At 50.8% G+C, this 230,686-nt stretch carries 203 protein-coding genes, 1 tRNA gene and 4 pseudogenes (2 of these 208 only partly in view); 128 read left to right on the top strand and 80 right to left on the bottom strand.

Annotated features, from left to right (window positions below; translation table 11 throughout):
- The 11 genes and pseudogenes from PQG83_RS01000 to PQG83_RS01035 all read left to right on the top strand — a co-directional run.
- On the top strand, positions 1–50 hold the 3' end of the coding sequence (locus PQG83_RS01000) for a cupin domain-containing protein (RefSeq protein WP_312745716.1). The gene continues 406 nt to the left of window position 1, outside the view; 50 of the gene's 456 nt are visible here — the last part of the coding sequence; its start codon lies beyond the left edge, outside the window; the stop codon is at positions 48–50.
- Positions 47–256, top strand: a pseudogene (locus PQG83_RS20820) (type II toxin-antitoxin system RelE/ParE family toxin); the annotation flags it as partial. The gene PQG83_RS01000 and the pseudogene PQG83_RS20820, both read left to right, overlap by 4 nt.
- 370 nt (positions 257–626) lie before the next feature.
- Positions 627–1,154 carry a type II secretion system protein gene (locus PQG83_RS01005; RefSeq protein WP_312745719.1) on the top strand — a complete coding sequence of 176 codons (528 nt, stop codon included), beginning with the start codon at positions 627–629 and terminating at the stop codon, positions 1,152–1,154.
- A gap of 76 nt (positions 1,155–1,230) precedes the next feature.
- Positions 1,231–2,229 carry a quinone oxidoreductase family protein gene (locus PQG83_RS01010; RefSeq protein WP_312745722.1) on the top strand — a complete coding sequence of 333 codons (999 nt, stop codon included), beginning with the start codon at positions 1,231–1,233 and terminating at the stop codon, positions 2,227–2,229.
- A 571-nt stretch (positions 2,230–2,800) separates the two neighbouring features.
- Entirely contained in the window at positions 2,801–3,430 is a 630-nt protein-coding gene (locus PQG83_RS01015) for an NAD(P)-dependent oxidoreductase (RefSeq protein WP_312745724.1), read from the top strand.
- A 348-nt stretch (positions 3,431–3,778) separates the two neighbouring features.
- On the top strand, positions 3,779–3,916 hold the full coding sequence (locus PQG83_RS20825) for an addiction module protein (RefSeq protein ID WP_376753622.1): 138 nt from the start codon (positions 3,779–3,781) through the stop codon (positions 3,914–3,916).
- Positions 3,913–4,194, top strand: coding sequence for a hypothetical protein (locus tag PQG83_RS01020; RefSeq protein WP_312745726.1), 282 nt, complete (start codon positions 3,913–3,915; stop codon positions 4,192–4,194). Before PQG83_RS20825 ends, PQG83_RS01020 begins: the two co-directional genes overlap by 4 nt.
- 93 nt (positions 4,195–4,287) lie before the next feature.
- Positions 4,288–4,536, top strand: a complete 249-nt coding sequence (locus PQG83_RS01025; RefSeq protein ID WP_312745728.1) for a type II toxin-antitoxin system HicB family antitoxin — start codon at positions 4,288–4,290, stop codon at positions 4,534–4,536.
- A gap of 12 nt (positions 4,537–4,548) precedes the next feature.
- Positions 4,549–4,695 (top strand): annotated as a pseudogene (locus tag PQG83_RS20830) (type II toxin-antitoxin system HicA family toxin); the annotation flags it as partial.
- A 297-nt stretch (positions 4,696–4,992) separates the two neighbouring features.
- Positions 4,993–6,051 carry an SIR2 family protein gene (locus tag PQG83_RS01030; protein WP_312745729.1) on the top strand — a complete coding sequence of 353 codons (1,059 nt, stop codon included), beginning with the start codon at positions 4,993–4,995 and terminating at the stop codon, positions 6,049–6,051.
- A 130-nt stretch (positions 6,052–6,181) separates the two neighbouring features.
- Positions 6,182–7,210 (top strand): D-alanine--D-alanine ligase family protein, encoded by a 1,029-nt coding sequence (locus PQG83_RS01035; RefSeq protein WP_312745732.1) that lies wholly within the window; start codon positions 6,182–6,184, stop codon positions 7,208–7,210.
- Here PQG83_RS01035 and PQG83_RS01040 read toward each other — a convergent pair.
- Positions 7,207–9,240, bottom strand: a complete 2,034-nt coding sequence (locus tag PQG83_RS01040) for a CocE/NonD family hydrolase (RefSeq protein WP_312745735.1) — start codon at positions 9,238–9,240, stop codon at positions 7,207–7,209. The two genes, PQG83_RS01035 and PQG83_RS01040, sit on opposite strands and share 4 nt — an antisense overlap.
- A 30-nt stretch (positions 9,241–9,270) precedes the next feature.
- Entirely contained in the window at positions 9,271–10,242 is a 972-nt protein-coding gene (locus PQG83_RS01045; protein ID WP_312745738.1) for a hypothetical protein, read from the bottom strand.
- Between the two features lie 476 nt (positions 10,243–10,718).
- On the opposite strand from PQG83_RS01045, the gene PQG83_RS01050 reads away from it, so the two are divergent.
- The 3 genes from PQG83_RS01050 to PQG83_RS01060 all read left to right on the top strand — a co-directional run bounded on the left by PQG83_RS01050 (position 10,719) and on the right by PQG83_RS01060 (position 12,402).
- Positions 10,719–11,123, top strand: coding sequence for a DUF3597 domain-containing protein (locus PQG83_RS01050; RefSeq protein ID WP_312745743.1), 405 nt, complete (start codon positions 10,719–10,721; stop codon positions 11,121–11,123).
- 423 nt (positions 11,124–11,546) lie between these two features.
- Positions 11,547–11,738 (top strand): hypothetical protein, encoded by a 192-nt coding sequence (locus tag PQG83_RS01055; protein WP_312745748.1) that lies wholly within the window; start codon positions 11,547–11,549, stop codon positions 11,736–11,738.
- 256 nt (positions 11,739–11,994) lie between these two features.
- On the top strand, positions 11,995–12,402 hold the full coding sequence (locus PQG83_RS01060; RefSeq protein ID WP_312745751.1) for a secondary thiamine-phosphate synthase enzyme YjbQ: 408 nt from the start codon (positions 11,995–11,997) through the stop codon (positions 12,400–12,402).
- A gap of 77 nt (positions 12,403–12,479) precedes the next feature.
- Here PQG83_RS01060 and PQG83_RS01065 read toward each other — a convergent pair whose 3' ends face one another.
- On the bottom strand, positions 12,480–13,028 hold the full coding sequence (locus PQG83_RS01065; RefSeq protein WP_312745752.1) for a hypothetical protein: 549 nt from the start codon (positions 13,026–13,028) through the stop codon (positions 12,480–12,482).
- A 607-nt stretch (positions 13,029–13,635) separates the two neighbouring features.
- Here PQG83_RS01065 and PQG83_RS01070 point away from each other — a divergent pair.
- A complete protein-coding gene (locus PQG83_RS01070; RefSeq protein WP_312745754.1) occupies positions 13,636–14,751 on the top strand; it encodes a DNA topoisomerase IB in 1,116 nt (371 codons plus the stop codon).
- A gap of 98 nt (positions 14,752–14,849) precedes the next feature.
- The gene (locus PQG83_RS01075) at positions 14,850–15,506 is read left to right on the top strand and encodes an HAD family hydrolase (RefSeq protein WP_312745756.1); all 657 of its coding nucleotides are present in this window, start codon (positions 14,850–14,852) and stop codon (positions 15,504–15,506) included.
- An 80-nt stretch (positions 15,507–15,586) separates the two neighbouring features.
- Here PQG83_RS01075 and PQG83_RS01080 read toward each other — a convergent pair whose 3' ends face one another.
- The gene (locus PQG83_RS01080) at positions 15,587–15,841 is read right to left on the bottom strand and encodes a GlsB/YeaQ/YmgE family stress response membrane protein (protein WP_312745757.1); all 255 of its coding nucleotides are present in this window, start codon (positions 15,839–15,841) and stop codon (positions 15,587–15,589) included.
- 12 nt (positions 15,842–15,853) lie between these two features.
- A complete protein-coding gene (locus tag PQG83_RS01085) occupies positions 15,854–16,975 on the bottom strand; it encodes an AI-2E family transporter (protein ID WP_312745759.1) in 1,122 nt (373 codons plus the stop codon).
- A 676-nt stretch (positions 16,976–17,651) separates the two neighbouring features.
- Between PQG83_RS01085 and PQG83_RS01090 the strand changes: the two genes are divergently transcribed.
- Both PQG83_RS01090 and PQG83_RS01095 read left to right on the top strand, forming a co-directional pair.
- Positions 17,652–19,028: a mechanosensitive ion channel domain-containing protein gene (locus tag PQG83_RS01090; RefSeq protein ID WP_312745761.1), complete on the top strand. Its 1,377-nt coding sequence runs from the start codon at positions 17,652–17,654 to the stop codon at positions 19,026–19,028.
- A 95-nt stretch (positions 19,029–19,123) separates the two neighbouring features.
- On the top strand, positions 19,124–20,149 hold the full coding sequence (locus PQG83_RS01095; protein ID WP_312745763.1) for an SDR family oxidoreductase: 1,026 nt from the start codon (positions 19,124–19,126) through the stop codon (positions 20,147–20,149).
- A 95-nt stretch (positions 20,150–20,244) separates the two neighbouring features.
- Here the strand turns inward: PQG83_RS01095 and PQG83_RS01100 are convergent, their stop codons facing one another.
- Entirely contained in the window at positions 20,245–20,688 is a 444-nt protein-coding gene (locus tag PQG83_RS01100) for a hemerythrin domain-containing protein (RefSeq protein WP_312745766.1), read from the bottom strand.
- A gap of 274 nt (positions 20,689–20,962) precedes the next feature.
- Here PQG83_RS01100 and ada point away from each other — a divergent pair, with 274 nt between their 5' ends.
- Both ada and PQG83_RS01110 read left to right on the top strand, forming a co-directional pair.
- Positions 20,963–22,042, top strand: a complete 1,080-nt coding sequence (gene ada, locus PQG83_RS01105) for a bifunctional DNA-binding transcriptional regulator/O6-methylguanine-DNA methyltransferase Ada (protein WP_312745769.1) — start codon at positions 20,963–20,965, stop codon at positions 22,040–22,042.
- Positions 22,039–22,788, top strand: a complete 750-nt coding sequence (locus tag PQG83_RS01110) for a 2OG-Fe(II) oxygenase (RefSeq protein ID WP_312745772.1) — start codon at positions 22,039–22,041, stop codon at positions 22,786–22,788. The genes ada and PQG83_RS01110 overlap by 4 nt, the downstream gene beginning before the upstream one ends.
- Before the next feature lie 66 nt (positions 22,789–22,854).
- Here the strand turns inward: PQG83_RS01110 and PQG83_RS01115 are convergent, their stop codons facing one another.
- The 12 genes from PQG83_RS01115 to PQG83_RS01170 all read right to left on the bottom strand — a co-directional run bounded on the left by PQG83_RS01115 (position 22,855) and on the right by PQG83_RS01170 (position 31,513).
- On the bottom strand, positions 22,855–23,157 hold the full coding sequence (locus tag PQG83_RS01115) for a MoaD/ThiS family protein (RefSeq protein ID WP_312745775.1): 303 nt from the start codon (positions 23,155–23,157) through the stop codon (positions 22,855–22,857).
- Positions 23,154–24,341: a WD40/YVTN/BNR-like repeat-containing protein gene (locus tag PQG83_RS01120; protein ID WP_312745778.1), complete on the bottom strand. Its 1,188-nt coding sequence runs from the start codon at positions 24,339–24,341 to the stop codon at positions 23,154–23,156. Before PQG83_RS01120 ends, PQG83_RS01115 begins: the two co-directional genes overlap by 4 nt.
- A gap of 118 nt (positions 24,342–24,459) precedes the next feature.
- Positions 24,460–24,942: a VOC family protein gene (locus PQG83_RS01125; RefSeq protein ID WP_376753623.1), complete on the bottom strand. Its 483-nt coding sequence runs from the start codon at positions 24,940–24,942 to the stop codon at positions 24,460–24,462.
- Positions 24,943–25,031: 89 nt separating this feature from the next.
- A complete protein-coding gene (locus tag PQG83_RS01130; RefSeq protein ID WP_312745783.1) occupies positions 25,032–25,388 on the bottom strand; it encodes a YciI family protein in 357 nt (118 codons plus the stop codon).
- 124 nt (positions 25,389–25,512) lie between these two features.
- The gene (locus PQG83_RS01135; protein WP_312745786.1) at positions 25,513–26,106 is read right to left on the bottom strand and encodes a DUF1579 domain-containing protein; all 594 of its coding nucleotides are present in this window, start codon (positions 26,104–26,106) and stop codon (positions 25,513–25,515) included.
- Between the two features lie 79 nt (positions 26,107–26,185).
- On the bottom strand, positions 26,186–26,611 hold the full coding sequence (locus PQG83_RS01140) for a YciI family protein (RefSeq protein ID WP_312745789.1): 426 nt from the start codon (positions 26,609–26,611) through the stop codon (positions 26,186–26,188).
- 466 nt (positions 26,612–27,077) lie between these two features.
- Complete coding sequence (locus PQG83_RS01145) at positions 27,078–27,809, bottom strand: DUF899 domain-containing protein (RefSeq protein ID WP_312745792.1); 732 nt, start codon at positions 27,807–27,809, stop codon at positions 27,078–27,080.
- 168 nt (positions 27,810–27,977) lie between these two features.
- Entirely contained in the window at positions 27,978–28,334 is a 357-nt protein-coding gene (locus PQG83_RS01150; protein WP_312745795.1) for a YciI family protein, read from the bottom strand.
- Between the two features lie 225 nt (positions 28,335–28,559).
- On the bottom strand, positions 28,560–29,819 hold the full coding sequence (locus PQG83_RS01155; RefSeq protein WP_312745798.1) for an RNA polymerase sigma factor: 1,260 nt from the start codon (positions 29,817–29,819) through the stop codon (positions 28,560–28,562).
- Between the two features lie 110 nt (positions 29,820–29,929).
- A complete protein-coding gene (locus PQG83_RS01160) occupies positions 29,930–30,379 on the bottom strand; it encodes an OsmC family protein (RefSeq protein ID WP_312745801.1) in 450 nt (149 codons plus the stop codon).
- Between the two features lie 87 nt (positions 30,380–30,466).
- Positions 30,467–30,847, bottom strand: a complete 381-nt coding sequence (locus PQG83_RS01165) for a VOC family protein (RefSeq protein ID WP_312745804.1) — start codon at positions 30,845–30,847, stop codon at positions 30,467–30,469.
- A 261-nt stretch (positions 30,848–31,108) separates the two neighbouring features.
- Complete coding sequence (locus PQG83_RS01170) at positions 31,109–31,513, bottom strand: RidA family protein (RefSeq protein WP_312745807.1); 405 nt, start codon at positions 31,511–31,513, stop codon at positions 31,109–31,111.
- A gap of 624 nt (positions 31,514–32,137) precedes the next feature.
- Here PQG83_RS01170 and PQG83_RS01175 point away from each other — a divergent pair.
- From PQG83_RS01175 to PQG83_RS01190, 4 genes are all read left to right on the top strand, one after another.
- Positions 32,138–33,910: an N-acetylglutaminylglutamine amidotransferase gene (locus PQG83_RS01175; RefSeq protein WP_312745810.1), complete on the top strand. Its 1,773-nt coding sequence runs from the start codon at positions 32,138–32,140 to the stop codon at positions 33,908–33,910.
- Positions 33,900–35,684, top strand: coding sequence for an N-acetylglutaminylglutamine synthetase (ngg, locus tag PQG83_RS01180; protein ID WP_312745812.1), 1,785 nt, complete (start codon positions 33,900–33,902; stop codon positions 35,682–35,684). Before PQG83_RS01175 ends, ngg begins: the two co-directional genes overlap by 11 nt.
- Positions 35,685–35,709: 25 nt before the next feature.
- Positions 35,710–36,918: an osmoprotectant NAGGN system M42 family peptidase gene (locus tag PQG83_RS01185; protein ID WP_312745815.1), complete on the top strand. Its 1,209-nt coding sequence runs from the start codon at positions 35,710–35,712 to the stop codon at positions 36,916–36,918.
- A gap of 81 nt (positions 36,919–36,999) precedes the next feature.
- On the top strand, positions 37,000–38,817 hold the full coding sequence (locus PQG83_RS01190) for an OPT family oligopeptide transporter (RefSeq protein WP_312745816.1): 1,818 nt from the start codon (positions 37,000–37,002) through the stop codon (positions 38,815–38,817).
- A 147-nt stretch (positions 38,818–38,964) separates the two neighbouring features.
- Here the strand turns inward: PQG83_RS01190 and PQG83_RS01195 are convergent, their stop codons facing one another.
- On the bottom strand, positions 38,965–39,156 hold the full coding sequence (locus PQG83_RS01195; RefSeq protein ID WP_312745818.1) for a YgaP family membrane protein: 192 nt from the start codon (positions 39,154–39,156) through the stop codon (positions 38,965–38,967).
- Between the two features lie 350 nt (positions 39,157–39,506).
- On the opposite strand from PQG83_RS01195, the gene PQG83_RS01200 reads away from it, so the two are divergent.
- The 3 genes from PQG83_RS01200 to PQG83_RS01210 all read left to right on the top strand — a co-directional run bounded on the left by PQG83_RS01200 (position 39,507) and on the right by PQG83_RS01210 (position 41,701).
- Complete coding sequence (locus PQG83_RS01200; protein WP_312745820.1) at positions 39,507–40,064, top strand: hypothetical protein; 558 nt, start codon at positions 39,507–39,509, stop codon at positions 40,062–40,064.
- Between the two features lie 225 nt (positions 40,065–40,289).
- Positions 40,290–41,111, top strand: a complete 822-nt coding sequence (gene ttcA / locus PQG83_RS01205; RefSeq protein WP_312745823.1) for a tRNA 2-thiocytidine(32) synthetase TtcA — start codon at positions 40,290–40,292, stop codon at positions 41,109–41,111.
- Positions 41,112–41,221: 110 nt separating this feature from the next.
- Positions 41,222–41,701 carry a CDP-archaeol synthase gene (locus tag PQG83_RS01210; RefSeq protein ID WP_312745826.1) on the top strand — a complete coding sequence of 160 codons (480 nt, stop codon included), beginning with the start codon at positions 41,222–41,224 and terminating at the stop codon, positions 41,699–41,701.
- A gap of 26 nt (positions 41,702–41,727) precedes the next feature.
- On the opposite strand, the gene PQG83_RS01215 is transcribed toward PQG83_RS01210, so the two are convergent.
- Positions 41,728–42,045 carry a hypothetical protein gene (locus PQG83_RS01215; RefSeq protein WP_312745828.1) on the bottom strand — a complete coding sequence of 106 codons (318 nt, stop codon included), beginning with the start codon at positions 42,043–42,045 and terminating at the stop codon, positions 41,728–41,730.
- Between the two features lie 165 nt (positions 42,046–42,210).
- Between PQG83_RS01215 and PQG83_RS01220 the strand changes: the two genes are divergently transcribed.
- Complete coding sequence (locus tag PQG83_RS01220; RefSeq protein WP_312745831.1) at positions 42,211–42,651, top strand: hypothetical protein; 441 nt, start codon at positions 42,211–42,213, stop codon at positions 42,649–42,651.
- Positions 42,652–42,686: 35 nt separating this feature from the next.
- On the opposite strand, the gene msrA is transcribed toward PQG83_RS01220, so the two are convergent.
- On the bottom strand, positions 42,687–43,253 hold the full coding sequence (msrA, locus tag PQG83_RS01225) for a peptide-methionine (S)-S-oxide reductase MsrA (protein WP_312745834.1): 567 nt from the start codon (positions 43,251–43,253) through the stop codon (positions 42,687–42,689).
- A 314-nt stretch (positions 43,254–43,567) separates the two neighbouring features.
- On the opposite strand from msrA, the gene PQG83_RS01230 reads away from it, so the two are divergent.
- On the top strand, positions 43,568–44,431 hold the full coding sequence (locus PQG83_RS01230; RefSeq protein WP_312745836.1) for a metallophosphoesterase family protein: 864 nt from the start codon (positions 43,568–43,570) through the stop codon (positions 44,429–44,431).
- A gap of 26 nt (positions 44,432–44,457) precedes the next feature.
- On the opposite strand, the gene PQG83_RS01235 is transcribed toward PQG83_RS01230, so the two are convergent.
- The 3 genes from PQG83_RS01235 to PQG83_RS01245 all read right to left on the bottom strand — a co-directional run bounded on the left by PQG83_RS01235 (position 44,458) and on the right by PQG83_RS01245 (position 46,549).
- Positions 44,458–44,892, bottom strand: coding sequence for a thiol-disulfide oxidoreductase DCC family protein (locus PQG83_RS01235; protein WP_312745839.1), 435 nt, complete (start codon positions 44,890–44,892; stop codon positions 44,458–44,460).
- A 114-nt stretch (positions 44,893–45,006) separates the two neighbouring features.
- The gene (locus PQG83_RS01240; protein ID WP_312745841.1) at positions 45,007–45,966 is read right to left on the bottom strand and encodes an HTTM domain-containing protein; all 960 of its coding nucleotides are present in this window, start codon (positions 45,964–45,966) and stop codon (positions 45,007–45,009) included.
- Positions 45,953–46,549, bottom strand: a complete 597-nt coding sequence (locus PQG83_RS01245; protein ID WP_312745844.1) for a hypothetical protein — start codon at positions 46,547–46,549, stop codon at positions 45,953–45,955. The genes PQG83_RS01240 and PQG83_RS01245 overlap by 14 nt, the downstream gene beginning before the upstream one ends.
- 594 nt (positions 46,550–47,143) lie before the next feature.
- Here PQG83_RS01245 and PQG83_RS01250 point away from each other — a divergent pair.
- The 6 genes from PQG83_RS01250 (at position 47,144) to PQG83_RS01275 (ending at position 52,735) form a co-directional block, all read left to right on the top strand.
- Positions 47,144–47,749, top strand: coding sequence for a hypothetical protein (locus PQG83_RS01250; protein WP_312745847.1), 606 nt, complete (start codon positions 47,144–47,146; stop codon positions 47,747–47,749).
- Between the two features lie 499 nt (positions 47,750–48,248).
- Complete coding sequence (locus tag PQG83_RS01255) at positions 48,249–49,553, top strand: NTP/NDP exchange transporter (protein WP_312745850.1); 1,305 nt, start codon at positions 48,249–48,251, stop codon at positions 49,551–49,553.
- Positions 49,554–49,619: 66 nt separating this feature from the next.
- Positions 49,620–50,114, top strand: coding sequence for a gamma-glutamylcyclotransferase family protein (locus PQG83_RS01260; RefSeq protein ID WP_312745851.1), 495 nt, complete (start codon positions 49,620–49,622; stop codon positions 50,112–50,114).
- Positions 50,111–50,524 (top strand): hypothetical protein, encoded by a 414-nt coding sequence (locus tag PQG83_RS01265; RefSeq protein WP_312745853.1) that lies wholly within the window; start codon positions 50,111–50,113, stop codon positions 50,522–50,524. The genes PQG83_RS01260 and PQG83_RS01265 overlap by 4 nt, the downstream gene beginning before the upstream one ends.
- Positions 50,525–50,575: 51 nt before the next feature.
- Complete coding sequence (locus PQG83_RS01270; protein WP_312745855.1) at positions 50,576–52,498, top strand: sodium:solute symporter family protein; 1,923 nt, start codon at positions 50,576–50,578, stop codon at positions 52,496–52,498.
- 114 nt (positions 52,499–52,612) lie between these two features.
- Positions 52,613–52,735 carry a hypothetical protein gene (locus PQG83_RS01275; protein WP_312745857.1) on the top strand — a complete coding sequence of 41 codons (123 nt, stop codon included), beginning with the start codon at positions 52,613–52,615 and terminating at the stop codon, positions 52,733–52,735.
- Here PQG83_RS01275 and PQG83_RS01280 read toward each other — a convergent pair.
- The 5 genes from PQG83_RS01280 to PQG83_RS01300 form a co-directional block, all read right to left on the bottom strand.
- A complete protein-coding gene (locus PQG83_RS01280; RefSeq protein WP_312745860.1) occupies positions 52,716–52,895 on the bottom strand; it encodes a hypothetical protein in 180 nt (59 codons plus the stop codon). The genes PQG83_RS01275 and PQG83_RS01280 overlap by 20 nt on opposite strands.
- 523 nt (positions 52,896–53,418) lie before the next feature.
- Complete coding sequence (locus tag PQG83_RS01285) at positions 53,419–53,703, bottom strand: hypothetical protein (protein WP_312745862.1); 285 nt, start codon at positions 53,701–53,703, stop codon at positions 53,419–53,421.
- 125 nt (positions 53,704–53,828) lie between these two features.
- Positions 53,829–53,915 (bottom strand) — tRNA-Leu (locus PQG83_RS01290).
- A gap of 135 nt (positions 53,916–54,050) precedes the next feature.
- Positions 54,051–55,562 (bottom strand): coiled-coil domain-containing protein, encoded by a 1,512-nt coding sequence (locus tag PQG83_RS01295; protein WP_312745865.1) that lies wholly within the window; start codon positions 55,560–55,562, stop codon positions 54,051–54,053.
- A gap of 5 nt (positions 55,563–55,567) precedes the next feature.
- Entirely contained in the window at positions 55,568–56,080 is a 513-nt protein-coding gene (locus tag PQG83_RS01300) for a hypothetical protein (RefSeq protein ID WP_312745868.1), read from the bottom strand.
- 336 nt (positions 56,081–56,416) lie between these two features.
- Between PQG83_RS01300 and rplI the strand changes: the two genes are divergently transcribed.
- From rplI to PQG83_RS01350, 10 genes are all read left to right on the top strand, one after another.
- Complete coding sequence (gene rplI / locus PQG83_RS01305) at positions 56,417–56,926, top strand: 50S ribosomal protein L9 (RefSeq protein WP_312745871.1); 510 nt, start codon at positions 56,417–56,419, stop codon at positions 56,924–56,926.
- Between the two features lie 3 nt (positions 56,927–56,929).
- Positions 56,930–58,192, top strand: a complete 1,263-nt coding sequence (glyA, locus tag PQG83_RS01310) for a serine hydroxymethyltransferase (protein WP_312745874.1) — start codon at positions 56,930–56,932, stop codon at positions 58,190–58,192.
- A gap of 45 nt (positions 58,193–58,237) precedes the next feature.
- Positions 58,238–58,702 carry a transcriptional regulator NrdR gene (gene nrdR, locus PQG83_RS01315; RefSeq protein ID WP_312745877.1) on the top strand — a complete coding sequence of 155 codons (465 nt, stop codon included), beginning with the start codon at positions 58,238–58,240 and terminating at the stop codon, positions 58,700–58,702.
- Between the two features lie 126 nt (positions 58,703–58,828).
- Positions 58,829–59,965: a histidine kinase gene (locus PQG83_RS01320; RefSeq protein WP_312745880.1), complete on the top strand. Its 1,137-nt coding sequence runs from the start codon at positions 58,829–58,831 to the stop codon at positions 59,963–59,965.
- Complete coding sequence (locus PQG83_RS01325) at positions 59,949–60,626, top strand: response regulator transcription factor (protein WP_312745883.1); 678 nt, start codon at positions 59,949–59,951, stop codon at positions 60,624–60,626. The genes PQG83_RS01320 and PQG83_RS01325 overlap by 17 nt, the downstream gene beginning before the upstream one ends.
- A gap of 148 nt (positions 60,627–60,774) precedes the next feature.
- Positions 60,775–61,059, top strand: a complete 285-nt coding sequence (locus PQG83_RS01330) for a glutaredoxin family protein (RefSeq protein WP_312640026.1) — start codon at positions 60,775–60,777, stop codon at positions 61,057–61,059.
- 86 nt (positions 61,060–61,145) lie between these two features.
- Positions 61,146–61,322 carry a hypothetical protein gene (locus PQG83_RS01335; protein ID WP_312745886.1) on the top strand — a complete coding sequence of 59 codons (177 nt, stop codon included), beginning with the start codon at positions 61,146–61,148 and terminating at the stop codon, positions 61,320–61,322.
- A gap of 54 nt (positions 61,323–61,376) precedes the next feature.
- Positions 61,377–64,628 carry a PD-(D/E)XK nuclease family protein gene (locus PQG83_RS01340; protein WP_312745889.1) on the top strand — a complete coding sequence of 1,084 codons (3,252 nt, stop codon included), beginning with the start codon at positions 61,377–61,379 and terminating at the stop codon, positions 64,626–64,628.
- Complete coding sequence (locus tag PQG83_RS01345; RefSeq protein ID WP_312745891.1) at positions 64,621–68,064, top strand: UvrD-helicase domain-containing protein; 3,444 nt, start codon at positions 64,621–64,623, stop codon at positions 68,062–68,064. Before PQG83_RS01340 ends, PQG83_RS01345 begins: the two co-directional genes overlap by 8 nt.
- Positions 68,065–68,099: 35 nt before the next feature.
- On the top strand, positions 68,100–68,549 hold the full coding sequence (locus PQG83_RS01350) for a tetratricopeptide repeat protein (protein ID WP_312745893.1): 450 nt from the start codon (positions 68,100–68,102) through the stop codon (positions 68,547–68,549).
- Between the two features lie 55 nt (positions 68,550–68,604).
- Here PQG83_RS01350 and lgt read toward each other — a convergent pair whose 3' ends face one another.
- Positions 68,605–69,420 (bottom strand): prolipoprotein diacylglyceryl transferase, encoded by an 816-nt coding sequence (lgt, locus tag PQG83_RS01355; RefSeq protein WP_376753624.1) that lies wholly within the window; start codon positions 69,418–69,420, stop codon positions 68,605–68,607.
- 340 nt (positions 69,421–69,760) lie between these two features.
- Between lgt and PQG83_RS01360 the strand changes: the two genes are divergently transcribed.
- From PQG83_RS01360 to PQG83_RS01425, 14 genes are all read left to right on the top strand, one after another.
- Positions 69,761–71,140, top strand: a complete 1,380-nt coding sequence (locus tag PQG83_RS01360) for a sigma-54 interaction domain-containing protein (RefSeq protein ID WP_312745897.1) — start codon at positions 69,761–69,763, stop codon at positions 71,138–71,140.
- Positions 71,141–71,403: 263 nt separating this feature from the next.
- The gene (locus PQG83_RS01365) at positions 71,404–71,607 is read left to right on the top strand and encodes a hypothetical protein (protein ID WP_312640032.1); all 204 of its coding nucleotides are present in this window, start codon (positions 71,404–71,406) and stop codon (positions 71,605–71,607) included.
- Positions 71,608–71,809: 202 nt separating this feature from the next.
- Positions 71,810–72,706, top strand: coding sequence for an Mrp/NBP35 family ATP-binding protein (locus PQG83_RS01370; protein WP_312745901.1), 897 nt, complete (start codon positions 71,810–71,812; stop codon positions 72,704–72,706).
- Positions 72,707–72,736: 30 nt separating this feature from the next.
- Complete coding sequence (locus tag PQG83_RS01375) at positions 72,737–73,045, top strand: Rieske (2Fe-2S) protein (protein WP_312745902.1); 309 nt, start codon at positions 72,737–72,739, stop codon at positions 73,043–73,045.
- A gap of 354 nt (positions 73,046–73,399) precedes the next feature.
- Positions 73,400–75,544 carry an ABC transporter substrate-binding protein gene (locus tag PQG83_RS01380; protein WP_312745905.1) on the top strand — a complete coding sequence of 715 codons (2,145 nt, stop codon included), beginning with the start codon at positions 73,400–73,402 and terminating at the stop codon, positions 75,542–75,544.
- Positions 75,545–75,572: 28 nt separating this feature from the next.
- Positions 75,573–76,535 carry an ABC transporter permease gene (locus tag PQG83_RS01385; protein WP_312745906.1) on the top strand — a complete coding sequence of 321 codons (963 nt, stop codon included), beginning with the start codon at positions 75,573–75,575 and terminating at the stop codon, positions 76,533–76,535.
- 20 nt (positions 76,536–76,555) lie between these two features.
- Positions 76,556–77,548: an ABC transporter permease gene (locus PQG83_RS01390; RefSeq protein ID WP_312745908.1), complete on the top strand. Its 993-nt coding sequence runs from the start codon at positions 76,556–76,558 to the stop codon at positions 77,546–77,548.
- The gene (locus PQG83_RS01395; protein ID WP_312745910.1) at positions 77,549–78,580 is read left to right on the top strand and encodes an ABC transporter ATP-binding protein; all 1,032 of its coding nucleotides are present in this window, start codon (positions 77,549–77,551) and stop codon (positions 78,578–78,580) included.
- 26 nt (positions 78,581–78,606) lie between these two features.
- Positions 78,607–79,593 (top strand): ABC transporter ATP-binding protein, encoded by a 987-nt coding sequence (locus PQG83_RS01400; RefSeq protein WP_312745912.1) that lies wholly within the window; start codon positions 78,607–78,609, stop codon positions 79,591–79,593.
- A gap of 584 nt (positions 79,594–80,177) precedes the next feature.
- Positions 80,178–80,819, top strand: coding sequence for a hypothetical protein (locus PQG83_RS01405; protein WP_312745915.1), 642 nt, complete (start codon positions 80,178–80,180; stop codon positions 80,817–80,819).
- Positions 80,820–80,915: 96 nt separating this feature from the next.
- The gene (locus tag PQG83_RS01410; protein ID WP_312745918.1) at positions 80,916–81,323 is read left to right on the top strand and encodes a hypothetical protein; all 408 of its coding nucleotides are present in this window, start codon (positions 80,916–80,918) and stop codon (positions 81,321–81,323) included.
- Positions 81,324–81,502: 179 nt separating this feature from the next.
- A complete protein-coding gene (locus tag PQG83_RS01415; RefSeq protein ID WP_312745920.1) occupies positions 81,503–83,161 on the top strand; it encodes an alpha-keto acid decarboxylase family protein in 1,659 nt (552 codons plus the stop codon).
- Positions 83,162–83,342: 181 nt separating this feature from the next.
- The gene (amrB, locus tag PQG83_RS01420) at positions 83,343–84,611 is read left to right on the top strand and encodes an AmmeMemoRadiSam system protein B (RefSeq protein WP_312745922.1); all 1,269 of its coding nucleotides are present in this window, start codon (positions 83,343–83,345) and stop codon (positions 84,609–84,611) included.
- A gap of 273 nt (positions 84,612–84,884) precedes the next feature.
- The gene (locus PQG83_RS01425) at positions 84,885–85,613 is read left to right on the top strand and encodes a hypothetical protein (RefSeq protein ID WP_312745924.1); all 729 of its coding nucleotides are present in this window, start codon (positions 84,885–84,887) and stop codon (positions 85,611–85,613) included.
- Between the two features lie 92 nt (positions 85,614–85,705).
- Here PQG83_RS01425 and PQG83_RS01430 read toward each other — a convergent pair whose 3' ends face one another.
- The 4 genes from PQG83_RS01430 to PQG83_RS01445 form a co-directional block, all read right to left on the bottom strand.
- Positions 85,706–86,539 (bottom strand): SPFH domain-containing protein, encoded by an 834-nt coding sequence (locus PQG83_RS01430; protein WP_312745927.1) that lies wholly within the window; start codon positions 86,537–86,539, stop codon positions 85,706–85,708.
- Positions 86,540–87,050: 511 nt separating this feature from the next.
- On the bottom strand, positions 87,051–87,584 hold the full coding sequence (locus tag PQG83_RS01435) for a peptidylprolyl isomerase (RefSeq protein WP_312745930.1): 534 nt from the start codon (positions 87,582–87,584) through the stop codon (positions 87,051–87,053).
- Between the two features lie 132 nt (positions 87,585–87,716).
- The gene (locus tag PQG83_RS01440) at positions 87,717–88,970 is read right to left on the bottom strand and encodes a glycosyltransferase (protein WP_312745933.1); all 1,254 of its coding nucleotides are present in this window, start codon (positions 88,968–88,970) and stop codon (positions 87,717–87,719) included.
- Between the two features lie 16 nt (positions 88,971–88,986).
- Positions 88,987–89,313 carry a DUF898 family protein gene (locus tag PQG83_RS01445; RefSeq protein ID WP_312745936.1) on the bottom strand — a complete coding sequence of 109 codons (327 nt, stop codon included), beginning with the start codon at positions 89,311–89,313 and terminating at the stop codon, positions 88,987–88,989.
- Positions 89,314–89,626: 313 nt separating this feature from the next.
- Between PQG83_RS01445 and elbB the strand changes: the two genes are divergently transcribed.
- Positions 89,627–90,280, top strand: coding sequence for an isoprenoid biosynthesis glyoxalase ElbB (gene elbB, locus PQG83_RS01450; protein WP_312745938.1), 654 nt, complete (start codon positions 89,627–89,629; stop codon positions 90,278–90,280).
- Here elbB and PQG83_RS20835 read toward each other — a convergent pair.
- Positions 90,212–90,649: a YbaN family protein gene (locus PQG83_RS20835; RefSeq protein WP_376753546.1), complete on the bottom strand. Its 438-nt coding sequence runs from the start codon at positions 90,647–90,649 to the stop codon at positions 90,212–90,214. The genes elbB and PQG83_RS20835 overlap by 69 nt on opposite strands.
- A gap of 226 nt (positions 90,650–90,875) precedes the next feature.
- Between PQG83_RS20835 and PQG83_RS01455 the strand changes: the two genes are divergently transcribed.
- A complete protein-coding gene (locus tag PQG83_RS01455) occupies positions 90,876–91,235 on the top strand; it encodes a hypothetical protein (RefSeq protein WP_312745941.1) in 360 nt (119 codons plus the stop codon).
- A 225-nt stretch (positions 91,236–91,460) separates the two neighbouring features.
- On the opposite strand, the gene PQG83_RS01460 is transcribed toward PQG83_RS01455, so the two are convergent.
- The gene (locus PQG83_RS01460; RefSeq protein ID WP_312745944.1) at positions 91,461–92,435 is read right to left on the bottom strand and encodes a multicopper oxidase domain-containing protein; all 975 of its coding nucleotides are present in this window, start codon (positions 92,433–92,435) and stop codon (positions 91,461–91,463) included.
- 299 nt (positions 92,436–92,734) lie between these two features.
- Between PQG83_RS01460 and PQG83_RS01465 the strand changes: the two genes are divergently transcribed.
- The 9 genes from PQG83_RS01465 (at position 92,735) to PQG83_RS01505 (ending at position 102,375) form a co-directional block, all read left to right on the top strand.
- The gene (locus PQG83_RS01465) at positions 92,735–94,561 is read left to right on the top strand and encodes a sigma 54-interacting transcriptional regulator (protein WP_312745947.1); all 1,827 of its coding nucleotides are present in this window, start codon (positions 92,735–92,737) and stop codon (positions 94,559–94,561) included.
- Between the two features lie 238 nt (positions 94,562–94,799).
- Positions 94,800–96,242 carry a sensor histidine kinase gene (locus PQG83_RS01470; RefSeq protein WP_312745950.1) on the top strand — a complete coding sequence of 481 codons (1,443 nt, stop codon included), beginning with the start codon at positions 94,800–94,802 and terminating at the stop codon, positions 96,240–96,242.
- On the top strand, positions 96,229–96,888 hold the full coding sequence (locus PQG83_RS01475; RefSeq protein WP_312745952.1) for a response regulator: 660 nt from the start codon (positions 96,229–96,231) through the stop codon (positions 96,886–96,888). Before PQG83_RS01470 ends, PQG83_RS01475 begins: the two co-directional genes overlap by 14 nt.
- A 359-nt stretch (positions 96,889–97,247) precedes the next feature.
- Positions 97,248–97,724: a DsrE family protein gene (locus PQG83_RS01480; RefSeq protein ID WP_312745954.1), complete on the top strand. Its 477-nt coding sequence runs from the start codon at positions 97,248–97,250 to the stop codon at positions 97,722–97,724.
- Positions 97,725–97,739: 15 nt separating this feature from the next.
- Positions 97,740–98,324: a TlpA family protein disulfide reductase gene (locus PQG83_RS01485; protein WP_312745956.1), complete on the top strand. Its 585-nt coding sequence runs from the start codon at positions 97,740–97,742 to the stop codon at positions 98,322–98,324.
- 49 nt (positions 98,325–98,373) lie between these two features.
- Positions 98,374–99,129: a cytochrome c biogenesis CcdA family protein gene (locus tag PQG83_RS01490; RefSeq protein ID WP_312745958.1), complete on the top strand. Its 756-nt coding sequence runs from the start codon at positions 98,374–98,376 to the stop codon at positions 99,127–99,129.
- Between the two features lie 181 nt (positions 99,130–99,310).
- Positions 99,311–100,558: a DUF1015 domain-containing protein gene (locus tag PQG83_RS01495; RefSeq protein WP_312745961.1), complete on the top strand. Its 1,248-nt coding sequence runs from the start codon at positions 99,311–99,313 to the stop codon at positions 100,556–100,558.
- A gap of 89 nt (positions 100,559–100,647) precedes the next feature.
- Positions 100,648–101,109, top strand: a complete 462-nt coding sequence (locus tag PQG83_RS01500; protein WP_312745964.1) for a GNAT family N-acetyltransferase — start codon at positions 100,648–100,650, stop codon at positions 101,107–101,109.
- A gap of 114 nt (positions 101,110–101,223) precedes the next feature.
- On the top strand, positions 101,224–102,375 hold the full coding sequence (locus tag PQG83_RS01505; RefSeq protein ID WP_312745967.1) for a JmjC domain-containing protein: 1,152 nt from the start codon (positions 101,224–101,226) through the stop codon (positions 102,373–102,375).
- 94 nt (positions 102,376–102,469) lie between these two features.
- Here PQG83_RS01505 and PQG83_RS01510 read toward each other — a convergent pair whose 3' ends face one another.
- From PQG83_RS01510 to PQG83_RS01550, 9 genes are all read right to left on the bottom strand, one after another.
- Positions 102,470–103,222, bottom strand: a complete 753-nt coding sequence (locus tag PQG83_RS01510) for an SDR family oxidoreductase (RefSeq protein ID WP_312745970.1) — start codon at positions 103,220–103,222, stop codon at positions 102,470–102,472.
- A 139-nt stretch (positions 103,223–103,361) separates the two neighbouring features.
- The gene (locus PQG83_RS01515; protein ID WP_312745973.1) at positions 103,362–104,306 is read right to left on the bottom strand and encodes a peptidase MA family metallohydrolase; all 945 of its coding nucleotides are present in this window, start codon (positions 104,304–104,306) and stop codon (positions 103,362–103,364) included.
- A 68-nt stretch (positions 104,307–104,374) separates the two neighbouring features.
- Complete coding sequence (locus tag PQG83_RS01520) at positions 104,375–104,716, bottom strand: hypothetical protein (RefSeq protein ID WP_312745976.1); 342 nt, start codon at positions 104,714–104,716, stop codon at positions 104,375–104,377.
- Positions 104,713–105,000, bottom strand: a complete 288-nt coding sequence (locus tag PQG83_RS01525) for a type II toxin-antitoxin system RelE family toxin (protein WP_312745979.1) — start codon at positions 104,998–105,000, stop codon at positions 104,713–104,715. The genes PQG83_RS01520 and PQG83_RS01525 overlap by 4 nt, the downstream gene beginning before the upstream one ends.
- 6 nt (positions 105,001–105,006) lie before the next feature.
- Entirely contained in the window at positions 105,007–105,210 is a 204-nt protein-coding gene (locus tag PQG83_RS01530; protein ID WP_312745982.1) for a hypothetical protein, read from the bottom strand.
- A 209-nt stretch (positions 105,211–105,419) separates the two neighbouring features.
- Positions 105,420–107,054 (bottom strand): phosphoenolpyruvate mutase, encoded by a 1,635-nt coding sequence (gene aepX, locus PQG83_RS01535; RefSeq protein WP_312745984.1) that lies wholly within the window; start codon positions 107,052–107,054, stop codon positions 105,420–105,422.
- A gap of 248 nt (positions 107,055–107,302) precedes the next feature.
- The gene (locus tag PQG83_RS01540) at positions 107,303–107,584 is read right to left on the bottom strand and encodes a peptidylprolyl isomerase (protein WP_312745986.1); all 282 of its coding nucleotides are present in this window, start codon (positions 107,582–107,584) and stop codon (positions 107,303–107,305) included.
- Between the two features lie 274 nt (positions 107,585–107,858).
- Positions 107,859–108,275, bottom strand: coding sequence for a hypothetical protein (locus PQG83_RS01545; RefSeq protein ID WP_312745988.1), 417 nt, complete (start codon positions 108,273–108,275; stop codon positions 107,859–107,861).
- 80 nt (positions 108,276–108,355) lie between these two features.
- Positions 108,356–108,709, bottom strand: coding sequence for a YajD family HNH nuclease (locus PQG83_RS01550; protein ID WP_312745991.1), 354 nt, complete (start codon positions 108,707–108,709; stop codon positions 108,356–108,358).
- A gap of 319 nt (positions 108,710–109,028) precedes the next feature.
- Here PQG83_RS01550 and PQG83_RS01555 point away from each other — a divergent pair, with 319 nt between their 5' ends.
- Positions 109,029–109,421, top strand: a complete 393-nt coding sequence (locus tag PQG83_RS01555; RefSeq protein WP_312745994.1) for a hypothetical protein — start codon at positions 109,029–109,031, stop codon at positions 109,419–109,421.
- Positions 109,422–109,554: 133 nt separating this feature from the next.
- On the opposite strand, the gene PQG83_RS01560 is transcribed toward PQG83_RS01555, so the two are convergent.
- Complete coding sequence (locus PQG83_RS01560; protein WP_312745997.1) at positions 109,555–110,043, bottom strand: YchJ family protein; 489 nt, start codon at positions 110,041–110,043, stop codon at positions 109,555–109,557.
- 645 nt (positions 110,044–110,688) lie between these two features.
- Between PQG83_RS01560 and PQG83_RS01565 the strand changes: the two genes are divergently transcribed.
- Positions 110,689–112,866 carry an FG-GAP-like repeat-containing protein gene (locus PQG83_RS01565; protein WP_312745999.1) on the top strand — a complete coding sequence of 726 codons (2,178 nt, stop codon included), beginning with the start codon at positions 110,689–110,691 and terminating at the stop codon, positions 112,864–112,866.
- A gap of 454 nt (positions 112,867–113,320) precedes the next feature.
- A complete protein-coding gene (locus PQG83_RS01570; protein WP_312746001.1) occupies positions 113,321–113,797 on the top strand; it encodes a DUF4112 domain-containing protein in 477 nt (158 codons plus the stop codon).
- Between the two features lie 217 nt (positions 113,798–114,014).
- Here PQG83_RS01570 and PQG83_RS01575 read toward each other — a convergent pair whose 3' ends face one another.
- The 9 genes from PQG83_RS01575 to PQG83_RS01610 form a co-directional block, all read right to left on the bottom strand.
- Positions 114,015–115,385: a carbohydrate porin gene (locus tag PQG83_RS01575; protein ID WP_312746003.1), complete on the bottom strand. Its 1,371-nt coding sequence runs from the start codon at positions 115,383–115,385 to the stop codon at positions 114,015–114,017.
- A gap of 166 nt (positions 115,386–115,551) precedes the next feature.
- The gene (locus PQG83_RS01580; protein WP_312746005.1) at positions 115,552–116,019 is read right to left on the bottom strand and encodes a YaiI/YqxD family protein; all 468 of its coding nucleotides are present in this window, start codon (positions 116,017–116,019) and stop codon (positions 115,552–115,554) included.
- A 116-nt stretch (positions 116,020–116,135) separates the two neighbouring features.
- Complete coding sequence (locus tag PQG83_RS01585) at positions 116,136–116,990, bottom strand: transglutaminase family protein (protein ID WP_312746007.1); 855 nt, start codon at positions 116,988–116,990, stop codon at positions 116,136–116,138.
- Positions 116,991–117,108: 118 nt separating this feature from the next.
- Positions 117,109–119,262, bottom strand: coding sequence for a pentapeptide repeat-containing protein (locus PQG83_RS01590; RefSeq protein ID WP_312746010.1), 2,154 nt, complete (start codon positions 119,260–119,262; stop codon positions 117,109–117,111).
- A 442-nt stretch (positions 119,263–119,704) separates the two neighbouring features.
- The gene (locus PQG83_RS01595; protein WP_312746013.1) at positions 119,705–121,051 is read right to left on the bottom strand and encodes an SUMF1/EgtB/PvdO family nonheme iron enzyme; all 1,347 of its coding nucleotides are present in this window, start codon (positions 121,049–121,051) and stop codon (positions 119,705–119,707) included.
- 418 nt (positions 121,052–121,469) lie between these two features.
- Complete coding sequence (locus PQG83_RS01600) at positions 121,470–121,727, bottom strand: DUF2442 domain-containing protein (protein ID WP_312746016.1); 258 nt, start codon at positions 121,725–121,727, stop codon at positions 121,470–121,472.
- An 89-nt stretch (positions 121,728–121,816) separates the two neighbouring features.
- Positions 121,817–121,957, bottom strand: coding sequence for a DUF4160 domain-containing protein (locus PQG83_RS20840; protein ID WP_376753547.1), 141 nt, complete (start codon positions 121,955–121,957; stop codon positions 121,817–121,819).
- A gap of 129 nt (positions 121,958–122,086) precedes the next feature.
- On the bottom strand, positions 122,087–123,580 hold the full coding sequence (locus PQG83_RS01605; RefSeq protein ID WP_312746018.1) for an MFS transporter: 1,494 nt from the start codon (positions 123,578–123,580) through the stop codon (positions 122,087–122,089).
- A gap of 42 nt (positions 123,581–123,622) precedes the next feature.
- Positions 123,623–126,361 (bottom strand): CBS domain-containing protein, encoded by a 2,739-nt coding sequence (locus PQG83_RS01610; protein ID WP_312746020.1) that lies wholly within the window; start codon positions 126,359–126,361, stop codon positions 123,623–123,625.
- A 179-nt stretch (positions 126,362–126,540) separates the two neighbouring features.
- On the opposite strand from PQG83_RS01610, the gene PQG83_RS01615 reads away from it, so the two are divergent.
- From PQG83_RS01615 to PQG83_RS01645, 7 genes are all read left to right on the top strand, one after another.
- Entirely contained in the window at positions 126,541–127,404 is an 864-nt protein-coding gene (locus PQG83_RS01615; protein ID WP_312746022.1) for a hypothetical protein, read from the top strand.
- A gap of 154 nt (positions 127,405–127,558) precedes the next feature.
- A complete protein-coding gene (locus tag PQG83_RS01620; RefSeq protein ID WP_312746024.1) occupies positions 127,559–128,323 on the top strand; it encodes a peroxiredoxin in 765 nt (254 codons plus the stop codon).
- Between the two features lie 227 nt (positions 128,324–128,550).
- Positions 128,551–129,639 carry a pentapeptide repeat-containing protein gene (locus tag PQG83_RS01625; RefSeq protein ID WP_312746027.1) on the top strand — a complete coding sequence of 363 codons (1,089 nt, stop codon included), beginning with the start codon at positions 128,551–128,553 and terminating at the stop codon, positions 129,637–129,639.
- A 105-nt stretch (positions 129,640–129,744) separates the two neighbouring features.
- Positions 129,745–130,563: a segregation and condensation protein A gene (locus PQG83_RS01630; protein WP_312746028.1), complete on the top strand. Its 819-nt coding sequence runs from the start codon at positions 129,745–129,747 to the stop codon at positions 130,561–130,563.
- 43 nt (positions 130,564–130,606) lie between these two features.
- Positions 130,607–131,452 carry an SMC-Scp complex subunit ScpB gene (gene scpB / locus PQG83_RS01635; RefSeq protein WP_312746031.1) on the top strand — a complete coding sequence of 282 codons (846 nt, stop codon included), beginning with the start codon at positions 130,607–130,609 and terminating at the stop codon, positions 131,450–131,452.
- 106 nt (positions 131,453–131,558) lie between these two features.
- The gene (locus tag PQG83_RS01640) at positions 131,559–134,366 is read left to right on the top strand and encodes an FAD-binding and (Fe-S)-binding domain-containing protein (RefSeq protein ID WP_312746034.1); all 2,808 of its coding nucleotides are present in this window, start codon (positions 131,559–131,561) and stop codon (positions 134,364–134,366) included.
- An 85-nt stretch (positions 134,367–134,451) separates the two neighbouring features.
- Positions 134,452–134,733, top strand: coding sequence for a MoaD/ThiS family protein (locus PQG83_RS01645; protein ID WP_312746036.1), 282 nt, complete (start codon positions 134,452–134,454; stop codon positions 134,731–134,733).
- 68 nt (positions 134,734–134,801) lie between these two features.
- Here the strand turns inward: PQG83_RS01645 and PQG83_RS01650 are convergent, their stop codons facing one another.
- The 5 genes from PQG83_RS01650 to PQG83_RS01670 form a co-directional block, all read right to left on the bottom strand.
- The gene (locus tag PQG83_RS01650; protein WP_312746038.1) at positions 134,802–135,017 is read right to left on the bottom strand and encodes a DUF3565 domain-containing protein; all 216 of its coding nucleotides are present in this window, start codon (positions 135,015–135,017) and stop codon (positions 134,802–134,804) included.
- A 44-nt stretch (positions 135,018–135,061) separates the two neighbouring features.
- Positions 135,062–135,784 (bottom strand): DUF4197 domain-containing protein, encoded by a 723-nt coding sequence (locus tag PQG83_RS01655; RefSeq protein WP_312746039.1) that lies wholly within the window; start codon positions 135,782–135,784, stop codon positions 135,062–135,064.
- 272 nt (positions 135,785–136,056) lie between these two features.
- Positions 136,057–136,422 (bottom strand): hypothetical protein, encoded by a 366-nt coding sequence (locus PQG83_RS01660; protein ID WP_312746041.1) that lies wholly within the window; start codon positions 136,420–136,422, stop codon positions 136,057–136,059.
- 342 nt (positions 136,423–136,764) lie between these two features.
- Positions 136,765–137,325, bottom strand: coding sequence for a carboxypeptidase-like regulatory domain-containing protein (locus PQG83_RS01665; RefSeq protein WP_312746043.1), 561 nt, complete (start codon positions 137,323–137,325; stop codon positions 136,765–136,767).
- Positions 137,326–137,562: 237 nt separating this feature from the next.
- Positions 137,563–138,948, bottom strand: coding sequence for a DNA recombination protein RmuC (locus PQG83_RS01670; RefSeq protein ID WP_312746046.1), 1,386 nt, complete (start codon positions 138,946–138,948; stop codon positions 137,563–137,565).
- Positions 138,949–139,241: 293 nt separating this feature from the next.
- Here PQG83_RS01670 and ftsH point away from each other — a divergent pair, with 293 nt between their 5' ends.
- Positions 139,242–141,068 carry an ATP-dependent zinc metalloprotease FtsH gene (ftsH, locus tag PQG83_RS01675; RefSeq protein WP_312746048.1) on the top strand — a complete coding sequence of 609 codons (1,827 nt, stop codon included), beginning with the start codon at positions 139,242–139,244 and terminating at the stop codon, positions 141,066–141,068.
- Between the two features lie 290 nt (positions 141,069–141,358).
- Here ftsH and PQG83_RS01680 read toward each other — a convergent pair whose 3' ends face one another.
- Positions 141,359–141,619, bottom strand: coding sequence for a hypothetical protein (locus PQG83_RS01680; RefSeq protein WP_312746050.1), 261 nt, complete (start codon positions 141,617–141,619; stop codon positions 141,359–141,361).
- Here PQG83_RS01680 and PQG83_RS01685 point away from each other — a divergent pair.
- Positions 141,609–142,988 (top strand): tryptophanase, encoded by a 1,380-nt coding sequence (locus PQG83_RS01685; protein WP_312746052.1) that lies wholly within the window; start codon positions 141,609–141,611, stop codon positions 142,986–142,988. The two genes, PQG83_RS01680 and PQG83_RS01685, sit on opposite strands and share 11 nt — an antisense overlap.
- A 953-nt stretch (positions 142,989–143,941) precedes the next feature.
- Here the strand turns inward: PQG83_RS01685 and PQG83_RS01690 are convergent.
- The 3 genes from PQG83_RS01690 to PQG83_RS01700 form a co-directional block, all read right to left on the bottom strand.
- Complete coding sequence (locus PQG83_RS01690) at positions 143,942–145,357, bottom strand: hypothetical protein (protein ID WP_312746055.1); 1,416 nt, start codon at positions 145,355–145,357, stop codon at positions 143,942–143,944.
- Positions 145,358–145,757: 400 nt separating this feature from the next.
- Positions 145,758–146,696 carry a M14 family metallopeptidase gene (locus tag PQG83_RS01695; RefSeq protein WP_312746057.1) on the bottom strand — a complete coding sequence of 313 codons (939 nt, stop codon included), beginning with the start codon at positions 146,694–146,696 and terminating at the stop codon, positions 145,758–145,760.
- A 74-nt stretch (positions 146,697–146,770) separates the two neighbouring features.
- On the bottom strand, positions 146,771–148,264 hold the full coding sequence (locus tag PQG83_RS01700) for a glutamate-cysteine ligase family protein (RefSeq protein WP_312746060.1): 1,494 nt from the start codon (positions 148,262–148,264) through the stop codon (positions 146,771–146,773).
- A 228-nt stretch (positions 148,265–148,492) separates the two neighbouring features.
- Here PQG83_RS01700 and PQG83_RS01705 point away from each other — a divergent pair, with 228 nt between their 5' ends.
- Positions 148,493–149,167, top strand: coding sequence for a PKD domain-containing protein (locus tag PQG83_RS01705; RefSeq protein ID WP_312746061.1), 675 nt, complete (start codon positions 148,493–148,495; stop codon positions 149,165–149,167).
- A gap of 536 nt (positions 149,168–149,703) precedes the next feature.
- Here PQG83_RS01705 and PQG83_RS01710 read toward each other — a convergent pair.
- From PQG83_RS01710 to PQG83_RS01725, 4 genes are all read right to left on the bottom strand, one after another.
- Positions 149,704–151,824 carry an alkaline phosphatase D family protein gene (locus tag PQG83_RS01710; protein WP_312746062.1) on the bottom strand — a complete coding sequence of 707 codons (2,121 nt, stop codon included), beginning with the start codon at positions 151,822–151,824 and terminating at the stop codon, positions 149,704–149,706.
- Positions 151,825–151,992: 168 nt separating this feature from the next.
- Positions 151,993–152,535 carry a SixA phosphatase family protein gene (locus PQG83_RS01715; protein WP_312746064.1) on the bottom strand — a complete coding sequence of 181 codons (543 nt, stop codon included), beginning with the start codon at positions 152,533–152,535 and terminating at the stop codon, positions 151,993–151,995.
- A gap of 10 nt (positions 152,536–152,545) precedes the next feature.
- Positions 152,546–154,861 (bottom strand): gluzincin family metallopeptidase, encoded by a 2,316-nt coding sequence (locus tag PQG83_RS01720; protein WP_312746066.1) that lies wholly within the window; start codon positions 154,859–154,861, stop codon positions 152,546–152,548.
- 33 nt (positions 154,862–154,894) lie between these two features.
- Entirely contained in the window at positions 154,895–157,930 is a 3,036-nt protein-coding gene (locus PQG83_RS01725; protein WP_312746068.1) for a hypothetical protein, read from the bottom strand.
- Positions 157,931–158,447: 517 nt separating this feature from the next.
- On the opposite strand from PQG83_RS01725, the pseudogene PQG83_RS01730 reads away from it, so the two are divergent.
- The 5 genes and pseudogenes from PQG83_RS01730 (at position 158,448) to PQG83_RS20845 (ending at position 163,698) form a co-directional block, all read left to right on the top strand.
- A pseudogene (locus PQG83_RS01730) lies at positions 158,448–159,492 on the top strand (IS5 family transposase).
- Between the two features lie 543 nt (positions 159,493–160,035).
- The gene (locus tag PQG83_RS01735; RefSeq protein ID WP_312746069.1) at positions 160,036–160,605 is read left to right on the top strand and encodes a hypothetical protein; all 570 of its coding nucleotides are present in this window, start codon (positions 160,036–160,038) and stop codon (positions 160,603–160,605) included.
- A 160-nt stretch (positions 160,606–160,765) separates the two neighbouring features.
- Positions 160,766–163,132: a hemopexin repeat-containing protein gene (locus PQG83_RS01740; RefSeq protein WP_312746071.1), complete on the top strand. Its 2,367-nt coding sequence runs from the start codon at positions 160,766–160,768 to the stop codon at positions 163,130–163,132.
- A 127-nt stretch (positions 163,133–163,259) separates the two neighbouring features.
- Positions 163,260–163,580 (top strand): hypothetical protein, encoded by a 321-nt coding sequence (locus PQG83_RS01745; protein WP_312746074.1) that lies wholly within the window; start codon positions 163,260–163,262, stop codon positions 163,578–163,580.
- Complete coding sequence (locus PQG83_RS20845; protein ID WP_376753625.1) at positions 163,483–163,698, top strand: transposase; 216 nt, start codon at positions 163,483–163,485, stop codon at positions 163,696–163,698. The genes PQG83_RS01745 and PQG83_RS20845 overlap by 98 nt, the downstream gene beginning before the upstream one ends.
- A 247-nt stretch (positions 163,699–163,945) precedes the next feature.
- Here PQG83_RS20845 and PQG83_RS01750 read toward each other — a convergent pair whose 3' ends face one another.
- Complete coding sequence (locus PQG83_RS01750) at positions 163,946–164,071, bottom strand: hypothetical protein (RefSeq protein WP_312746076.1); 126 nt, start codon at positions 164,069–164,071, stop codon at positions 163,946–163,948.
- Between the two features lie 423 nt (positions 164,072–164,494).
- On the opposite strand from PQG83_RS01750, the gene PQG83_RS01755 reads away from it, so the two are divergent.
- Positions 164,495–164,683 (top strand): hypothetical protein, encoded by a 189-nt coding sequence (locus PQG83_RS01755; RefSeq protein ID WP_312746078.1) that lies wholly within the window; start codon positions 164,495–164,497, stop codon positions 164,681–164,683.
- Between the two features lie 178 nt (positions 164,684–164,861).
- On the opposite strand, the gene PQG83_RS01760 is transcribed toward PQG83_RS01755, so the two are convergent.
- Complete coding sequence (locus tag PQG83_RS01760) at positions 164,862–165,473, bottom strand: hypothetical protein (protein WP_312746081.1); 612 nt, start codon at positions 165,471–165,473, stop codon at positions 164,862–164,864.
- Between the two features lie 260 nt (positions 165,474–165,733).
- Between PQG83_RS01760 and PQG83_RS01765 the strand changes: the two are divergent.
- Positions 165,734–165,951, top strand: a pseudogene (locus tag PQG83_RS01765) (oxidoreductase); the annotation flags it as partial.
- Between the two features lie 303 nt (positions 165,952–166,254).
- Here PQG83_RS01765 and PQG83_RS01770 read toward each other — a convergent pair.
- Positions 166,255–166,767, bottom strand: coding sequence for a Mut7-C RNAse domain-containing protein (locus PQG83_RS01770; protein ID WP_312746084.1), 513 nt, complete (start codon positions 166,765–166,767; stop codon positions 166,255–166,257).
- Positions 166,768–167,015: 248 nt separating this feature from the next.
- On the opposite strand from PQG83_RS01770, the gene PQG83_RS01775 reads away from it, so the two are divergent.
- Positions 167,016–167,885 (top strand): hypothetical protein, encoded by an 870-nt coding sequence (locus PQG83_RS01775; protein WP_312746085.1) that lies wholly within the window; start codon positions 167,016–167,018, stop codon positions 167,883–167,885.
- 100 nt (positions 167,886–167,985) lie between these two features.
- Here PQG83_RS01775 and PQG83_RS01780 read toward each other — a convergent pair whose 3' ends face one another.
- Both PQG83_RS01780 and PQG83_RS01785 read right to left on the bottom strand, forming a co-directional pair.
- Positions 167,986–169,197, bottom strand: a complete 1,212-nt coding sequence (locus PQG83_RS01780) for a 4-phosphoerythronate dehydrogenase (RefSeq protein ID WP_312746088.1) — start codon at positions 169,195–169,197, stop codon at positions 167,986–167,988.
- A gap of 361 nt (positions 169,198–169,558) precedes the next feature.
- Entirely contained in the window at positions 169,559–170,527 is a 969-nt protein-coding gene (locus PQG83_RS01785) for a carboxypeptidase-like regulatory domain-containing protein (RefSeq protein ID WP_312746090.1), read from the bottom strand.
- 670 nt (positions 170,528–171,197) lie between these two features.
- Here PQG83_RS01785 and PQG83_RS01790 point away from each other — a divergent pair.
- The 11 genes from PQG83_RS01790 (at position 171,198) to PQG83_RS01840 (ending at position 189,548) form a co-directional block, all read left to right on the top strand.
- Positions 171,198–172,199: a sugar phosphate nucleotidyltransferase gene (locus PQG83_RS01790; RefSeq protein ID WP_312746092.1), complete on the top strand. Its 1,002-nt coding sequence runs from the start codon at positions 171,198–171,200 to the stop codon at positions 172,197–172,199.
- Positions 172,200–172,721: 522 nt separating this feature from the next.
- Positions 172,722–173,183, top strand: a complete 462-nt coding sequence (locus tag PQG83_RS01795) for a PH domain-containing protein (RefSeq protein ID WP_312746094.1) — start codon at positions 172,722–172,724, stop codon at positions 173,181–173,183.
- A gap of 53 nt (positions 173,184–173,236) precedes the next feature.
- Positions 173,237–173,824: a hypothetical protein gene (locus tag PQG83_RS01800; RefSeq protein WP_312746096.1), complete on the top strand. Its 588-nt coding sequence runs from the start codon at positions 173,237–173,239 to the stop codon at positions 173,822–173,824.
- Between the two features lie 3 nt (positions 173,825–173,827).
- Complete coding sequence (locus PQG83_RS01805; protein WP_312746099.1) at positions 173,828–174,415, top strand: hypothetical protein; 588 nt, start codon at positions 173,828–173,830, stop codon at positions 174,413–174,415.
- Between the two features lie 273 nt (positions 174,416–174,688).
- Positions 174,689–175,111 carry a response regulator gene (locus PQG83_RS01810; protein ID WP_312746102.1) on the top strand — a complete coding sequence of 141 codons (423 nt, stop codon included), beginning with the start codon at positions 174,689–174,691 and terminating at the stop codon, positions 175,109–175,111.
- Between the two features lie 39 nt (positions 175,112–175,150).
- Positions 175,151–176,572 (top strand): sigma-54 interaction domain-containing protein, encoded by a 1,422-nt coding sequence (locus PQG83_RS01815; protein ID WP_312746105.1) that lies wholly within the window; start codon positions 175,151–175,153, stop codon positions 176,570–176,572.
- 460 nt (positions 176,573–177,032) lie between these two features.
- A complete protein-coding gene (locus PQG83_RS01820) occupies positions 177,033–181,964 on the top strand; it encodes a multicopper oxidase domain-containing protein (protein WP_312746107.1) in 4,932 nt (1,643 codons plus the stop codon).
- A gap of 606 nt (positions 181,965–182,570) precedes the next feature.
- Positions 182,571–182,789, top strand: a complete 219-nt coding sequence (locus PQG83_RS01825) for a hypothetical protein (protein ID WP_312746110.1) — start codon at positions 182,571–182,573, stop codon at positions 182,787–182,789.
- Positions 182,790–182,801: 12 nt separating this feature from the next.
- Positions 182,802–187,685, top strand: a complete 4,884-nt coding sequence (locus PQG83_RS01830; RefSeq protein WP_312746113.1) for a multicopper oxidase domain-containing protein — start codon at positions 182,802–182,804, stop codon at positions 187,683–187,685.
- 132 nt (positions 187,686–187,817) lie between these two features.
- A complete protein-coding gene (locus PQG83_RS01835) occupies positions 187,818–188,738 on the top strand; it encodes a carboxypeptidase-like regulatory domain-containing protein (protein WP_312746116.1) in 921 nt (306 codons plus the stop codon).
- Positions 188,739–188,915: 177 nt separating this feature from the next.
- Entirely contained in the window at positions 188,916–189,548 is a 633-nt protein-coding gene (locus PQG83_RS01840) for a Tll0287-like domain-containing protein (protein ID WP_312746119.1), read from the top strand.
- 98 nt (positions 189,549–189,646) lie between these two features.
- On the opposite strand, the gene PQG83_RS01845 is transcribed toward PQG83_RS01840, so the two are convergent.
- From PQG83_RS01845 to PQG83_RS01855, 3 genes are all read right to left on the bottom strand, one after another.
- Positions 189,647–190,456: an ABC transporter permease gene (locus PQG83_RS01845; RefSeq protein WP_312746122.1), complete on the bottom strand. Its 810-nt coding sequence runs from the start codon at positions 190,454–190,456 to the stop codon at positions 189,647–189,649.
- 2 nt (positions 190,457–190,458) lie between these two features.
- A complete protein-coding gene (locus tag PQG83_RS01850; RefSeq protein ID WP_312746125.1) occupies positions 190,459–191,385 on the bottom strand; it encodes an ABC transporter permease in 927 nt (308 codons plus the stop codon).
- Between the two features lie 70 nt (positions 191,386–191,455).
- Entirely contained in the window at positions 191,456–193,081 is a 1,626-nt protein-coding gene (locus PQG83_RS01855) for an ABC transporter substrate-binding protein (RefSeq protein WP_312746126.1), read from the bottom strand.
- Positions 193,082–193,267: 186 nt separating this feature from the next.
- On the opposite strand from PQG83_RS01855, the gene PQG83_RS01860 reads away from it, so the two are divergent.
- The 14 genes from PQG83_RS01860 to PQG83_RS01925 all read left to right on the top strand — a co-directional run bounded on the left by PQG83_RS01860 (position 193,268) and on the right by PQG83_RS01925 (position 210,091).
- Positions 193,268–194,638, top strand: a complete 1,371-nt coding sequence (locus PQG83_RS01860; RefSeq protein ID WP_312746128.1) for a DUF8689 domain-containing protein — start codon at positions 193,268–193,270, stop codon at positions 194,636–194,638.
- Positions 194,639–195,001: 363 nt separating this feature from the next.
- Positions 195,002–195,475, top strand: coding sequence for an RpiB/LacA/LacB family sugar-phosphate isomerase (locus tag PQG83_RS01865; protein ID WP_312746130.1), 474 nt, complete (start codon positions 195,002–195,004; stop codon positions 195,473–195,475).
- A 141-nt stretch (positions 195,476–195,616) separates the two neighbouring features.
- Positions 195,617–196,627 (top strand): zinc-binding alcohol dehydrogenase family protein, encoded by a 1,011-nt coding sequence (locus tag PQG83_RS01870; protein ID WP_312746132.1) that lies wholly within the window; start codon positions 195,617–195,619, stop codon positions 196,625–196,627.
- Between the two features lie 937 nt (positions 196,628–197,564).
- Positions 197,565–199,055, top strand: coding sequence for a TM0106 family RecB-like putative nuclease (locus tag PQG83_RS01875; protein ID WP_312746134.1), 1,491 nt, complete (start codon positions 197,565–197,567; stop codon positions 199,053–199,055).
- 25 nt (positions 199,056–199,080) lie between these two features.
- Positions 199,081–199,773 carry a response regulator gene (locus PQG83_RS01880; RefSeq protein WP_312746135.1) on the top strand — a complete coding sequence of 231 codons (693 nt, stop codon included), beginning with the start codon at positions 199,081–199,083 and terminating at the stop codon, positions 199,771–199,773.
- A gap of 29 nt (positions 199,774–199,802) precedes the next feature.
- Positions 199,803–201,185, top strand: a complete 1,383-nt coding sequence (locus PQG83_RS01885) for an ATP-binding protein (protein ID WP_312746136.1) — start codon at positions 199,803–199,805, stop codon at positions 201,183–201,185.
- Positions 201,186–201,382: 197 nt separating this feature from the next.
- Positions 201,383–201,706, top strand: coding sequence for a hypothetical protein (locus tag PQG83_RS01890; protein ID WP_312746137.1), 324 nt, complete (start codon positions 201,383–201,385; stop codon positions 201,704–201,706).
- A 158-nt stretch (positions 201,707–201,864) separates the two neighbouring features.
- A complete protein-coding gene (locus PQG83_RS01895) occupies positions 201,865–202,797 on the top strand; it encodes a PstS family phosphate ABC transporter substrate-binding protein (protein WP_376753626.1) in 933 nt (310 codons plus the stop codon).
- Between the two features lie 120 nt (positions 202,798–202,917).
- Positions 202,918–205,224 (top strand): ABC transporter permease subunit, encoded by a 2,307-nt coding sequence (locus tag PQG83_RS01900; protein WP_312746142.1) that lies wholly within the window; start codon positions 202,918–202,920, stop codon positions 205,222–205,224.
- 11 nt (positions 205,225–205,235) lie between these two features.
- Entirely contained in the window at positions 205,236–206,867 is a 1,632-nt protein-coding gene (pstA, locus tag PQG83_RS01905) for a phosphate ABC transporter permease PstA (protein WP_312746145.1), read from the top strand.
- A 112-nt stretch (positions 206,868–206,979) separates the two neighbouring features.
- Positions 206,980–207,786 carry a phosphate ABC transporter ATP-binding protein PstB gene (gene pstB / locus PQG83_RS01910; protein WP_312746147.1) on the top strand — a complete coding sequence of 269 codons (807 nt, stop codon included), beginning with the start codon at positions 206,980–206,982 and terminating at the stop codon, positions 207,784–207,786.
- Positions 207,787–207,815: 29 nt separating this feature from the next.
- Entirely contained in the window at positions 207,816–208,475 is a 660-nt protein-coding gene (gene phoU / locus PQG83_RS01915; protein ID WP_312640144.1) for a phosphate signaling complex protein PhoU, read from the top strand.
- Between the two features lie 185 nt (positions 208,476–208,660).
- On the top strand, positions 208,661–209,728 hold the full coding sequence (locus tag PQG83_RS01920) for a sugar phosphate nucleotidyltransferase (RefSeq protein WP_312746150.1): 1,068 nt from the start codon (positions 208,661–208,663) through the stop codon (positions 209,726–209,728).
- Between the two features lie 156 nt (positions 209,729–209,884).
- Positions 209,885–210,091 carry a hypothetical protein gene (locus PQG83_RS01925; RefSeq protein ID WP_312746153.1) on the top strand — a complete coding sequence of 69 codons (207 nt, stop codon included), beginning with the start codon at positions 209,885–209,887 and terminating at the stop codon, positions 210,089–210,091.
- Positions 210,092–210,158: 67 nt separating this feature from the next.
- Here the strand turns inward: PQG83_RS01925 and ppk1 are convergent, their stop codons facing one another.
- Entirely contained in the window at positions 210,159–212,318 is a 2,160-nt protein-coding gene (gene ppk1, locus PQG83_RS01930; protein WP_312746156.1) for a polyphosphate kinase 1, read from the bottom strand.
- Between the two features lie 140 nt (positions 212,319–212,458).
- A complete protein-coding gene (locus PQG83_RS01935; protein WP_312746158.1) occupies positions 212,459–213,901 on the bottom strand; it encodes a CYTH and CHAD domain-containing protein in 1,443 nt (480 codons plus the stop codon).
- A 467-nt stretch (positions 213,902–214,368) separates the two neighbouring features.
- Between PQG83_RS01935 and PQG83_RS01940 the strand changes: the two genes are divergently transcribed.
- Positions 214,369–215,166: an inositol monophosphatase family protein gene (locus tag PQG83_RS01940; protein WP_312746160.1), complete on the top strand. Its 798-nt coding sequence runs from the start codon at positions 214,369–214,371 to the stop codon at positions 215,164–215,166.
- 135 nt (positions 215,167–215,301) lie between these two features.
- Here PQG83_RS01940 and PQG83_RS01945 read toward each other — a convergent pair whose 3' ends face one another.
- Positions 215,302–215,433, bottom strand: a complete 132-nt coding sequence (locus PQG83_RS01945) for a hypothetical protein (protein WP_312746161.1) — start codon at positions 215,431–215,433, stop codon at positions 215,302–215,304.
- Between the two features lie 121 nt (positions 215,434–215,554).
- Between PQG83_RS01945 and PQG83_RS01950 the strand changes: the two genes are divergently transcribed.
- The 4 genes from PQG83_RS01950 to PQG83_RS01965 all read left to right on the top strand — a co-directional run bounded on the left by PQG83_RS01950 (position 215,555) and on the right by PQG83_RS01965 (position 219,819).
- Positions 215,555–217,114: a Ppx/GppA phosphatase family protein gene (locus PQG83_RS01950; RefSeq protein ID WP_312746163.1), complete on the top strand. Its 1,560-nt coding sequence runs from the start codon at positions 215,555–215,557 to the stop codon at positions 217,112–217,114.
- 283 nt (positions 217,115–217,397) lie between these two features.
- On the top strand, positions 217,398–218,015 hold the full coding sequence (locus tag PQG83_RS01955; RefSeq protein WP_312746166.1) for a DUF47 domain-containing protein: 618 nt from the start codon (positions 217,398–217,400) through the stop codon (positions 218,013–218,015).
- Between the two features lie 56 nt (positions 218,016–218,071).
- Positions 218,072–219,064 carry an inorganic phosphate transporter gene (locus PQG83_RS01960; protein WP_312746169.1) on the top strand — a complete coding sequence of 331 codons (993 nt, stop codon included), beginning with the start codon at positions 218,072–218,074 and terminating at the stop codon, positions 219,062–219,064.
- A 362-nt stretch (positions 219,065–219,426) separates the two neighbouring features.
- On the top strand, positions 219,427–219,819 hold the full coding sequence (locus PQG83_RS01965; protein WP_312746172.1) for a bactofilin family protein: 393 nt from the start codon (positions 219,427–219,429) through the stop codon (positions 219,817–219,819).
- Between the two features lie 114 nt (positions 219,820–219,933).
- Here the strand turns inward: PQG83_RS01965 and PQG83_RS01970 are convergent, their stop codons facing one another.
- Positions 219,934–220,431 carry a SixA phosphatase family protein gene (locus PQG83_RS01970; RefSeq protein ID WP_312746175.1) on the bottom strand — a complete coding sequence of 166 codons (498 nt, stop codon included), beginning with the start codon at positions 220,429–220,431 and terminating at the stop codon, positions 219,934–219,936.
- Positions 220,432–221,059: 628 nt separating this feature from the next.
- Here PQG83_RS01970 and PQG83_RS01975 point away from each other — a divergent pair.
- The 7 genes from PQG83_RS01975 to modB form a co-directional block, all read left to right on the top strand.
- Complete coding sequence (locus PQG83_RS01975; RefSeq protein WP_312746178.1) at positions 221,060–221,401, top strand: PadR family transcriptional regulator; 342 nt, start codon at positions 221,060–221,062, stop codon at positions 221,399–221,401.
- A 174-nt stretch (positions 221,402–221,575) separates the two neighbouring features.
- Positions 221,576–222,994, top strand: a complete 1,419-nt coding sequence (locus PQG83_RS01980; protein WP_312746180.1) for a TolC family protein — start codon at positions 221,576–221,578, stop codon at positions 222,992–222,994.
- The gene (locus tag PQG83_RS01985) at positions 222,995–226,153 is read left to right on the top strand and encodes an efflux RND transporter permease subunit (RefSeq protein WP_312746182.1); all 3,159 of its coding nucleotides are present in this window, start codon (positions 222,995–222,997) and stop codon (positions 226,151–226,153) included.
- Positions 226,154–226,165: 12 nt separating this feature from the next.
- Positions 226,166–227,311: an efflux RND transporter periplasmic adaptor subunit gene (locus PQG83_RS01990; RefSeq protein WP_312746184.1), complete on the top strand. Its 1,146-nt coding sequence runs from the start codon at positions 226,166–226,168 to the stop codon at positions 227,309–227,311.
- 535 nt (positions 227,312–227,846) lie between these two features.
- Complete coding sequence (locus tag PQG83_RS01995) at positions 227,847–229,331, top strand: alginate export family protein (RefSeq protein ID WP_312746187.1); 1,485 nt, start codon at positions 227,847–227,849, stop codon at positions 229,329–229,331.
- A 79-nt stretch (positions 229,332–229,410) separates the two neighbouring features.
- Positions 229,411–230,175 (top strand): molybdate ABC transporter substrate-binding protein, encoded by a 765-nt coding sequence (gene modA / locus PQG83_RS02000; RefSeq protein WP_312746190.1) that lies wholly within the window; start codon positions 229,411–229,413, stop codon positions 230,173–230,175.
- Positions 230,176–230,242: 67 nt separating this feature from the next.
- Positions 230,243–230,686, top strand: the 5' portion of a protein-coding gene (gene modB, locus PQG83_RS02005) for a molybdate ABC transporter permease subunit (RefSeq protein WP_312746191.1). Its footprint extends 240 nt past the window's final position; 444 of the gene's 684 nt are visible here — the first part of the coding sequence; its start codon is at positions 230,243–230,245; its stop codon lies off the right edge, out of view.

The following is a 230,686-nucleotide window of genomic DNA, read 5'->3' on the forward strand; positions in this document are numbered from 1 at the left end:
AGGTCCTCAAGCAAAACGGCGTCACCGTCGCAAGCCAGGTGGAGGTATAGCAGAACGAAAGACTGAGAAGTACGCCCAAAGGCTGGATGGGTTATCCGACACACCCGCACGGGCGCGTATTCACGTTCGGGTTGAGCGTTGAGCGGCCGGGAATACTGGGGACGTCAAACCTGCTGGCGAGGGTGTTTCTGAGTTACGGATTGATTATGGTCCTGATTACCGGGTGAATTTTATAAAGCGCGGGAGTCAGCTGGTTCCTGAAAGGGAGCGCGATTTGGGATTCTTCTTTTGCCGTCTCACAACTTGACTTACTTCTTTGATTGCCTAAAAATCCTCCAAGAACATTTCAATCTGATGTTTGGGCCTTGTGGCCGGCGAAGCGGATGGTTTAACTCATCCGCATTGAATGGGCCGGGTAAACCATCCGCTAAAGATCGTCCGTGTCTGGAACCGCTTGTCAGCTACCTACCGTGACCGAAAGGTAGGCTCGAATCCATAGGCCTCCGATCCGCCGCTCAGCCGTGGACTTTGTGAGGGCTTTTCATGCGTCAAATATCTCAAAGCTCCATATGTGGCTTTCCCTCCATGGTCGTCATATTTCTGGTTTCAGAAAAGGAGAACGGCACATGAAACAAGCCAATGCCGGTTTCAGTCTCATAGGGGTGCTGGTTGTATTGGCGATCATTTTTGTGATCTTTGCCGCCATCGAGACGTATTCGCTTACTGGAGGGGCAACTCCCGAGACACTGACCATTGACGGTCCTGAAACATTGGTTGACGGACAAACCGGCGTATACACGCTCACCGTGGATCTCGACGGTAAACCTGAAACTCCGCGGGAATTTACCATTCGAATTGATGAAGATGACTTTTTCGACGATACGTTGGACGAATTACTCGTAAAAGTTAATGTTGCAGATGATACGGAATCCGTACCTTTCGATCTCACTTGCAAGGATTTGACGGTCAGCCGTAGGAGTTTTAATCTCGTTGGAGACAAGGGCACATCAAACAATGAGGCGACCCACGGTGTCCACGCCGAATACGGACGGGGTACGCTATTCTTCGATCTCACCAGCAAGGAGAACTTCGATATTGATTGCGTGCTCACCGAGGAAGAGCTCGAGAGTGGTTCCAATGAAGGTAATCAGTAGCGGTTGAGTTGCACATACAAGTTGGATTTATGAAGCCCCTATAAGGCAAAAAATTGCAGAAAGAAGAGGTGATGGAATGCGTGCGTGGTTAATGGATGATTATGAAGATGTTGAAAACTTGCGGCTCGGCGAAGTGCCGGATCCACAACCGGGTCCGGCACAAGTGGTGATGAGGGTGAAATTTGCCGCACTGAACCCGGCTGATGCATTCCTTGCGCGAAAGATGTACCCGGCCAATCCATCGCTTCCTCACATTCTTGGGCGTGATGGGGTGGGAGAAGTGGAAGCGGTCGGACCAGGCGTAGAAAACGTGCACGTAGGCGAGACCGTTGGGATCTTGCGTTGCGAGGTGGGTGTAGAGCAGTGGGGAACGCTTGCTGAGAAAGTGGTGGTTCCGGCCAAAAGTGTGACTCGTACCCCTACCGGCTGGTCGGATGAAGAAATGGCCGGGGCTCCGTTGGTCTTTTTGACCGCCTGGCAAGCGTTGACTCAATGGGCCGATCCCCCGGCACCGCCATCTGCGAAATCTGTCCTTCTCGTGACCGGGGCCTCCGGCGGTGTCGGTGTGGCATCGGTGCTGCTAGGGAAATCGATGAATCTGACGGTGGTGGCCCTCTCGCGTAGCGCGAAAAAGAGAGCAAAATTGCAAAAACTTGGAGCTGATTTCGTGTTCGACCCGATGGACGGCAATCTCGTGAAGTCTGTGACGGCGGCATTGAACCCGCGCATGGTCGATCTCGCAGTGGATAACGTGGGAGGCGCGCTGCTTCCTCAGGTGGTGGCTTTGCTTGGGTATGGCGGACGGATCAGCGTCGTCGGCCGGAGCGGAGGAATGGTGCCGAAGTTCAACACGGCGACCCTGTTTTTTCACCGTAATCGAATAGGCGGAGTCTCGGTTGGAGACTATACCGCTCCGGAAGCGCATGAGGCATGGGAACAGATCGTCGGTCGATTGGATGCCATGGGGCAGCGGCCCCAGGTGGACACCATTGTCCCTTTCGAAGAGGTGAAGACGGGGTTTGACCGATTGGCCAAGGGTCCGATGGGAAAAGTGCTGGTGCAGGTGGCTGACTAAGGACGAAATGGCTACATCCCGGCCGCCGTCTGTGTGAAACACCGGCACCGAAGATGTATGTCGAGGCGGTCTCTACCTTTCTCCTCGGTTAAGCGTAAAATACTATATCGTCACGGCCATTATGCAACCGATTGGCTCTGGATTAAGTTAACCCAAAATAAAAAACCACAGGGCCAGACGATCAAGGATAAGATGAGAGAAAAAAAGGAGATTGACGATTCCAATTGAAGATCTTTAGGGAGGCTCTACGCTCCTTCCCTTCCAATAATCCTGTTCATTTTCCCTTTCCTCCAACTTGCTTTATTTCGTCGATTGAATAAGAATTCGTCCGGTTATGCCAGGGTTCGTCCCGGCAGCCGAGGTCCTTTTGTTGTGGCAAAAGGACCCAAAACCAATTTCCCCCAGGTCGGCCTCTTTTGATTGTGCGGACGCAGGCAACGGAAGGGCGGCCCAATTCGCCAGGTTAAGACAAGGTCCGCCTATTGATTTGATCATCCGCCCGGTTGGCCGATCTGCAGGGAGTGGGGGCATTGTAGATAGTCATTGCTGTCGATTCCATAAGGAGGAGGCCATGAATATCTTGATCCTTGGTGCCACTCGTGGTATCGGACGGCAACTTCTTGAGCAGGCGTTGACCGCCGGGCATACGGTCATCGCCTTGGTTCGCAATCCCCAAAATCTTTCTTCACAGAATGAGCGGCTGAGAGTAATCAAAGGCGACATTCTTGATCCGGAATCAGTCGGGCTTGCGATGGCTGGTCAGGAGGCGGTGTGCTGCACGATTGGCGTAAAAGTTCCATGGTTCCGGGTGACGGTTTTCTCGGAGGGAACCAAGAATGTCCTTGGGGCCATGAAAAACAGCGGGGTCAAGCGTTTGATCTGTGTGACGGGTATTGGTGCCGGAGAAAGCAAGGGACATGGTGGCTTTTTTTATGACTCCATCTTTTTGCCTTTCTTACTTAGAACCATCTACGCCGATAAAGATCGCCAGGAATCACTGATCAAAGCAAGTTTAGTAGACTGGACGATTGTCAGGCCGGGTTTTTTGACCAACGGGCCTTTAACAGAACGCTTTCGCGTGTTGACTGATCTGAGCGGAGTCACGGCAGGCAAGATCTCCCGTGCTGATGTGGCCCACTTTATGTTGAAAGAGCTTCAGTCCAAACACTATCTCAGACAAACACCGTTATTGACTTATTAGCCGGAAAAAAGATGTGTTGCCGATACACATAAGCTGTGATAATGAATTCGGAATAACGGGACCAACAGGTTTCATAGTAATCAAAAACACAGAAAAATAAGGCCGTATGCAGCAAATTGTTTCACCCGATAATGTCACAGTTTCTTATGAGAGGTATGGTAGCGGCCCGCCGTTGGTTCTTGTGCATGGGTCCTTCAGTAAGGAGAGTTGAAGGCTTAGGTAGGCTGGGTACATATTAAAAGAGAGGTGGCCATGGGTATTGTAACAGACAAATTACTTGAAGAAGCTCTTTTGCTTCCGGCTGACGAACGGGCGAGTCTTGTAGAAAAGCTTCTTTAGAGCTTAAATCTGCCAACTGAAGCTGAATTTCATCGGCTGTGGATCGAGGAAGCAGAACGACGGGTTTCTCAGATCGAAGCAGGTGAGGTTGAAGTCATCCCGGGCGAACAAGTCTTCGCAAGGATTCGAGCGAAATATCAACGATGAGGTTCAGCTTTCATCCTGAAGCGGAAGCTGAATACGATCAAGCAGTTGCCTTCTATGCAGCCAAACAAAGCGGACTTGGTCTTAGCCTTGCCGATGAAGTTTTAGTGGCCGTTATCAGAATTCTTTATTCTATAGTGGGGCATTTCTTGCTCCCCAAATACCCTCTTTTAAACGAAAAACGTCAAACAAATTTTTTCGACAATTCCCCGGTCTGTTTTGCAGATCTACAACTTGACTTATCCTCTCAATGGACCAAGAATCTCATTGTATTATTCTAGCCGGTGAGTGAAGTGTTAATGCATGTGAAAAGAGGGTGATGTGGGGACCTTCTATTTACTCATGTCCTCTAGATACATTAATGGGGTGATGTCATGAAACTTAAGGTAATTATTCATGAAGCGGAGGAAGGAGGCTACTGGGCGGAAGTTCCCTCCATTCCAGGGTGCGCGACTCAGGGGAAGACATTCGATGACCTTCTCCGAAACATCTACGAGGCGGTTGAGGGATGTTTGTCCCTTGATTTAAAGGAGGTTGAGATAACAGAAAAAGACATAGTCATGGAGAATTGCGGTGTGAAAGCCGTTTCAGGGAAGACTTTCGCAAAGCTCCTTGAGAAGTAAGGTTGGGAATCACGAAGAACAAAAGGAAGCCATCACATTTACGTTAAAGAAGGAGACCCTGCCAGAATATCGGTTCCTATACATGGAAATAATGCACTGAAAATGGGTCTGCTAAAACACCTTATGAAGATTGCCGGAATTGACGAAAGCGAGCTGTAAATTTCCCGATTTGCTGAGCCTTCGTAAATGTGTGGCCTTTCCTATCCCGCCACGACACAAACCCGAAAACATGTCGTACCAGGAAAAGAAAAAATCTCATCCTCCGCCGTTTGGTCACCCGCTAACTCGGGAGATCAAAGGAATCTTTGAGTGTTTCTGTGGTCAGGTCTTGCTAGGTGACAGCGAATGGGCACGCTGTGGGATAGTTGAGTGAAGACGAAACCGGATTGCGTGATTGCAAAACCTGACCTCAGAAATCTAACCCCCTTTTTTAAGATCCATTGGGGGTGATCTTTTATGAAACGAGAAAGGTTTAAGGTAAGGCGAGTTTTCATTTTTGGTGCTGGCGCCTCTCATGGTGCAACAGCAGGTCGGAGTACGGTGGATAGAATCGCTCCGCTTGATAGGGATTTTTGTAATAGAATCGACGGTCTGAATATTCAAAGGCCGCAGTGGGTTAATGAAGCTCGCGATTATGTTTTAAAGGAGTGGAGGGATCATTCGAAGTTTTCTGACCAGGGTTTAGAGTACGCTATTCAAATTCAGATTTCACACCTTGAATTTATTGACGCGATCCATCCACGTCGGCGGAGGAGTTCCGTTGATCCCAAAACCTATCTCAATCAGCTTTCCCACCTTATATGCTTCGTTCTCCGGAAATGTCGAGAAAAAAATGGTGGTCCATATCAAAGGATAATAAATAACGTGGTCGGCTCGGCGAAAGACGCATCTAACGTTCAAGATCGGTTCATTACTTTTAACTATGATGATTTAATTGATATTCAGTTGTTAAAGAAGTTCAATGTCGCCGAAGTTTATTTCGATAATTTGAAAAGAAGCAAAACGGAATCAAAGAAAAGATCACTTAAATTTGATGACCCACTTTTAATCAAACTTCACGGATCTATCAACTGGCGGTGTTCGCAAACAGATTTTGAAAATTTAATTGGTGCATTATCAAATAGTAGCGGCTCTTTCGAAATTCCAAAGGTTTGGTATGCTAAATCAGGAACGCCTACACCAAAAGAAGATTCTTCACCTTTAATTATGCCCCCGCTTCCAATTAAGCCAATTACCCACATCAAGTTGTTTTGCTTCTTATGGACAAAGGCGTACGAATATCTGCACGAAGCCGAAGAGTTAATCATTTGTGGGTATTCACTCCCAGAAGCCGATCGGTTGGCACAGTCGTTGTTTTCTGGGTTTACAAATCAGAAAGTTAAGAAAATTACAGTTGTAGATCCAAATCCGGCCATTCTTAGTAAGTGGAGAAACCTACTTCGCCGAAAAAATGTAAATTCAAAATGTGAATGGATTTATTATGAAAATGTTGATGAGTTTGCTGGGCGTCTATAAGATGAGAGGTTTGTGTGTGAGCGAGAGAAGATAAAAGGCTAACCTCTCCCGAATTTCATGGGCATTCTTAATTCCGTAGTGTGAATGTCTACCCGAGGGGTGGTTTCCAATGCTTAAGAGATATTAAGACATGACGAACACCATCCACCAGATTGGTGTGATCACCGGAGATCCCAGACTGGCTGATCCGACGAAGCGCAATGCGCAATATAATGAGGAGGATACGGCGACGCACAATGCGATGAAGGCGGCCTTTCAGGAGCTTTCCAACTATACGTTTTTGTTTTATGACGACCATGCCCGTCTGTTTGAGCAGCTTCAGCAAGACCCTCCGGATCTAGTCGTCAATTTTTGCGATACGGGGTTTCGCAATGTGCCCGCTCAGGAACTTAACATTCCTGCGTATCTGGAGATGCTGGGGATTCGGTATACCGGCGCGCCGCCCTCGGCCATGGTTATCTGTTTTGATAAAGCGATTGTCCGGCTCGTGGCCCAATCGCATGGCGTCCCGGTTCCGTGGGAGTACTTCATTGACTCTAAAAACTCGCTCGAAGCCTTGCCGGATTTTTATCCTGCGCTGATTAAACCCAATGCGGCTGACGGGAGTGTGGGCATTACGAAGGATGCCGTGGTCCGGTCGCCGGAGGAAGCGCGAACGTATCTGGACTGGTTGCGCTCGACACTTCCCGGCCGTGATGCGCTGATGCAGGAATATCTCCCCGGCCCGGAATACGGCATCGGCGTCATCGGCAATCTTGAAAATGATTTCTGTATCCTGCCTCCCCTGGAAGTTGATTTCTCGCGTCTTCCCGCTGGACTTGATCCGATTTTGTCCTTTGAGTCAAAGGCCTACCCCGACTCGCCCTATTGGACAGACATTAAATTTAAACAGGCTGTCCTCGATCCGGGTCTTGAGGGTCAGATGAAAGACTGGGTGCGAACCTTGTTCAGGAGGTTTGGGCTGCGCGACTATGCACGGTTTGATTTTCGCGTCGGGTCGGATGGTATGCCGAAGCTGATGGAGGTCAATCCGAATCCGGCCTGGGCTTACGACGGAAAGCTGGCCTTTATGGCGGGTTTTGCGGGAATCAAATATGGAGAGATGTTACACACGATTCTTCAGGCGGCCATCAACCGGATGTCTGTCGCAACCAGTTAGAGAAGCGACCGGGGGATTGCCAGCGCCCAGTCATGTCGTTTGATGAGTTGATCGCCATGATAGGCTTCCAATTCTCCCGCAAACTGAAAGGTTTCGGTCGTGGCGGTGAGCCGTGTCCGACACTCCAGCCAAATCGACCAGTCCCGCCGTTTCAAGTGGGCGGTCTGTGTTAATTCCGTCTGAGCCGACAACGCATCTGTTTCAAGAATGCGATACCGTTTAAAGAGGGTGTACCCCACATCGAGATCGATCTCTTCAATCCTGGCGTGAGATGCGCCGTCAAATTCTCCCCCGTCACTCCGTAATGTGTAGACCATTTCGTTGCTGGCGAGATCGATCTCAATGGTTCGCCGCATGCTGAGTTGCCGGAGTTTTTTATGCGGGGTGCCGGGCGCAGCTTCGGGTGGCCCGAACGGCCGTAGGGCTTCGTCTTCCTGGCGGGGAGGTCGCACAGGTAGAGTCACATTGCTCATCCCGGTCCGGACGGTCATTGTCACAGGAAAGGGTGGCGGCCAGGCAATCGGCCAGTAACTGGTGGACAGAGCGAGCCTGATCCGGGAGCCCGGAGGGAACGCATGGGCGAAGTCGTTGAGTTGCACACGTACTTGATACCATTTGCCTGGCTCCAGGGGTTGGGGTGTTTCATGACTCTCGCGATGTGTGAGATTCAACAGCCCGTACGTGACACGCAGAACGGACCCGTCGGGAGCGACTTCTCCGAGACGGACAGCGATCATCGCAACCGTTTGATTGACGCACAGATCCAGTTCCACGACCGGTGCGCCTAAGACCTCAAGTCGTTCAGTGAGGGGATCACTATCGAAGACGAGCGACCCGCCATCGTCGGGTCGTTGATCCCGCGGCATTTCTCCATCCGCGCCGAATCCGCACCATTCTCCGGACCGGACCCCGGTTGTCTGGGGTGAGCAAAACGACAACTCCGTGGATTTCTCAGGAATAGGAGAGAGATGTCCCGGTTCCAGAAACCACCGTTGTTCGCTGATGCGAGGGCTCGGCCAGGTCTCTTCCGCTACCCATCTGCCGGGCCATACGGCGTATTGGGGTTGCGGCGTCTGACTCTCTTGCATCCATACCCGAAAAGCGGGTTCATCCATGATTCCTGTCTTCTTCCCCTTCAGCCAGTGGTCCCACCACCGGACGGCTTCCTGCAAAAAGCCGATGGCCGGGCCGGGGACGCCGTCCTGCGGAAAGACATGGGCCCAGGGACCGATGAGCGATTTTTTCGGACAGGAGAGATGGCTCATCAATCGGGGGATGGCATTGGTATAGCCATCGGCCCAGCCTCCGATGGCATAGACCGGGCAGCGAATGGCGTCGTAGTTTTCGCACACCGACCCGTGTTTCCAATAATTATCTCGCGCTTGGTGTCGCATCCAGACCACGGGAAACGGTTCGAGATTGTTTAATCGTTGCTGCCACATCTCCCACCATTGGTCGCCGACAATTTCCGGATCGGGCGGCAGTGCCGAGTACAGCGTCAGCATGGAACCCCATTGCATATTTTCGTTCAGGAGGCAGCCGCCCATATAATGCGCGTCATCAGCGTACCGGTCATCCGTTGAACACAAGGTAATGATGGCTTTCAAATGAGACGGATTTCTGGCGGCGACCTGGAGCGCATTAAATCCGCCCCACGAAATCCCCATCATCCCGATCGCGCCCGAACACCAGGGTTGTTTCGCGATCCAAGCAATGACTTCCAGTGCGTCGTCATGCTCCTGATGGGAGTATTCATCATGCATGATCCCTTCAGAGTCCCCCGAGCCTCGAATATCCACCCTGATACTGGCATACCCATGCGCGGCAAAATACCGATGGATGGGCTCGTCCCGTGATCGCATAAAGTCCCGTTTGCGATAGGGGAGGTATTCAAAAATGGCCGGAACCGGCTCCGTATCTGCTGACTTCGGCAACCAGATGCGTGCGGCGATCCGGCATCCGTCCGACATCGTAATCCAGGTGTTCTCGATTTCGGTAATGCGGTCGAGGATGGTGTAATCGATGAGCATCACAAATCTCTGAGTTTTTCGACAGTCTGTTTAATGCCGTTCCGCAACCGAGTCGCGGATAGTTTTGGGAGCGGGGAGGCGATTGGGTTGAAACTGATGGGTGGACCAAAAACTCAGCGCCAGCTTTTTTCTGACTTCGAATCCCGTTTCAAGATCCCAGCAGTTGACGATAGCCAGACGAAATCCGCCAGGGGGCATGGAGTGATCTTTCGGAGGTTTTTCTTCATGGAATGTGATTTGAATGCTGGAGACCTGTGGTGTTTGGCACAATTGAGCGATCACGTCTTTGGGTGGATGCTGATAATGGACACCATGGGCGCCAAACAAGACGACACTGTACCCTTCCTGTCGTTGGGAATCATCGAAATGCCATTGTTCTTTGGCATACAGCCGCACGAGCGATTCAATCCAACCGGTCCCGTACAAATCCGGCCATTGGTCTGCGAATCGTAAATGCACCTCGATGATTTTGCCGCCGATCGTCTCAAAGTTGATCATGCCGGTGTACCCGGCCAGATGCCGGTGCAGCCAGTCCCCACAGTAGGCTTCGATGGTTGGAAATGGCGTTGCCAACACCGTCCAATAATCGAACATTCCTCCTTCCAGCGGTTTGCCGGTGGCATGTCGCCACCAATGGGGTTCGCCCTCCACCACGGCGACGTCGCTGGACACATGATCCCCCTGAAGTAACGGCATCCACATGTGCCCCGGTCGTTCCAAATGTTTGTATTCCTTTAACGAGCGTAAGACACGGCTTCCCGCACCCATGCCTCGCATGTTGTAAATCGGTTTTGAAAACACGGGAAAGAAGGATGGATCCAACCCGTGCGGAGCACACGGCAGGTTCTGGCTCTCGGCAATCATCAGTTTGTTATAGATCCACTTGTATTGTGGGTACCACGCCCAGGCGTCGCCGTCTTCGGTAGGGATGTTGACTTCCGGCGGGCATGGAATGCCCTCGAAATACTGCATGCGCCAGGGGTCGGCTTCACAAATCGGCATGCTCGTTTCATCCTTTCATAATGTATCCGACATGGAACCCCTACCATACTAATTGAGATAAAGTCATGCAATACAATTGTTTGCTTCCGTCGGAGGCAGGTTCATCCCATTGGCTTATTCCCGGGAGATTCTCTTTTCTAAGCTTTCAACCATCCCCCACAACTAATCTTTTGAACAATCGCACAGCTCTCCGGTGACTTCTCCTGCCAGATCAGCCACAAATGGAAATAACCCAACAACCAATTTTGTTCATAAGGGTCCTCAGATTTTTCTGCGACCAGACGAATCCCCGGTCGAAAAGAGAAAAGTATCCATTCCAATCAGAATGATAATGTTTCATGATGTCAGGAGTCCTGTCCAAATTTTTTGAACTCTCAGGTAGTTCGAAGAAAGAATCGATAAATCTGAGTAGGTCATCGGAATACATCCATTCTTTTACCCATCATAACGATCACCTTTAATAGAGAGGATCTCCCATGAGTTTTTTTAGCAAAATTCTAAATAAGCTCGGTTTCAGCGGTTCCGAAGCACAGGCTGCTCCTGCCCCAGAGTCACCTGGCCAAAAACCCCCGGCTCCGCAGGCCGCCCCGGCTTCTCCTGCTCCTTCACCTGGAACCACGGAGGTGGATGTCAAAGGAAAACTTGAAGGTCTTGCAGCCTCAAACCCCCAAAAGCTTAATTGGAAAACGTCGATTGTGGATCTGCTCAAGCTCCTGGATCTCGATAGCAGCCTGGCGGCTCGTAAGGAACTGGCAACCGAACTTGGGTGTCCTGCAGACAAGATGAAGGATTCCGCGCAGATGAATATGTGGCTCCACAAGACGGTGCTCCAAAAACTTGCCGAGAATGGGGGCAATATTCCGAAGGAACTTTTAGACTAGTGGCGTGAGGAACTAGAAGAACGAGACCTGCCTATGGAGGCATTTGCTGAAATCGAAGTCGGTGAACATCCAGTGCAAAGGATTTTGATTCAGCTGGGGTCACTAAGGAGTCTGATCTGATGGCCGGGTAAGGCATAGGATGCCGTGGAATCCCCACTTCATCTATGAGCACCGCCATATCGGTAAAACTTCCGACGTTCGTGATTATTTTTGATATCTGGGATGTGACGGTTTTCGTCGATTCACTAGAAGCTGCGCCGCCTGAGATGGATGCAACTCACCGGCTTCTTTAGTCTACCCCCTTGCCAGGCTTGAAAAGTGATGCAGTGCAAACGCGCCACACTTCTTATTCAAGAGGGATGGTGGGGATGATCGATGATGCGGAATCGTATGTCACCGCTGTGAGACGTAAAGGTATCAGACGTGGACAAGGCCGGCATCGATATGCCGTATGAGACGCAGGTCCAGCTATTTCATGATCAAACGGAAAGTATGGACGGTGATCGCGCTACGCAGCGCCAAGGATGGCCTGCACCCAAGGACGGAACGACCCAGCCAGGCTGGAAAGCAGAGGCAACGCAGCGAGAGGCACTCACCATAAAATCATCGCAATAAGGCGCAAACGTTTTCGCCAGGCCACGAGAGTCGCCACCTATGTCCATGATAGACCGAGGGGGAGTACAACTAGGCAAGCCCTCTGAGGTAGAGATCTAAAATCATGTTAGTCCCACGGAACGAGGAAAAGAGAGACGAATCAAAATGACTCCTCTTGAAGCTGTGGGGTATCGAGAGAAAATTATAGAAATCTGGAATTATTTCACGAATATGCCATGAACCTAGCAAGGTCCTTGGCTCCAGCAAAAAGGAAATAATGGATACTTTACAAGTGCAAACAAAGAACCTCAAGGATATTGTGGATCTCACTCCGAAACTGAATAGGATCATCCAAAATGCGGATTTTCAGAATGGCTTGTGCCACGTTTTTCTCCCTCATACCACTGCGGCCCTGACAACTGGAGAAATCGGAGAAGGCACGGAAAAAGACTTACTCGAAGTCGCCGAAAAAATCATCCCTCAGATTAGATTCCGTCATGCCCATGATCCCTCCCATGCGTGGTCTCATATGGCGGCCTCCCTGATCGGAGCGTCCCTGACTTTGCCCGTGATGGATGGTGAGTTGCGTGTAGGCACCTGGCAATCGGTGTTATTGGTAGAACTCGATGGCCCGCGGGAACGCCAGCTCGTGGTGGGCTTAGCTCCTACAGCGGGAAGCCAATGACATTGAGAATTCCAGGTTGAGGGGAATGTGAAATGGCCTTCATGCGTGAGCATAGTGGCCCAGGGCAAAATCATGGGTTACCGGATTCCTAACATCCAGGATCTGTCCTGGAAGTTTTTCAAGTCCTCAACTGCTTGAATTCCAATCCTCATTGCATCATGAAGCAGATCACGAAGTTCCGTGGTCAATTCCAACAAGGCAGGCCTGTCAATGTCCTTTGAGCCTGTCGTGATGTTGTCCTTCATCTCCTCAAGGGCATGGATATCCTCAATAACGGATTTCGCTTTGGTGTAAAAATCTGCAACGGCAGCACTCCGATCTGTCAGCAAACCGATTTTATTCGCTAAGCTATTAAACACCGGGAAATAATTTTCGGAAATTCTTGGTGAAAAAATATCGTTGGCGGTCAGCTGATGGGCCGGGTCGGAAAGTTTCTGAATGATTTTTTCAAGATGTTGCAGGTACCGTCGTTTTAAGACAATTTCGATGATGGCGGCGATCTCTCCCTGTATGGCAAGGGCGATGCCTTTGCCTTCTTTGAAGGTGGCGTATCGCCTGACGGCTGCATTGATGACGCCCCCAAGCAGCGCTCCGAGGAGAAGCCAGATCACAGCATTGTCTCTCATGCATTCCTTTTTTTTATGCGGAGAAGAGTTGTCCCGGAGGGTTTTCCTCCCGGGTCTTCTTAAATTAGAACTTTACGGGACTTTTTGCAAGATTCTGCCGGGAACGGTTAGATGCCTCACTGCCTTTCCCATCTTTCCAGATCCACAACTGATCGTATTCTCCCAATTAAGAGGAACCCGCTTTTGGTCTTCTCACCTGGGTGCAGATCATCCCTTTGTTCAGGATGACCCTCCCATCGCAGAGAACCCCATTCACGGGTTGTTCGTGAAGGAGAAAAAGGGATTGAGTGATATCTCATGCTGCAATGGTTCGGAATTACTTGTTCCTGGGAAGAGCCTCTTAGTCGACCGGGTTGATCATTACTGTCGCTTGCCAGAGTCGTTATCTCACAAGTGAAGAAATTTTTCTGAGGTCTGGAAACGGTTCAATATGAGGGCTGGAGATGGCATGGGAACAGACGAATTTTCTAATGGAAATGGAAAAGTATCCATTTCAATCCATTGAGAACGTCATTTTATAATGTAAATGCCGGGCAACGTCTCTGAGGTGTTAAGGCTTAACGCATTGCACTTCAGGATTAATTGGGCATAGAGGGCTGAAAATCGTGTGACAGCTAAGGCATCACCTGCACCCGTAGATCATCCGATTATTTCGGCGAAAGCTGCCGGACTCCGCTATGTCACGGACGAGTGCCCGGGGTTGGTCCGAAAACGAACAGGAAAAGGATTTCGTTATGTCGCACATAATGGCAAACACGTCCGTAATCCTGACGTATTAGGGCGCATTAAGGCTTTGGCCATTCCGCCTGCCTGGCAGGATGTGTGGGTGTGTTTGCACCCGGACGGACACCTTCAGGCGACGGGCCGGGATGCGAGAGGCCGTAAGCAATATCGATATCATCCGCAATGGCGGAGAATCCGGGATGAGGTTAAATATGAACATTTGACGGCTTTTGCTCAAGCCTTGCCCCGAATTCGGAGGATCGTCAAGCGGGATCTTTCTCAAAAAGGTTTACCGCGAACCAAAATTCTGGCGACGGTCGTCCGGCTTCTTGAAACTTCTTTAATTCGAGTCGGGAATGAAGCCTATGCGCGTGACAATGAGTCCTTCGGATTAACGACCATGAGGGACCGGCATGTCAATGTGAAGGGCTCTACCCTCACATTTCAATTTAAAGGGAAAAGTGGTATCGATCATGCCGTCGATCTTACCGATCCGCGGTTAGCGAAAATTGTCAGGCAATCGCAAGAGCTCCCCGGCTATGAACTCTTTCAATATCTCGATGAAAATGGTGCCAAACAATCCATCGAATCAACCGATGTGAACGCGTATCTCAGGGAGATGACCGGACAGGATTTTACCGCCAAAGATTTTCGCACGTGGGCAGGGACAGTCCTGGCGGCCAGAGCGCTTCAGGAGTTTCAATCGTTTGACTCCCAGGCTCAGGCAAAACGAAATGTGGTACGGGCCATCGAGTCTGTGGCCAAACGACTGGGTAATACGAAAGCGGTCTGTCAGAAATGTTATGTCCACCCTCAAGTGCTGAATGCGTATATGGAAGGCACTCTCCTTCAAACACTTCGCAAACGGGTGAATCGGGAGCTTTCTCAATCGCTTCGCGGTTTACCTGCGGAGGAAGCGGCTGTTTTGACGTTGCTTCAACAGCAATTAAAGTCTGAGAAACGGCCAAACAAGAACACATCCAGGAAGGGAAAGGTGTAATGCATCGCCGACTGGTTGTCCTTATGTGTCCATTCTCGAACAAATACTCCCGGGGCTCCGACAGATCAAATTTTTTACATGATCAGGAGAAAGTTTAAATGATACGAGTGGTAATTTTTGATGTTGATGGCACGCTTATGGATACGAATTATTTACATGTGGAGGCCTGGGCCCGTGCTTTTTCGGAAGTCAAGCATCCCGTTCCGCGTGCCGCAATCCATCGTCAGATTGGTAAGGGGTCGGACTTGATGCTGGGTGCGCTTCTTCCGGATGAGGCCATCCACGGACGGGCTAATGAATTACACAGCCAATTTTTTGACGAGTTGAAGGATCATACCTATCCTTTGCCTGGAGCCAAAGAAATCCTTGCGACCCTCTCATCGCAAGACATCGGCATCTGGCTGGCGACGAGCGCGAAGTCTGAAGAATTGGAACATCATGTTCAAGCACTTGAGGCGAAGGATAAGCTGGCCGGGCTGGTGTCTTCGGCGGATGTCGACAGTGCGAAACCCGCACCGGATATTTTTCAACTAACTCTGGAGCGGGCTGGATGTTCCCCGAAGGAGAGCATTGTGGTCGGTGACACGATTTGGGACATTCAATCCGCTCAAGGTTGCGGGCTTCAGACGATTGCGGTCAGAACAGGAGGAGCCTTTAGTCGAGAGGAACTCCATGCGGCTGGAGCGGTGGCTGTATACCAGGATTGTGCAGAGCTTCTGGCATCCGGGTTTCCCATTACATTTGAGGCGAGGTAGGAAGTTGGGGGCTTTCTGGAAACATCACGAGTCAGTGAGGAAAAAAACTGTTCCCGACGATCGGGGGAACATCGCTGACGTCATGTGTCCCCACGTCGGGTAATCGCCCGATAAAGCCAGAGAAACAGGATGGCCCCGATCACGGCCATCACAAACCCGACGGGATCGTCCTGCCCATACATGCCGACCATTCGCCCGAGCATCCCCCCGAAGAGCGCCCCAATGATACCGATTGCGACAGTGGCGAGAAATCCTCCAGGATCTTTGCCGGGCATTAAGAGTTTTCCCACTACTCCCACAATTAACCCAAAAACGATCCAACCGATGACACCCATCCTTCACCCCTCCTATTTAATGATTGGATTTGCCGGTTCTTTTGGGTGTCCCGATTCTGCTTTAACCAAAAGGCCGACCTGTTCCTGATAATTTTCACGATAAATTTGGAAGACCGCCAGCGCGATCCCAAGCAGAATGGGACCCAGAAACAATCCGATGAAGCCGAAATACGCGAGGCCTCCTAATGAGGCGAAGAAGAGAAACAGAACGGGTAAGTCCGCTTTGGATCCGACGAGAAAAGGTTTCAGTAAATTATCCATGAGACCGACCAATCCGACCCCGATTCCGATCATGACGATGCCTTTCCAAATGGGACCGGTCCATAATAGATACGCGGCCACCGGGGCCCAGACTAATGCCGTTCCGCCAAAAGGTACCAGAGAAAGAATTGCGCTCAAGGCTCCCAGAAATATGGAAAACGGGACGCCCAGGGCCCAATAGGCAAGCCCTGCCGTGAAACCCTGTGCCAGAGCCGTGAGAATGGTCCCTTGAACGACGGCGACCATCACATTGTCAAGGCGTTCCATGATGACGGCTTTATAGCTTTCTTCGATCGGGAGCGCTTCGTAAAATGCACGATAGAGATGATGCCCATCGCGAAACAGGAAGAACAGAGTAAACAGGATCACAAAAAAATCCATGAAGAGATCAAGGGTATTTGTTGCCAGCCCACCGACACTGGACAGTACGACCCCGCTGACAGCTTTCCCTCCTTCAACCAGGTTCCCCTTAACGTCCCCATAGGCCAGAATCAGTCGGCCCAACAATTCTTGAGACACATTTCCTATTAGAGGCAGTCTTGCGACAAGTTCAGGCAGTCTTTGCAGTCCACCCTCTTGCACCCATGTCATGGCGAGCTGATAGGCGTTAATGGTCTCTGTCACCACGAGGAAGACCAAATACGCCACAGGCAAGACGGCAAGTAACATGACACTCAGTGTGCTGAGAGCCGCCGAAGCTGTTGTCCTGTCTCCCAACTTGCGGGTTAGCCACTGATAGAGAGGATAGAAGAGACGAACCAAGAGCATGGCCCACAAAATGGGTGTCATGAAGGGGGCAAAAATTAAGCCCAGCACGTACAGCAGGAGGGAACACAACAGAAGGAAGGCCGCTGAAAGAACTTGTGGAGACATTTATGTTGATGCCGCAAAGGGTGAGGGTATCGACACACCTGAAGCCGTCCGCTTGGTCGAGGAGGAGGACACAAAGTTCATAATGAGGAATACCTGCATGTTGTACCTCTGCAGTGTAACACTTACCGTCCGCCTAATATTTGCATTTTAGAAAACTTCTCAGGTTGAAAGGTAGTCAGGCCACTCTCACTCCGATTTATGATAGGAACCGGCCCGTTAATTTATTATAGACAAATCACTAGGCTCAACTTCTCAAGTATCCACATCCCTATTCGTAGACCCATCAAACACAGAGAGCGTTGTTGACGGATGTTTTCAGATGGCACGACCTGAATTTGTCTGTTGAAACATTTATAGCGATTAGTGAAGTATAAAAAACAACCTCAACAAGCCGTAAATCATTATCCTTTCGCAAATTGGCGATTTTGCTGAGATTGTTCCTAATTTCATGTTTGTTTCTTTTCCCCAGTCGCTTATTGCATCACAGAAAGAAGTTGTGTCCTCCTCTACCCAATGTATAATTTCTTTCTCGATTGGAGCACCCCTTTTTTAAATCGCTGGATACATTCGGGTCTCGACTGAGACGGTGTTTGTACTTTTCCGGAGTGGTCCGGCAACCTGTTAGTCGGACCCTCAATGAATTAGTCAAAGATGGGAAGGACAGGATGTAATGTTAATGCACTTCAGATTTTATCCAGTAATCCTCGTATTCCTCAGCATTGTCTTTTGGAGTGCGCGGGTTGAACCGGTCTGGTCCCAGGAGCCTGTGGATAATACAGAGGCTCCCACAGAGTCACGACCCACCGATACACCAGAGGAAATTGCGGTTGGAGCAGACAAGGTTGAAGACAGCCTCATCACACAACGGCTTGCGGAGGTTTTTCAGAATTTGCCGGAGCTTGCCAATGTCGACATCGCTGTGAAGGCGGGGGTGGTACGGCTGACGGGGCATACTTCCACCAAAGAAGCCCACCAACAGGCTCTTGAACTTGCCGAACGCGTAGATGGTGTGGTCAGCGTGACAGATGAAATCACACAAAAACGGGAAGTCCGTGAACGGTTGACCGTCGTGCAGGAAAAAATGGTTGACCAACTCAATAATTTTATCTCCTATTTGCCACTCCTGATCATCGGCTTCACGGTATTTCTTCTATTCTGGTTCCTCGCATCCTTTTTGACCAAATGGGATAACCTGTATGAAAGAATTACTCCACATGCGTTTTTACAATCCTTAGCCAAACAAATCGTCAAAGGGACCGTCATATTTATAGGCTTTGTGGCCATGCTGGAAATCCTGGACGCCACAGCTCTTTTGGGAACAATCGTTGGTGTCGCGGGAGTCATGGGCCTGGCCGTCGGTTTTGCCCTCCGAGATACGGTGGAGAACTACATTGCCAGCATTCTGCTGAGTATCAGACAGCCCTTTCGGCCACTGGACCAAATTGTCCTGGAAAATTATGAAGGCTTGGTCATGAAACTGACATCGCGGGAGACCATTCTCATGACGCTGGATGGAAATCATGTACGCATACCCAATGCGACGGTATACAAAGGCATTATTCTCAATTATTCCCGGAATCCCAAACGGCGTTTTTCCTTTGAGGTCGGTATCGACACCGCTGTCAAAATTGAGGCGGCGTTGCAACTGGCTATAAAAACTTTAGAGCAAACCGTCGGGGTGATTGCTGATCCTCCGGTCCGGTGTACGGTAGAGAAATTAGGCGATTCGAATGTGATCCTAAAAATGTTCGCATGGACGACACAGGATCAATACGATTTCGGAAAGGTCAAAAGTGAAGCGATTCGGGCGGTGAAAGAGGCCTTTGATCTGGCCAATTATGAAATGCCCGAACCCATCTATCGTCTGAAAATGCAGGGAGCTTCCCCTCCCGATGACCAGCCCGTATTTGACCATTCCGAGCAAAAACGGGATGCTCCAGCACCTGCTGTGCAGTCAGGTTCTCAGGCCGATGTTACCAAAGATAATCATATTGTTGAGCAAATTTCGAAAGATCGAGCAGACATTAAGGAAAGGGATTTACTGAAATCATAGATTCGAAAAACATTCTGCCCGCCACACTGGCGGGAGCAATTACTATATGGTCCACTTTTTTATTTCATTGCGCTTGAAACACATGAGGAAAAAATATGAACAAAAATCGGCAACCAGAAGTTGTGGTCATCACAGGGGCTTCTGCAGGAATCGGTCGGGCTACCGTGCGGGCTTTTGCTCAACGGGGTGCGCATCTGGGTTTGTTGGCTCGTGGTCAGGAGGGGTTGGAAGGAGCTCGTCAGGAAGCCGAAAAGCTTGGGGGACAGGCGATCGTGATTCCCACGGATGTTGCCGACCACGATCAAGTTGAGCGAGCCGCCATCACCATTGAGGAAACCTTTGGGCCGATCGACATTTGGATAAATAACGCCATGGTCTCAGTGCTGTCACCGGTAAAGGACATGACCGCCGAAGAATTTCAGCGGGTGACGAACGTCACCTATCTCGGATATGTGTATGGAACCTTAACGGCACTCCGGCGTATGCTGCCCAGGAATCGTGGGGTCATTATTCAAGTTGGCTCCGCTCTGTCTTATCGTGCGATCCCGCTTCAATCGGCCTATTGCGGGGCCAAGCATGCAGTAAAAGGATTTACAGAGTCGCTCCGATCGGAACTGATTCATGATAAGAGCAAAGTCCGCATCACCATGGTGCACCTGCCGGGAGTGAATACCACACAATTTGGATGGATTAAAAGTCGAATGCCCTATCATCCTCAGCCGGTTCCACCGATGTATCAGCCGGAGGTGATGGCGAGGGCCATTGTTTGGGCGGCGGATCACGATCGTCGTGAATTATGGGTTGGCATGCCGACGGTCAAAACCATTGTCGGAGAAAAATTCATTCCGGGACTCCTGGATCATTATCTCGCCGACGTGGCCTATAGTGGACAACAGACAAATGTTCCCGTTGATCCCCATCGTCCCAATAATTTATTGACACCTGTTGCGGAGGACAGAGGTGCTCACGGCCCATTCGATCATCGTTCGAGGTCATCCAGTCTTCAGCTCTGGGCTTCCATGAACCGGGGGTGGTTGGCGGTGGCGGGGGTCGGATGTCTTCTTTCCCTGGGATGGGCCCGAATGCAGTCACAGGTGAATCGATCGCGACTGAATGATTGATCCTCAATACAGCCGGTCGGAAAGCTGATCTGCCTGATGCAAGAACAGCCTCCCGACCTGAAGGCCCCATCCCTGGGCATTGACGATGACAAAGATTAGCCTGCCGCGGCCTGCTTTTTTGCCTCCTGAAACTCTTTTCCCATCTTTTGTATTTCTTCCTTATCCAAGATCTCCTTGGCCTTTTTAAAGATTTCGCCTTCTTCCTCCTTCACATGGTGCAGAACGCTTTTTTTGAGCTCCGCAAGTTTTGAGCTCCATTCCTCGGATTCTGCCCCCATCGCCTCAAGGTCTTCCAAAAGGTTTTCGACTTCGGCATGCTCTTCCGTGGCTTCATTAATCAGGTCTACCATCTCTGCATTTTCTCTGAGGGCAGGATAGAAGACGGCCTCCTCCCCATGGGAGTGAGCTTCAAGGTCATCTTTTAACTGAGAAAATAATTTTTCACGGCTTTTCGTCGCACGTGGACCGGTGGTTTCCAATTTTTTGAATAAGTCCTTTGCCGTTTGGTGATCCTTCTTTAAAATTTGAAAAATGTCCATTCCCTGCTTCCTTTCCGGTCAATGACCGATGATGACTCTCTGAAAAAAAATGATCACTTCGATTGCTTGATGAAGAATAATCCTGTTCCTTCACACACTGAACTAGTAAGAACCCTGGAACGGGCAGGGAATTGCGAATTGAAAAGCAAGAAACGGAGTGCACTCTGTCCCCGACTTTTGAAAAGATAGGCATCCGGAAAAGAGCCATGTCAGGAGGGGAGATTTTTTGGTAAATTATGCTTTCAATTTTAGCAGTTTGTCACAGGTAGTGGTCATGAGGAATACAGCAAACCAGGAAAAATGTTCCGTTACAACGCGCCATGATCCCCGGTGGACAAGCGTGGCTTCCCGGGACCCAACAGCCGACGGTACCTTTTATTATTCCGTCACCACCACCGGAGTGTACTGCCGCCCGTCCTGCCCATCTCGCGTGCCGCGGCCTGAAAATGTCCGGTTCCATGCTTCATGGGAAGATGCCGAGAAGGCTGGATTTCGTCCCTGTAAGCGTTGCACGCCTCACCAGCCCGGATTACAGGAACGGTATGCGGAGAAAGTCGAAGCCGCTTGCCGACTCATCGAGAATTCGCACCATGTGCCAGGCCTCAAAGAGTTATCCAATCATGCAGGACTAAGCCGGTATCACTTTCATCGGGTGTTCAAGGCGGTAACGGGATTGACCCCGAAAGGATACACGGCGGCGCATCTGGCAAAACGGGTGAGGTCGCACCTCAATCATAAAGACACGGTGACGGAGGCTATTTACGAAGCCGGGTTCAATTCCAACGGCAGGTTTTATGACACATCCGATGCTGTTCTGGGTATGACACCTTCCTCATATCGTGCCGGTGGTTCCGGAATAGATATCCGATTCGCCGTGGGGAAATGTTCTCTCGGGGCTATCCTCGTTGCCAGAAGTGAGCGCGGTGTGTGTGCGATTCTTCTGGGAGATGACCCTGAGCAACTGACGCGCGATTTGCAGAAGCAGTTCTCTCAGGCTCATTTCATCGAGGGTGATGGTGACTTCGAACACCTGGTTGCCACAGTGATCGGTTTTGTCGAAGCGCCGGAGCGGGGGTTAAACCTGCCGTTGGACGTGCAAGGTACGGCGTTTCAACAACGGGTCTGGAAGGCATTGCAAAACATTCCCGCCGGCTCGATGGTAAGTTATGCTGACATCGCCGCGAGCATCGGTGCACCGAAAGCGATTCGAGCGGTCGCCATGGCCTGCGGCAGCAATGCAATTGCTGTGGCGATTCCTTGTCATCGTGTGGTGCGCACGAATGGCGAACTGTCGGGCTATCGTTGGGGCATCGAACGGAAACGAGCGTTGCTTGAACGTGAGTCACACACATGAATGAGAGCGGGCAGTCAACATCTCCCGTCGCGTTGCCTGCGACTATACTGGAACGGGTCAACGCGATTGATTGGGGACAGGTTTCAAGCGATCTTGACGCTGAAGGCAGTGCCGTGACCGAGAGGCTCCTCACTTCGAAAGAATGTGAGAACTTGGCCATGGTGTATTCCCGCCCTGAGATATTTCGTAGCCGCATCGTGATGAGCCGTCATAATTTTGGCCGTGGAGAATATCAGTACTTCCGGTATCCGCTTCCTGATCTCATCGAACAACTTCGAAATGCGACATACCCCCATCTTGTGCCGGTTGCAAACCGGTGGAATGCGGCCATGGGCATTGAGATTCGCTTTCCAAAGAGGCATGAAGATTTTCTGGCCCGCTGTCATCACTCCGGTCAGGATAAGCCAACACCATTAATGCTCAAATATGAAACTGACGATTACAACTGCCTGCATCAGGACCTCTACGGCGAACACGTGTTTCCGCTTCAGCTTGCCATTCTTTTATCTGACCCTCAGAAAGACTTCACGGGTGGTGAATTTGTTATGACCGAGCAGCGGCCACGTATGCAATCCCGGCCGATTGTGGTACCGATCCGACAGGGCGATGGTCTCATTTTTGCGGTACATCATCGCCCTGTGCGAGGAGGAAGGGGCTGGTATCGTGTGACCCTCCGGCATGGGGTTAGCCGCGTTCGCTCCGGGCAACGCTATACGGTGGGGATTATATTCCACGACGCCAAATAAACCGGATGGAGAATCCCCAGCAAAACGGGATTCTTTGGCCCGGACAGGGAATATCCTTGCCGGTTCTTAGCCGCCGGCCATGGCCCCGACAATCAGAAACGGTTCTTCTCCGGTTGTGATCGCGTCGGGTAACCGGGCGTCCGGTGGTTCATGGGACAGATCCTGCCCGCAGGCAAAGTACCTGATGAATGGTCGGCGTTGTTGTGTCACCTGGTCACGAATTGTCCCCCGCAACATCGGGTAACGGGTTTCCAGCGCGTTGAGCACGGCGTGTGGGGTGGAAGGACCCTCCATCTCCAGGTTCACCTCACCGTCGATACGTGCAAGTGTCCGCAAATGGGCCGGAAGGATCACTCGAATCGTGCTCACGGTAACGCCTGGACTTCGACTGATAAGACGGGTGGAAGATCCCGGACGATGGGCATCCAGCTGTCTCCCGAATCGGCCGAGGCATACACCTGTCCACCGGTGGTGCCCACATAGATCCCGCAGGGTTCGAGCGAGTCGACAGCCATGGCGTCTCGCAAGATATTGACGTAGCAGTTCTGTTGCGGCAATCCTTTTGTCAGCCCTTCCCATTCGTTCCCGCCTGTTCGACTGCGGTAGACGCGAAGTTTCCCCTCCGGCGGATAATGCTCAGAGTCGCTCTTGATCGGTACTACATAGATGGTCTCCGGCTCATGGGCATGCACGGCAATGGGGAATCCGAAATCGGAGGGCAAGTCTCCACTGATTTCATGCCATGACTCGCCTGCGTCATCGCTACGCATCACATCCCAGTGCTTCTGCATGAAGAGCACATTCGGGCGCGACGGGTGTTTGGCGATGCAATGCACACAGTGGCCGACTTCTGCGGTTGGGTCGGGAAGTTCATACGGGGATTTCAGTCCGCGGTTGACCGGCTGCCATGTCTTGCCTCCGTCCTCGGTTCGAAACGTGCCGGCTGCCGAAATGGCGACGAATATGCTTTCCGGATTGCCAGGATCCAGAAGGATGGTATGCAGGCACATTCCCCCGGCACCCGGTTGCCACAGATGCCCTTTAGCGTTGCGCAGGCCGGGAAGCTCCTGCCATGTCTGTCCGCCATCGGTGGAACGGAAAATGGCCGCATCCTCAACGCCCGCGTAAATCGTGTCTGGATCGGTCAGCGATGGTTCCAGATGCCAGACACGCTTGAACTCCCAGGGGTGTTGCGTGCCATCGTACCATTGATGGGTGGTGAGTGGTTGTCCCGTTTCCGTTGAGCTGTCATACACGAACTTGTTGCTCTCCCCCTTGGGCGTGCCGTCCGTGGCGGTGGTCGGCTCGCCGGGTGGTGTTCCCGGTTGAAACCAGGTTTTGCCGCCATCATCCGAGCGTTGAATGATTTGCCCGAACCAGCTGCTCGATTGTGATGCATATAACCGATTCGGATCGGCTGGAGATCCCTTTACATGATACAGCTCCCATCCGCCAAAGTGGGGACCATGAACGTCCCATTTCTTGCGTGTGCCATCCGATGTCAGCACGAACGCACCTTTGCGTGTTCCAACAAGCACTCGTACTCCACTCATACCTCACTCCTTTCGGAAAGTTAAAGCAATCAACGTATCAATTTTTCACTATTCGTGAGGGGCAATTCCGTCCCTATATCAATCGCGTTTACCGTTGTGATCGAGGCGTCGTGACCTACTATTGTTCGTAAGCCTCCTGTAGGCGTTTGATGTCAAGTTTCTTCATTTGAAGGAGAGAACTCATGACTCTATTATTTTGTTTTGAATCGTGGCTTTGCATCATTTCGCTCAGCACAGTGGGAACAATTTTCCATGACAGCCCATACTTGTCTTTCAGCCAACCGCATTGACCTTTTTCACCACCTTCTGAGAGTTTTTCCCATAGCTCGTTTACCTCTTCTTGCGACGCGCAATTGATAATAAAGGATATGGCTTCCGTAAATGTGAAGTGCGGTCCTCCATTTAAGGCCAAAAATTCTTGCCCGTCGAGCTGGAATGTGATGGTCATCACTGATCCCTTGGGTCTACCCGAAACCTTTGCGCCTTCCTCCTCATAATGGGTGATATCTCCTATCTTGGTATTCTTGAAAATCGACACATAAAATTTCACCGCCTCTTCAGCCTGGTGATCGAACCACAAACACGGGGTAATTTTCTGCATCATGGTTTGCGCCTTCGCTGAGCGTGAATACGATCTGTTTGTCAATTTCGTGACCTGCCGGATGCCATTGTACTCTTACCGGAATGTCCCTATTCCGTTGGCAAACCACCGATCTCTAAAACCGGTCGGATTTCGACCGTGCCCACCCGGGCACCCGGGATTTGTGCGGCGATGTTCATTGCCTCATCCAAATCCCTGGCTTCGATAAGAAAGTAGCCGCCCAGTTGTTCTCGTGTTTCTGCAAACGGACCATCGGTGATGAGCCGTTTGCCGTCTCGTATACGGATGCTGGTCGCCATCGTGACAGGATGCAGAGGAGCGGCCGCCAGAAAATTCCCTTCAGCTTTGAGCCGGTGTGCAAGCTCCGTAGATTCTTTGTAACACTTCTCACGTCCGGCCTCGTCCCATGCCTGATCGGTTCCGTAAATTAACAGCATGTATTTCATATGAATGCCTCCACTAGAACGAATGAGTATTAATGTTCCAATGACCCTCAAGCCGTACTAGACAAAATGGCGACCGATGCGACAGATCGCAACGGAAGGTTTTTTCGTCCCGCTATCTGTTCCGCTACTGCTTTCTGGTATAGGTGATCTCCATGATCTTCATTTCTTTGCCGCCGTGATGAGTCCCATACATATCAAACGTCTGGGTGTTTTGGTCGATAATTTTCCAGACCGCCCGATGCGACATCTGTCCACCGCCCGGCTCAGGATGCGATCCTTTCAGCGTAATGGTCTTACCATCGTCGCTCGCCGTCCCTTCCATGATGAAAATCCCCGTCCCCATCGTATCCATCCAGGCCGTGACATATTTCTTCGTGATGTTGTCGTAGGCGTCGATGCCAATCCCTGAGAATGGTTGGCCCATCATTTGACCAGTGTAGGCTTGGTAGAGAAAGCGTCCGTCCAGCAACATTTTCATCTCTGCCGTGCCGGTCGATTCTGTGGGAGGCTTGCCCGGATCCATCCATTCTTTTAATTTGGTCGTCCAGCTCCCGGCAAGGCTGGCAAATAACTTGTGCGGTTCTCCGGGAGTGGCCAGCTTCTTGTACATCTCCATCATGGCTTGTGGGTCCATCTGCTTTTCTTTGTCTGTGGCGATTACTGGAAGGGCCGTCAGGACCATACAGAGACAGGTGAATGTGAAGGTTGTAAAACGCATAGATGCCTCCTTGTGGTTTGATCATGAACACGGTTGAGATAAGTATGTCATGCTGTGAGTGACTGTTCACAGGTTACTTTTATGAAGACAATTGTTTACGCAGGTGCTCCTCTTGCTCCTTCAGCTCAGGCGTGAACTCCGGTCCGAAGTCCTCCGCTTCGAAGAGTCGACGAATCTCAATCTCGCCTTCTTTGTCATCACCTGCAGGATTCGGACAACGCCTGACCCATTCGATCGCCTCTTCTTTCGAATTCACCTGCCAGACCCAATAGCCGGCGATCAGTTCCTTGGTCTCGGCAAAGGGTCCGTCGATCACTGTCCGCTTGTTTCCTGAAAACTGTACCCGTGCGCCTGTTGAACTCGGGTGGAGCCCATCTCCTGCCAGCATGACGCCGGCGTTTATCAGTTCTTCGTTGAATTTGCCCATGTCAGTAAGAAGTTGCTCGCTCGGCATCACGCCGGCTTCTGAGTCCTTGGTGGCTTTGACAATAATCATGAATCGCATCACCCAACCTCCTTGGCTTTATTACATGGAACTGAATTAAAAAATAGACTTATCCGGATTTTCTTTATTTGTCGAACTGGGGCTGGTGAAATCGACATATGGAAATACCCTTTCGTTGTCGCTCTGCCACCATGTGTTTCTGATCCTAGAGCCACAAGGCAGCTTGTTCAGAATTGAAGCGGGGCCTTTCCTGATCATCAAACATTCCTCAGTCGGCGGGCCGGAAATCTCATTCATTTTGCTGAATGCGTCCTCGTCATGGTGAACCAACAACAAAGATTTCATGGCTCCCGGCCTCCGATTAAGATTAAATGCTATCGACATAACTCCGGGGGATGGCCAAAATTGGCGACCAACCTACTGTGTGGGAATCGTCCAACCCCCGATCCGGCAGTTCCCCAACTGTGGCACTCCGCCGCTCCGGGCGATGGCGTTGTCGGCCAATAGAGTTTGTCGGCTCCGTGAGCTAATCGGTACCATAACGATCGTGGTGGCGGACCCATTCCATCGTGTACTCCAGGTGGTCCTCGTCGCGGCCCTTCGGTGTGAGGTCGAGCAGGTTATAGGTGCCCAACATCACCTCCACACCGCGTCTGTAAGTCGAGTACGTGTGGAAGACATTGTCCGCGTCGTCCTTGAAGAACACGCTGATACCGGGTAATTCCTCACACTCAAAAGGCTGCATGACGTAGTTGTAATAAACCTGTCCCTTGGCCTCTTCTTCCGGGGTGAAGCTCACGTGAAAGTCATGGTTGAAGTCGCTGCCGTATGACGACACCCACCTGAACCGCCAACCCATACGTCTGCGGAAGCGTTCGATCTCGACCAGCGGCGCGCGCGAGACAGCCACCAGCGTGACATCGCGATGTGCCAGGTGCACGTTCATGCCGTCGGTGTGATCGGCCATGAATGAGCAGCTGGGGCAACCTTGCTCCCACTCCGGCCCAAACATAAAGTGCTGTACCACCAGTTGATGTCGGCCCTCGAATAGTTCAATGAGCGTTTCCTTGCCGTGAGGTCCGTCGAACATGTAGTGCTTCTCGACTTTCACCCAGGGTAGTCTGCGCCGTTCGGCGCTCAACTGGTCTCGCAACCGGGTGTATTCCTTCTCTTTTCTCAGCAACTCCTTCCGGGCCACTATCCATTCTTCCCGCGATACGATCTTGTGGTTTGGTATTGATGTTTCGATTATGTTCATGGCTTGACCTCCTTTGATTCGGGTTGTCGATTGATACGATTCTTATGGAGCTTCTTCATGACGAGTGCGGTCACCCCTCCCGTCGACGTCGCGCTGGCCGAAATCAGTGCAAAAGTTGTAAGGCATGCTGGACACATGACTGACTCTTCACTTGCAGCGGCTGGCCGGCTACTGCCGGTGCAGGTCTCTCACCGGCCGAACCTCCATACTCCCGAGACGCACTGATGGAAACTTGGAAGCGATCTGAACAGCCTGGTTGATGTCTCTGGCCTCGATCAGAAAGAATCCGCCGATCTGTTCCTTCGTTTCGGCGAAAGGGCCATCGGTGAGAGACACTCCGCCGTTGCGGACCCGCACGGTCATGGCCAACTCGACCGGTTCGAGGGGGTTGGCCAAAAGGAGTTGGCCGTTCTGGCGCAGTTCCTCGCAATACACCATGGTTGCCTGTATAAGATTATCCCCCTCGCTCTTTGATAGGGAGTCCCACTTTTTTTCTTCCATGCAACAAAAGAGAAGAGATTTCATGGCTGCCGACCTCCAAACTAGGTGATGAATTGGTTTTGTTATCAGTTAGTCGTTCGGGGGGATCAAATTCGACAACGGTCATGATGAATTTCGGCGGCGCGTTGTGCACGCTAGGAATTGAGATCTTCCCAATGTTCCCAACAAGATATTGTGGGTGCCCATTGATCTGTCACAAAAAATCGGAAAAACTCTGGTGGTACCTATTGGTACAGAAAGGGAGGGGGATTACTTGCGATCCTGCAACCCGGCCAGCCGTTGTTCAAGAAATCGCCGTTCGGGCTTCTGCTGAGTGAGGCCGAGAGCCTGTTTGTATGCGGCCTTGGCTTCTGCAATTCGGCCCAATCGCCGGCAAAGCTCCGCCTTCGCCGAATGTGCCAGGTAATAATTCGTGAGATCCCCCCGTGCGAAAATTGCGTCGATGAGGGCAAGACCTGCCAGAGGACCGTCACGCATGGCCACAGCGACAGCGCGATTCAGTTCCACCACAGGGGAAGGAGACGCCTGCATCAACAGATCGTAGAGTGACACGATTTGAGGCCAGTCCGTGGATGTGGGATGTGTGGCTTGGGAATGGAATCCGGAAATCGCGGCCTGAATGGTATAAGGGCCGATCTGGCGTGAAGCAAACGCTTTTCCTACCAGGGCAACCCCCTCCGCGATCTGGTCCCGGTTCCACAACGAACGATCCTGGTCCTCAAGCAGAATCAGATCTCCCGTCCGGGAGATGCGTGCGGCGCGGCGGGAGTCATGGAGCAGCATTAAGGCCAAAAGTCCCATCGCTTCCGCGTCCGGTAATAATTCCATTAATAATCGCCCCAGTCGGATAGCCTCAGCCGAGAGGTCACGGCGTGTGAGAGATTCCCCCGAAGAGGCAGAGTATCCTTCGTTAAACACGAGGTAAATCACCCGCAGCACCGCATCCAGACGGTCGGGTAATGCGGTCTCAGAAGGCACCTCATAGGGTATGCGTGCTTTTCGAATCTTCGCCTTGGCGCGAACGATCCGCTGAGCCACTGTGGGCGGGGATGTGAGAAAGGCTTTCGCGATTTCTTCCGTCGTCAGGCCACAAACCTCCCGGAGTGTCATCGCCACCTGAGCTTCTGATGAAAGAGCCGGGTGGCAACAGGTAAAGATCAGACGCAGCCGGTCGTCGTCGATACTTTCATCCGGATTTTCTTGAGCATCATTAATGCGGGTTTCCAATTGCGTGGCGAGTTCTGCGAGAGAGGCATCAAACCTGGTCCGTCGCCGCATCCCATCGATGGCTTTGAAACGGCCGGTCGACACGAGCCAGGCTCGCGGATTGTCCGGGATCCCATCCCTGGTCCATTGTTCGACTGCGACGGCAAACGCCTCGTGCAACGCTTCTTCAGCCGCATCAAAGTCGCCGAGCAGGCGGATTAATGTCGCGAGAATCCGACGCGATTCAGTGCGGTACACTTCTTCCACCACCTCCCGCACCTGTTTGGCCGGTCTGTCACTCATGATGGAGAGGGCCTCACATTGAGAGGCACGGAGAGACTGCCGAGGTATGAGGCACGCGTTCGGGGTAGCGATCGCCTCTGCGGAGGGATGATGAGAGAGGATGTTGTCCGTTATTCTGCTTCAACCGTGACCTCTGTTGTCACCGAATTGGCAATAAAACATTCGCTGTGAGCGTGCTCATGGAGAGCGTGTATCTGTTCCTGGGTCGGTAGAGTCGACCCCCCGAATATCACTCGAGGATGTAAGATGACACGTGTCATCGCCAGCTTTTTGTTCTGATTTTTTTCCAACAATCCAACAGCATGATCACTATAGCGATCGACAACGAACCGTTTCTTGGCTGCCATCGCCAGGAAAGTCAGCATATGACAACTCGACAGGGCCGCCACGAAGGCTTCCTCAGGATTCACATGAGCGGGATTCCCCCGATAGGCCGGTGCGGCGGATGCCGGCACGTGAACACCACCTTCAAAGACCAACTCGTGGTCTCGAGTATACGACTCGTACGAAAAGTCCTCTGATTCCCTCTTCCATTCCAGCGTGATCTTATGCTCAGACATTGATCAACCCCTTTCGAAAACGTGACAATCTTTGCTTAATGAAGCGAACATACCTGTGCGCGGACGATCGCAAAGGCATCCGGGAACTTATGCGCATTCGCGGTAACAGATTTCAAGGCGATTGCCGCTGGGATCTTCAAAGAAAACAGCATAATAGCCATGGTCTTCGTAAACCGGCCCTTCGACATTTCGTGCGCCGGCCTGGATGGCAATCGCAGCCAGCTGATCGACCTTGCGGTGGCTGTCGGCCCAAAACGCGATCCTATTTTCATTGGGAACGTGTTGTGGCGATTCCGTCACCCCGAAAAATTCGGTGACCCCATCCGTTCCGGCCGCCTCATACGTCACCCATCCCTCAATGCCGGTCTCTTGCGTGAACCCGAGCGCCGGCAAAAGTATTTCATAAAACAGTTTAGCCTCGGCGAGGTTCCGTACGCGAAGATCCACATGATCAAAACAGCGTCTCATTAACCTACACCCTTCATTTCGCAGTAATTGCCGCCGTTTTCCGCACTCGGGTATTTTTCCTTATTCATCGATCAACTATTAATGATGTGTAATTTGTGCATCCAAATATGAGGCCGTCCGTCTGAAGAACGTGTCCGCCAGACAATCTTTTCATTGTACCGCTGCCTGGAGGTTCCATGGGTAGCTTGTCGGGTTCTCGCAAGCGAGCCGCTGGCTCTGTTTTCAAGAATGCATTCATAGTTTATTTTACCCGAATGATGCTTACTTCCGCTCAGCCGCAGAGTCGGCAACGGCAATCGCTTCAATCTCAATCATCGCATCGGGAGAATAGAGTGAGCGGACTTCCACGATGGTGTCTGCCGGATATGGAGCCGTAAACCGTTGACCGCGAAGTTCAACAATTTTATCGAAATGGGTCATGTCGGTCAGGAAGATCGTCACTTTGATGACGTTCCGTAGGCTTGATCCTCCCGCATGCAATACCCGCTCGAGATTATCAAAAGTTTGTTTGGCCTGGACATCAAAGTTGCCTGCGCCGACGATTCGACCGCTCGTATCGATGGCAGTCTGACCTGAGATAAAGAGCAGATCCCCGACCCGATACCCCTGTGAAAGCCGATAGGGCTCGTAGGGATCCGGATCGATCCGGATTTGTGTGATGTTCATCGTACCACCTCCTTATTGCTGTCGAAAAAGACCTCAAAAAACGCCCTGGCGCTGTGATTGCCCGTTCATGACACACGAAGATGGTTCAGTATATCTAATCGGAGGCTATTCATTTGGCCTGGTATCGGTGCGTCGAATCCTCTCACAGTTGAAGACAAATCCAGAATTTCTAAACCGACCTGATTATCCCTCGAGACGTCCGAGACCGAGAGGTCTGTGAGTTGTTGTTGAGGGTCACTCGTTGCTCCTTGATCCAACACCTGCTAGGTGTGTGTCAAAATTCTTTGTTCAAACGAGTTTTATCGGGAGCCTCGCAAATATGATTCCTTAAATGATTGAAAATATCACGCAGAAGACCCCTTTCGCATAGTGTATTTTCAGTCCTCTGATGCGTGCAGGTCCATTGGATTTGTTTGACAAAGCCGAGATTAATTATTAGGGTAAGTTTTCCTATCCTCTGGACATTATCCCCGTTCACAATGGGCCAATTCTTAAAAAGATTATCCCTGGTGAAGATTTCCTTTTCAAAGGGGATGAGCCAGGGATGCTCGTATTTGTATGTGATCGTCGACAATCACATGTGCGATAAAAACATTTCAAGATAATAAAAAGGTTGATGAGCAGATGTGCGGAATTCTTGGACAAATAAATTTCTCAGGGTGTCCTGTGGACCCCAAAGACTTGATGGCCATGAATGCGACTATGGGCAGTCGTGGTCCTGATGGCGAGGGGTTGTACGTCCAAGGGCGATTGGGATTCGGGCATCGACGCCTCAAAGTCATTGACTTGACCCAGGCGTCCCAGCAACCCATGGTGGATTCCACTTTAGGGCTTGGTATTGTGTTTAATGGGGCGATATACAACTACAAGGAATTGCGACATGAGCTGGAAGGGAAAGGCTATACCTTTTTTTCCCAGGGAGATACGGAAGTCATTCTCAAGGCCTACCATGCGTGGGGAGAAGGCTTTATTCACCGCTTAAATGGGATGTTTGCGTTTGCCATTTGGGAAAGAGATTCAGAGCGGGTTGTGCTGGCGCGTGATCGATTGGGAATTAAACCGCTCTATTTTACTGAGACATCTCAGCAGTTTCGATTCGCATCGACCTTACCGGCTCTCTTAGCGGGGGGAAACGTCTCCACGGAGTTGGATCCCGTGGCGCTTCATCACTATTTCATGTTTCACGCCGTCGTTCCTGCCCCTCATACCTTGCTGAAAGGCATTCGAAAATTAGCGCCCGGCACCATGATGGTCATCGAGCCAACCGGAGCACGACGACATCATCACTATTGGCAACTCTCTTTCGAACCGCGTGATGATGAAAGGGGATGGAAGGAACGGGACTGGCAAGACCGGCTATATGAAGTCCTGCGTTTGGCTGTCCGCCGACGGTTGATTGCGGATGTGCCCGTCGGGGTCCTCTTGTCCGGTGGGCTGGATTCGAGCCTTATCGTGGGCCTGCTAGCGGCTGAAGGCGCCACAGGCCTGAATACCTTTTCCATTGGGTTTGAAACGGTGGGAGAGGAAAAGGGGGACGAATTCTTTTACTCCGATATCATTGCCAACGAATTTTCCACCCGTCACCACAAGCTGCCCGTTGATACGACGCACGTTCTGCCTAACCTGCCGGGTTGTATTCATGCCATGTCTGAGCCAATGGTCAGTCACGATGCCATCGGATTTTATTTGCTCTCTAAAGAAGTGTCCAAGCATGTCACGGTGGTCCAAAGTGGACAGGGAGCCGATGAAATTTTCGCCGGTTATCACTGGTATCCCCCACTGTTGAACAGTCAACATCCGGTTGAGGAATATCGCCAGGTGTTTTTCGATCGCGACCAGAAAGAATTTCTTCGAGTCATTCATCCACGGTTTCACGGAGACGATCATAGTCAGCGTTTTGTGGAGACGCATTTTTCCCAACCGGGCGCTTCGCGACCGATTGATAAGGCCCTCCGGCTTGATACAACTATTATGTTAGTCGATGATCCTGTCAAGCGTGTCGATAACATGACGATGGCGTGGAGCCTGGAAGCGCGAGTGCCGTTCTTAGATCATGAAGTCGTCGAATTAGCGGCACGAGTGCCGGCGGAAATGAAAATTGCGCAAGGGGGGAAAGGTATCCTCAAAGAAGTGGCCCGCCGGGTCATTCCTTCAGAGGTCATTGACCGGCCCAAAGGGTACTTCCCCGTCCCCGCCTTGAAATATCTGCGGGGCCCTTATCTGGGCATGGTGAAAGAGGCGCTTTTGTCACAGACCGGTCAGAACCGCGAGATCTTTCAGCGGGACTATATTGATGAATTACTAAAGAATCCGGATGACCATCTTACGCCTTTACGTGGGTCAAAGCTTTGGCAGCTTGGGTTATTGGAACTGTGGCTTCAGTCCCATGGCATCTAAGGATCGCGATGTTTTGAAGGCCACGCAAGCTCTCCACATGACGAGCCCCCGCCAACGACCGATCGGGCCGACGGTTAAAAACTGGGAAGTCGGGCCGGCGACCTACCAGGGCCGGCGAGTGAAGCCAAAAGTGGTCCTGGATTGCGGTTGGGGGCGCCTCATTTTTGCCCACACTTTTACAGGGCCCGAAGAGGTGGCTTCCACGCTGATGCAAGAATGTCCCGGGCACCGGGATATTGCCTTTTATTTACGGGATCCTCATGTGGTCCTGGCCCTGCGCCCCCACAAACTGTTTCTGGATCCATCCCATACATTTCGATTGTGGTTGAGTGATTATCAATCCGTTGCCAATCAGAAATCAGGCATGGTGATCACTCCTATCCAGTCGGAGGCTGATGTCACGGCTTTGAATCGGATCTATGCGGCACGGGGCATGGTTACGGCCGACAGCGATCTCCTTATGAGGAATCGCCGTTCCAAAAAAATCTGCTATTTTCTTGCGAAAGACCAGGCCACGAATGAAGTGATCGGCGTCATCTTAGCTGTGAATCATCGCCTGATTTTTGACGACCCCGAAAAAGGCAGTAGCATCTGGAGTCTGGCCGTTGACCCTCAAACCCACTATCCCGGAGTGGGGGAAGCGTTGATTCGTCATGCGGCCGAACGGATGAAGGCCCGGGGGTGCAACTATGTGGATCTCTCGGTGCTGCATGACAACTATGAAGCCATTGCGCTGTATCGGAAACTGGGATTTGAACGAATTCCTGTGTTTGCGGTGAAAACGCGAAATACCATTAATGAAAAACTGTTTGCCGGCCCCTCACCGGATCAGCGACTCAACCCCTATGCCACCATTATTGTCAATGAGGCCAGACGCCGAGGCATCGACGTGGATGTGCTGGATGCCGAGAATGCCTACTTCCGCTTGACGTTCGGGGGCCGGTCCATTACCTGTCGAGAATCGTTGTCCGAATTGACCTCCGCGATTGCGATGAGCCGTTGTGCGGATAAGACGCTCACCCGGCGCGTCTTGAAAGAAGCCGGCTTATCCGTTCCAGCTCAGATGGTGGCCGATGGGCGGAAACTTAATGGACAATTTCTTGAGCAGTATCGATCTATTGTTGTCAAGCCGGTCATGGGAGAACAGGGAGCTGGTGTGAGTGTGGATGTGCGTCGGGTTAAGGAAATGGAGTCCGCAATTAGCCTTGCCGGCAAATATGGTGGTCACGTTATTCTGGAACAATATGTGAAGGGCGAGGATTTACGCATTGTGTTGATCAATTATGAAGTGGTTGCCGCTGCCGTTCGACGACCACCTCGGATCACGGGGACAGGACATCATACGATTGCCGAATTGATTGATCGGCAGAGTCAGCGACGGGCACGATTGACCGGCGGGGAGAGTCGTATTCCTCTGGACGGAGAAACCAAGAGATGTGTTAAGGAAGGTGGCTATACTCTCACAGAGGTTTTGCCCAAAGGCAAAACCATCACGGTGCGAAAGACGGCCAATTTGCATACCGGAGGAACGATTCATGACGTGACAGGAAAACTTCATCCTGATTTAGCCACTGCGGCGGTGGTTGGTGCCAAGGCGCTCGCTATTCCGGTGGTGGGATTCGATTTTATCGTCACGACGGGTTCTAATCCACACTATGTCATTATTGAAGCCAATGAGCGACCCGGTCTCGCCAATCATGAACCGCAACCGACGGCGGAACGATTTATTGACCTGTTGTTTCCTCAAACCAAAACGCCCACAAAATTGAAGTAATCTTTATGGGGTGATAAGGGATTGTATGATCGATTCAAAAATTGACACTCAGTACCTCCTTCATATTCTCCAAAAACTATTGGCGATTCCGAGTCCGACCGGCTATACCGATCAAATTGTCCATGCGGTGTCCGGTGAACTGAAACAATTAGGGATTCCCTTCGAACTCACGCGGCGCGGAGCCATTCGAGCCACCATGGCAGGAAAAGTCAGTACGCCCGATCGAGCCATTGTGGCTCATCTGGATACGCTGGGGGCTCTGGTCAAATGGCTCAAAACCAACGGCCGGCTGGACATTGTGCCAATCGGAACCTGGTCCAGCCGATTTGCCGAGGGTGCCCGTGTGACCGTCTTTTCGGATACCAGTATGCATCGTGGCACCATCCTGCCCCTGAAAGCTTCCGGGCACACCTATGGTGACGAAATCAATACGCAACCGGTGTCGTGGAAAAATCTGGAAATTCGACTTGATGAAACTGTGACGGACGTCAAGGGACGTATCCAACCCTTATCGACCGAGCAGGATCTCCAGCGCCTCGGGATTCATATTGGTGATTTCATTGCCATTGACCCCGCGCCTGAAATCGGACCCAATGGATTTATCAACTCGCGGCATCTGGACGATAAAGCCGGAGTGGCCACCATCCTGGCTGCTGCGAAATCCATTCTTGAGTCAGGGGCCACGCTTCCTGTGGATTGCCATTTACTGTTTACGATATCCGAAGAGGTTGGGTCAGGGGCCTCGGCTGTCTTGCATGGTGATGTGGCAGAAATGATCACAATTGATAACGGCACTCCCGCGCCCTTTCAAGCCTCGAGCGAATTTGGTGCGACGATTGCCATGGCCGATTCAGCCGGGCCTTTTGATTATCACTTGGTCAGGCGGCTCATCGCCTTATGCGTGGAACATGACATTCCGTTTCAGCGCGACATTTTTTGCGACTACCGAAGTGATAGTGCGTCGGCCGTAGAGGCCGGGAACGACATTCGGACCGCTCTTCTTACATTTGGGGTCGATTCTTCTCATGGCTATGAGCGAACTCATTTGAATGGACTCGAGGCCATTGCGAAGTTATTGGTCGTATATATGCAAAATGAACCGGTGTTTTGGAGAGATCGCGATACGTTAGGGTCCGATAATGATTTTCCTACTCAACCGATTGAAGAAACGTCTTTCCCTCACACCCTCGAGGACATGGTCCGACGCCATGGTGAACCCCAAGATAACCCATAGCGCTGCTCCGTTAAGGATAGACGACAGGATGTTCGATGCACCCCCTCTGGGGATGTTCTCATCATTTCTCTGTCTGGTTTGATGTCGTCTCATCCTCCCACCTCTGCTTTTCCCCCACCCAATACGACTCATCCACAGTTGACGCTTCGTGCCATTGCCACGGGGATGGTCTTAGGAGCGCTCCTCACCCCCTGCAATATCTATAGCGGGTTGAAGATTGGCTGGACATTTAATATGTCCATCACGGCAGCCTTGCTCAGTTATGCGTTTTGGAAAATATTCGAAACCACCGCTCAAACCGAGCGCTGGGGGCTTCTCGAAAATAATATCAATCAAACTACGGCCTCTTCGGCTGCATCCATTATCTCGTCAGGGCTGGTGGCCCCGGTTCCCGCCTTGGCCATTTTGACGGGCGAGCAGTTACCTTGGTCCCTGCTTTCTGTCTGGGTCTTTTCTGTCAGCCTGATTGGTATTGTGGTCGCGGTCGGTCTCCGGCAACAAATGCTTATTCGTGACCGATTGCCGTTTCCCGCCGGCGTGGCCACAGCGGAAACCGTGAGGGAAATCTATGGGAAAGGGGGGGAAGCCCTGGCTCGCGTGAAAGTTCTCCTCACTGCTGGCGGGATTGCCGGAATCATAAAAATTGTCAACGAAACTTTTCTGCCCATCCCTAAAATGGCAACGGGTCTGGCCATTCCACTTAAGGGAGCGCTCAACAAGGCCGGGTTATCCACTGTGTCTTTTTCAAATCTTGGATTTGTTCTCGATCCCTCGCTTTTGATGGTGGGCTTTGGGGCCATTATCGGGCTTCGCGCCGGACTCTCCCTGCTGATAGGAGCGATCCTTGCCTGGGGCATCATTGGTCCATGGGTCTTAACGCAAGGCTGGATTCCTGCGAAAAATCTGACGCCGGACGGCTATTGGTTCGGACCCCTGGTGGAGTGGTTGCTCTGGCCGGGGGTGACCCTGATGGTCATGGCCTCGCTCACGTCGTTTGCCTGCTCCTGGGGGACAATGGTGACCGGCACCATGCTTTCTCGAAAATCCCCGTCATCCGTTTTTACCCCGAATGATCCCTTTGTCATTCCACGTCAATGGTTTGTGATTGGGCTGTGTATTGCTTTGGTCTTTGCGGTGGTGACGCAGATGACGTTATTCAACATTTCAATGGGGATTGCGATTCTCGCGGTCCTTCTCTCCTTTGTGTTGGCCATCGTGGCGGGACGAGTCTCGGGAGAAACCGGGATTACGCCAATCGGCGCTATGGGGAAAGTTACACAACTCACGTTTGGTTTTCTCATTCCGGGGAATGTCACGAACAATTTGATGGCGGCCAACGTCACAGGTGGAGCGGCCGGTCAATGCGCAGATCTCCTCCACGACCTGAAGACTGGTCTGCTCCTGGGCGCCTCGCCGCGCTTTCAAGCTCTGGCGCAAATTTTCGGAGTGTTAACCGGCTCTCTTGTGGGTAGTGCAGTGTATCTGGTGCTCATCCCTGATCCTCAATCCATGTTGTTAACCACCGAATGGCCGGCGCCTGCCGTGGCAACTTGGAAGGCTGTCGCGGAAGTCTTTCAACTCGGTACCGAGGCTATTCCTCCAGGAAGTCTCTTAGCCATGAGCATTGCGGGTTTTCTAGGCGTGGGAATGGTGGTTCTTGGTCAATCTGTCCCACCATCCATCAGCCGATGGATCCCCAGCGCCTCGACGATGGGACTGGCGTTTGTCATTCCTGCCTGGAACTCTCTGTCCCTTTTTCTTGGTGCCCTTCTGGGAGCCTTTTTGATGAGGTATGCGAAAACCTGGGCGGAACGATTTGTGATGGCACTGGCCGCCGGGCTTGTTGCTGGGGAAAGTCTCGCAGGTGTCGCCAGTGTTCTGGTTAAAATATTATTTTGACCTGATCCAAATAAAAAGCCAATTGAGATGTTTAAAAGTCGTTATGCCCTAGGTGTGGTCCTACAACCTCCAAGCAGCCTTCTCATTTTTCTCCAAAAACCAAACCTGGTCATGTCTGAACATCCCCGGCGGATATCTGACCTCCTTCTATTCCTCTGGACAGGTTCTGTCGAGAACAAAATAGACAGGGCAAAATCCAGTGAATCCGCTTTGCAACAGTGTGACTCCAAGGATTCCCGGAAGTAACAACCATAAAGGATTCACGTAGTATCCGAGTGCGACGCCTGCCGTAATGAGCGCGCCGGCGATTCCGTCATGGAGTTGGCGTTTTCGCTTCATCTTCTCTCCTCCTGTTTTGGTGAAACATTCGTCTATGGTTTTCCGAGTTTTTTTTACCGGAGAAGATTTTTTCCGGGTGGTTATCAATTCGTCTCTTTTTTAGTCGTTATGGTTCTTGAAATAAGAGCGCATGGGAGGAGTTTAACTCCGTGTGCTTTTTTGAAAAATACGTATTTTAATCTACTTTTTCTCGTGAATTTAAAGTTGATTAATTGGTAGGCAATTCATTGTAAATAATGAAGAATTTCATCATTTACCTCAGTAGATCTCCCGTCTTTTCCGGCAGGTTCAAGGGGTGCTACTCTTTGGGGTGCTTTTAGACCTTCACTAAGCAGAATGGAGACCAAGACATGCCTTTCGGCTATTATCACCAGCTCAACGCCAAGGCGAAGCGGATCTATCGGGCAAGCGACAAGGTGTCGGATTTTCAATTGCCCAATGTCTCTGTCGTTCGACCGGTCCTACGAAAAATATTTGAAGCTTTACAGGCCGAGAGTCATTTGCGCACGCAAAAATGGACTCAACGCCTTCTGAATAGGTTAACGAGCCAACTCCATATTCGGCCCATTCGATTTGAATTGTTGGATATCCGACCTTCCAATCCCAGGATGGAACTGTATGGCTTGTATTATCCCATGGAAGGACGGCGGATCCCGCGTATTCAAGTGTGGATGCGCACGGCCAAGCGGCATCAAGTCGTCGCTTTTCGCACGTTTTTGCGCACGTTGCTGCATGAACTGTGTCATCATTTGGATTATGATTGTTTAGGTCTGAAAGACTCTTTTCATACCAAGGGCTTTTATGGTCGTGAAGCCAGTTTAGCCTCTCAAGTCTTATCGTTGGTCGATACTGCCGCTTGGGGAGCAGGTCACCCGTCCAAGATGGGTAAAACAAAACGAAAGATCTGACGATGCCTGGTCCCTCTTCAGCCGGTCCCACTTCCCTCACCCCATCCGTTGCCTGAACAGGTCTTCATCTGTTCTTTCCCGCATTCGTCCCGCCTCTAACTGTCTATCTCTTTTACGGTTTACGAGGGTAGAATGGGGTAATCGGGCCGATTGCAGAGGTGTTGCACGTCCCTCTAAATTATAACGAATACATCTTTTTCAGCAATGAGGAGTAGAGACGAAGCTATGTTGCAGGATATTCAACCCATTCAACCCTTGTCCCATCTCACCGGATCCAGCGAGAAGCTTCATACCCGTTTGTGCCGAATGGTAGGACAGGCCGTGGCCGATTTCAACATGATTGAAGCAGGTGATACGGTCATGGTGTGCCTTTCCGGTGGGAAGGATAGTTACGCAATGTTGGACGTGTTGATGTCCATGCAGTCTCGTGCTCCGGTGTCCTATAAACTGATTGCGGTGAATTTGGATCAGAAACAACCGGGGTTTCCTGAACATGTGCTTCCGGATTATCTTACGAGGCTTGGTGTACCGTTTCATATTGAGGAACGCGATACGTATTCGGTGGTGAAACGGCTGATTCCCGAAGGCGAGACGACCTGCTCGCTTTGTTCACGGTTGCGTCGTGGCATCCTGTACGGTTTGGCGGAACGGTTGGGCGCGAACAAGATTGCTCTTGGCCATCATCGCAACGATATGATGGAGACCTTGTTGTTGAACATGTTATTCAACGGAACCCTCAAAAGCATGCCGCCCAAACTGAGATCTGATGACGGACAACATGTGGTGATCCGCCCATTGGCATATGTGAAGGAATCCGAACTGGCCCGCTATGCGGAATTGAGAAACTTTCCCATCATTCCCTGCGACCTGTGCGGTTCACAGGAGAATTTGAAACGCAAAGAAGTGAAGGCCCTGCTTCAGGAATGGGATACCCGGTATCCCGGCTCGGGTGACAGTGTGTTTGCGGCCTTGTCAAAGGTCATACCCAGTCATCTCCTCGATCGGCGAATATTTGATTTTGAGACTTTTCGCGAGCCCGAATCGTAGATGGGCCTGACAATGGTTCCTGTGCGGATGATGAGACCCCTGCCAGATCCCATTCCATCGTGTGTCTTTCCTCGCCTTTCCTGTGTGTGCGGTTTTTGCCGGACATCATAATGGTCTATCTCCAGGCTTTTTTGTTAATTATGGCGGCCAATGCCGCCCCGATCTTTGGGCGACTGCTTATGAAAGGGCGTTGGAGTGCTCCTCTTGATGGGGGAGCGACCTTCTTCGATGGGCAGCCGTTGTTGGGGCCATCGAAAACCTATCGAGGTGTGGCTTTCTCATTGGTGGGCACGGTTCTGGCGGCGGATGTTCTGGCTATGCCATGGGAAATAGGCCTGCTGACTGGAGGGTTAGCGATGACCGGCGACTGCCTCTCCAGTTTTATTAAGCGACGGTTGGGTTATGCCTCAGGAGGGATGGCCCTGGGCTTGGATCAAATTCCGGAAAGCCTTTTTCCCCTGTTGGGGCTATGGGGACCCCTGTCGTTATCGGCGATTGGCATAATGGCCACTGCGGGTGCGTTTATGGTGATCGAACTGTTTATTTCTCCGATTTTATACAGATTCCGGATTCGTAAAAATCCGCATTGATTCATTCTGTGTTCCCGCTGCAGAGTTTATTCCTTGGAAAGATTTTTGGTCTTGGGGAGGGTAATTCCCAATTGACCAAGTTTCCGGTTAAAGCCGGAAGGTGTGTTGAGGGTATGGATTAAGCGTCCATCCGGCTGTTCGTAGGTAATAAGGCCACCATCTTGTAGCGGCCAGACGAGTACTCGATCTTTGGCCTGATGGCTGGAAAAGGCTTGAGGGGAACATGGCATGCCGAGTAGCATTTCGAAGGAAACGGGAGGCTCCAACCTGGGGAGGACAAGCCGCCCCGGACAATTTCGAATGGGCCGCCAATGCCAACGGGTTCGTAATTCCTCAAAGGTCATAGGAGCGCTTCCTTGACGAACTCCTTCCACTGCGAGATGGACGTATTTGGCAATCTTAGTGGAAGAGAGGATGGCTCCGGTATATGCTTCATGTCATGGTCCATGGAATGAGGCCTGGATGTATCAGTGACAGCGAGGCCACCGTACTGAGATCCCGGTGTGGAAATGAATGTAGATCCCTCATCTGAAGAAGCATCTTCAGGCAATTCCCGAACACCCCTCATGTCGATCGGATTCGCGGTTTTCGCCGTTCTCATCGTGCCGGTTTTTCTCTATTCCATGGGCCCGGATGGGCCTGCCAAAGTTGGTGACGTGGTGTTTGCCACGGATCGCCATCGTGTACGGATAATGGGTTCCGGAAATGAGGAGATTGGAACGTATTCGGCGATGTGTGTTCTCGAGCCACGGGTACAATTAGTGGTTCAGCAAATGGGCCCTCCCTCAGAGGGGGGTATGATTGCGGAACCGGTTGGCCTTGAGAAGACTGGTCCACCCTTTTGCGTTCCGGGGAAACCGGTTATGGTGTATTCCCATCAGGTGACCTTACAACCGGACCTGTGGGGTGGCCTGCAGGACACACTTTTGCAGCTCTCCTCTGGTCGCTGAGCAGGACGACCCCTACGCCGTTTATCTCCAGGCGCTCAGGAGGGTTTGAGCTTGTCTGAAAAGCGTTGCCGGAACTTTGCCACTTTGGGGTTAATGAGGTAGGCACAGTAAGGTTGTGACGGGTTCTGCACAAAATATTCCTGGTGATAGGCTTCGGCCATGTAAAAGGGTGACGCAGGTTCCACCTGGGTCACAATGGGATCGTCGAACAACTTGGCTTCCGTCAGGGTGCGAATGACCTCGTGTGCGATCGTGTCTTGTGCTGAGGAATGGGTGAAAATGGCGGAGCGATATTGGGTGCCCGCATCATTCCCTTGTCGGTTGAGGGTGGTGGGGTCATGGATGCCAAAAAAGATTTCCAGGAGTTCCCGGTAGGTGATGATGCCGGGATTAAAGGTAATTTGTATCACTTCGGCATGCCCCGTGTTTCCGCTGCAAACAGCCTCATAAGTTGGATTGGGACGACTACCGCCCATATAGCCGGATTCTACGGACTCGACACCCTTTACCTGATCGAATACGGCTTCGAGGCACCAGAAGCAGCCGCCACCGAATGTGGCGAGTTCTTTTCCTGTTGAGGAGGCTATGGCCGAGTCAGACATGCGTTACTCCTTTAAATGAGTCGTCATATAAGTAAGAAGAGAATTTTTCTCCCACAATTTCCAAATCTGGTAGATTTTCTGCGACAGCTTGATAGTTGGTACAAGAAGCAAAAGACTGAAGCCGTGCGATCGATCTGTCCGGTCACAGAGTTTATACCATGCCCTGTTTTTTTGGGCCACTGCTGGTTGGACTGGTGGCTAGGTGAGAGTGGATTTTTCCCCTGAAATTTTCGCTTTACTTTTTGTTCGGCCCCTTTATAGGCTTGGAGGATTTTCTTTTAGACTGTTGAGTGGTGTGGAGAGGAGCAAGTTATATGCGGGTAGTGTGGGCCACGGACATTCACTTGAATTTTCTGGATGTCGAGGGACGGGACGTATTTTTTTCGTCCGTTCGTGCTCAACAGCCGGACGTCGTGTTTGTGACCGGAGACATTGCTGAGGCTCCATCGTTAACCCAACTGCTCCATGAAATGCATCAAGCCATTCATGTGCCGTTGTATTTCGTCCTGGGGAATCATGATTTTTACTATGGTTCGATTTCCCAAATTCGAAATGATGTGGAATGCTGGCGTCAGAGTCAGCCTGGACTCACCTATCTTTCGACATCGGGGTTGGTCGAATTGACGCCGACGACGGCGATGGTGGGGCATGACGGATGGGGAGACGGGCGCTATGGGAACTATCATCTGTCCCCGGTTAGGCTCAGTGATCAGGAGTTGATCGCGGATTTTCAGGATTTAGATCGGGAGGCGGTGTTACGCAAACTCCGTGCGTTGGGAGATGAGGCGGCTTGCTATTTACGGGATCGATTGGATGAGGCCTTGTCATCATATCAGCGCGTCATTTGCCTGACGCATGTCCCGCCATTTAAAGAAGCCTGCTGGTATCAGGGGAAAATGGGAAACGATGATTGGCTTCCATATTTTGCCTGCCAGGCAGTTGGCGAGGTGTTACTTGACGCATCACGGGAACGGCCGGATTGTCAAATCACCGTCTTGTGTGGTCACACCCATCATGCGGGGACCGTTCACCTGCGGCCAAATCTGCGGGTTCTGACGGGTTCTGCCGAATATGGTGCTCCGTGTATTCAAGAGAGCCTCGACCTTGAGGAACTGTTTCCCCAATCAATGTTGGTAGAAGGCGGTGAGGGTGAGGGAGGAGCGGTCGGTAGCAACTGATGCCTCCGGAAGGCCATCAGGTCCCGCTAAATAAATCTGGTCCGTTCGTTTGGAGTGGGTACGCGGCACGAGTCGGATTTTCCCATCCACTGATAGCGATGCCGGGCGATGAAACTGTACACCATATCGCGAAGTGGCCGGGGAATGATGATGAAGGCATACAGCCAGGGCCAAGCTCCGGGAAGGCTGCGAAAAATTTTGAGAGCTGCAGTGGATTTTGTGAAGACCTTCCCGTGTTCCAGCATTAAAAAGGTTTCATAATCCTGAGTCGAAAGATGAAGGTGAGACAGAATGTCCTGCGCCGGTTGGGATTGAAGCGTTCCGAACTTAAATAATCCTCGGGAATCCCGCTCGAGGACAAAATTGACAAACGCATTACAAAAATTACACACCCCATCAAAGACAATCACCTTTTCGTGCTTGTCCCAGTCATGGGATGGTAAGGAAGATCCTTGTTTCACGTACGTGCTCTTTTCTCTAATTGCGCTTTACGTTGTGTCGGCCAGGCGGCAATGAAAAGCTTTCCTTCCATTATAATACATGAGAACCATACCGGTTTTCTAAGGTGGTAGTGCCTAACCAGCCATGGAAGGCCGACGTTTGAAGAATCGCCATGCATGGACTTGGAGCCATTGATGGATGGGAACAAGATCGAAAAAAATGAGGTAGACAAACGGGATTAACAAAAAATTGACATCCATGAGGATAAAGGAGGATATGTGGAAAATGACGACGCCGGACAGAAAGAAGGCCCGCAGCTTGACCGATTGAATGAAGAGGATCAATGGGAATCCGAGTTCGAACGCGAGTACCAGATGGGAGAAAATCTGAATAAGGTCTGGGCGTTGGGCCAGCTCGAAGCTTAAGCTGTTTTTGACCAGTTCCCCTTCGCCTGTCATGCCCCATCGGACAGAGCGTTTGATCAGCACCTCCTGGATTCGGCCTTCCCCGGAAAACCATTCCCATCCGCTGACCCGCACTTTGGCAATGACACTCCAAAAATAAAACAGAGCGACATAGAGTTGCATCATTTTAATGGGCCAACTGGCCTCCCATTCCTTGAGGGGAGGGTAAGTGTGATGGCGTGAGTCACGAGAATGGACTTCTCCGCACCTGGAAAGCAGAAATAGGAAAAGCATTTGCATGGGAATGATATAACGATGATGGACGTCGCCGCTAAAACTATCTCTCACGCCCTTTAAATAAAAAATACAGAGGATAACGACAAGAATGGATGTTCGGGTCCATTTTCCCATGATCATACCGACTGTGGCGGTCATCAGGAGTGCATAGACGATAAACGACAGGGCAGGGATATGGTATTGAATCCCAAGCAGATGAAAATACCAAATGGGGTCCAGGAAATAATTTCTGGAGCCGATGGGGTTGAGGGTCAGGACTGTGGCGAATTGATAGGTGTGGAAAAACAGCAGCCCGCATCCAATATACATCCGCAACAAACCAAGGCTTTCTCCAGAAAATCCTCTAAAGAAAAATTGATTCCAGCCCCGGCTGATGAGGTTACAGAATGCCATGTTCCCACTTTGGCAGCCATTCGTCATGCCATTCGATCAAGGACTTTCGAGTGTCAATTTGAATGTTGTTAAGGTCCTTACGCAGTAAATCTTTCTTTCGATACACACGTTTCTGATGGTCGGCCTCTATCCGAATGATAAATTTAGGGTCGGAAGGTTCATGCCCTAAAGTTTTGTTGAGGGTCCAAAACATTCGCCATTCCCAATCAACCTCAAACCGAGGCTCATCTTCCTCTAATCCGCGGACCCATTGGTTGAGCGTTCCCAATTCAATATTTCCCTGTTTATGTTTAGGGGGGGCGGTGCCAAACATTCTCGAATAATATAATCGTCGAAAATTCGGTTTGGGAATATTGAGATCCTTATAGGATACGTAACCGGTTGATCCGTCCCGATAAGTTACTTTGAGGCCTTTTCGATATTTGTCTTTGTCCCATACTTTGACTGAAATGGTTTCGCGGGGTTCGTACACGCTATACATGGGGACCCAGGTTAATGGAAAGTAATCGATTCGAAAGATGACTGCTGCCCAAATGATGATCAAGTAGACAACAAGAATCAGGGTGATGGTCCGCTTGCTCACGCAAACCTTCCATGCGAGTTCTTGAGCGGGGTATTCATGTGGGTGTCTCCCCCTTGAGGTGAAGGTCCAAGTGACGGGCAAGCCCATTATCTTAAGAAAGGTGAGAGAACTCAATAGTGAGAAGTTACGAAAAAATTTTTGTCCGTGTGATTAGCGAATGGAGAGGGAAGGGGATTGTTGTCGATTTTCTCGGTGTATAAAAAGAAAGAAGCGCTAATCCTCAGATAGTCTGGAATCGAACGGTTGAGCAGTAGGAAATTCGCGAGTCCTGCTGTCCGGATTTCTATCGCGCTGGAGTCGGTTGGCTCATTTTTAGTGTGGTCTTTAAGGTTGGGATTCGAAATTGAACGATTTGGGACTGTGTCTTGGTTGACTTGTGCCGTTGGCGATTTCTATGTTAAAGACGTTATATCGCAGGAAGATGGTGCGTCCTCGGTGATCTGCTCTAGTTGTTCCTGTCGCAATGTTTTCTCTAGTTAAGTGGTGCTTCACCTCAGGTTGGCCATGGATCCAATGTGTGGATTGAAGTGGGGCTTTGCCCTCGAAGCGTCCAGATGTGCGGCCAAACTCACAAAATAGAAGGAGTGAGACTTTATGACAGTAGGTGTGTTCATTGATCGTCTCGAAGAATTTCGACACGGGGTTCTCCAGTATAGGGAGATATCCGGGCCGGATCAGGACCTGACTCGCAACGGCTCGGTTGGGTTGGAATCATCACCGTCAAATGCCTTACGGGATACCCTTTGCCGGCAGTTTCATTTCATAGATGAGTCTGTAGGGAATTTTAGCAGAGGTCGCTATCGCATTCATTTAGATTCCAGGGGTCGAGAAGATATTTATGTTCGTGCGTTATCTGAAGAATGTCAGGCAGAGCATCTTGACCTTATTCTGAGTGATCTTGAGCACATGCTGGCTGAGCTACAACAACGGCCTCGTCATTCTCTTCTGGGCGCACAGAAGGAATGGCCGGATAATTCGGGCGCCAATTCTCAGCCTTCCTTCGGCTCGTTGGGACACCTCGGCTCTTCTTCATCTGCCGCATCCTCTCAAACGCTGCACGCCGCGTTGAATACGGTGGCATGCGTCATTCATCAACGAGTTGATCGATCCCCAGACCAGGAGGAGCTTTTGGCCCATGTGCAGGCCATCCTAGATCATCCTAAAATCACCCACCTCCTCTCCTTCTCCCCTTCCCACTAACTGTAATCCTCGGTTTCATTCAAGCCCTGGGGGTTCCACCTCCCGATCATGATGTGGTGGTTTCAGAAAACCCTGAAGGGTATTGTGAAAGATCGTTTCTGAGCTTTCCTATTGATGGCGATCACTGCGATTCCTCTCCCTTGTAAGTCCCATTTCCCTTTTTCTTGAAATCTATTGATGGGAATCAAAAACGCATGGTTGGGCGATGGGAGTTGCGGTGCCTGAAGACTCTCAGGACGGCATTCGTCATAATGGGTCTGTTGAAAAAAGCCGCCAGCGGCGTTCTCGCCATTTTTCCGTGCTCACGTACTCAGGATACGCTCCGCGCGAAAAAACGGCTGCGGCCTTGCTGGGCCGACTTTTTTGAACCGACCCGGAGCCTTTGATGAGTCATCTTATCCTGGGTAAATTTGCCCTTGAAAATCTTAATTGTTCAACACTCCCATAATGTACCCATCAATGCGCCTCAGTTATAGTGTCCAAGACGAATTTCTACAGAATGGCGAAATCTTCTAAACAGTTTCTTCACTGGTCGATCAGCCGGGTGGTGCCGGTTGACCGGGATGAACTCCCTGCGCTCCTCTGGTCGTTTGTCTATTTTTTTTGTGTGCTGGCGGCCTACTACATTCTGCGACCGGTTCGCGATGAAATGGGAGTGCTCTCGGGGGCTCATAATCTCCCGTGGTTGTTCTCAATGGTGTTCATCACCATGCTAGCCGTGATCCCGATGTTTGGATGGGTCGCGGGGCAACTTCCGATTCGTCGATTATTGCCAACGGTCTATGTGTTTTTCATCCTGAATCTTTTGGCATTTTTTGTGGCTTTGCAAAGTGGAGTCGGGTTGCAAGCCTTTGGGCCCATCTTTTTTGTATGGTTGAGTGTGTTTAATTTATTCGTCGTGTCGGTGTTTTGGAGTTTTATGGCCGATGTGTTTTCCACTGATGCGGCTCGGCGACTCTTTGGTTGTATTTCCGCAGGAGGCAGTCTTGGCGCCATGACAGGGCCGTTTATCACCGCCATGGCGGTAAAAGGGGTCGGGGTTTCCGGGTTACTCTTGGTGTCAGCGATCTTCTTATTGATCGCGGTGGGATGCATTATGGCGTTGTTAAAATGGTATCACGTCCATCACGGGATTGATCTGGGAAACCGACACCTTTCTTCCATCAGGAATCCTGAAGGCACTCCTCCCAGCTTATGGGTAGGAGTGGTATGCATTGTTCGCTCGCCCTATTTGAAAGGGATTGCCCTCTATCTCATGTGTTATTCCATTCTGTCCACCTTCCTGTATTCGCAGCAAACCATATTAATTCCGCAAGTCATGCCGAGTTCGGAGGATCGCATGCAATTGTTTGCATCGGTGGATCTTGGGATCAATGTGTTCGCGTTCACGCTCCAGTTTTTCGCGACAGGCTGGCTGTTGACGCGGTTTGGCGTCGTGATCATGTTGGCTGTCATGCCCCTGGTATCATTGATTGGATTTGGGGTGTTTGGTTTAGTGACCGTCCTGCCGGTCTTGATCGGATTTGGTGTCCTGCGGCGTGCGGGAGAATTTTCCATCACCAAGCCGACGCGAGAAACCCTGTTTACCGTCGTTTCCCGTGAAGAAAAATATCAGGCGAAAAACGTGATTGATACGGTCGTTCATCGAGGTGCCGATATGGCGGGGACCGGGATTGTCTCCGTCTTTCATACCTGGGGAATGACTTTGTCCCACATGGCATTTGCGGCTCTGCCCATTGCGGGTCTATGGTTTGCCACGGGTGTGTGGCTTGGGCGACGACACGAAGCGATCCGGCGACGATGAGGTTTGTAATGAAAGAAAGCCCTACCTTAGACCGATCATCAGAGTTCATTCGATTGGAGTCATGAGATGAGTGATGCCTTGTTTACCTATGGGACGTTGCAATTTCCCGAAGTGATGGAAGCGGTGACGGGCCTGGCATTGCCATGGGTGGAAGCGGAAGCGACGGGGTTCGCCCAGTTTCGGTTTAGGGGCCGCATTTATCCGGGAATGGTGGCCCGGGAAGGCGCTCTGACACAGGGTCGCGTATATACCTCACTGAGTCATCAAATTTGGGAGCTTCTGGACCGGTTTGAAGACCCGGTCTATCGCAGAGAATTGCTTGAGGTTTACCGTGCAGATGGCTCTAAAATAACGGCTCATGCCTATGTCTTACCGGTCGCACAGCAACATTTGCTTTCTTCAGAACTGTGGCAGATGGATTGGTTTAGCGATGTCCATTTGGATGGATATGTGAGTCGGTGTCGCGTGTTTTATGAAACGATCACTTCCCAGGGCTTACCGGAACGCTCTAAGCAAACGTTGTGGAAGTTGACGGATTCTTCGCAGAACTCTCAGGCATGATGAAGTATTCCAATCGACCGTTCCTGCTAATGATGCTGGTGACATTGGTTGTGTTTGGCGGGGCCTTGGTCTATTTCACAATGGAGTATCTCTCACAGGTCACCAAGCCGGATATCACACTTGCGGAATCCACGGGTCCTCAACTCAGGATGTTGCTGTTGGTCGTGACCATGCTGGCAGGAATGCCTGCAGTGGGAATGGGCGCCTATGTTATGTACCTTGGGTCACGAATTCGTGTCACTCAGCAGTGGCCTCCAGCGGGGATGGGATTTGGGGCAGAGACGCCGGTCATGTTAGGCGATCGGGCCACGTTCGTCGGATGGGCTGTGACGGGGCTTGGATTTGTTCTTGTGGTATGTGGAGTAACGTTGCCGGTGGTTGGTTGGAAGTTCGGGAACCTTGTTCAATAGACTGAATGCATCTTTTTTGACAGCACACCCAATCATGATGAGCCATAAATTATGACTGGATGGGATTGGGCGATTCTTGCCGTTTTTATTCTCTATGCCCTGCAAGCAGGGTTTCGAGAGCGAGCGGTCGCATCCCAAAATCTGGAAGAATATTTTCTTGCAGGACGCAGTCTTTCAGGATGGAAGGCCGGATTAAGCATGGCGGCCACGCAGTTTGCGGCTGACACTCCACTTCTTGTTACAGGGTTGGTGGCTACGGCCGGCATTTTCGCGTTGTGGCGCTTGTGGATTTTTGCCTTGGCCTTTCTCCTGATGGGGTTTCTCCTGGCTCCGAGCTGGCGGCGGGTAGGGGTGCTCACCGATGCCGAGCTGACGGAGGTGCGATATGGGCACGGTGCGGCGTCGGCGCTCCGGGGCATCAAAGCCATTTATTTCGGCACCATCGTCAATTGCACGGTGCTCGCTATGGTGCTGTTGGCGGCCACTCGCCTCGCTGAACCATTTCTTCTTTGGGATCAATGGCTTCCTGCCGGCTTTTTTGATGTGTTCGTTCACATGGTGAAATGGGGAGGGGTACCTTTTACCGTCGGCGGATTGGAGGCGGACAATGTGTGGGTGCGTTCGGCCAATAACCTTCTGTCGATCGGGGCTATTGTGTCCGTGACGGTGTTGTATTCCACCACCGGCGGGCTACGAAGCGTCGTCGCTACGGATCTGGTGCAATTTGGAATCGGGATCATTGCCAGCGGGGCATTTGCCTGGGTAGTGGTGGATCACGTAGGAGGCCTGGCGTCCTTGACTCAACACATTCAAAAAAAGTTTTCGGTGGCGGTTGGGTATCCACTAACCGGGAATGAGATTCTGGCTTTTACTCCCTTTGGTGCCAGGGATGCGACCATGATGGTGTTGTTGGTCTATGGATTTCAATGGCTCTTACAAATGAATGCGGATGGGACAGGATATTTGGCTCAACGGTCCATGGCATGCCGTACCGATCACGATGCGCGAGTCGCTTCGGTGGTGTTTACCGTGGCCCAAGTTGGGCTTCGGAGTTTGATCTGGTTGCCATTGGCCCTGGGATTACTGGTGATTTTTCCACCCCCACCGGGAATGATAGGCCCTCAGTTCATTGCGGCTCGCGAATTTACCTTTGTGCAAGGCATTCATGAACTGTTACCGCCAGGAATTAAAGGGTTGATGGTCGTCGGAATGTTGGCGGCCTTGGCCTCCACCGTCGATACGCATTTGAATTGGGGGGCGTCTTATTGGACTAATGATATTTATCGCCGGTTTATTTGTGAGGGTTGGCTCAAGCGCGAACCTTCGCAACGTGCCCTGGTTTGGGTTGCACGTATCAGTAACCTGCTGATTCTCTTGATTGCCCTTTGTATTCTTCCGTGGTTGTCATCGATTCAAACTGCTTGGCAAATCAGTTTGTTGCTGGGAGCGGGAATGGGCGTAGTGTTGGTGCTTCGGTGGATCTGGTGGCGAATTACGGCATGGGGCGAATTAGCCTGCATTGCGGCTTCTGTGCTTATGGCCCCCCTGTTACTGTGGGCACTTCCAGGACAGCAAGAGGAAATGCGGTTGTTGATCATGGGTCTAGGAGCCGGTGCCATTGGTGTCGTCGTGTCCTGGTTCACCGGCCCAGAAGATCTCGATCGTTTGGAGACCTTTTACCGGCGTGCACGTCCTCCGGGATTTTGGGGACCCATCGAACTGCGGGTTCAATCTGGGCAGCGAAATGGAGTTCGGCGATTTTGGCGGGCGATTATGGCCATGGGGCTTACGGCATTGTCCATCTTCTGTTTGCTCACCGGTATCGGAACCTGGCTGGTGGGAAGTCCTGCCCCCGGATGGATGCCCTGGCGTGAGGCGTGGATTACCGGACTCTTGCTGCTGGGAATCCTCTTAATTCCCATTTGGATCAGGGTTGGTTTTCGTCAATCTGATTCTGTGACGCAGACCCAATAGAGTATGCAGAGGAGCAATCCATAGTTGTGGCTTCGAACGACATGAAATAACGATCGTAGTCCGTATTCCGGTGAGTGGCAGATGGAGGATAACTCGTGTTCTGAAGGAACAGCTATGCCGGTTGAAATTGCAGAAGGGGTTGATGGTACCAGAGAAAAATGGGATCTCTGGCCGGACGAAGCGAAGAGAAAAGAAAAGAAAAGAAAAGAAAAGAATGTTATAGGGAGTCTTCAATGAGGGTTTGAGCATCCGCCCATACCATCCCATCTGGAAGTCCCTTCATCCAATCTCCGGTTTCATTTGCTGGACGGTACGAATATTCTCTGCCAATTTTTTTGAGGATAATTTCTTCGCCATTCACCCAGGTTTGAATCGTATCCATTTCATCTATCCACATCACTGCCTCCCGGTTTAATATTGGTTATTTGCCAGATTACTGTGGCGGAGGGATGCGCTCCATTCCTCAAAAGTCGTGTCCAATATTTCTAGATGGCTTATGGGTCTGTTGAAAAAAGCCGCCAGCGGCGTTCTCGCCATTTTTCCGTGCTCACGTACTAAGCGTACGCTCCGCACGAAAAAACGGCTGCGGCCTTTCTGGACGGACCCTTCGGGAAGACTCAGGGAATGCTTTTTTGAACCGACCCGGAGCCCTCGAGGAGTAATCTAATCTTGGGCAATTTTGTCCTTGAAAATCTTAATTATTCAACACTCCCCTTATATCCAACCGGGTGAATAACGGCACCTATCCAGAAAGGATGTCCAGCGACGTTGAAGGATTTCATGCAACGGACAGCAGGAAAGGTAGGGATGTCGTAGTTAGCAGCTAAAGCGGACTTTTGTCTTTTGTGACGTGGGGAATTTTTGACGCTCTCCTGGAGGAGGCAGAAGCACTTTTTTAATTGTTGGCCCTCTGGATGTTTTTATGGAGTGGGAGTTTTCATGTCTGGGTTTTCTGTAGAAACGGGAGGTTCAATGATTGTCCCTCTGAGTAGATCCGGAGGATCGGTTTTATAGCGCTGTTCGATGGTGTGAGTCACGCAGAATTGTAGCTGCCTGAGTTGCATTTCATTAAGAGATTCTGGATTTTCTGAAAATTCATGCGCTAATTTTTGGCACTTCGGCTCCATGTTTTCACCACCCTGGGCCAGAGCAAATACCGGGAAAAGAATTAGTCCGAAGAATGTTAAAAGGATTCCTGATTTCATACTGTTCCTCCTATATATAACGGAATTCTTTTGCAAATCTCATACTCTTGGGTTTGAACATATCAAGCAAGGTGTTGCAGAAGGATTGCTGTTAGGAAACCCGTACAAACGAAAAATATAAGAGATGGTGCCGAAGGCGGGATTTGAACCCGCACACCCCGGAGGGCGCTAGACCCTGAATCTAGTGCGTCTGCCAGTTCCGCCACTTCGGCACGTGAGTGCGATTATCATCTTTTATAGAAATGCGGTCAAGTTGTCGCTATTCCGTTGTTGAGGTTCTTTTGTGGGAAGCCGACCCGAGCCATTCTTCCTGAATGAGACCTCAGTGGAAAGTATTCTTTGTAGAGCTATCCCACGCTGGTAGGTTGGGGTGAAGGACCCAGAAGGGTTTCCAGAAAGGCTTGTGGCCAGCGGCCAGGAGAAGATTTCGTCCCTGGTTCTCCAGGTAGCAGGTCGGAGGTGTCACCACTGAGAATGATTCGCTCACGAATGGTACCAGTGGCAGCAAGCAAAAGAGATGCAGGGATGCGTGGGGCATCATCAATAACCAGTAAATCAAACGGGACTTTTCGGAAGAGCGGGTCGGTAAGGATGCGGCCCGGGGTGCAGGTCATGATACGTTTGTTTTGTGCGAAGGCTTGGCGGTTGGTGCCTTCTCCAGCGGCCAGCATTTCCCGAATTTTTTTAGTGCCGCCCAATCGTTTGATTTCTTCTTTTAGTTCATCGTATTCCGGTCGCAGATTTTTAGGAACGGTCGCTTCGGGGATTAATTCTTTAATTCGCGTTTGGGCTATTTCGACTTCTTTCATGAGTCCAAGGATTTTGCCTTGGTAAATTTCCCGGTATTCGGCCAGAGTCTCGATATTCTTGCCCGCCACCTGCATACTCATCCGTGTCCAAATGGGAAGTGCCTCATAGTCCCGGACAGTTTTATCGATATTTTTGACTTTCCCTTGCCAGTCACTGAGCTGTGTGAGTAATCGCCATTCCAACAATTTTACTTCGTTCAGATCTTTTTGCTTGTCGCGTTTGTAGGCCAGAATTGGAGTTAGTTCCCTGAACCGGTCATATTTTTTTCGTAAGGAGACTTTTTTGGCGTTGGCCTTGGCAAAAAAATGGGACATCTGTGCTTCAAAGCCAAAGTCCTGGAGAAGCATCCCTCCCGCATCTTTTACTAAAGGTAGTTCATACCGGCAGAGCAAACTTCGGTAGGGCAAGGCCGCCATTTTTAAGGCGTGTGCAACCGCACCAGTTAATTCATCAACTGTGTGATGATCCGGAGCCACCAAGAGAATTCGTTTATTTTTCCGAACCTGATCGACGATTAACGTTGTCAACTTTGTCCAGCGTGTTTGCCGTGTGTCTCCCCAGATAGTCGTCAGCACTGTAGTCGGAATGCTGTCTCTTGCTGCCGTTTGATGGGAGAGCGGTTCAGGGTCCAGCCAGGGCACCAATCGTTCGGCAGGCCCAAGTGTAAAGGAATCAGGTTTGCTGGCCATGTCGGCCAACCGTGTGGCCCCGGTTTCGAGGAAACCCGATGTGTCGGGAATGAGGGTACACCGATTGAGGGTATGGCCGACGTGATCAAATGTTTGGAGTATGAGCGATCCATTTTGCCACCCCAGAAGATAGCCTTCGGTCGGTTCCATATCGTTACCCGGCAACAACGTCACCGGGATGTCGGGTAGGAATGTACTTCCAGGGGGAACATCACAACTATAGAGGTGAAGGGAGCCTACCGTGCGGAGGTGTCGGGCTTGGGCAATCTCCAACGGTGCGTCTAATCCACGGCTCATGGCGACTTCCCGTTCGCTGTTGAGTTGGACTGTGACTAAATTGAGAAGATCGTAAAGTTTCATGAAAATTATTGATTGAGTGCTGACAGTTCCAGGAGTTCCTTGATACAGAGGGCGAGACATCCCAACCCTCCGGTAAGTGGAGTTCGATCAGCCTCACACCCTCGATTGTGTGCACATTCAAACAGGGCGGGTAGCTTGGGATCAAGAGGGAGAGGCTCAAGTAAATAGAGGATGAGCGCCCCGGAGGTATCGGTCGAGAGGACGGCGACCCGTTGTCGGTGATCATCCTCAAAAATTACCGCTTGTGGGCTCGGAGCGACAAATGGGCGGGCGACAGAGAGTCCTGTGAGTGGAATGGTTTGGACAATGAGTGAGTCAGGTGGGGTGAGCGGCCGATTGGAAAAGCGAAGGTTGAGATCCGAGAATGGTTGGAGTGCGAGTCCTTCTTTGTCCTTCATTCCTTCTTCGGCAATGGTTAATGGAGGAAAGACTAAAAGACCAAGGGCAAATAGGGTGAGAAGGAGAAGGTTGAAAAGTATGTTGGTTCGAAGCTGACGTGGGTTAAGGTGGTTCATCATCTCACTATTCCGACGCCGAGAGTATGGCAAATGAAAAACCAATCTGATCGTTTACCTTGGCTGTGATGTGTCGATTAGGGTCAGTTTTGAGCCTGAACAATCATGGTAATGCTTAAGTGTTAATGTTTAGTAAGTATGGAGGAGCATAGCATATTTTCGAACGGGTTGTTTCAAAATTCTCTATGGAATTGTCTGGTTATCGTAAGCATGTCTGTTGGTTGACCACCGATTATGAAGTAGAAGCATATTCTATGATATATCCGGCAATTACATTGACTTTTTCTACACCCAGTCTTAAGATGTTTCCCTTATTCGCAGGCTAAGGAGACGTGTTTTATGAAGGTTATTTTGCAGGAAAATGTAGAAGGTTTAGGGTATTTGGGTGATGTGTTGACGGTGGCCAAAGGGTATGCACGGAATTATTTGCTCCCGAGGAAAAAAGCGGTCGTAGCTGAAGAGCGACAGGTCAAATTGTTGCAGCATATCAAGCGGCAGATCGACCAAAAGGCCAAAAAAGAATTGGAGTCTTTAGGCGAGTCGGGGAAGAATCTTTCAAAAATCTCCCTGACATTTGAAGTGCAGACCGGAAAGGATGACAAGCTGTTCGGGTCTGTGACATCCAAAGATGTGGCCGAACGATTGGCTGCTCAAGGCGTTGAGGTGGACCGAAGAAAAATTCACTTGCCACAGCCTCTCAAGGAGTTGGGGACCTTTTCGGTTGCCATTAAGCTTCATCGGGATGTGGTTCCCAAGATTAATGTGACCCTGGTGAAGAAAGCTGCAGAAGAGGCTACCCCTGAAGGGGGATCAGAGAAAGATCAGGCCGATGAAGCGGTCGACGAGTAAGCGATGAGACATTCCGTCGGAACACTCAAAGCGATCCGTGACACTGATTATGAGGTGTATGCGGCTATTCGGGCTGAAGAAAAAAGGCAGCGGGAAAACTTAGTTCTTATTGCCTCAGAAAATTACGCTAGTCCCGCAGTCCTGGGTGCCCAAGGCTGTTTGATGACCAACAAATACGCGGAAGGGTACTCCGGCCGGCGATATTACGGCGGATGCCAACATGTGGATACGGTCGAAGATTTAGCCATTGCGAGAGCCAAAGAAATCTTCGGGTGTGAGCATGTGAATGTTCAACCCCACTCGGGTTCTCAAGCCAATATGGCGGCGTATCTTTCGGTTCTAAAAACAGGAGATACCATCTTAGGGATGGATCTGGCTCATGGTGGGCATCTTACCCACGGTAGCCGTGTAAGTTTTTCAGGAAAACTGTTTCAGGCGTTTTCCTATGGAGTAGATCGGGAAACTGAGGAAATCAATTATGATGTGGTAGAGCAGCAGGCTCAGGAGGTCCGTCCTCGTATGATTGTTGTCGGGGCCAGCGCGTATTCCAAAATTATTGACTTCCCTCGTTTTCAGGCCATAGCGAAATCGGTTGGTGCGTATCTTCTTGTTGATATTGCCCACATAGCGGGTTTGATTGCAGTCGGGTTGCATCCAAGCCCGGTTCCCTATGCTGACTTTGTCACCACCACGACCCATAAAACATTGCGGGGCCCACGCTCCGGCATGATTATGTGCAAAGAAGAGCATGCCAAAGCTGTTGACAAAATGGTGTTCCCTGGAACGCAGGGTGGGCCGCTTATGCATGTCATTGCAGCCAAAGCGGTGGCTTTTAAAGAAGCCCTGTCACCGGGATTTAAAACCTATCAACAACAAGTGCTGGCGAACGCCAAGGAGTTGGCTGAGGGCTTTTTGAAGCGGGGATATCGAGTGGTGTCTGGTGGGACCGAAAATCATTTGTTCCTCTTGAATCTGACATCCAAAGGCGTGACAGGGAAAGAAGCCGAAGCCGCACTCAATGCCTCCGGCATTGTGGTCAATAAGAATGCGGTGCCGTTTGATGAAAAACCACCGGCTGTTGCAAGCGGCATTCGTATTGGCACGCCGACGGTCTCAACTCGTGGCATGCAGAAACCCGAGATGGAGCAGATTCTCTCCTGGATGGATGAGGTCATCCAACATTCTCAGGAAGCGTCCCTTCATAAACGGATTTTGCGGGATGTCAAAGACCTGTGCTCACGATTTCCGATCTTTCATCCATACTAACCTTCCTCCACCGCCTTCCATCCTTAAGGTAAGGGCCGCTCTTTCGTGAAATGTCCTTTTTGTGACCAATTAGAAGATAAGGTCATTGATTCGCGGACCGCACGTGAAGGAGAAGTGATCAGGCGTCGTCGCGAATGCTTAGGCTGTAAGCGGCGGTTCACCACCTACGAACGAATCGAAGAAAATTTGCCGATGGTGGTCAAAAAAGACAATCGGCGAGAGCCGTTTGATCGGGCCAAAATTCTAGCAGGACTCAAAAAGGCCTGCGAAAAACGGCCGGTCAGTATTGGAGCGTTAGGTGCGGCGGTTGATCGGATTGAAAAACGTATTCAGGACCTTGGAGAAACAGAAGTTCCAAGCCGAACCGTCGGAGAGGAAGTCATGCGGGCCTTAAAAGAATTGGATCCCGTCGCGTATGTTCGATTTGCCTCGGTGTATCGGGAATTTAAAGACATTGATCAATTTATGGATACCATACGGGCTTTAACCCAAGACACCAGGATGTCCTGAGTTATGCTCATTTGTCTGTGGCGGATAGCGAGTCCCCCTGTTTTGTCCGCGTCATAACGTGACAAGGGTAGGGATCTTCTCTTCGAAAAGATCTTCAACCTATTCCGATCATGAAAGTGGATATCTATGCCATCCCCCAAGCCCTCCTCCCGTTCCCCACGCATCACCAAACGTAGTCCACGGCGACCAAAGGCAAAAGTGACCTCCAGCCGGGTGGCGATTATTGGTGGGGGCCATGGTGGTACTGCACTCATGGAGATTTTTGCGGAGGATCCCTTGGTTACCGTGGTGGGGTTGAGTGAAATCCGTCCGCATACCATGGGCGTTCGTCTCGCTAAAAAAATCGGGATTCCTGTCCTTCGCCGCTATCAAGATTTGCTCAAGATCAAAGACGTGGATCTGGTGATTGACGTAACGGGCGATCCCGAAGTGGAGAAGACCCTGCTTGAGTCGCATGCCCCACACTTGGCGTTGGTGGGAGGCGCAAGCGCCAAGTTTATGTGGCAACTGATTGAAGCCCGGATCCGGGCCTCTGCCGAAATTGAAAATACCCTCACCCGGTATCAATCGCTGTTTCGTTTGTATGTCAAAGAGGAAGCCGAAGGAGCGGTGGATGAGGAACGGACGCGCATTGCCTGTGAGATCCATGATGGTCTGGTGCAAACCCTGGTGGGAGTGAGCCTGAAGATGGAGCGTGTCCGTGAATTGGTGGCAGAGGATCCCCCCAAATGTTTGACGATGCTCAATCAGACGACCGTGCAATTGAAGCATGCCATTCAGGAGGCCAGGGAGGTGGTTTATAATCTTCGCCCGGGTCAATATGATCATTTAGCCTTTATTCCCGCGTTGTCAAATTATCTGAAGGCCTATGAAAGGGAGCACCGGATACGGACTGAGTTTGATGGGAGTGGGGATGAATCCCAACTTGATCCGAAAGCGAAAGTCTTTGTTTTTCGCATGGTCCAGGAAGCATTAAGCAATGTGGCCAAACATGCCGGAGCGACCAAGGTGATTGTAAAAGTCGCGCTCAAGAAAGATGTCTTGAAAGCCACCGTTTCTGATAATGGCCAGGGCTTTGACGTCAAGGCAGAGGGGCAGAATCCTGAAAAATGGGATCATTTCGGAGTAAGAAGTATGACGGAACGGGCGAGAATGTTAGGTGGAAACGTGCAGTGGGTGTCGAAACCCGGCACCGGCACGAAAGTTGAAATTTTCATTCCTCTGGTATTAAAGGAAAAGGTGCCTTATGCCCAAAACGACTAAAGTCCTCATTGTTGATGATCATCGTGTGGTGCGTGAAGGATTATGTGCGATTCTGGAAACAAAGGACGATATCCAGGTGGTGGGGGAAGCGAAAGATGGAGGAGAGGCCGTCGAACAGACCCGACAGCTTATGCCGGATGTGATTCTCATGGATGTCAGTATGCCCGGAATGACGGGGGTGGAAGCCACGCGAATCATTAAACGGGAATTTCCTCACATCGGGGTGGTGGCCCTGACGATGTACGAAGAACAGCAATACATTTTTGATCTGGTGCGAGCCGGAGCCACTGGATATTTACTTAAAGATAGTGATTCGGCGCAAATTGTGGCTGCTATTCGAACTATTGCCCGTGGCGAGTCTCTTATACATCCATCGGTCGCCAGTAAGATTCTGGTCGAGTTTTCTTTGTTGTCTGAAGGCAAAGGCAAAAAACGGGGAATTTTGGAACACGATCTCACCGACCGTGAAATCACCGTGTTGCAATTAGTGGCGGATGGAAAAACCAATAAGGAGATTGCGAACGTCCTGGATCTCAGTGAAAAGACGGTCAAAAATCATGTCCGCAATATCTTTCATAAATTGCATGTGTTTGATCGAACTCAAGCGGCCATCCTGGCCATTCGCAAAGGCATCATCGAACTCGAACCTCGCAAAATGTAAGGCGCGCCGCACGTCCATCCTGTTGTCTTCTTTCACGTTGTCCTCTCGCGGCGCGTGAATCGCGGTTTCTTCGTTTTACCTTGCCCGCCTATTTTCTTCAGTGCTAACATGCCATCATTGGGAAGATTATCAAGGAGGAGTGAATGCAATGGCGAATGTGACCTTGTTGGTGTCCAAATCCTGTTCGGCCTGTCCTAATGCGAAAACGCTGTGGAAGGGCATGCGGGTCAAATATAGTTTCAGTTACCGGGAGATTGATATCACATCGGAGGCCGGTCAAGAACTCGCGGAGCGACATGCTATTCGTGCCGTGCCCGCCACCCTGATCAATGGACGGTTGACCTTTATCGGAGTTCCACCACGGGAGAGTGCGGAGAAAGCGCTGCAAGCGAAGGCGAAGCCAAAACCTAAAAAAGAGGAAACTGAGGAATAATCTCAGGATTTTATCACTATTAATATAGCTCCTCATATACATGTTCTGAGGAGATATCCACCGCGAAGGATACACGAGGTTCACACATGCCCAATGAAGATGAAGACGAAATAGAATTAGATATCGAGTTGCCCGTCCTTCCCAGGGTTCCTTCCGGACCTCCTCCGGAATGTTCCTTCTGTGGTGATCCCATGTCCCTGATTGACGGGGATTGGAGTTGCCCTGATTGTAATGGCGAGCTCATAGGACCGGAAACCGGCTAGAAATCGGCAGGAATCGGTCTTATAGCCTACCTCCGATCGAACGCAAAAGTCCGGATGTTCACGCTTGTCAGCGGCCCATTCTCTCCTTACCTCGAATCAGCTCTTGTTGAAACGGTCCAGCAGATCAAAGCGGCCGATTCCCGTGCGCCGCTGGCCATTCTGGTGCCTTCGGATTCATTGCGAAGGAGACTCCAGTGGTTATTATGCGCCGAGCATTCCTGTGCGCTCTTCGATCTCCATGTTCTGACGTTCCATCAGTTCGCTCTCCATCTTCATGCCGAGCAAGCAGCATTGGGTTCACTGGAAACGAAGGTGTCTTCGGTCGAACTTGTCGGCGACTTTTTCTATGAATATCTTCTAGCCGTAATTTTTGAAAAGAGTGGGCAAACTGTCGGACCCTTTGCCGATCTTCAAAGTTCATCAGGTCTCAGGCAGGCCGTGTGGCGGAGCATTCGGGATTTGCTTGAAGCGCAAGTTGAGCCACGCCTGGCTCTCCGTGCGGTGGAAGAGGGGCTGTTCGATGAGATTGCAGTCACTCGCCTAGCGGGCTTACTGAAACTTCAGGAGGCCATCGTGAATGTGAGCCGACAACTAGGGGTGGGATTGCCTGAAGATTTGGCCAATTCCGTGATTCCCTGGGTTGGGGCGTCACCGTTTGTTGCCAAATTCCCGACGATCATCTATTACGGTTTTTACGACATCACGCAAGTTCAGCTTTCGCTGTTAGAGGAAGTGGCTCGTACGAATTCCGTGAAGGTGTTCTTTCCCCTGACTGATCAACCTGCCTATCAATTTGCGCAACGATTTCTCGATCGACATTTATTAAAAGCCGGAGTGGTGTATCAACCTCATCAGGTTGGGCACAAAGCGTTGGAATTAGGGAATCCGACGGTATCATCCCCCTCCGTGCAGGTGGTAAACGTGATCGGGGGTCAAGGGGAGCTGGTTTTTACCTGCAAAGCCATTCTGCATGCGGTGGAAACGACAGGGCACACGTTTCATGAGATTGGGGTGGTGGCCAGAACTCTCGAGCCATATGGGCTCTTTCTGCGGCGGGTGTTTGCGGAGCATCGAATTCCCTTTTGCACCACAGCGACCTTGCCTCTGTTGGAAGAACCGTACGCTAAGCTTTGGTGGCAGCTTGCCGGCTTGAGGGAAGAGCGGTACCCCTGGCAGGCACTGCTGAATGTCGTGACCTCTCCTTATTATCGAAACCCGTCGGTCAACGGATGTTCCACTCATGCACAAAAGCCAATCTGGAGCCAGGCCATTCGTCATTGGCGTCTTATGCAAGGTCGGGATGATTGGGAACGTCTTGCAGCGGTGGCGAAAGACCCGGAAGCAATTGCTGCCTGGCAGCAGAAGATCGGAATGCCTCTGGAAGAGGCCTCTTTCGCTATACAAGAGTGCGCGGACGTCGTGGGCCGACTGGTGGCCGATTGTCAGGCTCTTCCGGAATCAGGCTCGATTGGTGAGCTAACCCTCGCCTTTGAAGCACTCGTGAATACGCATCTTTCCTTGCTTCAAGAAGAGACATCTTCTCACATGGAAGAGCGGGATCAGGCGCATCGGGCAAGTCTTGCACAAGCCTTTGAACAGGTCATGACGCAGTTAAAGCAACTGGATCGGGTCGGTTCTCAAGTAACCTGGGGTGCATGGGTGGAGGTGTGTCGAGGAGCCCTGGAAGGAACAAGAATGCCTATTCCTGGGCAAAGCCCCTTAGGCGTGCAGGTATTCGATGCTATGGCGGCGCGAGGCCAATCCTTTAAAACCGTGTTTATTCTTGGAATGAATGATCAGGTTTTTCCACGAGTGGTTCGGGAGGATGCATTTTTACGTGACGGGGATCGAAGGGTGTTGGCGGAAAGCCTTGGATATAAAATTGATGAAAAAATGCATGGGTTTGATGAAGAGGCTTTGTTGTTTGCGTTGCTTCGGCACTCAGCCAGTGACCGGGTGTATCTCGTCTATCAACGTGCCGATCACAAGGGGCGTCCGCTGTTGCCGTCTCCTCTCCTAACGGAATACGTGAGAGATGTCCCGGGCTGTTCTGAAGAGGTGATGAGTGTGCCATTGCGTGTGGCTGAGCGGGTGAGGCTCCCATACTTTTCCCCTGGTGAAGAGACCGGACAGGAAACGCGCCTGCGGTATCTGCTTCAGGGGCGGGCGATCCAAACAGCTTCTTTGGAGCCATCGTTCTGGTGGATATTGTTTCGCCATGGATTCAGGTCCGTGGCTGCTCTTGAAAAAACGTCCACAGGGGCAGGATCGCATGATGGAATGATGGCCGTCGAAGGGGCCCATTGGCAGGAGCTCTTGTCCCGGGGGTTGTCACCGACAGCGTTGGAACGCTATGCCCAATGTCCTTGCCGGTATTGGATGGAACATGCCCTGCATACACGGAATGTTCGAGAGCCTATTTCGCGGGAAATGCCAAGCCGGGTTTGGGGAGAGTTGGGGCATACCATTCTTCGACACGTCTATCGCTATCTCATCGATCATCAATGGCCGGTCTGTCCAATAGAGTCCGTTTATCTCTCTTCCTTGATTGCTTCGACCATTGATCAGGTATGCGATACATATGCGACGCACTATGGCAAAGGGTATGTGGTCCTGTGGGAAAGAATGAAAACGCAATTAGGTGCCGTGGTAGTTGCGATGATCGAGCATGATCAACAGGAGTACGTCGATCAGGCTATGGTGCCGGTGGATTGTGAGATAGGGGCCGAGGGAGAAATTGGAAGCGGGGTGCCGGGAGACTCGACCTTGCTGAAGATTCATGGACGAATGGATCGCGTGGACCGGCAGTCGGATGGCCTAAGGACTCGTATTGTGGATTATAAATTTTCTGGTGGTTTGGCGACTCGAACAGACCACCCCGATCTCGTCAATGAAGCCCTGCGTGGTCGACGGTTACAACCTCCTTTATATTCACTGATGTCTTCCTTGAGCCTGGCCGGCCATTCCGGAGAACATTCCAAAGAAATGATGTCGCCACATCCTGCGATGCATTCCGTGGAATTCCGGTTTATCCGTCCATTGCATCCTGCTCCTCTCACCTTCTCATCGTTTCCCAGTTCGATCTGGGCAACGCAAACGGGTGACCAATTATTGCGGACCATTCGTCGTTGGATCGAAGGCATCCGCACAGGGCAGTTCTTTATTCTACCTGGTTCCTATTGTCGTGACTGTGCGTGGTCGGTGGCCTGTCGGTTTCAGCATCATCCCTCGTGGGTGAGGGCGTATGGAATTCCCTTGGCGAAGGAATTTCGGCAAGGGCGAAAGCAACGGGCCACCCATGAGTAATCTCGAACGTCTTCCCGATGCCGATGCGCGACTGATGGCGGAAACCACGTTTGATCGTAATGTCGTTGTGCTGGCCGGGGCCGGTACGGGTAAAACAACGCTGTTGGTGAATCGATTGGTTCATGCGCTTCTGAGGGAACCACACCCGTTACGCGTGACCGACATGTTGGCTCTGACCTTCACGAATAAAGCGGCTAATGAAATGAAATCGCGGCTCCGCGACCGGTTGCATGCGTTGCTGGCTGCTTGTGAGGCGGAAGCCGGAAGTGAAGATTCCGATGGCACAGGCCTGGAGGAGATCAAACAACGCTATCATGTGTCCACGGCGCATGTGAGAGGGAAAATTCAGGTCGCCTTGCGTGATCTGGAGAAATCGCAAATTGCCACGCTCCATAGTTTTGCCGCTCATGTTCTTCGTCTGTATCCCCTAGAAGCCAGGGTCGATCCTCATTTCCATGAGGATGAAGGGATGCAATTTCTTGAGACATTTCAACATGCGTGGGATGCCTGGTTGGAACAGGAATTAGGTAGGCAAGGTTCGGCGCATGCCCAGTGGCAGGACCTGCTCAATCACATGGGTTTGCATGAAATTCGATCCTTTGCCTTTTCGCTCTGCCAGGATCAGATTTCTATTCCTGAATTAGATCAACAAGTGTGTGCCGAAGGTTCCTCTCCGGCCTTTCTGAAGTGGCTACAGAGTAAACAGCATCAGGTCCGATCATTGCTATCAAAATACGATCGCGCCAAACCTCGAAAAGTTGAGAAGCTCTTATCTCTTGCTGAACGCGTATTTGATCGGGTGGCCGATGGGGAACCACCAATGGACTGTCATTTATCTGACGAGGAGAAAGACCTGGTTGATAGCACCATTGGCAAGGCCCCGGGAGAGTGGGATGCGTCGGATTTTCAAGATGCCAGGCGGGCGATTCAAGCTGCGCAACAGCTGTTGCAGGTCAATGAAGTCCTGTTGGGAAAGGTCCTTCATGTGCTTGGGCCATTTGTCGAACGAGTTCGCCAGGATTTTTCGGCGAAGGGATGGATTCGATTTGATGGGCTCTTGATCCTGGTCAGAGATCTCTTACGGGATCATCCCATGGTCAGAGAACAATTGAAGGGGACCTATGCGGCCATAATGGTTGATGAATTTCAGGATACTGATCCGGTTCAATATGAAATTTTACTTTATCTAGGTGAATGCACAAATGAGTGCGGGAGGTATTGGCGGGATATCCGGCTTATGCCGGGGAAGCTGTTTATTGTGGGTGATCCCAAACAATCGATCTATGCCTTCCGGCGAGCTGATATCGAGGCGTTTGATCAGGTCGTGGAGAAAGTGACGCAGGATGGAGGGATCGTATGTACTCTTCTGACCAATTTTCGTAGTGATGGGACCATTCTTGAAGCCGTCAATGCGGTGTTTGATCGGTTATTCATTCCTCAAGCCAATGTCCAACCCCCCAATGTCCCCCTGGCGGTTGGACGGATGCGAGAGCCGGGCTCCGGCTCGACAGGAATGGAGATCTGTGTCATGGCCAATCCTCAAGGGGAGGACGAATGGGATGCTGAGGGGGCCACACGGGTGGAAGCCGAATGGTTAGCGGGGTGGATTGAGGAACAATTGCTGCCGGGAAGTCAGTGGATCATGGAGAAGGGAGGGAGAACCTCCTTGCGTCCCGGGCATATCGCGGTGTTGTTAAGAAAATTTACCAATGCGCAGGTGTATCTCGAAGCGTTGCAGCGCCACAATATTCCCTGCATGGCCGATGGTGAGCGGCATTTTTACCGGCGTCAGGAAGTGATTGATGTGGTGAATGTGCTTCGCGTCCTGGATGACCCCACCGATGCTCTGGCCCTTGTGGGCATTCTCCGTTCTTCATTAGGCGGGCTGACGGATCGGGAGATTATGGATGTGATGAAGCTTGGCCCGTTGGATATCCGGCAGGCTCAGAGACTTGATACATGGGAGAGTGCCCGAAAGGCAGTCATTCAAGGCCTTTTTCAGCGGCTGGCCTGGCTTCATGCCCAGGCAAATCGACTCCCTCTCCCGGAATTGCTTGATCATTTGTTTCAGCAACTTCCTCTCGTGGAATTGGCCGCCGCCTCGAGCCATGGTGAGCAGGCGGTGGTGAATGTCTGGAAGCTTCGCGACCTTATGAGTGAACAGGCGGCCATCCCTTCTCTATCGTTTTCTGCCTGGGTGGAACGATTGGCCGATTCCCTTATGACCCATCCTTCAGAGCCGGAGGCCCCTTTGGCCGAAGAGACGTTAGACGCCGTCCGTGTCCTAACGATTCATAAGGCCAAGGGGCTCGAATTTCCCGTGGTGCTGTTACCCGGGTTGCATCAGAAGGCTACGGGACTGGATCGCGGGGCACAGATTACATTTGACTGGATTAGCGGCTTATACGGTTGTACGTTGCCACCTGTATGGAATGCAGGCCAGGTGCCTCTGTGGGAAAAGCAACGGATCCGGGAAGCTGCCGAACAGCGACGTCTGCTCTATGTGGGAATGACCAGGGCCAGGGAGCGGTTAATTTTATCAGGGGGCATACTCCCGAAAGTGGGGGGGGAGAGCCTGTTGAGTCTTATTCAGGGGATTGTTGAAGGAGAGTTCGGGAATCCGGAACTGGATATTGTGCGAGTGGGAGGAGTCTCCATTCCTCACACCGTCGTGACGCCCGCGGTGTTAAAATCCTGGAACCCCCCACAGCACCATTCTGATCCTGAAGGTAGCGGTGAGGTGATGATCTCCACGCCACAGTGGGACACACGTGAAATGAGATGGCAACAGACCAATCAGGCGGAGGCGTACGTCAATCCCTCCATGCTGCATCAGGCGAAATCGGCCCAGGAGCCGGAAAAGAGGGGGCAAGGTTCACGTGGGACCGGGCAGCGCCTTGGGATTTTGATGCATCGGGTGCTTCAACGGTGGAATTTTCAGAGTGAACCTGGAAGGGTACAAAGTGCGCTTGTCGATTTTTGCGAACGCCAGTTACCAGGCCGGTCAGGGTTGGACAAGAGTGAGGTAGTCAAAGAACTTGAAACGCTCTTTGATCACTTTCTCGGTTCACCGGGCTATCGGGAATTGCAGAGGGCAACTATTCTTGGTCGGGAGGTTCCATTTACGATGCCATGGCCTGTCGGGCAACATGAGTCTTCCTTGCCACGGACCTGCGTGATGGAAGGGGTGATGGATGTGGTCTATGAAATCGATGGCGACGTATGGGTTGGCGATTATAAAACGGATCGCGTATCCTCTCGCATGGTGGAGCAGCGCGCGGAGACTTACCGGGCACAAGCGCAGGCCTATGCGCGGGCCGCACGCCAATGCTTGGGTCCTGCGGTCAAAGGGTGTAAACTCTTTTTTCTTCGTCTCGGTGAAGTGGTCACGGTGACTGTAGGAACCGAGGAAACGATGTTTCAACACGAACAATAAATGACAAGAAGGAGGGAGCGATGAGGAATTGGAGGATGAAGGTATGCGTTGGGGTCTATTTCGTCATGATGGCGGCAGGAGGGTGCGCATCGGACAAACCCGCGCCGTTGACAGCCTTGGCCCCTCCTTCAAATGTGGATACCCAGGTGCTGCAGGTGATGACCGAAGGCAAGCGCTTATTTGACGAAGGCCGGTGGGAAGCGGCACGTCAACAATTTCAGGTTGCCGTCCAACAACAAGCCGATCTGGCGGAAGCCCACTATAATCTCGCGTTGTGCATGGACAAAATGGGCGATCAAGCCGGCGCAAAGAAACATTTCATTGAGGCTGCCAACCTTGCTCCCGGTCATAAGGTCATTTGGAATTCCCCGCCGCTTCGACGGTATGGCAATGTTCCCGATGCCCCTGCGCAAGCTACCTCGGCTCCGGTCATGCCGGGATTCGGTGGGGGAGCGACTCCGGGCGGCGGGGGTAGGGGGTTTTAAGCTGCTTGATCGGGATTTCTGGGAATCTGATAAGCATGCGTGAAGTGGGGGAGGGTTATGCTTGTTTGTAGCCCCGGACAATCATGAAGACGCCGACCGCAACCATCGGGATACAGAGTAACTGGCCCATCGTAATCCACTGGAAAATAAACCCTAAATGACTATCCGGTTCACGGAAAAATTCTACAATAAATCGAGCTACTCCATATCCGCAGATGAAGGTCCAAAACATGGTTCCCGGTGGAGTTGACCGGCGGTTGATGACCCATAAAAGAACAAAGAGTGCAACGCCTTCCAGGCCTGCCTCATAGAGTTGCGAAGGGTGTCGGCACTCCGGGCCACCATGGGGGAATACCATGCACCATTCGACGTCGGTCGGCCGCCCGAATAATTCTCCGTTGATAAAATTCCCCATCCGTCCAAAGCCCAACCCGATTGGAGCCGCTCCTGCGGCTAAGTCGGCGATGGGCCAAACAGGAAACCCGCGGGTTTTGCAAAAGATCCAGATCGCGATACATGTGCCGATCAGCCCGCCGTGAAATGACATTCCCCCTTCCCATACCGCAAAAATTTTGAGGGGATGGTCCAGATAAAAGGGAAGGTTATAAAACAACACATATCCCAAGCGCCCCCCGAGAAAGACGCCAAAGGCGGCATAAACAATAAGATCGGATAATTGTTGTGGTGGGAGAGAGACATTCCTTGTGGCGGCCCTGGACTTGATCAGCCAATAGGCTCCTGCCAAACCCAGGAGGTACATAAGACCATACCATCGAAGTGCCAGGGGCCCGATACGAAAGAAGACCGGATCAATGTCCGGATAGGGGAGCCGCGCAAGATCCGCCAAAATGGAGACAGGATCGAGGGCCATCATCCGGTAATGTGCTTCACTTTACGACCGAGGTGCCCGGAAGACGTTTGTGGTCCATCTAAAGGGGAACCCTCATTTGGGAACCAAATGGGAAGATGGCGTACCGCATGCTTCATCATGGGCGAGCCAGTTGGGAAAACCTCGTTCTTCTTGGAAAGTGGCAAAATGTCTATCGGCAAGGGTTTGTGGAGCAGAATAGGGTTGCCTTACACTAACAGGGACGGGTCCGGTCACATTGTTCGGAAGACTTCACATCATCTTCCTACCATAAATGCGGATGAAAGAAAAGGCGTGTTGGCTGTAATCGGAAGTCGGTATCTTGACGAGAGGCATAGACATCATGGCTGAAATGGGATCATTGTCTCGTTCGAATGGTGCAGAAATCATTCTGGATTGCATTAGTGACGGAGTGATTACGATTGACCTGCAGAAACGTGTGACCTTTTTAAACCGGGCGATGCAGAAGATGCTGGGCTACAACGTCGATGCGGCGGGGACACTTTTGGCCTGCGATGTCCTGATCCAAAGCAATATCTGCTCGACTAAGGAATGTGTTTTGGAGCGGGCGCTTCAGGGGGAGCGGGTGTCGAATTTTGAAGCGATGGTTCGTCGACGTGATGGCGTACATATTCCGGTGAGCATCAATACCGACTTTTTATTGGACAAGGAAGGCAAGCTGATCGGGTTAATCGAAGTTATCCGTGATATCTCGCTGGTTCGCGAGTTGAGTGCCAAGGTGGAAGAAGTGTCGGAGCTCAAGCATCGGCTGGGAGAGCAGACTAAGCTGGATAATATGGTAGGTCGATGTCCTCGCATGCAGGACATCATGGCGAAATTGCCGATCATTGCCGCTTCGAAATCCTCCGTTCTCATCACCGGAGAAAGTGGAACGGGCAAGGAATTAATTGCCTGTGCGTTACACGCCCACAGCCCGAGAAAGGATGCCCCTTTCGTCGTGGTGAATTGCTCAAGTCTATCTGAGGGTATTCTGGAGAGTGAAATATTCGGTCATGTCAAAGGGGCATTTACCAATGCGTATTTTGATAAACCGGGCCGGTTTGAAATTGCGAATGGTGGGACGATCTTTCTTGATGAAATCGGGGAGATGAGTGTCGCCACCCAGGTGAAATTATTGGGAGTGCTTGAGCGGGGACAGTTTGAGCGGGTTGGGTCCAATGATACGGTTTCGGTGGATGTGAGGGTGGTCGCGGCCACGAATCGGAATTTGGAAGAAGCCGTTCAACAAGGACGGTTTCGGGAAGATTTGTATTTTCGTATACGAGTGATTCCGGTTGTGCTGCCCCCCCTACGGGAGCGAACGGGAGATATTCCCCTGCTCGTGAATCACTTTCTCGAAAAATTTAATCGCGAAATGGGCAAGCATATTGTCAGCTTGTCTCCGCAATGTTTAGCGGCACTCAGCCGGTATCCATTTCCCGGCAATATCAGGGAACTGCAGAATATGATTGAGCATGCCTTTGTGTGCTGTGAGGAGGATACGATTCAATTTGAGCATCTTCCAGCCGACCTCCATCGGTACTGTTGGGAGCATCGGGAATGGACCGACTCTGAATCACTGGAGGCCCTGGAACGACAAGCCATTTGCCGGGCGTTAGAAAAGTCGGGTTGGCGGCTGAAGGAAGCTTCTCAACAGTTAGGGATTGGTCGATCGACCTTATGGCGGAAGGTCAAACTATTTGGAATAACTCAAACAACTTAAAAGCGTTTCATTTTGGGCTACATTGTTACCTAATTGTGCTATTTGCATTAAAATGATATATTTTCAATATCTTATGTATCTTTAATTCATGATATCTAATTTAATTGGTTTCATTTTGAAACATTTGCGGAGGGTGCTTTATATTAATTCCTTATTTATCAGGTGCTTGTGCGAGATTTATTACGGCATATGGATTGCTTTTCATAGACAATTAGATACGCATTGATTTTATTATTTTTTTCCCGGGAGAAGGAGTGCTTGATATGGATTGTCCGCGTTGTCAGGGAATCATGATTCAAGATAAGTTTGGTGATGTGGCTGATGAATCCGGGGCCATATATTTTTCGGGTTGGCGGTGTATTACCTGTGGGGAAATTTTGGATCCGGTGATTTCTGAAAATCGCCGGCACCATCATGAACCCCTCATCGGTCGATCGCGTAAAAAGTTTGCCACGCAACTAGGGTAGGTGTTGCTGCCCGTCGTTCTGCTTTTCGTACCCCCTATCCCAATTGTGAAGGTGTGGTGAGAGACCCGAAATCCTCTTCAGTCCATGAGGGTTTCGGGTTTTCTTTGATTCATGGTCTAATGTTATGGTGAGGAGAGGTACTGGTATCGCGTCGCATATGTGAAATTTATTATGAGTGTCTGTGACATAAGGAGATTATTGAATGGCTGCAGAACAAAACCCGGCCGGTCCCGCGACCCCACCCAATCAACCTGAAGGCAATCCATTGCCGGGCGTGAAACACATCATCGCAGTGAGCAGTGGCAAAGGCGGAGTCGGCAAATCCACGGTCACCGTGAACTTGGCGGTCGCGCTTAAGCAACAAGGTTATGCGGTAGGATTAATGGATGCGGATGTGTATGGACCGAATATTCCTCTGATGATTGGGGTATCCAAAGAGCCGGGAAAGGATGGGGACAAAATTCTGCCCGCCGAGGGACAGGGAGTGAAAGTCATTTCTATGGGATTTTTCGTGCCGGAAGACACACCGGTGGTGTGGCGGGGACCCATGGTCCATTCGGCGATCCAGCAATTTTTTCGTGATGTGGTCTGGGGGGAACTCGATTATTTACTGATCGATTTACCGCCCGGGACGGGAGATGTGCCCTTGACGTTGTCGCAATTAGTGCCGTTGACCGGAGCGATTACCGTGACCACTCCGCAGGAAGTGGCTCTACAGGATGTGAGAAAAGGCATGACGATGTTCAAAAAGGTGAATGTCCCGTTGCTCGGGGTGATTGAAAATATGAGTTATTTTGTCTGCGGGCATTGTCACGAACGGACAGAAATTTTTTCGACAGGCGGTGGGGAACGTGCCGCTCAGAAATTTGAGATTCCATTTTTGGGACGAATTCCGATTGATCCGGCCATCCGCGAGGGGGGAGATAAGGGTACTCCAATTGTCAGCAATGATCCCTCGTCGCCCCAGGCCCAGGCCTTTCTTCAGATTGCAAAAACCCTGACGGACAATGTTGACCAGGCGGAAAAAGGTAACGGGGACGCTGCGCCCTCCGTATCCAGTTTACTCAAAAAAATTACCGATCCTTTGAAGAAAACTTAAATAAAAGCATATTCATGTTGAGGAGAACCTATGTCGGAGTTAGTGTGTATCGCGAAAATCGATGAAGTGGAAGAGGGAAAGGGAATGGTGGTGGAAGCCGGTGAGAAATGCTTGGCCGTCTTTAAACTGGATGGAGCCTTTCATGTTATCGATAATACCTGTCTCCATAGAGGCGGTCCTTTAGGTGAGGGAGATGTCGAAGGGGAAACGGTGTCCTGCCCCTGGCATGGGTGGGAGTACAATGTGAAAACCGGACATTGTCTGACGAATCCCTCCAGTCATGTGAGATCCTACCCGACCGTGGTTGAAGATGGAGAAGTGAAAGTCGATCTGTCCTAGGCATAGAAAAGGCCATCTTATAGTCGGCACGGTGACCATGAGCGGCTAAATGGCGGGAAACTTGCGGGTTGTAGTGAGGCCTCATGCGCCCACATCTCCATCATGTGTTGCATTCTCCTCATGAATCAATACGATCTTTTTTCATGCCTTCCTGGCCCGGTCAGATCCACTCATCCGAACGTCTGGTCCTGACCACCATTTCGTATTTCTTCCCCTTTCCCATGTTAGATTTTAGAAAGCACTTTTCACCTCCGGTGTCATGATTTTTGGTTTACAATCAATCAGGCATAGCATCCCCTTTGGGTTCTTGATAACATTGAGTCATTACACTGTGTTGTGTTGATGTAGACTTCTATGTTTGTCAAACGTCTTTTGCTGTTCATCCCGCTGACCCTGATTATTTTTCTGGTTCAATCCTATTTTTGGGTCCCAACCTATGAGCACCAGGCCGCCGGTAATCCGGATCGCTTAGTGACATACATTGAGGCTTCCAGTGGGGATGCCAAGATTCTCAATCCCATCCTTAATGCAGATTCAGCTAGCTCCAATATTGTGAGCCACGTGTTTGAGGGGCTGCTGGATTTAGATGAAGACTTGAAGCTTCGAAGCCGGTTGGCCACCGATTGGCAGATCACCGAACGGGCCTATGTGCTGGTCAACCCGTATCACCGTTTTCCGGATGGAACGGAAGTAACAGGGGATAGGCTCTTTCGGAAGATTCATGAGGCTTGGAAGGCTGGAACCATTGAGGGGTTGCAAGAGAGGGTGGAATCCATTGAATTATTACCTTCCAGCCAACGATTGGAATCCATCTCACTCCTGCTGCCCAATGCGGAAGGCAAGCCTCAGCTCGAAGACATATCCGTGACCATTGACGTACCGGAGCGAGTGGCGTTGACGCTCTCGGAGGTGGACCAGGATTTATTCGACCGCTTAAAGGCGGTTATCGGTGAGCGGTACTTTGAGCACTTCCCTTATGACGAACTGATTCATCCTCAAGAACCGGTTCCTAAAGAATTGGAAGAACCCCTCCGTGCGAAATTCCCGGATATCCTTCCCGTTGGCGAGCATAATCCCACCATTCTGTTCCATCTTCGTCAGGGGGTGCAATTCCATGATGGGCATGTGTTCGATGCCGGAGATGTCAAGTTTACCTATGAAGCCATCATGAATCCCAAAAATTTGTCTCCACGGACTCCGGACTTCGAGCCAATTAAAACGGTAGAGACCGTGGATCCTTATACGGTCAAAATTATTTACAAACGGCTCTACTCCCCGGCCATCAATGCGTGGACAATGGGGATCCTTCCCGAGCATCTTCTCAATGAGGGGGCTTTAACCCGGGAGAAGCAGGAGCGTGGATTGTCGGAGGAGGCTCAAAAGACATTCGGGATGCGAGAGAGCCGCTTTAATCGGCATCCGATCGGCAGCGGGCGTTTTCAGTTTGTCGAATGGCAGGGAGATGAATTTATTCATCTTCGACGGTATGAGGACTATTGGGAACGCTTGGCTGAATACCATGAATATTATATGCGTATCATTCCCGAACTGTTTACGCAGGAGGTAGAGTTTCGCACAGGCGCGGTCGATTTCTATGCCGCTCAGCCCCATCAGGTTGACCGGTATAAAAGTGATCCGACCTACCAGTGGTTTAGCAGTCCGACGTTCGCATACACCTACATCGGGTACAATAATCGAAAACCGCTCTTTACGGAGCCGAAGATTAGAGCGGCGCTGGGGATGGCGGTGAATGTTGATGAAATTATTCAGTATCTCGTGTATGGAGAGGGCCAACGGACCACCGGCCCCTATCCCAAAAACACAGAATGGTATGATCAATCCATTCAACCCTTACCCTACGACCCTCAAGGTGCCCTCGCCATCCTGGAAAGTGCCGGATGGAAAATGAACAAGGACGGTTGGCTCGAAAAAGATGGGAAAATTTTTGAATTTAATCTCATCACCAACAACGGAAATCCCATCAGAAAAAATCTCATGACCATCGCGCAGAACGCCTGGAAAAAAATCGGCGTCAAAGTCAACACTCAGGTATTTGAATGGGCGGTGTTTCTGGGTGATTTTGTGAATACCGGTGACTTTGATGCGGTCGTGTTGGGATGGAGTATGGGCATTGATCCCGATCTCTATCAGATCTGGCATTCCAGCCAGGCCGGCCCCCAGCAGCTGAATTTTGTGGGATTCGACAATTCCCAGGCGGACGAACTGATTGTGCGGATCCGCCAGGAATACAATCGTGATCGCCAGAAAGAATTGACGCACCAACTCCATCAGTTGATTCATCAGGAGCAACCCTATACGTTCCTGTATGCGCCGCTCAGTACACGAGTCCTGGACAAAAAAATCGTGCTGGTGGAAAAGGGGCCGGACGGGAAAGAAAAGTATGAAAAAATCTATCCCACCAAAAGTGGCGACATTACGTTTTATTTCCATAAATGGCGGAAGCTCGAATCCACGCCGAAATTTTCACTTGATGGGTAACGACCCCATATTCTGACGGCTGGTCACTATGTGGAATTTTATTGTCCGTAATGTAGCGCAACGGCTGGTGCTGCTGATCATTGTGTCCTTTCTGGCGCACTCGTTTATTCATCTGGCGCCAGGGGAGCCCAGCGAGGTGGATCCCATGAATCCCCGGATGAAACCGGAAGATATCGCCAAGATTCGGGCCGCCTTTCATCTGGACGATCCGCTGTATGTGCAATATGCCTATTGGATTCGCGACCTGTTCACCGGGGAATTGAAATCGTTCAAGGACAGTCAGCCCGTCCTTCCGAAAATCTGGGACCGGTTTTTAAATTCACTGCCCTTATTTATTATGGGTACCATTTTGGTGTGGACGTGGGCCTTTCCTACCGGGATTTATGGGGCGGTCCATCGAGGAAAGGGGTATGACCGGATAACCATATTTTTGTCCTATGCCCTCATTTCAGTTCCAGGGTTTTTCCTGTCGTTTTTAGCCATCTTATGGGTGGTGGGGTGGCTGGGAGTTCCGGTTATCAGTATTAAAACCTTCGGAATGGAACATGCTCAGCCTGTCTATCAGATGATGGACCGCGTCTGGCATTTAGTCATCCCGTCCATCATGACCGCGATTGGCGGCATAGCCATCTTATCCCGTTATGTCAGGTCCCAAATGCTGGAAGTGTTGGGTCAGGACTATGTCCGGACCGCCCGGGCGAAAGGGCTTGAGGAAGATACCGTGATTTATGGCCATGCGTTGGGGAATGCTCTGTTGCCCTTTGTGACCATGTTCGGCCTTCTGCTCCCGGGATTGATCGGCGCGTCCGTCATCTTTGAACAGATATTCGCCTGGCCGGGCTTAGGGCGTTTAGGGTATGAAGCGATCCTTTCACGGGACTTTCCAATTATTATGACACTGAATTTTATCGCCGCAGTGTTGACCCTCTTGGGCACCTTACTTTCGGATATTTTATATGCGGTCGTGGATCCGAGGATCCGTTTGCATTAGTTGAATGAAGTGACAAAGCCATGAATCAATCGAAGGCGGGAGTTCCACTCAGCGTAGGGCAGGTCAATCTGGACACGGAAGGCCTGCCTCCGCCGGAGACGCCGTGGGAAGAATTCCTTCGGATTTTTAAAAAAGACTACCAGGCCGTGTTTGGATTCTGGGTGCTGGTGTTTTTATTAATCACGGCCTTGGCCGGTAAAGTCTTCACGGAATGGTGGATCTTGTTTGACCCGGAAGTGGTTCGGCTCACGGACAAATTTCTTCCTCCCTTTTCTCAGCCCTCTCCCGACAGTCTTCCACAGGATCAGCCGTTTCTGGGATTCTATCTTATGGGGACCGACGAATTGGGACGGGATGTGTTCGCCAGAATGTTTCAAGGCTCTTTTGTGTCGTTATCCATTGGATTTGTGGCAGTCGCCATTATGCTGGGTATTGGTATCTTATTAGGAGGGCTCTCTGGTTTTTACGGGCACGTGAAATTATGGTTTATCACAGTGGATACCCTGATCATGCGATTTACGGATGCGATGCTGTGTTTTCCAGTATTTTTTCTCATTTTGACAGCCGTTGCCCTTTTCCCTCCAAGTATTTATAACATCATGATCATCATCGGATTGTTCAGCTGGATGGGAACCGCCCGTTTTGTCCGGGCTGAATTATTGGCCATTCGAGAGCAGGATTATGTGACAGCTGCCAAAGCCCTGGGCATACCAGAAGGGCGGATTATTTTTCGTCATATGGTGCCGAATGCTCTGGCACCCGTGTTTGTCTCCGCCACCATCGGCGTCGCTTCCGCTATCTTAGCCGAATCGGGGTTGAGTTTTTTGGGTTTCGGCGTGCCTCCTCCTGACGCCACCTGGGGCAATATCCTTTCGGATGGCAAAGGATTCGTATTTGATGCGCCCTGGTTATTTTTTATTCCCGGGATGGCGATCTTCATTGTGGTGCTGGCCTTTAATCTTGTGGGAGAAGGCTTGCGTGAAGCATTAAACCCGAAACTGCGAAGCCGGTAGATGGAATCTCGCGTCCACCCACTCTTACAGGTATCCAACCTCCGTACCTCATTCTTTACCGACAAAGGAGAAATCAAAGCCGTCGATGATGTGAGCTTTTCCATTCGAGGCGGGCAGACGCTGGCCTTAGTGGGAGAGTCCGGTTGTGGAAAATCCGTGGCGGCACTATCGATTATGCGACTCATCTCTTCTCCGGGGCGTGTGATTGGTGGCACGATTCATTTCAAAGGTCAAAACCTGTTGGAACTGCCTGAAAAGGAAATGCGGAAAATTCGGGGGAAATCCATCGGGATGGTCTTTCAGGAACCGATGACCTCGCTCAACCCGGTGATGTCGGTCGGTAATCAAATCGGCGAGGTGTTAAAAATCCACACGACACTCTCGGATCGTGAAATCCGGAAAGAAGTCATCGGATTGTTGGAAAAGGTTCGCATTTCAGCTCCTGAGCGCCGTATCGATCAATATCCCCATGAAATGTCAGGCGGGATGAAACAACGTGTCATGATTGCCATGGCCCTGGCATGTAATCCCGACCTGTTGATTGCGGACGAACCCACGACGGCTCTGGATGTGACCATCCAGGCACAAATCCTCGACCTGTTGGCTGCGCTCCAGAAGGATATGGGTATGGCCATTCTCCTGATTACGCATAATTTGGGGGTCGTGGCCCAGTTTTCCAAGGATGTCATCGTCATGTACGCGAGTAAAATCGCCGAACGGGCGCCGGTTAAAGAATTATTTCGCAATCCCAGTCATCCGTATACCAGCGCGCTTTTAAATTCACTGCCCCGGCCGGGAGAACGGCAGGTTCGATTGGAAGCGATTCCCGGAACCGTTCCTTCTCCCTTACAGTATCCACCCGGTTGCCATTTTTCTTCACGGTGTCCGGAAGTGATGGAGCATTGTCCCATTCAACATCCTCCGACCATTCAGGTAGGAGAATCCCATGAAACTGTGTGCTGGTTATATGACGATCACAAGGCATCAGGCAAAAAACTGAGGCCTCGTGAGAGTCAGTCAGGAGAATCGTAAGACTTCGGAAGAATTCGCCGTTCAGCATGAATGACTCCACCACACCATTAGTCGATGTCCGGGGATTAAAAAAATATTTTCCCGTTCGAAGCGGTCTGTTCTCAAAGGTTACGGCCTGGGTGAAAGCCGTCGACGATGTGTCGTTCCACCTTGGTCATGGAGAAACCCTGGGGTTGGTAGGGGAGTCCGGCTGCGGGAAAACCACTGTGGGCCGGTCCATTCTCAGATTGATGGAACCCACAGCAGGATCCGTAACGTTCGAAGGTAAGAATGTCCTGGCCTTATCATCGAAAGAGTTGCGGCAGACACGTCGTCGAATGCAGGTTATTTTCCAGGATCCTTATAGCAGCCTCAATCCCCGCATGACCATCGGGTCCATCGTCTCAGAGCCGTTGAAGATTCACAAGATTGCCAAAGGGAAAGAATTGCAGGACCAGGTTGATCAATTATTCAAGCGGGTGGGTTTGCGGCCGGAGCATCAATCACGATATCCACATGAATTTTCGGGTGGTCAGCGCCAGCGAGTGGGCATTGCCCGTGCCTTGGCCCTCAATCCGAAGTTTATTGTGTGTGATGAAGCCGTATCTGCGTTGGATGTGTCCATCCAAGCGCAAATTCTGAATCTCCTGCGCGATCTGCAGCAGGAGTTTCATCTGTCCTATCTTTTTATCACACACGATTTGAACGTCGTGCAATATCTTGCCGACCGCATCGCGGTCATGTACCTGGGGAAACTGGCTGAAGTGGCTTCGGCCAAGGATTTATTCAACGATCCAAAACATCCGTATACTCAGGCCCTGCTCTCCGCCAATCCGGTTCCCGACCCGACGGCCCCGTCCAAGCGAATCATCATTCCCGGCGATGTTCCCTCGCCGCTCAATCCGCCCAGCGGATGCCGGTTTCATACACGTTGCCCGCACGTCATGGACGTTTGCAAGACGGTGGAACCCCACCTGACCCAGATCGGCCCTCCCGAAAAAGGCCAACAAGTCTGGTGCCATCTGTATCCTTAATCAGGCACCGGCTCAGTAGTTTCCAGTCTACTCAACCTCCCGATGTGTGAAAATTTATACTTCAACACTCCGACATTGAACCCATACGTGATGACTCATTGAAGCCTTCTCCAAGTTGTCATCCTGAGCTCATAGCGAAGGATCTGTGCCCAGGTAAAGCAGCCAGGATTATCTTTTTCATCATTCCCGACATTTTTATCGGGAATCTATCTGGGTTTTGGGGGGATGGATCCCAATTACCAACCGGCGGGGATGACAACACCGAGAGGATGTCAGCCTATAACGCCGGCATGACACCTGATGTTCATTGGGCTTAGACACAATGTTATCTGACAATGTGTGGTAACGGATGCACGCGGTGTGACAATGTGGGATGAGCCTCCCGCCATCCGCTGCCCCAGGGACTCATCATTCTCAGCTAACATGAAACTATGCCGTTCCGTATAGCACGCCGCCGCTGCGCAGTTGTTGATAGCGTTGACAATGCCAAAAATCAATACGACAATCAGACAGAAATTTGCAGGTCGGGACCTGCAAGCAATGCGGATCCATATACTCAATAGTTTGACGGACAAAGAAGAGCTATGGCAGACGACCAGCAGCAGCGTGACAGGCTTCTCACGCTTGGTTTCGTAGGTCCAATTAAACGTTCCACATTTCAGCTCCATGTACCAGACCTCGAAGCCGAGGCCCTTAACGATGTTTTCCATTGGTCATCGGCCACCCGCTTCCAGGCCGACCGCCTGAGGAATGACGTAGCCGAGGAACTCGCCACCCTTGGTCGGAAACGGCGGCATGCTGCGCGCCGTATGTTCACTCTTACTTCCACTGATGAGCATCTATTTTTAGTTGCAGGGGCTAACCTTCGTCGCGTTCTTATTAAGGTCCCCAGACACCTGCGAAAGCGGTTATGCGTCACCAAGGATTTCTATCGTGTCGTGGTGCTTCTTAGAAATATCTACGAGCACTGGAATGAATTAAGACCTCATATTCGGGCTGGCACCAACGACAGCAAGGGCACTATTGCTAAGCTGCGCAAGGAGTTTCCGGCGGCGGAACCCTGGTCCTTCACCATTGATCGTGACCAGAACGAGATCATTCTTGCGAATGTCGTTAACCTCCGCTCCTTCACCCATGACCTGAGACGACTCGAATCGCGTGTACTCCGTATTGAGCGTTCCCGTGGTCGCGCCTCGACCACTATGACCTCCCAGAAACCTTTTTAGGGCACAGAGGGATGAGTAAATCGCCTAAAAACTTGATCCGACTGCTCGGCATCGGCCACTCAGTCGCAGACTTAATAAATGGAAGGGAATGATGAGATGAAAAAAGTCATTTTAACTACTTTTTGGGTCATCTTCTTTACGGGAACCGCGTTAGCACAATCAGTGGAAAGTCAAATTCGAGAGTTCGCCATACGGGAACATCCTAACGACCCGAGCATGCAACAATTTACCTATGAAAGGCAGTTTGCGGCATACAGATTTATGCTTTCGGTCGAGGATGGGGATGTGAAACAAATAGCCATTCAAGAATATCCTAGTGATTATGCAATGCAAAAGTATACCTTCTCCAAACAGCTTTCGGCCAAGCATTATATGGAAGCCGTTACTGATCAGGAGGTGAAACAAATTGCCATTCGGGAATACCCGAATGATTACGCGATGCAAAAGTATACTTTCGACAAACAGCTTTCGGCCAAGCGCTATATGGATAATGTTATTAAATAAGAAATGAAGAGATCGCCTTGAAATATTGGAAAATGCTAATTCTGCGAATGGTTTCATTGAATGCTTGAACGGTTAATCTATAATGTTTTCATGGATTAAATATAAATTTCTTGTTCTCTGTTTATAACCTCTTTATCCGATATAATTAAATAGTTGAGAAAAGATTTGGACATCCTCCATTGAATAACTCTTACACTATTGGCACGCTTCTGCTGGACCGTCTGTACAAGCTGGGTCTGCATCATATTTTCGGCATTCCCGGCGATTATGTGCTGACACTTTTTAAGCTCATTGAAGAATCGCCTATCCGGCATATTGGAACGACGCGGGAAGATTGTGCGGGCTTTGCAGCGGATGCCTATGCACGTATACATGGGATTGGCGGCGCATGTGTGACCTATTGCGTCGGTGGTTTGAATATGGTCAATGCCGTTGCCTGTGCGTATGCCGAGCGGTCGCCGGTGGTGTTGATCTCCGGCTCACCCGGGTTGAATGAACGAGTCAATAATCCCTTCCTGCATCACATGGTCCGTGATTTCTCGACCCAGCGTGATGTCTTTGAAAAGATTACCGTGGCTTCCGTCGTGTTGGATGACCCCCATACTGCCGAACGGGAGATTGACCGGGCCTTGAAGGCGTTAATGCAATTCAAGCGACCCATCTATTTGGAGATTCCACGAGACCTCGTGATGACTCCCGTGCAGGTGGCCTCAACAACACCACCGACAGTCACGACCTGCCAGAGTGATCAAGCGGCGCTCAAAGAAGCCGTTGCAGAAGTTCGCGGCATTCTGTCCGGTTCCGAACGTCCGGTTATTCTGGCCGGCGCTGAAATCCATCGATTCGGCCTTCAGGACCAATTGACTGAACTGGTCGAACATATGAATGTGCCTATCGCCACCACCTTGCTGGGAAAGTCCGTCCTTCGCGAAGACCATCCATTGAATATCGGGGTGTATGGTGGACTGGTGGGGCGGGAAGAAATTCTCGAGTTCGTGGAAAATGCCGACTGTTTGCTGACCTTAGGAACACTGCTCACCGATGTTGAGGACGTCAAAGCGCATGCCACGCTTCTGGCGGCAGGCCGGACCGTTCATGCGACGGCGGACTCCATTGCTATCAAGCATCATAAATATGATGATGTCCGTTTTGAAGATTTTATCCAAGCCCTGGTGGCCTCCCCCTTGCCGTCATTTCCTGCACGAGCGCTCCCGCCACGCGATAGCGTTCGTTTTGATCCACCTGGTCCGGAAGCGGCAGTGACCCTTCGCAATGTGTTCGGATATTTGGATGGGCTGTTAAATGAAAAGACGGTGGTGATTGCCGATGTCGGGGAGTCGCTGTTTGCCGCTGCGGATCTGCGTGTACGAAAAAGTGCGGAGTTCCTGTCTCCGGCCTATTACACCTCCATGGGTTTTAGTGTTCCGGCCGCTCTCGGTGCGGGGTTTGCTGATCCCGGACTGAGGCCACTTGTGTTAGTAGGTGACGGCGCATTTCAAATGACCGGTACCGAATTGTCCACCTGCATTCGCTACGGGCAGGCCCCCATTGTGGTGGTGCTGAATAACCGCGGCTATGGGACGGAACGGGAAATTCTCGAAGGTCCGTTCAATGACATCCATGAATGGCAGTACGAGAAGATTTGTGATGTGTTGGGCGGAGGCGTGGGGCATCGAGTGGGCACCTTCGGGCAGTTAGTCCAAGCGTTGAGTATTGCCGTTGATGACCAGAAGCAGGTCCATGTGCTGAATGTCCTGCTTGATTCTCGTGACCGATCCACCGCCATGAAACGCGTTGCCCAGCGATTGGCGAAACGGATGACGGGAAAAAAGCTTTGATTTTCTCTGGATTCTGAGCCCTGCCTTATCATTACGAGCTGTTTAAACTCCTTTCATTCTTCGCTTTCACGATAATCATCAAAACCCCTTGTCCTGATTGGTTGCGGGCTTGATTCATGCGCCCGTATAATGGTCTGGTTTGAGACAATTTTTTCCTTTCAGCCAGGATAGGACCCTTCATATGAGTACCGAGACCGTCGAAAAAGATTCCAAAAACTACCCGCTTTTGCGGAATTTGCAATATTCCCCGCTGAAGCAGGGGGAAGAGCAATACATTGTGTTGTGGGACCCTTCCGGCCTGTCTTCTGAAAAGCTGGTATTGCCTCTGAATTTTTTCTATCTGTTTCAATTTTTTGATGGAGAACATTCCCTGGAACAGGTTGGTGCCGAGTATCTCAAGAAGTATGGCGAATTTATGATGCCGGATCGCCTTACAAAATTGGTGAGCGATCTGGACGAAAAATTGTTTTTGGAAGGGGACCGACTGAAGCAGGTGCAAGCGCAAGCCTTTGAGGCCTATAGAAAGCTTGACTCAAGGCCGATGGCGTTCGCAGGGCAGCAATATGAATCCGATCCGGCCAAATTACGAGTGCAAATCGATGGGTTTTATTCCTCCAAAGAAGGTCCGGAAAAAGGGAAAGCGGAATGTGCCGGTCAGACGATTAAAGGTCTTGTCGCCCCGAATTTTGAATTAAAAGATGCCGGGCCTATTTACGCCTGGGGTTATCAAGAGTTACGGGAAGGCCAGGTCCCGGATGTGTTGGTGTTGATCGGCACCTGCCATGCCGGTCTCGAAGGGGGAATTGCCTTTACGGATAAAGATTTTGACACGCCGTTTGGGACCGTGCCGGTTAACCGTGCGATTATCGACTTAATCCGCAAAGAAACCGGTGAAACTTTTTTTGTGGAGGATATTGCCCATCTTCGAGAGCATAGTCTGGAATTGCAACTGCCATTTCTTAAGCATGCGCTGGGTGAAGGGCGGGAGATTTCCATTGTACCGATTCTCGTGGATTTTCCTCCTGAGACATTGACGGGTGGGGAGTATCAACAGCTCTTTCACCGCATTGATCAATTTCTCACGATTACTAAACGTGCGATCCAGGCCAGCGGGCAGCAGGTCTGTGTCATTGGCAGCGCCAATTTGGCGCATATCGGGATTCGCTATGGAGATAAAACTCCTCCCACTGATTTTTCATTTCACCGATGTATGCAAATTGATTTGGAAATGTTGAAGAAGGTGGAAGAAGCGGACCCGGAAGGGTTCGCAGAATTTATCTTGAAGGAGGGGAATCAGCGGCGCATTCTAGGATTTGGGGTTATTTTTTCCCTGATGAAACTGCTCAAGCGCGACGGGGAGGATTTCAAGGGGCAGGTGCTACGCTATGATCGGGGTATTACCGACCAGTTTAATTCGACGGTGACGTACGCCAGTATCGTGTTTGTCTAAGACCCGCATCTCCTTTACAGGCCCTACGGCTGGATTACCAAGGCATGAGGCCAAACATCATTACTTTGGTTCATCAAACGGCGGCCAAAGGGGCAAATCCGTCCATGTTCTCGTAAACTATGGCCCGGATGGAGATCATCCAAGTCAAATTCACAGGCCTCACAACCTAACCAGCCCTTTCGTTGTCGTCGCTCTGCCTTCGTGGTAGCATCTCAGTACGGATTGGAATCGTACCCTCAGTATCCTCTCTTGAGATCAGAGGAGGAGGTCTTTATGCTCAACCGTTATTTCGCCCGATCACCTCTCTGGCTGACCGTAATCATGTTGGTCCCCGTAGCAGGCTGGGGAGCTGACTTTCCAAACGGACGTATCGAAATCAACGGTAACTATCGTTACGCCCAGCACCATTCAGAGACACTTGCTGAAGCAAAATCGCTTGCCTGTCGTGAAGCTTGGCGACTGGCTGTTCTGAACTCGTCGCTCTATCGCGAACAGACCGTATCCGTGATTGACTCTCCACTTCTCCGAGATCTGGCCTATACCCTTGCCTCACGCTTTGTGCAAGACCAGCAAATAGTCGAGCAGACTGAACCGAAGCGCATTGTCTCATGCGGCGTCCGAGGCTTTCTCCCCCTTGAAGAAAGCAGACGCGTGATCCGGACACAACTAAGTGGGGACCCACCATCCTCGGATGCGTTCGATCAGAATCGCGCGTTGCGGATTCTCAGTGTGCGCGAGGAAGGTAGTGGCAGCCTCATCGTGCAATATCAGGCGTTGAAGCGCCTAGATTGGTTGGGCACACACTACCAGGGAGGACTCAGAGAAACAGCCGACATCATGGTGGCCTTTTATGACCACCAGGACTTTTTGATTAAGACCGACCGATACCCGGCCAGAAAGACCCCGTCCGGGGATGACACCATGAACCCCTCTGCTGTGGGTGTGCTAAAAGTCGTTAAGCCCCCGGAAGCCAAGATCTATCGCGTTTGGCTGGTGAAGTAGGCAAGAAAGTCACCCTTCGAGAGAAGCAGGAGTGGTCCCTTATCATATGCCGACTTTTTAATTTACGTTCTCAAAAAAGAACCCTGCCGAATTCACTGGCCAGCGAGCGGCGGTATGTTGATGCCTACGCGCTCGAGTCCCATGATAACCGTCAATGCTGTCGGGGCATGTTGGACTATTTCCTTCTGCACTTCGATGCGCCGCAGGTCGACAAACTCTGGGGCTGTGAGTCCAAGTGATTCCCGATAGGCCCGGTCGGCGATCCCCCGCTGCATTTCAGCTTTCTCACGCGCTTCCTCCGCCTTTTGGAATTCTACCATGGTAATCTTGCGTTGTTCCTGGATGATGGTCTGTGTCGTCTGCTCGACCACGCCTTTGGGAGGAAGGATGCTCCCGACGACAACACGATTTAACCGCACAGGGAGGTCCTGCTCTTCAATTAGCTTTGTTTTGACCTCCTGTGCAATAGCATCCTGTAACTTGGCTCTTGTGGTCGGGTCGGTTGTCAACTGAAAGAGCGGGTATTTTTGCACTTCTTCTCGTACGAAGGTCCGGAAGGCTTCTTTAACGTTGTTCTGATACCAGTTGGGCCCATACTTTGAAATCAATTCCGGCGAACGGCCTTGGACGACATTGGCGATTAGAAATGCATCAAAAGACACGGGGGCATTTTCGGCCGAAATGATATCGAAATGTTCCGAGTATTGAATCGGACGGATGTCGACATTGATGACTTTCGTTGATGGTGAAACGGACACTCGGCCGGTTGTGGTTGGTACAGGATCCACGCCACCATGGCCGAAGAAAAATGGTTGCTCGACTAACACCCCTTCATGCCCTGCTTCGATCGCGACACATCCAATGCTCGAAAGTACTATCGAAAAGACTCCGACGATCCCCAAAACACGACTCATGTTGCGGGTCATAACCCCCTCCTTTCCTCACGCCATTCAGCCAGGGAAAGTCAGGTTGAATGGCCGGCGTCTATTGACGCCTGAGCTTCCGCACACATTCCAATGTCATATCTTAAGAAGCGGTCTGACGGAACGTCAAACCGAGGCTGCTAAAACATTCCAATGATTAAAAGGATTATGAAGGCGGGAGAATAGCGATCCAATGGAATGAAGTCTCCGGGGAAGGGATTTAGAAGGTATCGATTAATTTCTGGAAGACCAAGCAAATTTTGATTGGATGAATGTTTTCTGGTTTCCTTTCGCCCTGTCTACTGACTGCTGCGGCGCATCGATTCAGCACGATGAGACTGATTCAGATATTTCGAAGAGTTCTCGGGAGGTTATTTCGAGGGAAGACTGATCGTTGTTTGTCGGCAGTGTGAGGAAATTGTGGGCGGAAGATTGTCTCCGTGTGCCGCAGGGTGATCTCTCAAATAAATCCAGGCACGGACTGGTGTCAACGAGTGACGGACTCCGTCACTCGCTACTCTTCGGAGCGTACCTTCATCTTCACTGGCTCAAGCGGATTGTCCCGGCTGTCGCATGGCAAGGCGGCGATCTGATCCACCACCTCCATACCTTTCACCACTCTGCCGAACACCGTATACATGCGATCAAGACTGCTGGTGTCCTCCACGATGATATAGAACTGCGATCCGCTATCGGAGACATCACGGGTGGCATCCGGGTTTCGTGGAACTTTGGCCATGGCAACCGTCCCGCGACGGTGAGGTCGATCACTCGGTTCGGAAGGGAGGCTAAACCCCGGTCCCCCGGTGCCATGGAGTTCCCGGTCAGGATGTTTGCTTAATGGGTCGCCACCTTGGATCAGAAATTTCGGCACGACCCGGTGAAATGTCGTGTCATCATAAAATTTCAGCCTGACGAGATTGAGGAAGCTTTCCACATGTCGGGGCGCGTCGTCCGTAAAAAAGCGGATTTCTATATCCCCGAATTTCGTGGAGATAATGGCCTTGGGATTTTTCTTTTTGAATTGTAAGTGAGGTGGTGTGGTCACAGTTCTGGCACTCTACCAAGGGTTTGCAAAGTTCATCAAGCATCACGAACGTTTGGGTGAAGAAGAAACTCAGAAATATGTGTTGACAAGAGACAATGTCCGCACTTCAGTCATGGTAAGGCTCTGAAAACGTCACATCATTCGGAATGTCGTTTCGAGCAGATGACAACTTTTTTCAAGGTGATCTTCTCCCGGAAAATAGTGCGTGAGGCTCAGGCACTGCCTTTTCACATCAGAAGAGCTGAGCAGGGTCTGGAGCCCCGTGGCAATGTTGGAAGCTTTGAACCTTCGTTTTCGAATGATCCTGCCCACCCCTAATTTTTCAATCCGGGCGGCATTATCAAATTGGTCAAACGCCAGGGGTTGAATCACTTGCGGAATGCCTGCTCGTAAGGCCTGTGAACAGGTGCCGATGCCTCCATGGTGAATGAGGGCCGCGGCATGCGGGAGGAGCTGGCTGAGGGGCACATAGGAAAAGTGCGTGATCCCCTTCGGGAGAAACGGAGGAAGTTGTTCCGGGTATCGCGTCAGAAAAATCGCCGGCCGTCCCAGTTCCTGGCTGGCTTCGGCCGCCTCCTTAAAAAATGATCGGCCATGTTTATTGGCCGAGCCGGGGGTATAGATGAGGGGTTCCGGGTGTGCATCCAAAAAATTCTGTACGGTTGCAGGAAGGACACTGTCCGGAGCTTCATCATAGAGGGGAAAGCCGGTGACATGCGTTTCCGGAGGCCAGTCAGGTTGGGGAGCGGCAAACCACTCAGGAAACAGACCCAAGACCAGATCGGGTGAATGCAGCCAGTTGTGGAAGATCCGTGAGACTGGTGGCAGGCCGAGCTGACGGCGAAAATCATTGAGTTGGGGTTTCACCATAGGATCGATGAACGTGTGATCCAGAAATTTCCATATGCCGTCTTTGATTGCAACGGGCAACCAATCCGGAAGAGTCAGGCCGGGAATTTTGGGAGCTTGGTAGGCCGAGTGGAAGACACCTGGTGAAAAATGGACGGTGGCGTGAGGGATGTGGTGGGTTTCTTGAAGAAGACGAGCGGCAAACCCCAGGGTGGAACTGATCAAAAGGGTATTTCCCGGGATGATCTTTGACTTAAGGAGCGTATAGGTTTCTCCCAAGGCGCGCGAGACGATCTGTTTCATGAGGATCCGCCAGCCTTTGTGGGGATGCCACAAAGCAGGATTGTCGGCTATCGCGTCATAGTCATCTGCCGTTCCCAACGCGATAAATGCCACTCCCGCTTTGTGAACCAGTTCTTGGAAATGAGCACTGGTGAAGATTGTGACCCTATGCCCGCGTTGCAGGAGTTCTCTGGCCATCCCCACCAGGGGTAGGACATCCCCGTAACTTCCCACAGCCAGGATAAGAATCGTCATTGATGGTGACCTGGAGTTACCCTTGGAATTCCTCGTCTGCGAATGCGAGATTATTCGTCTGCCACCGTTTCAACCGGCAAAACCCCCAAGGCATATAGATTCCAAAGGTGATGATCGTGAGCACCATGATCAGGAGCCAGGTCCCAAAAAATCCTAAACCCGTTCCGTGAAAAACGAGTTGGCGATTCCCGATGAAGGTGTGTTCCGAAATCCACCGCTGTTGAGCAGAATAGGCCCACGGAAAAAATAATCCAAATGTGATCACAGTCAACACCCACGTCCAGATAAATAACCATAAACAACTGAATCCTGTTCCGCGAAAATCAAAACGCTGATGATTCATGGGCTCCCTCATAAAAATGTGGAGAATTCCCCACAGCCTACCATGGGAGGGCCCGATGGTGAATGAAAAAAATAAATACATACATAAGATTTTTCTGCCGGCGGGTTGGGAACTGAGAGCTTAGAGGAAGCGTGATGTGCTATGAGAGCATCCCAAGAAGTGGAGTGCACGGAACCTGAAGAGAAATTTAGAAGATCCAGAGATTGACCTTCATCCCGGAGTCATACTAGCGTAACACCTATCACGAGATACCGGGACAGTCCGGGTTGGGAAGGCTGTCCTTTCTTCGGTCTTCAGGGAAAAGGAGGAAATTATGAAAAAAGTCGCCGTGATTCTTTCAGGTTGTGGGTATTTAGATGGAGCTGAAATTACCGAAGCCATTAGCACGCTCATTGCCATCGGCCAAAACGGAGCGGCATATGAGGTGTTTGCCCCGAATAAAGATGTTGAGGAAACGAATCACCTCACTCAAAAACCCACCGGCCAGAAACGAAATGTCTTGCAGGAATCCGCCCGGATTGCTCGCGGCGAGATTCAGCCGTTAGAACAACTCAAGGCGAAAGATTTCGACGCTTTGGCCTTTCCTGGAGGTTTTGGAGCCGCGTTGCATCTCTGTGATTTTGGAGAAAAGGGAAGCGGTGGGCACATTGATCCACAGGTGGCCAGAATCGTGAAGGAATTCAGTGACAGCCAAAAACCTATCGCGGCCATTTGTATCGCGCCGGCGATCATGGCATTGGCTTTTGGAAAAAAAGGCGTCAATGTGACCATTGGAGATGACGCCGGAACCGCATCTGAGTTAGAAAAAACCGGTGCTAAACATCAGAATTGCGCGGTGGAACAATATGTGGTGGATCATAGCAATAAAGTCATCACCACACCCGCCTACATGTATGGATCAGCCAGGCCCCACCAGATTTTTGCCGGTGTCAGCGGGGCGATTGCTGAATTGATGAAGATGGCCTGACGGCAGGGGTCGAGTCCAGATAAAACATAAAACTCCGGTGCCAATACAGACAAGAAAAATTGTGAGGAGAGTCGAAGTAGGAAAAAACAGGAGGGAGCACCCGAAAAATCCAATCATGAAAATCGTTGCCGTGACTTTCGTGTTCTGATTGATACTGCCTTCATGGTGCCAATTCTGAATCATCGGACCCAACAGGGGCTGACTGAGCAGCCATGAGTGCAGACGAGGGGAACTTTTGGAGAAGCACGAGGCGGCCAGCAGGATAAATGGCATGGTGGGCAGGAGTGGAAAAAATAATCCCAAAATCCCGAGAGCAAGACTGCCCCACCCTATGACCAGCATGATAAATCTTACGGCCAAGGCTGGCATGCTTGTGAACCCTAATGGGGATGAGTCATGACCGGCGAAATTTTCTTGTGATTCCTTGTGAATGTTATCGGCCTATTCAGCGAAAAATTGAAAGAAGCATTTGGGAGGAACGAGACGGTCAGTCCACGATGATTTTGCTATGGGCTTGTACGACCACAACACGAGTTGTGGTCGCAAGAGGCAACCTGATTTCCAAAGGGTGTGTTCACATGTAAAGGAGGTGAAGATGGGACCTACAAAAGTCATTCCCAAGGAAGGTGCACTTTACGAGGTTAAAACCGGCAAACTTGTTCAAGACGGTCTTCCGACGCGAACCGAGCAGGAGGCCTATGTGGCGCAACATTATCTGGTCCTACCGGTTATTGATAAGGCGGGGAAGCCATGGGCTCTTGATGGCCAACCGGTGTTTTGCCTTCGCGGAACGCAATTCGAAACCGTCGACGATCAGAAGGTCCATTTAGCCCGATGCCCGGATTGTGGGGGAATGGGGATCCGGGATGACGAACCGTTGGTAGAATCCGATTGTATCCGATGTGTCCAATGTGGGCATGAGTTCGATACCCGGCTCGAGATGATGGAGAACTGAAAAATGTAAGAAGTCCTCTCCGGGTCTAGAGCCAAAAGGCAGCTGGAAGAAAAGGTACGGGTTATTTCGGAGTAGCGTTCTCAGGGGACGCCATAACGGGCACCGTCATGTTGGCAGAAAAACAAAGAACGTGAATGGAGGATGAGGGAGAACACGGTTCTTCGTGGGAGGCGATGAGGATGCCTCCCACGAAGAGATGTTCGGGTCGAGTAGTATGCACTTGACTTACTTTTGGGCAATTTTTTCCGTGGCTTTGGGACCCACCAAAGGCATCAGCGCCAGATCCTTGGCTTCATCACTCACTTCAAGAAGAGCAATGGCTCCCGTGAGCGCATCCTTCAGTGAGTGGGTGACGATCGGATAAACCCCTTTTTGTTCCACCACGACATCCAGAATGGCTCCATCTGCCGCTCCGATCACCTGGGTCTGCACCCCTTGCAGGCGGTTAGCCGGATTTCCGCTGGGCCAGACATCATCCCAGATTTCTGCAATCGGATGAAGTGAGGAAAAATTATTCGGCCCGATGTTGACGAAGTAAAACCGTACCCGGTCACCCGGCTTGGCGGTGAGAAACTCTCCTCCCTTTGCTGCATGAACGGGATCATACTTAAATATCCCGCCGTTGAAGACGACATGGTCATTTTTCGCGTCCATCATCGCCGCGACATCATCAGGATCTTTTGTGAATAACTCCGATTGCACCAGCACATATTCCCGGTCAGCCTTTGGCATCGCACTCGCATCTTTGGGATCCACAATAACGGCCCCGAACATGCCACGGGCAATATGTTGAATCATCGGAAACGCGCCGCAGTGATAGGCAAAGACGCCTGGCCGCTTCGCGTCCCAGACATATTCCAGAGACTCTCCGGGGTTCACGTCACGATAATTCGCAAGGAAATCCGTTTCCGCTGCATGAAAGTCCATGGAATGAGGGCGACTATTGTTCTCGTGGTTTTTGAGGATGAAATGCACCTGGTCACCCTCAGTCACGCGGACGACGGGACCGGGAATCTGACCGTTAAAGGTCCATGCTTTATAAATGGTGCCTTTACCGTCAATAATGACTTCCGTTTCCACGGCGGTGAGTTCCACCTTCACCTTTTTAGCCTCGACTTGTGGCGTAAAGGTGAAAAGACTTCCGGTCATTGCCACTAGCGCAATTCCCAACCCTATTCGGCCTGAATGGCGATTCTTCATTCTTCCATCCTTCCCAACGAATATAAATGTGATTAATGCGAGTGATGCCTGACTATATTTGCCAATAGATGCAACATATCCTGCTTGTGTTACTAGCATATACTGTGCCAAATGCAATTAATATATAAGCCATTGATTTATAAATAATTATTTGCATGTATTACAATGTGTTATCAACAATATTTTGTTTTACAGCAATATTTTGCTGCTATACAGCAAAATATTGTTTAATGTGAGAAGAAATCCAAATCCTGCATGTTTTTCCATTTTTCCACACTCTAATACGGAAAATAGAACCGATGAGCAATACCGATGGCAGTTATCTGGCGGAGATGCGGTTTCGGGCCGTAGCGCAATCATCGCACGATGCCATCATTATCGCGGATCAATCAGGGACCATCCTGTTTTGGAATAAGGGGGCCAAAGACATCTTTGGCTATGAAAGCGAGGAGACCGTCGGCCAGCCCCTTACTATGCTTATGCCGGATCGCTACCGCCAGGCGCATCAAGCCGGGCTTGAGCGATACAGCACCAGGGGAGAAACGCGAATTCTCGGAGAGACCGTGGAACTAAATGGTTTGCGAAGAACGGGAGAAGAATTCCCTCTCGAGCTCACACTTTCGGCCTGGAAAGAAGAAGAGCGCCTCTTTTTCAGCGGAATCATTCGAGATATTTCTCAACGAAAAGAAGCCGAAGAAGCCCTTCAGCGATCGGAAGAAAAATATCGCGCTATTTTTAATCAGGCGGTGGAAGGGATCTATCAGGCGACACCTGCCGGTGCCTTTCTCAATGCCAATGCGGCCCTGAGTCATTTGTTGGGGTACGACTCCCCTCAAGCCCTGATGGAAACCGTCAAGGATATCGGTTCCCAACTCTATGTCGAGCCAACGAAACGGGAGGAGTTTTGCCGGGTGCTGGAGCACCAGGATGTCATCACGGATTTTGAGTCCCAGGTCTATCGGGCGGACGGAACACCAATCTGGATTTCAGAAAATGCCCGTGTAATCCGCAACGCGGAAGGAGCGGTGCAGTGGTATCAAGGGTTTCTGGTTGATATTAGCGGGCGTAAACAGGCAGAAGCCCTCCTGGAACGGCAAAACCGCTTGCAAGCAGAAAACCGGTACTTACAGGAAGAAGTCCTCGAAGCCGGGGCTTTCGGGGATCTTGTGGGACAAAGCCCGGCCCTGCACAACGTGATCCGTCAAATCGCTCTCGTGGCACCCACGGAGGCAACTGTGCTGATTCTCGGTGAATCCGGAACGGGGAAAGAATTGGTTGCTAGGGAAATACATAAACGCAGTCAACGGAAAGACCGGCCGTTAATCCGCGTGAATTGTGCCTCCATTCCGCGGGACCTGTTTGAAAGTGAATTTTTCGGCCACGTGAAAGGGGCATTTACCGGCGCGGTCAAAGATCGGGCCGGGCGATTTGGCGCGGCGGATGGGGGAACCTTGTTTCTGGATGAGGTCGGCGAAATTCCCCTGGACCTCCAAAGCAAATTCCTGCGGGTCCTGCAGGAGCAACAATTTGAACGCGTGGGCGAGGAACGCACTCGTCATGTGGATGTCAGAGTGATCGCTGCGACAAACAAGGACTTAAAACTGGAAGTTGAACACGGTCGGTTCCGGCAAGATCTGTATTATCGCCTCAATGTTTTCCCGCTTGAAATGGCCCCGCTGCGCGAACGGAAAGAAGATATTCCGCTCTTAGCCGAGTATCTTCTCGGGGTCACCTCAAAAAAGCTCCATTGTGCGCAACCGAAACTGACGAAAGCCCTCGTGGGGCAATTGCAACGTTATAATTGGCCGGGAAATGTCCGGGAATTGCAAAACGTCATCGAGCGGGGTCTGATTCTTTCCGAACGACAGGGATTAGCATTCGATATCCCTAAGCCGGGAGGAGGACGAGCTTCTTCGCAGCCTCAGGAGTCCCATGCGTCTCTCATGGCACGGAGTGTGATGACAGAACGAGAAATGCGTCTTCGGGAACGGGAAAATATTTTAACGGCCCTTGAACAGGCTGAATGGAAAATTTATGGAAAAGGCGGCGCGGCCGAACGACTCGGTATTAAACCCACCACTTTGGTTGCCCGCATCAAAAAAATGGGAATCGTGAAGGCAAGGTGAATGTCGGAACCTCGTTGCTGCGGATCGCCACGCAATAGACACCATTCTTTTACCTGTCCCTCCGCACCCTGATCGTAATATTCCTCTATCTCACATCAATGCTCAATCTTTACATTTGAGATGTGGAGTCGTGTGTCTGATCTCTGACCGCACATCGAACAAACGCTGATTTGCCCGTGCTGTCTCGGCTAGACAAAGCTTCATGGTGGCTGGGAAGATACATGCGGAAACCTGACATATGAAACCATACTCGATTTATCTGGTCATTGGCGGATGCGGTATGGCCGCGTTGATGATGGGCATCGTCCTTCCGGAGGTGTTGCCGGGGTGGCGTTGGGCCCATGAACCCCTCCATTCCACATTGGAAACTGTCGGTGGATTGGCCGCCATTTCCATGGGAATTGTGCTACTTCAAAGGACCACTGACCCTACCAGGCAGAAATTCTTTCCCCTCGCCGGTGGCTTTCTCGGGATGGGTACTCTTGAAATTTTTCACGCCGTATCAGTACCAGGGAATGGATTCGTGTTATTGCGGGGCCTTGCGAGTTTGTTGGGAGGTTTGGGATTCGGGCTGATGTGGCTCTCTGCGTCGGGAAAACACCACCTAACGATTAAATGGATGCCGTGGGTGATGACCGGCGTAGCCCTTGCAATTGGCTTTTGGACGATTGGATTTCCGGAATATTTGCCGGTAATGGTGCGTGAAGGGGCATTCACGCCAACCGCCGTTGCTCCTAAAAGTTTTGCGAGCATGCTGTTTTTTGCCGGATCGCTTCGCTTCTTTTTGGATTATCGAACCACGGGTCGATCGGAAGATATCCTGTTTGCCTCATTGGCCCTTATGTTCGGATTTGCGGAATTGATGTTTACCTATTCCGTGATCTGGGGCAGTCGATGGTGGTTCTGGCATTTCCTCCGGTTGTTGGCGTATTTCTTCGTTCTGGGGTATATCGGGCGAGGGTATTTGGCCACCGTCTCGGAGTTACGGTCATCATTGATTCAGACGAAACAGGCCGAACAAGCCAGTCGGCAGAGTGAACAACAGCTTCGGACAGTCTTGGAAGCCCGGGAGCGTTTGGCCCAGGATCTTCATGACGGCGTCATTCAATCGACATTTGCTTTAAAGCTGAATTTGGAACGGTGCCAGCGACTCATTCCACAGAATCCTCAAGAAGCTCTCACCGGCATCAGCGATGTCTTAATGGAACTCAAATTGGTGATTCAAGACCTGCGCAAACATATTAGCGGTCTTGAACCGGAATGCCTGAATGGACGGCAATGGGTTGAAGAGATGCGCACCCTCGTGCATAGCGTAGAAAAATCACAGAAGCTGCCCTTTCACCTGCAGATCGATCAGGAGGCGGCCGACCTGCTCACGCCGGAGGAAGCCACCCATCTGCTGTATGTGGTGAAAGAATCCATCAGCAACAGTGTGCGACATTCACATGCCACGTCAGGCACGGTGTCGCTTCAAGTGCGCGAGGGGACGGTTTGTTTGGAAGTGATGGACGATGGTCTGGGATTTGATCTTGAAAATACCCATGAGGGAGTTCACGGATTGAAAAATATGGCCGCACGCGCGAAGCGGTTGGGTGCGCACTTTCAAGTATGGTCGAAACCTCACCGTGGAACTCGAATTTTTTTTGAGATTGCACAGAAAGGAAGCCATGCCCAGGCGTAACACAAACCCTATCCGTCTCTTACTGGTCGATGATCACGAGGTGCTTCGCCTGGGCCTGAAAACGCTGTTTACCGAAACCGCGAACATTCAGGTTGTGGGTGAAGCGGGTACCAGGGCCGCGGCGGAGTCCGAAGCTGACCGTCTTCAGCCTGATGTGGTGCTCATGGATGTCCGTCTTCCCGACGGGAGCGGTATTGAGGCCTGCCGTGAGATTCGGAATGCATCTCCTGAAATCCGGGTGTTGTTTTTGACGTCCTTTGCCGACGACGAGGCGGTGATGGCGACCATCATGGCAGGAGCCAAAGGCTTTCTGTTGAAAGAAATCAGCGGGGAGGAGTTGGTTCGTGCGGTAACAACGGTGGCTGCCGGTCAGTCTATTCTCGATCCTGCGATCACACAACGGGTTCTCACCAAAATGCAGCATCTCTCTACCTCTTCCGCTGATGGCAAAAAAGAATCGTTGGCTCCTCAGGAATTGAAGGTGTTGACACTGGTGGCCGAAGGAAAAACCAATAAGGAAATTGCCGTAGCACTTGACCTGAGCGATAAAACTGTCGGCCATTACCTTGAAAATATTTTCCAGAAACTGCAGGTGACCCGCCGCTCTCAAGCTGCGGCAGAGTTCGTCCGCAGATTCACCTCATAGCAAATGTTAAATATTTCAATGTACTGCCTTTTCATTAGCATATGAGTTCCTGAAACTTACACCGGAAAAAATGAGGGAGTGTTCAAAAAGGCTCGTCCAGCAAGGCCGCAGCCGATTGGACGGGCGAAGCGTACGGACGAGTACGTGAGCACGGCCAGGCGGCGAGAACGCCGCTGGCGGCATTTTTCAAAACTCCCATTAGGGGCGATTACCCCTATTCGCATACGGGAAGAATAGTTGCCCGGCTCCTGGTGTTCGCACCTACCGCTTTCCTCTCAATTCATACACAATAGCCTCAGACGATGAAGACTCCCAAGCGGAGCCTGTTCTCATCCACTGTTCAATCCAAGGAGGCCGTCATGCCCAATTTCATTTCTAAACGATCCCTGATGCTCTCGACACTGTTGTTTGCTTGTGTGTACGGACTTATTTTGAGTCCCGGTTTGGTCCAGGCAGATAAGACATCGGGCCAGGACAAAGTAAAAGTGTTGTATCACCTAAATAGTAACGACCCGGCTCTCGCCAAATACACGATGGCCTTGATTAACAAACACATCGAAGCCGAAGGCGGACCGGACAAAATTGACCTGGTGCTGGTTGTGCATGGGCCGGCGCTGAAGTTGTTTGAAAGCGACACGGTCGATCAGGAGTTGAAGGATAAATTGAAGGCGGTGATTGACAAAGGGATCAAGGCTGAAATGTGTCAGGTCTCAATGAAACTATATGGGACACCGCTGGAGAAATTAGTAGCGGGGTTCATACCCACCGAGCATCCGGTAGCCGTCAAGCGGATTGCCGATCTTCAACGCGCAGGATATGTGTATATCAAACCGTAAGGAGAAAATATGCGGATGAGATTCTGTATCTCGATGAAAGAAGAAAATACCGCATCCAGTGGGAGCCTTCCAGGCTCCCACTGGGGACGGTGGTTCGGGACAATCAGAGGCGGGGTGGCCGGATTCATGATGGTCACCCTGAGTCTGCTCTTCGGAGCCTTGGCAGCTACCGCCGCTCCATCCGTGCCGGCTCCGAAATTTCAGCTCCAGGCATTTGACGGGCACACCTACAGCAAGGCTTCTTTAAAGGGTCGCCCCACCCTTATTGTTTTCTGGGCGCCATGGTGTCGGTATTGCCAAATGGAATTACCGATACTCGCGAAATTTTATCAAGGCAACAAACCAGATCAGCTCCAAGTTTTGACCATTGCCTTCTCAGACAGTCTGGCCCATGTGGAAGAATATGTCACATCCAACCCTGATACCTTTGTCTATCCCACGGCCTATGATCGAAACAACGTGGTGGCGCAAGCTTTCGGTGTCAATGCCACCCCGACATTCGTGGTGATGGACGCAGAAGGGAACATGATCCTTGCCCATCGTGGCGCAGGGATCAACCGGAATCCCCAGTACCAGGAGTTTCTCAACAGTTTGAAGTAAGAAACCGGCCCGTTAGAGGGCCATTCGGTTTTTCACGGACAGAACGCTCATGATGGAATCCGTCACACATATTTCTCAGATCACCTTGTTGGCAGCATTTGGAGCCGGGCTCTTGTCATTCGTTTCCCCTTGCGTGCTTCCTCTGGTGCCGTCCTACGTCTCATATATCACGGGACTTTCCATTGACCAACTCAGAGCTCCCACGGGTCAGCACCACGTTCGGAAGACAATCATTGTCAATTCCCTGTTATTTATCGGAGGGTTTTCAGCCGTCTTCATCGCGTTTGGCCTCTCGGCCAGTCTGTTCGGCCAATGGCTGATCAATTATCAGGACCATCTGCGAAAGATCGGAGGAGGGCTAATTGTCCTGTTTGGTCTGTATGTGTTGGGGCTGTTCAATTTTGGTTTCTTGTCTCAAGAAAGGCGTCTCCATTTTCAGAGCCGCCCGGTAGGCTATTTGGGTTCTTTTCTCATCGGGGTCACCTTTGCCGTAGGCTGGACCCCCTGCGTGGGTCCTATACTCACGTCTATCTTACTGTATGCCGGCACCACGGATACCGCTGCTGATGGACTGGCCCTCCTCGTATTCTACTCACTTGGGCTTGGACTTCCCCTGCTTGTCACCGCTGTATGGCTCGATCGGTTCTTAACTCATTTCCGGCAGATCCGGAACTATATTAGACCGCTCTCCATCATGAGTGGATTGTTACTGGTGGCAGTCGGCGGTCTCCTCTATACCAATTCATTCTTTCTCCTGACGAGCTATTTGGAACGTTCGGGTATTGGATGGTACATCGGCCAATAGTTTCTATTCGGCTGTTGTCACTGGTCATCAATATCTCTCCTGCCAATGTGCGTACCCCGTTGCTCGTGCATCATGGTATCGTTTACCCTTGGGACAGATTGAAGGCGAGGTTCCGCCTTGCGGACCTGCGCAGGTGTCTTTCAAAAGTTTTGAAGATCCATTTAAAAAGGAGAATGACCGTATGGCGACAATTGCGCCCTTCCGAGCTGTGAGGCCCAAATCTGAATTAGCCAGTCAAGTGGCGGCCCCTCCCTATGATGTGGTCTCCTTGCAAGAGGCGCGTGATCTAGCGAATGGAAATCCCTATTGCTTCCTTCGCATTGGTCGGGCCGAACTTGAGCTTGGTGATGAAGTCGATCCATATTCCGCCGAGGTTTACCAACGAGGGGCCGATAATCTCCGGAAGCTCATGAAGGACGGGGTCTTGGCCCAAGAGCCACAACCACTCTTCGGTGTCTACCGACAAAAGTGGGGTCAGCATGAGCAGACCGGCATCGTAGCGTTGGCATCGGTCGACGAATACGACCGGGGCATCATCAAAAAACATGAATATACCCGGCCGGTCAAGGAAGCTGACCGGGTGCGGATTATCGAAACCCATGAATCGCAATCGGGGCCGGTTTTGCTCTTTTTTCGCCAGACGGCCAAAATTGATCAGTGGTTAAAAGGGGTGACGAGCACGAAGCCGGATGTACATTTTGTCGCTCATGATAAAATTGAGCATACGGTCTGGAGCGTGCGAGATCCATCCGCCATTCAAGAAGTCATGAAGAACTTTCAAGAACTCCCGGCCTTATATATCGCCGATGGGCATCATCGGTCGGCTGCGGCAAGTCGGGTTCGTTCCTCACGTGGCCCGGCCGGCGCACAACCTGCTGGAAAGCATGAAGAAGGTTTTTTGGCAGTCATCTTTCCACATGACCAACTACAAATCCTTCCCTACAATCGGGTTGTTCGGGATTTGAATGGGCTCACTCCCCAGGAATTGCTTGAAAAATTATCTCCACATTTTGAATTGGAGATGACCGCTCAACCAGGGGACCCACCTGCTGCCGGTTTCGATATGTATCTGGAAGGACAATGGCATCGCGCGAAACCCAAAGAGAATCCGTCCCTGAACAGTCAGCAGGACCCGGTGCGTGCGCTAGCCGTTTCAGAATTGACGGAACGGGTCTTGGATCCGTTGTTAGGCATAAAAGACCAACGGTCAGATCCACGCATAGATTTTGTGGGCGGTATTCGCGGAACCCAACAACTTGCAGCGTTAGTGGACAGTGGGGACTGGGCTGTCGCCTTCTGGTTGTATCCGACCACGGTTGAGGAATTGATGGCGGTGGCTGATGCGGATCGTGTTATGCCCCCCAAAAGTACCTGGTTTGAACCCAAACTCCGTGATGGCCTCTTCATCCACATGCTGCAGGACAAATAAGGCACATTTTTCCACTAGCCAAAACCAATTTGTCTCCTAGCAAAAGGGAGAGGTAAGGCTCTAGATTTTTTTGTGTTGTTCTTCATGTCATGACCGTCAGCAAGTGGGAAGTCACGACGTTTCAGCATTTGACTGTCCAACAGTTGTATGACGTATTGCAGTTGCGGGTGGATGTGTTTGTGGTGGAGCAACAATGTGCGTATCGGGAATTGGATGAGTATGACCGACATCCGGAGACTCAACATCTTTCCGGCCGCAATGAGGGTGGAGAACTGATTGCTTATGCACGGATTCTCCCCCCTGGACTCTGTCATCCTGAGGTGAATCTTGGGCGGTTTGTGGTGAAGGCCGAGTTCCGTAAGCAGGGGATCGGGCATCAACTGTTACAAACCGCCTTGCAGGAAATAGCCGGTTGGTGGCCTGAGATGCCTATAAAAATGTCGGCACAAACGTACCTACACAGATTTTATGCGCTGTATGGTTTTATTCAGGTGTCGGATGGCTATCTCGAAGATGGAATCCCTCATGTTGAAATGGTGAAAAAGGCTTAAAATTTTTTGCGGGTCTTTTTTATTTTTATGTGTAGATGGTTTTCAACGTTTCTACCCCACCTTTATCCTCCCCTTACAAAGGGGAGGGAATTTAGACAATAATTATAATCCCTTATGCAAAACTTACCGTTGGGCGATGTATCGCTTGAAACATTTTTAAGTGAATATTGGCAGAAGAAACCGTTGTTGATTCGGCAGGCCTTGCCCGGGATCAAGGCGCCGATTGCGGCTGATGAATTGGCCGGTCTCGCTTGCGAAGAGGAGGTCGAATCAAGGCTGATCATTCAAGATCCCGCAAGCGACCAATGGGAACTTTTTCATGGTCCGTTTACGGAGGCAACATTTTCCACCCTGCCAACCGTGCATTGGACCTTGTTGGTTCAGGCTGTGGATCATTGGGTGCCGGCCGCCGCTGACTTTCTTGCGCAATTTTATTTTATCCCCAGTTGGCGTGTTGATGATTTGATGATCAGCTATTCCGCCGACAAAGGAGGCGTCGGGCCGCATTATGATAATTATGATGTGTTTCTGGTGCAAGTCAGTGGCTGCCGTCAATGGGAAGTCGGGGGTATCTATGATGAAACGTCTCCTCGTCGTTCAGATGTTCCGGTCAAGATCCTGTCCGAATGGAAGCCGGAGCAACGGTGGATATTAGAGCCGGGCGATCTGCTGTATGTACCCCCGCGTGTCGGACATAACGGGATGGCCGTGGGTGAGGATTGCATGACCTGTTCGGTGGGATTTCGCGCGCCGTCTCATCGGGATATCTTGCTCGACTATTCCGAGTCTGTTGGAGAAGCGCTGAGCGAAGAGGTTCGCTATGCGGATCCGGATCTGGTTCCTCAAGCCAATCCCGGCCAGATTACTTCCGAGGCCGTTGAAAAAGTTCAAAAGATCTTCACCCGGTATGTTGAGGATGATGACAAGCTGGCTCAATGGTTTGGTCGTTATATGACCTCTCCGAAATACCAGGATGAGGAGACGGCGCCGGAGGAACGACGTCTGGAAGATGTTCGTACTCATCTTTCGAAGGGAGGAAAACTTGTCAGAAATGAAGGCTCACGTTTTGCGTTTCATGAACATGGACAGAAAATCTGGCTATTTGTTGACGGACGTCAGTACACCTGCAGTGGGCTCATGACAGATCTGGTGAAAACCTTGTGCGCCGAGCGCCAAATCGGTTCGGAGCACTACGTTTCCTCGGAAGGTCATGATTCTTTACTCCTCGATTTGTTGAGCCATGGCAGCCTTTATCTTTCTGCCTGAAAAACATGTGCCCCGCTTTCCTCGAAAGAGAGGCTCCCTTTCAGGCCAAAGGACCTGACCGGCCCCCTGTTTGATCGCCATCATCTGTGAAAAATTAGAGTTGTGTGGCGCCTCCATCCACGGTGAGGTCAATCCCTGTAATGTAAGATGAATCATCTGATGCGAGAAAAAGGGCGGCTGTGGCAACTTCATGTGAGCTTCCCATTCGTTTCATGGGGTTTTGGTCACCAAAGCTGGCTTTCATGCCTGGAACTTCTTCTGCAGGAACGCCCACTTTCTCAAAAATAGGGGTATCAATTGGTCCAGGAGCCAGAGCGTTCACCCGGATTTTTCTCTCAAGAAATTCAGTCGACAAGGTTCTGGCCAGATTCCGAACGGCCGCTTTGGTTGCGCCATAGACACTGGAATTGGGAAACCCTTTCTGGTCCGCGATGGACGAATTGATAATGATCGAAGCTCCTTCATTCAGAAGCGGCGAGGCTTTTTGAATATTGAAGAACAGGCCTTTGAAATTGACATTGACCATCCTATCGAATGTGGCTTCGTCTACGGTGTCAAATGGGCCAAAGATCGCAATGCCGGCATTGAGGAAGAGAACATCGATCCTTCCCGCCGTCTTGTGTATCTGTTGATACAAATTCTTGATGTCATGGAGATTCCCGGTATCCGATACGAACCCGGCACTCGCTCCTCCGATCTCCTTCACTGCCGCTTCCACAGCCTCTTTCCTTCTTCCCGTGATGATCACCCTGGCGCCTTCAGCCTGAAATAATTTGGCTGTGGCCAAACCAATCCCACTATTGCCACCCGTAATGACGGCCACTTTGTCCTTGAGTCTTTGAGACATAGGAATTTTCCTTTCAAGATGGATAGAGAACATTGCAATCGTGTGTCACTCCAGTAAAACATTTTAGAATGAAATTTTCATCTCTCTTCCAACAACGCATTGCTGAATGGTTTTGAGGTGTTGGTCGTGAGACAACCCATCAGAGATCATTGTCATCTTCTTCCCATTCTCTCTTAATGGCTGCGGCTCGCTTCCTTTGCCTGGTAAACGCCCAAAAGGCCAGAAGGGTGATCGCGAGCCAGACCATTCCGGAACTGGTGGCCACAGGGATCCAGCGATTCCAGAGTGTCTGTCGACTCCAGAACTGCTCTTCTGCTTCTGTGAGTGTCATGAAGGTAGTTTGCGCAAAGGCTTCAGGAAAGGACATGCCTTGTTGGATTTTTGCCAGAATACGTTTGGGGGTATCCTGTCCTGTGTGCTCCAGGAGGTCTCGCGTAAAGGCGTAAGCCAGCACATAGGCCCGTCGGACCGAGGTCTCGTCTTTGCTGAAGAGGGTATTGAGTTCATTCAGGGAAACTTGCGTATCTGAGACCATTGCCCAGACTAATCGGGCTCGGTCCTCCAAATCCCACCTTCGGGCGGCCATCATCGCTAATCCCTCATCAAACCATCGGGGCAAAGGCTGTTCTCCCGCCGCCCGATGGGCAAGGATATGGCTGATTTCATGCAGGAAGACTTCGTTGAGTGAATCATTCGGATAGGTCAAACTCCGGTCAGTGAGGAGCACAATTGCGGAAGTCTGACTGACTGCGTAACCAGACACCCATTCCGGCGCTTCCTGTGCGAGGGGCGATTCCTTTGGCGCCAGGATGACTCGAATGGGAAGTCCGGGATGTTCGAGCCCCATAAAGTCCAGCATACGTTGAAGGGCTTGTGGGTTGCTGTCCTTCAAGTGGGCAGCTAAGGGTTCCAAGGATTCCGGGGCTTCAATGATGAATTGCGGGGAGACGGCTCCCATCATTAGTCCGGGGTGCGCCAGCATCACCATGATCGTCAGAAGCAGGAGTTGGAGTCCAATTTTTGCAAGCTTTGCAAAATGACACTTGGATTTGCGAAATCGTTGTTGGATTCTGCAAAAACGCATTGTTTAGCCGATGTGTGAGGGTTTTCAGAGGAAGGCTTGAAGGCCTGGATGGTTCCCAATTCCTGGATTCAAGTCTCTGCATTCAGGTGGTCAAGCAGGTAGTCAAGGATGATGCGGGCGTCGGTGATGGGATCCGTGGTCATGGGCAATTCTGTCTGTTCCGTCACTTTGGTCAGAAGTCGTTGCGCGGCCGCTCGCACCGATGGTGGAAACGTGGGTTCTGCTTGGACCTGCCGAAGATGATGCATGGCATCTCCCTTCCAGGTTGCCAGATTTTGTTGCTCCGCCCACTGTTGAGAGGCCAATGCGACGGCTCGTCGTGCGCATACTCTGGCCAAACCATCGTTCCCATTCTGGAGTCCCCTGGCGGCCTTGGTGAGTTCCTGTTCGATCTGTTCAGGCCGACTCATGAATCCTGAGGTGCGGTGCGATTGGCATACAATTCTCGCCTGGTCGCAATTCGATGGATGTGGACGACATGCTCGTCCGGGTCGATGGAGTAGAGAATGCGCCAATCTCCCACGGCGTATTGGACGAGACCGGGAAGATCCTCGTGCAGGGGTTCATGTCGAAGGTTGGCGACATTCGAGGCCAACCACTTGGTCTTATCCAACAGGCGCTGGGCCATACCCTGGTCGGTTGATTGAAGGTCGTCCAGGATTGCAGGCTGATAGGTGACGCGATACCAGGCCATGTCATCTCACCACTTGAGATCTAGTCGTTCAGCGACGGTTTCTCCCGTCACCCGCTCCGGGGAATTCAAAACTTGTTTTAATTGCGCGCGCACCTTGTCATCCAGAGCCAGCCCAAGATCGGGGTCGCCCAGCAGTTCACACAACCGGTCATCCACCATGCTATTCACCAGTTCTTTAAATTCTTTCTGAGAGAGGTCGGAGATGTTCATTGTGAAGCCTCCATGCGGATACGTACCTGATCCTGTAATGTGTGATAGTTCTTCTACCTCATTGATGAGGCTGAAGGGGATATAATGGCATGTTGGTCCTTTCGCTGCCACAAAATAATCATGCTCTTCAAGACGCATCAGGCAAATTCTCAATTTCCGGACTGAAGCCCGGTATCTCGTCCTTTCAAGGAAAATTTAGAAAACGACGTTTAGAAACTTCCCGCTTCTACGACATCATCGAGGCTGTTAATGTCCAGCCAATGTCCGACGGTGTAGAGCACCCGAATCGGATAGTTTCGTCGTAATAACTCCTGGAACAGGATGGCCATTCCTGCTTTCCTGTGATTCGGGTCGGCAAGAAGTTCGGTAAGGACCTCATGTAATTGTGTGACACCTTGAGCCGAGACTTTAAAAAACCCCATCCATACGCCATGAATCATGTCCGAAGGCACTGCCCGGCCTAATTGCTTGAGATGAATCTGGGCGTTAAAGGCCTTTCGGGAATTTGGAGCGCTACATTCGGCAAATCCACCAAGCCTCGTGTAACTCGTTTTTTCCTGCCAGTGGCTATCCACAAAAATGACAAAGTCATCCTTTGTTTGCAGCAATGCCTGAGGAATGTACGTGTTAAACAAGACATCGCCATAGGATACGATGGTGTCGGGGAATCGGGCGTCTTTTGATTGAAGCGCTTTCAATAAGGAATCCAATTCTCCCGTTTCCGCGAAGGCATCGTTATCGACATAGGTTAAATTGGGAAGATTGACGGCCTCTTTTCTATACCCCCGGACCACAAGAATTTCCTTGATGCCCACACTGTTGTATGCGTCAACGATATGAGCAAGGAGGGGGACGCCACGAATATTCACCATGGTTTTTGGTTTGTCTTCGGTGAGGTCCCCTAACTCATCTCCACGGGAAGCGGCGAGGACAATAGCTGATGCGCGGTCGGCACTTTTAGGAAGGTAGCGTTGCTCGGCTTCCATGAGTTCATCTGCACCTTGCAGACGAAAAACCTCAGAGACCGGCACAATGTTATCCTCGATGAATAAAAGATTTTCCTGTTCCTTCAGAACGCGAGCGGTCGTTTGCATGGTGGCGACTGCGGCGCGGAGCATATGATTCGCCCAAATCACCATGGAAAAGCCATGCTGCCGGAATACATCGGTGGGAGTGGAGTAATATTTCGTCGGCACAATCACCACGGGGGAGCGATTGCTCCATTCCCGCTTAAACGCCAGAATCTCATCCGGCACCGCCAGCGCACTGTGAATCAGAATGCCATCCGCCCCGGCCTGGCGATACGCCTCTGCCCGTCTCAAGGCCTCCGTCAGTCCCCATCCGCAGATGAACGCTTCAACCCGGGCGATGATGCAGAAATCCGGATCGGATTGCGCATCTTTCCCGGCTTTGATTTTTCCACAAAATTCTTCCATGTCGGCCATGGGCTGTGTGTCACCCTTGAGAAAGCTATTCGTCTTCGGAAACAACTTGTCTTCAATGCACACGGCCGCGATATGCCGTTGTTCCAGTTTGCGAATGAGACGCTGCATATTATTGAAGTTGCCGTATCCTGTATCTCCGTCGAGGAGAATCGGAATGCGTGCCGCGTCAGACATAAATTCCAGATTGTCCAGGACCTGGGTCCAACTCGCCTCGTTGTTATCTCGCACGCCGAATTGAGCTGAGATCGAGAGTCCGCTGGCCCAGATGCCATGGAATCCTGCTTCTTCTACAATCTTGGCGCTCAATCCATTGTGAGCCTCGCAGATAAATTCAAGCTGGGAGGACAAGAGAAGCTTTTTGAATTGCGTTGATTTTGGCGGCTGGGGTTCGCTTGGCATAATCAATAAATGTAAAGTGTTTCAGATCGTTCAATGAAGTACTGAAGTCTACATCAAGGGGAATCTTGCTGCCAAACCTTTCCGTATCTGATTGGGAGGCCGGGAAGACGTTTGGTTATGGAATCTGTCGGATGTATGAGTGGGAAGAATGATTGACCCCAAGGCTGGTGACAGGTTTTGAAAATGATGGGGTCAGGAAAAGGGCATAGCCACGAACCATGCCCTTGTCCATATGAACAGTGAACAATTTATGGAGTGCGGCTGGTGATCTCAAGAAGATGATAACCGAACTGGGTTTTAACCGGGCCGTGGACCTTGCCGAGTTCCCCGCTAAACACAACCTCATCAAATTCTTTGACCATTTGACCGGGGCCGAACTCGCCCAGATCGCCACCTTGTTTGCCTGATGGACAGGTGGAATGTTCCTTCGCAGCGGCAGCAAAATCTCCACCACCCTCAATTTGTGTTTTTAAGTTTTTGCATGCTTCTTCTGTTGAAACCAAAATGTGACGGGCGCGCGCTTTCGCCATGAGCAGTCTCCTTCTAAGCTAGAAAATTGGACAATAGTTCTTTTCTCATGATTGACCAGTCAAGGTCAAATTTCATGAGAATCAGCCGGCGCAACCCGTGAAATCCTCTTGTTCGTAACGTATTGTGGAAGGACGAAAGTTTTGGTGATCAGGAACGGGTCGGTTGGACGAAGCCCGTGTTCGTGTGGGACTGAAGGCCGGTGAAAGGAGGAAAGAGTCGTGGTAGAAGAGCGGGAGATTCGCCGGAACGAGAGGCGGGGATGGAGTTGATAAACTAGTTGTCGGGATTCATCGCCAGGTAATCACAAATAAAATCCAAAACCAATTCGTCAAAATTGTTGAATATGGTTTTGACCCCACCCGCCGTCACGACGCCTTGTTCCCAGGTGATGGCGTGTCCTGTGGAGGAGTTATGAACAAGGGCGACCAGTTGGTGGACTTCAAGGTCGATCCGACAGGCGTAACGCTTTGGGCCCAAGGGAAGAGCCGCCATATTGACATATAAATACGGCTCTCCGGGCAATTTGGCAGCTTCGAGTTCTTTGACCAGACGAATCCCCGCCGTTTGCAATTGTGCCTCCACTCGTTTGCGCACCTCACTTCGGTTTAATACCCCCCTCAGCTCCGGACCTAAGTCCTCAACAACCACATAGATGCCATGTATCCCCCTTAGTGATTCTTTCCTCAGCATAGGATCATCAACCTCTCCGTCAATTCGTACAAGACAATAACACGCGTTCTGCGTCTGCTCAGAGATTGTAGACTGATTCCCTAAGCCTTGTCCTCCTTCGCCTTGCGCAAATAATCACCGAGGATTCCCCGGCTGTGTTCATCATCGTGGCAGTATACGCAGAGGTTCTCCCAGTTCGATCCGTCCGGTGGATTGTTGTGGTGATTGCCGTCCTTATGGTGCACCGTGAGCAGATGTCTGTTCTTGAGGTCGAATTCTCTGGCGCATTTGGCACAAATGAGCCCGTGAATCTTCAGTGACTGTTCCCGATAAGAGCTGTTGCTCGAGGCTGAAGGCTTGGGTCGCAGTCCTTTGAGGAGTTCGTCAATGGGTTTGTCGACAGCAGGTTTTTGGAGCCGTCGCAGTTTGTGACGACCCCGGTATGCATTCCCCATGATGTGCGTCCTTTCAAGTGATGGCGTCGTGATGGTGGCGCCAGCGATGAATAGCCGCGTGGATTCACTGCCAGGATTCTCAAAGTTTTTCCGGTCTTTGTCAATGCGATTTGGACGGATACCTGGTCGAGCATGCCTGATGTGGTGTCAACCCTTAGATGAGGCCTTCGCGATGGTTGGTAAGGAATCGTGTGGTGTGAGGCCTGCGAGCCCTATGAGGTAAGTGCTAGGATGATAATAGGTTCTGCGGATAGAGTTGGTCTGTCATTCCTTTTATAGGCACCCGCTTCGAGACGGGTGCTCTTACCAGGAGGGTGCCATGTTTGGTCCTATAACACTTCCCTTTGGGGCGAAAATGTTGTTTAACACCGTCAAATTGAAGCCCGGGGTTTCCTTCGATCAGGTAGAGCTGGCCGTTGGAGAGATGTGCATGGTCGTCAAGGAAACCTATGGCGGAGACAAGGGCGGCTTCATTGCCGGGCAGGTGTTCAAATTTTCCGGTTTCGTCTCTGACGAAGGGTCCTTAAGTGAATCAAAAGCCGCAGATGACCATTACGCGATTGTGACCTATTGGAGTTCATTTGCGGATCACGAAAAATCTCATGCCGATGAACTGTTCAATAAGACATTCGCCGCTTTGGCTACCATGTGTTCTGAGACGAAAGAACTCGGCTACGATATGCTATGGCAAGGGGCGGCGAAGACGGCCTGAGCTTTTCGACAGAGAAAGATCTCCGTCGCCCATCTAGCCAGGCATCGGTCAGTTTGGCGCGTGTTTACAGAGAATGAGGTCATGCCGGGACAGGAGGGCGTCAAACGGACGCGATAGGGAGTCCCATGCTGATTCAGGCGTTTCCACAGCATTTTTTATACTTTTTCCCGCTGCCGCAGGGGCACGGATCGTTCCGTCCAATTTTGGCCTCGCTACGCACGACGGTCTGAACTCCAGGACTTTTGCCGTCGGTGAAATACCAACTCCCCTTATGTTTCCGAAACTCGCTTAGCTCATGATGGATTTGAGGGCCCTCTTCGGTCTCAAACGTGGCCTTGAATTCGACGAGGCCCGCTTCGTCCTCTATTCCGCCCTGTTTCGTCGACAGAATTTCTAACCCCGTCCATTTGGTAGTTTCTGCCCACTTGCGATTGGCCTCAAGGTCAATATCGTGTTTGGTTTTCGGGTCATGGGTCTTTTCGATGAAATCCATCTGGACTTGCGTATAGGCCGAATATCTGGCCCGCATAAGCTGTTCTGCAGTTTCTGCCTGTTTCGGTCCGGTGATGATGGGCTCACAGCATTGGTTGAAGGTTTTTCCGCTCTGACACGGACACTGCATATGCGACTCCTTTTCTAAGTGAAGGCAAATGATGATTGACTCTTGTACGTCGCGAGTGACAGAAAAGTCAAAAGGCCCGGCATCTCATTCCTCTCGAAAAAAATTGGTGAGTCCCGGCTGCAGTCTTCCCGTTATTTAGCTCTTTTCGTCCCTCTCTTGAATAGCTGGTCCGTTTCTGTCGCTCAAGCCATGCCCGGGCGACATTTTTTAATGCCGCGTACCCAGATATCGGCACCCATATTGCGCATCATGCATGATTTCATCGGGAAACAGGTTCAATCAATTTTGATTGCTGTACGAATATCATTTCTAATTTTTACTGGATTTCGTGGTGTTGTGGGGGTGAAGCCAGATGAGCGAATTGGGTCATTGAGGAATGTGTGGAAGTTATTTGTCAGTTGAGTTAGGCTTTTTTTGCGAATCTGACTGTGCCTCGCTCCTGATAGAAAGAAGTTTTGCGTCAAAACGATGAAATGGAGCAAGAATTGAGCAGGCCAGAGACTTTCTTTTCATGCGGATCCGGGTTCGGATCACCAGGAGAAATATTCTACACATGACGTGTTTCCCACTTGATAAGGCGCAGCAGCAATCATTTCATAGATGGCTTTATTCCTAAAACTCATTCAGGGTTCTGGAGGAACACACATGAAAATTTTCAACCAAATGGTCACTGCGGGCACAATCGTCCTCATGCTCGTATTCCTTGCACCCCCTACCTATGGAGCGGAGACGGCCCGAGTCAGTGTCAGCACCGGTAATCTGCAAGGCAATAACAATAGTTTTCTTCCGGACCTTAATGAAAACGGCAGGTTTGTTACCTACTATTCCTTGTCGACTAATCTGGTGCCCGGTGATACCAACGGGGTACGAGATATATTCGTGTACGATCGGCAAAACCAACAAACTACGCGCGTGAGCGTGGCGACGGGTGGAGGGCAGGCCAATGGTGAGAGCCTTGAGCCTGCCATAAGCGCCAACGGGCGTTATGTGGCATTTCGGTCGGATGCCACGAACCTGGTTCCGGGGGATACAAATGGCACCACTGATGTGTTCGTCCATGATCGGCAGACAGGCATCACGAGCCGGGTCAGTGTTGCGACGGGTGGGGGACAGTCCAATAACAACAGTTTTACTCCAGCCCTGAGTGCTGACGGCAGGTTTGTGGCGTTCCACTCCTTTGCGAACAATCTGGTGCCGGGTGACACCAATGGAGTGTTAGATGTGTTCGTTCATGATCGGCAAACAGGGGCGACGACACGCGTGAGTGTGGCCACAGGCGCAATCCAGGGGAATAATACCAGTCGAGCGGGATTTCTCAGTGCGAATGGGGGGTTGGTGGCGTTTGAATCCGATGCGACTAACCTGGTCCCGGGCGATACCAATGGTGTGCGGGATCTGTTCATTCATGATCGGCAAACAGGGGTGACGACGCGTGTGAGTGTGGCCACAGGCGGAGGGCAGGTCAATGGTGAGAGTGTGGATGCCGAATTGAGTGCGGATGGTCGCTATGTCACATTTCAATCGGATGCAACGAATCTCGTCGCTGGCGATACCAATGGAGTGGGTGATGTGTTTGTCCATGACCGTCAAACGAACACCACCACGCGCGTCAGTGTGGCAAGTGGCGGTCTCCAAGGAGGAGGAGAGAGTTCAGAGGGGACCATCAGCGGGGATGGACGTTTTGTGGCATTTCTTTCTTTTGCCACCAATCTCGTTCCGGACGATACGAATGGAGAGGGTGATGTGTTTGTGCATGATCGTCAGACCAACACGACCACCAGGATGAGTGTGACGACCGGTGGAGTGCAAGGCAATGATTTTAGTTGTAATCCGGCAATCAGTCAGGATGGTCGGATTGTCGGATTTTTCTCAGATTCAACCAACCTGGTTCCGGGTGATACGAATGGAATCCGGGATATCTTCATTCATAATCGCACGGCGAACTTTGATTTGGATGGAGATGGCAAGGCTGACATCGTGTGGCGCAATATCAATAATGGCAGCACGGCGATCTGGTTTATGAATGGAACGGCAATTGCTTCCTCAAGTTTCCCGGGCGGTGTCCCTCCAGCTTGGGAGATTACCGGTATCGGCGATGTGAATGCGGATGGTCAGGCTGATGTGATTTGGCGCAATAGCACCAGTGGTACGGTGGCTGTGTGGTTAATGAATGGGAATACCATTGCATCGGTAGGCTTCCCGGGCACTGTCCCTACCGGTTGGGTGCTTGAGCAACTTGGAGATGTGGATGGGAATGGCACGGCAGACCTCGTTTGGCGAAATACCACTAGCAAGGTGGTTGTCGTGTGGCTGATGAGTGGAGCGACCATTGCCTCATCCAGATCGCTCGGTGGTGTCCCGGGTGAGTGGAAGATTGTCGGAATGGGCGATGTCAATGCCGATCGCAAAGCCGATATCATCTGGCGGAATAGCAACAGCGGGGCGGTGGCCGTGTGGTTAATGAACGGCCTCTCGGTCCTGTCAATCGGAGTCCCAGGGAATGCCAGCTTGGTGTTTGAGGTGGCCGGGGTGGGGGATGTTGATGGGAATGGGACCGCTGACCTGATCTGGCGTAATACCGGCAGCGGTGCGGTGGCGTTCTGGCTCATGAATGGACTCACGATCGGGACCACGGGTGCCCTGGCAGGCAAGGCTTTGGAGTGGGACATTGCCCAGGTCAGTGATCGGGACGGTAGCGGGAAAGTAGATTTGACCTGGTTCAACACCGACACCGGTGAGGTCGAGGTGTGGCTGATGAATGGGGTCACTGTTGGTTCAACAGGTTCACCGGGGACCACCTCTTCGAGCTGGGAGATTCAATAGCAATGCCTTTGGCCTCTTTCCCGAAATTCAATCAGAGTTACAGGTTTGGCCAAGGACTGGGGAGAAGAGGTTTCTTAACTGACTGGGGCGGGGGAAAGGAACTCTACCTGAATGGTAGAAAGCTGTGGAAGATCACAGGGGGCTGGTTTTGTCAAAGACCAACCCCCTTCTTTCGTCGAACAACAAAGGACCATCCTATCAGAGGAAACAGGCTTTTCATCGCAAAATGGTGGGAATGGGTATGGGTAAATTAAAATGACTCATTTTTCCAGTGGCGGCAACACCACCTGTTTTTTGTAGAAACCGCTCCATGACTGTATATTTATTTCATTTTGGCAACTCATCCGTCTATAACATTTCTGCGTCAGATCTGGTGAAATGAAGGCTAATCGGAATTTTCCTGATAGGATTATTGGATTTAATATTTTGCAGGAGTAAAAGGAACAAAACCCCTATGGTGCGACACTCCCGAAAATTTGAAATTGCCAAACATCTGGCGGAAATATTAGACCGGCGTTTTACGATTCCAGGAACCTCAATTCGTATCGGGTTAGATCCGATCCTGGGACTGATTCCAGGTGTGGGCGATGCCCTCGCAGGTCTGGCTGGATCAGTCATCCTTGTCGTGGCGGCTCAATCCCAACTTCCTAAAATCGTCCTCATCCGTATGAGTCTCAATATCGCGATTAACAGCGTGGTCGGTGCCATTCCCATTCTCGGTGATCTGTTCTCTGTCTGGTTTAAAAGTAATGTGAAAAATGTTGAGTTGTTGGAGCGATATGCTGTTGGGGATCGTCCAAGGTCCACTACAGGGGATTGGGTTTTCGTAATAGGGTTATTGTTAGTCGTGGCTTTGGTGATCGCCGGAACGGTGGTAGGAATCCTTTGGCTTCTTATGCGTATCTGGGAAATCCTGCAAGGCATGCAATAAATCTTAAATCTAAGACCCTGCCGGAGAGAATGCTGATGATGGAGGAGCGACGGTTTATGGTGGATCTTGTGGAATCTGATCGGAAGTTTTAAGCGAACGGCTACAGAGATGGGGTCTACCCTTTACGATATTCCCCCTTCCATCCATGCAAAAACTTTAATGTGTTTGTGAAAGCCACTCATTTTGACTCCCTCCCGAGATGCTTGTAGGGGACACATTAATTGTTGAAATTGACTTCAAGTCGCGCGCCTACCACGACGGCGTTATTCCTGCCGGGAACCGTCCCGGGATTAATGACGTATTGAAAATCCGGTTGAATGACGAGGTTTTGATTCACAAAGATGGAATACGTGCATTCCAGCGTGATCTCCGTATTCTCAACCCGTTGTCCTGCCCGCCGTTGGAACCGTTTATACTCATGGCTATTCACTGCGGCTGCCACCCCGAACGCGGTTCGGTCAATGTTTCGCCCCGGAATTAATCCCTTATAGATGAACCCGCCGCCATAATACTGGGAAATGCGGTTCACATTGGGGTCAGCCATTCCGGCTCGGCCAAAGAGAGTCAAACCTTGATCTTTGTCGTCTTTTTCATAATATACATCATATTCCGCTAAGCCATATATCCCGTAAGTGCCATTTTGTTTTACAGGTTCTCCCGAACTATTGACCTTGTTGAGTTGATCCAGGGAAGTGGTGTACCCCCAGAATCCGAGGGCAACTTTTGCTTCATACACGAGAGGAGCGGATCTTCCAATCCGGCGGAAGATCAGACGACGAGGGAGTTCATCGACCGTTTTTTCCTTTGTTTGTATTAAATCAGCCGTGTTGTATTTGTAATATGCCAATTCCATGGAACCGAACAGGCCATCATCTTTTTTTAAACGAACATGAGTACCTCGAGCATTATTGGGATCCCCCGGAATGCCATCGGCGACCACGGCGCGAACCATGAGAGAATCGGTGAGGATGGCTTGCGTCCTGATTCCCAGAGAGGTTGCAGGAAAGGTGGACAGGTTGTTTCTGCCGCCCGCTCCAAGTTCCGCTCCAGTCCCGAAGGAGCTATTCAGAAAAAGTGTCGACGCGGATACAATGACATCAAACTCGGAGGTGATATCATACAGGCCGGCAAGCAGAGAAACGCGTTTAAAAATATTGTGCTGGTACCAGGCTTCGAACAGTTTCCATGTATCTGGTGCCGCAATGTTGCTCACCCCTTGGATGTCACCGACATTGTTGCTTGGATCGCCCCCATACAAGCCCAAGCCATACAGAAAAACCGTACCCCTCCAGCTAGGAACTAATTTTTTTATATCGACGGTGAGCAGGAGATCCAAATCGCCGGTGAGAGTGGTTTTTCGATGAACGCCGCCGGAGATATTGGAGAGGATATCCATCGTATTGGTGACTTCCAGGAGGAGTCCCTGATCTTTTAAACTTTTTTGGGCAGCCTTTGGTTTTTCGATGATCTTTTCCAATTGTTCAACGGCCTGACCTTCTTCGGAATGGGCTGGCACCGGAATCAACAATACCAAAAGGAAAAGTCCATACAAGGGTGAGAGAATCGTGCTTGTCGGGGAGAGTCTCATGCTGGTTAATCAGGCCCCCTGGGTTTGGTTGTCCGGGGATTTTCCGGTGAGGGCAATGCGGGCAATATCGAATTTTTCGTCATGTCGCGCATCTCGTTCAGGAGATTAAACAGAGTCAGCACTGGTTTATGGGCTGCCACCATTCCCCATGTGTGGTTCCCGGTCTCTAGTCTTTTGCATCCTTCCGTTTGACCAGGGTCGTGAGATAGTAATCGAGGTGTTTGGCGAATAATTGCCGATCCCGTTGACTCAAAGCCGACGGCCCTCCGGTCTCGACGCCACTGGCCCGGAGGGTCTCCATGAAATCCCGCATCATCAGACGGGCTTGAATCGTATCGGAAGAATGCATCTCCCCGCGCGGATCAAGCGCATGGCCACCCTTCGCAATCACCTCAGCGGCAAGCGGAATGTCGGCGGTGATCACCAGGTCGCCGGCCTTGAGTCTTTTGACGATTTCGGAATCCGCGACATCAAATCCATCGGCGACTTGGATGGCCGAAATATAGGGCGAGGGCGGAGTATACAAAAGGCGATTGGCCACAAGCGTCACCTGCACTGCGGTCCGGTCTGCGGAGCGGAATAATATTTCCTTAATTACCTTGGGGCAGGCATCGGCATCAACCCAGATTGTCACGGTGGACCTTTATGGTTGAGGGATGAAAGAACCGTGTTCTTTGGATATTGTAGACGTCCATCTGGATTAAGAGAAGACGAGGGCGATCTTGTTTCATAAGAACAAAAAGTAATGGTTCACTCACACTTTGTGACCCAGACCCCGACATGAAGCGTTGAGCCTGGGGGCCCCACGAACGATCCCTCGATGGGCGGTACGGATTCGGGCAATCTGGCGACGGCCACGGCAATATGATCGGTTCCGGCCATGGTTCCACCAGTGGGATCAAACCCCTTCCACCCGGCCCCTGGCAGGTAGACTTCGGCCCAGGCATGGGTGGCACCATAATCGGTGGCTGATGGTGGTGCGTGGAGATACCCACTGACAAATCGTGCGGCAAGACCCAAGCACCGTGCGGCTTCCATATAGAGCAAGGCAAAATCACGGCAGGAACCGGTGCCGTATTCCAGTGTCTGCCCCACCGTTTGAACGCCAGGTTCTTCCCGCACTCGATAGGATAGGGTTTGGTTGATGTGGGTGCCTAAGCGCTGCAGGAGTGTATACGTCTGAATCGGTTCTTCCGGTTTCCAGAAATTTTTCATCCATTCAGTCAGTCGATCTTTGGTGTTTTGCTCGGGATATGCCATGTAGGGCAACAGCATGATCCGGTCATCGGATTGATAGGTAAACGGGTACGCGACAGCGTAGTCGGCGACGAGAAAGTCGAGTGGAGCCTCATTGAATTGCTGGATGATGACTTCGCTTTCAACCGCTAGTTGGTTGGCGGGCACATCGAAGGTGGCTGTGGCCACCGAATTGCCTTCTACATCCCGATGCCATAGCAGGTTGGCCGGCGGTGTGAGCTTCAGGTCTAACGATTCAATGTGCAGGTCATAGTCTTCTCTCGGACGCAGGCGCAAGTGATGGGGTCCAAGTGTCACCGCACCCGAAAAATTATAATACGTCCGATGAAGAATTTTATAGCGCTGCATGGTGCATCCTACTTTTTAAGGAATGTCAAAAAAGTCAGGCCCCCTCAAAAAGGTTCTAATTAGAGGTCTAAACACAAGGGATTGTTTTGACCTTCTAAACGTCATAAAAATTTTTAAGTCAAGGGCAGGGATTCGGGCGTTTAATCCCAACCGGCAATTTTGTTTTCTCATCAACGCAAGCTTCATCAATTTGTGCTTGGGCGAGGCCCTGAGACCCACTTAGGTCAACATCGAAAAATTTAGTTTTGAAAAATTTTACCCCTTCTAAATTGGTCTTATTGAAATTCCCAAATCGAAAGACAGCATTGGAGAAATCGCTGGTACCCTCTTTCGTCTTCTCTATTACCAGGCTAATCCCAGGGCTTTCAATGCTTGCTTGGTTGTCAAAAATTGGGTAGGGGCCAGAGAAAATGGCCTGCTCAAAGTTTACGGCATCAAAAATCGCAGATTCGAAGGTTGTTCCTGCCAGAAAAGTTTGAGAAAAGTCAGCATTAATTATAAAGGCCTTCCCAAAGTTGGCCCCTCGAAAATCGGCCTTCTTATATTTACCGCCCATCCGAACATTTGCAAGGTTGGCCCCTAATAATTTTGCGTTTTCCAGTGTAGACAGCATAAGGGCACCAGTTAAATTTGACCGAGAAAAATCCGCCCCTCCCAAATAAACTGCCATCAAAAATGCATAGCTTAAGTCTGCTCCGTTGAAACGGGAGTTTGCCCAAAATCCCCCTTCGGCATAAAGGTGGCGAAGATTTTTACCCCTAAAATCGGCACCCTCAATCTTTGATATGTGCTCAAAATCTTGTGGCCAACTCTCGGGTGGCTGGGTAAGGTTTTCCCTATAAAATTTGGGATAAGTTCGAAGTCCAAGTTCTTGGAGAAATTCTAATAGTGCATAGTTAATTTTTTTGCTCCAGGCTAAGTTGCTGGATAAATATTGATCCATTGGGTGTCTTGGTTCAAGGGAGTATGCATCAGTTTTTAGATAGAATGGCCACCACTCAGAAGTTGTTGTTATGTTAACGGCTGCTCTTGAAACAAGAACAAGAATAAGCAAAGCAAAAAGGCATGCCGAAAAACTTATTCCAAAAATTCTTGGTCTTTTGAGGGATTTGTCAAGTGTTAGGCGAGCTAGAGAAAAAAAATAAATGCCAAATCCCAGGGAAATTGAAAATATGGAGGCCAATGTTAATATAAAAGTCTCATCATGTGTCGGGATAACTCGGACCCAAAACTCACTAAGAATAAAAGGTACAAGACCCCATGCAAGAACTAATGAGGCAATAAATTGTAGGCCAAACAAATCCGGGAGGTTTGTCTTTAATAGAGGGATATAGGCTCGAATAAAACCGCTAAGGAGCCATGGGAATACTTTTTGATCCAAAGCTTTCCCATCAGGGAAGATGGCTGGCAAAGCTGCCATTTCTTCCCATAGGCGTTGTAAATATAGGTGAAACCAAATGTAAATGCCTAACAATATTAGAGGTGCAACATAGAAGAAAGGAGTGATGGGAATTGCGGTTTGAATTATGGGCAGATCATAATATTTTGAATCTAAAAACAATTGGGAGTCAGTAGTGGTGGCTATTGTGAGCCATGAATACAAACACCCTACCAACATTAATATAAAAAGTTTTCCAGCCTTTTTAGAGAGTTCTTCAATCCTAGCTAGGCCTTCAAATTTCCTGATATCCTCAGAAATTTTGGCACCAGAAAGATCAGTGCCAGCTAATTGGCTGCCAAGAAGTCCAGTAACTTTTTCGAAATTTGAGTCTTGAAAATTGGATTCATCAAGCTTCGTTCTTAGCAAATAGGCTTCTTCGAAATTACTTTGGGGGAACTTCGAATTCTTTAAATCACTTCCGGCAAGTTTTGCCTTCTTAAATTGGCATTTTTCAAAAGTTGAATTGCTAAGGTCAGCGTCAAGTATGAACGAATTATTGAAAGAACAGTCATAGCAATTTGCCTTCACAAGGGTTGATTTATTTAAAATGGCACTTTCAAAAGTCACTCTTTTGAGATCTGCCCCAATCAGCTTAACGCTCTCAAGATAACTGCCTGTGAAGTTGACATTTTCTATAAATGCCTTGGAAAGGTTTTTACCGTACAAAGAAAAAGAAATTCTATCCAGGTGGGTTTTTGTGAGATCAAGGTTTTCTAAGATGGCTGGATTACCCTCGTGGCCATTTGAATTTAGCCATTTCTCATGATTGTGGAATATGGCTTCAAGATCCGCTTTTAAGGGTTTTGTGTAGGAAGGCTCTTGCTCTGACATAACAATTGATAGGAGATAGAATGCGAGAAAATTATATTGGTTGCCGATTTGATTCTGTTCGTTGATGACTAGAGCTCATGTCTGAAGAATTGTGGGCTTCGCTTAGGCGAAGCCCACCACTTCCCTTGAAGGAAATGCCTCAGCTATTTCTTTTTATCTTTCTTTTTCTGTTGGTCGGCTTTTTGCTTCTGAGCTTTGTCTTTATCCTTTTTTCCGCCTTTGTCTCCCATGGTGTACCTCCTTTCTCTTTAAAGTTGACTACCTTTCCTTGAAGGTTTTGTCCCGAATATTTCCGATTCCGTGACTGCCTATTTTCGTGACCCTCTGAATCAGCGATTTAGCTTACCATGATCCAGGGATAAGAGAACCGTTTAGACGTCCTTTCAATCCATTGTGCCGATTTTTAGACTATCCTTTCTTCCGTCATATCCCTCACCTTTTTTTATGGCTGCGTATCCAGATTTTGAGCGCAGCGGAAACCAAGACCTAAATCTCTGTTGGTTGGTGAAGCATAAGAGCGCAATGCGGCTCTCAAATATTCGTCCATTGCGTTCCAAGTTCCACCCCGTATGACTTTGCGTGAACCCGCGGGTATTTCCTCCTCATTACGGTCTAAATTTCGTGATTCATTCCAGTTATCTGCCGTCCATTCACTCACATTTCCGGCCAGGTCATACACTCCATAGGGACTTCTATCCTTTTCGAATGCTCCGACCGGAGAAAGTTTTGATAATTGAAAGTCACCAAATGTTGCAAAATTTGTGAATTCCCTCGTTGGTGGGTCATTGCCCCATGGATACATGCGTCCGTCTGTTCCTCGCGCGCTTTTCTCCCATTCATCCTCGGTAGGTAATCTCTTCTTGGCCCAATGGCAGTAGGCTTTGGCCTCCGGCCAGGTCACCGCGACGACAGGGCGATTGGCATCCTGAGGCATTTTGATGTGATCCCAATATTCCGGCGCTGTTCGACCGGTGACGTGTAGAAATTTCTCATACCGTTCAATAGTAACTTCATATTTGTCGATGAAGAATTCTTCGACATAGACGGTATATCGATTCCCTTCGGTCATGTTCCCGGTCCCTGAGCGTGATTCTATATTCGTTTCAAACTGCCCTGCAGGGATCCGAATCATCGGCGCACCGTCTGCACCTGAAATCTCCAGTGATAATGAGTCGCTCCCCGATGGTTCCACATGCCATCCTTTCAACGCGATGGCCAAAACGGGTGTGGGTACTGCATACCCCAGGCGTCCCTGAGCGTCTGTCACGACGCCGATCACTTTGCCATCAAGCAAAAGGGGGCCTCCCGAATGACCTTCCTCCACTAACGCCTGAAACATCAGGTGTGGGCCTTTCCTCCCGCTGATACTTCCGGTTGAGACAGTCCATGGAGCCAGATTCGGTGGAAATCCGATGAAGGTAATGGATTCTCCCCCGGATGCCTGGGTGGTCTGATCGAGCGGTAGCGCCACGAGTCCATCAGGAATGGGATGTGAAACACGCAAAGCGGCCAACCCATTCTCATTGGTGCCATCTAGCCCTAACACCTGTGAGGCAAACGATTGATGAGGAAGAGGAAAGAACCACACCTGTGGCTTGCTATCCCCAGAAATTACATGTGCGGCAGTTACGATATAGGCGGCGTCCTTGTCGAGCCTCACGATAAATCCCGTCCCGACATTGAGTTGCCCATTGACGAATGCAGTAATTTTGACGACGCCCTTTTTGAACTCTTTAATCTCCGTGGCACAAACAAGACCGGAAAAGAGCAGAAAAATAGAGAGGGACATGATGCCGCCGATAAACGGTACCCGTATCCATAAATGGCTCCGCACCCTATTGGACGATGTCAAGGTTCGGTGGTTCTCGTCTGTTTTGATTGTTGGGACAACCGTTGGGTTCACCGAAAATTTTCTCTTGAATCGGGAGTGCCTCGGCTACCTGCGCTCTTTTTTTCTCCTGCCGCACCGCAGTTTACCATGATCCAAAAATAATAGAATCATGTCGGTGTCCGTCTGTATTGTGGACCGTTTAGACCCGCTCACGCTCGATCTCCCGGCTTGGGGATGTTGAGCCCATGTTCTGGTTGAATAAAAATCCAACAGAGTCCCCCGAGTAAGGCGATGCCGAGGGTTTACGGGCCAGCCGACAGACAAGATCTACAATGAAATTGAAGTTTGCGGATAGGGACGGGTTGAGTTGCAAGGGTTAGACGGGATGTTTGACAGGTCGTGCGGGAAGGCCTTCGAGCATTCCGATAGCGCTAATGTCCTCATCAACATCAGGCCAATGCACTCCATGTCCATTTCCAATAATTTGGAAGTTCTTGCGTTGTTCAGGAGTAGCATTGGTTAATCGCCATGACCATACCAAGGGCACACTGATCTTTCGTCCGTCGGTTAACTGCGCGGTGATGGTCTCATCTGAGACCTCTATCGTGGATATTCTGGGTTCATTTGTGACCACAATGTTCCTCCCAGGCTTCGATCATTTTGTCTATCCGGTCGAGCAGGATTTTTCGGATTCGATTTAACTCATGTGGCGCAAATACATCATTAACCTGCCAAGAAAATTGGTTCTAGCCAAAATTTGCAGATATGGCGCTCTCGTTGGACGTGAACATGTTTGGGTTCATTGCAGTCAAAACTATAAAAGAAAAATCGGTAAGGTCCTTCAATCCCTCGAACATATGGCACGATACTTCCAATTTTCCTTATCGAACTGTTGTTGACTGACAGTATACGAAAAAAGTCAATGAGACTCCACGAGGGGAGAGAAGAGAAGTACTAAGTGGTTATAGCAAGGCACCTGAGGTCTGACTGCTATTAAGATCTTATTCCCATTCCCGGACGAATGCGGATCCAGCACAGTCCACCGAGTAGGGCAATGCCGGCGGCGATGCCGAGGGAGACCGACCAGCCGAAGGTTTCGGCCAGCCAGGGCGTCAGTGTTGGCGAGAGGGTCCCACCCAGGTTGGCGCCCGTGTTCATGAGGCCCGAGAGCGTGCCGGCATAGGGTTTGGATAAGTCCGTGGTTGAAGACCAGAACGGGCCGACGGTGAAATACAGCCACCCGGCACCGAGCGAGAGGAAGCCGATGGCGACATAGGGCGCTTCGATGTTGGCGCCGATGATGATAGAGAGCGCGGCCAGAATCATTCCTGCTCCTCCCACGCTCGCGCGACCACGATTGATCCCGTATTGTTCGGTGAGACGATCGGTCACCCATCCTCCCAATGGGCAGAAGATAGCCATCGCGATAAATGGTGCCGAGGCGAAGAAGGCGCCTTGGAGGATGGCAAAGCCTCTCACGTTGACGAGGTAGAGATAGAACCAGGACATATAGACATAGGCGACATAGCCGAGACAGGTGTAACTGAAGGTGAGCCACCAAACAGTAGGTGTGGTGAGAATGGCTTTCCAGGGAACGGTGGTCGTCTTTGACTTCAGAATGGGCGCTGGTTCGCTTTTCTTTCCTGTTCGTAGTGGAGTGGGGGAGTTGGGGTTGTCCTTCTTCCCACCGGTCCCGTTCCCCTTTGCCTGTGAAGCTGAAGGCCGTCCTTCACGTGTTTCGAGTTCGGTGAATACATCATGGACCGTTCCCCAGGCCTTACCGGATCGTCCTTCCAGGGGAGCAGGAGGGTCGGGAAGTGATTCCGAACCTTCGATCAATTCGGCCTCGGCGGTGTTGACGTGTGCATGTTGCCGGGGATGATCGGTTGCGTACCAGTACCATAAGAAGGCGATGCCAATACCCAATCCGCCTGCGACATAAAACGCCGTCTGCCAGCCATAATTGACCATGATCCAGGCGGTGATAGGTGGCGTGAGGGCTGAACCCAGGCCGATCCCTCCGATGGTGATGCCAATGCCTAAGCCCCGTTCATTCGGGGGATGCCAGTTTGCGACGGCTCGATTGAAATTGGGCAGCGCGGCGGCTTCGCCGATGCCGATGAGAAAACGCACAACCATGAGTGAACCCATAATCCCGATCAGGTTGGCCAGTGGGATAGTGGGAGCGATGGCCGTCAGCGCTGTAAAGATCGACCACCAGATGAGGGCGAAGGTCAATACGCGACGTGGTCCCCAGCGATCGCCCAACCAGCCACCGGGAACTTGAAAGAGGGCGTAGCCAAAGACAAAGGCCGAAAAGATCTGACCCATTTGCAGATCGGTGAGCCCGAGTGCGGGCATCATTTGGCGGGCGGTTACGGAAATATTCACCCGGTCGACATACGTGATGATGCTGATGAGGAGGAGCAGAAGAAGAATTCGCCAGCGAATTCGAGAGGGTTGGGGAGGCGATGAAGGCTGGTGCATGGGGAATGAAGAGAATGCTTGCCGGGAGAACCAACCGGAAGGTTATCCACCGCCGCCTTTCCTTGCCGATGAAGGGGATTTGGAGCGGCTTCCTGAAGCGGTTTCTTGCGCAATGAAGGTTTTGGCCAGGCGATATTCATCTTCCTGTGTGGTCACCAGGCGATCCAGTTTGGCTTTGAAGATGCGATCGAGCACCCGGCGATAGGCTGGACCTTTGGGAAGGCCCATGTCCTCCAGGTCGTGGCCGGTTAAGGTGATGGCGGTATGTTGGAACGTGGTGAGATAATCCCGGATCCGTTCCGTGGCCGCATGAATCGCCGGCTTGCTTTGCGCCTTGGCCATGAGAAATAACACGAGTTCCTTCGGCCATGGCGTGAGGAGATCGTAAATTTCTGACGGAGCCAGATGCTTTCGGTTGAGAGTCCTTATCAAGGTGGACTGGGCCTGTAAGAATTCTCCCACCGTTGCTGTGTTTCGTTGCGGGAATCCCAATCGTTTCCAGGTTTTGACCAATTCGGATTTGCCCAACGATTCGAACCAGGCCAGGGCATAGAGCAGCCATCGCTCGGTTCCTGATCGGGTACTCTCCACCTCATGCCAGGCCAGAATTTTTTCTCCGGATGCAAAGAGCGTCGGAGCCGGTTCTTTCCATTGCAGCTTGGGATGAATAAAAGGAAAGAGTTTAAATTGATTCAATCGCTGAATGCCTTTGGCCGGCTCGGGTTCCTCTAGAATATGGATCAGTTCATTCCCTAATCGTACGCCGGAAAGCCGGTGAAACAGTTCCATGGTTTGGGCTTGTTGAATGAAATGCTGGGTTTCTTTACTAATCTGGAAACCAAACCGTTGCTCGAAGCGAATGGCTCGAAAGACCCGGGTGGGATCTTCCACGAAGCTGAGGCTGTGAAGGACCCGCACGATTCTGTCCTTGATGTCTCGCCGCCCCCCGAAATAGTCCAGGAGTTCACCGGGCGTCCTGTTTAAGCGAATGGCCAGGGCATTGATGGTGAAATCCCGCCGGTAGAGGTCTTTTTTTATTGAACTGCGTTCCACAGTCGGTAGTGCGGTGGGATATTCATAATATTCCGTTCGTGCCGTGGCAATGTCCAGATGTTGCATCTGTGGAATGTGGAGAGTCTTGGGGATGGCGATCGAGACGGTGCCAAATCGCTCATGGATGGTCCATTCGGCCTTGAGTTCCTGCGCTAACGCTTTGCCAAAACGAATGCCGTCTCCTTCGACCACCACATCCAAATCGAAATTGGGAATGTTCATAAGGAAATCCCGGACGAATCCGCCGACGAGAAACGCGGCCACCTCCTGGGTATCGGCGAGTGTTCTAATGGTCTGGAGGAGGGTGAGAAGTGGCGGAGGTAAACGGGTTGCCAATTGTTTGTGAAGGTTTGACGTACGCAAGGTTGGCGTGGGAACGACGGTAGCTGAAGGGGCTGCTCCGGCAGAGGGCTCGGCCTTTCCTTCCTGAGGCGGGAGTGCCTGGTGCATAGCCCGAAGCAAATCGGTCCGGCTGAAAATGCCAACGACTTGGTCGTGATCCAACACCGGGACGATCCGCTGATTCCGTTCGACCATATGCTGTTGGACCTCGTCAAATGGTGTGCCGGGTGTGGCCAGAAAGATATCCCTGAGCATGATGTGCTCGATGGGGTGGGTGGTCAGTTTATGATAGAGGGCTTTTTGTACGGCTTCCCGCGTGGCTAACCCCATGAAACCGCCCTTAGCACTCACAACGGGTAGGGCGTTGACTTCGTATTGTGTCATGAGGCGTTCGGTCTGTTTGATCGTGGCGGTGGGTTCCACCGTCCTGACAGGTGTGGTCATGAGCCGTTGGATGGGGAGCCAGGTTTTGGCTTGTTCCTGCAAAAGAGCTTGGATTTTCTGTTCGACCTCGACGATGGTGAGTCCCTTAATGCTGGCGGCGGCAGCCATAGTGTGCCCTCCTCCGCCAAAGGCTTTGGTAATCTGATTCATATCCATGTCAGGATGGCGGCTGCGTCCGATAATTTGTACCTTGCCCTCCATGGCGACAGCGGCGATGACGGCATCGGCACCATGTAATTGCGCCAGTTGTTGAACAACCTGGGCCATGTCCTGCACATAATCCGGCCAGGTGAGGGTGGTGAGCAGAATCCTTCGATGTCCGAGGTTTAATGTTTGCGCCGCTTGCAACAGTGCATGGAATAATTCGAGTTGCGGCGGCGTCCAGTGCCGGGCAAGGTACTTCGTGACCAGGTTTAAATCGGCTCCAGTTTGCACAAGGACCCCGCCGATCTGGAAATCACGGTGCGTGGTATTCCGGTAGCCAAATTGACCGGTTTCCTCATAGAGGGCTATGGCAAAGAGTGTGGCTTCTTCGGGTGTCCATGTGAGTCCTCTGGCCTGAAGTTCTTCGCAGAGGAGTGTGATGGTGGCCCCGACTGCATCCACTTTGCAATAGTCTGCCAATGGGAGCAGAGGATTGGTGGTTTCCAAAGGATGATGATCGTAAATATGGACAGAAATATGTTGATTTTTAAGAACTTTTTCGAGTAAACCTAAGCGATCCTGATGTTGGGCATCGACTAAAATCAGACGGGTGATATCCGGAAAATTTAGTTCCGAGAGTGCCGTAAAGGAGAGGGGATATTCCGCGAGAAAGTCCCGCTCGCGGGATTGGACTCCCGCCGGGAGGACGAGGCGTGCCTCCGGGTAGAGCTTTTGAGCCGCCACCATTGAGGCGAGGCCATCGAAATCCGCCTCGAGATGCGTGGTAATAATTTCCATGGAGACCCGATTCTAACAGGGATGTTGAATGACCGGAAGTTAACTGAAAAGGCAAAGAATTTCCTTCTTGAAAATCTTCTGTTGCTTGAGAGGGTCTCTCCATGTTAGATGGGGGCAACTCAGGAGACGATCCATCACAGATGGATCATTTGTCGATCACATAATCAGGAGGGTGACACATGGCTGCCATGGCTAAGCCCAAGTCAAAGGCCAAGCCCAAACAGAAGCCGGCGGGGAAGCGAACCACTCATGCGAAAGCTCAACCGAAGACAAAAGCCAAACCAAAGAAGTCTGTGAAGCCTCAACGATCACCGTCTACCAAAGCGAAGTCCAAGAATACGAAGGTCGGCTCCAAGGCTCGGACCAAGGGCCCCGTTAAGTCTCAAGCCAAAAAGAATAAGAAGGCTCGAGTAAAGGGGACATCCAAAACCGTGGCTCAAGCGCACCCACGATCAAAAGCGACGCCGAAAAAGGCGGTGAAAGGGAAAGAGAAGAAGTTGACTACATCTGACAATGTTTCGAAAGCGACAACTGCGGCGAAAACCGGGGCGAATCGTACCAAGTCTGCTCCCACCACCAAATCGGTGAAGAAGGCGGCGCCGTCTGAGGCCAAAAAGAAACCGGGAAGGCCTAAAAAAGAATCGCCTGTGGTAAAAGACCTTGATGCCAAAAAGAGAAAGAACGCCTTCCCCGTTGATGCGGATGCGGAGGATATTCTTATCCAGGGACCCGATACGGATAATGAGGATACGTCTCTACCGGACGATATTGATGCCGAATTGGATATTGAAGTGGAAACCGATACCGATATCACTCTGGATTCATTGACCACTGAACTCGATGATGTCACTGATCCCCTGGATGTGGATGACCTTGCGGATGATTTTGATGATGATGAGTTTTCCGAGGACTCCACCGATGATGCCGATGAGGATTTGGATTTGACGGAAGACTTATCAGAAGAATTGGGCACAGATAAGTTTTTTCGGGATACCGAATCCAATCATGAGGATGATGAAGAGGAAATTCCTCGCTCCTGGTAATTCTGGCCGGTTATAGGGCAAGGTTGTGCCAGGGTTATTCACTTCACATCTCGATAGTTTTATTCGTATTCCCGGTTTTATTTAATAGATAAGCCGGGATTGCTTCCTTCGCCTGCGGCGGAGGGGGGTAGTCTTGCCAACTGAAGGAGGTTTCATGTCGGAAGAACGAGGGTTGCCTCGCATAGGGGATCATGCACCGGACTTTTCCGCGGTGACGACGCAACAGACCGATTTTAATTTTAGCGTGTGGCAGGAGCAGCATTGGGTGGTATTGTTTTCTCACCCGGCGGATTTTACTCCGGTGTGTACGACGGAATTGATGGCCTTTGCCCAAGCTAGTGAGCAATTTCGTCAGCGGGGGGTGAAGCTCATTGGTTTGAGTGTGGATAGTGTTCATGCTCATTTAGCCTGGCTTCGCAGTATTCACGAGAAAATGGGTGTCACGATTCCGTTTCCTATGATTGCCGATGTGGATATGCGTGTCGCGAAACTGTATGGCATGATCCATGCTAATGCGAGTTCCACCGCGACGGTCCGTGCGGTGTTTGTTATTGACCCGAAGCGGGTGATTCGGGCCTTGCTGTATTACCCCCTCAATGCCGGACGCAATGTGGATGAAATCCTTCGGTTGGTCACTGCCCTGCAAACGACCGACCGCTTTGTTTGTGCGACGCCTGCCAATTGGCGGGAAGGGGACAAGGTGGTGGTGCCACCCCCTAAGACCGTTCAGGAAGTTGATCAAGCCCTGGCTAAATCAGAATATGAACATCGGGATTTTTATTTAGCACTCAAAAATGTATCCCCGGTTGTGACCCCGAAGCCTGTGGAAGTGAAGGAGCCTCAACCTGTGGAAGCCGAGGCTCCCAAGCCAGCTCAACCCGACCCAGCTCAACCTGCTGAGAATACCTCTTCCACCTAGGTGCTGTCCGAAATGAGACGGACGTATACGATTGTGCAGGATTTGGTCGGATTCCCTGGTCCTTTTGTTCAATAATTCCGCTCTCCCCAAACGATCGAATAATTTGACGTAGTCCAACACAACCTCGTGATGATCGCCTACCTTCAACAGTCTCTTTGCACTTGCGCCCGAGCGGAGGCAGTTGGTTTACCTGTTTGCCATATCATGCTCATGTGACGTGGGCATAAATGAAACTTTGGGGAGCAAAATATTCTCTGCAGCTCGGCGTGTTTGTCCTGCTGGGCCTGTCTTCTATTCATGCCGAGGCTTGCCGTCTTCTGCCGACTCCTCCAGGAAGCGAAAATGTTTTCTGGGTGCATGTTGAGGGGCCCTGTTTGCCTGGAGAAGAGGCAGCCTTGGCCGTGAAGGGGGCTGATTTGCTGGAAGCGCTTGTGCAGGGCAAGCGGATTGATCTTGATCACGTGGTGGTGGTTGATCAGGTGATGCTTGATCTTCTGCCCCAACAGGCCATTTCGGAATATCCCTCCATTCCCCCGTCAGTGCTAAAACCCCTGAACGAGAAAGGGATCACTGCCGTTCGCGTCATCCCAGAGACAATTTCCATCCGGCATTCTCGATTTGAAAAAGTGCTTGCCACCAATCTGGTTGAAGGGGCTCTCCTGATATTGGGGACGGTAGATTTCACGGGAACCGTCTTTCAACAATCAATTGATCTTTCTAAGACTGTGTTTGTGGGCCCGGTAAGGTTTGCAGACGCGCGGGTTGATTTTGAGGGGTTTTTTATTGGTTCTCAATTTGCCCAAGGCGTGGATTTTTCTCACGTCAAATTTGGAACGCATTCCCGGTTTCACCAGGCTCAATTTCGTGATCGGGTCACCTTTTCGGACGCTCATTTCACCGGAGTTGCTGAGTTTTTGGAGGTCGACTTCCAGCAGGCAGCAGATTTCTCCCGAACGGCTTTTGCCAGTGGGACAGGCTTTTCAGGGTCGTTGTTTAAAGGCCCTGCCGATTTTTCAGCCATCTCGGTCGTTCATGAAATCTATTTTCGGTTTACCGAATTTCGAGAGTCGGTGACGTTTGCCCAAGCACAATTTCATACGGTGGTCGATTTTTCGAACGCCAGGTTTGATGGAGCCAAGGATTTTTCCGGAACCGAGTTCCGCACCATGCCGGAATTAACCGGGAGTAACCTCCCGCTTGATGTGGTTTCGGTTCAGAATGGTCGGAGGCTCTATGGCCAGGTCGGGATCTTTTTGGGGCTGGTGATTCTGGTGCTGAGTTACCTCTGGCTTTCCAAAGGGAAGAAGAGGGCTTAGAGAGACCTCAACCACTATATTTGGTTAGGATATTGCGGCTTTACACAAAAGATGGTATACCAATTGAAATATCTGCACTGTGGAACCCAGTCGAAAGGCACTTGATTGGAATCCGTCCCCTCCCTGATTGTTTCTGACCTTGAAGATGACGATGCATATCAGGTCAAACTTGAGGCCTTTACCGGCCCCATGGATTTGCTTCTCCACTTGATTCGGAAACACCAAATCAACATTTATGATATTCCGGTGGCGCTGATTGCGCAGCAATATTTGGAATATTTGTCCATGATGAAGACGTTGAACCTGTCTCTGGCCGGGGAATTTCTGGTCATGGCAGCCACGCTGCTTTATATCAAATCCCGGATGCTCCTTCCCAAAGAGGAAAAACCGGAGACAGAAGATGAGGAAGGTCTGGATCCTCGTGCGGAATTGGTCCGGCAATTGGTCGAATATGAGCGTTTCAAGGAGGCAGCAGGGAGCCTGGTTATTCGCGAACGTCTTTGGCGGGAGTCCTTTACTCGTGATCCTCTCCCCTTGCCAACTGAGTCAGCGGTCGAGGAGGATATGGCTACGGAGGATCTCCAATTATTTGATCTTCTGAGTGCATTCCAGGACGTTTTGGATCGAGCTCCAACTAATGAAATCGTGGAATTGTCAAGGGAAACTTGGACGATTCAGGACCGTATTCAGGTCATCCTGGAGCGGTTGGAAGCGGAGTCGACCGTTCCTTTTGAGGGTTTATTTGAACACCATTGGTCCAAGCCATTGGTCATTGCTACATTTCTGGCTTTGTTGGAACTGGTCAGGATGAACCTGGTTCGATTGTTTCAAGGAGAATGGTTAGGTCCCATCCAGGTGACCAGGCGTTTCGTTCCAGCCGGAGGGGCTGGTTCTACTGGAAGTTTTCCTGTGGATCCATTGTGACACGTATGTGCCGGATGATATTGATCGGAGGACGCATGGGGGGATGGAAGAATGGCCTGCGGGAATTATGCATGGGGCCACGTGGGATGATCGGGTTCAGTCCGCAGAGGAGGACTCAATAATTATGGATGCACTCTCCAATGGAGACCAACCTTCGGACACTTCCGATGCCGAGGTGACGGAAGACCTTACTTTAAGCGAGGCCTCAGAAGTCAAAGATGAAGGCCAGGACGCAGAAGAAGCAAAGGATTCCGGGATTGTAGACCAGGAACCGGCGTTGGACCTTGGTGAACTCAAAGCTGCATTTGAGGCCCTGCTTTTTGTTTCGCATGAGCCTCTGAGTCTTGAGAAGCTGGCGCTGGTTCTCGAAGGGGTCCCTAAATCTTCCGTTAAAAGCGCAATGCAGGATCTTCAAGCCGAGTATGAGACGTCAGGCCGTGGCTTGCAGATTTTGGAAGTGGCCGGCGGATATGTCATGGTCACGCGACCTGAGCAGAGTCTGTATATCAAACGATTGACCAGTAAGTCCAAACCGGCAGCCAAGGTTTCCCGGTCGGCACTGGAAGCCCTGGCAATTGTGAGTTATAAACAGCCCATTACCAGAGCAGATATTGAAAAAATTCGAGGCGTAGAAACCTCTGGTGTGTTGCGTACCCTCCTGGATCAGAAGTTAATTCGAATCGTTGGACGGCAGGATATCCCGGGCCGACCGATTTTGTATGGAACCGGCAAACAGTTTCTTCAGCGTTTTGGACTGCGGGACTTACGAGATTTACCTCCGCTGAAAGAACTCAAAGAGTTGGGTAGCCCGGAACAATTTCCTATGGAGCTTCCTTTTGCCCCTGAGGAACAGGAGGGAGAAGCCCGGGTGTCCGATCTTTCTGCTTAAATCGACCGTGAGGCCACGCGTCCTGCTGTGGTCTGTGTGTTTTCCTTCCTGTGTTCTCTCTGACAAGGGTTGTGCGTCATTCTCATAGGGAGCAGAATGAGTTCCTATGCCGTTGTTGTTACCTGAAAAGAAATCTTCTTTGGGGCCCGATTTAGCCAAAAAATTGGGCCAGGATAAAGTTCGGTGGGATTGGGCCACGCTGAAAGCCTATTCCGTCGATGCCAGTATCTACAAAATTCCGCCACAGGTTGTTGTGCTTCCTGAAACAGAGGAAGACATTGATGCCGTGATGGAGTATGCCGTCAAGGTTGGAGTTCCTCTGACTCCACGGGCCGCCGGAACGAATCTGACCGGATCAGCCATTGGAGCCGGCATTATCGTGGATATCTCCCGAATGAATCGATTGCTGGAAGTGAATCGCGACGAGCAGTGGGCGCGAGTGCAACCAGGCCTGGTGTTATCCGAATTCAATAAGCAGTTGGCCCCTATGGGGTTGATGTATGGGCCGGATCCTTCAAGCGGGGATATGTGCAAATTAGGTGGTATGTTGGGCAACAATTCGGCCGGTCCGCATACGCTTCGCTATGGATCGGTCAAGGACAACGTTCATTCTCTCCGGATTCGGCTGCTTACTGAGGGTTGGCTTGACGCTCAATCTGTTTCTATTGGAGGCCCGGCTCATGCATCCTTGTTGAAAGGGTTTCCATCCCTAAAGGCGGTGTGGACCATGATGCAAGAGGACCAAGCGTTGATCCGCGCCAGGCGTCCGAAGGTGAGTAAAAACAGTTCCGGCTATAACATCTTTGATTTGGTCGATGGACTGGAACGGGGCGTATTGGACGTTCCAAAATTATTTATCGGGAGCGAGGGAACACTTGGCATTATGAGTGAAGCAACCGTCAAGTTGGTTAAACGCCCTGATGCCACCGTGACGGGTCTCATTCATTTTCGACATCTGGATGGTATGGGCGAATCGGTTCCCCACTTATTGGAGTTGAACCCCAATGCCTTGGAGGTGATGGATGGAAATTCGTTAGATTTGATCGGGCGAAATCGCTATGGCATTCCATCGGATGCAGCGGCGACACTGCTCATTGAATTTGATGAAGGCGGAGGCGCAGACCGTCGTCATCGTTTGATGGAGATGTGCCAAAGATTTCCGATCACCGGGAAGGTGAGGTTGGCGTCTGATCCAGCCCAGCAAGGGGAATTGTGGAAAGCCCGCAAGGCATTGTTTCCGATGCTCTATCGATTTGATCCTCAAAAAAAGCCCATCAATTTTGTCGATGATGTGGTCGTGCCGGCCGCACGCACCGGTGAGTTGATCCGGTATCTGGAAGAGTACTTTGGAGGACGATCGGTGCCGGTCGCCATATTTGGACATGTGGGAAATGGCAATGCTCATATTGTGCCGCTGCTTGATTTGCACAATCAACATGATGTTGATGCCATGGTCGAGGCTCACCGGGAGATTCACCAGACTGTCTTAGACCGGTTTGACGGATCAATTTGTGGAGAGCATGGAGACGGGCGTATTCGCGCCGAGACCGTTCGCTTGATGTATGGAGAAGAGGTGTATCACATTTTTGTTCGAGTGAAGCAGGCGTTCGATCCACAGGGCATGATGAATCCCGGTGTGAAAATCAGTGATACCTCGTTTACGGAACATATTGATGTGGAGCGCATGGGCAAACCCTGTGCAACGTGCGCAAAATGTAATTCCGTGTGTCCGGTGTATGATGTGTTTCAGTCTGAAGATATGAGTGCGCGCGGATGGTTCGAGATTGTAACGGCTTCGGATTACTCGTATCTTCAATCGGAACGGGTCGTCGACGCCTGTTTGAATTGCAAGTCCTGCCGGACTATTTGTCCGGCCGGTGTCGATGTGTCCGAACTGATTCTGCAACGACGGGCGGAGCATCCCAATGGGCTGGCCGCTTGGGTGTTTGCCCTCCATGCCCGTCAATGGATTTTTCATCCCCTGTTGAAATTTATGGCATGGACCCAATCTTTTTGGGATCGTCCGGTTCTTCGAGGCATGTTGGAAAAACTGACTGGCCCGGTATTGCGAAAGTTGGCTCCCACGGCAAAGATTCCCCGAGATATGGTTCTGCCGACGTTTGCTAAACGGCATTTACGTGATCGGTATCCTGAACTGTGTCATTCTGAACATCTCCGGCAGGCCTCAATCGCGTATTTTCACGGGTGTGCGGCCAACTATTTTGAGGATGGAGTGGGGGATGCGGTGATCGGGCTTTTGGCTGACTACGGTGTGAAGGTCGCTCTTCCACCTCAACGATGCTCGGGGACGCCGATTGAAACCTACGGGTTACGGGATTTGGTAAAAGAAGGCGCGCGAGAAAATCTGGCTCACCTGGCACCGTATGCCACCGTGATTACCAGTTGTGCATCGTGCACGTTAAGTCTGAAGGATTATGCCAGGCTGTTTTCTGGAGAGCCGGAGGAGGCCGCAGCTATAGATCTATCCAAACGGGTGAAGCATATCTCTGAATTTCTTGTTGAACAGGGGATGTCGTCACCCAATATGCACTCAGCCCGGGTATCGGCCGATGGGAAGTTGGAGAAAGTGACGTACCATTCTTCGTGCCATCTTCGTGCCGCGGGTGTGTCCCAGGCTCCCAGGGACTTGTTAGCTTCTGTGGCTGACCTTGAATTTGTCGAAATGCAGGATGCCGATCGGTGCGCGGGCGGAGCGGGTACGTATATCGTCAAAAATTATGAAACCTCTCAGAAGATTTTCCAGCGTAAGAAGCGGGCTATTCAAGAGAGCGGGGCACAGGTGGTGGCAACGAGTTGCCCCGCATGTATGATTCAATTAAAAAATGGACTTCGTGGGATAGCGGAGGTTAAGCATATTGCGCAGGTCATGCGGGAGCATCCAGGGAGGAAGTAGAGGTATAAGATGGGGTGCTCTGGCGGGCTATCATTGTGATAGTTGGAACCGGGATGGATTTTCATTTTTGCATGAGGAACATCGAATGGTAAAAGTATTGATATTTGGCCTTGCGCTTCGTGAAGCGGTTGAAGACCCGGAAGTTGAAATCAGCTTGGAAAATGCCACCACAATTCGGCAATTGCTAGAGGATTTCCCCGATCACTTTCAAGGATTAATGCCTTTCCTCCAGGCCAATGAACTCATGTTGACAATTAATCAGAAAATCTCCACGTTGGAAGCCAAAGTGAAAAATGGGGACACCCTGAAAATCACTCACCAGGGAGGAGACAACCTTGCGGACGGTGCGATGTGGCAAAATCCTTAAAAGAGCACGGTATGCGATGCATCCTTATGTCTGGCAGGAGGAAAGTTTATGGACGAGTGAAAGTGCGGTTAGGTTGTCTTTTGTGAAGGAAGGGATGCCTCCTCGTCACATTTTTTGCAATTGAGGATGGTTTTGAGATGGGCACGACGTCCTTCTGGTGTCTGAACCCATGGGCGATAACTTAGGGGAGGTTGGTGTCGAACGTGCTGACCATGGCCGCAGGCCAGATCTGCCACCCAATCATCCGCGTCATCTTGATGAAACCCGATAATGGGCTGGTTCATTTTTCTCTCAAGTTTTTATGATGGGGACTATGATGGATCGTAAATTATTTGCCAAAGACATCCTTGAGTAAATCTGTAACGCGCGCTGCAGGGTTAGTCCTGATTTTTTGCTCTTCCTGGGCTAATGTGTGAAACAGCCCGTCCAAACTTTTTCCAACCACATAATCGTCCAGATCAAATGCCGGGACTTTGACAAACGGTAGCATCGTATATTGTCCCACCAATTCCTTGTATTGCGTGGTGACCCCGACTTGGCTCATTGTCTTCTCCACTTCAGGTTTAAACGCCTTGGCAAGTTGATCGCGTGTTTTACCTTGGAAATAATCAGTCGCAGCGGTATCTCCTCCATCCAGAATTTTCTTGGCATCGTCAAAGCTCATGTTGGTGACCGCATCTTTGAATATGGGTTTGGCCAAGGGAGCGGCCTGCTCGGCGGCCCGGTTCATACTAACCACCAACTCATCAACTTGGGGCCCGAATCCGGCCAGTTGAAGCGCTTTATCCATGGATTGAAGTTTTTCGGGCAGTAAGATTTTTATAGCTTCATTTTTTAAAAAGCCGTCTGTGTTACCAGTGAGTTTCACCGTATTTTCCGTTCCGACGATCAGAGCTTCTTTAAGGCCAGAAATTATTTTGTCATCTTCGAGGGTTTTTGCACCAGGCAGAGACAATTTATCGATCTCATTCAGAAAGTCCCCAAATTGTGCGAAGGCGATCTGCGGAAGGAGCAAGAGGAGAACACTCATGATGACGGGAGAAATGATCATTGTTCACTCCTTTTTTGAAAAAGGAAGAATGGACTAGGAGGGTAAATGGAGTAAAACTGGAATCGGGGGTAAAGAATATCAGAAGCGATGCATCTCATTCTCTTCCTGTGAGATGGGACCCACAAGGAAGAGGGGAGACGCTTGCGCCCTGGGATTATCCTGGGGAGGATAGACTAAAAAAACATAAGCAGTCTTCAAATCTCAGAAGGCAAAGTCCAGCTCTTCCTCGTGGGTGGGTCAAAAGCACCCTAGGAGTGTGAGATGCCTTAAAGTTAGGCTATAGGAGTACAACTCATCCCGGATCCCCTGCCTTTATTTGATGATGCTAAGGGCCTAGAGAGGAGTGGACGGGTTTTCTTTTTCATCGCCTCCCGTTGAGGGTTGAGGCGATTTTCCAGAATTACGGGATCAATGACTTCACCGCATTGCAGGCACCGTTTGGTCAGGATTTCCATTCCACCGGCATCGTAATTCACATTCATGCACCAATGGGAGACCATAAATCCTCCACATCGTGTACAGGTGTCCGAATGCCTTGGATCCACCGTTTTAGTGCTTGGAGCGGAGTGAGCTTCTTCTCGCTTAATGGGACTTTTCCCAAGTGTTGGGGTCTTTTTCTGTATTCCGAAATGTCCCATATGTATCTCCTTTTTACTGTTTATCATAACATATGTATTAAAACGTCTTGTTGATAGATATAGCTCTTTGATCTTAAGTCAAGATTAATCCAATATTAAAAAATTCTCATAATTGTATAATGAGAAACATCACTAACTCCCATAAATGTGAATAAACCTTTAATAATTATAGAGATTGAATATTAATATAGTACTAATTATTAAGTTAATTAATTTAAGTATAATTATCGTAAAGTAAAAATTTAATGAAGATGGTCCGAATGGGGCGTGGCTTTTAAAAGCCCCATAGGTGGGGGCCAAAAAACGTAAGATCAGGATGATTCCCAGATGAGAAAAACCGTCTTACCGCCAACGAATGTGAACAGGAGTGGTCTTTTCTCCAGATAGGGTAATGCTTTTTTCAATAGTGGTCCCACCTGAATCGGTTGCTTTGACAACATATTTGCCGGGAGAAAGATTGAGGAATAACCAAGGACCTTGTACCTCTTCACCTGGAATAGATACCACGGTCGTCTGATCGGAGTTGAGCACCTCAACTGCCACACCAGCTAAAAAAGCGCGTTCGCCTTTCACAAATATCAATTTAAGGGAATAGGGTGGGTAGGACAGGCTCCGTTCCTCCTTACCTAATCCGGCGCTGAAATATTGAACAGCATTCTGCTCATGGAGAGGGAACCTGAGTTTATCTGGGATGCTTCCGCCTTTCAGTGGAATTTCTAAAAACTTGGCGAGAGGTTCCGAGCCTTCACCTGCAGCGGCCCAGGTTGAGGTTGAAAGGGTTACCAAACTTAGGATCATCAACAGACATGCACCCAATCCTAACGTCACAGACAACTCTTTGTTTTCTGCTTTTAAGCCTTTTTCCGAATCTGTTGTCGATCTGCCGGTAATTCCTGGTCTCACGGGCCACACCTCATCATTTCCAATTAAAGGTTAATTCTTTAATCAAACCCTCGAATGACTATAGATAATAACAATTTTTGGGTATTTGAAAATAGCGCTAATAAGAATTGATCAAACTTTGTCCCCAGGGGATACAGACAGGCAGTAGAACTGAGCACACCCGATTCAGGCATAATCCTTTTGTAAAGGATTACCGAGGTCATTTGAAGAAAGCATGAGAGAAAATGTGCTCTCAACTTATGACGAGGCGGGTGGAAGGTCTTCGGGGGTAGGTTCCATTTCCCCAGGCGGTCTTGGCATGTGCCCGACGGATTTGAGGTCCATGAGGTCTTTTTTGGGGCTGATTCCAAGGGATTTGAATTTTCTGGCCGTGGGCCAGATCCGATTCTCCAATGAGGTGACCGTCGCATTATAGGATTCGACGGTCCGACCTAACGCTTGCCCAATTCTCCCAAAATGTTCTGCCAGAGTGCCCAGTCGATCAGCGAGTTCTTGTCCGAGGATACTGATCCGTTGGGCCCCTTCCGCCACTTGTTCCTGGCGCCAGCCGTAGGCAATGGCCCGCAACAGGGCAATAAAGGTGGTGGGTGTGGCGATGACAACTTTTTTCGTTAAGGCCGACTCGACGAGGGAGGGGTCGCGTTCGGCCGCGGCAGCTAAAAACGAATCATTGGGTATAAATAAGACCACAAATTCCGGAGCGGCTGGAAATTGATCCCAATATTCTTTTGAGGCTAATTGGCTGATATGGCGTTTTACCTGGCCGAGATGTCGATTGAGGGCGGCTTCCCGGTCTTCGTTCGTGTGGGTTTCCAGGCTATCTAAAAACGCACTGAGCGGCACTTTGGAATCGACCACCACATCTCTTCCTGCCGGGAGTTTGACGATCATGTCGGGACGCAAGCGCCCGGTTTCGGTGGAAACACTTTCCTGTTCAAAAAAATCGCAGTTTTCTGACATACCGGCCAATTCAGCGGTCCTTCGAAGCGCAATTTCTCCCCAGCGTCCTCGAACCTGGGGTGATCGTAAGGCATTCACCAATTTGGATGTTTCGGCTTGGAGGGTGGTCTGGGCGAAAGCCAATTGGCGTAACTGTTCGCCCACAACACTGAGTTCACGAAGTCGCTTATCTTCTAAGGCTTGCGATTCTTTTTGGTAGGTACGTAGGGATTCGGTCAGCGGCTGCAACAAGGATTCAATGGAGGTCTGGCGTTGGTCGAAGGAAGCCGTCGCTTCATCCTTCAGGGCTTTGAACTTTTCCTCGGCCAGGGTCAAAAACCCCCTATTGTTTCCCGCCAGGGCTTCCGAGGCTAAAGAGCGAAAGGTATCCGACAAGGTCAATTTCGCATCCTCCAGCAGGGCCCGCTGTTCGGCTAGGTGTCGTTGCGTATTTTCGAGGTTCGTTTCGGCTGACACTTTGGCCACTTCCATCAGACGAAATTCTTGATAGACTCGTTCACGTTCCTGCTGCAGGGTGGCGAGTTGGGCGCGAAGTTCTCCTGCTTGGGCTTGGGCCGATGCCAATCGGGTGGTGGTCTCTTGTAAGGCTTGGATTTTCCTTCCTCGATAGACAATGGAACATATGGCCCACGCGATGGTCCCTCCGACCAGCAGGCCGGCCAAGAGAATCCATAATAGCTGAGGGTCGTAAGAGGCGATCATGCTGGAGAAGAGAGAATTCAGACGGACTCCGAACGTGCCTTACAGCACATAGACTTGGAAGAGATCCTCACGGTTTTCAACCCCTGGCCGACATACGAACGGGGCGGATGGCAAGGTTTGCCGCCGGGAATAATTGATCAGGGAAGAATTTTGACCCATTTCGATAGACGTATTTCTGATTCTTGGGTACAGTAGGATTATGTTCACTTCATGCGATTCAGGGTCACGCAGGAACAGAGGTTAGGATAGCAAATATGGAAAAAAAATATCGCGTCTCTATTTGGTATTTCATTATTGCATTCTGGGGACTCATTATTCTCCAGGAAATGTATTTTGCCGCCCAACATATGGATGAGGTGCCTTATAGTCAATTTAAAGCCTGGGTTCAAGAAGATAAGGTCGCCGAGATCTCCATAACTGACAAAGTCATTCACGGAAAATTAAAATCTGAAAAAGGGGGAGAGGATCCCCACTGGTTTCAAACGGTGCGCGTCGATGATCCTGAGTTAGTGTCCTTACTGGAAGACAAACATGTGGAATATGCCGGTGTGATCGTCAGCACGCTCTGGAAAGACGTGGCTTCCTGGGTCGTCCCTATTCTGGTTTTTGCCGGGATCTGGTTTTGGATTTTGCGAAAAATGGGACAAGGGGCGGGTGGCGGGTTTATGCGAATCGGGAAATCCAAGGCGAAAGTCTATATTGAAAGCGATATCAAGACTCGTATGAGTGATGTGGCCGGAGTCGATGAAGCTAAAGTGGAACTCATGGAAGTTGTCGAGTTCTTAAAGACGCCGGAAAAATTTACGAGGATCGGGGGACGGATTCCCAAGGGTGTGCTCTTGGTGGGGCCGCCCGGCACAGGGAAAACCATGCTGGCGAAAGCGATTGCGGGAGAAGCCGGTGTGCCGTTTTTCTCCATTAGCGGATCGGAATTTGTGGAAATGTTTGTGGGAGTGGGAGCAGCCAGGGTGCGGGATTTGTTTGAACAGGCCATGGTTAAAGCACCCTGTATCATTTTCATTGATGAGTTGGATGCACTGGGAAAGGCTCGGGGAACAGGGCCCATGATGCACGAAGAACGGGAGCAAACCCTCAATCAATTGCTGGTGGAGATGGATGGGTTTGATCCTCGTGTGGGGGTCATTATGTTGGCCGCAACCAATCGTCCTGAAATTCTTGATCAGGCCTTGCTCCGTGCAGGCCGTTTTGATCGACAGGTCCTGGTTGATCGCCCCGATCGACCTGGAAGAGCCGCTATCCTTGCCATACATGCCAAATCCATCAAGCTGGCTCCTGACGTCGATTTAGACAAAATTGCCGCCATGACTCCGGGAATGGTTGGGGCCGACCTAGCCAATGTGGTCAACGAAGCTGCGCTCCTGGCCATTCGACGAAGTCGGGAGACGGCCGAACACAGGGATTTTGAGGAAGCTGTGGAACGTGTCATTGCCGGTTTGGAAAAGAGAAACCGCGTCCTCAGTGTGGAAGAACGGAAACGAGTGGCTCATCATGAGGTCGGGCACGCGTTAGTGGCAATGTCCTTGCCCGGATGTGATCCCGTCCAAAAAATCTCGATCATTCCCCGTGGCATTGCAGCCTTGGGTTATACGCTACAGCTCCCGGTGGAAGACCGGTACTTACTCACCCGGTCTGAATTAGAAAATCGCATTGCCGTGTTGTTAGGGGGGCGTATGGCGGAAGAGTTGGTCTTTGGAGAGGCCTCCACAGGAGCGGCTGATGATTTGCAAAAAGCCACTACCATCGCCAAACGGATGGTCAAAGATTATGGGATGAGCGATAAATTGGGAACGGTGGCCTTAGACGAATCCGTCCAGCCGACGTTTTTAAAAAATATGGAGTCACATGCGACCCCGACCTATTCGGAGCACACCGCTCAACAGGTCGATCAAGAGGTGCGCCGACTCATTGAAGAACAAGGCAATCGCGTCCGGGAATTGCTGACAAAGCTTCGGCCGGTCCTGTTGAACGGGGCTGAGACCTTGTTAAAGGCAGAAGTTATGACCGGAGAAGAGTTGATGGCGCTTCTTCACGTCAAGGAAGCAGAACCCATCCCAGGCTAGTTTCAATCGACAACATGAGGTTTTCGTTTCCGAATACCTCCACCCTGACATTTCCAATTCATTCCTGCCAGGTCTGACGTTCAGACCCGGCAGGAAAAACACCATTCCAAAACATCCCGCAGTGTCAATCTCCTCGTCTTGTTCGGGAGAAGATCAGGAATTCATCTCACCCAATTCCTCAAGAAAGCGGGTTAGCCTCAGTGTTTCATGAAAGGGAGTGTTGAATAATAAGGATGTTCAAGGGCAAATTTGCGCAGGATTAGATTACCCATCAAAGGCTACGGGTCGGTTCAAAAAAGTCCGTCCAGCAAGGCCGCAGCCGTTTTAACGCGCGGAGCGTACGCGTAGTACGTGAGCACGGAAAAATGGCGAGAACGCCGCTGGCGGCTTTTTTCAACAGACCCTGAAATAGAGGCGGAAATCGTCAATTCATCAATAGTTCGATGTTTTTCTGGAAGATGATATGATTTCGGTGCCTGGGAGGGATGGGCTTTCCCCGGATCCTGAAATAAAGCGACCAGCATAACCGGAGGACTGAGGATGTTTAACACGATCATTGAACCCTTTCGTATCAAAATGGTCGAACGTATCCGGATGACGACAGAAACCGAACGTCGGGAATTAATTGCCAAAGCCGGTTACAACGTCTTTCGACTGCACTCTGAGGATGTTCTGATCGATCTCCTGACCGATAGTGGCACCGGGGCCATGAGTGCCAAGCAGTGGGCGGCTATCATGCGGGGGGATGAAAGTTATGCGGGAAGTCCATCGTTTTACCGGTTTGAATCTGCGGTACAGGAATTAATGGGATTTCCGCTCGTCATACCGACCCATCAGGGAAGGGCGGCGGAACGCATCTTGTTTTCTACCATCTGCAAGGCCGGGGACGTGGTTCCCAATAATACGCACTTCGATACCACCAGGGCCAACGTGGAATTTTGTGGAGCCCGGGCAGTAGATGTGCCCTGTCGCGAATTGGCCGATCTCTCCAGTGAGTTTCCCTTCAAGGGCAATATGGATGTTGAAAGTCTTCGCGCGGTTTTTCAAAAAGAAGGGCGCGAGCGTATTCCGTTGGTGATGATCACCGTCACCAATAATTCCGGTGGAGGGCAACCGGTCTCGATGGCCAACATGAGAGAGGTGGCCGAGGTCTGTCGCGCTTTTGACCGACCGTTATACCTGGATGCCTGCCGGATTGCAGAAAATGCCTATTTCATTAAACTGCGCGAACCGGGATATGGGGACAAAATGGTCCGCGACATTGTTCGTGAAATGTGCGATCTGGCCGATGGCTGTACGATGTCCGCAAAAAAAGATGCCATTGTGAACATCGGCGGATTTCTCGCTACACGCAACGCCGAGTTGGCCCAACAAGAGCAAAATCTGTTGATCTTAACCGAGGGGTTTCCCACTTATGGGGGATTGGCCGGACGTGATTTGGAAGCCATGGCCGAAGGGTTAAAGGAAGGCGTGGAGGAAGATTATCTCCAGTATCGCATTACCTCCACTGGGTATCTGGGTAACCATTTGCATGAAGCCGGTGTGCCGACCCTGCGGCCGCCCGGTGGACATGCCATCTACCTGGATGCGGCCCGCTTCGCACCGCATCTTCAACCGCTCGATCTGCCAGGTATTTCGCTCTGTGTGGAGTTATACGTGTTGGGAGGCATTCGAGCCGTGGAAATCGGCACCGCCATGTTTGGCAAGCGCAATGCCGAAACCGGGAAAGAAGAGGCGGGCCCTCGTGAACTTGTTCGGTTGGCGATTCCCAGGCGGGTCTATACCCAAAGCCATGTAGATTATATCGTGGAAGTGGTGGAAGAAGCGTTCCGGCGGCGTGAGGGTTTGAAGCCGTTTCGATTTCTGGAACAAGCGCCCTTTCTCCGGCATTTCACTGCGCAATATGGAATGGTGAAATAACTTTACAAACGAACAATGCAGAAGTGGGGTAAGAGGCATAATTGCCAGTTGTTTCTTAGCGCTTTCGCCTGAGGTTTGATGCATCGCACAATTGACAGGTATTGGTGAAAGACGAATTGTTTCAGTGGGATCAAAGAGTTCTTTATTTTCCCGGGACGCCAGTCCGGGAGGAAATAAAAAGAAAGGAGTACGGAGATGCGTTCCTTCATTCGCATGACAAGTTTCCCAAAACGAACGGCTGGGAATTTTTCTTTTTGGAAGTCTCCAAAGAAGGCACCAAGATTGCGGATCGGGGAGACAGCGTCGTCAATGTCTCGCAAGGGGTCACGTGCTTAAGTTGTCATCAGCCGGCGGCCAGGTTCGACTTTGTTTGTGAAAAGGGGCACGGGTGCGCTCCAATCCCGTTCGATGATCAGAAGATCGCGGCCATTCAAAAAGCAGACCCCCGCTGTACCCAAAATTAGGGAGGATAGTTTTGAGGTGATGTATGGCTCAAAAGAGGTTTCGAGCCGAATAAGAAACCTCCCGCACCCCTTGGCTCATTTATTTGAGAGCATTAGAGGGGGTGTAAATCGGCACGGCAATGTTTGGAAAATGCAACGTGGAAACCGGGAAAGAAGTGCGGGGTTCCCTAAAACTCATTTCGTTTTCTTAAGCAAATTCCCTTTCTCCGATATTTTGCGGGCATTAGGAAATGGTAGAACGACCTCCAGGACGAAGGTTGGACAAATAAGGCAAAAGGAAAATTTTCCTGCTTTTAGGTAAGGCGATGTTAAATTGGAAGGCAAAATTCTTTATACAATTGCCACAACTTGGGGCACGGCCCTGTGAGGGTTGAGCCATCAGGTACAGTATGGGATGCTGGATATGCAAAAGCAGGTTAATGAAATTCCAAATTTTTTTCTCATATTTTATCTAAGGGACTTTCAAACACCCCTTTTTTAAGGGGTTCGTTAAAATGGCACGAATGTTACGGACGCCCCGCACGTTTCTGCGCTCTCAGCCAACCGTATGATTTGAAATTTTTCCTTTGCAAAAATATACCAACCTTGTGAACTGGCGATTTTTTGGGTGTATTTGTCGAGAGATTCAGTATGTTGCAGCGCGGGGTAAAACAGCTTAGCCAGACACACTACAACATCCTCCCTACCTGAATCCCAGAGGGCTCTAATATAATATCGATCCCCTTCTACTGATCCGGTGGGGAATATAATCCTCGTCTTCATTCCAGCCTGAACTTTTTGTGCCAGGTCATTTAGCTCTGCCTCTGGTCTTGTTGTATGCGTTCGGTTTACCTCTAAAGCTTTCTCTAGAATTTCTTCTGCTCTCTTTTGCTCCACTCTGAACAATGTCTCTTTTGCTACTTGTCGCCTTGTCTGATCCGTTGAGAGAAGGTCCATGGCAACTATCCTATTGATATCAACTCGACTAATGATTTGCTTGGCCTTGCTTGCTAGCTCACGATCCGTGTGTCGAGTTAGATCGAGCATGACCAAAACCCTGGATTCGGTAGGAATTAGAGCTTCAAAGTAGGCTTCAATTTCTTCGTCATTCCATTTTTTCAATTCGTCGAGAGCCGTGATTTTCTCTGCTACATGGCTTGATGGATTTTCGAGCTGTAAGATAGTGACCTTCGAGTCGGAATTGGTCAATGTAAAAAAGGTTGAGTTGAGTAACGTTAGCTCCCTATTCATGACAGGTTTCCAGCCGATTGGATTGAAGGCATATGCTACATCCGTAAATGGATCTTCGGTAAATCTTGATTTCGCTTTCACCTCATAGAGGGGTTTAATGGCAGTTCTTTCAAGAGTTTCATCCCAGGTAATCGCATACTTGGGTTCGGGATCTGGGGTATACTTCAGCTCCAATATCTCTGGATCAGTTCCCCGAGGGTCCTTGCTGTAGTAGAGACTGAAGGTGTTCTGATCATTGAAGGGCTTGTCTTTTATGATGAGAAAGTGCTGGTGGCGGAGTTGTCTGGCCTCTGGGTGTAGCTTTGGAATTAACTCTTGTCGTAGATAGAACTCTGTAGATGTTAGGCGTTCATAATCTTGAAGATTCTTAAAGACACCCTGGAAGACATGTGTAGAAGGTTTTTTGTCTCCGGGCCCACGAAAAAACCACCAACCAATCGATACGACTACCAAAAGTATTCCGAACCATCCACTTAGCCAGAAATAGCTTCGGTAAGTATTTTTTTCAGTCTCCGTGGCGGGGGGATCGGTTCTCATACAAGCTTTTCTATAAATACTGTATGCCCAATTGGTGATAAACAAGTTAAACAAAAGGGCAAATAGAAAAGGGCCATACGAGAATGCGTCAGAGGCAATGTTTCTCAACTCTGGAAAGGAAACAGTAAATTGGTTCATATCCCGTATTCTCTTTCTTGCAGTTATATTAATGAGAAGTACGAAAAATAGAGCGGGATCCTCCCTTCCCTCTTTCTAAAAACCGTGTATGTCTAAACAGTAGGAATTTTCAGACAAGTCATAAATAGAGAATTTGGGAACATTATAATTCGTTGCAAGTAGTGTATTTAAACTTAGAAATACAATCAATTGATTGAGTCCTATCCTTTATAAGACTAAAAAACCTTTCAAAACTTCTGTTGAAGATAAATACGGTACCCCAAAAAAATCTGCCATACCCTCAAAGCAAGCCATCTTTGACAAAAATATTAACCTCTTAGTTGGGATCAGGAGCAAAAGTAATTTGAGACACAGGGATAGGACGTTACAACGCAAAGGCCTAATTGGAAAATTTTTGCATTTACGAATCGGGGAGGATGTAGAAGAGGCAATCGCTTTGGGCGATTTCTGCGTTTGTCGTGACCATCATGAGCCGGCTGGGATGAGCCAATCGAAGTTCGCCGTTGTGCACGGAGAAAATCGCTTTGCTGACGTTTTGTCCCCTCGCATTCTTGGCCCACAGGACATCCAGGCCCCGCGCTCCGACCCAACCCAGAGTCTCCTGTGGAGACCATAGTCCAAAATTCAATCGATCCACATCTGAAGGAAGGGTGAGATCCACTTCGGAAACCGGTCCACCGTTAAAGGCCACGGTGGCCCCTTCCTGCAGTTCCACTCGAATGGGATGATGGAGCACGGTCACCGGTGACGAGATATCTGAAAAATTCTTGGCCATGGCATACCGTGTTAATCCGCGGAAGGCCAGCTCATCGGCCTGTGGATCTCGTGCCCAGCCTGCTTCGATGGTGACGGTCGGCCAGTCATATTCCGTCGCTTCCATTAATGTGCCTAACCGCAAATCGGTCACAATCAGATGATCACAAAAGACTCCCGTCAACGTTTCATGGGTTTCCCGGTTCAGGGTGGTCACACCATATGCCGGACTTCGGCCTGAAGTGTTATGAAAGTCAATCAAGGCTTCAGGTTGGGCCTGATGCAGTTCGTGGAGCATGGCTTGGGCGATGGTCCCTTCCTGTCCCTGAAACGGAGATCGAAAACACCGATTGAGATCTTTTCCTTCTGGTGGGTATCGATGAGAAAACATTGGTCTGGTCAAGGCCGCTCCGATGGATCCGATAAAACAGAGCATATTGACTTGGGGTTGTCGTCCTTCCCGGAACCATCGATGAAGGGCGCGCACGCCTGAGGGTTCATTCCCATGTAATAAGGTACAGACGGCGCGCGTGCGCGTGGTATCCATGCCCGGAAGCCAAAGAAAGGTAGGCTCACCAAGCTTCATCAGGAAATCCTCGACCGTCGGCCCCACGTCTTGTGGTGTGGGTGCTTCCCATCTGGGTATAGGTCGTGCGGGGTTCATTCGGGATTCAGACTCCAGTGTGAAACAGGCGAGCCCGTATGGGCGGATCGCAGATAATCGTCGAGCATGTGCGTGAGAGCCGTGGGACGGTCATGCCCCCGGCTTTCATACTGTTCCAACCGATGGACCTGCCAACGAGCACCATTCATCCGGGTCTCCAAGCGATGCCGGATCACATTCAGCATGGTGTGGATTTCTTCCTTCTCCACTCCGCTCTCCTCCAAGCCCTTCTCGGCTACCGGCAATAATTCCCCGGCCAGGTCACACACGGATATTTCGCGCAACCCATGCCCCGGCTGACCCGGCCATACTAACATGGCCTCCATCCCATATTCGGCAGCCCGATAGAAATTCCGGTGCGCATATTCAAACGGAAACTGATGGAGGAGCTGTTCGATCTGCTGTCGCATGCCTAAGGTCAGCCCTATCACAAACGCCGCATTGGCTGCCATATCAATCGGCGTAGGTCCTGAGGGTAGGGATCGAAATTCGACGCGAAAATGTCCATTGGCACCAGCATCATAGATTGCCCGATTCCAACGCCAGACGGTTCCCTGGTGCAGGCGTAATTCCTCGAGCTGCGGCAGTTGCCCTCGACTGAGGCATTCCATCGGATCTTCGGAACTCATCACCGGCAACAAGGGGGAATGAAGCGCCACGGCTTCCGCAAATAACTCATACGCGCCTCGACGGACCCATCCATGGCCAAACGACACTCTGGCCGGTTGATGCCAATCACCTGGTTGGACTTTTCGACTGTCGATGGCTTGCTTGAACAAGGCCACGCGGGTTTCTTCCCACAGCCGATGCTGCAAAAAAATGGGACTATTCGCACTGAGAGCCAAAGCAACGGGTGTGACCAGTTGCGCCGCATTAAAGACCTGAGCAAAATCCTGAGGATTCACCCGAAGATGAATTTGAAAAGAGGTCGTGGCCCCTTCCAGCGTGACATCCGGACAGGTCACTGTTAAGGGCTCCGGTCCATTGATGTGTATCGCAAATGGACCTTCGCGCAACCGTCGAAGGCCGGCCGAGAGCGCACGATAGCGTGGGAGATCCGACAGCACCGGCGAATCCAGTTCTTCGGCGCAGAGGGTCGGCAGGATGCCAATTGGCGCAATGCGTCCTCCCCATTTTTGCGCACAATATTCCAATGATTGGATGGCGTTCGCTAATTGCGCCCGGACATGGGAAAAGGGATGGCCCGCCAAGGCGACGGGAGACAAATTATATTCTAAATTAAACCGGTCTAACTCGAGTTGGAGGTGTTCATCATGCGCGCAATTCAAAAGGGTCCGGTTAATGGGATAAGCCCGGCCTTCGCTATTGATAATTGAGAGTTCGAGTTCCGCCCCGATGGAGAGAGGACCGACACCAAATCCCGGCTGCTCCACCACATGCCTAAGAGCTTTCAAGCTTTGAATGAGCCGTTGCCCGAACCGGGTAAAATCCTCTTCGTTAAACTGGTCGCGATCAATACATAAACCCATAGGAGTGTTTCATACCTGATTTCCCGGGCAAGGTAAAGAAGCCCGCCTGGACGAACCGTGTTCCGGCTCACGTGAGGGGGCCGGCTTTCTTGTAAGTTATATTCATGAAAGCAATGAATAGTTCCGAAATAGAGGCGAATAGGATTGTGTGAAGTCCCTCAGTGAGGCCTGCCAGTGCTCTGTCGTGAAAACAGGGGCCGGCAGAACAATGAAAAGGAGAACGGAAAAATGAAGCCAGTATTATGGTTGAGGAAATCGGCTGGTGTCCTTTTCGTCCTCATGTGTGGGATCGGCATGGCCTACGGGATGGATCACAGCAGGACGCCTCTAGTGAAAATACGGGCATCCCCGGAGCGGGATGTCGCACCGAGCACTGTGAGCTTGAGGGTGTTTACGGATTCAGTCCCTGAAGTGGAACTGATAGCCTGGGATTATGAAGGCGATGGAAGATTTGACGCAGAGGGGCCTCATCTCCATTCTCAGACGGTCACCTTCTCAAGTGCCGGACACTTTTCCCCTCGGGTGATTGTAACCAATACACAGGGGCAAACCTTTGAAGCGACGACCGACGTCGTATTAGAGAATCCAGAAGACCTCCAGGCTGCCCTCAATGCCCGGTGGTCTGGCATGCTGGCGGCCTTAGCGAAGCAGGATATTGAGGGGGCTGTCGCGTTTGTGGCTATCAGAAGACGTGATGCCATGCGACATGATTGGACCGTGCTGGCTGATCATTTAGGAGAGATCGCGAATCTATTTTCCGTTCCCCTTCAACTGACAGATGGACAAGGATTTCGGGTGGTGGCCAAATCAATCGACCCATTGCCCATGGGGAAAATCCAATTTCCCTTAGAGGTAGAGTTTGTATGGGAAGCAGATCATCAATGGTATATCAAAAATTTTTAGAATCCGGCGTTTTTTCTCAAATCCAATCCTGGCTGGAAATGATCTCTGAAAAATGTGTTGTGAGTTTTCTTTCTTATAGCTCAGCTTTTCGATAGTCGCCCATCGTGTCGGGATCGGCTCTTACCCTGTGAGCAGAGCTTATGGTGTATAGGGCAAATTCACCTGGCTTAAGGCAGGAAAGATTTGCGATCCCTTTACTCTTTGAATTAAGACACCTCAAATCCCCTTCGCTATTTTCTCAGACCCCCCCCTGCAAATTTCCCGAAAAAGGGGCCCACTCAGGCTAGAATAGTCGCCACCCCAACAGACCTCCCATTCTTTCCCAATATTACCGTTAATTTATAATGCGTATCTCAGTCTGGCTGGTGCGGCTATTGGATTAGGTTAAGCAACGGATTTTTGCAACATGAAACCTGTTGGTTTTATTGAGTTTGGAAAATGGTTGTAAAAGGGATACTTTGCAACAAATACTCGATTCCACCATTTCACATTTAATAATTTCTAGCCACCACTGCCAAGGAGAGGCAAGTGCTGTTTCAAAATGAAATTATTAGTTCATTTTTAAGTTCTCTGGTTAAGAGGTTCCATTCCGTTCTACATTTTCCTAACAATGCAAATGACGAGTCTAAATCATCCAAAATTTTCCCGTTTTTGTCGTATGCTTCGATGGTAACGGACCCCAGAATCCCAGCTTGGGTCCAACCAAGAAAATTGATATCGATCACTGCAAAGGAATGATGGCGGGTAAACCATAGGCGGTTCGTGTCCCCATCTGTTGGCGGATTAGAAATATCTCTTGCAGTTATCTTTCTTCCAAGTGCGGAGCTCGTGACCTCAAGAATTTTTGGCTTCAGGCTTTTCTCTGGATAGGGCTGGCATTCGCTGTGATGCACGTCACCGGAAAGCACAAGAACGGGCCCTGGGACTTTATTCATGATTGTATCGAGGATCAGTGCCCGTTCACCCTCTGCTTTTTTTGAAAATCCTTCAAAAGCAGAATTCTTTGATGTAGTGCGGATTAATTGACTGCTAAAAACGACGAGCTTTAATGGAGCCGGACTCTCCTTAAGCCCATCAAGCAACCATTGGCACTGTATGGGGCCAAGAATATGTCGTTCTTTTTTAGCTGCATTGCGATTGCTGTGATACCGACCGTCCGTCATAAAAATGTGCAAAGGCCCCCATTGGAAATCATAGTAGATGTGATTGCCATCGGTTCGATAGGGATGATTCCACATTACCCGGTACACCCCGGCGGCGTTGTCGCGACGAACCCATTCAGTGAGATCCTTATCGTAAAATCCGTCGCAGTTGTTGAAACTAAAGTCATGGTCATCCCATGTACTGAAAATTGGAAGAGAGCGAGCAACAGGCACAAACTGCGGGTGATTGCGCGCCTGGAGTTGCCGCTTTAGCATCTTGGTCACGGAAGCCCAGTCATGTGGATTGTCCGGAGGACCTGGCTCACCCGTTTTTATGGTTGACTTTTCATTAGTTCTGAAATAGTAGCAGTTGTCGCCACACAGGATGAGAAAATCAAGTTCTTTAGTTTGGAGTGCTGAAAAGGTGTCGAGGTCTGTTGCCTGGATATGGTTTGCACAAGAGCCTAGGCCGATGCGGATACGCGCGGGCGTAAGAGGTGATGGCGGAAGAGCGGTCTTGAAGGAAATCTGATCAATCACGCTTTGATCATCGGCTCGAGCCAACTCAACCTGATATTGGGTATTGCTTTCGAGGTGTTTAAAACGAAGGAGCTGGATCAGACTTTTGTCGTCAATACCATCAATGCCCTCACGAATCTCTCCAATTGCAGTGCCGGTTTCGGGTTTCTGGTAATCCGGATTCGTTACCACTTTATGGTTGAGTTTCACAATAATGTCATCAGAGGTCTTCCCCCCTGTCAGCCACAGCCATATTGTGGCCGTATTGCATGCCACATCGCCGATAAATGGTCCCCCGAGCAGAGTAGACAATCCCGGCCAACCTGGGACGCCTCCGTAGGATTCTCGATGCAATAAACCCAAACGCCTGGGGTAGTGAGGGGCAACTTCATTTTCATCCATATCCCAGCGGAGGTACTCCCGCTCCTTGAAGAAATAAATGTGTCCATCTGGCGGATAGTAAAGTGCCGAGTCGATCCCTTGCTTGAATGCATCAGGGAAAGATTCCCAGCCTGTGATCCCAAGCTGACGAATCTTTTGACCATCCCTAGTCCTAACTACCCCTGCATCGGGTTTGTACATGATGTAGTATTGGCCCTTGAAAAAGTAGACATGTTCGGATTGTGGATCATACATTGCTGCATCAATTTTGTAATGAAACTCGTCTGGGAACGACACCCATCCGGTGACGCCGATGGTGCGCATTTTTTGGCCGCCATAGGTCGGTTTAACACCCACACCTGGCTCCCATTTGACATACTGTCCTCCCTTAAAAAGATAGAAAAACCCGTTAGGGTAGCTTAATGCCGCATCGATGTCCGATTTAAACGGCTCCGGCAAGCCAATCCAGCCATCCACCCCAATCCGGCGTACCTTAGAACCGGCTAATGTCTGTACGCCTCTGCCATCTACAAACTTCAAGTATTCATTTTTGCGGAAAAAGTACGTGGCATTATTGCCCGGAGAAAAGACGGCCGCATCGATTCGATCGAACATTTTCGCCTCCATTTTTTAAGGATTCGAAAATGAAATCGCTTCTCATACACTAGAGCCGATTGGAAGCTTAAACAAATCCGCAGTGCGCTGGTGTTCCGATTGCACTGCAATGCTTACCATGCTCGAAATTACGGGGATCTTCCTGTTTGATTTCACCAGGGTAAAGGTTTAAGGCGATGCCGCGCCGTACTGTAGGTTAGTAAGCCCGACGCTCTTCCAGCGACAGCGGCACAGGGTCAGGACGTAAAGGTTGTCATATTCGTTGCTGCCAATGGTGACGACCGGACCGCCAAACTGAGCGATGACCTGCGGTACGGTGTTACTGTGCCCCACCACCAAAACCTTCTGGCCATAACGGTTTGTGCGAATGGTGCTCACAAGGTTCGCCACGTCGGACGAGGCAGCCACTGCCGGCGTGATGCCAAGCAGGCTAGCGGTCGGCGCCGCAGTCTGCTGGGTACGAGCGGCCTCGCTGGTGTAGATCGCGCTAATGCCTGATTTCTCCATAAGGTGCGCGAGCACCTGGGCACGGGCAGTTCCAGCTGCGGTAAGGGCATCCGCTCCGCTCTGCCGATCGGCGTGGCGCACCAGCAGCACAGTGGTTGGGATTCCCCAGCAGAAGTACCAGTAGACACCCGCGATGGCGACCAGAGTCCCGGCGATGATGATAGTATTGCGCCAGCTTAGATCCCGTGATTTCCAGTTGTTCATGGCGACGGCCTCACCCCGTTTTTTCCAGCGGCTTCGCCACGTTGATCTGCACCGCTATCCCGCCAACAATGCGTTTGGCAGCAAGGCTGCGCTGGACAAAGTGTAACCGGATCACCTGGCCCGGCTTAGCGTCGCGCGACACCGAGATCTTAAGCCCTACCATCATCTGGTTGAAGGGCGGCAGGTCAAACGCGAGCCGTGCTGCGCCCTTTGTCGGGAAACCGGCTTCCCAGCTCTGTGGGAAGCGCGCTTGAATCAAGTCGGGCGTGGCTGAGGTAATGTTGCGATTGCGAGAGGCGTACTTGGCACCAGAGATGTGGCCGCCGCACTCCAGCACCACCTTCTCGGGCGTGTGGCCCGGCTGGCTGACGAATGGAGTAAACGGCTTCGGCTTCACCCGGGCGTCGCGAAAGATCTCGGGCATGGTGTGGATCAAACTCGCCGTAAATGGCGCGGAATCGTGCACGCGAATCACCTCCAACAAAAACTTCCGCTTGTAGCGCACATCCCAGTTAGCAATTACCACGGGTAGGATGAGGTAGGTGTTGGGGTGCAGGTCTACCACGGTGAGATTCTTCTGCGCCAGATTGTTGTGCTCCCATACATGACGGCTGGGGACCGGGTTGTCGAAGCGGCTGATCACTGAGGCCAACAGGCAGGTGTGGGTACCTTCGCCTGGCACGAGCGCGCGCGGCCACCGCGCTGTGACAATGCGCGTGGTACCAGGCGCTAGGTCGAATTCCGCGCGCGCAGCGATGCACGGCAGGAAGTCCCCCGGATATTGGAATTGGGTACCGGCGAAACCCTTCGCGTGGAAGGTTACGACGAAGTGCTGCGCCGCGCCTGCGCTGGCCTTGTTACGAACACGGGCGTGGAACCAGTTGTCCTGGCCGTACTCTGGCGACTGGTGGGTAGTGCCACCGTCCTCAGCGTTGCGGATCCACAGGTCCGGTGAGTTCCAGAAGGCACCACCCCATATGTCGGCGCCAGGGTCGGCCGGGTCATCGCGCAACCACAGGTCTGGGGCGGGTGACGGGTTGTCTAGTCCATAGACAAATCGGTGAAAAGCGTCCACAACCTGCGCATTGCCGGACTTACAAAGCAGGAACTCCTCGATCATGCCGGTTGAGAGCGGTTTCCCCTGGTGGGCAACGTAGATATCCTTCATCAGGGCGTTGAGCTGCGCCACGCCCAGCATCGCGGCCATGCCCCGCCAAAAGCGGGAGCCGTCCGAGTAGGAGTTTGTGGGGGTGTGGCGCTGCCAGGGGTCGCGTGAGCACAGAATCACCGGCACAGTGGTGAAGTCAAAGGGCAGGGCGTCGTCGGCGCCATCGTCGTGGAAACTGGTGAAGCCCTCGTCCCACCAGCCGTCGGCCTGGGCAGCGGGCTTGATCCCACGCGCGTACCAGCTGTGGAAGGTCTCGTGGAGCAGTGCGCTGGTAGAGGTGGTGGTGCCGCCCTCATACTCCATCCCGCCGCTGCCGTTGAAGAAGGCGACGAACCGGTTGCCGTGTAGATAGGGGCCATAGGCGTTCTCGTTTTCGGCGAGGAGGGTCTTGAGGGTGTTGAGTTGGGCGATGAGGTTCACAGCGCTGGCGACGGGCTTCCAGGCTTCTAAGGTAACGTTCTTGCCGGAGACTGGCAGCACCGTGGTGTCGATCTGCAGCTCCAGGTTTTCGCTGGCGTGGATCTCTAACAATGGTGAGAGTGCTGTGAAGCGCGCCGGGAAGTTGAGGCGCCAGTGGTTGGCTCCCACTATAGTGACGAGGCCGTTGGTGATGACCGAGTGTGCGGCCACAGTGTTGACAAGCTGAATCTCCAATGAGAGGGCGAACTGGTCGAAGATCAGGTTGGCGGGGAGCCAAGCCTCAGTGTACCGAGCGCGGTTGAGATCCGAGAGGCCGAAAACGAACCGTAGTTTGGGGCCGGACGACCATTCGAACACCGGCAAATAGCTGCCGCCAAGCTGGGAGTTTGGGGTGGTGAGCGGGTATTGCACCCGCAGTGTATGGACGGAACCGGCGTTTTGTACCGACTGGACTATCCGCAGATCGGTGAAAGGACCTGTGCCAAAGCTGTGATGCGCGAGCTGCACGGGGGGAAACAGGACGCCGTCGAGCCAGGCCGTGGTGATGTCTTGACGCAAGTCAAAGATTGGGTTGCCTGCGGTCGGCCCCACCGTGTAGGTGATGGTGGCGTCGGCAGTGGCCGAGGCCGTCGCTCCGTCGAAGACAAAAACTGCGTCGATGGTCTGAATATCAATGGGCACCGCCACCAGCCCATCGACGGTCTTGGGTGGCGGCGCCAAGTGGAAATTGGTAGACATATCCTTGCCTCACTTAAGCAGCTGGGGAAACCATCAGCAGCAGTCGTCCTTTTTGACCTTCAGGCTCACCACGATCTCCTTTACACAGACCTTTCCGATCTCCTGCTTGACTCCCAGACAATCTGCCAAACTTTGTGCCTCATCCAAGCAACCTTTGTCCTTTGGCCGATCAACGTTCCAAGGCCGTGAGAGGTCAGGATCAAGCCGGTATGTCATCCCGCCGATTAGGTTGTCGTTGGCCAGCACGTCGATTCGGATATCTCGGTTTTTGGTAGCCTCCACTGCATCGCGTTTAAAGGGCTTCCCAGGATGCAGTTTGATGAACACCTCACGCTTGGCGCCCGAGGCGAGTGTGAAGCCGCTTCCCACGTCGACAAGCTCCAACCGCCAGCCGAGCTTTGAAAGCAGCGAAGGAAGGGTGATATTAAAGGTCATCATCCCTCGCAGTGGGTTTGGATTGCCTACGCGGAAGCTCACCCCGTTGAGCCCGGCCAATAGCCCCTGCTCTCCGCCCCCGCCTGGCACCGGGTTCACATTGCGCTGGCCAACATTGTTGTCGTTCGGTACCAGCCGCCATTCGGGAATAGTCTCACCTGCCGTAAAATTGTCGACGTTCGATGCGTCCCCGTCTGCGGTGACTACCATCAGCATGCAGTCGTGGCCATAAGTATTAATGTTGGGTGTCCACTCGAATGGCCCAACCATGACCTCCTGCGTGTTATTGGCGTTGACCGTCCCCACGTTGATGGAGGGAGTAGTGAACGCGTCGAAGTCGCCGGGCCAGTTCAGCCCCGCGCCGGGCTTGGTGTGGTAACCGAACACAACAACGTTCTGCGCTTGCTGCGTACCGCGGTTCTTGATCTTGACGTAGGCGTAGTTGGTCGACCCCAACTCTGGCTCCTGGTGGGCATCAAGACCGTCGGGCACCCTGCGGTTCCAGATTGTGGTCGTGTGCCAGTGCACATGCTGAAAGGGGTACTCACCCGCACGTCCGTCATCGATGTACACATCTACCTCCGGCGGATCTCCCGCATTAGTGATCGTCCCATCCGGCGGGATGCCGTTGATTACAAGCGGTGTCTGGTACTCGCCCTGCTTCTCGAATACCCAGCGGATGACTTTGTGGTAGGCACCGCCGAACACGCCCTCGCTTGTCCAGTTGAGCGCGTCCGTTGCCATCAGTGCGGACGCGAAGTCCCGCGCGTACTGTGGGTCGGTTGCCGGTGTCAGATCCCCAATGGCCCGCAGGATCAGGTACATCGCCATGCGCGAGGCAAACTGCCGCCGTCCGAGGTTCGGGTGATCCCCTCCGATTGAACGGTAGAAATTGAAAAGCGTGGTCGCGAGGATTTCCTCAGAACCATATTGACCGTTGTCGCGAAGCCCGTTCCATGCCCAGCCATCAGCCACGTTCCGGTCACACCGACGGTTGAGAGATGGATGCCAGGGGACGTAGGTGAAACGAAGGTCTCCGGGTTTACCCAGCGGGGTGCCATCAACCCCCTTACATTGAGAATCCGGGTCGAAATAGATTAAAGACAGCGAATCGCCCGCGCTGTGGGTAAAGCCCATATTGGGGCTGTCCACGGCCTCGTAAAGGATTCCGTGGCCCAATACCTCATGTAGGTGAACCCGAGGGTCGCAGGCTCGGCCGAGGGGGTCCCCAGCGATGCTCGTATCCATGACACCGTAGCCCGCGTGGTCAATCCCGCCCATTCCGTCGCCTACACAGTGCGCATTGACAATATCGAAGCAGCGAATGTCCACTGGGACCGGAAATACAGTATTAGACATGTAGGTTCCCACATCAAAGCCCAAGTCCTGCAAGGTCCGGAAGATCCGATCGACATGAAAGTAGCCACTGACTGAGGCGAAATTGTTCGTGCGCACGTTGTAATAGAAATTGTTCCCCGCCGGTGGTGTCGGTGGTGGGATGTCTGGACCTTCGGCTTGCGTCACTACGGCGAAGGTCCCTGACAGGGACTGCGTGCCATTCGGTGGATCGAGGTTCTGCAGAATCACGTCGTCACGATGTGGGTTTAACGTCGCGTTGTTCGATGCGCTGGTTGGTGTAGTGCTCCCAGTCTTCGTGATCGGATCTTCCTCGTAGACGTAGCCGTTCACGTAAGCCGACATCGGCCGGAGGTAAAGGATTGAGTTGGTTTCGAGCTCTACCAGGACCCGCCACACGTGCCGGTCGGGACCTACCGCAGCCTCAAAGGTAATCTCGGCGACCATGAAGTAGGCGCCGTCCTTGATCTTGGAGTCGACCTCAGGGATATCGAAGGGTCGGGGCACGGAAAATCCAGGCATCTCCCGTCCGCTCCTCTTTCGACCACGGCGAGTTTTGGAGGAGGCTTGCTCCTTCACGACCGGCCCAACAGGCTCTTCATCCTCGGGTAAGCGCGCTGCGGAATCGTAACGGTATACCCAAAACCGTCCCCGGATCAGCCGTAAGTTAGCACGCTTTGCCTCGGACTCACTCCTGAAGGAGAACAGCTTGCGGACGAAGGCTTCCCCCTCGCGCTCGGCCTCGGTATTTTCGCCCGCTGTGGGCACGGTGGCCAGCAGGTCGGTCTGCTTCATGACCGCGCGGCGCTGGATTGTCGCGGTGTTGGAGTTGGTCAGTACCTTTCGGTATCGGTCGATAGCTCCCCTGCCCGGCATTTTGGCATCGACCCCCTGCTGAGTAGTGTCCTCTGAATGGATAACCCGAGTTGGACCTTGCTTAACCGACACCTTTAAGCCAGCACGCCAGACTGGAACGTTCAGAAATGTCTGATAGAAGCCGAAGGTCTCAGAATCAAACTGACGCCGTTCTTCCGACAACCTGTATTCCTCATCTTGCTCGCGCGGATCGAGAAAGCTCACCTTCGTCTCCAGCCGGTCCAACTTTGTCGTCGGAATTTCGTAAACGCTGGCAAATTGGCGCAAATAGGCAATGGCAGTCATTAGGCCGCCACCGGTTGGGCTTTCCCAATACTCTTGGGAATGTCGGATCGCGCGCACGTGGTTGGCCGTATCAGTCACCACATGCGCTTTCAGGTCTGGCCGATAGCTTTCTTTCATGACAGTCTCTCCTTTCCCTCCTTGGCTAAGAGTTTCAGTTACTTCAATATGGGAGATTTAGTCAAAACAAGACTTAGAATCTTTATACACCAGCAAATCTCATACGAGCATATATATTGTGAGGCCTATCTTAACCGTTAATTCTTGAACTTCAATTATTTCAACTACTTGTTATTTCAAGTAAACACCAGTGTTAGTTTTAACTAAAAAAGGTATTGTGAATGGAACGATGTGCGTTATCCAAATGGATACAGTTTGTATCCAAATAGATAACATTCTTTGTAAGTGCAAATGAACCTCCAGGGGCTTACACCCGTCTCTAAATTTCAAGCTTCGTTGGTCCGCTGTCCACTTGGCCTTGCTGTTCAATATATTTGGTATTTGCGGCTTACTGATTCTCCCCATTCCATCCACGGGCTCACGCCCGTGGTATTGCGGAGGTAAGAAAAGGGCACCTCAAAAACTACTGACAATTCTCTCGACTTCTGGCATCAGTTTCCTCCAAGGAGGATGGCTCATGGACACACCTGGTCATCTTGGCTTCTTTGACTTATCTGATCGCTACGATGCCCTCACTCAGAAAGGGGATTCGTTAGAACAACTCGCCACACACATCCCCTGGGCCCGCTTTCGCAAGACGCTGGAGCAGAGTTTGGGTCGCTCCAAGTGTTTGAAGGGTGGCCGTCCACCGTTTGATGCGATGCTCATGTTCAAAGTCCTGGTCCTACAAGCCCTGTATAACTTGTCCGATGACCAAACGAAATATCAGTTTCGGGATTGGCTCTCCTTCATGCGCTTCTTAGGCCTCGACCTGCATCAGCGGATCCCCGATGCCAAGACCATCTGGTTGTTTCCTGAAACGTTGACTCAAGCCGGGGTTGTTGAAAAGCCATTCACCCAATTTGATACGTATCTGACAGGCCAGGGGTTACCAGCTCGTGGAGGTCAACTCATTGATGCCTCACTGATCCCTGTCCGGAAACAACGAAATACCCGCGAAGAAAAGGTCACAGTGAGAGCGGGGGACTGTCCGGCGGACTGGGAAGGCTACGCCGCGAAGCGGCGGCAGAAAGACAGGGATGCGCGCTGGGCAAAAAAGCACGGGCCCAATCACTTTGGGTTTAAGAATCATGTGAACGTTGATAAGCCACACAAACTCATTTGGCGCTATAAAGATGACCGATGCCGGAGGGCCATGACAGTCAAGTCCTCGAGGAGGTGTTGCAGAACAAGGCCGCCGGTCGGGACGTGTGGGGCAATGCCGCCTATCGCTCGGAAGAAATCGAAATCCAACTCAAGAAACGGAAGCTCCGCTCGAAGATTCAGTACAAAGCGTATTGAGGCCCTTGACAGCCAAACAGATCCAAACCAATCAACACCGGAGCGATATCCGCGCCCGCGTTGAACATGGCTTCGGCCATCAGGCTACGGCGATGGGCGGCAAACTGATTCGAACCATTGGCCTGGTTCGAACGTGTGCCAAGATCGGACTGAAGAATCTCACGTACAACTTCCAGCTGTTTCTCGTGTTGAGGCCCGCGGTCGGGAAGCAATCCGCATAATCATGGGACTGGTGCCGCCCATGAAGCAAAAGCAGGATGAGCGCAAGCCCCTTTGGCTTCTGATTTTGATCCCGGCTTCCATGCCCGGACCGTTACGGCGAGTACGAACGAGCCAACCCGCACGTTGTTAGAGGCCAAAATTTAAACTCACGCTGGCTAGGTATAATAATTGCTCCTTGCAAAAACAATTGGTTCATTCATTTTTTTTTCGAGCAGAAGGAAATTATTTTGCGAATACTTCAAACCTTCTCTGGTCATGCCGTTTGCTGGTAATCCAAGATTTATGGCTACAGCATGGATTAAGTTGACAATTTTGGTTTTGTTGAAATCCTAATCCTAGAGGGGGGATGCGTCGATTGAACCTATTTGAAATTATTTTCATTAATTGCACCCTGCTGTCGCGGACGACCATCCCCCTAACTAAATGCTCTCAAGATGATTCAGGGTAAGGCTTCTTGGCAATTATCATGACGTCTATTAACCAATAATCATTCGTAGAATTATTTTATAATTGTGAGTTTAACCTCAAAAAGGAGGTGGGAAATGAGTCTAGGGATTTCAATTATTCACTACCTGTTTATTATGGGTTCTTGTTTTTTATTTTTATTTGCAAATTCGAGAGTATACGCTCAAATAAGTGACCCAGCGCTATTAAGTGAAACACCCAAGGTAAGGAGAATGATTTTGGCTACTGAATCGCCAAAGGCGAGGAGAATCTTTGCTGCTAGAGCACTTTTGTTTAATCTAGAGGATGAATTATCAACGGTGAATCCGGATGATATTAAAGAAATATCTAAGCTTGGAAGACGTCTCCAAGAGATAGCTGATCGCCGTCCTAGAGATTTAATGTTTATTCTTAGGGCATTTGGCAATTCTGGTTCAATGCAAAGACGTAATAAAGCGGTTGATAAAGCACGGGAAATTGGGTTTATACGAGCAGATGATCGAGACCCACAACCAATAATAGGTTGGATTCTTTTAGGCGCCCTAGCAATTTTGGCTGGCTCTGGTTGTGATGCTGATGAACCCTGTGGATGTGGCTCTAGTGGTCCCACCGACCCCGATAATCCAGATGTGGTTTGCACAACTGGAGGGGGAACAGATACAGATTAGAGAAAATGTATCATCACATAAGGAGCAGCCTTAAGTTCGAGCTTACCCCGAAGCCCAATACCAATTTTATAGGTTCTTCTCTATCTATGAGTTGACTCCAGATGGGAGACAATTGGTCGATGAAGCTGAGGAGTAGCTCATTCTAAAATGGAGAATTACCATGAGTGAATCAATAGATCAGGCAATTTTTACAATCGACAATCAGTACGATCCACAGGATATTATCATTCAACTTGCCGAGCGCGGTATCAATGTCCGTCTCCAACTTGATGATCGTACGCTTGTCCTCTACGACATCGGGGGAGATGTCGCTCTCCCTGTCGGCCTTCGGCAAATACAGGATGTCGAGTCCCTGGCAAACAATAAGAAGTCGCTTCTCCTAGATGCTTGGCGCTTTCGTCAAAGCAAGGAGTTTCTTGAATCCAAGCGTCACGTGCCTGAAGCCGACCTTGATTGGGATGACCCGCGAATAACCGGTGTTACTAATGATATTCCTGAACCGGATTTCGAGTTGGTCGAAAGCGCTTTTTTTGTTCCAGCCCTTGTCGCCCACACTGCACCGTCCACCCACACCAGTGAAAGAATGATCAATCGAGTCGCAGTCTCTATCATCATTGTAGATGGGCCCGGCGACCTTGAGCTTGACGAAAACGATCAGAAAAAGATTGTCGCCGAAGTCCAAGAGGGCCTCGATTGGCTGGCCGATCAGGAACCCAGTGCCAAACTAACATGGGTCACCACAGTGCAGTACGCCACGGTGGACATTGAGCCATGGCAAGGTTCCAGATGGCCGGTGCCCAATGAAACTTTCAATCGCGAAATTAGGGCTGCCTTTCAGCGGCCGAGCGACAACCGGATCTTCATGTTTTCGGGGTCTAATTATATCCGTATGAGTGCAAACGGTAATCTCGATTATGGTTATCCAAAGGCAATTTCTGACAATTGGAAAGGCATGCCAGCCAACTTTAATTTAGGTATAGACGCCGCCTTGTGGAGGGAATCAAATGATAAACTCTATTTGTTTAAGGGGGACGAGTATGTCCGATTCTCTGGTATCGATCAGAAGATGGATATCGGTTATCCAAAGAAGATAAAGGATAATTGGCCGGGAATGCCCACTTCCTTTCAAGAGGGTATTGATGCCGCCCTCATGCGCAAACACAACGGGAAAATTTATTTTTTTAAAGGAGACGAGTATGTGCGATTCTCAAACGTTTCCCAAGGGATTGATTCTGGCTATCCCCGAAAAATTGAAGAAGGTTGGCAAGTGCCTTCCAGCTTCGGAAAGGATATAACAGCCGCCCTTTATAGAATTACCAATGACAAGATCTATTTCTTCAAGAAAGGCAGAGTCAATGGTGGACGTTATATTCGTCGGCCAGGTGGGCGAGGTGACATTGATGAGGGGTACCCAAAACCAATCGGGCTCAACAAAAATGAAGCAGAACGATTGTGGAGAGACAAGGCTTTCGCTCAACTTGGCCTTCCAGTTGACGACATCAAAGAATACGCACAGCAACTGCGAGCCAGCCATAACACTGACTGGGCTTTTATTGCAATTTTCACATCACATCCGATTACATGGTTTGCTTATGCCGGTACACCTCGCACGACCATGAGATATGCCCCGAAATCAAACAACAGTTTCAACCGAGTATTCTCCCACGAGACCGGTCATATCTTTGGAGCCCCAGACGAGTATGCCAACAGTGGTTGCATCTGTGGTGCTCTCAAGGGCCGATTTTTCCGTGCGCCTAACGACAACTGCTCCAATTGTTCAGGGACAACCGTATCTTGCATAATGAAGAACAACAGTCAAGCCATTTGTGAATACACACCGAAGCATTTAGGTTGGGGAGCCTTTATGAGATCGATTGATGCTGCGCTTTACCGTAAGTCTAACAATAAAGTATATCTGTTCAGTGGGGATGAATATATTCGTTTTTCCAATGTCGGAGGGCTTAGGGACGATGGTTTCCCAACTCTGATCAAAAACAACTGGAAGGGGCTCCCTGCCTCCTTCAATGAAGGGATTGATGCGGCCTTCTGGCGGGAGTCAAACGGAAAAATCTACTTTTTTAAGGGTGCCCAATACGTTCGAATCACCAATCCGGCAGATGGCCCTGACTTCGGCTACCCAAAACCGATTGCGGACAACTGGCCCGGCCTCCCTGCCTCCTTCAATGAAGGGATTGATGCGGCCTTCTGGCGGGAGTCAAACGGAAAAATCTACTTTTTTAAGGGTGCCCAATACGTTCGAATCACCAATCCGGCAGATGGTCCTGACTTCGGCTACCCAAAACCGATTGCGGACAACTGGCCCGGCCTCCCCACTAGCTTTACCAGTGGAATCGATACCGCCCTGATGCGTTTCGACAGTCACCAGATCTATTTTTTTAAGGCAGGCCGTTACGTACGCTATTCGAATGTATCCAATGGCATCGATCCCACATATCCACGGTGGATCAATTTAAATTGGATGCCCTTTCCCCGCCTCCTTGGTGGTTCGGTTATTGAGCTCGGATAATTTATCAACGGTTCCCACTAAGTTATATTCGAAGGTAGTGCATGGAGTGAATTGAAACCATGCGGCGTCTCGGGTTGAAATGGTTGTTCTCACACATCCACCTTCAACCAAAAGGAGAGACGCCACGATGCAGGAGCGTACCAAAACAGGGGAAGAAAATCGAGAAAAGACCGATGCGCTGACGGACTTGATTCGGAGTGGAGCCCAACAGCTGCTCGCCCAAGCTCTAAAAGTGGAGGTGGATGAACTTTTAGCCACCTATGCAGACCAACGAGATGAGCAGGGGCATGCCCGAGTGGTCCTTAGCGGTCATCATCCGGCACGAGGCATTCAGACGGGTTCCGAAAAGGGTGCAACCAAAAGCCAAGCAGTCGTTACAAGAAATCTGGCGGGCCGAGACCAAAGTGGAGGCGGAGCAGGCATTCGAAGGGTTCCTCAACACCTATGATACGAAATATCCCAAAGCCACTGCATGCTTGGAAAAAGATCGGGAGGAGCGGCTCATGTTCTATGCCTCTCCGACTGCCCGTTGGCCGAGCCTCCGGACACGAACCCCATGCACATGATATTTAAGTTGGGGCAGTGCCGAGAAAACCTGGAGACGATTACGAGGATTTAAGGAGTTGCCCAAAGCATCGCGGGCATCCAATTTACCGATGGGATAGAACTACCAACTACGGACTCAGTCGCCGCGTGAGCAACGCTCCATACACTACATTTGACAATAACTCTTCCCACTCTCCGTATGGCCAAAAAAATTAAGCTTACCCTAACCCGAGAAATATTCAAGGATTTTCAAGGGTGGCTTTTCGATTAGATAAGTTCGGTATTCGTCCCATCCACGCACCCCATTTCTTGCCTCACCTTTACTCTAGGCAGCCAGAAAATCGAAGAATTCTGGTCCTGGTTGGTCAATTCGAAAAGTTCTAAATCGTCCATTAGCCCCAGCCTCCTTTCCGTTTTTATTTGGGATTTGTAGCCAAATTTGCGGAAGAAAGGGTTTTCTGACCTGCTAATTTCGTAACAGTTAAGTCTGAGTAGAGGTTTACCTGTGTTCCCCCAGAGATTGCGTCAGCAGCCCTTGCTGCAAGTTGGCACCTGGCGTCTCTACCTCCCCTTGCTATTGCCTGATGTGTCCGCAGGAACCGACCTCTACATACAAAGGAGGGGTTTTTTCTTGCAGATTTGTGTTGTATGGACAACCACGGGATTTCCGAAAATGATTTGACCATTCGTTTGAAAAGGCCTTATCTTGCTTCGAGAGTATTTGAAAGGTCCTAAAAAAGTCAGATGAAGATTATGCGCCAGCCTATGCATAAAGTTTTCTTTAGCCACCTTCTTTCAAGATTGAGCTTATTTATTTTGGCTTTGACAATTTTCGTACCTCCCACAGCCAGTGCGGCTGAAGATTCTGAGGAAGTGCCCCGGTTGCCATTGGCGATGGAGGTGTTCTTAAAGAAGCCCGGGAAATATCTGTATGAATTGCATGTTCATTTAACCAATATCAGTAATGAACGAGCTGCGGATTGGCGAGGTAAAATACTGACCTAATTAACTCCGTGGGACTTCTACAAACTTCAATTCGATTAACAATTAAAGGTGGGAAAATATAGTCGCGCGATATCTTGAAATTGCCAGACTATTTAACAGCTTCAATTCCCCTGTGGGTCTACGATGAAAGACTCTGGTGTTTGCAGTTGGAATTGAAACAGGGGCGGCGGTCGATAGCTCAGCGCTGACAGAAAGTGCGAAGCGTGTCTTTGCCTCCTCCAATGATAGGGTTCCCATGGGCGAACAGCAGATGATCGAAGGTCTCCTCCTGACAAATCCGGAGGAACGCGGCTTTCAGGCCACGCTTGACGGCGGATGGATTATCGCCAATCAGCGTGTCAGGGACAAAGCCGAGTTCGCCGTCTTCATTGATGATGGCATCACCAATAGATAGCACACCGCCGGCACTTGGGAGCAGCAGAGCCGTCTCTTCAGGGCAGAGTATGCCGATTTTAAGTGCACGGACACCGCCCGGCAATTCGTCGCCGAACCGGAACGCCGTAACGGCCAAGTTCCCGTCCGTAAACTCCTGCAGCCCCGCCTCATGGCACCAGACCATGACGCCAAAGTTTTTGATAAATTGTCGGCAGTGGCGGTCGTGGAGCCGATTGGTCAGATAAATGTGTTGCGGGGCCGGCCGTTCCCTGAACCAGTCGGTCCCTTCCTGAGGTACCAGCGGATCGATGAGAAAAGTCGGGTTCAGGCAGGAGACGTAATAGCTGTCGACTTCAATTTGGATGTCGGGGTGAACAACTCGCCAATGAAAAATTCCAGGTAGTAGTTCGTCCATGAGGTACCATCACCGGTTCGGTAAAATTACGTTCATGTCACCCGCCGTGTGTGTATGAGGTGTGATGCCAGAAATTTGGACATCGGCTCATTTCGACCTCACGCGGTGATGTTGACCATCCACTCAGTTATATGTGGACTGTCAGTTAGAATGGACAGTCTTGAGCCGCATTGAAATAATCTCACATCGTGAAATATAAACCAACCAATGCGAATCTCACAATTGCGCGTTAGGTACACGTAATCCCACTGTAACCCTGGATGGAAAAAATGACCCAACTTCATTTGCTGACCTCATTCCAATTAGGTGCCCTGCACCTGAAGAATCGGGTCATCTTAGCGCCGATGACCAGAGCGCGAGCCGGAAAGGCACGGTTGAGAAATGCCTTAATGGCTGAATATTACCGGCAGCGAAGTTCGGCGGTATTAATTTCCGAAGCCACCACCATTTCCTCCCAGCGAATGGCTGGAATACACCCCCAGCATGTACACGGTGAAGTTGCGGCTTAATGCTGTGCTGATCGAGCCCGCTGATATGCAACATTGGTATTCGCCCCTTGGGGCGAAAAGGGTATATAGACTATCCCAGGCTATCAGAAAAAATGGGATGAACAGGATACCGTCAAATTACCTGGCTTTGCACGCATGTGTGTGGGGAGGAACTCACTGCCCATCGATTACATTGCAGGAGAGTGCTTGCCACCTTAAGGGCCGCCATGATGAGGCATTCGCCATGCACACCTTCCTCCCTCAAGATGAGTTTCTCTACTTTATGAAATCAGCTATTGATCGGGGACTTGATTGGTTGCCCCCTGATTCAGCAGCTTCAGCTGCTGTTGAAGATGACCCCAATGCGTACCTGCCCAATAGAGTTGGCCACAATTTGGGCAACCGGTAAAGTGCGTGTGATGTTTGGCGACAAAAGGAGGCACTCGTGGACCGGCTTGAGCAGGTGGGATATTTTCCAGAATGTGGTTGCAGGCAACGCAGCGACACACCGTCTCCTCGTCAATCGCGAGCCTGATCCCAAGTTCCGTTCGGATTTGCTGTAATTGTTCGGTCACGAAGTCGCTACGAATAAGCGTAAAACGGCCTCGAACGGCTTTCCGTTGGACCAGATATCGATCCCGGGTTAAAAGCCATCGATGTTCATTCAAGACTCGATCGACGATCGCGCCGTCGGCAATGTTCCGCTCATACGCGGTATCATACCCAAGGATACGAAGCCATCGGGCCTGCTTGCCTAGCATGGCATCAACGAAAAATTTCTGTTTCGGGATATGAGCTTGAGTCATGATACAATGAGTTTTTGGAGCATTCCGACATTCGCATGGGTAAATTTATAGGGTGATCGTTCCAGAGTCCCCCTCTTTACAAAGGAGAGGGATTTTCACGCAGATCTGTTTCGCCCGAATAATGTACACGATTTACCGCAGCACCAGAAATGATTTGACCGATTTGGGGACGGCTTAGGGGAGGATAATATTTGAACCGGTTTCTTTGTCTTGTCATAGGTTGTGGTTTTTGGGCTCTGAGCCATCTCATGCTTCCCACACTCGTTGCGGCTGAAGATCCTGAGGAAGACCCTCGTCTGCCGTTGGCGATGGAGGTGTTTTTAAAGAAGCCCGGCAAACATCTGTATGAATTGCATGTTCATTTAACCAATATCAGTGATGAGCCGGTCAGCGTCGATGTTCGGGATTTGCCGTGGAATCCGACGGAAGGTTCTACCTGGCTCTCGGCCACCCGCTTGGATGCGAACAAGAGTCCTATCAAGCAGGACCTTCCTATCGGGAGGTTCGGGTCACAAATAGTTCGGCTTGTGCCGGGCGAATCGATTCAGAATAGGGTCGCATTAAATCCCCGGATTCCTTCCTTGTTAGATGATATTGACCAAGCCGGGGTGCAATTGCAGTGGGATTGTCCTCCCTCTGACCTCAAGTTTGTGTGCAAACCCGGTTCGCCCAAAACCCTTATTATTCCCAAGGGGGATCCCGGCCACCCGGATGTGTATGCCATTGACCACCAAGCCTGTCTGGCTCTGGAACGCCGTATTGGTCTGATCGATATTCCTGAAGGCCATGATGTGCTGTTTCTACTCGGTTCCGAATCGCTTATGACGGATCTGGAAAGCATGAAATCTCTCCTTCTTGAGGTTGATGATTATGTTCAGCGTTGTCATCCAAGTTGGACGAACAGTTGGGCGGTGAGCTTTGTGACCGATAAGAAGTTCGCAGGATTCCTGAGTGAGGGAGAGAATCGGCGTTATTTTGCAGAAGGCCTTTGGCAAGAGGCGAATATCGGGCAGTACTCCAGTCAAATCCGCACGTTATTCCGATTTCAGTGGATTAAGAAGCGAGCGGATACCGTCTACCTTTCTCTTTTTCCCTTCCAACAACAGAACGATACCTAAATAAGGTTAGAGCTCGATTCTTCTGTTGGCGGTTTGACTGCCCGTTCGCCCTCAGCCCGGCTCCGGACAAACCTTTTGACTGCCGGGATGGACGTTGACCTCAGGACGAACGGGTGCTAGTCAGTTTGTCCTGCCCATTTCCGTTTGAGGCTTCCTCGCTGAATTCCAAGAACCCAATTTCTGCAAGCAGGTCCTGAAGCCTTTCCTGATTTTTGGGGAGGGTAACATTGGTTCGGTGGAATTCCCGGCGGACGGGATAGTGTTTGCGAAGTTCATCAAAGCGACGAGGCCGGTCTTTCTGAGGCATCGCCAGCAGTTGTTTCATGCGATGATAATCGGCCTCCAGATCATAGATTGTACTGACCATTTCTTGGATCAACTCTTCATCAGATTGCTCGTGGTAGTCGATGGTTAAAGACGGGACGAGTGGTGCGGGCAGTACCTGGACGGGATTCCATGTGGGGGAGATGCCCAGATGTTTGCACAGTGCTGCGTAGATCATGAAGGTGCCATTAGCTTTGCCATCGAGGGAGTGCCCGGCAATATGGGGTGTGCCGATCGTGGCGGCTTGAAAGAGGTCCCAGTTAATGGCGGGTTCGTCTTCCCACACATCGATGATGGTCGGGCCGATACGATTTTCTGTGATGGCATTCAGCAGCGCATGGGTCTCCACGACTTCCCCACGCGCGGCATTGATGAAGATCGCCGATGGATTCAGCCATTTGAGTGTCTGCTCATTGAGCATGTGATAGGTCGGGTAGGGGCCGTCAGTGGTCAAGGGCGTATGGAGCGTCACCACGTCACAACTGAGGGTTTCGGCTAATGAACGGTGCTCCACTTGGCCCGTTTCTGCCAGGGGAGGATCATGGAGGACCGGGAGCATCCCCAGCGCTTCCACTTTATGCTTGACCAGTTTGCCGATATTCCCGACGCCGATAATGCCAATGGTTTTCCCTTTGAGTGAAAACCCCTGTTGCTTGCCCAGGAATAATAAGGACGCCAGGACGTATTCGGCCACCGAATTGGCATTCGAGCCGGCCGCTGAGGTAAAGCCGATATTTCGGGTTTTGAGGTAGGCTTCATCGATGTGGTCCACTCCTGCCGAGGCCGATCCGACAAATTCGACGGGAGTTCCTTCCAATAAGAAGTGATCAACCCTCGTGATCGATCGAATGAGGAGAACATTCGTATTGTGCAAATCGCTTGATTTGATGGATCGCCCGGGCAGAAGAGTCAGGTTTCCCAGGCTGGCAAACGCTTCGTTGATATAGGGAATATTTTCTCCGGCTACCATGTTGATCTTTTTTTTCATACCTTGTGCCTTTCAGACGATGTTTTCCAAAACTGCAGACTATCGCAACGCGCCGGTTGGCGCTAGCCTTGCTTTTTTATTACATGGACCCGCCCGATGCTAGGGCAGGCAGGAATCATAGGAGAGAGGGGAAAGGGGGGCGGGTCTTGTTTTTTAAGGAGGCGGGTTGAAAAGAATGGGGCCTGACGTATTCAGTCAGGCACTACACGCCGGGTTGATTAGTCCAAGTGGATCCGTTAAGCACACACTTTAGAGATCATAGCTAACTGATCCGTTTATTCCAATCAAGCATATGCATCAACAGCCTTTTTTTCAGAATTGGCGAGCAAGGTCCTTTCCAGGTCCTTCCATATATGCCGCATCAATGCGTTGAATGCGTATTGGCGGTCTGCCCATGCTGGTCGCTCAGGATGTCTTGCGTCTCATGGGTTGCTTGAACATCATAGACCGCTCCTTCTTTTTCCAGGACCTCGGTGCCAAACCGATAATTAGAGAACATCGTATTGTGGGCCATGCGCCGGTCGATCGGATTCTGGAATTCCATTCTGGTCTTCAATGTTTCGTTGGCTAAGATCACCACCTCCATTTTAATAAATCCTCCCATGCCCGGGTGCCAGGCCAAGAGCGAGTAGACGCCTTCGGGGACATCAGGGAGTGTGAAATTTCCTTCTGCATCGGTAATGGCGTAATACGGGTTGTCCACTGCGACTCCCCAGCTTTGCATGTAGGTGTGAAATCCGCATTCCAAGTAGAGGATTCTGCGGCCCTTGGAGAATTCAACCGTGTCGAGCATCGCCTCTCCCGGGTTGTGTTGATGATCCTTAATTCTGTTCTTGGGATGGAACGGATTGAGCCGGAGTGGGCGATGAAGCATGACTTTTGAGCCGAATGGTGCCGTTTCATAAATTTGCACATCATGAATAATGGGATCCATGTTGACGATGTGGAGCTGTTGTTCGTTTTGTACAACCGAGACCCAGGGCGTAAAAAGACAATCCTCCACCGTCACTTTGGCTGCACCTGTCCGGGCAAAGGGTTTACCTTGAGCAATTCCTTCCAAAAAGACGACGGTATTCTGGAGACCACCATCCGGCGCCACGTGAAATTCATCGACGAGACGCCATCCTGTTCCTGTGGAAATTCGCCCGCAAAAGTCCGTATCGGGATTGGTAATCAGGCTGTACGCCAATGCCGGGGGTTCTTTCCCCGCCAAGGACACCTTTCCGGTAATAGTGCCTCCATTGGAGACCGTGATTTCCTCATAACTAAACGCGGGAGCGATCAGGACGATGTTGAGACCTAACGTGAGAACATACGAGATGAATTTCATGGAACGATCCTTTGGTCAATGAGTTCATACGGATGAAGGTGTCAAATCCGAAGGTGTCAAATCCATTGATAAATTGGTCTAAAGAAGTAGCTTAAAAACATTTCCCGATTCCTGAAAAAAAGATGCACGGTCATGAGGATATGCTGGTTTCATGCCAAAGGTTGGTGCCCCGAGGCCTCTAATATGCAATGTGCCTGTGGGTCGATATGCCCTTGGAAATTATTATTTTCCAACACTCCCTTGGTGTATTGCGGTCAGGGCGGACTGAGCGATGTAACTGGGAGCTTTTTTGTCAACGACATTTCTATTACAGGATTGTAAGGCATAAGTTTAAAGTACTGGCATGTCGTAATCACGACAGAGCAACAGTGGCCGGGAAATTTTTCTTGACAAACCATGAAGGTCGACGCCTTCAGCCTGTTGGGTTCCGCACATTTCTGGTTCTCAGGGCTTCGAGGGAAAGTTAGGAAAATCAACGAATTAAGTGATCTTCTGATTCTGGCCTTTCAATTGCTTCCCTTTCCATTAATTGTCCGAAATGCAATATTAAGCACTATCTCCCCCCCTGTTATCTGAAAGTCAGTGTTCGGTGTCTGGAAACACGAGTATGAGTGTTGCTTTATCGGGCATGTTCCATTAGCAACGTTTTTCAATTTCCAGGAGGTTCATTATGGCTGTTCAGACCCTACAGTCCTCCGTGTGGTCCATCGTGTTGGCAGGTGGTGAAGGGGAACGTATCCGTCCCTCAATACAGCAGTGGCTCGGGTATCCGGTTCCGAAACAATACTGCACCTTTGTCGGCACTCGTTCTATGTTGCAACATACGTGGGACCGGGCCGACCAAATCGGGCTGCCCAGGAAAAAAGTGACGGTTGTTGGTCGAACACATCAGCAGAGTTTGGAACATCATTGCACGAGGCAAGATGAAGGCACCTTGATCTTTCAGCCGCGAAATTGTGACACGGCCCCGGGCGTGTTTCTTCCTCTTACGTACGTGAAAGCCTGGGATCCTCACGCGGTCGTGGTCCTCTTGCCCGCTGATCATTTTATCTGTCCCGAAGATCGCTTTGTGTCCGCAGTGCGCCGGGCTGTGCGAGCGGTAGAATTTCTCTCTGATCGAATGATTCTCATGGGCGTTCGTCCGTCTCATCTAGAGCTTGATTATGGATGGATGTCCGTCGGAGGAGTGCTCGGATGGAGTGGAGGGACCTCTATTCGTCGCATTCAATCGTTTGTAGAAAAGCCGGCGGCTGGTGATGGCAAGCGAATGATGTCCGAGGGAGCCTTGTGGAACACCCTGGTGCTGGTGACCAAAGTCGAGACGCTGTGGAAATCCGGATGGTTGTGCTTTCCTGATATGATGGATCGTTTTGAAGGGCTACGTAGGCAGATCGGGACTCCGGCCGAAGGATCGACCCTCCAGGCGATGTATCGGGATATGCCTACACGAAATTTTTCCCGTGATGTCTTGCAACCTCTTGCCGGTCAATTAGGTGTCATGGAACTTCATGATGTCACGTGGAGCGACTGGGGTCGGCCGGAACGAATTGTGGAGACATTGCGATCAATAGGGAAAAAGCCTGCCTTTCCCATGGAGGCCTTTATGGGAGCGGGTGCGCCATCCAATCCCCACATACCAAAGGACATGGGTTATCCCTATCTGAGCTGCTGAAGAGATTTTTCTTGGCTGTCTCGAGGATTTTTCTTCTCTAAGCAGTCATACGAGTGTGCAAACATTCAACGCAGTCCATCCCAACAGGATGTTCCAGGGCTCTGTTTCAAACTAACTTCCCATACCCTTGTTTGGCCCCTTTCCCCCTGAGTTGTCTCTCCTTTCCCCGCTTTATCTTTTTCCCAAAATCCTCTTCTTTTTTTCTCTTATTTAGGTCTATCAGTCTGTCATGGCGGCCAATTTTTCTTCCTGTTCTCCACTCGCTTGTGAGGCAAAAATCAACAAATTGACTGTCTGGGGGTGGTGCGTTTTTCGTCAATGGCCTGGTCGGTGACGGGAGTTATTTACCGCTTCTCCTTTAAATCGCTTCGCGGCCGTATAGGGTCTATTGGCACAGAGGTCGCAAGAGACCTCATGTGAGCCAAAGATCATGATACGGCTCGGTGTCATGTTTTGGAGAATGAGGTGTGGGTTTCTTGAAGGTTAAAAAATCCAGGTGTTAAACAGCAAAGGATGGAAGGCATGAGTGAGCCAGGAGATCCCGAACGAATTATCTGGGAGGGCTATCCCTCGTGGGGACAATTTACGTGGCTGTATTTTTTTAGCCTGTGGACAGGATTGCGAGGTTTCTTCCTTCTACAAATAGGATTTTCAGGATGGGAAATATGGGTTGTCGGTGCAGGAATCTTATTAGGGCTGGTGGTGGTGCTTCGATATTGGGCCAAATATCTGCTCACGTCCAAGCGAGTGGTACTGAGGAATGGGTATTCGGGAAAAGAAATGGCGAGCGTGGAATTCGGGATATTCAAATCTGTCGAAGTTATGCAGGGACCAATAGCCAGAATGTTGGGAATTGGTACTCTTGTTATTCACTCCAAGGATTCAGGCCGGAGTGTTCGGTTCCGTGGCATCAAGGATCCTGAGATCATTGAAACTAAATTACGGGCGCTCCTCCCTCCTTCTTCTCCCGTGTTGACTCACTAGCCTTTCTGAATGATGAATACACCTGCTGTGATGAGAGATGAGAATAATTCTTTATGATCCCGTCTCTTTCCCGTCGAACATCTCTGGTGCTCGGTTTGACTGTTCTCACCGTAGCCGGTGCCCTTTTTCTTGAATTTCTCTTAAGTGTCAGAGCAGACAGGCCCTTCGGTCATACGCAAGTGGCGCACCTGGTTGGGTGGACCGGCCTGGTCTTCATTGGACTGACCTTTGTGTATCCACTGAAACGGTGGTTGTATCCTAATCAGGTCTGGTCACACGGATGGTTTCAGGTACACATCGTGTTTGGCATTATTGGACCCCTGATAATTTTTGTCCATGCCGGTGTGCATTTCCATGCCCTGGTGCCGATCATCGCCCTTATCAGCATGGTCCTGGTGGTGATGAGTGGAATCACCGGGCAGGCCTTGCATTATCTGGCGTTTCGAGCATTGTACGAACGACGGCATGAACTGGCGTTTGAAGGGATGACCGAGGATGCGATTGAAGCGCATCTGCATGGTCTTGCGTTACAAGAGGAGACCCTTCGATGGTGGAAATGTATTCACGGCCCCCTGACGTGGTCATTTGTCTCTTTCACGCTGCTGCACATCGGGGGAGCCCTCTTTTTCGGGGGCCTCTAAATCATGGGATGTCGTCGACCATGGGTGGCGCCCTGTATCTGGGCTCTGACAGGTCTGGTCATTGCGACTCTGGCCTGGGCTTCTCCCATCTACACTGAAGCCTTGTGGGCCCCTGGAGATCTTAGCCGGCATCACACTGACATTGCGGGATGTCTGTCCTGTCATGAACCTTTTAGAGGAGCTACACCCCAAAAGTGCCTGGCCTGTCATACGTTGGAAACATTTCAATCTCGATCCGAACCGGATGTTCGCCAATTGCATCAAGAGGCGAATCAATCCGGCCAAGCTTGTCTGGTTTGTCACACGGAACATCGGGGTGTGTTAACGGCCATAACTATCGGTAGGGTCAAAAATCCACATGGAGAATTGATTTTTCGGGCCACAGGCGCGACGTCCTGCTCTGATTGCCACGTGATAAAAGGCGGCACCGGACAACAGGATGGCACATTACTACACAATTCGTATGTTGAACGGTTAATCCTGAAAGGCGAGGGTGCTCATCGACCCGGGCATTTTGCTAAATGTCTGAAGTGCCATCGTGGGGGACAGTTGGAGGTTGACGATGAGGACAAGGATGATGAGGACGATTAGTTTGAAAATGGAATCAATTTTCCATTGTATTCTCTAACTCATAGGCATGAAAAATCAGATTTCCCTCAGGTTGCTTTAAAAATCCTCAATCAAGTGTAGAAAAAATACACAGGATGATCTCCCCAAGAGTCTTTTTTAAGGCCAAAAGTGGCCATTTTATGCACGAATCATGTTTATGCGGGAGGCCCAGAATTTGCTCAGTATATGTGTATATAAGCATTTTTATAGTTGGCCGCCCGGGAGGTGTGTCATGGTTCCTAGGAGGGTGCGGCAATGTCCACAAATACCGCGCCGGTAAAATACAGCGGGCCATCATGTACCATTCTGGTCGTGGATGATGATGAAGCAATGCGGACCCTCCTTGTGGACGCCCTTCAAGAAAAAGGGTGCCGCGTGATCGAGTCAGAGAATGGGACAGATGCCTTGAATATCCTAAAGGCCGTGGTGCCAAATGTAATTGTGACGGACTTGAAAATGCCGGATGGCGGATTTCCCTATTTGCGGCGCCTCCAGGAAGGAGCCCCGGATTGTCCGATTGTCGTCATGACGGCGTATGGAGACAGTCAGTCCAAAGCGAAAGCGTTAGATTGTGGTGTCAAGGGATATTTCGAAAAACCTCTTCGTATTTCTGATTTGAAGGCATGGATTTGTCAAATGTGTTTGGTGAATCCCTGCGGGAACCTTCCGTTTTATTGAGGCAGTACACGAGATAATGAAATAAAGAAAGGGTAAACGATGGCCGGATCGTTAGATTCTGATTCCGATGTGTCTTGGAGTGCGCGGATCGAAGGATTAAAGTTTCTGGCGCAGCATGTGGATGAGCCGGTTGTGATTTTCAATCCCCGGAAGGAATTGGTGTATGCTAATCCTTCAGCCAATAAAATAGCCAAAGACTGTCCATTAACCCTTTCATCATCCATTTCTTCTTCTTCCGATTCTTCCAACTCACAGGCTTCCAATCAGCCACCTTGTGACCCCTGTCACGCCATGGAACTGTTTCGGTCTGACAGACAAGTTCAGGATACATTTCCCTGTCCTTCCCCTTCAGCTGTCGCCACGCCTGGATGTCCGTTTCCACGTGCGGTGCCCTTGAAAAGCAGGACCGGTATGACCCATGTTGCGATATTGATGGGGGCTCGGGGAAGTGAGAGCATTATGATGGTTCCACAGGAGGAGGATTCATCTGACCCGCCTGCATTGGCTGGGGATTCCTTTCCGGAGACCGTGCCTCCCACCATCATCGGAGATAGTGAGCCGATTCAACAACTGGTGGAAATGGTTCGATTGATCGCCGCGAGTGAGGCAACGGTGCTCATTCAAGGGGAAAGTGGAACGGGCAAGGAATTGGTGGCAAAGACCATTCATGCCTTGAGTCGGCGACGCCTCCGGCCATTTATTGTGGTGGAATGCAGTGCAATGCCCGAAACCTTGCTGGAAAGCGAATTATTTGGTCATGTACGTGGGTCCTTTACCGGAGCGGTCGCTGATCGCAAAGGCTTGTTTGAAGAAGCCGAAGGCGGCACGATTTTTTTGGATGAAATAACTGATACCACTCCTGCATTCCAAGCCCGCTTACTTCGTGTCCTGCAGGAAGGCGAAATCAAGCCCGTGGGGAGCAATGGATCCATCAAGGTGAATGTGAGGGTCATCTCTGCCGGGAATAAATCTCTGGAACATCTTGTGGCAAACAAGTCGTTTCGTGCGGATTTATACTATCGGCTCGCCGTCCTCCCGCTCACCGTCCCGCCCTTGAGGGAGCGGAAAGAAGATATTCTATTATTGGTGAAATATTTTTTGGAGCAATGCGCCAGAAAGCACGGGCGTGAGCCAATGCATCTCAGCCCCGATGCCCAAACGGCTCTCGTGCACCATTCGTGGCCTGGGAATGTCCGGGAATTAGAAAATTTGATTGAACGGGTGGTGGTCACTTGCCCGCATTCCACAATTGAAGTGAAAGACTTTTTTGCGGATCATTCGTTGCAACCTGACAAAAGCGATTTGAGTTCGATCGGGAAAATCGCTCGCCAGGAAGCGGAACGGTCAAGAATCCTCCAAGCCCTCCGGGATGCGAAGGGAGATAAGACCCGCGCAGCGCGGGCCTTGAATATCAGTCGATCCAGCCTTTACAACAAATTGCGGGACTATCATATTTCCTAAACGGCTCCCCTTTTTTTGCCCCTAAAATCCTCATTTTCTCATTTCAATTGTCCAGTTTTTTAGACGGGCAACTGATTGATTTCTCGTCGAAATTTTTCGTGCATTGAAAAGCCTGTCCAAGATTCTGGAATTTCTCACCATTCTTCCGTTGTCTCTTCTCACCTGATTGTGCCCTGAAATTCTTTCCAGTATTGGTTGTTGTGATTTGGAGCATTGATAGGTGTTCTTTGGCACTGTTGTTGCTCAGGCATTCAATCGCCGACGCTGGATAGGGTGTGATGGACCGGCCTCCGGAATGCCCGACCTCCCACAAGGGGCGCCTTGCGTCGGCACAAAAAAAATACGGGGCCGGGCCATTCATTGAAGAGACGAACATCTTGAAATGATTGAGGCGAGTGAGTCGATGGAGTGCCAAAAATGAGGGTTTTTTATTCACAACTTAAATTTAGGAGGCCGGAAAATGTATCCAGGCAAGAGTAGATTTCTAACCGCGTCGATGTTCTTGGCGTTGATGGGAGGAGCGAGCTTTTGGCTTGGCCCATCTGTTGTCGGCGCCGAAAATGCCTCTGCTCCACACGTTCATCAAACGGGCATGGCTCATCAGGAATCCTCAGGTTGGGCTGAACAACTGAAAGGACAAACCCGTGTGGAGGATGCATTGGAAGGGCGGGCAGGTCTTTCTGAAAAAATCGAAGTGCAACATCACCGAATCATGCGGAGACTTGAAGAGCAGGGACAACAGGATGCGCAAGTCCAAGCGAACTCCGGAGTATTTAATAATGTCTCGATGATGCATCAGTACATGGGGCAGGATGGATCCAGCTATTTGTTAGCGGTGGATCCTGATGCGGCTCTGTCCACCGGGTCGGGTGCAAAATGCCCGGCTGGCGTGCCCACCAAACATTACGATATCTCCATGATCGATACGGAGATTACCCTCAATCGATGGCTGGATTATTATGTCGGTTACATGTATGTGTTAACGGACAACATTGATAAAGTCCGCGCTGAAGAGGCCCAAAACAAAGCCGCCCGGGATAAAGATGGGTGGGATCCCGGGGCGGTGACGACGGGATTACAAGGGGATTACATCCAGCCTCTTGCCATCCGGGCCAATCAAGGGGATTGTTTGAAAATCACCCTTCGGAACCAAATGGAGATTGAAAGTGGAAGTCTCCATGTGAACGGTGGAAGCATGGTGATGTCCACGACGGGGAAAGCGGCATCCACTAGCAATCCCGAGACGGTTGTGGAGCCGGGAAATAGTGTGGAGATGGAGTGGTACATTCACCCTCAAACACAAGAAGGAGTGAGAAGATTTCACTCCTATAGCAATGCGCGTGAATTGACGGTCATGGGGCTTTTTGGTGCCTTGATCGTTGAACCGGCCGGATCGAAGTACCTGGATCCGTTAGGAACAGGGCCTGCCCCGGAACTGCAATCAGGATGGCAGGCGATCATCGACAATGGATCCGGTCATGACTTCCGCGAATACATCATTTTCTATCACGAAGTCGGAGACGAAGCATTCCGGCCGGTGAACAAGAAAGGGGACTTTTTACCTCAACGCGATCCATTGACGGATGCCTATCGTCCGGGCGGTCGTGCGCTCAATTATCGTAGTGAGCCTTTCGGAATCGATGAAATGCATGTCCAGCACGAATATTTCGGATTCGAAGATGAATCGTTAGCTTACAGCGCTTATACCTTCGGCGATGCGCCGACGACTATTCCCCGGGGGTACCTTGGTGATCCCATGAAATACCGAATTGTTCACGGGGGATCCGAAGTGTTTCATTCGCACCATCCGCACAGTGGGTCGATCCGGTGGCAACGAAGCCCTCGTGCAGACCAACAAGAGCATTGGTATTTGGGAAAAGACGGCCCGGTGAAATATCCCGTCGTCCGCACAAAATCAGACCGTGTGGATGTGGAAGTGATCGGACCGTCCGAAGCCTTGGATCTTGAACCCGAATGCGGGTCGGGGGGATGTCAACACTTGGCGGGAGACTTTTTATTCCACTGCCATGTCGCCCACCACTATGTGGCGGGAATGTGGGGATACGGTCGGGTATATAACACCCTACAGGTTGGTGATGTCCGGACTGACATTATGGCGGACTTACGTGAATTGCCTGATCGTCAAGGGCGGGTCAAAGTCGGTGTCAGTTCCGATAAATTAATCGGGACCACCGTCGATTGGTTCGGTAAGCAGTTCAAGATTGTTGATAAGAGCCAGAAATCAAACTGGAAATCCAATCCAGCCGTTGTGAACATTAAAGACTGGGTGGAAATGTACCTGCCCGCCATGGGCAAACCCGGCCACACGGATGACGAAAAGGGCCAGGTTATGGCCTATGACGGCACTGTGTGGGATTGGAAATGGGACGGGAATGTGGCGAAAGGGGAGCGGGAAAGTACGACTCCGCATCCGAAATACCCGACTGCTGTGAAGTGGGATGACAGTACTCGGCCCGATATTCTTTTTGATCCGACCACGGGTAAAGTTGCCTGGCCGGTCTTGAAGCCTCATTTTGGAAAGCGTGTGCCATTCTCTGCCAACCATAGCGGGGCTCCCTGGCTGGAGCCGATCCACCAGGATGAAAATGGAGAGCGGACGTCTGAACCCGCTAAGCCGGGTGAGCAAGGGCGCTGGAGTCTCTGTCCGGAAGGTGCCAATGTTCCGAGATTGAATAATATTCACTTCATTCGGCTTCCCATAGAACTGACGCCGAAACAGGGGAACCAGGAATCGATTGTCGACCAAGACGGTCTGATCTATGTGCTTCACGAAGAAGAGCGTTTGACGAGGGCCGACAACAATCTGAAATACCCGGCGGTTCTTCGTGCCAACGTCTATGATTGCGTCGATACCATTCTGACAAGCGAATGGGATGACGATGATTACACCAATTTTCAGTCGTCGAAGATCAATATTCATCCTCATTTCTTCCAGTTCGATACCGGAGCCTCTGACGGTGTGATCTCGGGGATGGAATGGGAAATGTCCGTTAGGCCGTTTACCATGTTCTCGAAGCCGAAGAAGGCCGGTTTGCCGGTTCCGATGAATAGCAAGTTGACCAAGGCCGTCAAGGCAGGGGCCAAATCCATCACCATCAAGATGGCCGAAGGGGCCAGCAAATATCATGTCAATACCGAGTTGTTGGTGGGTGCGGATTGTTTGCAAGCCGACAACGACCCGACGACGTCGTTGAAGCGTGATCGGAGTTGTTCGGAAATCGCCCGGATCAAGGAGATTAAGGGCGAGACGATCACGTTTGTGAAACCACTTAAGCATGATCATCCGACCGGAGATATCGTAACGCCGGAATTTGTCCGGTACCGGTATTGGGTGGATTCGGATACCGGAACGGTGTTCTGGCATGATCATGCGTTCGGGGCAACCACCTGGCCGCACGGCGGGTTCGGTGCCACGATTGTGGAGCCGTTTGGATCCACCTATCATGACCCGAAGAACGGGAAGTTGGTGTATAGCGGTCCAATCGCGGACATTCATACCAACGAACCGGTGGGCTTCGGGGTGAGCGGAAGTTTCCGTGAGTTGATGGTGTCCATCCACGATACCGTGCCTCATACGGTCAACGTCATTCAGGCGGGGAATCCTCCAGGGCAGCCCATCGAGGTGGCGTTGGAAGCCGGGAAAACGGTGTCGTTCCAAATGCCTGAAAAAATCCAAAATGCTCCCAACCCCTTCTTGAACGGGGGAACGCATACCACCGGGAGCGGATTTAACTTCCGGGCTGAGCCGTTTGCGTTGAGATTGAACAATAATCCCGATACCTCGAAATTGTTCAGCAGCGCGATTCATGGCGATCCGGATACGCCGTTGCTTCAAAGTTATGTCGGAGACACCATTGTGTTCCGGTTGTTGCATCAGTTGATGAATGAGTCGCATGTCTGGACGCTGTCGGGCCATACCTTCCTGACGGAACGGTATGCGGGCGACGCCAATCGGAAGTACTCCATCCATGTGGGGATCGCCGAGCGGTATGACCTCGTGACCAAGGCAGGCGGTTTCCAAGGTATGCCCGGTGATTACATTCACTTCAACGGACGGAGTTCGCACTTCGCCGAAGGTGGATGGGGAATCATTCGGGTGTTGGACAAGAAAGTGCCTGATCTGCAGGTGCTCCCGATGGGAACGAATCCGCTCGGAATTCCTCCGGTGCCGAGTTCGTTGTGTCCAGCAGATGCGCCGGTGAAATCTTTCAACGTCGTATCTTTGGATCGCCCGTTGAAGTTGCATCCCAATGCCCCGGACACCATCGAAGTGGACTTTGAGCGAAAGATTGAAATGACCGTACCGGACGGAAAGATTTTTGCACTCGAAGAGGAAGCCACCAAGGTGGCGGGCAACGTGATGCCGAATCCACTGACCTTACGTGTGAATCTCGGCGATTGCATCAAGGTGAATCTGAAGAACAAGATGGCCAAGAGCCGGGCGTCCTTCTTCGCCCCTGGTCTGGCATTCGATCCAAGGGATTCTCATGGACTCAACGTGGGGAATAATCCTGGGGATCAGACGGTGGCGCCAGGTGAAAGCCGGACATACACCTTCTATGCCCATCCCGACAACAAAGAAACCACGTCGTTGGTGTGGGATGGCGGGAATATTATTCTCAATCCGCGAAACGGATTGTACGGCGCCGTGATCGTCGGCCCTAAGGGCTCGCAATATCGGGATCCTGTGACAGGCGAAGATCTCTCACAAAAGAACGCCTGGCGGGCGGACGTGATTATCGATCATACGTTGGTCGAGAACGCCGGTAAGCAGAACTATCGGGATGTCGCCTTGTTTTTCCAGGATGAGGACAACATTATCGGTACCTCATTCATGCCCTACGTGCAGAACGTGGCCGGATTATCTTCCGTGAATTATCGTGCAGAACCGGATAAATTCCGGGAGGAGCAGGGCTGTACGTTGGATAAGATGTTCCAACCCTGTGCGGTCGACAAGCCCGTTGATCCCGTCACGCCTTTAATCGAGGCGCATGCCGGTGATGTGGTCCGGATACACGTAATCGGGGCGAACAGCGAGCAAAACGGCATGTTCCAGGTCGAAGGCCACGAATGGCCAATCGAACCCTACATGCCGGGTGCCGATATGATCAGCGTGGTGGAATTCGGTGGATCTGAGACTCTGGATGTGTTCCTCCGCCAGGGGGCGGGCGGACCTGCAAACATTCCCGGGGATTATATTTGGGCCAATGCCCGTCTGAACTATCAGCAGGCTGGTCAGTGGGGATATTTGCGAGTCCTGCCGACAGGTGATCAGAGAATTCTTCCGTTGGGAGCCACGATGTCGAACGCCAAGCGGGTAGAATCTCAACCTGAGCCAAAAGTTCTGCCAACCGCGATGGTAAGGCCCTAATCATCGTTAAGGGAAGAACGGTCGAATTTGTCGGGAGAGCTGCACAAATGGTGCGGCTCCCCCGGCTCATTTGAGAAAGAGGACATGTCTGAGTGCATCAAAAAGAGCCAGGGTTGGATTGAGAATTCGGGGTATTTCTTTTCGATGGACACGTCCTCCTTTTGCAGTGCATAAGGATTGAAATCCATTCAGGAAAATTTGAGTGAGATCCTCAATGATTCACCCACGCATCTTGGAGGATAGGGAAGGAAGGATTGTCGTGGAGATGAAGAAATCCCAAGAAGTATCGAGCAAGAGTCGATAGTTCAGATCATTCCTGGCCGCTCATGCCTTGAGTCCCGGTTGCTCCTGCCGCTACCACAAATTGCCGGGTTATCATATTTCCTAATCTGCCCAATTTAATGCCCCAAAAATCCCCATTCCAAGCGTTCAATTGTCCAATTTTATGGACACACAACTGCTTGATTTTTAGTTGAAATTACAAAGGTTCGGAAATGTTGGTCCAAGGTGTTGGACATTCTGCCCCGTTGTGCATTTTTCCATTCCTTCCTGACAGTCTCCTGAAGTCCCCCCCAATAAAGCTTTTGCGGTTAGGAGCATGGATGAGTGTTCATTGGCATCGATGTTGCGGAACAGGTTGATGCCGACGCTGGTTTGGGTGTGATGGACCGGCCTCCGGAATGCCCGACCTCTCCAAGAGGATTTCTGGCGTCGGCACTTAACAATCAAGTATCCGGCCGGGCTGTTTTTCGAGAACTTGAGATGCTGGAAACAAGTTGTCTGGTTGAGAGTAAAACATTTGATCTTTATTCACCCCATATGTAAGGAGGCCGGAGCATGTATCACGGCAAGAGTAGATTTTTAACTGCGTCTATATTGTTGGCGCTGATGGGGGGGGTAGCCTTCTGGGTTACCCCAGCCTTTGTCAGTGCTGAAAATGCATCTCCCCCCCACGCCCATCAGACGGGGATGCCGGCGCAATCTCCTGGTTGGGCCGAACAGCTCAAGGGCCAGACGATTGTGGAAGATGCCATAGAAGGGCGGGCCGAACGGGCGGCCCTGGTCGAGCAGCAGCATCACCGCATGATGGAGCAAATGCAGAAGGATATGGAGCATAAAGGTGCCGATACGGGTGCCTTTGATTCCATGTCGATGATTCACCAATATGGAGCGGGGCCGGCGAATGGCCTCCTGGCAAGTACTCCAGGTGTGGAGCCGGTGTCCATGAAAGGAGGGTTATGTCCCAAGACAGCGCCCGTCCGAAGTTACGATGTGTCAGCCATTGATGTGGAAATCAGCCTGAATCAATGGCTGGATTATTATCCCGGGTACATGTATGCCTTGACTGAAAATATTGACAAGATTCGTGAGGAGGAAGCCAAAAATGCCGAGGCTCGTGAGAAGGAAGGGCATGCCGATCCGGGGGCTGTGAAAAACGGCATTCAGGATCAGTGGATACAACCATTGGTGATTCGCGGCAATCAAGGAGATTGCGTCAAGGTTACGTTGCGTAACCAATTGGAATTCGGCGAAGAAGTCAGTTTCCATATCAATGGGTCTGACATGGTGATGAGCAAGACCGGCCAGCCGGCGACGACGACCAATCCAGACACGGTAGCGGCTGAAGGCCAGACCATTGAGATGGAATGGTACATCCATCCCGACACGCAGGAAGGTGGGAAACAATTTCATACCTACAGCAATGACCGGGAACTGACGGTTATGGGACTCTTCGGCGTCTTCGTTGTGGAGCCCCGCGGATCGAATTATTACGAGCCCTTGGGTACGGGGCCGGCCACGGAAGCCACGAGTGGCTGGCAGGTGATGATTGATAATGGGGATGGTCCAGACTTTCGGGAATTTGTCTTGATTTATCATGAAGTCGGGGATGAAGCGTTTCGTCCCGTAAATAAGCATGGAGACTTTCTCCCTCAACGGGATCCACTCACCGATGCCTATCGTCCGGGTGCCCGGGCTCTCAATTATCGGAGTGAGCCGTTCGGTATCAACAATATGCACGTGCAACATGAATATTTTGGATTTGAGGATGAGTCAATGGCGTATAGTTCCTATACCTTTGGTGATGCCGCCCCAACGATTCCCCGAAGTTATTTAGGTGACCCGGCTAAATTCCGTATTGTCCATGGTGGATCGGAAGTTTTCCATTCGCATCATCCTCACGGCGGGTCGATTCGGTGGCAACGAAGTCCACGTGCGACGCAGATGCCGGTCTGGAGTACGGGGCAAAACGGCCCTGTGAAATATCCGGTGATTCGGACGAAGTCGGACCGGGTCGATGTGGAAGTGATTGGGCCATCTGAGGCGTTAGATCTGGAGACCGAATGCGGCTCGGGGCTTTGCCAATGGTTGGCGGGAGATTTTCTCTTTCACTGTCATGTGGCGCATCACTATGTGGCCGGTATGTGGGGCTACTGGCGTGTGTATAACAGCCTGCAAGAGCCAGGTGTGCAAAATGACGTCATGGCGCCTTTGCGGGAATTACCGGACCGGTTAGGCCGAATTCACAAGCCTGTGACTTCCGATCAACTAGTGGGCAAGACCGTCAATTGGTTTGGCAAGCAATTCAAAATTGTGGGTAAAGGCAAAAGTGATTGGAAAGCCGAGCCCGCCGTCGTCAATATCAAAGACTGGGTGGAAATGCAGCTCAGCAATCAAGGCAAGCCTGGCCATAAAGATGACGAGGCCGGTCAAATGAAGGCCTATGATGCGACCGTCATGGATTGGGTCTGGGATGGTTCGAAGGCCATGAGCGAGAAAGAACCGACGCTTGGGGAAAATCCCAAATATCGGCCCGAGTGGCAGGGATATACAGCCGGTGAACGGCGTGCCATTTGGTTTGAACCGTCAACCGGAAAAGTGGCGTGGCCGTGGCTCACGCCACATTTCGGAAAACGGGTACCGTTTTCCAATGATCATAATCCGGCTCCATGGTTGGAAATGATCCGGTTGAATCCGGATGGAACACGGTCGGTCGAACCGGCCAAGGCCGGCGAAAATGGCTCATGGAGTCTGTGTCCGGATCGAGCCGGATCACAGGATTACAAGGTGCATTTTATTAAGTTGCCGATAGAATTGTCGGCTGCCGAAGGAAAAGAGCCGGCGATTGTCGACCCCAATGGGCTTCTCTATGTTGTGCATGAAGAAGAGGAAGAGGTGCGAGCCAACAACGACAAAAAATTCCCGTTAGTGGTTCGGGCGAATGTCTATGATTGCATCGATTGGACGCTGACCAGTGAATGGTTGGATGACGATATCACGAATTTCCAGTCGTCCAAGATCAACACCCATTTCCATTTCTTCCAGTTCGATAATCAGGCATCCGATGGGGTGATTTCAGGATTTTCGTATGAACAGTCTATGCGACCGTTTACCCAATTCGAGAAAAAGTCGGATAAAGGGTTACCGGTGCCGATGAATGCGAAGGTGACGAAGGCCGCCAAGAAAGGTGACAAAACCTTGGAGGTTTCGAATGCCAAACAATATCACGTGGGCATTCCCATATTGATTGGGGCGGATAATGTCAAAGGCCAGGAGGTGCGACGGATTGTCAAAATTAATGGTAATACGTTGACCTTTGCCCAGCCCTTGAAGAATGCGCATCCCGTCAAGGACATTGTCACCGTGGAATATGTGCGGCAGCGGTTCTGGGTGGATGCGGATGTCGGGAGTGTGTTCTGGCATGACCATGCCTTTGGTGGTACGACGTGGCCACATGGGGCGGTCGGAACCATGATTGCCGAACCCTTCGGCTCCACGTGGCACGATCCGAAGACCGGGAAGCGGATTCGTTCGGGTCCGGTCGCCGATATTCATGCGGTCGAGCGTGTGGGACATGATGTGGCCGGCAGCTTCCGTGAATTAATGGTGCATATCATGGATACCGTGCCGCACACGGTGAACATCGTGACCGCGGGCAATCCTCCGGGGCAACCGGTGGATGTGGCGTTGGAAGCGGGTCGGACAGTGTCGTTCATCATGCCGCCGAACGACAAAATTAAAATGACGCCTATGCCATTCCTGAATGGCGGTACGCATACCACCGGGGGAGCGTTGAATTTCCGGTCCGAGCCGTTTGCACAACGATTGGCCAATAACCCGGAGCCGTCGCAAATATTCAGCAGTGTGGTGCATGGTGATCCGAGTACGGCTATGGTCAGGGCTTACCTTGGCGATGCCATTGTGTTCCGGCTGTTGGATGTGACAATGAATGAAAGTAATGTGTTCACATTGTCCGGCCATACGTTCTGGTCAGAACGCTATGCGCAGGAAGCCAATCGCAAACATTCGCTGCATATCGGTATTGCCGAACGGTATGACCTGGTCATTCCGGAAGCGGGTGGCCCGCGTCATCAAGCCGGCGATTATATGTTCTTTAATGGCCGGAGCTCGAAGTTTTCGGAAGGCTCCTGGGGGCTGATTCGGGTCTTAGATAAGCCGGTGAGTGATCTGCAGCCCTTGCCGAATAAAGCCTATGGCAAAGAAGGCATGCCGGAGCGATTGCCGGTTTGTCCGAAAGAGGCTCCGGTGAAGAGCTTCAATGTCGTGGCCCTGGACCATCCGGGGATGAGCTTTAATAGCAATGCTCCGGAAACGATTGAAGTGGACTTTGAACGCAAAATTGAATTGCGTAATCCTGAAGCCAAGATCTATGTCCTCGAAGATGAGGTGCAAAAGGTCGGAAGTGATGTGCAACCCATGCCGTTAACGTTACGGGCGAACGTGGGTGACTGCCTCCAAGTCAAATTGACGAATAAGCTCAAAGAAGGGCGAGCGTCGTTCTCGGCCTTCGGACTGGCTTTCGATCCCAAAGATTCCCAAGGCCTCAATTTGGGGAACAATCCCGGAGACCAAACTGTGGCGCCCGGTGAATCCCGGATGTACACCTATTATGCGGATCCCTTCAATGGCGAAACGCAAACCTTGGTGTGGGATTGGGGAAATGTGTCCATGAATCCCCGCAACGGTTTGTACGGGGGAATCATTATCGGTCCCAAGGGATCACAGTACCGTGATCCCAAAACGGGGGAAGATATTTCCCTGAAAAGTAGTTGGAATGCCGATGTGATTGTGGATCGGACTATTCAGGGCAATGAGAACCGGGTGAGCTACCGGGATGTTGCCTTGTATTTCCAGGACGAGGATAACATCATCGGAACCAGTTTCATGCCCTATGTGCAAAATGTGGCAGGGCTGACCGGCGTCAACTATCGCGCCGAACCCTATCTCCATCGGGAAGAAGCCGGTTGTTCATTGGGCCGTATGTTCCAACCGTGTCAGGTTGACGAGCCGCAGGATCCTGCGACACCGTTGATTGAAGCCCATGCGGGCGACAAAGTACGGATTCACGTCTTTGGCGCCAGCAGTGAGCAGAACGGGATGTTCACGGTGGAGAAGCATGAATGGCCGATCGAACCCTTTCTGCCTGGCGCGGATATGATCAGCACCGTGGAGTTCTCGGGTTCGGAAGGTTTGGATGTCTTCCTGCCCTCGGCTGGAGGCAAATGGTCCCTGGCCGGAGATTACGTGTGGAGCAATGGCCGGTTACCCTATTCCCAATCGGGGCAATGGGGATATCTCCGGGTGTTGCCGAACACGGATCAACGGATTCAGCCATTAGATGGTTCGGCCATGTCTTCCAAACAGGCAACTCTTGATGAACCCAGTGGCGAGCCGCGAATCATTTCTACCGTCACGAAATAAGCCAGATCCTCATTCCGAGGGTTAGCGAATGCGGGGAAGCCACTCTTCGGCTTCCCCGCTTTTTTTTGAGTGGGTGGTTCGATAGAATGTCCATAAGGATGACAATCATTTTATTTTTTGTGGGAGGAGAGAATGAAGGGCCGAAAAGTATGGAAAGGGATCGTAGGGGTTGGGCTTCTAGCGCTGTTCGCGCAAACCGCATGGTCCTACGATGAAATAACCGTGACTGATGGGGGAACCATTCAAGGGAAAGTGACCATTAGGGGCGATAAGCCAAGACCCATGGCCTTTAATCTGGTGACGATCCCCGATCCGGTGTTTTGTGGAACCATCTCTACGGGAACGGGTTGGCGCATTGTTGAGGATTTTATTATCGGGCCTGATCAAAGCCTTAAGGATGTGGTGGTGTTTCTCAAAGATATCGAAAAAGGGAAACCGTTTCACATGCCGAAGGTCAGGATCGAATCAGTCGACTGTGAATTTATTCCCTTTGTAAATGTCTTGCGCGATGGGGATGAACTGACCGTAGTCAACATGGATCCGGTCGAGCATGATATTCAGGCCTATGAAACGGCCAGAGAGCGAGGGGCCAGGGTCTTGTTCAATCGTCCCCTCCCGATGAATCCGTATCACAACGTGGCGGGAATATTCGGCAAGAAACACCTTCCCGGTGAACCCATGGTGGAAAAAATACATTTACGAAAAGGACGGAATGTGTTTGTCATGCAGTGCGGGTTCCATCCCTATATGTTTTCCTGGGGACTCGTGTTGGAGAGCCCCTATTATGCGATTACTCCCGAGGATGGAACCTTTGCAATTACCGACGTGCCTCCTGGAAATTATATGCTGACTGCCTGGCATCCCGGAATGAAGGAGTTTGTGGAACAACCCATCACGGTGACGGCTCAGAAGGCCACGGTGGCGAATTTTCAGTATGAGGCTCCCCAAGGCCGTCGTAGTACGCATGAAATAGAGGAGAATCCCCGGTTTGGATTGGAGTTATTGGAAGAAGGCCTGGAAATTGTACCTTCGATTAGACGCCAGATTCCCTAACGGGCTGTCATGCGTGCCACGCCCCAAGGACCATGGCGAGTGGTCACGCGGCAGACGAGGGAAACTCATGACGGAAAGTCCAAGAACAGGAGACGTCTCCTGAGGTAGCCCGCTCGAAGCAAGGCAACAGGATGTTGGTTCATTCACTGAAGTATGACGGATGAAAGGAGGGCGACCATGGGTTTACGGATATTGTCCATAGGAATCGTGCTTGGGGCAATGGTGTGCACGGGCGGTTGGGAGAGCGCACACGCCGCGGGAGAGGAGGAATCTGAAGTCCGGATGGCACCAGGGACTGAAGTGAATTTCTCTCCAGAGGTTGTGGCCGGGTATATCCATACGGTGATTGCCGCAGACAGAGCGCTCTATACGACACATGTAGTGGATCGCATGCAGGAGAATCGAATTGTCATTGCCGCAGAAGCCTGGAAGCAGCGGAAGGCGCTTCCGCTCCCCGCGCAAATGCTTTTGATGAGTGGACGAGTGGCCGAAATGGGGGGGTCCGGCCTGCGATATCGTCTGGCCAGTCTGTGGCCTATTTATGAGGAAAATGGGCCGAGCACCGCCTTTGAGGAGGCCGGATTAAAAGTCGTGGCCGAGAATCCCGATGAGGTCTATAGTGGAATTATCAAGAGAGGGGATCAACGGTTTTTCAAAGCCATTTATGCGGATCGGGCTGTTTCCAAAGCCTGTGTGGACTGCCACAACGGGCATTTGTTGAGTTCAAAGCGTGATTTTAAAATGGGCGATGTGATGGGTGCAATTATCATCTCGTTTCCGCTGCCTACAGAAAAAAAGGAAACTCCCTGAACGAGCAAAGACCTTCTGTCCATTTTTGAATCCGAAATCAGGAAGGTGGCTGTGGATGTTGAACCCGCAGTCACCTTCAGTCTGCTGTTCGATATATTTCATGATAGTCCTTGGGAAGTCTGTTCTTTCACATCCAACCGATCTCTTAACCAATCTCCCAGCATGTTGGCCGCGAGAACGACCGCCATAAGAGCCAAGCCCGGAAAGACGACCAGGTGGGGAGCTACCAACATGTAGCGGGTTCCGTCGCGAATCATGCTTCCCCATGACGCGGCAGGAGGTTGAACCCCCAGTCCCAAAAAGGAGAGGCCGGCTTCGGCTATGATGGCGCCGGCAATACCAAAGCTGGCTTCAACAATAAGCGGAGCCATGATTAACGGCAGAAGGTGCCGGAGAATAATACGCCAAGGCGGTGCGCCGATGGCTTGGGCAGCCAGCACGTGATCGGCGTGCTTGAGGGCGAGAACCTGTCCTCTCGCCAGTCTGGCGTATCCCACCCATCCCACGATTCCCAACGCCAGAATCACATTGCCGATTCCCGGTCCCAAGGCCCCGGCGAGGGCGATAGCAAGCAGTAGTCCAGGAAAGGCGAGCATGACATCCACAATTCGCACAAAGCCTGCATCGACCCACCCGCTGAGATAGGCACTGGAGACGCCGAGAAGGCTTCCTAGACTCACCCCCAGGGCGACCACGCACAGCGAAACAAAAAACGACGTGTGTGCGCCGCTGATGAGACGGTCGGCAACCGGTCGACCTAATTCATCATGCCCCAACCAGTGTTCCAGGCTTGGCGGGGAAAGAATTTTGGTGAGATCAATCGCATCAGGGGTTAAGGAAAAGATGAAATTGAAGATGGCCAGAAAGGCCCATGCGGCGATGATGGAGAGTGGCAGCCAAAGACGCATCGTTAATCAGTGGTGAATTGAATGCGAGGGTCCAGCCAGGCATATAGCAGATCCGTGAGCAGATTCACCACGATATAGGTCATGCTGATACACAGCACTGCCGCTTGCACGACCGGATAATCGCGCTGTTGAATGGCTTCAATCATCAGCAGTCCTAATCCCGGCCAGGCAAAAACCGTTTCAGTGATCACCGCTCCACCAAGCAAGCCTCCGAGCTGCAGGCCCAAAAGTGTTAAGATGGGTAAGAAGGCATTGGGCAGTGCATGACGCAAGACCGCCCGGGTTGAGGAGAGACCTTTGGCGCGGGCGGTCCGCATGAAGTCCTCCCCCAATACCTCAAGGACGCTGCTCCGAATCATTCTGGCCAGGATGGCCGCCATGGCTGTACCGAGCGTGAGGGCAGGCAGCACGACGGCGTTCCAACCTTCCCGACCACTCACGGGAAACCAGCCAAGCCAGAGCGCGCCGACTAAAATGAGTACAGGACCCATCCAGAAATTGGGAATCGACATTCCAAACAACGCAAACCCCATGGCGCCATAATCCAGAGGTGTGTGTTGGCGGACGGCCGCGACGAGGCCAAGAGGAAGCGCCAACCCGATTGCCACAATCAGGGAGACGAGGCTGAGATAGAGGGTGGCGGGAATGCGTTCAATGAGCAGATCCACAATCGCCCGACCCGAAAAAAGGGATGTGCCCAAATCCAGATGTAAAAGCCCCTTGAAATACATCCACCACTGTTGATGGAGGGGGAGGTCCAAGCCTAAGGCATGGCGAAGGGTTTCTTTGTCTGCCGGTTGAGCTGATTCACCCAGCATCACTTCCACGGGGTCGCCTGGAATAAGGTGAATCAACAGAAACACCAGGCAAATCACTCCCAGGAGGGCGAGCATCGCGCTCAAAATTCTTGTCACCAGGAAATGGGTCATGACGAGACTGGAGATAACGGTGATTGAAAAAAAAGAGCCTGCCTGCCCCGGACATAGTCGCGTGGCATGGTCATGGGTAGAACCGTGCGATGTGTTTGGGGGGAACTGAAGGAGGTCTCATCCACCGGACCTGACTGAGTCCGTCAAAATTGCCATCGGCACTCAATTGATATCCGGTGATAGTGGCGGACGTCAGAGCATAATGGTCTTCAAACCAGAGAGGCACATACGGAAGGGTATCCTGGAGACGAGCTTGAAGGGTGCGATATAAGGCCTGCTGCTCCTGCCTGTTCAGGGTCCGTTCGGCTTGCATCATGAGACGATCCGCCACCACATCGGCAAAGTGACCACGATTGGCGCCGACAGGAGGGATGGCGTCACTATGAAAGGCATACCGGAAAATATCCGGAGATTTCACACCGACCCACGCCAGGCTATACATTTGGAATCGACCGGATTTGATGTCACCGTAAAATGTGCCCCAATCGTGGCTTTGGATGGAGACATCAATTCCAACCTGGTCGAGTTGGTATTGAATGATTGTCGCCAAGCGCAATCGAAAGGGGTCAGTTGAGGTTTTATAGGTGATGGTCGGCCGATGGTCATGATCATAGCCGGCTTCCTTCAATAAGCGTTTGGCCGCCTCCGGATCGTAGGCGTACCCTGATAAGGTGGCATGTCCAGCCCAATGCTCCGGAGGAAAGAGCGCTTGCGCGACCCTGGCTCGTCCTCTCAACACGAATTGAATAATGTGCTCACGATCGATGGCATGGGCAATAGCCTTCCGCACCAGTTCTTGACCGACCACAGGATCTAACTGATTGAATCCCAGGTAGGCAAAATTTGCCCCCTCACGCTGTTGCAAGGTGATGCCTTTGTGGGCGGACAAATACGTGACAAGCTCAGGGGCGAGATCATTTTGTAGGAGATGAATCTCGTTTGCCAAAAGCTTAAGGGTTCGAACGGTCGGATCGGGAATTCTTAAAAATTCAACACGTTGACCATCTGCTCGTCGCTCGATTACAAGCCGGGTGTCATCGGGGCGTTCAAGAAATTGAAAGGGCCCGCTCCCTATGGGATCGTCATGGAAGGGGTGCCCCTTGGCAATAAGGTTTGCGGGGAGAATGCCGATAACTAAATAGCCGGGAAATAATGAATCGGGCTGCTTCAGAAAGAAATCAACCGTATTCTCCGTCGGCGTGTCGATCCGGGTGATAATTTGCAAAATACCGCGATGAGGAGATGCCGTGGCAGGATTCAAAATGGAGGCATAGGTGGCTTTGACATCGTTGGCGGAGAGTCGTGCCCCATTGTGGAAGAGTGGTGTCGGTTCCTGCAACTCGAATCGATAATGGATGGGAGAGAGTTCACGCCACCTGGCCAAAGCTGGAATCGGGATTGTGCCCTCGCCGAAGTCCACTAGGCGCGAATACAGCAGCCGATTGAGTCGAGCCGAAGTGGCATCAGTGGCAAAACGCGGATCTAAATTCGTCGGCGAATTGGCTAACCCAAAACGAAGCGTGTCATCGGGAAGCGCTTCGGTGCAGCCAACAATGGAAATGAGGCCCAACACCATCAGCCATAATCGCCAGTTCACCTGAAAGCCATGAAGGATTCTTTTGGCAGAACCGATAGGGGAACACACAGGGGATCGATGATGGCTGAGATGGCGATGTTCATGGAAAGAAATCCTCATGCAACCTTAGGAAATCGGCGTGTAAGCAAGATGGGAAAATAGCGTGGGGATCTATGCATGGCGATGTTTTTTTAATTTTACAGGGATTATCCCAATTGTAAAAGGGCGAAAGTTGAGGACTCGAAGAACCTCTCCCTCGCCATATCCCCCTTATTCAAGAAATAGACTAATCAAAGGAGATTACGAATGAGTTCGGCTGCCACGATGACATCTCATGGAAATGCGACGACCCAACCTTTGAACGCTCGCTCCTTAACGGCTCCGACAACGATTGAAGAGACCGGATTACCGGAGGAATTGCTTGTCCAGCTTCTGGTCAGAACCCTCTACACCCAAGGAGAACTCACCGAGCGATCGGCTGGAGAGATTATGAAATTGCCTTATGGGGTCATGAGGGAACTGTTCATCCTTATTCAGCGGGAGAAGTTGTGCGAGGTCAAGGGACATGGCGAGTCGCTTGGGGTGTTACTCCGGTATGTGTTGACGGAAGCAGGTCGTCAGCGTGCCACGGCTTTTATGGATCTGTGTAGATATGTGGGACCGGCTCCGGTACCCCTCAATCAGTATATCAACATGATCAAAAGTCAGCCCGTGAATAGTTTAACCATTGACCGGCGAACGGTGACAGCGGCGACCGAACATCTGGTGTTGACTCCTGGCACCGTCGATCAACTCGGGGAAGCCGTCAATTCCGGTTGGGCCATTTTTTTGTATGGGCCTCCTGGAAACGGGAAAACGGTCCTGGCTGAAGCCATTGGGAAGATGTTGGAAGCGGTAGGCGGGGGAGAAGTTTATATCCCCTATGCCATGGAGGTCGATGGTCAAATCATTCAAGTGTTTGATCCGATCACTCATGTCAAAGTCGACGCTCCACAAGAAGCGGCCAGATCCCTCATTGAAGCCAAAGTGGAAAAAGATACCCGCTGGGTACTGTGTAAGCGTCCGATCGAGTTTGCCGGCGGTGAGTTGACGATGGCCACGCTGGATCTCTCTTTTAATGCGTCCGCGAAATATTACAAAGCGCCTCCTCATATTAAAGCCAATGGCGGGGTGTTTCTGATTGACGACTTCGGACGACAATTGGTCCGTCCCCGAGATTTGCTCAACCGATGGATTGTGCCGTTGGAAAAGCGGGTGGATTATTTGACATTGCATACGGGTAAGGTGTTCCAAATTCCCTTCGATACGATTGTCTTGTTCGCCACGAATCTGGAACCGGCCAAGCTGGCCGATGAAGCGTTCCTTCGTCGGATCAGAAATAAAATCTACATTGCCGATCCGACCCCCGAACGGTTTACACAGATTTTTGAAGAAGTCTGCAAGAAAAAAGGGGTGCCGTATGATCCGGAAGCGGTGCAGTATTTATTGGATGGTGTGTATGTCAAGTATCAATTGAATATGCGGAGTTGCCATCCCCGGGATTTGATCGAGCAGATCGTCAGTATTGCAAAATTTAACGGAGTGCCGCCGACCCTCTCCAAAACGTTTATCGATCGGGCTTGCCATACCTATTTCTTTGTAGAGGCCGCCGAGTACGATCAGAACACGAGTCAGTAACGTTTACCCTACCGATGCTGTTCGCTATGATGGCCTAACTTTCCAGGGAGGGAGAGTTGGTGTCCCATCTCGCCGTCCGTTCCTCCCATTCGTACCTCACGCATTGACATTTCTCATCAATTGACCAAGAATTTGCCTGGATTCCTACAGATCCGTGGCTGGTGTCGGCGCCAATCTTCTGTGTGTGGAGTGCGCCCGGTTTCCTTCGGGTTCGGGTCTGTGGACTCCACCCTCCAGTAACGGCTTGTACCGCATCCGGCTTCGAATGCAGTAGAGGCTCTTGCCGGGGAGAGCGTTTACGCGCTGGTGTTGCATACATAGGGGAGAGGTGTCGAGGGCGAAAACCAAAAGGAGAGGCTGGACATGAAGATTGGAGTCGGAGCAGATCCCTTTGGCCTGGAACTGAAAGAGGCAGTGAAGCGACATGTCCTGGCACTCGGTCATGTATGCGTGGATGTGGGCGGGACCACGGATGAAGCACGTCCCTATTATGAAGTCGCGCATGAAGTCGCCGGAAAAGTGGGTTCAGGTGAGTGTGATCGCGGTATCCTGGTGTGCGGGACAGGGATGGGCATGGCGATCATTGCGAACAAACATCCGAACGTCTATGCCGCGGTGTGTGAGGATCCTTCGGCGGCGACCAAGGCCCGATCGATCAACAATGCCAACGTACTCACCATGGGTGGCATGGTTACGGCATTTTACAAAGGCAAGGAGATCCTTGATGCGTTTCTCACGACTGAATTCAAAAGCGGATGGGATGAGGAGATCCAAGCTTTTCTTGACCGTTCAATGATCGATATCCAGCGGATTGAGTCCGAGGAATTCAAGAATTGAAATCGGATAAAGGGGCCAGGGCGCGTAAAAATGCTTTTGCCAAAAAATCCCTTCGATTCGTGAGGTGCAAAATCTCACCGATACCTCATTGCATGAACCGCAATTATCTATTTACACCATCAACACACCTGGAGCTTCATCATGAAAGCCGTTGCCTACAAAACACCTGGTCCGATTGAGCGTGAAGACGCCCTGCAGGACATTACTCTTGAGACACCCAAAGCTGAAGGCCGTGATCTGCTCGTCAAGATCATCGCTGTGTCGGTCAACCCCGTGGACACCAAATTGCGCCTCCGTGCTGCTCCCGAAGGCGATTGGGGCGTACTTGGATTTGATGCTTCCGGCGTTGTCGAGGCTGTGGGGCCTGAGGTGCGGAATTTCAAACCGGGCGATGCCGTTTTTTATGCCGGGTCTATTGCGCGACCTGGCACCAACAGCGAGTATCACCTTGTTGATGAACGCATCGTGGGCGGCAAACCTTCCAGCTTGAGCGATGCGGAGGCCGCAGCTCTTCCGCTCACGGCCATTACCGCCTGGGAAATGTTGTTTGACCGGCTCGACGTCAAACGCCCGACTCCGGAGGGAGGCAACGCCATTTTAATCATTGGTGGCGCAGGTGGCGTCGGCTCAATCACCATTCAGCTTCTGCGGGCATTGACCGCTCTCACGGTGATCGCTACCGCCTCGCGTCCTGAAACGCAGGATTGGGTGCGCGAATGCGGCGCCCATCACGTGATCGACCACCGCCAGCCTTTAGCACCTCAGGTTGAGACACTGGGTCTCAGCGCTCCCGGGTTTGTGTTCTCAACGACCCAGACCGGCCAGCATGTAACGGATATCGTCAAACTGATTGCGCCGCAGGGCCGTTTTGGCGTGATCGATGACCCGAACGTGCTCAACGTCATGCCCTTCAAGCTCAAGGCCGTGTCAATTCATTGGGAAATGATGTTCACGCGTTCGCTCTTTGGCACACCGGATATGGCGGAACAGGGGAAGCTGTTGAACGAAGTGGCCGCGCTGGTCGATGCGGGGCGCATCCGTTCCACCGTGACCGAAACCGCGGGCAAGATCGATGCGGCGACGCTGCGCGCGGTGCATGCGCAACTCGAAAGCGGCTCGGCGCGGGGCAAGATTGTGCTTGAAGGGTTTTGATTCGGTGCGTAGCACAAGAAGATTGAGTTCGTGGGTGCGGTAGCCGAGGGAGATCTCGTCGCCTTACACACTTATTAGACGTAGCCAAACAACGAAGAATCCGTCACGATGGATTTCGTTGGGTTTGATTAGAACGGAAAGATCCTTGATCATTGGGATAACATTCAAAAAGTTCCAACTGAAACAAGGGACGGAAATATGAGTGCAAGGGGCACTTCTGCTCAAAATCACAGGTAACGATCTTATAGCCTGCAGGGGAACGAAAAGATTCTCAAATCCGTGGGAGCGTTTATTGTCTGAGGTGTTTGAAAAATTGGCGAATATATGAACAAACGGATTTGGTTAAAAACCCAATTCCAACTTCCCAATACATAAATTGAAATCCTCCTCTGATTATGAGATAAGGGCCTCAACCGGAATGATTAGGGAGAAAGTTTCGGCTTCTATTCTTCATTTGATGAAGGGAAGTGTAATAGCCGGAAGTTGCCGGAAGGTTAGGCGTCGATCACATCTATGTAAACAAGGCGGAGAATGATGGTGTTTCCGGAGGACTCCAAGGAGGATTGCAGGGGTATTGAGGGTTATGAGGTTGACCCAGATGACTTAGTTTTTAATAAATGTCCATCTGAACCAACGGCGAGGACCGGTGTCCCGGTCGTTCCTCTCATGGCTTACCGAGATTCTTCGTGGAACTGGTCCTGAGGGTGCCGAAGGGCTCGAGATGACATCCTTTCCCAGAACTTGATGAGGTCGTGACAACGTCAGTATTTATAAGGCATTGTCAGGTACATGCCGCTTGGATTTGACCTGAACTCCGACTCATCTTTTCCCTTTTCATTCTGCTCTGCCTTTCGTTTCTATTGTGCTAGTATTGGTAATAACAATGAACGCAAAATTGCCCCACATGTGAACTGACTGTTTCGTTCTCTTCTTCTCTATGGCCCGGCAACGAGTCACCGCTCAAGACCTCTATAACTACACCAAGTGTTTGCATCGCGTGTATCTGGATAGCCACGGCGATCCCTCCGAAAAGTCCGAGGTCAGCTCATTTGTGAAATTGTTGTGGGAAGTGGGGTTGCAGACTGAACGTGACTATATTACTTCCCTCGGCGATCAGGAGATCGTAGACCTGCAAAATCTTGCCGTAGAACCGGCATTCCAGGAAACCCTGGTGGCCATGGAGCATGGAGCCGCTGTGATTTACCAAGGCTGTTTGATCCATGAGCACTTTGTGGGGCGACCGGATTTGTTGGTGAAACGTGAGGATGGAGCGTCTCGCTTTGGCAAATATCTTTATGAGCCGATTGATATTAAGGCTGGAAAGGGTTGGGAAGAGGCGGACGGCAAGAAACCCAAGTTTAAAGAACATTACGCCTTCCAGATTTTGTTTTATCGGTTGTTACTTGAGAAGATTCAGGGAACAGTTCCAGCGGGTGGGCGGATCATTAATGTAGACAAACAGCTTGAACAATTTGATCCGGCTCCATTTGAAGAACGGTTTAACCAGGCCATGCGGGACGTTCAGCAACTGGTGTCCGGGAAGGAGACTTCGGAACCGGTGATGGGAAGTCACTGTACCATGTGCGGATGGTTTAGCCGATGTTACCGATGGGTGAAAAAGGAGTCCGATCCCACCGGCTTATTTTTTGTGGGTAAACAAAAATTTGCGCTCAGGGAGCAGGGGATTCGGACGATTCAAGATATTGCTCACATGGATGTGCAAACTTATCTCAAGCCCCCTCATAAGATTCCGCGAATGGGAAAAGTCTCCCTGACACGGATGAAAGAGCGGGCGCAGGTTCTGTTAGAGGGAAAGCCGAAGATCCGCTCCGGCTATAGGTTTCCGGAGGTTGATCGGGAGATCTATTTTGATATTGAAGATGACCCGACCCGTGGCGTCACCTATTTGTTCGGAATGGTCATTCAGGATGGAAAGAGGCCCTCTCATTTTACCTATTTTTTGGCTAAAAGGCCCGAAGACGAAGAGCAGGCGGTCAGGGACTTCTGGCAATTTATTCAATCGACGGAACAAGCTGTGTACTATGTGTATTCCCATAAGGAGCGATCGACGCTGAAACGTCTGATGGAAAAATATGATCTGGATGCCGAGACGTTTGAAAAATATAAGGCCTGTGAATTTGATTTGTATCAAGACCTCATTGTGGAATATTCTGATTGGCCGACATTTTCTTATGGGATTAAACATATCGCCAAGTTTATCGGGTTTCAGTGGAGAGACGTGGACCCGTCCGGCGCCAACTCCATTGCCTGGTATAACGATTATCTAGCCAATCCGGCTCATGAAGCGCTGCTGAATAGAATTTTGGAATATAACGAGGATGATTGCTATGCCATGGCAGCCATCACACGATATTTTGTACATCACGCCCACAAGACTCAGGGTATGCCTAAAAAGCTGGCGCCTTGAGACGCACTGTTGAGGAGATTGGACTATGGCTGCAACGGTATTAGTCGTTGATGATGAAAAGGATCTGGTGGAGTTGGTCAAGTATCACTTGGAAAAGGAAGGTCTCAAGTGCCTGGAAGCGCGTGATGGGGAGACGGCCCTGCAGATGGCAAGGGAACGTACTCCGGATCTTATAGTCCTGGATCTCATGTTGCCGGGTGTGGATGGGTTAGAGGTCTGCCGGAAGTTGAGGAAAGACCCGAAAACGTCTTCGATCGCCATTATTATGTTGACGGCGAAGGCCGAAGAGGTCGATCGGATTGTCGGGTTGGAAATGGGGGCGGACGACTATATGGTGAAACCCTTTAGCCCAAGGGAACTCCTCGCCAGAGTGAAAGCGGTGTTGCGGCGGGGACAGGGGCAGGACATGCCGGCGCTTAAACGGGTTGGAACGCTCGAGGTCGATGAAGGCAAACACCAGGTGACGGTGGACGGGACCGTGGTGGAGTTAACTGTCAAGGAATTCGATCTGCTCTGTGCGTTGATGCGGGCGAACGGCCGGGTCCTGAACCGGGAGCAAATATTGGAAACGGTCTGGGGTTATTCCAATGCCGTGGATATAGAATCGCGAACGGTGGATGTGCACATCCGGCGGCTCCGGGAAAAGTTAGGACGCGAATGCGCACGCATTGTGACGGTCAAAGGTGTGGGCTATCGTTTTGAGTCGGGGTCGGTCTAAGGTGAGCATAATGAACCTGACATTGATCAATGCGTAAACCTTCGCTCATTCTTGTTGGTTGGATGGTGGCCTCCATGATCGGTGTGGGTGTGGCGGTTGCCTGGGCATGGCCTTTCTGGGCGATAGTGTTGTTGGGGGCTGGTTTGGTCGGCGTGGCGGTGTTGCTGACCCGGGACATCTGGGATCAGACGAGAGAAAACCATGAAGAGGTCATGACAGGCGTTCGTCAACTTGAACAACTCAGCGGGATTGATGAGGCGAGGACTTCTCGTGTGTTGGACTCCGATGCCTTTGGAGGCTATATCCAGCGCCTGGTGGAAAACGTGAAGAAACGTATGACCGGCCTCGAGGAAGAACGCACGAAAATTATCGCCATCATGGAAAATCTGGTGGAAGGGGTGGTGGCCTTTGATCCAAAGGGAAAGGTGTTGTTCACCAATTCCAGCGCCCATCGCATATTGGGATTGGACGCTCAAGCGCTTCAAGGGCGATCGCTGTGGGAAATCATCAGAAATCAAGAACTGGCAGGTCTGGTTGAAGGCTGCCAGGAATTGGCGTGGCATGAGCGACGACAGGCAGAGGTAGAATTGCATCCTCCCGTCTCCATGGTGTTAGAGGTCTATGCGCTCCCTTTTCCCTTTTCCAATCAGAAGAAGGGGAGCGTGCTGGTGTTGCACGATGTTACCCAATTACGTCGCTTGGAACAGGTACGGACGGAGTTTGTTGAGAACGTGTCCCATGAACTGCGCACCCCGCTGACGGCCATTGTCGGATATTTGGAAACGCTTGTGGATGAACCGTCATTGGAAACTCCGAACAATCGGAAATTTGTGCAGGTTGCCCACCAACATGCGGTGCGGCTCAGTCGGTTAGTAGAAGACTTACGCAGCCTCTCGGAAATTGAATCGGGAAAAGTCGTATTGCGTTGTGAATCGGTGCCGTTGTGTGAAGTGGCGCAGGATGTCTGTGAGATGTTTCAACATCAACTCTCGAAAAAAAATCTGCAGATCTCCAATACGATCGGAATGGAACTTAATGGCTGGGTTGATAGAGACCGCTTGATTCAGATTCTGGTAAATCTCGTGGATAATGCAATTAAATATACGTCTGATGGAGGCACCATATCGTTTCAGGCCATACCGTTGGGAGATGAGCGGATCTCACTGCAGATTAAAGATACAGGCCAGGGTATTCCTTCAACGGATCTTCCGAGGATTACCGAACGATTTTATCGGGTGGATCGAGCGCGGTCCCGTGAAGAAGGTGGGACGGGTCTTGGGCTCTCCATCGTCAAGCATCTACTTCAACTGCTCGATGGCAAACTTCGCATACAAAGTGAATTGGGAAAAGGGACCACCGTGGAGGTGATCCTGCCTGTATCCAGGCCAACTCCCTCAAGTCAATCTTTGTGAGATTTGGTGTTCTCTCCCGGGTCACCCCCTTCCTTTAGTTTTTTCACCCAACCCCTCCCAAAAACGTTACACAGTTGTAACCCGAACCTCACAAAGGTGAAATAGTCATTCGCTAGGATTCGATGGCAGGGTTAAATAATCAGACTGGCGAGGTTTGGAGCTGTCTCAACGTGAGACGAGAATGTGGGGAGAGGCCCATGAGAACAAAAAGCACAGAATGGAATGCTCCCGTTGATGTGGAACGGAAAGATCATGATCAGGTGTTAGCGGTCATTTCTGCCAGTCCGGGGGTGACGATAGAAGCACTATTGGAACATTTGCCTTGGATGCGGTGGGGGCATTTATTTTCCATCCTGGGGGAATGCCTGCAAGAAGGGTCCGTCATCTTGTGCCAAAAGGAGTTTCAATTTGAAGTTCGGGCCATCCATTCGTCGTCGTCAAGCGGAAACGAAGAGAACGAGGAGGATGTCTTGACGGGCTATATGCCGTCAAAGCCGGGAGACCGGTGGTTGGGTATTTAACACGTTCGTAACATTGCCGTTACATAGAAGAAACCTGTTGGACCTACACTATTTATTCACATGAGGAGGCACGATTGATGAAACACAGTCAGAAACGAAGGCGAGTGTGGGTGTTGGGCTTGGGGATAGGGCTGCTCCTGGGCTGGACCGGGATCGCAATGCTTGGGGCCTCTACTGTTTGGGCTAAAGATGAGATGGAAGATCCTAATTGGGTGAATTATGCCAAGGTGAGTGGCGTATCCGGAAACCTTAATAGCATTGGCTCGGATACCCTGAATAATCTTATGACGCTATGGGCTGAAGGATTCCGGAGGCAATACCCCAATGTCAAAATTCAGATTGAGGGAAAAGGATCAAGCACCGCTCCCCCTGCTCTCATTGAAGGAACGGCTCAATTGGGGCCGATGTCCCGTAAGATGAAGGGGAAAGAAATCGATGCCTTTGAGTCGAAGTTCGGTTATAAACCTACCCCCTTTCCCGTTGCGATTGATGCGTTGGCGGTCTATGTCAATAAGGACAATCCCATTCAAGGGATGACGATTGAGCAAGTCGACGCGGTATTTTCTAAGACCCGGCAGCACGGATATAAGGAAAACCTCTCCAGTTGGGGCCAATTGGGGTTAACCGGCATGTTTGCCGATATGCCGATCAGTATCTATGGCCGGAATTCGGCATCGGGGACCTATGGGTTTTTCAAAGAAGTGGTGCTGGAAAATGGTGATTATAAAGATGAAGTGAAGGAACAGCCCGGTTCGGCTTCTGTCGTGCAAGGGGTAACTGAAGATCAGGCAGGGATCGGATATAGCGGTATTGGATATCGAACCTCTAGTGTCCATGCGCTTCCTCTTTCCATGAAGGCAGGGCAACCCTTTGTGGAGCCCAATTATGAAAATGCCATCAAGGGGGAGTACCCCTTGTCACGGTATTTGTTTGTGTATGTGAACAAAGCTCCCAATCAACCGTTGTCGCCGATTGTTCGAGAATTTTTGAAATATGTGTATAGCCGTGAAGGACAGAAGGTCGTCATTAAAGATGGCTATTTCCCCATCCCGGAAAAGATTATCGGGAAACAGTCGGAGCACCTCAAATAGGAATATCTTAAGAAACATCCTGACCGCCTCCCGGAGAAACCTTTTGGAGAGCGGTTGGGTGTTCTAATATCATTTCAACCCTGTTTCTCGTTTCTCATTTCCCCTTCCCAACAACCACACATGATGCCACCCGTATCTTCCTCCTCCTCCTCTTTGGAATCGAATAAACAATTATTGTCCGGCGTTTCCCGCACGGGCACTCGAAGGCGGATCCGTCACCTGATTGATCGTGTGGCCAAGTATATCGTTGGGGCGGGAGGCCTGGCGACGATTGTCAGTATTCTTGGGATTTTTGTGTATCTGGTGTGGGAAGTCATTCCTTTGTTTCAACCCGCGACCGTCTCTCTTGAACTGACTCTGCCTGTGGCAATTCCCGGGGCTCAAGTTTCCGAACGGACTCACATGTTGGTGGGGATTGATGAATACCGTGAAGTTCCGTTTATTTTTGAAGGGAAACAGCTCAAATTTCTTTCCTTACCCAATGGCACGCCAATACCGGAGGCGGGCGGGGAGTTGTCGATCGAAGGTGAGCCGACGTCTGTGGTGCGTGTCGGGTTAAAAGGCCATACCCTTAGCGTCGGGACCGATCGGGGACTCGTCTATCTGGTCAAGATCATGTATCGCTCGGATTTCCAAGGGGACCAACGGACCATTCTCCCGAGTGTGAAGGTCAACGATCCTGTGCGGGTGGTGCCTGACGGAACGGGGATCATTCTCCATGCGCATGTCACTCGAGGAGATGAAATTCAAACAGTCGTGGCTCTCACCGGAAGCGGGGAGCTTTGGGTGACCAGGATTGAAGAACCAGGGGATTTTTCCTTTTCGGATGACGTCGTTGTCACAACCAATCGGCTGGTCCTTCCGCCGGATGCTCATCTGAGGGCTTTGGCCCTGGATAGTGTGGGAAAACGATTGGTAGCCGGGACGAACGATGGGCATCTCCTCGCATGGGAATGGGAACGGCAGGGATTTGATGCCCTGCCTCAATCCGTGCCTGTAGGTGCTGCCGGGGATGGCGTGACTGCTCTCTCATATGTGTTAGGTGAACGAACGTTGGTGGCTGGCACCACTTCGGGCACCGTGAGTACATGGGCGTTCTCAGCCGATCAGTCAGGGCCGTCCGGAAAAATCCTGAGAAAAGTCCATACCTTTACCCCTCATGCCCGGGCGGTGACAAGTCTCTCCGTGTCCCAACGGGATAAAGGATTTCTCACTGCCGACGAGCAGGGAACCGTGATGCTGCATTATTCCACAACTGGAGAAACGATTTTAGAAATTCCTGGTAGGGGCAAAGCCATCGAATCTCTGCGCTATGCTCCAAAAGCCGATGGCGTGGTGTGGTTGGAGGAAGGTGGCACGCTTCAGACCTATGCTATTGATAATCCCCATCCGGAGGTGACGTTCCAATCCTTATTTTTTCCGGTGACCTATGAAGGCTATGACCGTCCGGAGATGATTTGGCAATCCTCCAGCGGGTCGGATGAGTTTGAGCCGAAATTGGGACTCATCCCACTTATGTTTGGGACGTTGAAGGGGACGTTGTATGCCATGGTGTTGGCCATCCCTCTCGCCGTTATGGGAGCCATTTATACGGGGATGTTCATGCATCCCCATCTTCGATCTGTGGTGAAGCCGTCTCTGGAATTAATGGCGGCTCTCCCGTCGGTGGTTTTGGGCTTTCTCGCGGGCCTCTGGTTTGCTCCTCTCTTAGAAAAGATTTTCCCTGCGGTGGTGGCTATTGTAGGATTGCTGCCTCTGGTAATTGCCGTCTGTTGTCTGGCTTGGCAATTTCTCCCTATTCGGGTCAAGCGCTTTGAGGCGTATGGCCTTGATCTGATGGTCATGATGGTCGCCATTGTTCTCACGGTGAGTGCCTGTTTGATGGCCAATCAGTCGATTGAGGGCTGGTTGTTTGGAGGAAATTTCAAACAATGGTTAATACAAAATTTGGGGTTAACGTATGATCAGCGTAATGCCATTGTTATTAGTTTTGCGATGGGCTTTGCGGTGATTCCGATTATTTTCAGTATTGCTGAAGATGCCATTGCCAATGTGCCGAAGCAACTTGTCGCCGGATCTCTGGCCCTGGGAGCGACACGTTGGCAGACCTTGACCCGGTTAGTTCTCATCTCGGCCAGTCCGGGGATCTTCTCGGCATTGATGATCGGATTTGGGCGTGCGATAGGCGAAACGATGATTGTCCTGATGGCCACCGGAAATACCCCGATCATGGATTGGAGTATGTTCAATGGATTTCGTACGCTCTCGGCCAACATTGCAGTGGAAATGCCTGAAGCTCCTCACGGCGGGACCTTGTATCGTGTGTTGTTCCTGTCCGGTCTGATTTTGTTTGGCTTCACCTTTACGGTTAATACGATTGCCGAAATCGTCCGGCAACGCCTCCGTCAAAAATATTCTCAGTTTTAAGTCGAGCAGCCATGAAATTTTTCCAACGGTTTTTTGCATCCGGCACATTATTTATCTGGTTGGCAGGTGGTGCCTTAGCCTGTTCTCTGCTTCTGATCGGCGGCCTCCTGGCGCTTATTTTCGTAAATGGTATGGGCTATTTTTGGCCGAAAGATCTCGTGCAGTTCACGCTCAAGGATGACACCCGGGTGCTCGGGGAAATCGTGGATACCCAGCGCATTCCGGAAACCGTCAGCGCAGATTTTCCCGATGGACAGTCTCGCATCCAACTGAAGGTGGGCAACCGGGATGTGTACGGACTGGATTTCCGATGGGTTGATGAAGCCGACATTGCCCAACGGACCTGGCCTCAGGATGTCATCGCATTTGAACGACGGGAGTGGGGAAACTTTTATGGCTGGGTCACGGAAGTGTGGGACGGGGAGACCCGTCTAGCTCAGGGCCGGGATATTGGATGGGACATCTGGTATCCCTTCTTGGAGCAGGCCGAAGCTCTTCACCAGGAAATTCATCATATTGAACACGATGTGATTGGCGCCATAAACGCTGACATGGAGCGGGCGCGTCTGAATTTGAAGGTTTTGGAATCAAAAGGGGAAATTTCTCAGGATTCAGCCGACATTCTTCAACGGGAGATTCAACAACGGGAAGCGGCATATCAGGAGCAGATCGAACGATTGGTGGGGTTGTATGAGCGATTGAACCGGTATCGTGTCACCCTCATGGATGTCACTGGCGAAGAAAAAACATTTCCGGTTGGCGGCATTGTCAAGGCGTGGCGTCCGAATGCCATGACTGTGGCGGACAAAATCCTGATGTATATGGAAAACTTCTGGAACGTGTTAACCGAAGAGCCACGGGAAGCAAATACCGAAGGTGGGATCTTCCCTGCGATTTTCGGGACGGTCATGATGGTCTTGGTGATGAGTGTGGTGGTGGTGCCGTTCGGGGTCCTGGCTGCCGTGTATTTAAAGGAATATGCCAAACAAGGCCCATTGACCCGAATGATCCGGATTGCGGTGAATAATCTTGCAGGGGTTCCGTCAATTGTCTTTGGTGTATTCGGTCTGGGGTTCTTTGTGTATGCGGTGGGGGGAACCATTGATCAATTATTTTTTTCGGCCTCCTTGCCGAATCCGACATTTGGAACCGGGGGAATGTTATGGGCTTCACTGACTTTAGCCCTCATGACTGTTCCAGTCGTGATTGTGGCGACGGAAGAAGGATTATCGGCGGTTCCCAGGGAGTATCGGGAAGGGTCGTTGGGATTGGGGGCGACAAAATTTGAATCCCTCATGCGGGTTGTCCTGCCGTGTGCCATGCCGGGGATTTTAACCGGGTTGATTCTCGCGGTATCCAGGGCGACCGGCGAAGTGGCGCCACTCATGTTAACCGGCGTGGTCAAACTTGCTCCGGCCCTGCCGGTTGATAGTCAGTTTCCTTTTCTGCATCTTGATCGAAAATTTATGCATTTGGGCTTTCATATCTATGATGTGGGTTTTCAATCCCCTAATGTGGAGGCGGCAAAGCCAATGGTTTACGTCACGACCCTGGTCCTGGTTCTGGTCGTCCTCCTCTTGAACATGACCGCCATTGCGCTCCGCACCCGGATGCGGAAGCGCTATGCTGGCGCTTCGGTCTAAATGAGGTACAATTATGGAAAGCGAGCAGAATCTTTTGGAACAATCTATGTCTCCGTTCAAGACCTCCGATGCAAAATCTCTGAGATTGGTAGTTGAAACAAGGCATGATCCCATGAAGAAGACGTTTGTAGAATCTGAAACGGCCCAACATTCAGTAACGGAGGGACCTGCGAAAATCGTCATTCAAGATATGAACTTTTACTATGGAACCGTTCAGGCGCTCAAATGTGTGAATATGACCGTTCCCGCCAATAAAGTGACGGCATTTATCGGACCTTCAGGTTGCGGAAAATCGACTCTTTTGCGCTGTCTCAATCGTCTCAATGATCTGGTCGATGGCGCCAGGGTCGAAGGAACCATTCTCCTGGATGAGGAAAATATTTATCGACCTGAAGTCGATGCGACCGATCTTCGAACCCGGGTTGGGATGGTCTTTCAAAAGATTAATCCGTTTCCCAAAACCGTCTGGCAGAATGTGGCGTATGGTCCGCAATTGCAGAAGATCCGCAAACGTGCCATTCTTGACGAAATCGTTGAAACAAGTCTCCAGGGGGCGGGATTGTGGGATGAGGTTAAAGACCGGTTGCATGCCAGCGCTTTGGGCTTGTCGGGAGGTCAACAACAACGACTCTGTATTGCGAGGGCACTTGCGGTGAATCCAGAAGTGTTGTTGATGGATGAACCGTGTTCCGCTCTGGATCCGATCTCCACCGGGAGGATTGAGGAACTTCTGCATACGTTAAAAGAGCGGCTCACAGTGGTAATCGTGACACATAACATGCAACAGGCTGCCCGAGTCTCTGATTTGACGGGATTCTTCTTGTTAGGGGAATTAATCGAATTCGATGGCACCAAGAAAATTTTCACCAATCCGGGCGATTCCCGAACGGAAGATTATGTGACGGGGCGGTTCGGCTGATTTCCGGTAGACCAGAATAAAGGATCACGATGAAACGACATTTTGATGATTCGTTAGCGGATCTCAGGCAGAGGATTTTGCGCATGGGTGCGCTCGTTGAGGGCCAAATTCGTCAAGCGCTGACCGCGCTTGTGGATCGTGATGATGTCGTGGCGAATCAGGTCATTCAGAATGATCGTCAGGTGAATACGATGGATGTGGTCATTGACGAACTCTGTCTCGAATTGTTGGCGCTCCACCAACCCGCGGCGAAAGACCTTCGGTTTGTCACGACCGCGATGAAAATTTCCACCGAATTGGAGCGCATGAGCGATTTGGCCGAAAATATCTGTGAGCGTGCCATCGAATTGCATGCCGAACCTCAATTAAAGCCGTATATTGATATTCCGCTTATGGCCGAGCGTGCCATTAAAATGGTGGGAGAAGCCTTGGATGCGTTTGTACGAGGTGATTCGGTCCTTGCCAGACAGGTCCTTAATGAGGATGACTACGTGGATGAACTGAATGAACAAATATTTCGCGAACTGTTGTCTTTTATGATGGAAAATCCCCAAACAATTTCGCGTGCGATCCGGTTGTCGTTTATCTCCAAATACATTGAACGCATCGCCGATCATGCGACCAATGTGGCGGAACTGGTTGTGTATATGGTTGAAGGGAAAATTATCCGTCATATGAATCCAACCTGACACGTCGTCTCCCTGCCTGCTGTTTTCTCCTCGTCATTTTCTTCTGTTGGTATGTTCCTGCTCCAGCCTCTTCGCGTCTGTCACAAAAAATTTACCTGTCTGTGACAGGGGTGTCATTTCTCAAACGTATAGTGGGGGTATGAAGAATCATCAACATACACCAGCGCATGCGGAAGGAGAATGGTATGCAAAAATGGATTGACACCCGCGGAAGTTCCTCACGGTATTCTCAAGGTCAGGCTACGCCGCTACCTCCACAGGGCCCAGTTTCGCTGTGGTCTCTGGTTCTGGCAGGTGGACATGGAGAGCGCCTTCGGGAATATACCGAGCAGCGTTTCGGTGCGTATCGACCGAAGCAATATTGTGCGTTTATGGGAAAACGATCGATGATTCAACATACGTGGAGGCGGGCGAAAGCCCTTTGCCTTCCTCATCGGGTTGTAACGGTGATGGACCAATCACACTGGGGCTATGTACGGACACAATTGATCCAGGAATCCCTTGGACGGGTGGTCTGGCAACCTGATAATCGAGGAACCGGTCCCGGTGTGTTTTTGCCGCTCTCCTATATTCGAGCGCATGATCCTCATGCCACGGTGGTTCTGTGGCCTTCTGATCATTTCATTTTCCCCGTTGAGCCGCTGATTCAAGTGCTGCGTGATGCGGCGGCCCTGGTCCAGGAGCACCCGCACCGTATGGTGTTGTTGACCGTTCCTCCTCAATCGCGGGAGCAGGACTATGGATGGGTAATTCCAGGTCATTGTCTTCCAAATTCTGGAGTGAGCCGGGTCAGGGAAGTGCGAAGATTTGTGGAGAAACCCCAGGGGGCCCAGCTTGAGGATATTGCCCTAAGTGGAGGGCAATGGAATACGTTGGTGTTGATTGCCAATATCCAGACCTTATGGGAAGCCGGGCGTCAGTGTATCCCGGAAGTCGTCATTCCTTTTGAAGAACATGCGGGCGGGATTGGGACCTCAAGCGAACATCAACAATTACTGCACCTCTATCGAACGATGCCCACGAGAAATTTCTCGAGCGATCTCTTATCGCTGATTCCTCAGCAACTCCACATGATGGATCTGACCGGAGTCTATTGGAGTGATTGGGGAAGGCCTGAGCGCATTGAGGAGACCATCGCGTGTATGAGACGACGTGAACTCTGTGGAGTAGATAGCGAATCGGTTGACCAGGCCTGGATGACGTCCCGTCAGAAGGAAACAGTTCAGGAGGAATTCACTGGTGTCATGGGATAAAAATTTACGCATTAAATGCGATGTAAGTGGTGACTGGATAGTTGTCTATGGTTTTCGGTTGAAAAATATCCTGATGGCCCGGATTAGGGTGAAGTGCCAGCCTCGGTTATCGGGGCTTGGTTGATAAAGATGTTCCAAGAAAAGAGGAGGAAATATATGAGCAGAGTGAGATTGGAAGGTCAGGGAGACTGTGCCCCAAATGCGTCGTTTCAGGACCGATCCGGTACGATCCAATTGCGGTGCCGTAGTTGTGGTCTGGAGTGGGAGCCCGCTTATTATCAAGAGGGATGTCCGCTGAGGGAGTTGGAAACAGTATTTCTTTCTGAAAATTGGTTTTTGGTGCCTAGCGAAGCCACCAGTTAAGTTTGGCAGAGGCGCAAAGATGTGTTGGCATAGCTGAAAAAAACAGACAACTTCTCATTCACCGTCTTCAGGAGGAAGGCGGCTTGGTGTGCTTCCCCTTCCAGTTTGCAATAAACCAATCCTGGGCCTGAAATGGTGCTTCATGCTCCAAAGGCTTGACGCGGGTATAGGTTCCATCGGCTTGGAGTTGTCGCGTGTGCATGTTGTCTTTCAGGTAGGGACGTAAAACGGTCTCAACAATGAAGGTTCTGAGTGTGGGATTCTCAATCGGAAACAAAATTTCAACGCGCCGGTCCATATTGCGGGGCATGAGATCCGCACTTCCCAGAAATAATTCATCCTGCCCTCCGTTCCGAAAATAATAACAGCGGGAATGCTCCAGGAATCGTCCGACGAGAGACGTGACCGTGATGGTCTGGCTGAGCCCAGGAATCCCAGGGCGGAGCCCGCACATCCCACGGACCATAAGTTCAATCTTGACTCCTGCTTGAGAGGCTCGATACAAAGCCTGAATTGAGGCTTTGTCGACGAGAGAATTTACCTTGAATGCGAGGTAGCCGTCTCCATGTTGTTGTTGGCGGGAAATTTCCCGATTGATTCGGTCGATGATATTCGTTCGAATCCCGACCGGCGCAATCAAAAGTTTCGCGTAGGAGTCTTTTTTGGAATATCCGGTCAAGGCATTGAACAGATCGGTGACATCTTCGCCAAATACCGGATGACAGGTAAATAAACTAAAATCTGTATAGAATTTGCTGGTGATGGGGTTGTAATTGCCGGTTCCGAGATGCAGATAGCGACGAATGCCATCTGATTCACGACGAACAACCATGCAGACCTTGGCATGTGTTTTCAGGCCCAGGACACCATACACCACATGGACACCTTCATCTTCTAATTTTCTTGCCCATTCAATATTGTTTTCCTCATCGAACCGGGCTTTGAGTTCCAGGAGTACGGCAACCTGCTTGTCATTTTGGCGGGCTTCCATGAGGGCGTCTACCACAGGGGAGTTAATGCCTACTCGATAGAGTGTCTGCTTAATGGCTAACACTTTCGGATCCAGCGCGGCTTGTCGAATGAAATCCACGACTGGTGAGAAGCTGTCGTAGGGATGATGAAGGAAGATGTCTTCCCGTTTGATGAGTGAAAATAATGACTCCTTCGAAGTGGGGTCCTGCAGAATATTGGGGAAATGGGGTGAAAATTTCAAATCCGGTCGGTCAATGGCTGTGAGTTCAAGAAGATTCGAAAGGCCAAGACGGAAATCATAGGTATAAACTTGATAGGGCGCTAAACTCAGATTTCTGACCAGGATATCTTTGATGGAATCCGGCATATGCCGGTCCAGTTCCAATCGCACCACCGAACCGAATTGGCGTAAATCAATTTGTTCCTCAATGGCAGCCAGCAGATCGCCGGCTTCATCTTCTTCGATTTCAAAGTCGGCATCCCTGGTAATGCGAAAATAATAGGAGGCCTGAATCGTCAGGCCGGGAAACAATAAGTCCAGATTGGCGGCGATGATGTCCTCCAGCCACACAAAGTTGGTGCTTTCCGCTCCGGTGGCTAACCCCAATTGTTCATCGTCTGATACCTGCGATTCGTCTGGAATTCTGATCAATCTTGGGAACAACGACGGAACCTTAATGCGTGCAAAGCATTCTCCACGCTCGGGGTCGTTCGCCACCACAGCCAGGTTGACCGTGAGGTTGGAGATATGGGGAAAAGGATGGCTGGGGTCAAAGGCCAAGGGCGTCAGGGCGGGAAAAATTTCTTTTCGAAAATATCTGCGGAGCAGAGATCGTTGTTTGGGTTTGAGGTCTTGATAGGCCAGAATGCGAATATGTGCTTGGGCCAGACGCGTCAGAAGGTCATCCTGCCAACATTGGGTGACACGGGCGAAATTCCGAAGAAGGGCGTCCCGTATTTGCCCCAATTGATCGGAAGGACTCATCCCATCCAGAGCGGCTTCCAGGACCCCGCTGGACAATTGTTCGCGTAATCCGGAAATCCGGATCATGAAAAACTCGTCAAGATTATTGAAGAAAATCGAAAGGAATTTGACTCGTTCCAGCAAGGGATGGCTCGGATCTTCTGCCTCTTCCAGTACCCGTTTATTGAACTCCAGCCAACTCAGTTCCCGGTTCAGATATAGCTTGGGGTCGTCAAGATTATCGATGACCTCAGGTAGATTGGGCGCCTTCGGTTTTTGCTGATGAGTCATGACCGGATCTCCTATTATCCCTGTTATGGATGAAGAGTCATTCTACCTGATTGAGCCTATTCAGGCCCATCAGCATCAGTCCAATAAAAAGGGGCCTATGACGACGTAAAGGGAGCAAGGTGGATTTGTTCCATAAGGCTTTAGAGTTTTTTCCCACGTTTCTGAAGCTTTTGCCACAGTTTCGGGAGATGTTGATATGCCTGGGATTGCTGGTTCCGAAACCGTTCAACCATCAGTCCGGTGACATAGGCTATGCCGGTTGACCGGGAGTGTTGTTTGATGGCGAGGAGCCGTTGCTCAGCAACTACCGCATCCTGATGGTGTCCCAGAAGTTCCTGCGTGCATTTCGCCTGTTTAAGAAACCGTTTGGTCTGCTTGCCAAGCATGGGCTCGGCGAGTTCAAGGGCATACCGCGCACGTTTCAAGAGTATTCGAGTGCGATGCAGTTCAGTCTTCGGGAAAGAGCCGTTTGAGGCATTCACAAAATCCTGAACTTTACGAAAGGCGTTTCTCGCTAATTCCGTAATCGTCAGTGGAGATGGCTGAAATGGTAAACGGGTTAGTGAGTCCTCAAAATGATTCAGGAGATTGAGATACCGGTCACTACGCAATCCCTCCAGAAGTTTGGCACGGGCCACAGACCTCTGATCTTCAAATTTCTTGAGAATCGATTGAAATGCAGGCTGTTCTTGTATGGAGAGGTCATGGAAATTTTGACGAAATGATTCCAAAAGGACATCCCCGTCCCTGACTTCGCCCAACAAAGAACCAACCCAGCCCAGCTCTTGGCAAACATGCTCTGTCCATTCCGGGGCGAGAAAAGTACGCACCGCCCGAACGATGGCTCTCATGCGGCGGGTCGCGACTCGCATGCGATGGAGTGCTTCGCTATCCCGACCCAAACGGGTTCCGGGATCATGTTGCAACATCTGGAAAAATTGGGAATGAAGCCTATCCCGGATATGTTCTGTCGCGGGTGCTGAAGGATCACTGAACTCGAGGGTAAGCGGATAGGGAAATTGTAGTGCCTGAAAAATCTTGGGTTGTAATGGTGTCTCCTCTGCCCCGGCATGAACTAAGATCGTGCGGATAGGCTTGAGTTGAGCGGCTGTACCTTCCTGTAATTCAACCTCTAATTCCTGGAATGAATGCACAATTTTTTTGTCTCTGAGGAGGGCGACGGAGTCCAGGACGACTTCAGCGATGATCTGGCTGTCTTTCTGAATGCGAACCCCTTTTCTCTTTGTCCGGAGTTTTCCGAGGTGAATGGCCCCCTGTTTTCTAAAAAAAGCCGTCAATAAGTCCTGAAATTCCCAGGGAATGCTGCGACTGCCGGAATCAATGCTCAACTCCAGTCGAACGGCACCGCTGGGTATTTTTAATTGCCAGACCCCATGGGCTTGTTCCACTCGTTTTCGGAGTGTCAGCCCCAATTGACCGAGTCGATGGTGCTCGCTATCAAAATAGGTGGATGTGAAGACGCGGGTGGGGATCGGTTCGCCCATGTCGGGAGGGATGTGGAAGCCGGGTGGAATCCGAAACTTAATTTCGTCTTCAATCGTCTGGTGAATTTTCCATGGCATAAAAATTCTATTTGCAATATTCAGTGTGCCGTGGGTCGTGGAAATGCAAATTTCACGGTATTGGGTTGAGTTCCAAACATAAGAACGTGCTACTTTCTCAGAAAACTGTCAATGAAGAAAAGAAAATAATCGGTTTGATTTTACTTGAATGGATCACAAGAAAGTGTGAAGTTTTCGTGTAACTGCTTGTCTTTACATGGTAAATGTCGCGTTATTCCCCTCAGGCCCTATACGGCCACCTTTATGCTCCGGTGATAACGGGACGCTTTTCTTGAGGGCACTTAATCCAAGTACACGGATATCTCTTTCCTGCAAGCTCTGTTGCACGCGATGAGAGATCGAGTCGGAACCTGGGTATTAGAAACATATTGTGATCCGGCATTCGAGAGAAGCTGTGTCACCAAAAAATGAATTTCGATATACTACCAGGCGAAACGAGGGGTTCAAAACACAGAGGAGAATAATTGATGTATAAAGGTTTGCCCGATCATCAACTGACTCAATTGTTGCAAACTGCTGTCCAGGCGGCCCACGTTGCCGCTGTTCCGATTCGAGCCTATTTCGAAAAGCAGGATTTCCGTATCAGAGAAAAAAGCGATGGTTCACCTGTGACTCAAGCCGATCAAGAGGGGGAAGCACTTATCCGCAGTCACTTGCTTTCCAACGCCGCAATCGGGCCTCTCGATATTCTTGGTGAAGAAGAAGGGTTACAGGGGACGGGAACAGGATGGCAATGGGTTGTGGATCCTATCGATGGAACACGATCCTTTATCCATGGGATCCCGTTATTCGGTACCATTATCGCCTTGGTTGACACTCGGGAACAATTTCCTGTCCTTGGAGTGATTCACCTTCCCATGCTCGGCCTCACCTATGCCGCCGCCAGGGGACAAGGGGCCACTCGACAAGGAAAAACCTTGCACCTTCCTGAAGATCTTTCCATTGAAAAGGCAATTATCGGAGTGGGCGATTTTGCTCAGTTTTCCAGTGTGGATCGGGAGGCAGATTATCATCAACTGTTAGGGATGTCCGGGTATGTGCGAGGGTATACCGATTGTTTTGGGCATGGCCTGGTGATCAGTGGAGCCCTTGGCGCAATGGTGGACCCAGCTTTGAACCCGTGGGATATCCTGGCTACTCAGGTATTAATTGAGGAGGCCGGAGGGACGGCAATCCTTCGTCCCTCAAAGGATTCCGGAAAGGTTGATGCCATATTTGGGAACCGTTTGCTCGTTCAACATCTTGCTCGTGAACTCTCCTTTTAAAATTTTCGGGACTTTGCCGGCAGATGTTTTTCTCCGTGGAGCATCTCTGACGTGTCGCATGGAATGCCTATCGCATGAATGCCTCCAATGTTTCAAATCCTTATTTCGGGCAACCGGCAGAGATTTATCCGTTTGTCACATTCCCATAACGGGGAAGAAATGTTGGTCAGATACCGTTGCCGTCAGACTGGATACCAGATATTGGGCGATCATGGCCCCACTATTGAAACTGTCTGGGGTGTGGGGTATCGTATTTCTATGATTCATGATAGTTCTGTCCCTTCCTGAAGGATTTCCTTCTTGCAAAATTTGATGCCTGTATTGCCCACGGAATCTTTGTGGGCATGAACGGGTAGAACCGAATCTATTTTTGAAGGAGTTCAGCCACATGAAAAGGCTCGCGGTTATTGATATTGGAACGAATTCCATTCACATGGTTCTAGCCGAAATTGGAAAAGGATTCTCTTACAAAATTGTCGACCGTATTAAGGAAATGGCCAGATTGGGTGATGGAACCTTTACGTCTCAGCGGTTGTCTCCAGAGGCCATGGACCGTGGGTTGACCGTCCTAAAACGGTTTTCCATGCTGGCAAAGAATAAGGGATTTGATCCTATTGTACCGATTGCCACCAGTGCGGTCCGCGAGGCAAAAAATGGAGGGGATTTTTTAAAGCTGGTACGCAAGGAACTTGGGCTTAGAGTGCGGGTCATCACCGGTGAGGAAGAGGCCCGCCTCATCTATTTAGGCGTCAGGAATACTATGGATCTCGACCATTTTCCCGCCATGATTGTGGATATCGGGGGCGGGTCCGTGGAGTTGATGGCTTGTACACAAAAGCGTTTAAAATTCGTGAGAAGTCTCAAGTTAGGTGCGATTAGGTTAAAGGATCAATTCCTCAAGGCAGACATACCTGATAAAAAAATGATCAGACGTTTGGAAAATCAGGTTAGTCAAACCTTGAAGAAATCCTTAACATCAAAGAAACATGACTCTCAATTTAATCAACTTGTGGCCACATCGGGGATGGCGGGAAACCTCGCGGAAATCATTTATTTGTCTAGGACGGGACGGCCGCTCTCTCAAATTGATATGGCCACGATTGAGTTAGATGAAGTTCGAGAGGTTGAACGACTGCTGCGGACAAAAGATACACAGACGCGATTGAATATACCCGGCCTGGACCCCAGGCGTGTGGATACGCTCTATTCCGGTGTGTTGGTGTTGCGGATACTGATGGAACGTATCGGAGTCAAGCAAGCGCGTATCAGTGATAAGGCGATTCGGGAAGGGGTTATTTATGATTTCATTCAACAACATCAGGAAGGGTTGCGGGCGGAACAAGAAATTCCCCATATTCGCCGGCGTCAGGTCCTTTTGTTGGCCAGACGATACCAATATCCCAAAAACCATGCGCATCATGTGGCGAAGTTGGCATTAAGTTTGTTCGATCAGACTCAAACGTTGCATCAACTTGGCGACAGGGAACGGGAGTGGTTGGAATATGCGGCTTTACTTCACGATATTGGGCATCATATTAGAGAGAACAAACACCACAAGCACACCTACTATTTGATCACCCATGCCGATCTTCCCGGGTTTTCGTCTGAAGAATTAGGCATTATGGCCAACGTGGCGCGATATCATCGACGGGGCCAACCAACGATCAGGCATAAAGGATTTCGACTCTTAAATCGCGACCAGAAAAAAGTTGTCCCATGTCTCAGTGCGATTTTACGAATTGCCGATGGCCTGGATCGGAGTCATTTTTCTGTGATCAGGAAAATTTCCATAGAACCCGGGAAGCCTCTGCGGCTCCATGTATTTTTTCGCTATGATCCGGAGTTGGAATTATGGACAACGGAACGAAGGATGAAACTCTTTGAGAAAACCTTCCATTGCCGGATTGAATTGAAGCCGGCTCCCATTGCCATGAAAACAGTTGCCTAGCGGGTCATCCTATGCGTGAACCCTTCTCTGGAAATGATTCTGGCATTTGTGGGATACTTGCGCATTTTGGAGTCCCAGCATAGGTTAAAATGTAGAGCCGGGGTTTGAGTGTGTCGCCTTCTCCTTGTAGATCATGGCGGGTCATTCCATCATTACTGCTCACCCAAAGAAAGCATATCCGGTAGACTAACCTGGTTTCGGCTTGGAAATTGAGATTTCTGGCCTGCAAAGTCCAAAGGCGAGATGCGACCATTCTGCGCTTTCCAGTTTAAGGAGACACCGTATGTTTAGTTTTATGCCTCGGGAAAGCGGGTTTTTTGATTTATTCGAGCAAGCATCTCAAAACGTCGTGGAAGCAGGACAGTGCTTGAAAGCATTAATGAAGTCCTTTGATGAACCGCATACACAAATTCAACACATCAAAAATTTGGAGCACAAGGGTGACGATCTCACTCGTGACATCGTGTATAAACTCAATAAAACATTTATTACCCCGTTAGATCGGGAAGATATTCACGCATTGGCCAGCGCGCTCGATGATATTCTGGACGAAATTGATGCGGTGGCCGAATTGTTCATGGTGTTTAAAATAGACCACCCGACGCCCATGGCACTCAGGTTGTCCGAAATCCTTCATGATGCCGTTTTAGAGGTCGGGAAAGGGATTGATCTTCTTCGTCATCAAAACTGGGATATGAAGGACTGTGCCATTCGAGTGCATAGCTTGGAAAACGAAGCTGACCGGGTGAGCCTAGAAGCGATTTCCCGGTTATTTGAAGAGGAAGCGGATCCCAAGACGGTGATGAAGTGGAAAGAGATCTATGAGAATTTTGAGATGGGCACCGATTCGTGTGAGGATGTTGTGAATGTCCTGGAACGGATCGCACTCAAGCATGGATAATGAAGTGGTAGCCGAATCCTTTCGATTTTTCTGATACTCCTCCCCAAAGCACCTCCGTGGCCGAATTCAGCATACTTCTAATTTTAATTATTGTCCTCGCACTTCTATTTGATTTTTCAAATGGTTGGCATGATAGTGCCAATGCCGTGGCCACCGTCGTGTCCACTCGGGTCCTGAGCCCCACCTTAGCGGTTCTTTTTGCCGGTGTTTTGAATGTGGTCGGGGCCTTTATGTCTACCGCGGTAGCCAAGATGGTAGGAAGCGGAATCATCGATCCTGCCGCGATCAATGATGTGGTCATTATTTCGGCATTGGGGGGAGCTATCGTTTGGAATTTTATTACCTTACATATGGGGTTGCCTTCCAGTTCCTCCCATGCCTTGATTGGAGCCATGGTTGGTGCAGGTTTTATTCATGGTGGTGTCGAGGTGTTGCAGGGTGCCGGATTGATAAAGGTTATGGAAGCGATGGTCTCTTCCCCGTTATTGGGTTTTCTTGTGGCCTTTGTACTCATGATTGGGTTGAGCTGGGCGTTTTTTCGGGCTTCGCGAGGAAGGGCTATGAGGTTGTTTCGACGTCTTCAATTGGTGTCAGCGGGGTTTATGGCGTTGAGTCATGGAGCCAATGATGCACAAAAAGCGATGGGAATTATTACCTTGGCTTTGCTTTCTGCCGGACATATTCCTTCTGCGGAAGTGCCCAAATGGGTTATTATTTCCTGTGCCCTCTCTATGGGCCTGGGGACGGCTTTAGGAGGGTGGAAGATCATTCGAACTCTGGGGATGCGAATTGCCAAGTTGGATCCTATCCATGGGTTCGCCGCCGAAACCGGAGCCGGTGTAGTGTTGATGGTTACGGCCCATATTGGATTGCCTGTCAGCACGACTCACACGATTACATCTTCAGTCATGGGCGTGGGGGCGGTCAATCGATTGTCGGCGGTTCGTTGGGGTGTCACCAGGAGAATTGCCTATGCGTGGGTTTTTACCCTTCCCGGTTCGGCATGCTTAGCCGTCGCTTTTTATCTCCTGCTGTCCGCATTTTTCTAATTGTTCGGTGTTCCTTCATTTTCTGTGATTCTCAAGAAGCTGTTGGCGCGTCGCATCAGGAATCTGTTTTTGCTGAATTGATAGTTTGAGAGTTCATGTTCCTTGAATCTTGACATTTAGTCATATCTCCTTTTCTTCTCTCCTCTGTTTGTTCTTCTTTGGTAGAACCATTGACCTGCCCGGTTTTGTGGATACCGTCACATCGATTCCGTCTCAGAGAATTAGTTGTCTGAAGTTGTCTCTACGGTCCCTCCATTTGGGGATGGTTCCTTCTCATTGCCGCCTTTAGTCTGACGTGTTCAAAGATTGAGTCGCGGGTCCCTTTCACACAATACGCGGCATTGTAACCAAAAGGAGGAGTTATGGCAGAATCGTATCAAACAGGCGCCCTGGAAGTTTCAACGGTTGGACTTGAAGAGGAAGGGTATCAAATGTATTTGGGCCAAAAGTGTCGATTGAGCGGCGTATTGAAAGTCCAGGGAATGGCGCGAATCGATGGATTTGTTGAAGGAGAGATTTATGGTAGCGATCTGATTCAAGTGGGAAAAGATGGAAAGCTTGAAGCCACCGTTAAGGCTAAAGACATTGTCGCACAGGGTCCTCTTCGTGGGGACTTCGTCGCTCTGCAGAAGATACAGTTGCTGGCCCCAGCGACATTGGAAGGGAAAATCGATGCCCCGGTTTTTCTGCTAGAAGAAGGCGTCTTTGTCAATGGACTGGTGAAAATGGGAATCGTGCGCCCTGCGGGCTCATAAGCCAAGGGGACGTATTTAGCCAATGCACCGAGTGAAAGTCGTGGCATCGAAAGCCGATTGATCTATTGGTGATAAGGTTGACGAGTGGTAAACATTGTGTCGTGCACAAGGCCCTTAGCGTAGCGCTCTGAGCTGCGCAGGGGCCATCCACCATTCTAAATTTCCCCGTCCTACTCCGACGTTTCCATCAAAAGAAATAAGGCAGCCTCCGGCCTTTTTGACCGAAAGACCTGAGCTGTTCTTTCCAAAAATCATCAAGGCGGCTGTTTGGCCAAGATGAGGTTCATGCCCGACGCACATGACGAAGGCATCCGTTGAAAATTTTTGGAATAGAGGGAATAACAGCATGGGGGATTGGTCATACACCAGCTCAGGGCACAGCTGAATCGTTGCTGTGATCTGTAGCGTCTCTTTGGTAATCTCAGCCGTCTGTTGAGTACGGATTAATGGACTGCACAAGAGGTGTGTGGGCTTCACTCCAATACGTTTGAGCCCTGCAGCGACCTGTTCAGTTTTGGCAATACCTTCTTTGGTCAGAGGGCGTTCGCGTTCAGAGTGGTCCCATTCATGTGGGTTAACAGCAATGCCATGGCGCAATAAAAGACAATTCATATAGACATCTCCTTATGTTGACCCATTTAGAGCGACTTTGCCGGTTATCATACCTCAAAATTAACATCCTCTACAGTCTCTGCAAAAGTTAAAAAATGCCAAGGTGAAACTGAAGACCAGGATGCCCCAATGAGCACTTCACAGAAAGTGTTCACTGGGAATTAAAATTGGGCAACGAAGGCAACATTAGAATGGGGCAATGCAACGTCATGGCATTTCTCTGCCGATCAACCAATTATTTGTCTGTGTAAGGCCAACCTAAGTATCCATGGAGGATGGGCTGACCTAAGCCAACGCAGCATACTTATTGCCAAAGATGCTGAAGGGTCGCCTGGGTACCAAAGAGACAGGCTTGTGCAATAGACCTCTCATGATCAGAGAGCATCATAATCAGGGGAAGAAAGTAAACAAGTCATAGCCCAAGAATACGGGCACCGTATGCTTCGGCGATGGTTGCTATAGGAAAGAATTCTTAATGGCGAGATGACCTGATTTCGTTTGGTGTTCCCCACTCTTACGCATGCGACGTGTAATGACCATCTTGACAATTAGGGAATTTGCGCTAATAGTATCGAAAATCGATATCGATAAACGATAACAGAATCTTATTTCCCTAACTGAAGTTTTTATGCCCACCAGTAATCACGAGCCTACTCGGCGCATGGTGCGCCAATTTTTCTTGGGTTTCGTCAAAATCCATATCTTGCACCATGCCGCTGAGGAGCCCGTCTGTGGAGTTGATTTGGCTCAGGAATTGGCTAGCCATGGTTACCAGCTGAGTCCAGGCACCCTTTATCCAACATTGCACGGTCTGGAAGCGGCAGGATATCTCCGATGCCAACTGGAACTTCAATCGGGACGCCGCCGAAGAACCTACACCATCACCAGATCCGGCCGACAGGCCTTGGTTCAAGCCAGACAGCAAATACGAGAACTAACAGAAGAGGTCATGAATCCAGAAACCAGTTGACGAAAGGAGACTGCTGGGAACAGTTACTCATCAATTCCGTGATATGAATTAGGGTGTACAAGAAGGATGAGAAGAGAAAAAAGTGTTTCAAATGGATCTAGCCCCATGCTGGGACATTCTTCAACACATAACTGGTGAATGGTCACCATAATGATAAATACGAAGGACCCCTCAATGAATCTGTTGCCAACTTTCCTGGCAATCTTTTTTTGTCTTCATGTGGCCATAGAAGCTTGTCATGCTCAACAGCCTGAACCGTTGTCCACTCACCTGACCTTACTGCAAGCCATTGAATATGGCTTGCAGCATTATCCTGCAGTGCGGGAATCCTTAGCCAAGCAAAAGGAAGCTCAATCCGGCATTGATTTGGCAGAGACAAACTATCTCCCACGGGTGGAAATCGGCGTTCAAGGGACTCGTTCGACCTTTAATAATGTTTCCGGGATGTTTTTCCCGAATGCTTTTTTTCAACCGATTTCCGGTCCTGATCTAGGACGAAGTGCTTATAGTAGTAGCTGGGGCAGCGCCGCCGGTATTCTGCTGGCATGGGAACCCTTTGACTTTGGTTTGCGTTCGGCCCAGGTGAGTACCGCCCGGACCATGGAACGTCATTCGAAAGCCTTTATCACCCTTACCCAGCTTGAAGTGGCGTTGGCTGTCGGAGACGCCTATATCGATGTCATCATGGCCCAAGAGTCTCGCCAGGCCCTACAAGCCAATTTGGAACGTCGGGTGGTCTTTGCTAAGACCGTCGAGGTTCTCGTCCGTAATCAATTGCGGCCGGGAGTTGATGGATCCCGTGCTCAAGCCGAGACGGCGGTTGCACGCACTCACCTATTGGAAGCAGAGCAGGTTGAACGATCACGAATGGCCACATTAGCTCAGGTGCTCGGGATAGCCGGTGGTCGAATTTCGATCGGAGATCCGGTGCTAAAAGCCTTCCCTCAAGGATCTGTCGCCGATAAAAAGGATCCCTCACAACATCCCTTGGCATTAGTCCAAAAGGCTGCAGCTGATATTCCCAAAAATCGGGAAGAAGCCTTGGCGCAGGCCTGGGTGCCGAAATTCAACCTGCAGAGCAGCTTTTTCGGCCGTGGCAGCGGATGGGATAATCAGGGGAACCGAGGTGGCGGAGGGGACGGGTTATTACCGGATGTGCCGAATTGGGCGGTTGGTCTGACAGCGACCTTTTCCCTGTTGGATTTTTCAGCCATCCGGGCGCAAAAACAACAGGCGCATTTTCACAATCTGGCGGAAATGGCTCGCTACGATCGTGTGATTCAAGAGCTGACGGCGCAACAGGTGAAAGCTCGATCGCTGGTGGAGAGTACCAAACTCATTGCCGAAAACACACCCATCCAATTTCAAGCCGCCCGCTTGACAGAAGCCCAAGCCGCCGCACAATTTAAGGTCGGCCTCGCCACAGTCGTGGACGTCTCTGAGGCGCAACGGCTGGTTGTTCAGGCGGCCGTGGATGATGCGCGCGCGCGGCTTGGGGTGTGGAAAGCCTTGTTGGCCTTATCCGGGGTTCAGGGCGAGCTATCAGAAATTTTACGGCTTGCGCGCCCCTCCGCTTCTTCACCCGGCCATTAAATGAAGCTGCTTCTCTTTGCCCTTCGGCGACCTCTGACCATTATGGTGCTGGTCGCGTCCATGGCCTTATTTTCCTATCTGGTAGTCAAACGGATGGCCATCGACATTTTCCCGAATCTGGGGCTTCCTGCCATATATGTCGCCCAACCCTATGGTGGCATGGATCCGGCCCAAATGGAGGCACACCTGGTCTCGTTCTATGAATATCATTTCCTCTATATCACCGGGATTGAGCATGTCGAATCCAAATCCATCCAGGGTGCAGCCTTGATGAAATTGTTTTTTCATCCGGATACGGATATGGATCAGGCTCTGGCGCAGACAGTCGCCTATGTGAATCGATCCCGCGCGTTTATGCCTCCCGGCACGGTGCCGCCTTTTATTTCGAGATTTGATGCCGGAAGCGTACCGGTGGGCTATTTGGTTTTTAAGAGTCAGTCTCGGAGCCTGAAAGAAATTCAAGATCTCGCCTTGTTCAGAGTGCGACCGATGTTTTCCGCGGTCCCTGGGGTGTCTGCCCCTCCGCCATTTGGAGGGACAGCTCGAACCATTGTGATTAAGGTGAACCCGGAACGGTTGCGGGCATTTGGCATGTCTCCGGAGGAAGTGGTTCAGGCCGTGCGAACGGGTAATATGCTCATGCCGGCGGGAAATGTCCGCATAGGAGAGTTGGCCTATTTGACCCCTGTGAATTCTGTTGTCGAAAACATTACAGAATTGGAACATCTGCCTATTCGATTGGGGGCCGGGCCCACGGTCTTTTTGAAAGACGTGGGAACCGTGGAAGATGGAGAGGACATTGTCACCAGTTATGCCATGGTGAATGGGCGACGCACCGTCTACATCCCGGTCACCAAACGGGCTGATGCCTCCACCATGGCTGTCGTGGATCGCATTAAAGCCTCGCTCCCGACTTTTCGGGACTCGGTGCCTGACGATATTCAGATTAGTTTTGAATTCGATCAATCAACCTATGTTACGAATGCGGTAAAGGCTGTCGTCGTGGAAAGTGTGCTGGGAGCGGTCTTAACGGGATTAGTGGTGTGGCTCTTCCTCCGGAGTTGGCGGAGTTCGGTGATAGTCGTCATGACCATTCCATTTGCTCTCTTATCAGCCGTGGTGGCTTTGTGGGCAACAGGACAGACCATTAATATTATGACGTTAGGGGGCTTGGCCCTGGCAGTGGGTATTTTGGTGGATGAATCCACGGTCACGATTGAAAATGTGCATGCCCATTTGTCTCGTGGGAAGAGTCTGGGGAGGGCCGTCAAGGATTCACGTGGTGAAGTGGTGATGCCTCTTCTCCTGTCTATGTTGAGTATTTTAGCCGTGTTTCTTCCGTCCTTTTTCATGAGTGGCGTGGCGAAAGCCTTGTTTGTGCCGTTGGCATTGGCCGTGGGCTTTGCCATGGCAGCTTCTTACATTCTGTCCACGACTTTAGTGCCCGTCTTGGCTGTGTGGCTGTTGGGTGGGCATCCCAAGGCAGAGGGGAGAGGAGGTCCGACCATGCCGGCCTGGTACATCAATGCCTTGAACTGGACATTGAGCCATAAGGGGCTGGTCCTCATCGGCTATATGCTGCTCAGTATGGCAATCGTCGTGGGTTTTGGTTCCAGGCTGGGATTGGATATCTTTCCTCGGGTCGATACCGGACAATTTCAATTGCGAATTCTGGCTCCGGATGGAACCCGTGTCGAACGAACGGAGCTGTTGACGAAGGAAATACTAGAAACGATCAAACAGGAAATTGGCCCTGAGCGGATAAATATTAGCCTGGGGTTTGTGGGAGTTCATCCGTCGAGTTATCCGGTGAATACCCTGTATATGTGGAGCAGCGGACCTCATGAAGCAGTCTTGTTGGTGGCGCTGAAACGGGGTTCCGATGTTTCCCTGGAGCAGGTGAAAGAACGATTGAGGGAAATTTTACCCAAGCGATTTCCCGGGACGCGTTATACCTTTGAGAGCGGCGATATCGTCACGCAGGTCATGAGCATGGGATCTCCAACCCCGATTGAAATCGCGATGAGCGGACCGAATATGGAGGCTAACCGGGCGTATGCGGAACGAGTGCGAGAGGAGCTCTCGCATCTATCTGCCATCCGAGATCTGCGCTTCGGGCAACCCCTGGACTATCCCACCCTGGCAGTGCGCGTGGATCGAGTGCGAGCGGGCCAGCTTGGTGTGACGGCCGGTGAAGTAGCCAGGGCGGTGGTCTCGGCGACTTCCTCAACTCGTTTTGTGGAACCGATTTATTGGCATGATCCCCAATCTGGAAGAGCCTATCAGGTGCAGGTGGAAATTCCCCAATCGGAATTTCAGTCCGTACAGGATATGCTCAATTTACCGGTGATGTTGGAAGGGGGACGTGGACCCTTGCTTCGTGACGTGGCGGAGGTTATTCCCGGAACCTCTATTGGAGAGTATGCGCGGTATAACATGCAACGAATGGTCACGATTGTGGCTAATGTGACGGGAGAAGATTTAGGACGGGCAGCGGAACATATAGAGGTCGCGTTAAATCGGGTCGGCCCACCTCCGAAAGGGGTCCGGGTGGACGTTCGAGGGCAAATCGCCCCGATGAAGGAGATGTTCGTTAACCTCCAACTTGGATTAGCTCTGGCATTGCTGACGATTTTTCTGCTCTTAGCCGCAAGTTTTCAGTCCTGGCGAAGCGCCTTGGTGGTTTTGCTGACGACGCCTGCCGTCTTGATGGGAGTCGTGCTTGGATTGGAACTTTTTGGGACCACACTGAATATTCAGTCGTTTTTGGGAGCAATTATGGCCACGGGCGTGGCTGTGGCGAATGCGATTCTTTTGGTGTCGTTTGCCGAACATCATCGGAGACAAGGGCTCTCCTCGCTCGAAGCTGCTCGGGAAGGGGCTGGCAGCCGGGCTCGTCCGATTCTCATGACGGGATTGGCTATGATGGCTGGCATGTTGCCAATGGCATTGGGGGTCATGGAAGGAGGGGAACAGGTGGCCCCTCTCGGACAGGCAGTGATTGGTGGGTTGTTGTTCGCCACCGTCTCCAGTTTGCTGATCTTGCCGGCCGTGTATGCAATTCTGGAAAAGCGGGGAGGCATCCAGTCTCCTTCATTAGATCCAGATGATCCAACGAGTATCCACTATGAACCTTCGCACGTCACGGTTCCCAGTTAACCCGGAGTCACGATGTCACGCAAGATAATCGGAATCGGGCTGGTATTACTCGGACTTATTGCGGGAGTTGTCATGGTCATGAGCAACGATGGCCGTGTGGCTCAGAACCCATCGGTCCCTTCTTCTATAATCTCCACATCGGAAATACCAGAATCCCCCGCGAGCCGTACTCAACCGGTTTCGATCGAAGTGGTTGCCGTTTCCAGCCAATATTTGGAAGAGGCGATCCCCCTGTCCGGGGAACTGCTTCCTTTTTTGAGCGTCGACCTTTCCCCAAAGATCACGGGAATCGTGGAATCCGTCAGCGTGGATCGTGGTGCAACCGTAAAGAAAGGGGATATTCTCATCCAATTACGCGCGCCAGAGTTGCAAGCGCAGAGGAGGGAAGCGGAAGCCCAACTTCGTGCGGCAAACATCACGTATACCCGTCTTCAAGCCGCGGCCTCTACCCCAGGTGTCGTGGCTGGAAACGATGTGGAATTGGCCCAGCACCACCAGGAAGCCTTGACAGCCCGTCTCGAATCCTTACAAGAAATGGAAAAGTATTTGCGGGTGAAGGCGCCATTCGATGGAGTGATCACACAACGGAATATTCATCCTGGAGCGATGGTGGGACCGGATGGGGTAAGCGGTCGGACTTCATCGCTGTTACGGTTGGAGCAGATTGTTCACTTACGATTGATCGTTCCGGTTCCGGAAGCGTATGCCGGATCAATTGATAAAAGGGCAACTGTTCCGTTTACCGTGCCGGCCTATCCGGAAGAAACTTTTCGGGGAGTGGTGTCTCGTATTGCTCAATCGGTCGATCCTAAAACTCGGTCCATGCCCGTGGAAATGGATGTAGATAACCAGGCTCGGCGGCTGGCTGCCGGAATGTTTTCGGAAGTCCGCTGGCCGATTCGCCGTTCTCGTCCGACCCTCTTTGTTCCGGCCACGGCCGTTGTCACCACGACGGAAAACGTCTTTGTGCTGTTGGTCAAAGAAAACCTGGTGGAATGGATCCCGGTTCGAAAGGGGTCAAAGAGTGGTTCAATGGTTGAAGTGTTCGGCGCTCTCCAATCTGGTGATCTCGTAATGTTTAGAGGTACTGACGAAATCAGGCCAGGCACAGAAATTATTCCGGTTCTAAAGGAAGTACCTCCCAACACCAGCACGTAACTCAGCTTCCTTTAGAAAGGTTCTCATTATTAGCAATGAAAGTTGGCATGCCGTGAGGAGCAGTGGGTAAACTCAGGATGTCCCTTATCATGACAAATAGGGTAGGGCCCATTTTCAAAAAAGGGGTACAATTATTCGAATAGGTCTCCTTCGCCTGCACAAGTGCCTGTCTCTTCTTGTTTCTTCTTCTCAATTCTTGAATTTTCCGGGATGTGTTTCCCCCCTGCGTAACAAGATCTCCTGGATTCTTTGATATTTCCACCATCGAGGGAGTCTCTCCGTTGTCCCTTCCCCAAAATGATGATTTTCCCGATCTCATAGAAGGGTTCCCAGCATTTTAAAATTGTCCATGTCATTTATAACTTAGGAAGGTAAACAATTGATGTCAATTAAACTTGACATAAATAATGTTTAAAATTACATTACGTATGATCGTATTTTACGAAGAGGTGACCTCGTTTTTATGGATCATTCTGACACAAAAGGAAGGATGTGTCGTAATGAGTAAAAGGCAAATAATGTGAAAGTCTGGGGGATGGCTGGATTAGGAATGGCCATGGTGATGAATTGCCTTGCGGTTTTGGCGGCCGAACCGGCATCTCCCAGTTCCTCTTCCTTAGGCATGGAAAAGGGTTCAGCTTTTCGTGATTTTTTTAAAGAGAACAAAGTTCGGGCGGAAGCACAGAATGGAAAAAATTGGAAGGAAACGGCTGATGCCGTCTTGATCCGAAACAAAGAGACTCAATGGAATCGGTATCTGAAAGCGGCGTTGGGTCTGCCGGATTTCGTTGACTTAGGGATTGAAAACCGTACGCGCTTTGAAAGTGTCAGTCATCCCTGGCGATCCACTGCGGCAGTTGGAGGCGGGCGAACGGATTCTCAGTGGGTTCTCCGGTCCAGGGTGCGCTTCGGATTGGGTAATGGCCCTCTCCGGCTTCTCTTTGAAGGACAGGATTCTCGCGAATACGGGGCCCAAAATGGGGGGTTTGTCAATAATTCAACCGTCGATGAATGGGATATTTTACAATTATTCGGATCATTGACCATAGACAACGTTGCAGGAAGCGGGTTGCGAACCGACCTGCATGTCGGCCGCATGACCCTGGACCTGGGAGGACGTCGATATGTCGCTCGCAATAACTTCCGGAATACTTCAAATGCCTTCGACGGTTTCCATTGGCAGATTGGGAAACCAGATACTTGGCGACTCCGTGCGTTTATCACTGAACCGGTCATCCGGGACCAGGATCAGCTAGACGAGCAGAATAAGAAATTTTTGTTTTGGGGTGCGTATGTGGAAAACCTTCAGATTCCATGGATGAATGTCAATGCCTTTTATTATGGACTCAACGATCAACGACAACAAAATAAAAATTTTCATCGTACGTATGGTACCTACGGATTTCGCCTCTTCAAAAATCCTGCAATTGGTGAATTCGATTATGAATTGGAGGGGGCGGTTCAAGTCGGGCAATTAGGGCAGGTCGATCATTTTGCCTATAATCCCAATGCCCAAGTTGGCTATACGTTTAATGTGCCCTGGACCCCTCAATTTTTGGTGCAGTATTCCTATTCCAGTGGAACCAGGACACCGGGAGGAAGCCAAAGCGGAACCTTTGATATATTGTTCGGGGCTCGTCGATGGGATTTCATGCCTACGGGAATTTTCGGACCATTTCTCCGATCCAACGTCAGTTCTCCCGGTTGGAGGCTGGTTGTGAAGCCTGCCAAAAGCGTCAGGATGCAAATCAAGCATCGGTTCTGGTACTTAGCCCAAGGCAGCGCTGTGAATGGAGGAATCCTTTTAGAAGATCCCACAGGAGGGGCAGGAAATTATTTAGGGCATGACCTGGAATTACGCGTGTCATGGACCGTCAGCCAAAATCTGGACTTTGATGCCGGGTACGATCATTGGTTTAAAGGATCGTATTTTGAGCGGCTTCCGGCTTCGGCGAATTTACCTCAGGGTGGGAACAAGGATACGGATTATTTTTATCTTTCTATGCGCATCAGATTATGAACAGGCTCTCAATCGTTAATCGGAGTCAGCCTGTTCTTACAATGAGCCATCTGGCGGCACTTATGATGTTGGGAGATGCATGATGTTTGTTCGAATCTGTGTTTTGGCTTTTATGGTCTTTTGTTCAGGTTTCGTCTCCGTAGCAGTAGCCGATGAAGTGCGGGTGGCCGTTGGGTCAAATTTTTTGACCACCCTTAACGAAATTGTCACCAATTTTCAGAAAGACACGAGACATACGGTTGTGATCAGTTCCGGATCGAGTGGAAAATTGTATGCACAAATCAAAAACGGTGCCCCGTTCGATGTCTTCCTTTCAGCAGATGCTGAGCGCCCGGAATTGTTGGAAGCAGAAGGACTGGCGGTCAAGGGTAGCCGTTTTGTCTATGCCGTTGGACGTCTAACCCTATGGAGTCCTGATTCGAACGTGGTGAATGGGGATGGACAAATCGTCCTGTCGACGGGCCACTTCGATCATCTGGCCATTGCCAATCCGAAAACCGCGCCCTATGGCAGGGCTGCTCAACAAACACTTAAGAAGATGGGTCTTTGGGAATCCCTCACGGATCGGATCGTTCAGGGGGAAAACATCGGACAGGCGTTTCAGTTTGTGTATTCGAGAAACGCTCAGCTCGGATTTGTGGCGCTTTCCCAAGTGTTGGATCCCAAAATCAACGGGAGCGGCAGCCGGTGGGATGTGCCAACGTCCTTTCACGAATCACTTGAACAAGAAGCGGTCCTGTTAGGGACTGGACAGCATCATGCCGGTGCCCGAACATTTCTAGATTTTGTCAAAGGAGATAAAAGCCGGGCTATTATTGAACGATTCGGCTATGGATTGCCATAATCACTTACATATCGACCCTTGAGAAAAGACCTTCCATTCGATAGGCGATAATGCTACATAAGAAGCCATGACACTATCTGAGGTGGATTTAGGACCTCTCTGGCTGACTTTGCGTCTGGCCGGGGTGACAGTGATGGTGCTTCTGATCATTGGAACTCCGCTTGCCTGGTGGCTTGCACATACCCGATCCCGAGTCCGGACGGCGATTGAGGCAATTGTTGCCATGCCTCTCGTCTTGCCGCCCACCGTGCTCGGATTTTATTTGCTGGTCTTATTGGGTCCTCATGGATGGATCGGGAGCGCCTCCCAGGCGGTAACCGGATCCGCGCTTTCGTTTACATTCACCGGACTCGTCATTGCTTCGGCGTTATATTCCCTTCCTTTCGTCGTTCAACCCTTGCATAGCGCCTTTGAGTCAATTGGGCGAAAGCCGTTAGAGGCCGCCTGGTCGCTCAGAGCCTCAAAGGTCGACACATTTCTTACCGTAGTTTCCCCCATGGCCTCTCGCGGC

The sequence above is a fragment of the Candidatus Nitrospira neomarina genome (genome assembly GCF_032051675.1).
GTDB classification, from domain to species: Bacteria; Nitrospirota; Nitrospiria; order Nitrospirales; family UBA8639; genus Nitrospira_E; species Nitrospira_E neomarina.

Coding starts and splice junctions, on each gene's coding strand:
- PQG83_RS01200 (WP_312745820.1), top strand. CDS start 39,507: ATGCCTTTCGGCTATTATCACCAGCTCAACGCCAAGGCGAAGCGGATC.
- PQG83_RS01045 (WP_312745738.1), bottom strand. CDS start 10,242: ATGCCGATTTGTGAAGCCGACCCCTGGCGCATGCAGTATTTCGAGGGC.
- PQG83_RS01790 (WP_312746092.1), top strand. CDS start 171,198: ATGGCTGTTCAGACCCTACAGTCCTCCGTGTGGTCCATCGTGTTGGCA.
- PQG83_RS01820 (WP_312746107.1), top strand. CDS start 177,033: ATGTATCCAGGCAAGAGTAGATTTCTAACCGCGTCGATGTTCTTGGCG.
- PQG83_RS01500 (WP_312745964.1), top strand. CDS start 100,648: ATGACCGTCAGCAAGTGGGAAGTCACGACGTTTCAGCATTTGACTGTC.
- PQG83_RS01155 (WP_312745798.1), bottom strand. CDS start 29,819: ATGAGTGACAGACCGGCCAAACAGGTGCGGGAGGTGGTGGAAGAAGTG.
- scpB (WP_312746031.1), top strand. CDS start 130,607: ATGGAAGAATGGCCTGCGGGAATTATGCATGGGGCCACGTGGGATGAT.
- PQG83_RS01900 (WP_312746142.1), top strand. CDS start 202,918: ATGATGCCACCCGTATCTTCCTCCTCCTCCTCTTTGGAATCGAATAAA.
- glyA (WP_312745874.1), top strand. CDS start 56,930: ATGAGACATTCCGTCGGAACACTCAAAGCGATCCGTGACACTGATTAT.
- PQG83_RS01575 (WP_312746003.1), bottom strand. CDS start 115,385: ATGAGACTCTCCCCGACAAGCACGATTCTCTCACCCTTGTATGGACTT.
- PQG83_RS01840 (WP_312746119.1), top strand. CDS start 188,916: ATGGGTTTACGGATATTGTCCATAGGAATCGTGCTTGGGGCAATGGTG.
- PQG83_RS01955 (WP_312746166.1), top strand. CDS start 217,398: ATGTTTAGTTTTATGCCTCGGGAAAGCGGGTTTTTTGATTTATTCGAG.
- PQG83_RS01390 (WP_312745908.1), top strand. CDS start 76,556: ATGAATCAATCGAAGGCGGGAGTTCCACTCAGCGTAGGGCAGGTCAAT.
- PQG83_RS01740 (WP_312746071.1), top strand. CDS start 160,766: ATGAGTGAATCAATAGATCAGGCAATTTTTACAATCGACAATCAGTAC.
- PQG83_RS01920 (WP_312746150.1), top strand. CDS start 208,661: ATGCAAAAATGGATTGACACCCGCGGAAGTTCCTCACGGTATTCTCAA.
- PQG83_RS01140 (WP_312745789.1), bottom strand. CDS start 26,611: ATGCGATTCATGATTATTGTCAAAGCCACCAAGGACTCAGAAGCCGGC.
- PQG83_RS01005 (WP_312745719.1), top strand. CDS start 627: ATGAAACAAGCCAATGCCGGTTTCAGTCTCATAGGGGTGCTGGTTGTA.
- PQG83_RS01490 (WP_312745958.1), top strand. CDS start 98,374: ATGATGGAATCCGTCACACATATTTCTCAGATCACCTTGTTGGCAGCA.
- PQG83_RS01795 (WP_312746094.1), top strand. CDS start 172,722: ATGAGTGAGCCAGGAGATCCCGAACGAATTATCTGGGAGGGCTATCCC.
- PQG83_RS01445 (WP_312745936.1), bottom strand. CDS start 89,313: ATGAATCATCAGCGTTTTGATTTTCGCGGAACAGGATTCAGTTGTTTA.
- PQG83_RS01515 (WP_312745973.1), bottom strand. CDS start 104,306: ATGCGTTTTTGCAGAATCCAACAACGATTTCGCAAATCCAAGTGTCAT.
- PQG83_RS01265 (WP_312745853.1), top strand. CDS start 50,111: ATGATGAAGTATTCCAATCGACCGTTCCTGCTAATGATGCTGGTGACA.
- PQG83_RS01085 (WP_312745759.1), bottom strand. CDS start 16,975: ATGTCTCCACAAGTTCTTTCAGCGGCCTTCCTTCTGTTGTGTTCCCTC.
- PQG83_RS01850 (WP_312746125.1), bottom strand. CDS start 191,385: ATGACCCATTTCCTGGTGACAAGAATTTTGAGCGCGATGCTCGCCCTC.
- pstB (WP_312746147.1), top strand. CDS start 206,980: ATGAAGAAGACGTTTGTAGAATCTGAAACGGCCCAACATTCAGTAACG.
- PQG83_RS01260 (WP_312745851.1), top strand. CDS start 49,620: ATGAGTGATGCCTTGTTTACCTATGGGACGTTGCAATTTCCCGAAGTG.
- PQG83_RS01335 (WP_312745886.1), top strand. CDS start 61,146: ATGCCCAATGAAGATGAAGACGAAATAGAATTAGATATCGAGTTGCCC.
- PQG83_RS01640 (WP_312746034.1), top strand. CDS start 131,559: ATGCCGTTGTTGTTACCTGAAAAGAAATCTTCTTTGGGGCCCGATTTA.
- PQG83_RS01135 (WP_312745786.1), bottom strand. CDS start 26,106: ATGCGTTTTACAACCTTCACATTCACCTGTCTCTGTATGGTCCTGACG.
- PQG83_RS01555 (WP_312745994.1), top strand. CDS start 109,029: ATGTTTGGTCCTATAACACTTCCCTTTGGGGCGAAAATGTTGTTTAAC.
- PQG83_RS01950 (WP_312746163.1), top strand. CDS start 215,555: ATGAAAAGGCTCGCGGTTATTGATATTGGAACGAATTCCATTCACATG.
- PQG83_RS01345 (WP_312745891.1), top strand. CDS start 64,621: ATGAGTAATCTCGAACGTCTTCCCGATGCCGATGCGCGACTGATGGCG.
- ftsH (WP_312746048.1), top strand. CDS start 139,242: ATGGAAAAAAAATATCGCGTCTCTATTTGGTATTTCATTATTGCATTC.
- modA (WP_312746190.1), top strand. CDS start 229,411: ATGATGTTTGTTCGAATCTGTGTTTTGGCTTTTATGGTCTTTTGTTCA.
- PQG83_RS01220 (WP_312745831.1), top strand. CDS start 42,211: ATGAATGTAGATCCCTCATCTGAAGAAGCATCTTCAGGCAATTCCCGA.
- PQG83_RS01035 (WP_312745732.1), top strand. CDS start 6,182: ATGACGAACACCATCCACCAGATTGGTGTGATCACCGGAGATCCCAGA.
- PQG83_RS01875 (WP_312746134.1), top strand. CDS start 197,565: ATGGCCCGGCAACGAGTCACCGCTCAAGACCTCTATAACTACACCAAG.
- PQG83_RS01585 (WP_312746007.1), bottom strand. CDS start 116,990: ATGCAGCGCTATAAAATTCTTCATCGGACGTATTATAATTTTTCGGGT.
- PQG83_RS01940 (WP_312746160.1), top strand. CDS start 214,369: ATGTATAAAGGTTTGCCCGATCATCAACTGACTCAATTGTTGCAAACT.
- PQG83_RS01570 (WP_312746001.1), top strand. CDS start 113,321: ATGGTGCGACACTCCCGAAAATTTGAAATTGCCAAACATCTGGCGGAA.
- PQG83_RS01895 (WP_376753626.1), top strand. CDS start 201,865: ATGCTTGGGGCCTCTACTGTTTGGGCTAAAGATGAGATGGAAGATCCT.
- PQG83_RS01050 (WP_312745743.1), top strand. CDS start 10,719: ATGAGTTTTTTTAGCAAAATTCTAAATAAGCTCGGTTTCAGCGGTTCC.
- PQG83_RS01865 (WP_312746130.1), top strand. CDS start 195,002: ATGAAGATTGGAGTCGGAGCAGATCCCTTTGGCCTGGAACTGAAAGAG.
- PQG83_RS01405 (WP_312745915.1), top strand. CDS start 80,178: ATGGCAGACGACCAGCAGCAGCGTGACAGGCTTCTCACGCTTGGTTTC.
- PQG83_RS01975 (WP_312746178.1), top strand. CDS start 221,060: ATGCCCACCAGTAATCACGAGCCTACTCGGCGCATGGTGCGCCAATTT.
- PQG83_RS01870 (WP_312746132.1), top strand. CDS start 195,617: ATGAAAGCCGTTGCCTACAAAACACCTGGTCCGATTGAGCGTGAAGAC.
- PQG83_RS01655 (WP_312746039.1), bottom strand. CDS start 135,784: ATGATCATTTCTCCCGTCATCATGAGTGTTCTCCTCTTGCTCCTTCCG.
- PQG83_RS01785 (WP_312746090.1), bottom strand. CDS start 170,527: ATGAAATTCATCTCGTATGTTCTCACGTTAGGTCTCAACATCGTCCTG.
- PQG83_RS01160 (WP_312745801.1), bottom strand. CDS start 30,379: ATGTCTGAGCATAAGATCACGCTGGAATGGAAGAGGGAATCAGAGGAC.
- PQG83_RS01300 (WP_312745868.1), bottom strand. CDS start 56,080: ATGATGAACCACCTTAACCCACGTCAGCTTCGAACCAACATACTTTTC.
- PQG83_RS01455 (WP_312745941.1), top strand. CDS start 90,876: ATGGGACCTACAAAAGTCATTCCCAAGGAAGGTGCACTTTACGAGGTT.
- PQG83_RS01020 (WP_312745726.1), top strand. CDS start 3,913: ATGAGGTTCAGCTTTCATCCTGAAGCGGAAGCTGAATACGATCAAGCA.
- phoU (WP_312640144.1), top strand. CDS start 207,816: ATGAAACGACATTTTGATGATTCGTTAGCGGATCTCAGGCAGAGGATT.
- PQG83_RS01365 (WP_312640032.1), top strand. CDS start 71,404: ATGGATTGTCCGCGTTGTCAGGGAATCATGATTCAAGATAAGTTTGGT.
- PQG83_RS01995 (WP_312746187.1), top strand. CDS start 227,847: ATGGCTGGATTAGGAATGGCCATGGTGATGAATTGCCTTGCGGTTTTG.
- PQG83_RS01380 (WP_312745905.1), top strand. CDS start 73,400: ATGTTTGTCAAACGTCTTTTGCTGTTCATCCCGCTGACCCTGATTATT.
- PQG83_RS01480 (WP_312745954.1), top strand. CDS start 97,248: ATGCCCAATTTCATTTCTAAACGATCCCTGATGCTCTCGACACTGTTG.
- PQG83_RS01350 (WP_312745893.1), top strand. CDS start 68,100: ATGAAGGTATGCGTTGGGGTCTATTTCGTCATGATGGCGGCAGGAGGG.
- PQG83_RS01240 (WP_312745841.1), bottom strand. CDS start 45,966: ATGGCATTCTGTAACCTCATCAGCCGGGGCTGGAATCAATTTTTCTTT.
- PQG83_RS01275 (WP_312745857.1), top strand. CDS start 52,613: ATGCCGGTTGAAATTGCAGAAGGGGTTGATGGTACCAGAGAAAAATGG.
- PQG83_RS01400 (WP_312745912.1), top strand. CDS start 78,607: ATGAATGACTCCACCACACCATTAGTCGATGTCCGGGGATTAAAAAAA.
- PQG83_RS01830 (WP_312746113.1), top strand. CDS start 182,802: ATGTATCACGGCAAGAGTAGATTTTTAACTGCGTCTATATTGTTGGCG.
- PQG83_RS01470 (WP_312745950.1), top strand. CDS start 94,800: ATGAAACCATACTCGATTTATCTGGTCATTGGCGGATGCGGTATGGCC.
- PQG83_RS01560 (WP_312745997.1), bottom strand. CDS start 110,043: ATGCAGTGTCCGTGTCAGAGCGGAAAAACCTTCAACCAATGCTGTGAG.
- PQG83_RS01485 (WP_312745956.1), top strand. CDS start 97,740: ATGAGATTCTGTATCTCGATGAAAGAAGAAAATACCGCATCCAGTGGG.
- PQG83_RS01935 (WP_312746158.1), bottom strand. CDS start 213,901: ATGCCATGGAAAATTCACCAGACGATTGAAGACGAAATTAAGTTTCGG.
- PQG83_RS01685 (WP_312746052.1), top strand. CDS start 141,609: ATGTTTAACACGATCATTGAACCCTTTCGTATCAAAATGGTCGAACGT.
- PQG83_RS01430 (WP_312745927.1), bottom strand. CDS start 86,539: ATGACCCGCAACATGAGTCGTGTTTTGGGGATCGTCGGAGTCTTTTCG.
- msrA (WP_312745834.1), bottom strand. CDS start 43,253: ATGTCTGACTCGGCCATAGCCTCCTCAACAGGAAAAGAACTCGCCACA.
- PQG83_RS01130 (WP_312745783.1), bottom strand. CDS start 25,388: ATGAAATACATGCTGTTAATTTACGGAACCGATCAGGCATGGGACGAG.
- PQG83_RS01165 (WP_312745804.1), bottom strand. CDS start 30,847: ATGAGACGCTGTTTTGATCATGTGGATCTTCGCGTACGGAACCTCGCC.
- PQG83_RS01590 (WP_312746010.1), bottom strand. CDS start 119,262: ATGTCAGAGCAAGAGCCTTCCTACACAAAACCCTTAAAAGCGGATCTT.
- PQG83_RS01230 (WP_312745836.1), top strand. CDS start 43,568: ATGCGGGTAGTGTGGGCCACGGACATTCACTTGAATTTTCTGGATGTC.
- PQG83_RS01770 (WP_312746084.1), bottom strand. CDS start 166,767: ATGACTCAAGCTCATATCCCGAAACAGAAATTTTTCGTTGATGCCATG.
- PQG83_RS01175 (WP_312745810.1), top strand. CDS start 32,138: ATGTGCGGAATTCTTGGACAAATAAATTTCTCAGGGTGTCCTGTGGAC.
- PQG83_RS01145 (WP_312745792.1), bottom strand. CDS start 27,809: ATGAACATAATCGAAACATCAATACCAAACCACAAGATCGTATCGCGG.
- PQG83_RS01385 (WP_312745906.1), top strand. CDS start 75,573: ATGTGGAATTTTATTGTCCGTAATGTAGCGCAACGGCTGGTGCTGCTG.
- PQG83_RS01505 (WP_312745967.1), top strand. CDS start 101,224: ATGCAAAACTTACCGTTGGGCGATGTATCGCTTGAAACATTTTTAAGT.
- PQG83_RS01425 (WP_312745924.1), top strand. CDS start 84,885: ATGCTCAACCGTTATTTCGCCCGATCACCTCTCTGGCTGACCGTAATC.
- PQG83_RS01565 (WP_312745999.1), top strand. CDS start 110,689: ATGAAAATTTTCAACCAAATGGTCACTGCGGGCACAATCGTCCTCATG.
- PQG83_RS01075 (WP_312745756.1), top strand. CDS start 14,850: ATGATACGAGTGGTAATTTTTGATGTTGATGGCACGCTTATGGATACG.
- PQG83_RS01375 (WP_312745902.1), top strand. CDS start 72,737: ATGTCGGAGTTAGTGTGTATCGCGAAAATCGATGAAGTGGAAGAGGGA.
- PQG83_RS01925 (WP_312746153.1), top strand. CDS start 209,885: ATGAGCAGAGTGAGATTGGAAGGTCAGGGAGACTGTGCCCCAAATGCG.
- PQG83_RS01195 (WP_312745818.1), bottom strand. CDS start 39,156: ATGAAGCGAAAACGCCAACTCCATGACGGAATCGCCGGCGCGCTCATT.
- PQG83_RS01125 (WP_376753623.1), bottom strand. CDS start 24,942: ATGCAGAAAATTACCCCGTGTTTGTGGTTCGATCACCAGGCTGAAGAG.
- PQG83_RS01440 (WP_312745933.1), bottom strand. CDS start 88,970: ATGACGATTCTTATCCTGGCTGTGGGAAGTTACGGGGATGTCCTACCC.
- PQG83_RS01530 (WP_312745982.1), bottom strand. CDS start 105,210: ATGAACATCTCCGACCTCTCTCAGAAAGAATTTAAAGAACTGGTGAAT.
- PQG83_RS01360 (WP_312745897.1), top strand. CDS start 69,761: ATGGCTGAAATGGGATCATTGTCTCGTTCGAATGGTGCAGAAATCATT.
- PQG83_RS01330 (WP_312640026.1), top strand. CDS start 60,775: ATGGCGAATGTGACCTTGTTGGTGTCCAAATCCTGTTCGGCCTGTCCT.
- PQG83_RS01710 (WP_312746062.1), bottom strand. CDS start 151,824: ATGTTCGATCGAATCGATGCGGCCGTCTTTTCTCCGGGCAATAATGCC.
- PQG83_RS01595 (WP_312746013.1), bottom strand. CDS start 121,051: ATGTCCCTCTCTATTTTTCTGCTCTTTTCCGGTCTTGTTTGTGCCACG.
- PQG83_RS01650 (WP_312746038.1), bottom strand. CDS start 135,017: ATGAACCAGCCCATTATCGGGTTTCATCAAGATGACGCGGATGATTGG.
- PQG83_RS01495 (WP_312745961.1), top strand. CDS start 99,311: ATGGCGACAATTGCGCCCTTCCGAGCTGTGAGGCCCAAATCTGAATTA.
- PQG83_RS01475 (WP_312745952.1), top strand. CDS start 96,229: ATGCCCAGGCGTAACACAAACCCTATCCGTCTCTTACTGGTCGATGAT.
- PQG83_RS01620 (WP_312746024.1), top strand. CDS start 127,559: ATGTCGGAAGAACGAGGGTTGCCTCGCATAGGGGATCATGCACCGGAC.
- PQG83_RS01340 (WP_312745889.1), top strand. CDS start 61,377: ATGTTCACGCTTGTCAGCGGCCCATTCTCTCCTTACCTCGAATCAGCT.
- ngg (WP_312745812.1), top strand. CDS start 33,900: ATGGCATCTAAGGATCGCGATGTTTTGAAGGCCACGCAAGCTCTCCAC.
- PQG83_RS01250 (WP_312745847.1), top strand. CDS start 47,144: ATGACAGTAGGTGTGTTCATTGATCGTCTCGAAGAATTTCGACACGGG.
- lgt (WP_376753624.1), bottom strand. CDS start 69,420: ATGGCCCTCGATCCTGTCTCCATTTTGGCGGATCTTGCGCGGCTCCCC.
- PQG83_RS01705 (WP_312746061.1), top strand. CDS start 148,493: ATGAAGCCAGTATTATGGTTGAGGAAATCGGCTGGTGTCCTTTTCGTC.
- PQG83_RS01610 (WP_312746020.1), bottom strand. CDS start 126,361: ATGGAAATTATTACCACGCATCTCGAGGCGGATTTCGATGGCCTCGCC.
- PQG83_RS01720 (WP_312746066.1), bottom strand. CDS start 154,861: ATGTCTACCAATTTCCACTTGGCGCCGCCACCCAAGACCGTCGATGGG.
- rplI (WP_312745871.1), top strand. CDS start 56,417: ATGAAGGTTATTTTGCAGGAAAATGTAGAAGGTTTAGGGTATTTGGGT.
- PQG83_RS01545 (WP_312745988.1), bottom strand. CDS start 108,275: ATGCTGAGGAAAGAATCACTAAGGGGGATACATGGCATCTATGTGGTT.
- PQG83_RS01170 (WP_312745807.1), bottom strand. CDS start 31,513: ATGAACATCACACAAATCCGGATCGATCCGGATCCCTACGAGCCCTAT.
- PQG83_RS01295 (WP_312745865.1), bottom strand. CDS start 55,562: ATGAAACTTTACGATCTTCTCAATTTAGTCACAGTCCAACTCAACAGC.
- PQG83_RS01695 (WP_312746057.1), bottom strand. CDS start 146,696: ATGAAGCTTGGTGAGCCTACCTTTCTTTGGCTTCCGGGCATGGATACC.
- elbB (WP_312745938.1), top strand. CDS start 89,627: ATGAAAAAAGTCGCCGTGATTCTTTCAGGTTGTGGGTATTTAGATGGA.
- PQG83_RS01845 (WP_312746122.1), bottom strand. CDS start 190,456: ATGCGTCTTTGGCTGCCACTCTCCATCATCGCCGCATGGGCCTTTCTG.
- PQG83_RS01460 (WP_312745944.1), bottom strand. CDS start 92,435: ATGAAGAATCGCCATTCAGGCCGAATAGGGTTGGGAATTGCGCTAGTG.
- PQG83_RS01805 (WP_312746099.1), top strand. CDS start 173,828: ATGGGATGTCGTCGACCATGGGTGGCGCCCTGTATCTGGGCTCTGACA.
- PQG83_RS01835 (WP_312746116.1), top strand. CDS start 187,818: ATGAAGGGCCGAAAAGTATGGAAAGGGATCGTAGGGGTTGGGCTTCTA.
- PQG83_RS01990 (WP_312746184.1), top strand. CDS start 226,166: ATGTCACGCAAGATAATCGGAATCGGGCTGGTATTACTCGGACTTATT.
- ada (WP_312745769.1), top strand. CDS start 20,963: ATGAGGAATACAGCAAACCAGGAAAAATGTTCCGTTACAACGCGCCAT.
- PQG83_RS01280 (WP_312745860.1), bottom strand. CDS start 52,895: ATGTGGATAGATGAAATGGATACGATTCAAACCTGGGTGAATGGCGAA.
- PQG83_RS01550 (WP_312745991.1), bottom strand. CDS start 108,709: ATGGGGAATGCATACCGGGGTCGTCACAAACTGCGACGGCTCCAAAAA.
- PQG83_RS01255 (WP_312745850.1), top strand. CDS start 48,249: ATGGCGAAATCTTCTAAACAGTTTCTTCACTGGTCGATCAGCCGGGTG.
- PQG83_RS01800 (WP_312746096.1), top strand. CDS start 173,237: ATGATCCCGTCTCTTTCCCGTCGAACATCTCTGGTGCTCGGTTTGACT.
- PQG83_RS01210 (WP_312745826.1), top strand. CDS start 41,222: ATGGTCTATCTCCAGGCTTTTTTGTTAATTATGGCGGCCAATGCCGCC.
- pstA (WP_312746145.1), top strand. CDS start 205,236: ATGAAATTTTTCCAACGGTTTTTTGCATCCGGCACATTATTTATCTGG.
- PQG83_RS01100 (WP_312745766.1), bottom strand. CDS start 20,688: ATGGACATTTTTCAAATTTTAAAGAAGGATCACCAAACGGCAAAGGAC.
- PQG83_RS01735 (WP_312746069.1), top strand. CDS start 160,036: ATGAGTCTAGGGATTTCAATTATTCACTACCTGTTTATTATGGGTTCT.
- PQG83_RS01520 (WP_312745976.1), bottom strand. CDS start 104,716: ATGAGTCGGCCTGAACAGATCGAACAGGAACTCACCAAGGCCGCCAGG.
- PQG83_RS01080 (WP_312745757.1), bottom strand. CDS start 15,841: ATGGGTGTCATCGGTTGGATCGTTTTTGGGTTAATTGTGGGAGTAGTG.
- PQG83_RS01510 (WP_312745970.1), bottom strand. CDS start 103,222: ATGTCTCAAAGACTCAAGGACAAAGTGGCCGTCATTACGGGTGGCAAT.
- PQG83_RS01540 (WP_312745986.1), bottom strand. CDS start 107,584: ATGGCGAAAGCGCGCGCCCGTCACATTTTGGTTTCAACAGAAGAAGCA.
- PQG83_RS01645 (WP_312746036.1), top strand. CDS start 134,452: ATGGTAAAAGTATTGATATTTGGCCTTGCGCTTCGTGAAGCGGTTGAA.
- PQG83_RS01410 (WP_312745918.1), top strand. CDS start 80,916: ATGAAAAAAGTCATTTTAACTACTTTTTGGGTCATCTTCTTTACGGGA.
- PQG83_RS01970 (WP_312746175.1), bottom strand. CDS start 220,431: ATGAATTGTCTTTTATTGCGCCATGGCATTGCTGTTAACCCACATGAA.
- PQG83_RS01885 (WP_312746136.1), top strand. CDS start 199,803: ATGCGTAAACCTTCGCTCATTCTTGTTGGTTGGATGGTGGCCTCCATG.
- PQG83_RS01760 (WP_312746081.1), bottom strand. CDS start 165,473: ATGGACGAACTACTACCTGGAATTTTTCATTGGCGAGTTGTTCACCCC.
- PQG83_RS01025 (WP_312745728.1), top strand. CDS start 4,288: ATGAAACTTAAGGTAATTATTCATGAAGCGGAGGAAGGAGGCTACTGG.
- PQG83_RS01625 (WP_312746027.1), top strand. CDS start 128,551: ATGAAACTTTGGGGAGCAAAATATTCTCTGCAGCTCGGCGTGTTTGTC.
- PQG83_RS01525 (WP_312745979.1), bottom strand. CDS start 105,000: ATGGCCTGGTATCGCGTCACCTATCAGCCTGCAATCCTGGACGACCTT.
- PQG83_RS01690 (WP_312746055.1), bottom strand. CDS start 145,357: ATGAACCAATTTACTGTTTCCTTTCCAGAGTTGAGAAACATTGCCTCT.
- PQG83_RS01605 (WP_312746018.1), bottom strand. CDS start 123,580: ATGCACCAGCCTTCATCGCCTCCCCAACCCTCTCGAATTCGCTGGCGA.
- PQG83_RS01325 (WP_312745883.1), top strand. CDS start 59,949: ATGCCCAAAACGACTAAAGTCCTCATTGTTGATGATCATCGTGTGGTG.
- ppk1 (WP_312746156.1), bottom strand. CDS start 212,318: ATGACTCATCAGCAAAAACCGAAGGCGCCCAATCTACCTGAGGTCATC.
- PQG83_RS01775 (WP_312746085.1), top strand. CDS start 167,016: ATGCTTCCCACACTCGTTGCGGCTGAAGATCCTGAGGAAGACCCTCGT.
- PQG83_RS01945 (WP_312746161.1), bottom strand. CDS start 215,433: ATGAATCATAGAAATACGATACCCCACACCCCAGACAGTTTCAATAGT.
- PQG83_RS01965 (WP_312746172.1), top strand. CDS start 219,427: ATGGCAGAATCGTATCAAACAGGCGCCCTGGAAGTTTCAACGGTTGGA.
- PQG83_RS01110 (WP_312745772.1), top strand. CDS start 22,039: ATGAATGAGAGCGGGCAGTCAACATCTCCCGTCGCGTTGCCTGCGACT.
- PQG83_RS01120 (WP_312745778.1), bottom strand. CDS start 24,341: ATGAGTGGAGTACGAGTGCTTGTTGGAACACGCAAAGGTGCGTTCGTG.
- PQG83_RS01465 (WP_312745947.1), top strand. CDS start 92,735: ATGAGCAATACCGATGGCAGTTATCTGGCGGAGATGCGGTTTCGGGCC.
- PQG83_RS01985 (WP_312746182.1), top strand. CDS start 222,995: ATGAAGCTGCTTCTCTTTGCCCTTCGGCGACCTCTGACCATTATGGTG.
- PQG83_RS01750 (WP_312746076.1), bottom strand. CDS start 164,071: ATGGACGATTTAGAACTTTTCGAATTGACCAACCAGGACCAGAATTCT.
- PQG83_RS01370 (WP_312745901.1), top strand. CDS start 71,810: ATGGCTGCAGAACAAAACCCGGCCGGTCCCGCGACCCCACCCAATCAA.
- PQG83_RS01095 (WP_312745763.1), top strand. CDS start 19,124: ATGAACAAAAATCGGCAACCAGAAGTTGTGGTCATCACAGGGGCTTCT.
- PQG83_RS01890 (WP_312746137.1), top strand. CDS start 201,383: ATGAGAACAAAAAGCACAGAATGGAATGCTCCCGTTGATGTGGAACGG.
- PQG83_RS01780 (WP_312746088.1), bottom strand. CDS start 169,197: ATGAAAAAAAAGATCAACATGGTAGCCGGAGAAAATATTCCCTATATC.
- PQG83_RS01395 (WP_312745910.1), top strand. CDS start 77,549: ATGGAATCTCGCGTCCACCCACTCTTACAGGTATCCAACCTCCGTACC.
- PQG83_RS01660 (WP_312746041.1), bottom strand. CDS start 136,422: ATGGGACATTTCGGAATACAGAAAAAGACCCCAACACTTGGGAAAAGT.
- PQG83_RS01065 (WP_312745752.1), bottom strand. CDS start 13,028: ATGAGAGACAATGCTGTGATCTGGCTTCTCCTCGGAGCGCTGCTTGGG.
- PQG83_RS01980 (WP_312746180.1), top strand. CDS start 221,576: ATGAATCTGTTGCCAACTTTCCTGGCAATCTTTTTTTGTCTTCATGTG.
- PQG83_RS01320 (WP_312745880.1), top strand. CDS start 58,829: ATGCCATCCCCCAAGCCCTCCTCCCGTTCCCCACGCATCACCAAACGT.
- PQG83_RS01185 (WP_312745815.1), top strand. CDS start 35,710: ATGATCGATTCAAAAATTGACACTCAGTACCTCCTTCATATTCTCCAA.
- PQG83_RS01810 (WP_312746102.1), top strand. CDS start 174,689: ATGTCCACAAATACCGCGCCGGTAAAATACAGCGGGCCATCATGTACC.
- PQG83_RS01860 (WP_312746128.1), top strand. CDS start 193,268: ATGAGTTCGGCTGCCACGATGACATCTCATGGAAATGCGACGACCCAA.
- PQG83_RS01215 (WP_312745828.1), bottom strand. CDS start 42,045: ATGACCTTTGAGGAATTACGAACCCGTTGGCATTGGCGGCCCATTCGA.
- PQG83_RS01090 (WP_312745761.1), top strand. CDS start 17,652: ATGCACTTCAGATTTTATCCAGTAATCCTCGTATTCCTCAGCATTGTC.
- PQG83_RS01190 (WP_312745816.1), top strand. CDS start 37,000: ATGTCGTCTCATCCTCCCACCTCTGCTTTTCCCCCACCCAATACGACT.
- PQG83_RS01030 (WP_312745729.1), top strand. CDS start 4,993: ATGAAACGAGAAAGGTTTAAGGTAAGGCGAGTTTTCATTTTTGGTGCT.
- PQG83_RS01855 (WP_312746126.1), bottom strand. CDS start 193,081: ATGAGGATTTCTTTCCATGAACATCGCCATCTCAGCCATCATCGATCC.
- PQG83_RS01615 (WP_312746022.1), top strand. CDS start 126,541: ATGGCTGCCATGGCTAAGCCCAAGTCAAAGGCCAAGCCCAAACAGAAG.
- PQG83_RS01715 (WP_312746064.1), bottom strand. CDS start 152,535: ATGAACAACTGGAAATCACGGGATCTAAGCTGGCGCAATACTATCATC.
- PQG83_RS01285 (WP_312745862.1), bottom strand. CDS start 53,703: ATGAAATCAGGAATCCTTTTAACATTCTTCGGACTAATTCTTTTCCCG.
- PQG83_RS01745 (WP_312746074.1), top strand. CDS start 163,260: ATGCAGGAGCGTACCAAAACAGGGGAAGAAAATCGAGAAAAGACCGAT.
- amrB (WP_312745922.1), top strand. CDS start 83,343: ATGAGTACCGAGACCGTCGAAAAAGATTCCAAAAACTACCCGCTTTTG.
- PQG83_RS01880 (WP_312746135.1), top strand. CDS start 199,081: ATGGCTGCAACGGTATTAGTCGTTGATGATGAAAAGGATCTGGTGGAG.
- PQG83_RS20835 (WP_376753546.1), bottom strand. CDS start 90,649: ATGCCAGCCTTGGCCGTAAGATTTATCATGCTGGTCATAGGGTGGGGC.
- PQG83_RS01010 (WP_312745722.1), top strand. CDS start 1,231: ATGCGTGCGTGGTTAATGGATGATTATGAAGATGTTGAAAACTTGCGG.
- ttcA (WP_312745823.1), top strand. CDS start 40,290: ATGTTGCAGGATATTCAACCCATTCAACCCTTGTCCCATCTCACCGGA.
- PQG83_RS01015 (WP_312745724.1), top strand. CDS start 2,801: ATGAATATCTTGATCCTTGGTGCCACTCGTGGTATCGGACGGCAACTT.
- PQG83_RS01725 (WP_312746068.1), bottom strand. CDS start 157,930: ATGAAAGAAAGCTATCGGCCAGACCTGAAAGCGCATGTGGTGACTGAT.
- PQG83_RS01815 (WP_312746105.1), top strand. CDS start 175,151: ATGGCCGGATCGTTAGATTCTGATTCCGATGTGTCTTGGAGTGCGCGG.
- PQG83_RS01700 (WP_312746060.1), bottom strand. CDS start 148,264: ATGGGTTTATGTATTGATCGCGACCAGTTTAACGAAGAGGATTTTACC.
- PQG83_RS01150 (WP_312745795.1), bottom strand. CDS start 28,334: ATGAAATCTCTTCTCTTTTGTTGCATGGAAGAAAAAAAGTGGGACTCC.
- aepX (WP_312745984.1), bottom strand. CDS start 107,054: ATGCCAAGCGAACCCCAGCCGCCAAAATCAACGCAATTCAAAAAGCTT.
- PQG83_RS01040 (WP_312745735.1), bottom strand. CDS start 9,240: ATGCTCATCGATTACACCATCCTCGACCGCATTACCGAAATCGAGAAC.
- PQG83_RS01270 (WP_312745855.1), top strand. CDS start 50,576: ATGACTGGATGGGATTGGGCGATTCTTGCCGTTTTTATTCTCTATGCC.
- PQG83_RS01060 (WP_312745751.1), top strand. CDS start 11,995: ATGGATACTTTACAAGTGCAAACAAAGAACCTCAAGGATATTGTGGAT.